Source organism: Ralstonia sp. SA306 (assembly GCF_054792405.1).
The window spans coordinates 573,121-803,806 of the sequence record NZ_CP096452.1 but is presented as its reverse complement, the minus strand read 5'-3'; the positions used below and the strand labels follow the sequence as shown (position 1 = coordinate 803,806).

200 protein-coding genes, 2 tRNA genes, 3 rRNA genes and 4 pseudogenes (2 of these 209 running past the window's edge) are annotated in these 230,686 nt (G+C 62.8%); 84 read left to right on the top strand and 125 right to left on the bottom strand.

Features of this window, described 5'->3' with window-relative positions; genetic code table 11:
• The 6 genes in view from M1D44_RS20245 to M1D44_RS20220 are tightly spaced (at most 48 nt apart) and all read right to left on the bottom strand, a layout consistent with a single transcriptional unit that may run on beyond the window.
• Positions 1-561: the 5' end (the start) of a c-type cytochrome gene (locus M1D44_RS20245; RefSeq protein ID WP_316852265.1), read on the bottom strand. 606 nt of this gene lie to the left of the window's left edge; only the first 561 of its 1,167 coding nucleotides appear in the window; the start codon lies at positions 559-561; the stop codon falls past the left edge of the window.
• A 14-nt stretch (positions 562-575) separates the two neighbouring features.
• A complete protein-coding gene (locus M1D44_RS20240) occupies positions 576-1,373 on the bottom strand; it encodes an ABC transporter ATP-binding protein (RefSeq protein ID WP_316852264.1) in 798 nt (265 codons plus the stop codon).
• The gene (locus M1D44_RS20235) at positions 1,367-2,404 is read right to left on the bottom strand and encodes an ABC transporter permease (RefSeq protein WP_024979007.1); all 1,038 of its coding nucleotides are present in this window, start codon (positions 2,402-2,404) and stop codon (positions 1,367-1,369) included. Before M1D44_RS20235 ends, M1D44_RS20240 begins: the two co-directional genes overlap by 7 nt.
• A gap of 34 nt (positions 2,405-2,438) precedes the next feature.
• Positions 2,439-3,446 carry an ABC transporter substrate-binding protein gene (locus M1D44_RS20230; RefSeq protein ID WP_316852263.1) on the bottom strand — a complete coding sequence of 336 codons (1,008 nt, stop codon included), beginning with the start codon at positions 3,444-3,446 and terminating at the stop codon, positions 2,439-2,441.
• A gap of 48 nt (positions 3,447-3,494) precedes the next feature.
• Positions 3,495-4,334: a class II aldolase/adducin family protein gene (locus M1D44_RS20225; protein ID WP_024979009.1), complete on the bottom strand. Its 840-nt coding sequence runs from the start codon at positions 4,332-4,334 to the stop codon at positions 3,495-3,497.
• Positions 4,335-4,343: 9 nt separating this feature from the next.
• Entirely contained in the window at positions 4,344-5,435 is a 1,092-nt protein-coding gene (locus M1D44_RS20220; protein WP_316684662.1) for an LLM class flavin-dependent oxidoreductase, read from the bottom strand.
• Between the two features lie 197 nt (positions 5,436-5,632).
• Between M1D44_RS20220 and M1D44_RS20215 the strand changes: the two genes are divergently transcribed.
• The 4 genes from M1D44_RS20215 to M1D44_RS20200 all read left to right on the top strand — a co-directional run bounded on the left by M1D44_RS20215 (position 5,633) and on the right by M1D44_RS20200 (position 10,247).
• Complete coding sequence (locus tag M1D44_RS20215; RefSeq protein WP_024979011.1) at positions 5,633-6,841, top strand: acyl-CoA dehydrogenase family protein; 1,209 nt, start codon at positions 5,633-5,635, stop codon at positions 6,839-6,841.
• 60 nt (positions 6,842-6,901) lie between these two features.
• The gene (locus M1D44_RS20210; RefSeq protein WP_316852262.1) at positions 6,902-7,561 is read left to right on the top strand and encodes a cysteine dioxygenase family protein; all 660 of its coding nucleotides are present in this window, start codon (positions 6,902-6,904) and stop codon (positions 7,559-7,561) included.
• Positions 7,558-9,198, top strand: coding sequence for a rhodanese-related sulfurtransferase (locus M1D44_RS20205; protein WP_316852261.1), 1,641 nt, complete (start codon positions 7,558-7,560; stop codon positions 9,196-9,198). Before M1D44_RS20210 ends, M1D44_RS20205 begins: the two co-directional genes overlap by 4 nt.
• 161 nt (positions 9,199-9,359) lie before the next feature.
• Complete coding sequence (locus tag M1D44_RS20200; RefSeq protein ID WP_024979014.1) at positions 9,360-10,247, top strand: EamA family transporter; 888 nt, start codon at positions 9,360-9,362, stop codon at positions 10,245-10,247.
• 15 nt (positions 10,248-10,262) lie between these two features.
• On the opposite strand, the gene M1D44_RS20195 is transcribed toward M1D44_RS20200, so the two are convergent.
• The 4 genes from M1D44_RS20195 to M1D44_RS20180 all read right to left on the bottom strand — a co-directional run bounded on the left by M1D44_RS20195 (position 10,263) and on the right by M1D44_RS20180 (position 15,531).
• The gene (locus tag M1D44_RS20195; protein WP_316684665.1) at positions 10,263-12,275 is read right to left on the bottom strand and encodes a putative bifunctional diguanylate cyclase/phosphodiesterase; all 2,013 of its coding nucleotides are present in this window, start codon (positions 12,273-12,275) and stop codon (positions 10,263-10,265) included.
• Complete coding sequence (locus M1D44_RS20190; protein ID WP_024979016.1) at positions 12,272-12,844, bottom strand: YfiR family protein; 573 nt, start codon at positions 12,842-12,844, stop codon at positions 12,272-12,274. Before M1D44_RS20190 ends, M1D44_RS20195 begins: the two co-directional genes overlap by 4 nt.
• Positions 12,841-14,811 carry a TonB-dependent receptor plug domain-containing protein gene (locus M1D44_RS20185; RefSeq protein ID WP_316852688.1) on the bottom strand — a complete coding sequence of 657 codons (1,971 nt, stop codon included), beginning with the start codon at positions 14,809-14,811 and terminating at the stop codon, positions 12,841-12,843. Before M1D44_RS20185 ends, M1D44_RS20190 begins: the two co-directional genes overlap by 4 nt.
• Positions 14,812-15,111: 300 nt before the next feature.
• The gene (locus M1D44_RS20180) at positions 15,112-15,531 is read right to left on the bottom strand and encodes a F0F1 ATP synthase subunit epsilon (RefSeq protein WP_045204000.1); all 420 of its coding nucleotides are present in this window, start codon (positions 15,529-15,531) and stop codon (positions 15,112-15,114) included.
• Positions 15,532-15,731: 200 nt separating this feature from the next.
• Between M1D44_RS20180 and M1D44_RS20175 the strand changes: the two genes are divergently transcribed.
• Positions 15,732-16,667, top strand: a complete 936-nt coding sequence (locus M1D44_RS20175; protein ID WP_024979019.1) for a LysR substrate-binding domain-containing protein — start codon at positions 15,732-15,734, stop codon at positions 16,665-16,667.
• 45 nt (positions 16,668-16,712) lie between these two features.
• Positions 16,713-17,396 carry an HAD family hydrolase gene (locus tag M1D44_RS20170; RefSeq protein ID WP_024979020.1) on the top strand — a complete coding sequence of 228 codons (684 nt, stop codon included), beginning with the start codon at positions 16,713-16,715 and terminating at the stop codon, positions 17,394-17,396.
• 61 nt (positions 17,397-17,457) lie between these two features.
• Here M1D44_RS20170 and M1D44_RS20165 read toward each other — a convergent pair whose 3' ends face one another.
• The 6 genes from M1D44_RS20165 to M1D44_RS20140 all read right to left on the bottom strand — a co-directional run bounded on the left by M1D44_RS20165 (position 17,458) and on the right by M1D44_RS20140 (position 24,570).
• On the bottom strand, positions 17,458-18,678 hold the full coding sequence (locus tag M1D44_RS20165) for a TIGR03364 family FAD-dependent oxidoreductase (protein WP_316852260.1): 1,221 nt from the start codon (positions 18,676-18,678) through the stop codon (positions 17,458-17,460).
• Between the two features lie 3 nt (positions 18,679-18,681).
• Positions 18,682-19,707 carry a putative 2-aminoethylphosphonate ABC transporter substrate-binding protein gene (locus tag M1D44_RS20160; RefSeq protein ID WP_024979022.1) on the bottom strand — a complete coding sequence of 342 codons (1,026 nt, stop codon included), beginning with the start codon at positions 19,705-19,707 and terminating at the stop codon, positions 18,682-18,684.
• A 55-nt stretch (positions 19,708-19,762) separates the two neighbouring features.
• Positions 19,763-20,641 carry a phosphonoacetaldehyde hydrolase gene (gene phnX / locus M1D44_RS20155; RefSeq protein ID WP_316684669.1) on the bottom strand — a complete coding sequence of 293 codons (879 nt, stop codon included), beginning with the start codon at positions 20,639-20,641 and terminating at the stop codon, positions 19,763-19,765.
• Positions 20,642-20,704: 63 nt separating this feature from the next.
• Complete coding sequence (locus M1D44_RS20150; RefSeq protein WP_316852259.1) at positions 20,705-22,477, bottom strand: putative 2-aminoethylphosphonate ABC transporter permease subunit; 1,773 nt, start codon at positions 22,475-22,477, stop codon at positions 20,705-20,707.
• Between the two features lie 7 nt (positions 22,478-22,484).
• Positions 22,485-23,534 carry a putative 2-aminoethylphosphonate ABC transporter ATP-binding protein gene (locus M1D44_RS20145; RefSeq protein WP_439004465.1) on the bottom strand — a complete coding sequence of 350 codons (1,050 nt, stop codon included), beginning with the start codon at positions 23,532-23,534 and terminating at the stop codon, positions 22,485-22,487.
• A 169-nt stretch (positions 23,535-23,703) separates the two neighbouring features.
• Positions 23,704-24,570 (bottom strand): LysR family transcriptional regulator, encoded by an 867-nt coding sequence (locus M1D44_RS20140; protein ID WP_024979025.1) that lies wholly within the window; start codon positions 24,568-24,570, stop codon positions 23,704-23,706.
• 324 nt (positions 24,571-24,894) lie between these two features.
• On the opposite strand from M1D44_RS20140, the gene M1D44_RS20135 reads away from it, so the two are divergent.
• Complete coding sequence (locus M1D44_RS20135; protein WP_024979026.1) at positions 24,895-26,598, top strand: M30 family zinc metallopeptidase; 1,704 nt, start codon at positions 24,895-24,897, stop codon at positions 26,596-26,598.
• 153 nt (positions 26,599-26,751) lie between these two features.
• On the opposite strand, the gene acnB is transcribed toward M1D44_RS20135, so the two are convergent.
• A complete protein-coding gene (gene acnB / locus M1D44_RS20130) occupies positions 26,752-29,337 on the bottom strand; it encodes a bifunctional aconitate hydratase 2/2-methylisocitrate dehydratase (RefSeq protein WP_024979027.1) in 2,586 nt (861 codons plus the stop codon).
• Between the two features lie 275 nt (positions 29,338-29,612).
• Here acnB and M1D44_RS20125 point away from each other — a divergent pair, with 275 nt between their 5' ends.
• Complete coding sequence (locus M1D44_RS20125; protein WP_152543749.1) at positions 29,613-30,083, top strand: hypothetical protein; 471 nt, start codon at positions 29,613-29,615, stop codon at positions 30,081-30,083.
• Between the two features lie 140 nt (positions 30,084-30,223).
• On the opposite strand, the gene M1D44_RS20120 is transcribed toward M1D44_RS20125, so the two are convergent.
• A complete protein-coding gene (locus M1D44_RS20120) occupies positions 30,224-31,171 on the bottom strand; it encodes a LysR family transcriptional regulator (protein ID WP_316852687.1) in 948 nt (315 codons plus the stop codon).
• A gap of 201 nt (positions 31,172-31,372) precedes the next feature.
• Here M1D44_RS20120 and M1D44_RS20115 point away from each other — a divergent pair.
• Both M1D44_RS20115 and M1D44_RS20110 read left to right on the top strand, forming a co-directional pair.
• A pseudogene (locus M1D44_RS20115) lies at positions 31,373-31,618 on the top strand (SDR family oxidoreductase); the annotation flags it as partial.
• Positions 31,619-32,848: 1,230 nt separating this feature from the next.
• On the top strand, positions 32,849-33,250 hold the full coding sequence (locus M1D44_RS20110) for a type II toxin-antitoxin system HicB family antitoxin (RefSeq protein WP_316852257.1): 402 nt from the start codon (positions 32,849-32,851) through the stop codon (positions 33,248-33,250).
• A 107-nt stretch (positions 33,251-33,357) separates the two neighbouring features.
• Here the strand turns inward: M1D44_RS20110 and M1D44_RS20105 are convergent.
• Positions 33,358-34,080: pseudogene (locus M1D44_RS20105) on the bottom strand (DNA adenine methylase); the annotation flags it as partial.
• A gap of 326 nt (positions 34,081-34,406) precedes the next feature.
• The gene (locus M1D44_RS20100; protein WP_439004460.1) at positions 34,407-35,438 is read right to left on the bottom strand and encodes a GlxA family transcriptional regulator; all 1,032 of its coding nucleotides are present in this window, start codon (positions 35,436-35,438) and stop codon (positions 34,407-34,409) included.
• Positions 35,439-35,703: 265 nt separating this feature from the next.
• On the opposite strand from M1D44_RS20100, the gene M1D44_RS20095 reads away from it, so the two are divergent.
• Entirely contained in the window at positions 35,704-36,849 is a 1,146-nt protein-coding gene (locus M1D44_RS20095; RefSeq protein WP_428984628.1) for a branched-chain amino acid ABC transporter substrate-binding protein, read from the top strand.
• Between the two features lie 154 nt (positions 36,850-37,003).
• A complete protein-coding gene (locus M1D44_RS20090; RefSeq protein ID WP_316852255.1) occupies positions 37,004-38,032 on the top strand; it encodes an asparaginase in 1,029 nt (342 codons plus the stop codon).
• A 340-nt stretch (positions 38,033-38,372) separates the two neighbouring features.
• Here the strand turns inward: M1D44_RS20090 and M1D44_RS20085 are convergent, their stop codons facing one another.
• The 4 genes from M1D44_RS20085 to M1D44_RS20070 all read right to left on the bottom strand — a co-directional run bounded on the left by M1D44_RS20085 (position 38,373) and on the right by M1D44_RS20070 (position 41,039).
• A complete protein-coding gene (locus M1D44_RS20085; protein ID WP_316852254.1) occupies positions 38,373-38,672 on the bottom strand; it encodes a hypothetical protein in 300 nt (99 codons plus the stop codon).
• 32 nt (positions 38,673-38,704) lie between these two features.
• Positions 38,705-39,091 carry a hypothetical protein gene (locus tag M1D44_RS20080; RefSeq protein ID WP_316852253.1) on the bottom strand — a complete coding sequence of 129 codons (387 nt, stop codon included), beginning with the start codon at positions 39,089-39,091 and terminating at the stop codon, positions 38,705-38,707.
• 205 nt (positions 39,092-39,296) lie between these two features.
• Positions 39,297-40,055, bottom strand: a complete 759-nt coding sequence (locus tag M1D44_RS20075) for a hypothetical protein (RefSeq protein ID WP_316852252.1) — start codon at positions 40,053-40,055, stop codon at positions 39,297-39,299.
• Between the two features lie 492 nt (positions 40,056-40,547).
• Positions 40,548-41,039: a GNAT family N-acetyltransferase gene (locus M1D44_RS20070; RefSeq protein WP_316852251.1), complete on the bottom strand. Its 492-nt coding sequence runs from the start codon at positions 41,037-41,039 to the stop codon at positions 40,548-40,550.
• A gap of 474 nt (positions 41,040-41,513) precedes the next feature.
• On the opposite strand from M1D44_RS20070, the gene M1D44_RS20065 reads away from it, so the two are divergent.
• Positions 41,514-42,155 carry a BRO-N domain-containing protein gene (locus tag M1D44_RS20065; protein ID WP_316852250.1) on the top strand — a complete coding sequence of 214 codons (642 nt, stop codon included), beginning with the start codon at positions 41,514-41,516 and terminating at the stop codon, positions 42,153-42,155.
• A 141-nt stretch (positions 42,156-42,296) separates the two neighbouring features.
• On the opposite strand, the gene M1D44_RS20060 is transcribed toward M1D44_RS20065, so the two are convergent.
• From M1D44_RS20060 to M1D44_RS20030, 7 genes are all read right to left on the bottom strand, one after another.
• Complete coding sequence (locus M1D44_RS20060) at positions 42,297-43,037, bottom strand: hypothetical protein (protein ID WP_316852249.1); 741 nt, start codon at positions 43,035-43,037, stop codon at positions 42,297-42,299.
• A 168-nt stretch (positions 43,038-43,205) separates the two neighbouring features.
• Positions 43,206-43,742 (bottom strand): hypothetical protein, encoded by a 537-nt coding sequence (locus M1D44_RS20055; RefSeq protein ID WP_316852248.1) that lies wholly within the window; start codon positions 43,740-43,742, stop codon positions 43,206-43,208.
• Positions 43,739-44,359, bottom strand: coding sequence for a hypothetical protein (locus M1D44_RS20050; protein ID WP_439004461.1), 621 nt, complete (start codon positions 44,357-44,359; stop codon positions 43,739-43,741). Before M1D44_RS20050 ends, M1D44_RS20055 begins: the two co-directional genes overlap by 4 nt.
• A gap of 190 nt (positions 44,360-44,549) precedes the next feature.
• Positions 44,550-45,503, bottom strand: a complete 954-nt coding sequence (locus M1D44_RS20045; protein ID WP_439004462.1) for an FRG domain-containing protein — start codon at positions 45,501-45,503, stop codon at positions 44,550-44,552.
• A 77-nt stretch (positions 45,504-45,580) separates the two neighbouring features.
• Positions 45,581-46,495 (bottom strand): PhzF family phenazine biosynthesis protein, encoded by a 915-nt coding sequence (locus M1D44_RS20040; protein WP_316852245.1) that lies wholly within the window; start codon positions 46,493-46,495, stop codon positions 45,581-45,583.
• Positions 46,496-46,505: 10 nt separating this feature from the next.
• Positions 46,506-47,003 (bottom strand): lysis system i-spanin subunit Rz, encoded by a 498-nt coding sequence (locus M1D44_RS20035; RefSeq protein ID WP_316852244.1) that lies wholly within the window; start codon positions 47,001-47,003, stop codon positions 46,506-46,508.
• Between the two features lie 276 nt (positions 47,004-47,279).
• The gene (locus M1D44_RS20030; protein ID WP_024979043.1) at positions 47,280-47,753 is read right to left on the bottom strand and encodes a hypothetical protein; all 474 of its coding nucleotides are present in this window, start codon (positions 47,751-47,753) and stop codon (positions 47,280-47,282) included.
• Between the two features lie 482 nt (positions 47,754-48,235).
• Between M1D44_RS20030 and fdxA the strand changes: the two genes are divergently transcribed.
• A complete protein-coding gene (gene fdxA / locus M1D44_RS20025; protein ID WP_024979044.1) occupies positions 48,236-48,574 on the top strand; it encodes a ferredoxin FdxA in 339 nt (112 codons plus the stop codon).
• Positions 48,575-48,604: 30 nt separating this feature from the next.
• Entirely contained in the window at positions 48,605-49,432 is an 828-nt protein-coding gene (locus M1D44_RS20020) for a crotonase/enoyl-CoA hydratase family protein (protein ID WP_316852243.1), read from the top strand.
• A gap of 15 nt (positions 49,433-49,447) precedes the next feature.
• Here M1D44_RS20020 and M1D44_RS20015 read toward each other — a convergent pair whose 3' ends face one another.
• Complete coding sequence (locus tag M1D44_RS20015) at positions 49,448-49,981, bottom strand: Mpo1 family 2-hydroxy fatty acid dioxygenase (protein WP_112187949.1); 534 nt, start codon at positions 49,979-49,981, stop codon at positions 49,448-49,450.
• 149 nt (positions 49,982-50,130) lie between these two features.
• Here M1D44_RS20015 and M1D44_RS20010 point away from each other — a divergent pair, with 149 nt between their 5' ends.
• Positions 50,131-50,862 (top strand): Crp/Fnr family transcriptional regulator, encoded by a 732-nt coding sequence (locus M1D44_RS20010; RefSeq protein ID WP_316852242.1) that lies wholly within the window; start codon positions 50,131-50,133, stop codon positions 50,860-50,862.
• Positions 50,863-50,990: 128 nt separating this feature from the next.
• Positions 50,991-53,093 carry an elongation factor G gene (gene fusA, locus M1D44_RS20005; protein WP_024979048.1) on the top strand — a complete coding sequence of 701 codons (2,103 nt, stop codon included), beginning with the start codon at positions 50,991-50,993 and terminating at the stop codon, positions 53,091-53,093.
• Positions 53,094-53,146: 53 nt separating this feature from the next.
• Here the strand turns inward: fusA and M1D44_RS20000 are convergent, their stop codons facing one another.
• Complete coding sequence (locus tag M1D44_RS20000; RefSeq protein WP_112187711.1) at positions 53,147-54,052, bottom strand: LysR family transcriptional regulator; 906 nt, start codon at positions 54,050-54,052, stop codon at positions 53,147-53,149.
• 129 nt (positions 54,053-54,181) lie between these two features.
• Here M1D44_RS20000 and M1D44_RS19995 point away from each other — a divergent pair, with 129 nt between their 5' ends.
• Positions 54,182-55,015 carry an aldo/keto reductase gene (locus tag M1D44_RS19995; RefSeq protein ID WP_024979050.1) on the top strand — a complete coding sequence of 278 codons (834 nt, stop codon included), beginning with the start codon at positions 54,182-54,184 and terminating at the stop codon, positions 55,013-55,015.
• On the opposite strand, the gene M1D44_RS19990 is transcribed toward M1D44_RS19995, so the two are convergent.
• The 12 genes from M1D44_RS19990 to M1D44_RS19935 form a co-directional block, all read right to left on the bottom strand.
• On the bottom strand, positions 55,012-56,169 hold the full coding sequence (locus M1D44_RS19990; protein WP_316852241.1) for an anion transporter: 1,158 nt from the start codon (positions 56,167-56,169) through the stop codon (positions 55,012-55,014). The two genes, M1D44_RS19995 and M1D44_RS19990, sit on opposite strands and share 4 nt — an antisense overlap.
• Before the next feature lie 141 nt (positions 56,170-56,310).
• A complete protein-coding gene (locus M1D44_RS19985) occupies positions 56,311-56,844 on the bottom strand; it encodes a helix-turn-helix domain-containing protein (protein ID WP_316684695.1) in 534 nt (177 codons plus the stop codon).
• Positions 56,845-57,369: 525 nt separating this feature from the next.
• The gene (locus tag M1D44_RS19980) at positions 57,370-60,609 is read right to left on the bottom strand and encodes an error-prone DNA polymerase (RefSeq protein ID WP_316852240.1); all 3,240 of its coding nucleotides are present in this window, start codon (positions 60,607-60,609) and stop codon (positions 57,370-57,372) included.
• A gap of 7 nt (positions 60,610-60,616) precedes the next feature.
• Positions 60,617-62,197, bottom strand: coding sequence for a Y-family DNA polymerase (locus M1D44_RS19975; protein ID WP_439004463.1), 1,581 nt, complete (start codon positions 62,195-62,197; stop codon positions 60,617-60,619).
• Positions 62,130-63,086 carry a translesion DNA synthesis-associated protein ImuA gene (gene imuA, locus M1D44_RS19970; protein ID WP_316852238.1) on the bottom strand — a complete coding sequence of 319 codons (957 nt, stop codon included), beginning with the start codon at positions 63,084-63,086 and terminating at the stop codon, positions 62,130-62,132. The genes M1D44_RS19975 and imuA overlap by 68 nt, the downstream gene beginning before the upstream one ends.
• Before the next feature lie 323 nt (positions 63,087-63,409).
• A 5S ribosomal RNA gene (rrf, locus tag M1D44_RS19965) occupies positions 63,410-63,522 on the bottom strand.
• Positions 63,523-63,639: 117 nt separating this feature from the next.
• Positions 63,640-66,518: ribosomal RNA gene (locus M1D44_RS19960) — 23S ribosomal RNA — on the bottom strand.
• Positions 66,519-66,788: 270 nt separating this feature from the next.
• Positions 66,789-66,864: transfer RNA gene (locus tag M1D44_RS19955), tRNA-Ala, on the bottom strand.
• Positions 66,865-66,900: 36 nt separating this feature from the next.
• Positions 66,901-66,977: transfer RNA gene (locus M1D44_RS19950), tRNA-Ile, on the bottom strand.
• Between the two features lie 60 nt (positions 66,978-67,037).
• A 16S ribosomal RNA gene (locus M1D44_RS19945) occupies positions 67,038-68,575 on the bottom strand.
• Together the 16S, 23S and 5S rRNA genes with 2 tRNA genes alongside form the textbook arrangement of a ribosomal RNA operon.
• A gap of 633 nt (positions 68,576-69,208) precedes the next feature.
• Positions 69,209-69,910 (bottom strand): hypothetical protein, encoded by a 702-nt coding sequence (locus M1D44_RS19940; protein ID WP_316854335.1) that lies wholly within the window; start codon positions 69,908-69,910, stop codon positions 69,209-69,211.
• Positions 69,911-70,044: 134 nt separating this feature from the next.
• Positions 70,045-70,617: a DUF4337 domain-containing protein gene (locus M1D44_RS19935; RefSeq protein ID WP_024979208.1), complete on the bottom strand. Its 573-nt coding sequence runs from the start codon at positions 70,615-70,617 to the stop codon at positions 70,045-70,047.
• 297 nt (positions 70,618-70,914) lie between these two features.
• On the opposite strand from M1D44_RS19935, the pseudogene M1D44_RS19930 reads away from it, so the two are divergent.
• Positions 70,915-72,121, top strand: a pseudogene (locus M1D44_RS19930) (sterol desaturase family protein).
• 17 nt (positions 72,122-72,138) lie between these two features.
• On the top strand, positions 72,139-72,657 hold the full coding sequence (locus tag M1D44_RS19925; RefSeq protein WP_024979210.1) for a cupin domain-containing protein: 519 nt from the start codon (positions 72,139-72,141) through the stop codon (positions 72,655-72,657).
• Here the strand turns inward: M1D44_RS19925 and M1D44_RS19920 are convergent, their stop codons facing one another.
• Complete coding sequence (locus M1D44_RS19920; protein WP_260804153.1) at positions 72,658-72,789, bottom strand: hypothetical protein; 132 nt, start codon at positions 72,787-72,789, stop codon at positions 72,658-72,660.
• 303 nt (positions 72,790-73,092) lie between these two features.
• On the opposite strand from M1D44_RS19920, the gene M1D44_RS19915 reads away from it, so the two are divergent.
• Positions 73,093-73,971, top strand: coding sequence for a 2-hydroxy-3-oxopropionate reductase (locus M1D44_RS19915; protein WP_316854331.1), 879 nt, complete (start codon positions 73,093-73,095; stop codon positions 73,969-73,971).
• 66 nt (positions 73,972-74,037) lie between these two features.
• On the opposite strand, the gene M1D44_RS19910 is transcribed toward M1D44_RS19915, so the two are convergent.
• From M1D44_RS19910 to M1D44_RS19840, 15 genes are all read right to left on the bottom strand, one after another.
• Positions 74,038-75,441, bottom strand: coding sequence for an MFS transporter (locus M1D44_RS19910; RefSeq protein ID WP_024979212.1), 1,404 nt, complete (start codon positions 75,439-75,441; stop codon positions 74,038-74,040).
• A 71-nt stretch (positions 75,442-75,512) separates the two neighbouring features.
• Positions 75,513-76,613 carry a porin gene (locus M1D44_RS19905; RefSeq protein ID WP_024979213.1) on the bottom strand — a complete coding sequence of 367 codons (1,101 nt, stop codon included), beginning with the start codon at positions 76,611-76,613 and terminating at the stop codon, positions 75,513-75,515.
• A 177-nt stretch (positions 76,614-76,790) separates the two neighbouring features.
• A complete protein-coding gene (locus tag M1D44_RS19900) occupies positions 76,791-77,741 on the bottom strand; it encodes a PDR/VanB family oxidoreductase (RefSeq protein ID WP_316854330.1) in 951 nt (316 codons plus the stop codon).
• A gap of 21 nt (positions 77,742-77,762) precedes the next feature.
• Entirely contained in the window at positions 77,763-78,725 is a 963-nt protein-coding gene (locus M1D44_RS19895; protein ID WP_316854329.1) for a VOC family protein, read from the bottom strand.
• Between the two features lie 35 nt (positions 78,726-78,760).
• Entirely contained in the window at positions 78,761-80,263 is a 1,503-nt protein-coding gene (locus M1D44_RS19890; RefSeq protein WP_024979216.1) for an aldehyde dehydrogenase, read from the bottom strand.
• A 16-nt stretch (positions 80,264-80,279) separates the two neighbouring features.
• On the bottom strand, positions 80,280-81,083 hold the full coding sequence (locus M1D44_RS19885; RefSeq protein WP_024979217.1) for an aspartate dehydrogenase: 804 nt from the start codon (positions 81,081-81,083) through the stop codon (positions 80,280-80,282).
• Between the two features lie 32 nt (positions 81,084-81,115).
• The gene (locus M1D44_RS19880) at positions 81,116-82,843 is read right to left on the bottom strand and encodes a thiamine pyrophosphate-binding protein (RefSeq protein ID WP_316854328.1); all 1,728 of its coding nucleotides are present in this window, start codon (positions 82,841-82,843) and stop codon (positions 81,116-81,118) included.
• Positions 82,836-83,639, bottom strand: coding sequence for an SDR family oxidoreductase (locus tag M1D44_RS19875; RefSeq protein ID WP_316854327.1), 804 nt, complete (start codon positions 83,637-83,639; stop codon positions 82,836-82,838). The genes M1D44_RS19880 and M1D44_RS19875 overlap by 8 nt, the downstream gene beginning before the upstream one ends.
• Before the next feature lie 2 nt (positions 83,640-83,641).
• The gene (locus tag M1D44_RS19870) at positions 83,642-84,469 is read right to left on the bottom strand and encodes an IclR family transcriptional regulator (protein WP_024979220.1); all 828 of its coding nucleotides are present in this window, start codon (positions 84,467-84,469) and stop codon (positions 83,642-83,644) included.
• Positions 84,470-84,481: 12 nt separating this feature from the next.
• Positions 84,482-85,384 carry an alpha/beta fold hydrolase gene (locus tag M1D44_RS19865; RefSeq protein ID WP_316854326.1) on the bottom strand — a complete coding sequence of 301 codons (903 nt, stop codon included), beginning with the start codon at positions 85,382-85,384 and terminating at the stop codon, positions 84,482-84,484.
• Positions 85,385-85,388: 4 nt separating this feature from the next.
• Complete coding sequence (locus M1D44_RS19860) at positions 85,389-85,925, bottom strand: cupin domain-containing protein (RefSeq protein ID WP_024979222.1); 537 nt, start codon at positions 85,923-85,925, stop codon at positions 85,389-85,391.
• A 32-nt stretch (positions 85,926-85,957) separates the two neighbouring features.
• On the bottom strand, positions 85,958-86,731 hold the full coding sequence (locus tag M1D44_RS19855; protein ID WP_316854325.1) for an SDR family oxidoreductase: 774 nt from the start codon (positions 86,729-86,731) through the stop codon (positions 85,958-85,960).
• Positions 86,724-87,791, bottom strand: a complete 1,068-nt coding sequence (locus tag M1D44_RS19850; RefSeq protein ID WP_024979224.1) for an aromatic ring-hydroxylating oxygenase subunit alpha — start codon at positions 87,789-87,791, stop codon at positions 86,724-86,726. Before M1D44_RS19850 ends, M1D44_RS19855 begins: the two co-directional genes overlap by 8 nt.
• 79 nt (positions 87,792-87,870) lie before the next feature.
• Positions 87,871-88,176: a recombinase-like helix-turn-helix domain-containing protein gene (locus M1D44_RS19845; RefSeq protein ID WP_112187672.1), complete on the bottom strand. Its 306-nt coding sequence runs from the start codon at positions 88,174-88,176 to the stop codon at positions 87,871-87,873.
• A gap of 182 nt (positions 88,177-88,358) precedes the next feature.
• Positions 88,359-88,925, bottom strand: a complete 567-nt coding sequence (locus M1D44_RS19840; RefSeq protein WP_316854324.1) for a TetR/AcrR family transcriptional regulator — start codon at positions 88,923-88,925, stop codon at positions 88,359-88,361.
• An 89-nt stretch (positions 88,926-89,014) separates the two neighbouring features.
• On the opposite strand from M1D44_RS19840, the gene M1D44_RS19835 reads away from it, so the two are divergent.
• Positions 89,015-89,416, top strand: a complete 402-nt coding sequence (locus M1D44_RS19835) for an AraC family transcriptional regulator (protein ID WP_316854323.1) — start codon at positions 89,015-89,017, stop codon at positions 89,414-89,416.
• A 48-nt stretch (positions 89,417-89,464) separates the two neighbouring features.
• Here the strand turns inward: M1D44_RS19835 and M1D44_RS19830 are convergent, their stop codons facing one another.
• From M1D44_RS19830 to M1D44_RS19820, 3 genes are all read right to left on the bottom strand, one after another.
• Positions 89,465-89,941, bottom strand: a complete 477-nt coding sequence (locus tag M1D44_RS19830) for a nuclear transport factor 2 family protein (RefSeq protein ID WP_316854322.1) — start codon at positions 89,939-89,941, stop codon at positions 89,465-89,467.
• 143 nt (positions 89,942-90,084) lie between these two features.
• Entirely contained in the window at positions 90,085-90,552 is a 468-nt protein-coding gene (locus M1D44_RS19825; RefSeq protein ID WP_316684714.1) for a GNAT family N-acetyltransferase, read from the bottom strand.
• A 418-nt stretch (positions 90,553-90,970) separates the two neighbouring features.
• Positions 90,971-91,222: a DUF2798 domain-containing protein gene (locus tag M1D44_RS19820; protein ID WP_024979230.1), complete on the bottom strand. Its 252-nt coding sequence runs from the start codon at positions 91,220-91,222 to the stop codon at positions 90,971-90,973.
• A 106-nt stretch (positions 91,223-91,328) separates the two neighbouring features.
• Between M1D44_RS19820 and M1D44_RS19815 the strand changes: the two genes are divergently transcribed.
• The 3 genes from M1D44_RS19815 (at position 91,329) to M1D44_RS19805 (ending at position 93,681) form a co-directional block, all read left to right on the top strand.
• On the top strand, positions 91,329-92,249 hold the full coding sequence (locus M1D44_RS19815) for a LysR family transcriptional regulator (RefSeq protein ID WP_112187664.1): 921 nt from the start codon (positions 91,329-91,331) through the stop codon (positions 92,247-92,249).
• An 85-nt stretch (positions 92,250-92,334) separates the two neighbouring features.
• Entirely contained in the window at positions 92,335-93,285 is a 951-nt protein-coding gene (locus tag M1D44_RS19810) for an alpha/beta fold hydrolase (RefSeq protein WP_112187662.1), read from the top strand.
• A gap of 171 nt (positions 93,286-93,456) precedes the next feature.
• Positions 93,457-93,681: a hypothetical protein gene (locus M1D44_RS19805; protein WP_009239764.1), complete on the top strand. Its 225-nt coding sequence runs from the start codon at positions 93,457-93,459 to the stop codon at positions 93,679-93,681.
• A 41-nt stretch (positions 93,682-93,722) separates the two neighbouring features.
• Here M1D44_RS19805 and M1D44_RS19800 read toward each other — a convergent pair whose 3' ends face one another.
• Both M1D44_RS19800 and M1D44_RS19795 read right to left on the bottom strand, forming a co-directional pair.
• Positions 93,723-94,277 carry a surface-adhesin E family protein gene (locus M1D44_RS19800; RefSeq protein WP_024979232.1) on the bottom strand — a complete coding sequence of 185 codons (555 nt, stop codon included), beginning with the start codon at positions 94,275-94,277 and terminating at the stop codon, positions 93,723-93,725.
• A 65-nt stretch (positions 94,278-94,342) separates the two neighbouring features.
• Complete coding sequence (locus tag M1D44_RS19795) at positions 94,343-95,215, bottom strand: D-amino-acid transaminase (protein ID WP_024979233.1); 873 nt, start codon at positions 95,213-95,215, stop codon at positions 94,343-94,345.
• 165 nt (positions 95,216-95,380) lie between these two features.
• On the opposite strand from M1D44_RS19795, the gene M1D44_RS19790 reads away from it, so the two are divergent.
• Together M1D44_RS19790 and M1D44_RS19785 are read left to right on the top strand one after the other, a co-directional pair.
• Positions 95,381-95,890, top strand: a complete 510-nt coding sequence (locus M1D44_RS19790) for a GNAT family N-acetyltransferase (RefSeq protein WP_316684715.1) — start codon at positions 95,381-95,383, stop codon at positions 95,888-95,890.
• A gap of 104 nt (positions 95,891-95,994) precedes the next feature.
• Positions 95,995-96,297: a hypothetical protein gene (locus M1D44_RS19785; protein ID WP_024979235.1), complete on the top strand. Its 303-nt coding sequence runs from the start codon at positions 95,995-95,997 to the stop codon at positions 96,295-96,297.
• Between the two features lie 18 nt (positions 96,298-96,315).
• Here M1D44_RS19785 and M1D44_RS19780 read toward each other — a convergent pair whose 3' ends face one another.
• The 4 genes from M1D44_RS19780 to M1D44_RS19765 form a co-directional block, all read right to left on the bottom strand.
• Positions 96,316-97,059, bottom strand: coding sequence for an ABC transporter ATP-binding protein (locus M1D44_RS19780; protein WP_024979236.1), 744 nt, complete (start codon positions 97,057-97,059; stop codon positions 96,316-96,318).
• Between the two features lie 11 nt (positions 97,060-97,070).
• Positions 97,071-98,897 (bottom strand): branched-chain amino acid ABC transporter ATP-binding protein/permease, encoded by a 1,827-nt coding sequence (locus tag M1D44_RS19775; RefSeq protein ID WP_316854321.1) that lies wholly within the window; start codon positions 98,895-98,897, stop codon positions 97,071-97,073.
• 4 nt (positions 98,898-98,901) lie between these two features.
• A complete protein-coding gene (locus M1D44_RS19770) occupies positions 98,902-99,954 on the bottom strand; it encodes a branched-chain amino acid ABC transporter permease (RefSeq protein ID WP_316854320.1) in 1,053 nt (350 codons plus the stop codon).
• A 114-nt stretch (positions 99,955-100,068) separates the two neighbouring features.
• Positions 100,069-100,953, bottom strand: coding sequence for an IclR family transcriptional regulator (locus tag M1D44_RS19765; protein ID WP_316854334.1), 885 nt, complete (start codon positions 100,951-100,953; stop codon positions 100,069-100,071).
• Positions 100,954-101,230: 277 nt separating this feature from the next.
• On the opposite strand from M1D44_RS19765, the gene M1D44_RS19760 reads away from it, so the two are divergent.
• The 5 genes from M1D44_RS19760 (at position 101,231) to prfH (ending at position 106,098) form a co-directional block, all read left to right on the top strand.
• Entirely contained in the window at positions 101,231-102,190 is a 960-nt protein-coding gene (locus M1D44_RS19760) for an MBL fold metallo-hydrolase (RefSeq protein WP_027680133.1), read from the top strand.
• Positions 102,191-102,192: 2 nt separating this feature from the next.
• Entirely contained in the window at positions 102,193-103,872 is a 1,680-nt protein-coding gene (locus M1D44_RS19755) for an FAD-dependent oxidoreductase (protein WP_316854319.1), read from the top strand.
• Between the two features lie 17 nt (positions 103,873-103,889).
• Positions 103,890-104,093 (top strand): DUF2783 domain-containing protein, encoded by a 204-nt coding sequence (locus M1D44_RS19750; protein WP_024979242.1) that lies wholly within the window; start codon positions 103,890-103,892, stop codon positions 104,091-104,093.
• Positions 104,094-104,353: 260 nt separating this feature from the next.
• On the top strand, positions 104,354-105,481 hold the full coding sequence (locus M1D44_RS19745) for an RNA ligase RtcB family protein (protein ID WP_316854318.1): 1,128 nt from the start codon (positions 104,354-104,356) through the stop codon (positions 105,479-105,481).
• A complete protein-coding gene (gene prfH, locus M1D44_RS19740) occupies positions 105,481-106,098 on the top strand; it encodes a peptide chain release factor H (RefSeq protein ID WP_316854333.1) in 618 nt (205 codons plus the stop codon). The genes M1D44_RS19745 and prfH overlap by 1 nt, the downstream gene beginning before the upstream one ends.
• On the opposite strand, the gene M1D44_RS19735 is transcribed toward prfH, so the two are convergent.
• The 4 genes from M1D44_RS19735 to kduI form a co-directional block, all read right to left on the bottom strand.
• Positions 106,095-107,147 (bottom strand): aldo/keto reductase, encoded by a 1,053-nt coding sequence (locus tag M1D44_RS19735; RefSeq protein ID WP_112187653.1) that lies wholly within the window; start codon positions 107,145-107,147, stop codon positions 106,095-106,097. The two genes, prfH and M1D44_RS19735, sit on opposite strands and share 4 nt — an antisense overlap.
• 102 nt (positions 107,148-107,249) lie before the next feature.
• On the bottom strand, positions 107,250-108,089 hold the full coding sequence (gene kdgR, locus M1D44_RS19730) for a DNA-binding transcriptional regulator KdgR (protein WP_024979246.1): 840 nt from the start codon (positions 108,087-108,089) through the stop codon (positions 107,250-107,252).
• 84 nt (positions 108,090-108,173) lie between these two features.
• Positions 108,174-108,959 carry a 2-dehydro-3-deoxy-D-gluconate 5-dehydrogenase KduD gene (gene kduD / locus M1D44_RS19725; protein WP_316684720.1) on the bottom strand — a complete coding sequence of 262 codons (786 nt, stop codon included), beginning with the start codon at positions 108,957-108,959 and terminating at the stop codon, positions 108,174-108,176.
• A 4-nt stretch (positions 108,960-108,963) separates the two neighbouring features.
• A complete protein-coding gene (gene kduI, locus M1D44_RS19720; protein ID WP_024979248.1) occupies positions 108,964-109,800 on the bottom strand; it encodes a 5-dehydro-4-deoxy-D-glucuronate isomerase in 837 nt (278 codons plus the stop codon).
• A gap of 278 nt (positions 109,801-110,078) precedes the next feature.
• Here kduI and kdgT point away from each other — a divergent pair, with 278 nt between their 5' ends.
• Genes kdgT through M1D44_RS19700 form a run of 4 tightly spaced genes read left to right on the top strand, consistent with a single transcriptional unit; the run spans position 110,079 to position 113,242 of the window.
• Complete coding sequence (gene kdgT, locus M1D44_RS19715; protein WP_024979249.1) at positions 110,079-111,095, top strand: 2-keto-3-deoxygluconate transporter; 1,017 nt, start codon at positions 110,079-110,081, stop codon at positions 111,093-111,095.
• Between the two features lie 46 nt (positions 111,096-111,141).
• Positions 111,142-111,600 carry a nuclear transport factor 2 family protein gene (locus tag M1D44_RS19710; protein WP_316684721.1) on the top strand — a complete coding sequence of 153 codons (459 nt, stop codon included), beginning with the start codon at positions 111,142-111,144 and terminating at the stop codon, positions 111,598-111,600.
• Positions 111,597-112,355: an SDR family oxidoreductase gene (locus M1D44_RS19705; RefSeq protein ID WP_316684722.1), complete on the top strand. Its 759-nt coding sequence runs from the start codon at positions 111,597-111,599 to the stop codon at positions 112,353-112,355. The genes M1D44_RS19710 and M1D44_RS19705 overlap by 4 nt, the downstream gene beginning before the upstream one ends.
• Before the next feature lie 38 nt (positions 112,356-112,393).
• Positions 112,394-113,242 (top strand): ureidoglycolate lyase, encoded by an 849-nt coding sequence (locus M1D44_RS19700; protein WP_112187644.1) that lies wholly within the window; start codon positions 112,394-112,396, stop codon positions 113,240-113,242.
• Positions 113,243-113,245: 3 nt separating this feature from the next.
• Here the strand turns inward: M1D44_RS19700 and M1D44_RS19695 are convergent, their stop codons facing one another.
• On the bottom strand, positions 113,246-114,163 hold the full coding sequence (locus M1D44_RS19695) for a LysR family transcriptional regulator (protein WP_316854317.1): 918 nt from the start codon (positions 114,161-114,163) through the stop codon (positions 113,246-113,248).
• A gap of 133 nt (positions 114,164-114,296) precedes the next feature.
• On the opposite strand from M1D44_RS19695, the gene M1D44_RS19690 reads away from it, so the two are divergent.
• The 3 genes from M1D44_RS19690 to fahA all read left to right on the top strand — a co-directional run bounded on the left by M1D44_RS19690 (position 114,297) and on the right by fahA (position 118,663).
• Positions 114,297-115,670, top strand: a complete 1,374-nt coding sequence (locus tag M1D44_RS19690; protein ID WP_461241629.1) for an MFS transporter — start codon at positions 114,297-114,299, stop codon at positions 115,668-115,670.
• Positions 115,671-115,733: 63 nt separating this feature from the next.
• Positions 115,734-117,092, top strand: coding sequence for a homogentisate 1,2-dioxygenase (hmgA, locus tag M1D44_RS19685; protein ID WP_316854316.1), 1,359 nt, complete (start codon positions 115,734-115,736; stop codon positions 117,090-117,092).
• A gap of 299 nt (positions 117,093-117,391) precedes the next feature.
• Complete coding sequence (gene fahA, locus M1D44_RS19680) at positions 117,392-118,663, top strand: fumarylacetoacetase (protein WP_316854315.1); 1,272 nt, start codon at positions 117,392-117,394, stop codon at positions 118,661-118,663.
• A 40-nt stretch (positions 118,664-118,703) separates the two neighbouring features.
• Here fahA and M1D44_RS19675 read toward each other — a convergent pair whose 3' ends face one another.
• Positions 118,704-119,342 carry an FMN-binding negative transcriptional regulator gene (locus M1D44_RS19675; RefSeq protein WP_112187638.1) on the bottom strand — a complete coding sequence of 213 codons (639 nt, stop codon included), beginning with the start codon at positions 119,340-119,342 and terminating at the stop codon, positions 118,704-118,706.
• 104 nt (positions 119,343-119,446) lie between these two features.
• The gene (locus tag M1D44_RS19670) at positions 119,447-120,604 is read right to left on the bottom strand and encodes an acyl-CoA dehydrogenase family protein (protein ID WP_024979258.1); all 1,158 of its coding nucleotides are present in this window, start codon (positions 120,602-120,604) and stop codon (positions 119,447-119,449) included.
• A 113-nt stretch (positions 120,605-120,717) separates the two neighbouring features.
• On the opposite strand from M1D44_RS19670, the gene M1D44_RS19665 reads away from it, so the two are divergent.
• Positions 120,718-121,638, top strand: a complete 921-nt coding sequence (locus tag M1D44_RS19665) for a LysR family transcriptional regulator (protein WP_316854314.1) — start codon at positions 120,718-120,720, stop codon at positions 121,636-121,638.
• On the opposite strand, the gene M1D44_RS19660 is transcribed toward M1D44_RS19665, so the two are convergent.
• The gene (locus tag M1D44_RS19660; RefSeq protein ID WP_112187633.1) at positions 121,639-122,556 is read right to left on the bottom strand and encodes a LysR family transcriptional regulator; all 918 of its coding nucleotides are present in this window, start codon (positions 122,554-122,556) and stop codon (positions 121,639-121,641) included. It abuts the gene before it with no gap.
• A 124-nt stretch (positions 122,557-122,680) separates the two neighbouring features.
• On the opposite strand from M1D44_RS19660, the gene metE reads away from it, so the two are divergent.
• Both metE and M1D44_RS19650 read left to right on the top strand, forming a co-directional pair.
• Entirely contained in the window at positions 122,681-125,002 is a 2,322-nt protein-coding gene (metE, locus tag M1D44_RS19655; RefSeq protein ID WP_316854313.1) for a 5-methyltetrahydropteroyltriglutamate--homocysteine S-methyltransferase, read from the top strand.
• A gap of 617 nt (positions 125,003-125,619) precedes the next feature.
• Positions 125,620-127,497 carry an ankyrin repeat domain-containing protein gene (locus M1D44_RS19650; RefSeq protein ID WP_316854312.1) on the top strand — a complete coding sequence of 626 codons (1,878 nt, stop codon included), beginning with the start codon at positions 125,620-125,622 and terminating at the stop codon, positions 127,495-127,497.
• 54 nt (positions 127,498-127,551) lie between these two features.
• On the opposite strand, the gene M1D44_RS19645 is transcribed toward M1D44_RS19650, so the two are convergent.
• The 5 genes from M1D44_RS19645 to yddG form a co-directional block, all read right to left on the bottom strand.
• Positions 127,552-130,647 (bottom strand): efflux RND transporter permease subunit, encoded by a 3,096-nt coding sequence (locus M1D44_RS19645; RefSeq protein ID WP_024979263.1) that lies wholly within the window; start codon positions 130,645-130,647, stop codon positions 127,552-127,554.
• Positions 130,644-131,801 carry an efflux RND transporter periplasmic adaptor subunit gene (locus M1D44_RS19640; RefSeq protein ID WP_112187626.1) on the bottom strand — a complete coding sequence of 386 codons (1,158 nt, stop codon included), beginning with the start codon at positions 131,799-131,801 and terminating at the stop codon, positions 130,644-130,646. The genes M1D44_RS19645 and M1D44_RS19640 overlap by 4 nt, the downstream gene beginning before the upstream one ends.
• On the bottom strand, positions 131,798-133,357 hold the full coding sequence (locus M1D44_RS19635) for an efflux transporter outer membrane subunit (RefSeq protein ID WP_316684732.1): 1,560 nt from the start codon (positions 133,355-133,357) through the stop codon (positions 131,798-131,800). Before M1D44_RS19635 ends, M1D44_RS19640 begins: the two co-directional genes overlap by 4 nt.
• Before the next feature lie 145 nt (positions 133,358-133,502).
• Positions 133,503-133,658 carry a DUF3309 family protein gene (locus M1D44_RS19630; protein WP_004634893.1) on the bottom strand — a complete coding sequence of 52 codons (156 nt, stop codon included), beginning with the start codon at positions 133,656-133,658 and terminating at the stop codon, positions 133,503-133,505.
• A gap of 172 nt (positions 133,659-133,830) precedes the next feature.
• The gene (yddG, locus tag M1D44_RS19625; protein WP_316854311.1) at positions 133,831-134,751 is read right to left on the bottom strand and encodes an aromatic amino acid DMT transporter YddG; all 921 of its coding nucleotides are present in this window, start codon (positions 134,749-134,751) and stop codon (positions 133,831-133,833) included.
• A 154-nt stretch (positions 134,752-134,905) separates the two neighbouring features.
• Between yddG and M1D44_RS19620 the strand changes: the two genes are divergently transcribed.
• Together M1D44_RS19620 and M1D44_RS19615 are read left to right on the top strand one after the other, a co-directional pair.
• On the top strand, positions 134,906-135,784 hold the full coding sequence (locus tag M1D44_RS19620; RefSeq protein ID WP_316854310.1) for a Rossmann-like and DUF2520 domain-containing protein: 879 nt from the start codon (positions 134,906-134,908) through the stop codon (positions 135,782-135,784).
• Between the two features lie 94 nt (positions 135,785-135,878).
• Positions 135,879-137,105 (top strand): CynX/NimT family MFS transporter, encoded by a 1,227-nt coding sequence (locus M1D44_RS19615; protein ID WP_316854309.1) that lies wholly within the window; start codon positions 135,879-135,881, stop codon positions 137,103-137,105.
• A gap of 22 nt (positions 137,106-137,127) precedes the next feature.
• Here M1D44_RS19615 and M1D44_RS19610 read toward each other — a convergent pair whose 3' ends face one another.
• The 7 genes from M1D44_RS19610 to M1D44_RS19580 form a co-directional block, all read right to left on the bottom strand.
• Positions 137,128-137,673, bottom strand: a complete 546-nt coding sequence (locus M1D44_RS19610; protein WP_316854308.1) for an NADPH-dependent FMN reductase — start codon at positions 137,671-137,673, stop codon at positions 137,128-137,130.
• Between the two features lie 73 nt (positions 137,674-137,746).
• Positions 137,747-138,304 carry a DNA-3-methyladenine glycosylase I gene (locus M1D44_RS19605; RefSeq protein ID WP_024979270.1) on the bottom strand — a complete coding sequence of 186 codons (558 nt, stop codon included), beginning with the start codon at positions 138,302-138,304 and terminating at the stop codon, positions 137,747-137,749.
• Between the two features lie 10 nt (positions 138,305-138,314).
• Complete coding sequence (locus M1D44_RS19600; RefSeq protein ID WP_024979271.1) at positions 138,315-139,286, bottom strand: magnesium and cobalt transport protein CorA; 972 nt, start codon at positions 139,284-139,286, stop codon at positions 138,315-138,317.
• A 29-nt stretch (positions 139,287-139,315) separates the two neighbouring features.
• Positions 139,316-139,813, bottom strand: coding sequence for a MarR family winged helix-turn-helix transcriptional regulator (locus M1D44_RS19595; RefSeq protein WP_024979272.1), 498 nt, complete (start codon positions 139,811-139,813; stop codon positions 139,316-139,318).
• Between the two features lie 58 nt (positions 139,814-139,871).
• Positions 139,872-141,464, bottom strand: a complete 1,593-nt coding sequence (locus M1D44_RS19590) for an MFS transporter (protein ID WP_439004850.1) — start codon at positions 141,462-141,464, stop codon at positions 139,872-139,874.
• A 168-nt stretch (positions 141,465-141,632) separates the two neighbouring features.
• Complete coding sequence (locus tag M1D44_RS19585; RefSeq protein WP_316854307.1) at positions 141,633-142,994, bottom strand: MFS transporter; 1,362 nt, start codon at positions 142,992-142,994, stop codon at positions 141,633-141,635.
• Between the two features lie 641 nt (positions 142,995-143,635).
• The gene (locus M1D44_RS19580; RefSeq protein WP_316854306.1) at positions 143,636-144,319 is read right to left on the bottom strand and encodes a YitT family protein; all 684 of its coding nucleotides are present in this window, start codon (positions 144,317-144,319) and stop codon (positions 143,636-143,638) included.
• Positions 144,320-144,727: 408 nt separating this feature from the next.
• On the opposite strand from M1D44_RS19580, the gene M1D44_RS19575 reads away from it, so the two are divergent.
• Positions 144,728-156,052: an LWXIA domain-containing protein gene (locus M1D44_RS19575; RefSeq protein ID WP_316854305.1), complete on the top strand. Its 11,325-nt coding sequence runs from the start codon at positions 144,728-144,730 to the stop codon at positions 156,050-156,052.
• 89 nt (positions 156,053-156,141) lie between these two features.
• Here M1D44_RS19575 and M1D44_RS19570 read toward each other — a convergent pair whose 3' ends face one another.
• Positions 156,142-157,026, bottom strand: a complete 885-nt coding sequence (locus M1D44_RS19570) for a LysR family transcriptional regulator (RefSeq protein WP_253542690.1) — start codon at positions 157,024-157,026, stop codon at positions 156,142-156,144.
• Positions 157,027-157,125: 99 nt separating this feature from the next.
• Between M1D44_RS19570 and M1D44_RS19565 the strand changes: the two genes are divergently transcribed.
• The 10 genes and pseudogenes from M1D44_RS19565 to M1D44_RS19520 all read left to right on the top strand — a co-directional run bounded on the left by M1D44_RS19565 (position 157,126) and on the right by M1D44_RS19520 (position 167,266).
• A complete protein-coding gene (locus M1D44_RS19565) occupies positions 157,126-158,718 on the top strand; it encodes an NADH-quinone oxidoreductase subunit L (RefSeq protein ID WP_316854304.1) in 1,593 nt (530 codons plus the stop codon).
• Between the two features lie 132 nt (positions 158,719-158,850).
• The gene (locus M1D44_RS19560; protein WP_316854332.1) at positions 158,851-161,301 is read left to right on the top strand and encodes a YbcC family protein; all 2,451 of its coding nucleotides are present in this window, start codon (positions 158,851-158,853) and stop codon (positions 161,299-161,301) included.
• A gap of 366 nt (positions 161,302-161,667) precedes the next feature.
• Positions 161,668-161,766, top strand: a pseudogene (locus M1D44_RS19555) (MerR family transcriptional regulator); the annotation flags it as partial.
• A gap of 252 nt (positions 161,767-162,018) precedes the next feature.
• Complete coding sequence (locus tag M1D44_RS19550; RefSeq protein ID WP_316854336.1) at positions 162,019-162,564, top strand: hypothetical protein; 546 nt, start codon at positions 162,019-162,021, stop codon at positions 162,562-162,564.
• A gap of 93 nt (positions 162,565-162,657) precedes the next feature.
• The gene (locus M1D44_RS19545; RefSeq protein WP_439004851.1) at positions 162,658-163,434 is read left to right on the top strand and encodes an SDR family NAD(P)-dependent oxidoreductase; all 777 of its coding nucleotides are present in this window, start codon (positions 162,658-162,660) and stop codon (positions 163,432-163,434) included.
• Positions 163,431-163,886: a DUF3429 domain-containing protein gene (locus M1D44_RS19540; RefSeq protein WP_316684740.1), complete on the top strand. Its 456-nt coding sequence runs from the start codon at positions 163,431-163,433 to the stop codon at positions 163,884-163,886. The genes M1D44_RS19545 and M1D44_RS19540 overlap by 4 nt, the downstream gene beginning before the upstream one ends.
• An 86-nt stretch (positions 163,887-163,972) precedes the next feature.
• Positions 163,973-164,383 (top strand): succinate dehydrogenase, cytochrome b556 subunit, encoded by a 411-nt coding sequence (gene sdhC / locus M1D44_RS19535; RefSeq protein WP_461241628.1) that lies wholly within the window; start codon positions 163,973-163,975, stop codon positions 164,381-164,383.
• An 11-nt stretch (positions 164,384-164,394) separates the two neighbouring features.
• A complete protein-coding gene (gene sdhD, locus M1D44_RS19530) occupies positions 164,395-164,760 on the top strand; it encodes a succinate dehydrogenase, hydrophobic membrane anchor protein (RefSeq protein ID WP_004637532.1) in 366 nt (121 codons plus the stop codon).
• Between the two features lie 3 nt (positions 164,761-164,763).
• Positions 164,764-166,542, top strand: a complete 1,779-nt coding sequence (gene sdhA / locus M1D44_RS19525) for a succinate dehydrogenase flavoprotein subunit (protein WP_024979655.1) — start codon at positions 164,764-164,766, stop codon at positions 166,540-166,542.
• Between the two features lie 22 nt (positions 166,543-166,564).
• Entirely contained in the window at positions 166,565-167,266 is a 702-nt protein-coding gene (locus M1D44_RS19520; RefSeq protein WP_009241007.1) for a succinate dehydrogenase iron-sulfur subunit, read from the top strand.
• Between the two features lie 294 nt (positions 167,267-167,560).
• Here the strand turns inward: M1D44_RS19520 and M1D44_RS19515 are convergent, their stop codons facing one another.
• The 4 genes from M1D44_RS19515 to M1D44_RS19500 all read right to left on the bottom strand — a co-directional run bounded on the left by M1D44_RS19515 (position 167,561) and on the right by M1D44_RS19500 (position 171,629).
• Positions 167,561-168,865 (bottom strand): DASH family cryptochrome, encoded by a 1,305-nt coding sequence (locus M1D44_RS19515; protein ID WP_316853682.1) that lies wholly within the window; start codon positions 168,863-168,865, stop codon positions 167,561-167,563.
• The gene (locus tag M1D44_RS19510; protein WP_239498054.1) at positions 168,862-169,026 is read right to left on the bottom strand and encodes a DUF2256 domain-containing protein; all 165 of its coding nucleotides are present in this window, start codon (positions 169,024-169,026) and stop codon (positions 168,862-168,864) included. Before M1D44_RS19510 ends, M1D44_RS19515 begins: the two co-directional genes overlap by 4 nt.
• A gap of 8 nt (positions 169,027-169,034) precedes the next feature.
• Positions 169,035-170,585 (bottom strand): cryptochrome/deoxyribodipyrimidine photo-lyase family protein, encoded by a 1,551-nt coding sequence (locus M1D44_RS19505; protein WP_316853681.1) that lies wholly within the window; start codon positions 170,583-170,585, stop codon positions 169,035-169,037.
• 183 nt (positions 170,586-170,768) lie between these two features.
• Positions 170,769-171,629: an alpha/beta hydrolase gene (locus M1D44_RS19500; RefSeq protein WP_316684901.1), complete on the bottom strand. Its 861-nt coding sequence runs from the start codon at positions 171,627-171,629 to the stop codon at positions 170,769-170,771.
• Between the two features lie 63 nt (positions 171,630-171,692).
• Between M1D44_RS19500 and M1D44_RS19495 the strand changes: the two genes are divergently transcribed.
• Entirely contained in the window at positions 171,693-172,016 is a 324-nt protein-coding gene (locus tag M1D44_RS19495) for a carbonic anhydrase (RefSeq protein ID WP_316684902.1), read from the top strand.
• A 75-nt stretch (positions 172,017-172,091) separates the two neighbouring features.
• On the opposite strand, the gene M1D44_RS19490 is transcribed toward M1D44_RS19495, so the two are convergent.
• The 3 genes from M1D44_RS19490 to M1D44_RS19480 all read right to left on the bottom strand — a co-directional run bounded on the left by M1D44_RS19490 (position 172,092) and on the right by M1D44_RS19480 (position 175,353).
• A complete protein-coding gene (locus tag M1D44_RS19490) occupies positions 172,092-173,024 on the bottom strand; it encodes a TIGR01777 family oxidoreductase (protein WP_316853680.1) in 933 nt (310 codons plus the stop codon).
• 50 nt (positions 173,025-173,074) lie between these two features.
• Positions 173,075-174,616 carry a cryptochrome/photolyase family protein gene (locus M1D44_RS19485; RefSeq protein WP_316853679.1) on the bottom strand — a complete coding sequence of 514 codons (1,542 nt, stop codon included), beginning with the start codon at positions 174,614-174,616 and terminating at the stop codon, positions 173,075-173,077.
• A 77-nt stretch (positions 174,617-174,693) separates the two neighbouring features.
• Entirely contained in the window at positions 174,694-175,353 is a 660-nt protein-coding gene (locus M1D44_RS19480) for a lipocalin family protein (RefSeq protein WP_316853678.1), read from the bottom strand.
• 347 nt (positions 175,354-175,700) lie between these two features.
• Here M1D44_RS19480 and M1D44_RS19475 point away from each other — a divergent pair, with 347 nt between their 5' ends.
• A complete protein-coding gene (locus M1D44_RS19475; RefSeq protein WP_428984667.1) occupies positions 175,701-176,180 on the top strand; it encodes a chalcone isomerase family protein in 480 nt (159 codons plus the stop codon).
• Positions 176,181-176,191: 11 nt separating this feature from the next.
• On the opposite strand, the gene M1D44_RS19470 is transcribed toward M1D44_RS19475, so the two are convergent.
• The gene (locus M1D44_RS19470; RefSeq protein WP_316853676.1) at positions 176,192-176,824 is read right to left on the bottom strand and encodes a lipocalin family protein; all 633 of its coding nucleotides are present in this window, start codon (positions 176,822-176,824) and stop codon (positions 176,192-176,194) included.
• On the opposite strand from M1D44_RS19470, the gene M1D44_RS19465 reads away from it, so the two are divergent.
• Positions 176,813-177,343, top strand: a complete 531-nt coding sequence (locus tag M1D44_RS19465; protein WP_316853675.1) for a DUF2878 domain-containing protein — start codon at positions 176,813-176,815, stop codon at positions 177,341-177,343. The genes M1D44_RS19470 and M1D44_RS19465 overlap by 12 nt on opposite strands.
• A 15-nt stretch (positions 177,344-177,358) precedes the next feature.
• Here the strand turns inward: M1D44_RS19465 and M1D44_RS19460 are convergent, their stop codons facing one another.
• From M1D44_RS19460 to M1D44_RS19425, 8 genes are all read right to left on the bottom strand, one after another.
• Entirely contained in the window at positions 177,359-178,459 is a 1,101-nt protein-coding gene (locus tag M1D44_RS19460) for an SAM-dependent methyltransferase (RefSeq protein ID WP_316853674.1), read from the bottom strand.
• Between the two features lie 35 nt (positions 178,460-178,494).
• Complete coding sequence (locus M1D44_RS19455) at positions 178,495-179,271, bottom strand: DUF1295 domain-containing protein (RefSeq protein WP_024979294.1); 777 nt, start codon at positions 179,269-179,271, stop codon at positions 178,495-178,497.
• A gap of 2 nt (positions 179,272-179,273) precedes the next feature.
• The gene (locus M1D44_RS19450) at positions 179,274-180,473 is read right to left on the bottom strand and encodes an SAM-dependent methyltransferase (RefSeq protein ID WP_024979295.1); all 1,200 of its coding nucleotides are present in this window, start codon (positions 180,471-180,473) and stop codon (positions 179,274-179,276) included.
• Positions 180,470-181,237: a DUF1365 domain-containing protein gene (locus tag M1D44_RS19445; RefSeq protein ID WP_024979296.1), complete on the bottom strand. Its 768-nt coding sequence runs from the start codon at positions 181,235-181,237 to the stop codon at positions 180,470-180,472. The genes M1D44_RS19450 and M1D44_RS19445 overlap by 4 nt, the downstream gene beginning before the upstream one ends.
• Entirely contained in the window at positions 181,234-182,529 is a 1,296-nt protein-coding gene (locus tag M1D44_RS19440) for an NAD(P)/FAD-dependent oxidoreductase (RefSeq protein WP_316853673.1), read from the bottom strand. Before M1D44_RS19440 ends, M1D44_RS19445 begins: the two co-directional genes overlap by 4 nt.
• Positions 182,530-182,557: 28 nt before the next feature.
• Positions 182,558-183,286: a GTP cyclohydrolase I gene (gene folE, locus M1D44_RS19435; protein WP_024979298.1), complete on the bottom strand. Its 729-nt coding sequence runs from the start codon at positions 183,284-183,286 to the stop codon at positions 182,558-182,560.
• A gap of 100 nt (positions 183,287-183,386) precedes the next feature.
• Positions 183,387-184,361, bottom strand: a complete 975-nt coding sequence (locus tag M1D44_RS19430) for a MerR family transcriptional regulator (protein WP_235193276.1) — start codon at positions 184,359-184,361, stop codon at positions 183,387-183,389.
• Positions 184,362-184,561: 200 nt separating this feature from the next.
• On the bottom strand, positions 184,562-186,859 hold the full coding sequence (locus M1D44_RS19425; RefSeq protein WP_316853672.1) for a LamG-like jellyroll fold domain-containing protein: 2,298 nt from the start codon (positions 186,857-186,859) through the stop codon (positions 184,562-184,564).
• A 674-nt stretch (positions 186,860-187,533) separates the two neighbouring features.
• Here M1D44_RS19425 and M1D44_RS19420 point away from each other — a divergent pair.
• The 10 genes from M1D44_RS19420 to M1D44_RS19375 all read left to right on the top strand — a co-directional run bounded on the left by M1D44_RS19420 (position 187,534) and on the right by M1D44_RS19375 (position 198,960).
• Positions 187,534-189,549 carry a glycoside hydrolase family 28 protein gene (locus M1D44_RS19420; protein ID WP_316853671.1) on the top strand — a complete coding sequence of 672 codons (2,016 nt, stop codon included), beginning with the start codon at positions 187,534-187,536 and terminating at the stop codon, positions 189,547-189,549.
• A gap of 79 nt (positions 189,550-189,628) precedes the next feature.
• Positions 189,629-190,621: a TRAP transporter substrate-binding protein gene (locus tag M1D44_RS19415; protein ID WP_112187529.1), complete on the top strand. Its 993-nt coding sequence runs from the start codon at positions 189,629-189,631 to the stop codon at positions 190,619-190,621.
• A gap of 133 nt (positions 190,622-190,754) precedes the next feature.
• Positions 190,755-191,243, top strand: a complete 489-nt coding sequence (locus tag M1D44_RS19410; protein ID WP_037032478.1) for a TRAP transporter small permease — start codon at positions 190,755-190,757, stop codon at positions 191,241-191,243.
• A gap of 6 nt (positions 191,244-191,249) precedes the next feature.
• The gene (locus tag M1D44_RS19405; RefSeq protein WP_024979304.1) at positions 191,250-192,602 is read left to right on the top strand and encodes a TRAP transporter large permease; all 1,353 of its coding nucleotides are present in this window, start codon (positions 191,250-191,252) and stop codon (positions 192,600-192,602) included.
• 59 nt (positions 192,603-192,661) lie between these two features.
• Positions 192,662-193,870, top strand: a complete 1,209-nt coding sequence (locus M1D44_RS19400; protein ID WP_024979305.1) for a porin — start codon at positions 192,662-192,664, stop codon at positions 193,868-193,870.
• A gap of 226 nt (positions 193,871-194,096) precedes the next feature.
• Positions 194,097-194,750 carry a GntR family transcriptional regulator gene (locus tag M1D44_RS19395; protein WP_024979306.1) on the top strand — a complete coding sequence of 218 codons (654 nt, stop codon included), beginning with the start codon at positions 194,097-194,099 and terminating at the stop codon, positions 194,748-194,750.
• 278 nt (positions 194,751-195,028) lie between these two features.
• A complete protein-coding gene (locus M1D44_RS19390; protein WP_316853670.1) occupies positions 195,029-195,859 on the top strand; it encodes a hypothetical protein in 831 nt (276 codons plus the stop codon).
• Positions 195,860-196,016: 157 nt separating this feature from the next.
• Positions 196,017-196,448 carry a YciI family protein gene (locus M1D44_RS19385; protein WP_024979308.1) on the top strand — a complete coding sequence of 144 codons (432 nt, stop codon included), beginning with the start codon at positions 196,017-196,019 and terminating at the stop codon, positions 196,446-196,448.
• A gap of 11 nt (positions 196,449-196,459) precedes the next feature.
• Entirely contained in the window at positions 196,460-197,743 is a 1,284-nt protein-coding gene (locus M1D44_RS19380) for an RNA polymerase sigma factor (protein WP_024979309.1), read from the top strand.
• An 89-nt stretch (positions 197,744-197,832) separates the two neighbouring features.
• The gene (locus M1D44_RS19375; RefSeq protein WP_316853669.1) at positions 197,833-198,960 is read left to right on the top strand and encodes an acyltransferase family protein; all 1,128 of its coding nucleotides are present in this window, start codon (positions 197,833-197,835) and stop codon (positions 198,958-198,960) included.
• Positions 198,961-199,029: 69 nt separating this feature from the next.
• Here the strand turns inward: M1D44_RS19375 and M1D44_RS19370 are convergent, their stop codons facing one another.
• Entirely contained in the window at positions 199,030-199,848 is an 819-nt protein-coding gene (locus M1D44_RS19370; RefSeq protein WP_316853668.1) for a class I SAM-dependent methyltransferase, read from the bottom strand.
• A gap of 129 nt (positions 199,849-199,977) precedes the next feature.
• On the bottom strand, positions 199,978-200,928 hold the full coding sequence (locus M1D44_RS19365; RefSeq protein ID WP_316853667.1) for a LysR family transcriptional regulator: 951 nt from the start codon (positions 200,926-200,928) through the stop codon (positions 199,978-199,980).
• Between the two features lie 110 nt (positions 200,929-201,038).
• On the opposite strand from M1D44_RS19365, the gene pcaD reads away from it, so the two are divergent.
• Together pcaD and M1D44_RS19355 are read left to right on the top strand one after the other, a co-directional pair.
• Positions 201,039-201,854, top strand: coding sequence for a 3-oxoadipate enol-lactonase (pcaD, locus tag M1D44_RS19360; protein ID WP_316853666.1), 816 nt, complete (start codon positions 201,039-201,041; stop codon positions 201,852-201,854).
• Positions 201,855-201,940: 86 nt separating this feature from the next.
• Complete coding sequence (locus M1D44_RS19355; protein WP_112187514.1) at positions 201,941-202,561, top strand: TetR/AcrR family transcriptional regulator; 621 nt, start codon at positions 201,941-201,943, stop codon at positions 202,559-202,561.
• A gap of 3 nt (positions 202,562-202,564) precedes the next feature.
• Here M1D44_RS19355 and paaE read toward each other — a convergent pair whose 3' ends face one another.
• From paaE to M1D44_RS19310, 9 genes are all read right to left on the bottom strand, one after another.
• Positions 202,565-203,665 (bottom strand): 1,2-phenylacetyl-CoA epoxidase subunit PaaE, encoded by a 1,101-nt coding sequence (paaE, locus tag M1D44_RS19350; protein ID WP_112187512.1) that lies wholly within the window; start codon positions 203,663-203,665, stop codon positions 202,565-202,567.
• Positions 203,666-203,696: 31 nt separating this feature from the next.
• Complete coding sequence (gene paaD / locus M1D44_RS19345) at positions 203,697-204,209, bottom strand: 1,2-phenylacetyl-CoA epoxidase subunit PaaD (protein ID WP_200869071.1); 513 nt, start codon at positions 204,207-204,209, stop codon at positions 203,697-203,699.
• The gene (gene paaC / locus M1D44_RS19340) at positions 204,203-205,003 is read right to left on the bottom strand and encodes a 1,2-phenylacetyl-CoA epoxidase subunit PaaC (RefSeq protein ID WP_316684921.1); all 801 of its coding nucleotides are present in this window, start codon (positions 205,001-205,003) and stop codon (positions 204,203-204,205) included. Before paaC ends, paaD begins: the two co-directional genes overlap by 7 nt.
• A 9-nt stretch (positions 205,004-205,012) precedes the next feature.
• On the bottom strand, positions 205,013-205,300 hold the full coding sequence (paaB, locus tag M1D44_RS19335) for a 1,2-phenylacetyl-CoA epoxidase subunit PaaB (RefSeq protein ID WP_004635034.1): 288 nt from the start codon (positions 205,298-205,300) through the stop codon (positions 205,013-205,015).
• 17 nt (positions 205,301-205,317) lie between these two features.
• The gene (gene paaA, locus M1D44_RS19330; protein ID WP_024979318.1) at positions 205,318-206,337 is read right to left on the bottom strand and encodes a 1,2-phenylacetyl-CoA epoxidase subunit PaaA; all 1,020 of its coding nucleotides are present in this window, start codon (positions 206,335-206,337) and stop codon (positions 205,318-205,320) included.
• Between the two features lie 165 nt (positions 206,338-206,502).
• The gene (locus tag M1D44_RS19325) at positions 206,503-207,951 is read right to left on the bottom strand and encodes a DHA2 family efflux MFS transporter permease subunit (RefSeq protein WP_024979319.1); all 1,449 of its coding nucleotides are present in this window, start codon (positions 207,949-207,951) and stop codon (positions 206,503-206,505) included.
• Between the two features lie 40 nt (positions 207,952-207,991).
• The gene (locus M1D44_RS19320; protein WP_316853665.1) at positions 207,992-208,519 is read right to left on the bottom strand and encodes an SRPBCC family protein; all 528 of its coding nucleotides are present in this window, start codon (positions 208,517-208,519) and stop codon (positions 207,992-207,994) included.
• Between the two features lie 234 nt (positions 208,520-208,753).
• Positions 208,754-209,185, bottom strand: a complete 432-nt coding sequence (locus M1D44_RS19315; protein ID WP_112187504.1) for a VOC family protein — start codon at positions 209,183-209,185, stop codon at positions 208,754-208,756.
• Positions 209,186-209,258: 73 nt separating this feature from the next.
• Positions 209,259-209,690, bottom strand: a complete 432-nt coding sequence (locus M1D44_RS19310) for a YybH family protein (RefSeq protein WP_316853664.1) — start codon at positions 209,688-209,690, stop codon at positions 209,259-209,261.
• Positions 209,691-209,828: 138 nt separating this feature from the next.
• Between M1D44_RS19310 and M1D44_RS19305 the strand changes: the two genes are divergently transcribed.
• Together M1D44_RS19305 and M1D44_RS19300 are read left to right on the top strand one after the other, a co-directional pair.
• Complete coding sequence (locus tag M1D44_RS19305; protein WP_316853663.1) at positions 209,829-210,473, top strand: TetR/AcrR family transcriptional regulator; 645 nt, start codon at positions 209,829-209,831, stop codon at positions 210,471-210,473.
• 84 nt (positions 210,474-210,557) lie between these two features.
• The gene (locus M1D44_RS19300; protein ID WP_316853662.1) at positions 210,558-211,070 is read left to right on the top strand and encodes a hypothetical protein; all 513 of its coding nucleotides are present in this window, start codon (positions 210,558-210,560) and stop codon (positions 211,068-211,070) included.
• A gap of 45 nt (positions 211,071-211,115) precedes the next feature.
• Here M1D44_RS19300 and M1D44_RS19295 read toward each other — a convergent pair whose 3' ends face one another.
• Positions 211,116-212,060, bottom strand: coding sequence for a chemotaxis protein (locus M1D44_RS19295; protein ID WP_024979325.1), 945 nt, complete (start codon positions 212,058-212,060; stop codon positions 211,116-211,118).
• 115 nt (positions 212,061-212,175) lie between these two features.
• A complete protein-coding gene (locus M1D44_RS19290; protein WP_316853661.1) occupies positions 212,176-213,081 on the bottom strand; it encodes a LysR family transcriptional regulator in 906 nt (301 codons plus the stop codon).
• 112 nt (positions 213,082-213,193) lie between these two features.
• On the opposite strand from M1D44_RS19290, the gene M1D44_RS19285 reads away from it, so the two are divergent.
• A complete protein-coding gene (locus tag M1D44_RS19285; protein ID WP_316853660.1) occupies positions 213,194-214,255 on the top strand; it encodes an SDR family oxidoreductase in 1,062 nt (353 codons plus the stop codon).
• Positions 214,256-214,588: 333 nt separating this feature from the next.
• Here M1D44_RS19285 and M1D44_RS19280 read toward each other — a convergent pair whose 3' ends face one another.
• The 3 genes from M1D44_RS19280 to M1D44_RS19270 all read right to left on the bottom strand — a co-directional run bounded on the left by M1D44_RS19280 (position 214,589) and on the right by M1D44_RS19270 (position 216,859).
• Positions 214,589-214,960, bottom strand: coding sequence for a hypothetical protein (locus M1D44_RS19280; protein ID WP_316853659.1), 372 nt, complete (start codon positions 214,958-214,960; stop codon positions 214,589-214,591).
• A 93-nt stretch (positions 214,961-215,053) separates the two neighbouring features.
• The gene (locus M1D44_RS19275) at positions 215,054-215,977 is read right to left on the bottom strand and encodes a hypothetical protein (protein ID WP_316853658.1); all 924 of its coding nucleotides are present in this window, start codon (positions 215,975-215,977) and stop codon (positions 215,054-215,056) included.
• A gap of 267 nt (positions 215,978-216,244) precedes the next feature.
• Positions 216,245-216,859 carry a hypothetical protein gene (locus tag M1D44_RS19270; RefSeq protein ID WP_235193279.1) on the bottom strand — a complete coding sequence of 205 codons (615 nt, stop codon included), beginning with the start codon at positions 216,857-216,859 and terminating at the stop codon, positions 216,245-216,247.
• Positions 216,860-217,187: 328 nt separating this feature from the next.
• Between M1D44_RS19270 and M1D44_RS19265 the strand changes: the two genes are divergently transcribed.
• Complete coding sequence (locus M1D44_RS19265) at positions 217,188-218,543, top strand: hypothetical protein (protein WP_316853657.1); 1,356 nt, start codon at positions 217,188-217,190, stop codon at positions 218,541-218,543.
• 389 nt (positions 218,544-218,932) lie between these two features.
• On the opposite strand, the gene M1D44_RS19260 is transcribed toward M1D44_RS19265, so the two are convergent.
• A complete protein-coding gene (locus tag M1D44_RS19260) occupies positions 218,933-219,658 on the bottom strand; it encodes a glycine zipper 2TM domain-containing protein (RefSeq protein ID WP_316853656.1) in 726 nt (241 codons plus the stop codon).
• Positions 219,659-220,256: 598 nt separating this feature from the next.
• Here M1D44_RS19260 and M1D44_RS19255 point away from each other — a divergent pair.
• Both M1D44_RS19255 and M1D44_RS19250 read left to right on the top strand, forming a co-directional pair.
• Positions 220,257-220,796 carry a hypothetical protein gene (locus M1D44_RS19255; protein ID WP_024979333.1) on the top strand — a complete coding sequence of 180 codons (540 nt, stop codon included), beginning with the start codon at positions 220,257-220,259 and terminating at the stop codon, positions 220,794-220,796.
• Between the two features lie 2 nt (positions 220,797-220,798).
• Entirely contained in the window at positions 220,799-221,242 is a 444-nt protein-coding gene (locus M1D44_RS19250; RefSeq protein WP_316853655.1) for a hypothetical protein, read from the top strand.
• Between the two features lie 407 nt (positions 221,243-221,649).
• Here M1D44_RS19250 and M1D44_RS19245 read toward each other — a convergent pair whose 3' ends face one another.
• Positions 221,650-222,192 (bottom strand): CbrC family protein, encoded by a 543-nt coding sequence (locus tag M1D44_RS19245; protein ID WP_428984663.1) that lies wholly within the window; start codon positions 222,190-222,192, stop codon positions 221,650-221,652.
• A 297-nt stretch (positions 222,193-222,489) separates the two neighbouring features.
• Here M1D44_RS19245 and M1D44_RS19240 point away from each other — a divergent pair, with 297 nt between their 5' ends.
• From M1D44_RS19240 to M1D44_RS19205, 8 genes are all read left to right on the top strand, one after another.
• Positions 222,490-223,095: a hemerythrin domain-containing protein gene (locus M1D44_RS19240; protein ID WP_239498050.1), complete on the top strand. Its 606-nt coding sequence runs from the start codon at positions 222,490-222,492 to the stop codon at positions 223,093-223,095.
• A 48-nt stretch (positions 223,096-223,143) separates the two neighbouring features.
• Positions 223,144-223,413, top strand: coding sequence for a DUF2249 domain-containing protein (locus M1D44_RS19235; RefSeq protein ID WP_112187488.1), 270 nt, complete (start codon positions 223,144-223,146; stop codon positions 223,411-223,413).
• A 163-nt stretch (positions 223,414-223,576) separates the two neighbouring features.
• Entirely contained in the window at positions 223,577-224,401 is an 825-nt protein-coding gene (locus tag M1D44_RS19230) for a helix-turn-helix domain-containing protein (RefSeq protein WP_316853654.1), read from the top strand.
• Between the two features lie 199 nt (positions 224,402-224,600).
• A complete protein-coding gene (locus M1D44_RS19225) occupies positions 224,601-225,308 on the top strand; it encodes a succinate dehydrogenase/fumarate reductase iron-sulfur subunit (protein WP_316853653.1) in 708 nt (235 codons plus the stop codon).
• Positions 225,309-225,338: 30 nt separating this feature from the next.
• The gene (locus M1D44_RS19220; protein ID WP_024977745.1) at positions 225,339-225,674 is read left to right on the top strand and encodes a cupin domain-containing protein; all 336 of its coding nucleotides are present in this window, start codon (positions 225,339-225,341) and stop codon (positions 225,672-225,674) included.
• A gap of 2,150 nt (positions 225,675-227,824) precedes the next feature.
• The gene (locus M1D44_RS19215) at positions 227,825-228,844 is read left to right on the top strand and encodes a GGDEF domain-containing protein (RefSeq protein ID WP_316853652.1); all 1,020 of its coding nucleotides are present in this window, start codon (positions 227,825-227,827) and stop codon (positions 228,842-228,844) included.
• A 298-nt stretch (positions 228,845-229,142) separates the two neighbouring features.
• A complete protein-coding gene (locus M1D44_RS19210; protein ID WP_316853651.1) occupies positions 229,143-230,567 on the top strand; it encodes an alkaline phosphatase family protein in 1,425 nt (474 codons plus the stop codon).
• A gap of 3 nt (positions 230,568-230,570) precedes the next feature.
• Positions 230,571-230,686: the start of an alkaline phosphatase family protein gene (locus M1D44_RS19205; protein ID WP_428984662.1), read on the top strand. It continues 1,093 nt past the right edge of the window; only the first 116 of its 1,209 coding nucleotides appear in the window; its start codon is at positions 230,571-230,573; its stop codon lies beyond the right edge, outside the window.

The following is a 230,686-nucleotide window of genomic DNA, read 5'->3' as shown; positions in this document are numbered from 1 at the left end:
CATGCCGTGGGCGATGTGCCAGAACAGCTCGCCATCGGCATGACGGCCAAGCAATGGGCCGACCACCGTGGGCGGCCAGCGCGTGAGCGTGGCGGCCAAGGGGCCCTCGCCTCGGCCGTCTGCGCCGTGGCAGCTTGCGCAGGCGGCGTGGTAGATGCGCGTGCCCTGCGTGATGGACGCCACCGAAAACGCCGTTGGGCTGACATGGAAACTCGTCGGCACGGCGGGCGCCAACACAACCGCCGACGGCCACGGCGCCACCACCAGAAGGCCTACCGCGGCGCCAGATAACACCGCCCTCCAGCGTCGCACCAGCACGGCCATCACGACGGCCAGCAAAGCCAGCGTTACGGCGATGAGCGTCAGGCCAAGTTGCCGCGCTTGTCCAAGATCGATCAGCAGAGTCTCGCCGGCGATGCGCACATCCCACGGCCATGCCGGCTGCCCGTGCACCTCGCCAGCTAGCCCAAGCGTGTGCAACAGCACCAGCACGCCATGCTGCGCCCATTGCAGAAAACGGAGCAATGCGTTGAGCCAGACCGTCGGTTCCGGTCCGCTCATGATGGTGCCGCCATCTACCAGGTCTCGCCGAGGCCGAGATGACTGAGTGCCTCGTGTCGCAGCGCGCTCAAGCGCGGGTCCCCTCGATGGCGCGGGTAAGGCAAATCCACCGTCAGCTCTGCCGTAATGCGTGCGGGGCGCGGGCTGAAGATCACCACACGCTGCGCCAGGAACAGCGCTTCCTCCACATCGTGCGTCACGAGCACCGTCGAGAAGCGCGCGCGTTGCCACAGCGTCACCAGCTCGCTCTGCATGGCCAGCCGCGTGAGTGAATCCAGCTTGCCCAGCGGCTCGTCCAGCACCAGCAACTGCGGGTCGTTGACCAGCGCACGCGCCAGCGCCACGCGTTGCGCCATACCGCCCGAAAGTTCATGCGGAAACGCCCGATGAAAGCCGCCCAGGCCCACGCGTTCCAGTGCGTCGTCCACGCGATCACGCTCTGCGTTGAATACGCCGCGCGCTTGCAGGCCCAGCGCAACGTTATCCCACACGCGCCGCCATGGGTAGAGCGTCGGATCCTGAAAGACGACCACACGCGACGGGTCCGGCTCGCCGATGGGCGCATCGTCCTGCAGGATACGGCCATGCGTGGGAGGTTCCAGCCCCGCAATCAAGCGCAGCAGCGTGGACTTGCCGCAACCGCTTGGCCCAAGCAGCGCGACGAATTCACCACGCTGTATGGTCAGGCTCACACCGTCGAGCACTTGAAGCGGATTGGCCCGGCTGCCGAACCAGTGGCTGACTCCCTGCACGTCGATGCGTGCGCCGACACTGGCCGCTGGCAGCGCCTCACGTTCCAGCACGGCTACCATTTCAGCGTCCCCTTCTGCCAGACCAGCGCGCGGTCACGCACCTTGAAGAGCAGCGTGATGATGCTGGAGAACAGCAGCGCCATGACGATCAGCGCGGCATACATGTTGACGTACGATGCCCAGCCTTGCGCCCAGGTCAGGTACCAGCCGAGGCCCGACTTCACACCCATCATCTCGGCCGTCACAAGCACGGTGAACGATGCACCCAGTCCCATAAACAGCCCCACGAACACCTGCGGCAGCGCCGCCGGAATCGCAACACGCAGCACCAGGAACGCGTTGGATGCGCCCAGCGTGCGCGCAACGTCGTAATAGCTCTTGCTGACGCCGGCCACGCCGGACCACGTGAGCACCGCCACCGGAAAGCCTGCAGCCAGGGCAATCAGGAAAGCCGCTGCCGAATAGCTCGACGGGAAGAAGTAGAAGGTGATCGGCAGCAGCGCCGTCGCCGGCAGCGGGCCCAGGATGCGCAGCACTGGATGCACCCAGTAGCCCACCGCGCGCGACCAGCCGATCGATACGCCCACCAGAAAGCCTGTCAACGCGCCCAGAAAATAGCCGATGCCGAGCAGCTTGAGCGTATTGAGCACGCTGTCGCCCAGACGCGGCCAGTCTTCCGAATAGACCTCGATCAATGCCTGCGGCGGCGCAAAGAATGGCGTGGGCAATGCGCCGGACTTGGCGGTCAGCGCCTCCCACAACGCCAGCACCACAGGCACGGCGATCAGCCACGGCCCCGCCGGTTGCAGTGCCTCCTGCACGGCGCGCAACGGGGTCACATGACCGGCCGTTAACGCCACCACGAACAGCGCAATGCCCGCAAGCAAAGCGGCAACGCCGAGCTCTACCGTGAATGCCCAATCGCTAAAGCCGACCACGCGATTGGGCCAGCGCCACGTCAGCAGTCCGAAGGCGATCCATGCCAATGCAGCAACCGCGCCGGTGCGCCATACGCGTCCATTGGCGACGGCATCGGCAAATGGGTTGGACAGCGCGGCCGGCGCCTCCAGTGTTTGCGGGATTGTGCTCATGTCGATGTATTCCTCATGTCCTTACCCGCCTACATCAGGCCAGCACATTCACGTACACGTGCTGCGCGAGACGCTGCGGATCGGTGGTCTTCTTGATGACGCCGATGCGGCGAAAGTCCTCTGCGTAGAAGGCGATCTCGTCGCGCAAGTCAAGGCCGGTCGGGTGATGCGTGTAGGTGAGCGTGGCGTAGAGCTTGCGCAAGTCGTCGAGCGCCACCTTGGGCGAATACTTGGCAAACACCTTGGCGGCCTCATTCGGGTTTTCGTTGACGAAATCCGTGGCCTGCACAATCGAACGCGCCAATGCGGACGCCGTCGGGCGGTCATTGCGGACCAGTTCGCCGCGTGCGCCGATCACGCAGCAGACCTTGCGTGCGTATTCACCGGAGAGGTTCGTGGCCAGTTCCACATACGCGCCGTTCGTGCGCTTCTCCAGCAGGTAGAGGTTCGGGTCGCCATCGGCAATCGCCTGGATCTCGCCCTTGTCCACCGCCACGCCCAGCAGGTCGGCCGGGTACTGGCGCCAGGTGATGTCTTTGTCCGGGTCAATGCCGTTCTTGGCCAGCAAGATGGTGAAGAAGTGCTTGCCCGGCGCGGCGAGATCGCTCACCCCCACGGCCTTTCCCTTGAGCGCGGCCAGGTTGGTGACACCTGCCGCCTTGGATCCCACAAGCCGCACGCAACCGCCATGCGAGCTGCCGATGATCTTCACGTCAAAGCCGGCTTCCAGCGGCTTGAGCCAGCGGTGGATCATGCCGACTGCCGCGTCTGCCTTGCCGGTAGCGATCGATTCAAGCAGTTGGTCGGTCGAACCGCTGTAGTTGATCAGGTCGACGTGCAGCCCGTTCTTTTCGAAGAAGCCGCGTTCCTGCGCCACCACGATGGGCGTCAGGCAGAACGAATTCTGGTTCCATGCAAACGTCAGCTTGCGCGGTTGCGAGTAGGCCCTACGGCCAAGGATCAATGCCGGTGCTGCCAGCGCCGTGGCTGCCGCCGCGTGCAATACCTTGCGGCGCGAGATGCCCGCTGTCTCTTCGCTCATTGAATGCTCCCCGTGATGATGTATTCGATCTGTTTGTCAGGCGACGGCTTAATCGAGCACGTCGGGCTCGGCAGCGACCAGGCCTGCGTAAAGGCCCTCGAACGCGTGCAGCGCGCCTTCCTGGCCGCCCACCTGGCTGTGCGTGTGGCGCGCCGTGGCGGCATCGATGGGCTGCGGCGTGCCCGCAGCTTCTGCTAGCAATTGCGTGTGTGCCGCGTTGTCCAGCGCGATGTACCACCACGCTGCGGCTTCCACGGTCGGGCCGGCCGCGAGAATGCCGTGGTTCTTCAGGATCACGCCCTTGTGCGTGCCGCCGTCGGGCTTGGTGAGCGCATGCGCAATGCGCTCGCCCTCGCTGGAATCGACCACCATGCCGGTGAAGTCGTCGAACAGCGCATGGTCTTCATAGAACGAGCATGCGTCCTGCGTGAGCGGATCCAGCGGCCGGCCCAGCGTCGACCACGCCTTGCCGTACGTCGAATGGGTATGCGCTGCAGCCACGATGTGCGGATGCGCTTCGTGAATCGCCGCATGAATCGCAAACGCCGCCTTATTCAGCGGCCGGTTGCCGATGACCGTCTCGCCACGCGCATTCGCGAGCAGCAGGTCCGACACCTTGATGCGCGAGAAATGCACGCCCAGAGGGTTGACCCAGAAATGGTCCGTCAACTCCGGATCGCGTGCGGTGATATGGCCCGCCAGCCCAAGGTCAAAGCCATGCCGCGCAAACAGGCGGAACGCCCCCGCAAGACGCTCTTGCCGATGGCGCCGCTCGGCCTCGAGCGTCGGCCGCACGGCGGGCGGATCAAACCAGAATTTCTGCTCTGGCGTGCTGTTCAGCTTGAGCGTGGACGATGCCGCGCGCTCGATGGAAAGGACTGCGCTCATGCCTGTTCCTCACGCGGCCTTGCGCTGCGCATCACGCTGCGCCACCAGCTCGCGCACGCGCGGGATGAGCGTGCGACCGTAATCCACCACGTCTTCCAGCGGATCAAAGCCGCGGATCAGGAAGGTGGTGACGCCCAGGTCGTAGTAGTCGAGCAGCGCATCGGCCACCTGCTCCGGCGTGCCAACCAGCGCGGTGGAATTGGAGCGCCCACCGGTTTCCTTGGCGATGGCCGTCCACAAGCGTTTGTCGACGCGCTCGCCCTGCTCCGCGGCCGCTAGCAGGCGCCGTGCGCCCTCGCTCTGTTGCGGGCCGCCTCGGCTGTAGCCCTGCTGCACGCGCAGCGCACGCGTCCGCTCGAGAATGCTCTCTGCCCGCGCCCAGGCCGCGTCCTCCGTGTCCGCCAGGATCGGACGGAACGACACCGAGAAGCGGATGCTGCGCCCATGCCTGGCGGCTTCCGCCCGCACGCGCGTCGTCAGATCACGCACTTGGTCGAGCGATTCGCCCCACAGCGCATACACGTCCGCATGTTTGCCGGCCACCTCAACGGCCACGTCGGATGCGCCCCCGAAGTAGATCGGCACATGCGGTTTCTGCGCGGGCTTCACTTCAGAGAAACCTTGCTCGAAGCGATAGAAGGCTCCCTCGTGGTCAAACGGTTTCGTTTCTGTCCAGATGCGCCGCAGGATGCCGAGGTATTCGTCGGTGCGCGCGTAGCGCTGGTCGTGGCCCAGATAGTCGCCGTCGCGACGTTGCTCGCTGTCGGAGCCGCCCGAGATGAAGTGCACGCCCAGACGGCCACCGGTGAACTGGTCCAGCGTGGCGATCTGCCGCGCGGCCAGCGTCGGATTCGTAAACCCCGGCCGGTGCGCGAGCATGAAGTGAATGCGCTCCGTCAGTGCCGCTGCGTACGAGATCGTGAGTGTGGCCGAAGGCCCCGTTGAATGATGCGGGACCAGAATGCGGTCAAAGCCGGCCTGCTCGTGCGCCTGTGCAAAGGCACGCACGTAATCACGGTCAATCACAGGCCCGTTGGGATCGGCGGGGTGGATTTCCGACTGTTTCTGGCTCTGGATCATGCCGATGAAATCGACGCTCATGGTGGCTCCGTTCCGCATATCGTTAGAAGGCTGGCAAGGCGCGATGCCCCGCCGTGAACGCGAATGAAGTTACGTCACCACCGGCGCTGCACTAACGAATAATTTCAACGCTGCATATTCGGCATAGATCGTTCGCGGCGCTCGGCAACCTCGATACGCTGTGCGCCAACATCACCTGCTTCGCACATTGCACCGTCATGTCGTCTGCGCCCTTGCATCGTCTACCCACGCCGCCCGACCGGCTTGCCGAAGTGCTGGCCGCCGTCTGCCCGCAGTTGGCCTCTTCCGCCGCAGAGCACGATCTGCATGGCGGCTTCCCGCACGACAACTTTGCGTTGCTGCACGCATCCGGCTTGATCGCCCAAGTCATTCCAAAAACGCATGGCGGCGGCGGCGCGGCCCTGAAGACCGCGCGCCAGATCATTGCGTCCATCGCGCATGCCGATGCAGCCACTGCGCTTGTGCTGACAATGACGTACCTGCAGCACCGCGCCATCGCACGTGCCGATACACGCTGGCCTGCGCATGTTCGGCAACAGGTGTTTGCGACGGCGTTGAATGAAGGTGCGCTCATCAACGCGCTGCGTGTGGAGCCCGATCTGGGCTCCCCGGCTCGGGGCGGGTTGCCGGCCACGGTGGCAACGCGTGTCGGCAACGCCTGGCGCATCCGGGGTCGCAAGCTCTACAGCACCGGCAGCCCCGCCCTGCGCTGGCTGGCCGTGTGGGGCCGAACCGATGAAGCCGAGCCCCGCGTGGGCGTCTTCCTTGTGCCACGTCCGTTGCCCGAAACACCGGGTATCCGCATCGAAGAAACCTGGAACCATCTCGGCTTGCGTGCCTCTGGCAGCCACGACGTCGTTCTGGAAGACGTGGAAATTCCGCTCGACTACGCCGTCGACATCCGCCCCGCTGCTGCATGGGCAGCGCACGATGCTGCACAAGCCGACACCGGTGCGCAACTCGACCAGCAAGCGTGGATGACCGTGCTGCTCGGCAGCCTGTACGACGCGGTGGCGCAGGCTGCCCGCGACTGGCTCATCCAGTTCCTGAACACACGTGCGCCGGCCAACCTGGGCGGGCCGCTGGCCACGCTGCCGCGCATGCAGGAAGCGATGGGCGAGATTGCAGCTGCGCTGCACACCAACCGCGTGCTCCTGGATCATGCAGCCGAGGCAGCTGATGCGGGCTCGCCGCTTTCCGTCACCGACAGCGGGCTCCTCAAGTACACGGTCACCACCAACGCCATCCGCGCGGTGGAGCTCGCGTTGAAGTTGTCCGGCAATCACGGCTTGTCGCGCCACAACCCGCTGGAGCGCCACTATCGCGATGTACTGTGCAGCCGCATCCACACGCCGCAAAACGATTCCATCCTGCTGGCAGCCGGCCGCACTGCACTCGGGGTTTAGCTAGACGCCTCCGCCCAAGTCCAGCAAGATGCACCAAAACCCCACATCAGGAACCTGTCGATGAGCACGCCCGCCCGCGCTGCCGTTTCCGCTGCTTTTTCCTCTGCGGCAGCCGCACAAACCCAGTCCACCGTGCCGCTGCGCGATTTCGTGACAGCACTGTCGCGCCTGCTGGATCAGCAGCCGACCGAAGCCGAGATCCTCTCGCGCGCCGGTGCCCTGCTCGGCGTGCTCGTCGCCCGCGATGACTGGCTGCCTGCTGAATACGCACAGCCCCACCCCGAGCACTTTCAGCAGTACCTGCTGCATGCCGATTCCGGCGAGCGCTTTTCCATCGTCAGCTTTGTCTGGGGCCCTGGCCAACGCACGCCCATTCACGACCACACGACCTGGGGCCTGATCGGCATGTTGCGCGGCGCCGAATACTCGCAGCCGTTCAAGCTCGACGCACAAGGCAAGCCCCAACCCGACGGTCCGGCCATCCGTCTGGAGCCCGGCGCTGTGGAGCACGTCTCGCCGCGCATTGGCGACATCCACCGCGTGCACAACGCCTTTGACGATCGCACGTCGATCAGCATCCACGTGTACGGCGGCAACATCGGCGGCATCCACCGCTCCGTCTATACGGAAGACGGCGAGCGCAAGCCCTTCGTCTCTGGTTACTCGAATACCCACCTGCCCAATCTCTGGGATCGCTCCAAGGACACGCCCGCATCATGAGCAGCCCTATCGACGCCATCGAATCGCCAGTCGCTGCGCCGCTGGCCCAAACCCACGTCCCCACGCTCACATATGCCGACGTGCGTGCAGCGCTGCTGGCCAGCAAGGAGATCGCGCTGGTCGACGTACGCGAGGAAGACCCGTACGCGCAGGCGCATCCGCTGTGGGCAGCCAACCTGCCGCTCTCCCGGCTGGAGCTGGAAGCGTGGTCACGCATTCCGCGCCGCGATACGTTGATCGTGCTGTATGGCGTGCACGATGGCGTGGACCTTGCCCCGCAAGCGGCCGCCAAGCTGGCCGAACTCGGCTATACGCGCGTGTACCTGCTCGAAGGCGGCCTGGATGGCTGGCGCGCTGCCGGTGGCGAAGTCTTCCAGGACGTGAACGTGCCCAGCAAGGCCTTTGGCGAATACGTGGAGGCGCACCGCCATACGCCGTCGTTCAGCGCGCAGGAGGTGAAGGCGCTGCTCGATGCCAAGCGCGACGTGGTCATCGTCGACGCACGCCGTTATGAAGAGTTTCAAACCATGAGCATCCCCACGGCGACGAGCGTGCCGGGAGCCGAGCTGGTGCTACGCATCCGCGAGCTGGCGCCGGACCCGAGCACGCAGGTCATCGTCAATTGCGCCGGGCGCACGCGCAGCATCATCGGTACGCAATCGCTGGTGAATGCGGGCATTCCCAACCCGGTGGCGGCACTGCGCAACGGCACCATCGGTTGGCTGCTGGCCGATCAGATGTTGGACCATGGCGCCAGCCGCCGTCATCCGCAAGACGTTGCTGCCGACACGCGCGCACAGGCACAAGCCGATGCGCGCGCTGTGGCCGAACGCGCCAACGTCCCGCGCGTAGCACTCGCAGACGTTGCCAAGCTGGAGGCGCCCGACCGCACGCTCTACAAGCTCGACGTGCGCACGCTAGAGGAATACGCCGCCGGCCACCTGCCCGGCTTTGCCAGCGCGCCAGGCGGGCAGCTTGTGCAGGAAACCGATCACACTGCCGCCGTCCGCGGTGCCCGCATCGTCCTGGCCGATGATGATGGCGTGCGCGCCGACATGTCCGCCTCGTGGCTCGCACAAATGGGTTGGGAGGTCTATGTCGTCGATCCTGTCGACACCAGCGAGCGCAGCGCCACGGGCGCGTGGCAGACACCTGCCCCGCAACCACCCGCCGTGCGCACAGTCGACGCCCGCGCTCTGGCCGGCTGGCTGGAAGCCGGCGACACAGCCGTCATTGATGTCACGCGTAGCGCCAATTATGTCGCACGGCATATTCCGGGCGCTTGGTTTGCCGTGCGCTCCGACTTGCCCGCCGCGCTCGCGCGCATCCCGGCTGCACGCCGCTATGTGCTGACCTGTGGCTCCAGCCTGCTCGCCCGCTTTGCCGCCGCCGACCTTGCCGCGCTGACGCAAGCCGAAGTGTGGGTGCTCGACGGCGGCACCGCAGCATGGGTGGCTGCCGGCCTGCCCGTTGAAACCGGGGAGACTCGCCTCGCCTCGAATCGCATCGACCGCTACCGCCGTCCGTATGAAGGCACGAGCGCCCCGCGCAAAGCCATGCAGGCCTATCTCGATTGGGAGTTCGGGCTGGTGGAGCAGTTGCGACGGGACGGAACGCACGGTTTTCGGGTGATCTGATCGCTGCCCGCCGTTCGGAACGTGGGGTCTGGCGTTTGGAACACGCCCCACGCCTTGGCTCACTTGCTTGCTAACGGCGCTCACAACGAGCGATAGCAAAACTCGTTTTGCGCGTCAGCTTCCCTTGAGTAGCATCGGGACTTCCTCGCAGAGGTTCCCTCATGTCCCCCTTCATCGCCCTGTGCCTGCTCATCACCTACGTGGTGTGGGGCACAACGTATCTCGCCATCCGCTTTGCGCTGACCGATCTGCCGCCCTTCCTGATGATGGGCTCGCGCTTTCTGGCTGCGGCATTGCTGCTCGCTCCGCTGGTCATCCTGCGCCAGCGCGGGAAGCCGGAAGATCGGCCGACCGCACGCCAGGTGCGCAACTGCGCGCTCATCGGAGCGTTCATGCTGGTGGGCGGCATGGGCATGACGGCGGTGGCGGAGCAGACCATCTCATCGGGCGCCACCACGGTGATGATCGCGTCGATGCCGCTGTTCTCAACCCTGTGGACGCTGCTGGCCGGCGGCCGCCTGCGTGCGTATGAGATTGGCGCCATTGCGCTGGGCAGCATCGGGATTGCGGTGCTGTTTCGCGGGGCGGAGTTCCAGGCCAGCACGGCAGGCGTGCTGGCACTGACCATCGCCATTGCTTCGTGGTCATTCGGCTCGCAACTCTCCAAGCGCATCGACATGCCCAAGGGCACGACGGCCTTCGTACTGGAGATGGCTTTTGGCGGCGTAGCGCTCGTGCTGCTCAGCCTGATCACCGGCGAAGCGTGGCCGAAGCACATCGGCATGCATTCCGCGCTTGCATGGGGCTACCTCGTGGTGTTCGGCTCGGCCATTGCCTTCACGGCTTACATGGCGCTGGTGGAGCGCGTGTCCACCGTGATGGCGACAAGCTATGTGTACGTGAACCCGCCCATCGCCCTGTTGATGGGCGCGTGGCTGGCCGATGAAGTGGTCGCGCCACAGACGTTGGGTGCGACGGGCATCATCCTGGCGGCGGTGGTGGTGCTGACGGCCGGGGCTACGCGGGCGGCGCGGCGGGCGGCAGCCTGAGGGCCTGCATGACCTTCAACCCGCCAACGACGACGGCAACGACGCGCTCGGCACCGCGTCCTCTTCGGCACACGCAGCGGCGCCGCTGTCCGCAGCGTTGTCCAGCCGGTTGAGCCACGCCATCAACGCGTCGGCATGCTGCGGGCGCGAGAACAGATAGCCCTGCCCCAGGTCGCATCCGGCGTTGCGCAGCAACGCGAGCTGCTCGGGGTCTTCCACGCCTTCGGCCACCACTTGCATGCGCAGGCTATGCGCCATGGCGATCACCGCGCCGGCAATGGCCTCGCCGTCGCCGGGCATGCGTTGCACGAAGCTGCGGTCGATCTTGAGCTTCTGGATCGGGAAACGCTGCAGATACGCCAGCGACGAATACCCGGTGCCGAAATCGTCAATCGACAGGCTGATGCCGGCCGCGTGCAAGGATTCGAGCAGCGCGATGTTGTCTTCGATGTCTTCCATCAGCACGCTCTCGGTAATTTCGAGTTCGAGCTGATGCGGCGGCATGCCGGTTTCGCGCAGCACGTCCATGACGTTTTCCACGAGCGCCGGGTCGCGCGTTTGCCGCGCCGACAGGTTGACGGCCACCCGCAGCGTGACGCCCTCCTCACGCATCCAGCGCACGGCTTGTTCGCACGCGGTGCGCAGCACCCACAGGCCGAGCGGCACGATCAGCCCGGTTTCTTCCGCCACGGCGATGAACTCGCCGGGGCCGATCAGGCCGATCTCCGGATGGCGCCAGCGCACCAGCGCCTCCACGCCGTAGACGTTTGCTTTGCAGATCACCGAATCGTGTGCGCCTTCTGTGCACAGGCGCACCTGCGGCTGGTAGGCCAGCAACAGCTCTTCGCGGTCGAGCGCGCGGCGCAGATCGGCTTCCACACGCAGGCGGCGGCGCGCCTGCTGGTCCATCTCCGACGTGAAGCTGGCGGCCGCGTTCTTGCCGTGGTTCTTGGCGTGGTACATCGCCGTGTCGGCGTTGCGCGTGAGCACCTGCACGTCGCGTGCGTCATGCGGATACAGGCTCACGCCCACGCTCGCCGTTACGTAGATCTGATGCAGGTCGAGCGCAAACGGCGCCGCCAGCGCGGCAAGAATGCGCTTGGCCAATCCGTCGGCCAGCGTTGCCGCTTCCGTGTCGGCGATCTGCGCCCGGCCGGACAGCTCAGCGATCACCGCAAACTCATCCCCGCCGATGCGGCACAGCACGGCACGCAAGTTGGCTTGGTCGATCACGTCGTTCAGCCGCCGCGCAACTTGGCGCAGCAGTCGGTCGCCGTTGTTGTGGCCCAGCGTGTCGTTGACGACCTTGAAGTTGTCCAGATCCAGCAGGAGCAGCCCCACTGCACCCGCCTGGCCCGCGCGCTTGAGCGACACCTGCAGGCGTTCGTTGAAGGCGTGCCGGTTCGGCAGCTCCGTGACCGAATCGATGTGGGCGAGGTAGTCCAGATGCGCTTCTGCCTGCAGCACCGCGCGGCGCATGCGGGCGATCACCAGATACGCGAGGCCCATCGCGCCGATGCCCACCGACACCGTGAGCACGGCGTAGCCAAGTAGTTGCATGTACAGCTCGGTCAGGCTGGAGCGCACCACCACATAGCCGATCACGCGGCGTTCCGATTCCACGGGCTCCACCACCTCCAGCGTGGTCAGCGTGGACACATCCGACTCGCGGAGCATGGCGGCATCGGGGGCGCGCACCGGTGCGGCATCGCCGTGCTGATACAGCGCCAGCGGCTTGCGCAGCGCGCTGAAAATGCCGGCCGCACGCAGCGACGGTGACGCTCCCAGCGCGCCCAGGGTTTCTTCCGCCGCGCGACGGTCATTGAAGAGCAGCGCGGCCACGCTGTTCGCGCCCACGATGCGCGCCTGCACATGCACGTCCCGCACCAGCGCCGCATGCAGCGCGATGAACTGGAACACGATGAGCAGGAAGCCCGCGATTGTCAGCGCCGCACCGGCACCGGCCATGTTGGCCCGCACCATGGAGTGCCCCAGGCGGGGTTGAGGGGTCGTAATGGACAGGCTCATTGCACGGTCCTAGCCAGGCGCAGCAGTTGTGAGCTGAGCTGAAGATGGGCTTGCCGCGCAGCCACTGCATCAATGTCGAAGACCACGCGATCGTCATGCAGGGCCAACGCGATCATCGGCTCCGGGTTGCCGGCTGCGCGCTGGCTCTTTGGGCTGTCGGACACTGTCAGCACGGGCGCGGCCGGATCGACGCGCACACCATTCGGGGTACGTGCATCAAACACGAGGACATGGCAGCCGGCAACGGTGCTGTCGTTGAGCTTTCGGATTTCCAGGCGATGTCCGCGCACGGGTTTTCCTATCAGTTTTTCCAAGGCCGCCTGCAACGGATGCTGTGCGGTCACGCACACTACCATCGGGGCGTCGGCCTGCATGACATCGGCCGGCCAGTTGGTGAACAGCGCAAAGTTGTAGATGAACGCCGCCTTGACCTGCACCTCGCTGGCCTGCATCTGTGCGTTCGTGGCACCCATGCATGCCACGCACGCCAGCACGGCGCCCAGCACCGCGCATAACCTGCGCGGGCCGGATCTTCGAGCGCGTCGGACGGTGCCGTGCGGGGTGTTCATCGGAAGGTGTAGGTGAATTTCACGCGAAAGGCACGGCCATCCTGCTCGATGGACGGCTGCGGTAGCTCCGGACCAGCCGGATCCGCATGGCGCCGATCGAACAGGTTGTAGATGCTGGCCGACATCTCCAGGTTGGGCGCCAACCGTGCCGCCAGCAACGTCAGGTTGGCGATCCAGTAACCGCCCACCTGGCCTGCTGTCGTCAGCCGGTTGCTGATGTACTGCGCTTCCACCCCAGCACGCCAGTCGCTGCGCCACACAGGCGCGGTGGCGTTGACCTTGAGCATGTGACGCGGCGAGTTGCTCAGTGTCTGGCCGGTATCGACATCTTCGGAACGCTGGAAGCTGTAGCTCGTGCGCAAGCGCGTGCCGCCCGGCCAGTTCTGCTCGTAGCCGAGTTCTGCGCCGCGCGTGCGCACACGCGCTACGTTGCTGAAAAAGAGCAGCCCGGTGTTCGGGTCTTCGCTCTGGCTGATCAGGTTGGAAACGTTGTTCTGAAACACCGACAAGGTCGCCTTGCCGCCCGCGGCAACTTGTTGCTCGACCACCGTTTCATACGTACGTATGCGCTCGGCCGACAGCCCATTGGTGACCTGCTGGCCGCCGGGCGCGCTGGTCTGATAGTTCAGCTCGTAATCGTTCGGCGCGCGATAGGCCATACCGTAGATCGCCTTGACGGTGGTCGTTGGGGCGGCATGCCAGATCAGGCCCACACGCGGGCTGAAGATGCCCGATGCGAAGCTCGTGTGGTCGTAGCGCAGGCCCGTATCCAGCACCCAGTCCCGATGGAGCAGGAATTGGTCCTGCACGTATACGCCCACACGGTTGTTGCTCCGATGGTCGTCGAGGTAACTGGCATACGGCACCGTATCGAAATTGCGCATTGCATCACGGTAGTCGCGTTGCAGTTCCGTACCGATGACCAGCGTGTGGCGTTCGATGCGGCGCGTCACGAGCTTGAGTTCGGTGCCGTACCACGCGGTGTCGAATACATCGCGGTTGATACCGGCCGGAGGCGGGTTGTATGCGTAATCGCCCTGCGAGACATAGCGCCCCCAGAACAGCCGTGCCGACACGTCGGTCGTGTCGTCCAGCGCGTGCTGCCAGGTGCCGTTGAACATCTGCCGCGTGTCGACAGTGCGGGAGCGCGGGTCGTTGAAGCTCTGGTCGTACGGCGCCGTCGGCACGCCCTTCGTGCGATCGACGTAGCCGAAGGTCAGCCCGAACTCGCCAAAACTGCCCTTGGCAAACAGGCGCTTGGCGCGGTCGTAATCCATGCCGCGGGCCACGCCGTCGCTCACGCCGGGCTGGTTGAACTCGGGAAAGTAGAGGTCGCGGCCGGGGGCATCGTTCACGCTGGCCGACAGCAGCCATTCGGCGCCGTTCTCCGCCCGCTTGCCCCACGTCACACGGGCATCGCGCGCATTGGCGCTGCCCGTCGATCCGCTGGCCTGCACGCCGTCAATGTCACGGCCGCGCTTGGTGATGATGTTGATCACACCGAACAGCGCGTTCGATCCGTACACCGCCGAGCCAGCTCCGGGCACGTACTCCACCCGCTCGATGAGGTCGACGTTGAGGATCGCTTCGGTGCCGACGGCCGCCTGGTCGAAGATGGGGTCGTTGGTGCGATGGCCATCAATCAGCAACAGGAAGCGGGTGTCGTAGTCGCCCGCGCGCAAGAAACCGCGTGCGCCCAGCGTGGTGTAGTTGCGGTCGTAGTTGGTGTAGAGCCCCGGCAGACTGCCCAGAATGTCGCCCAGCGTGCGCCAGCCATAGGCTTTGATGTCAGCTGCGGTGATGACCGATACGGTGGCGGGCGCCTCGTTGGCAGCTTGGGCGTACTTGGATGCACCCGTCACGACCTGCACCTGCATGAGTTGCTCGATGGGCAATGCAGTCAGGTCAGTCACGTCTGCCTGTGCCAGCGCTGCGGTGGAAAGCAACGTACCCGCCACCGCAAACATTTGCGCGCATCGCTTAGGGCCGAGCGGCGTGCGTGGCAAGCGCACAGACACTGCGATCGAGAGCGCGAAACTCGGATGTTTCCGGTAGCCCTGCGCGAGCGCACGGGCAATCACAACAAGGGGCGGCATCAGCGGAACCGGCAGAACCGATCACGTCTCTGAGGGACGTTCAGCGGGAATTCGATAGTTCTGCTTTAAAACGGAGAACCGGCGCGGTTCTTTACCCCTCCACTGCTGGGACGACACGTCAGCGCCGTTGTGGTGTGGCGGCAGCACGTGCCATTTTGTGACGGCCAAGGCTCAGCGGCGGCGCTTGCGCAAACGTTCGATGGCGACCAGTTGCGCGACAGCTTCGGCCAGCTCCGCCTGTGCACGTGCGTAGTCGAATTTGCTCTTGCTGTTCTGCATGTGTTCCTCCGCCGCCTTGCGGGCCTGCTCGGCCTTGGCCTCATCCAGGTCGTGCGCGCGCACAGCGGTGTCTGCCAGCACGATTACCTGCTCGGGCTGCACGTCAACAAAGCCGCCCGCCACAAAGAGGATCACCTCTTCGCCGTTCTCCTGCGTGACCCGGACGGTGCCTGGACGCAGCCGCGTAAGCAGACGTTCATGGCCGGGCAGGATGCCCAGTTCACCCTCGGTGCCGGGGATGACCACAAACTTGGCGTTGCCTTCGTACAGCCGTTCTTCTGCCGTGACGACATCGACCTTCAGCACCGGCATGGTGTCTCCTCTATTACGCGCATAGGTTCACAAGGTAGCACGATGTGCGCCCGGCGCCCTCCTCGGAACTCGCTCCGATTCGGGCCAGCGCCGACGCGTGCAGCCACGGCTGACCGTAAGGTTTCACAGTATGTAACGTCACAAACGCTGCCTAGACTGTCCGCCAGACCTTCAAAAAGACATATCAGGGAAACACAAGCATGCTGGGCGATCTATTGATGTCGTTCTTCGAGGTGGCGCGCCAAGGCAGCGTCACCTCTGCTGCCAAGCACCTGCGCCTGTCGCAGCCCACTGTGACCGGACGCATCCGCCAGTTGGAAGAGATGTACGGCGTCGAGCTGTTCCACCGCCGCGGCAGCCGGCTGGACCTATCGGACCTGGGCGTGAGCCTCATGCCCATCGTCGAGCGCCTTGCGCAGCAGGAGGGCGACGTCGATTTTCTCCTGCGCAATGCGGGCGATCTGCGCACTGGCAACCTGCGCGTGGGCGCCACGGGCCCTTACTACATCCTGCCCAGCGTGGCGGCGTTTCGCGCGCGGCATCCGACCATCGAGATCACCATCGAATTCGGCAATTCGCAGCAGATGCTCGAAGCGCTGTCAGAGGTGCGCATCGACCTGGCTGTGTCGTCTCATGCCGTGGATGACGAGCGCCTGCATCGCATCACGCTGGCAGAAGACACCATGGTGCTGGTCGTGCCGCTGGACCATGCGCTTGCGCGGCGTCCGAGCATCACGTTGGATGACGTTGCCGGCTGCCAGCTGTTGATGCGCGAACCGGGCTCCGTCACCCGCCGCGTCACCGAAGACGCGTTCGCTGCGGCCGGCATCGAGCCTGCCAGCACGAGCATCATCGGCAGCCGTGAAGCCATTTACGAGGCGATCAGCCTGGGGCTGGGCTGCAGCATCGTTCCCGCGCGTGAAGCACCGCGCCGGCCCGACGTGCGCGTGCTGCCGTTTGCAGACAACGCGCCGGTCATCCACGAATATCTGTACTTCCTGAAGGAGCGCAAGGACGCACGCCTGGTACGCGCCTTCCTTGACTGCCTGAACCCGGTGCTTGCACAGGCGCCAAAGAAAAACGCCGATGCGTTCATCGCCAAAGTTATGGCGATGGACACAGCCGCGACGCGCTAGGGCCGTAACCTCGCGGTTTTTCAACCGCCCCTGTCCGCCCGCTGTATGCAATCGCTTGCCCTGTTCGACCTGGACCACACCCTGCTGCCCGTTGACAGCGAATACGAATGGGGCCGCTTCCTGGTCGCCCAGGGCGCCGTCGATCGAAGCGTCTTCGAGCAAGCCAACGAACGCTGGATGCGGGAATACCGCGACGGCACGCTCGACTTTGCGCGGCACGTGCGCTTCTCGCTCGGCCTGCTGGCCCAGCACCCGCGCACACGGCTCGACGCCTGGCGTGCCACGTTCCTGCGCGAAGTCATCACACCCGCCATGCTGCCGCGCGCGCGGCAACTGGTCGACACACACCTGCGCGCTGGCGACCTTTGCTGCATCGTTACCGCCACGCACCGCTACCTGACCGAGCCGATTGCCGCCGCCTTCAACGTGCCGCATCTGCTGGCGGTCGAGGGCGAGACCATCAACGGTCAGAGCGATGGCGCATTCACGGGCAACCCGCTCGGCACGGCCACGTTTGGCGCAGGCAAGATCGTACGCGTGACGGAATGGCTCGCGCAGCGCGGCCAGCGCATGACGGACTTCTCGCGCACCGTGTTCTACAGCGATTCACGCAACGACCTGCCGCTGCTCGAAGCCGTTTCGCACCCGGTGGCAGTGAGCCCCGACACCACCTTGCGGGCCGTGGCCGAGTCGCGCGGCTGGCCCATCATCGAACTCTTCGCTGCCTGAAAACAAGAGCGCCCGCGCGGCATGAACCGTGCAGGCGTCTTTGTCGGTGAACGACACTCCGTCAGGCAGTCATCGCTGCGGGCGTGCTCGCCGGCGGCGTCCACTGCGGCAGTTCGGTGCCGTCGACCAGCGCATCCATATGCCGATGCGCCAGCGCCGGACCCACGCTCATACCAATGCCGCTGTGCATCAGCGCGACGGTGGTGCGGTCATCGATGCGGGTGATCGAGAACGCGCCGCTGCCGGGTACACGGCACTTGGCGCCGTACACGCCCTGCCAACGCTCCACCACGCGCAACTTGCTGCCGAAGGTGTCACGCGCGAGGTCGAGCATGATGTTATCGACCGACTCGGCGTTGAACGGGCGAGCGTCCTGACCGTAGTCGTGCGAATCGCCAACGATCCAGTCGCCATAGGGTGTCGGGCTGACTAACAGGTGAATGCCATGACGCGCCAGCTCGGGGCGCTGATGCTCGATCTGCATGGCCAGCGCCTGCGCCGTCGGCAAGTCCGCAAATGCACCGTAGTGCGTGCATGACAGCCCGGTCAGCACGGCGTGCTCCAGGCGGAAGCCATCTTCGGGTGTGACACGCAGCATCTGCAGGCGGCAAACCTGCGGTTGCAGCGCGCGAAGCTGGTCCGCACACAGCGTCTGGTAATCGTGACCGCTGCAGACGATCACACGCTGGGCGTTGCACACACCGGCGGTTGTTTCCAGCCGGCCGCCTTCAACATGGCGCACGAGCGTGCCGAAATGGAAACGCACACCTTGCGTGGCAAGCCATGACGCCAGCGCCGGAATGGCTTCGCGCGAATAGAGCTGCAGATCATCAAAGCCCTGGAGCGCTGCGCGGTGGCGCATGAAGCGTCCATCGTAGAGGTTCGCCAGGTCTGCGCTGCGCAACAGCTTTACGTTGTAGCCGAAAGCCGGTGCGCGCGTCGCCATGAACTCGTCCAGCACGGCTTCTTCCGCGGCATTGCGGGCAAATAGCAGAGCACCGTTGGCGCGCGCAAAGATGCCGGCCCTATCGGCCCAGTCGAGATACAGCGCGCGGCTTTCGCGCGCGAGGTCCAGCATGATGCCGGGCGGCTGGCCGGTCACCAGCATCTGACCGAAATTGCGAATGGACGCGCCGACGGCAATATCACTGCGCTCGAATACCGTCACGCGCAGGCCGCGTTTGACTGCAGCGGCTGCGTGCGCCAAGCCCAAAATGCCAGCCCCGACGATGGCGACGTCGGTGCTGGCATCCAGGCCCCCTTGAGTTACGGGAGCTTGCATCGCTTACTTCTTCTCCGACTTGCCGTCGTAGCGCTTCGTCCACTCAGCGAGGATGCGATCGCGATTGGCGCTGGCCCACGTAAAGTCGTTCTTGATCAGACGCTTTTCGTAGTCGGCCGGCAGCAGCGGATCCGGCTTGGAGAAGCCGGGCGTGGCGACCACGGCAAAGTTCTTCTCGTACAGCGCCATTGCAGCCGGGCTTGCCGAGAAATCAGCCAGCTTCTTGGCGGCGTCCAGGTTCTTCGTGCCCTTCATGATGCCGGTGGCTTCCACGTCCCAGCCCAGGCCTTCGGACGGCAGCACGATGTCGATGGGTGCGCCTTCCTTCTTCGATTTCACGGCACGGTATTCAAACGCGATGCCGATCGGGAATTCACCCGAGGCAGCCATCTTGCAAGGCTTGGAGCCCGAGTGCGTGTATTGGCCGATGTTCTGGTGCAGTGCGTCCATGTAGGCCCAGCCCTTCTGCTCACCCAGCATCTGCAGCCATGCGCTGACGTCCAGGTAACCCGTGCCCGACGAGGCCGGGTTCGGCATGACGATCTTGCCAGCGTAGACCGGCTTGGTCAGGTCGGCCCACGAAGTCGGCTTCGGCAGGTTCTGCTTCTGTGCTTCGACGGTGTTGAAGCAAATGGCCGCGCCCCATGCATCCATGCCGACCCATGCCGGCGGGTTGGCCTTGTCGCGGTACGTGGCGCCGATCTTCGACAGATCCGCCGGTGCGTACGGCGTCAGCATGCCTTCCTTGTCCAGGATGGCCAGGCTCGATGCGGCCAGGCCCCACACCACGTCGGCGCGCGGGTTGTTCTTCTCGGCCAGCAGCTTGGCGGTGACAACGCCAGTGGAGTCGCGCACCCACTTGATCTCGATGTCCGGATTGGCCTTCTCGAAGGCCTCCTGGTACGCCTTCACTTGGTCAGCTTCCAGCGCCGTGTATACGGTCAGCGTGGTCTTGGCAAAAGCCGACGTGGCGAAAGCCATCGCGGCCGAAGTGACTGCGGCGGCCAGCAGGGAAAGACGTGCGGTCATGGTTTCCTCGGTATGGTGTGATGCAGCGGAAAAGACAACAAACAGGACAACAAACTCAGATGCACTGCGGGCGTTCACCGCGCGCCAGACGGCGGTTGATGTCGGCCACGACTTCAGGCAGATCGGCAATCGTGTCGATCTCGTAATGCGGGCGGCAGGCGGAAAAGCCGGCCGAGATGGCGACGCGATGGCGCGCACGCTCGTCCGCAGACAGTGCGCTGTATTGCTCGTACGGCAGGCCCAAGGCGTTACCCGACATGAGCAGCGCAACGGTCCACATGCCGGCGCGGCGGCCCTCTTCGATTCCGGGCACGGTGTCGTCGACCTTCACGCAGGCCGCCACATCCCCAATCGCAAGGTCCACCACGCAGCGCAGTGCCTGCGCAGGCCACGGGCGGGCACGCGGCACTTCATCGCAAGCGACCACGCAGTCGGGTGTGTAGCCAGCACTGGCAGCCAGGTCGACCACACGATCCATCACCACGCGCGGGTAGCCCGAGCACGTGCCGATCTTCAACCCCGCTTCGCGCAGTGCGGCGATGGTGTCGAGCGCGCCCGGGATCATTGCGGAATGCTCACCCACCTTTTCGATCTGCAGCGGCATGAAGCGGTTGTAGATGGCAGTGACATCGTCATCGGTGGGCATGCGACCGTGTGCGAGCGAGAAACGCGCGGCAATCGCACCGTCGTTGCACAGCGTGCGGATGTGGTCCCACTTGCCCAGGCCCATCGGGCCGCGTGCTTCGTCCAGCGTGATGGCCACGCCAAATTCTGCAAACGCTTCCACGAAGATCTGCGTGGGGGCAAACGAGCCGAAATCGACCACGGTGCCGGCCCAGTCGAGCACAGCGGCCTCCAGGCGCAACGGCGTGCCGCCCGGGTTGAGGCGGTCTGCGCCGGCCTGGCGTGCCGAGATTGGGGAGGAGTCACCCATGTTCATGCTTCCTTTCTGTTTTTTGCTGCTTGTTGCTGCTTGTTGTTATTAGGGACGACGAATTCAATGCGCCGCCGTGCGCCACGCCTGCGTACGCCGCACGATGCCGCGCGTGGCCAGTTCCAGCAGCAGAGATACGACGATCGACGTGACGAGAATGAGCGTGGACATGGCCGCAGCGGGGCCGATGTCGCCGGCGTCGTCCATGTTCAGCACGGCCACGGAAGCGAGCACGGTGTCGGGGCTGTAGAGGAAGATCACTGCCGACACGGTCGTCATGGCCGACACGAACAGATAACGCGCGCACGACAGCACGGCCGGCACACACATTGGCAGCGTCACGCGCCAGTACGTGCGCAGCGCAGACACCTTGAGCGAGGCCGACACCGCCTCGAACACCGGATCGAGCTGCCCCAGCGACGCCACCGACGTGAGGTGTGCTGCCGTGGCGCAATGCATGATCGTGCAGAGCACCATCAGCGCCATGCCGCCATACAGGCCGTTGAGCGGATTGGCCGGATGGTTGAAGAAGAACACGTAGCCCAGACCGAGCACGAGGCCGGGCACCGCCATCGGCAGCAGCACGGCAAAGCGGATGGCCGAATGCAAACCGGATTGCAACCATCCTGCAGCGCGTGTTTTCTCAACCAGCCATGCGCCGGTGAAGATCAGTGCGGTACCGAACACGGTGGTGAGTGCAGCCAACTTCAGACTGTTGCGATACGCCAGCCAGCCACCGCCATCCATGTTGTCGAAGTCGTAATTGCGCAGCGACAGTTCGAGGTTGTACGGCCAGAGCTTCACCAGCGATGCGCCAACGGCGGTGGCAAGCATCAGCAGAATCCCGCCGACCACCAGCACGCTCAGCAGCAGGAAAAGCCCATCACGCAGGCGATCCGGCTGCGGGTGATATGGCTGTGCGCGGCTGGCCAGCGCGGCGTGCTGGCGGCGCTGCACGAGGCGCTCTACCGCAAAGGTCAGCAGCGCGGGCAGCAGCAGCATCAAACCGATGACGGCACCGCGCGCAAACTGCTGTTGGCCTACCACGGCCTTGTAGGCCTCCACGGCCAACACCTGGTAGCTGCCGCCCACCACGGTCGGCACGCCAAAGTCGGTCGCGACCAGCGTGAAGACCAACGCGAAGGCGCCGAACAACCCGTAGCGCGCACCGGGCAGCGTGACCGTGCGGAACGTGCGCCACGGGCTCGCGCCCATGGCACGGGCGGCGTCATACAGCCGGCCGTCTGCCAGCGTGAGCGTCGCCAGCAACAGCATCAACGCATACGGGAACGTGTAGAACACCTCGCCCAGCACGATGCCCCAGAAGCCGTAGATGTTGTTGCCGCTCATCCATGCCTTGAACAAGCCCTGGTTGCCAAACAGGTAGACCAGCGCAATGCCCGGCAGCAGCGACGGCGCAAACAGCGGCAGCATCGCCAGCGTGCGCATCGTGCCGCGCAACGGCATGCGGGTGCGTTGCACCGCATAAGCCAGGGCAAATGCCAGCGGCACCACAATGGCGGCCACCGCACCGGATACCGCGAGGGTACGGCCAACCATGGCAAGAAAATTCGGCGCCCGCACCACATGGGCAACCAGCGCCAGGCCGTGCTCGTCTGTGCTGCGCACACTGGCAACCAGCCCCGTGGCCTGCAACAACATCATCGCCGTGGGCAGCAGCAAGCCGATGGCGAGCAACAGCAGCCAGCCGAGCTTCATGCCCGTCAGCACAGGCGCATCGGTACGCCAGAACGGCGTGCCCGCGGCGCGAGCCGGTTTGGATGCGGCGGATTGGGTGGCCGCAACCACGTTGGCCTCAGGGGGCAGCATCGACATGGCGGCCTCAGGCATACACACGCAGGCCGTCGCGCTCCAGCGCGATCCACAGCTTGCTGTCGCCCAGGCCATTGCGGCCGGTTTGCAGCGCGCTCGATGCCACTTCGGCCACCAGCGGTGCATCGGCCAGGCCATCGATCGACAGCGTCACGCGCGTTCGGCTGCCCAGGTAGATCTGGTCGACCACGCGGGCGAGATGGCGATTGGGTGCGTCGTCGTCGGGATGCAGCGTGACGGCTTCGGGGCGGCAGAACAGACGGCCCTGAAACGCCCCGCTATCGGTGAAAGCCGGATCGAGCAGCAGCGGTTGGCCGGCCAGCGTGGGCGTGCCATCTTCCGCGCGTTCCAGCGGCAGCCAGTTGGCTTGGCCGACAAACCCGGCGACAAACCCGGTGGCCGGGCGCGAATAGATTTCCGCCGGCGAGCCGGTCTGCTCGATGCGGCCGTTGGACATGACGGCGATGCGATCAGCCATCGCCATGGCTTCGTCTTGGTCGTGCGTGACCATCAACGTAGTGACGTTCAGCTTGCGCTGCAGGCGGCGCAGCTCGATGCGCAGGTGCTCGCGCACCTGGGCGTCCAGCGCCGACATTGGCTCATCCAGCAGCAACAGCGACGGCGCGGGTGCCAGTGCGCGGGCCAGTGCCACACGCTGCTGTTGGCCGCCCGACAGTTGCGACGGGTACTTCGCCTCGCTGCCGGTCAGGTCAACCAGCGCGAGCATCTCCGAGACCCGCTCCTGCATGCGCGCACGGTTGCCGCTACTGGCGTCCAGCCCGTAGCCAACGTTCTGCGCGACCGTCAGGTTGGGAAACAGCGCATACGACTGGAAGACGATGCCGTAGTCACGCTCACGCGGGGGCAGATTGGAAATATCGCGGCCACCGGCGACGATCTGGCCGCCGTCGTGCGCCTCCAGCCCGGCAATGATGCGCAGCAGGGTCGTCTTGCCGCAGCCCGACGGGCCCAGCAGGCAGACGAATTCGCCTTGCGCCACATCCAGCGACACCCCGTCAAGCGCCGTGAACGCGCCAAATCGGCGTGAGATTTGCCGCACCGACAGGAACGGTGTGGCGGAACCCGAGGTCGGGTTGGTAACAGGCTGAGAGATGGGCACAGGGCGCAGACAGTGGCAAAAACGATCGCCACTGTAGCCAGCCGACATGTACCCCTTGTGGCAGTTACCCCAAAAACGCCAATGCGCGCATTTCCGGATTTTGGTTCGTCTATGACGAGACCGGCCGGACTTCGCTCAGGAAGGCGGCAATCAACCGCGCCTCACGCCGATCCTGCAGGCAATACAGGTATTCGCTCAGCTCCGGCGCGCCACCCTCAAAGGGCAGCACACGCAGATCGGCGTGGCTCGGCACTTCCTGGCGGGCGATGACACTGACACCCAGGTTGCGCGTGATGGCCTCCCGGATGGACTCCCGGCTGCCGATTTCCACCGTGGAAGCCGGCGTCACGCCAGCCTGCGCCATCATCGTTTCGGTCATGGCGCGCGTGGTCGATCCCACCTCGCGCACCAGCAGCCGGCATTGCGACAGAGCACTCACAGGCACGCTCGTCTGGCCGGCGAGCGCGTGGCTGCGATGCACCACGAGCACAAGCGGATCGCGCGCCAGTTCAATGCGCAGAAAACGCGCGTCGTCCACGCGCTGCGACGACGATGCCACGTCCACCCGGTACTCCTGCAGCGCTTCGAGCATCTGCACCGAATTGCCGGCTTCGATGCTGACGTCGATGCCGGGATGGCTTTTGCAGAAACGATCGACGATGTCGAGTACGTAATACGGCGCCGTCGCGCCGATGCGCAGGTGGCCCGATCCCATGTCACCAGAGTTGCGCAGGAAGAAGTCGATCTCGGTTTCCTGGCGCACGAGCTGGTCCACCAGGGGCATCAGCCGCACGCCCGCGTCCGACAAGGAGAGCCGGCGCCCGCCCCGGTAGAACAGCTCCACGCCGTAGGCCTCTTCCAGGGCGCGGATCTGCGAAGTCACGGTCGGCTGCGACAGGCCGAGCTGCTTGGCTGCCAGCGTGATGCTGCCCAGGCGGGCAACCATGAAGAACGATTTGAGCTGCGCAACGAGCATCGGCGGGTGACGTATTGAGCGCGTTTGCGGCGCGGTGAATGAGCGGGCGGCCCATTCTAGCGGACGGCTCCGTCGCCAAAGTGGCGCCAGGCGCCCTCCTCCGTTTTCTGCATCTACATCCCGGAGCTACGACTTTTTCAACCTTTTCGACAACGCAAACTTTGCGTACCCCCACATCGGGGGGAATTGGCGCCTGTGAGGCCGTCATTTCCACAAATCGAATCCGCCACTTCGCCTTGAGAATCCGTTCGCATGTTGCGCTTGAGGCAGTCACGAGCCGCCCTCGCGCAGGCTTCTGGTATGTGCGGATTTGGAGAGAAGTGGATGGAACGCAGCAGCAACAACGTGCGCGGCACGAAGCAATGGACCATCGCGATGATGGTGGCAGCAGCAGGCACCCTGGCCGCATGTGGTGGAGGCGGTGGCGGCGGGGGTTCGGGGGCCACCCCGGCAGCCACGCAAGGCTCGTCCGCCAATATCACCGTGGCGGCGGCGTGCAGCGGGTCGAACTGCGGCGCACTGGGCAATACCTACGCCGGCTCCGGCGTGGGCGTATGGCAAGCGACCAATACGGGCGGAGCGTCCGGCTCGGTGCCGGTGTCGATCGCGGGGCTGACTGGCCAGAGCGTGACGCTCATCTACACCAACCAGAGTGCGGCGGCTCAGCCGATGCCGTCCATCTCGCTCACGGGCCTGGGGCTGCTGAATGCCACGGGCACGCCGGTCCCGAAGACTGCCGCCGACGTGGCGGGCAATGACGCCAACGCAGCGTTCGATCGCCAGCTCTCCGATTTCAACATCCATGCGCTGGATGGATACGCCACTGGCGGCGCCCCGCTCAAGACGCAAGGCGCTTCCAACGACACGGTGCTGCGTCCGCAGTCGGTCGCCAGCGTCGGCACACAGCGTACGTGGAACCATCAACAGCCGGATGGCACCGCCACCGTGCGTACGGCCACGCTGCGCCAGCAAGCCACGGCCACGGACGGCCGCATCGTCAACCTGTGGGTGGAAAACACCGAATACGACACCAGCAAGATCACCGACGGCATCATCAACACGCTCATCAGCAAATTTGCTTCGGGCACGCAGTCTGTCTACGCACTGGCCACTTCGCTGGTCGGCCAGCCGTGGGGCAGCTACTCCAGCTCCGCCAGCCTGATCGATCCGAACCAGGCGCTCGATGTCGTGGTGCTGAACATCCAGCCGGATAGCCAGCCCTATGGCCGCGTTGGCTATTTCTGGGCGCGCAACAACTTCACCACCAGCTCGCAGCCGCTGTCGAACCAGTCGCTGTCGCTCTATGTGGATTCGGAAACGATCTACCTGGGTGGCACGGACGGGCTGAACACCGTTATCTCGACGCTCGGCCATGAGTTCACGCACATGGCCAACTTCTACCAGCGCGGCGTGCTGCACGGCTCGCAATACATGTACGGCACGTGGCTGGAAGAAATGACAGCAATGACGATGGAAGACGTGCTCTCCAGCCAGATCGACCCAAGCTTCAACAACGTGCGCGACAGCCGCTTCCCGGCCTGGCTGCAAAGCGCGTACGACTGCTCGCTGACGGCGTTCGATCCGTCGCTGTCGTCGTCATGCCCGGGGTATCCGATTTCGGGCAGCCTGGGCGGCTTCCTGCTGCGCCAGTACGGCATTGCGTACTACACGAACCTGCTGCAGAACTTCTCGTCGACGGATTCGGCTGCGGTACTCAACAGCGCCATCCAAGCCGGCGGCGGCGCAGGGCTGGGCGATGCAACGGGCCGCTGGGGCACGGCGGTTGCGCTGCTGCCGGTGCCGGGCAGCCCGTCGGGATTTGCGTATCCGGCTCGCTCGGACAGCGGCTTTTCGATCCCGGCGCTGAACGGCCCGAACTACAGCAGCCAGCGCACCATGCCGACGTCGGTACCGGCCACGCTGCAAAGCTTCGGCCAGTTCCCGGTCGCACGCGGCACGAAGGCTGGCACGTACAGCGAGACGATCACGGTGCCGGCATATTCAACGGTGTCGATCATCATCCATTGACAATGCGCGGCTGAGGGAGCGTGCTCCCTTTTGGTTTCGGCCAGCGCCGGAACCTTGAGAAGGACCAAAAGAAAAGGCGCCGAGGGTTGAATGCCCTCGGCGCCTTTTCACTTGACTACGGCAGGAACGACCCGCCGTAGCCTCACCGCGTGCTTACATCTGCACGGTGTCGGCCACTTCCTTGAAGTCTTCGATCTGATCGAAATTCATGTACTGGTAGATCTTGTCGCCGTTGGCGGTGAGCACGCCCATGTCGGCCATGTACTCGTCCTTGGTCGGGATCTTGCCCAGACGCGAGCAGATCGCCGCCAGTTCCGCCGAGCCGAGGTACACGTTCGTGTTCTTGCCCAGGCGGTTCGGGAAGTTGCGGGTGGACGTCGACATGACCGTCGCGCCTTCGCGCACCTGTGCCTGGTTGCCCATGCACAGCGAGCAGCCCGGCATTTCGGTGCGGGCACCGGCCGTGCCGAACACGCCGTAGTGGCCCTCTTCCGTCAGTTGCTTCTGGTCCATCTTGGTCGGCGGCGCAACCCAGAGCTTGACCGGAATGTCGCGCTTGCCTTCCAGCAGCTTCGACGCCGCACGGAAGTGGCCGATGTTGGTCATGCACGAGCCGATGAACACTTCGTCGATCTTGGCGCCGGCCACGTCGGACAGCGTCTTCACGTCGTCCGGATCGTTCGGGCAGGCAACGATCGGCTCATGGATGTCGGCCAGGTCGATCTCGATGACGGCAGCGTATTCAGCGTCGGCGTCCGGCTGCAGCAGTTGCGGATCGGCCAACCATTGCTCCATCGCCTTGATGCGGCGTTGCAGGCTGCGCGGGTCTTGGTAGCCCTGCGCGATCATCCACTTGAGCAGCGTGATGTTGCTGTTCAGGTACTCGATGATCGGGTCCTTGTTCAGGTGCACTGTGCAACCGGCGGCCGAACGCTCAGCAGACGCATCCGACAGTTCGAACGCTTGCTCGACCTTCAGGTCAGGCAGGCCTTCGATTTCGAGGATGCGGCCCGAGAAGATGTTCTTCTTGCCTTGCTTGGCGACCGTCAGCATGCCTTGCTTGATCGCGTACAGCGGAATCGCGTTGACGAGGTCACGCAGCGTGACGCCCGGCTGCATCTTGCCCTTGAAGCGAACCAGCACCGATTCCGGCATGTCCAGCGGCATCGTGCCGGTGGCGGCCGCGAATGCGACCAGGCCCGAGCCTGCCGGGAAGCTGATGCCGATCGGGAAGCGCGTGTGCGAGTCGCCGCCGGTGCCGACGGTGTCGGGCAGCAGCATGCGGTTCAGCCACGAGTGGATCACGCCATCGCCCGGGCGCAGCGCAATGCCGCCACGCGTGCTGATGAAGTTCGGCAGCGTCTGGTGCGTCTTCACGTCCACCGGCTTCGGATACGCGGCGGTGTGGCAGAACGACTGCATGACGAGGTCGGCCGAGAAGCCGAGGCACGCCAGATCCTTCAGTTCGTCGCGGGTCATCGGGCCCGTGGTGTCCTGTGAGCCGACCGAGGTCATCTTCGGTTCGCAGTACGTGCCCGGGCGAATGCCCTGGCCTTCCGGCAGACCGCACGCGCGGCCGACCATCTTCTGCGCGAGCGAGAAACCCTTGCCGCTGTCGGCCGGCTGGTGCGGCAGGCGGAACAGCGTCGACGGTGCGAGGCCCAGCGCTTCACGCGCCTTGGCGGTCAGGCCGCGGCCGATGATCAGCGGAATGCGGCCACCGGCGCGCACTTCGTCGAACAGCACGTCCGACTTGACCTGGAATTCGGCGATCACCTTGCCGTCCTTCAGCGCCTTGCCTTCGTACGGGCGCAGTTCAACCACGTCGCCCATTTCCATCTGCGACACGTCGAGTTCGATCGGCAGCGCGCCGGCATCTTCCATCGTGTTGTAGAAGATCGGAGCGATCTTGCCGCCCAGGCATACGCCGCCGAAACGCTTGTTCGGAACGTAGGGGATATCTTCGCCCGTGAACCACAGCACCGAGTTAGTGGCCGACTTGCGCGAGGAACCGGTGCCGACCACGTCGCCCACGTAGGCGACCAGGTGGCCCTTTTCCTTAAGCGACTCGATGAACTTGACCGGGCCGCGCTTGCCGTCTTCTTCCGGCGTGATGCCGGGGCGCGCGTTCTTCAGCATCGCCAGCGCGTGCATCGGGATGTCCGGGCGGGTGGTGGCGTCCGGTGCCGGCGACAGGTCGTCGGTGTTGGTTTCGCCCGTCACCTTGAACACGGTGATGGTCAGGCTTTCCGGCACTTCCGGACGGCTCGTGAACCATTCGGCGTCGGCCCAGCTCTGCAGCACAGCCTTTGCGTGCACGTTGCCCTTGTCCGCGAGTTCCTTCACATCATGGAACTGGTCGAACATCAGCAGCGTTTTCTTCAGCGCCTCTGCGGCGGTGGCGCCGACTTCGGCGTCAGACAGGAGCTCGATCAGCGGCTGGATGTTGTAGCCGCCCAGCATCGTGCCGAGCAGTTCGGTGGCGCGGGCACGCGAAATCAGCGCGCAAGCGGTCTCACCCTTGGCGACAGCAGCCAGGAAGCCTGCTTTCACGCGGGCGGCTTCGTCCACGCCAGCGGGTACGCGATGGGTGATCAGGTCGAGCAGCGTTTGCTCTTCACCCGCGGGCGGGTTCGTCAGCAGTTCGACCAGTTCGGCGGTCTGCTGAGCCGTCAACGGCAGGGGAGGAATACCGAGCGCGGCGCGGGCGGCCACGTGAGCGCGAAAGTTTTCAAGCATGGGAGACCTGCTGAGATGACGTTACAGGGGAATCTTTTCAGGCACCCCGAGGCTGGTCCGGGCGCCGCTTGGGCGCGATTCTAATCGCAATACCCCACACGGTCAAATGTCTTATATCTTATATAAGAGTCGACCGCGCGACCTGCCGCCTTCAGCCGTTCAATGCTGCCCTTCCCCCTCTCCTCCAGGCACACAGCCCCCCTGCGTGCCTCTTCAAGTTCCAAGCGAACGTGCCGAAAAAGATTCCGATGTAGAGCGGCGAGCACATCCCCGGTTTGCCGACATTCAAACAAAAAGAATCAGCTATGCGAGTCGATCCCCCTCTCACGACCAACGCGCTGCCGCCTGCGGCGAGCCGTCCATCCCGCGTTTCAGTTGGAAATGAAGCGGCATCCCCATCCGCGTCGAAAGGCAACGACATCGGCTCGAACACCGACGAAACGCGATCATCGACTGGCCTGAATCCATCATCGGGCGACGCAGGGGCGTCAAGCGACAGCCCCGTGGTCAAGCAGTTGAAAGCGCAGATCAACGCGCTGCGGCAGCGGCTTTCAGCGTTGCAGCGGCAGATGGAAGCCGAATCGAAACAGGCCACCATCGACAAGGAGGCAGCTGCCAAACTTCAGGCGCTGTCGACGGAAGCAAGCTCGGTATCCGCGGCACTTGAAACTGCAATAGGCCAACTTGCCCAGGCGCAGCAAGCGGAAGGCAAGAGCTCGGGAGGCCTGTTCTCCACGACAGCCTGAGAAGACGGCAATACCGCAATTGCTCCAGTCGGCCCGCGCGTCATCCAACCAAGGCGATACCAGTGCCGCCCCGCCGGCAAACCAGCCCGCTACGACGCGCAGGTTCCGCCAACTATTCAGCAATAACAGCCTACCTGCCGTCAGCGCGCATGTTGCGGAGGATTCTGCGGATATGCCGCCCGGCAAAGCTCTAGCACTTCAGTGCGAAACCATTGATGCGCCGGATCGTGATCGAGGCGCGGATGCCAGATCTCTGAAACGGTGAAAGCCGGTACGGCCAGCGGCAGCTCGAAATACTGCAGCCCGTTGGTAGCCGCGTAATCCGTTACAAAGGCATTACCCAAGCAGGAATACGGAACGGCGGCCAGTAAGTCCGAATGGCGGGCCAGTTGCATAGCGCTCATATAGGACGGCACCACGATTGCCACCTTCCGCCGAAGGTTTGGCGGCTCCAGTGCCACGTCGATCGCATTTTCCGTTTGCCCTGTACGCGAAACCATGACGTGGCCACATGCGGCCCATTGCTTCAGGCGGATGCGAGCATCGCCCAGGAGAGGATGGCCCATGCGGCACACCCCGACATAGCGATCGCGGAAAAGCGGCCGTGTACGGACCTCAGGGGCAGCCGTGCGGACAATACCGATCTCCAGATCAATTGCGCCGTCCCGCAACGGCTGCGCGTTCCAGTCCGGCTTGGGCGTGAAGCGAACTTGCACGCCGGGCGCCGCGCGTTGGATGCGATCCATCAAGGCCGCGCCAAGCAGATCGACGAAGCCTTCACCCGCGCGCACGGTGAAGCATTGCTCAAGGGTGGCCACGTCGAACCGATGTTCAGCACGGCTGAGCGCCGCCTCCGCTTCACGGGCCAGTGCGGGAATACGCAGGCTCAGTTGCTCGGCGTAAGGCGTCAGCACCAGCGCGCGGCCAGCTTGCAACAGCAAGCGATCGCCCGTCGCGATGCGCAGGCGCGAAAGTGTGCGGCTCATAGCGGAGACGCTGAGATTCAGACGCCGGGCCGCACCGGTGACGCTACGTTCACTGAGCAATGCATCCAGCGCGGGCAGGAGGTTGAGATCGACGCGTGACATGCGGCCAGAATAATCGAAAACGCATCCAGCCATGGCGTCTGGTGCAATCGTGGATTGTCGGCCAGGCGTCTGGTGCAAAACGCGGGCTCTTCTGACAATACGCAGCATCCCCTGCGCACAACGGAGAATGCCTTGCCCAACGCTCCCATCCACACGCCCACCGTTTTGCTGATCGGCGCCTCACGGGGCCTTGGTTATGCCATGGCGGCCGAGTTTCTCAAGAAGGGATGGAATGTCGTGGGCACGGTCCGCGCCGGCAACGACCGGACGCTCTTGCACGATCTCGCCAATGCGCATCCGGACAGGGTCGCCATCGAAACGCTGGACATCACGCAGCCCGAGCAGATCCAGGCCCTGCGCGAACGACTGTCCGGCCGGACGTTCGATGTTCTGTTCGTCAATGCGGGGACCACCAATCCGGATCCAACGCAGACCATCGGCGAGGTCTGCCGCGTGGTGTTGTCTGGCCACGTGACGGTGGTCAGCATGCCGTTCGCGTTGTAGGCGTACTGGGTGATGGCGCCATCGGGCGCGGTAATGCTGGAGACGCGGCCTTGGGGGTCGTAGGCAAAGGTCAGGCTGCGGCCACTGGGGGCGGTGACTCGAGTCAACCGATTCTGTGAGTTGTACGTAAGCGTCGTAGCGCGGCCGTTTCGATCACGCACCGATTGCAGCTTGCCGCCTACGTCATAGGTCTCGACGGTGTTCGTGTCAAAAGCAATGTACTGCCAGCCACTAGGCTTACCGGTAGTGTCGGTGATCTGTTTAAGCGTGTCGCGCGTCCCGTCTGCCGACCACACCGTGCCATTATTCTTGAAGGCAAATCCGACTCCACTCTCTCGCTGCGACGTGACTTGTAGCGGTAGGTACGTCGGAAAGTTGGTATCCAAGCTGCGTTGCCAATTCAAAATCCATTGCCCCGCCCCCCCTGCCGATCCGTACACGCCTTGTGAGCGGTAGGCGTACGTGATAGGAAGCTCGGCGCTGCTAATTCCGGCCAGCTCGCTCAGAATCTTCGCGCCTGTACCAGGTATAACGGGATGGCTTACGGCACACGCTTGAACAAGCGTGGGAAGGGGTGAAAGCTGGCACGAACCGTCATCCTGAGCGCGATATCCCGGAATACAAAATGCTGGTTGTCCAACCGTCGCTCCCGTAGTGCCGACCCCATTTCTCAGTGCCGGGCAAAAGTACGTTAGGGGCGAAGTCCCGGTCTGATAAACAGCCCCAGGAGCAAGAGAATTGACGCCCCAATACGCGTTGCTGGCGGCGACAGCAGCATTACACGCCGCTTGCGGACTGTCTCCGGACCCACGATATCCTGCCGGCAGGCCTGGCAAGGTAGCCGCCCAAAGGCGACCACTAATACCTACATCGGAACTGTTCGCCCAAGCTTGCGAACCCAACGTAAGCGCTGCAGCAATCAGCAAAAACAGCGTGGTAGGTACTCTTTCCGTAAGCGCGCTTGCGACGTGTACAACCTTCTGCCCCGAGGACCGCAACCGCCCCTCCCCCATCCACTTCATTCCGCATCCCCAGCATTGTTATTTTTGGAGACATGACTCTCAGCACTCTTCCGGCGACGCGCAAGTTAGAACATTTTCAATGTGAATTGAGCCAAACTTTTATCAGTCTGATTGGCAAGACCTGTCGCGTAACAACCTAGGAAGAAAGGCCATGCAATTCCCCATCGCGATTCACAAGGACGAGGGGAGCGTCTATGGCGTCACGGTGCCGGATATTCCCGGCGTGCACTCGTGGGGCGATACCGTCGATGAAGCCATCCGCAACACGCGGGAGGCCATCGCGGGTCATCTGCAGACACTGGCAGAGCTCGGCGAAGACGTAGACGTAACCTGCTCGATAATTGAAGACCTGACCAAGCAAGACGAGTACGCCGGTGCCATCTGGGCGATCGTTGAAATCGACGACGAGGAGCTTGACCGCACCCCCGAGCGCATCAACGTGTCACTCCCCCGCTTCGTGCTCAGAAAGCTGGATCGGTTTGCCGAGAAACGGCATGAAACACGCAGCGGGCTTCTGGCTCGCGCGGCCATGGAACTCATGGCGCATGGATAGGACGGGCGGCCGGTTGGTCGCCCCCTTTTTTTGCCCTCACGCGATGGAGCGGACGCGCTCTTAAGCGCTACCGTAGGAGTCAGGTCTAAATTGCCACCGGTCGGGAATCAAAACAACCCCACCGGCTCCGCCGCCCGATCCCAGCTGTAAATAATCACCTCCCGCCGCGCCACTCCCTGCCCTCCGCCCACGGTGTAATTAATCTCCACCGCCTCCATCTCGAACCCCGCAAAACACCTGCGGATATCCGGATGGTCGTTCAGGCTCACGATGGCCTTGCCCTTCAAGCCGCGCATGAGCGCCGCCATCCGTTCGTACTCGCTGAACGGAAAATCGACGCCATACCCTTCAGTCTCCCAATACGGCGGGTCGAGATAGAACAGCGTGTGCGGCCGGTCGTAGCGCTCAATGCAGTCGGCCCAGTTCAGGTTCTCGATGTACGTGCCGGCCAGGCGCAGGTGTGCGGCGCTCAATGACTCCTCGATGCGCAGCAGGTTTGGCGCCGGCGCCGTCGTGGCGGTGCCGAACGTCTGCCCTTCCAGCTTGGCGCCGAAGCACGTGTGCTGCAGGTAGTAGAAGCGCGCGGCGCGTTGGATGTCTGTGAGCGTGTGCGGCGGCGTGTCTTGCAGGATTCGGAACATGTCGCGGCTGGTCAACAGCCACTTGAAGTGCCGCACGAATTCTTCAAGGTGAGGCTGCACAACGCGGTACAGGTTCACCAGATCGCCATTGATGTCGTTGATGACCTCGACATTGGCAGCGGGCCGCAGGAAGTACAGCTCCGCGCCGCCGGCAAAAACTTCGACGTAGCACTTGTGAGCGGGAAAGCGGGAATACTGTCACTTTGTAGAAAGCCTCGATCCCGATGAGACGTCTTCCGATTGGCGCACGCTAAGTGCCAGCGCCTGCGAAGAACGTCTCGCAAGGGAGAGAAACAAGGAACTCAAGATTCTGCTCGACGCAGACTACTGACATTCCACTAGCTCAGCTTCACATCGACCGGTTGAATCCGCAACCGCAAGGGGCCGTTGACCTGCGGTACGCTTGACGACCGTTTCCACTTAAAGCGGGATAAACCGGCCCTGTGACCGCTCATGCTCGAGACGACGCGCTGCTGCTGAAATCGGAACTTGCAGAATCACCTGTTGCGCATCCATCAGCCGGAATCCAGCGCTGTGGCATGAGCTGGCATCGACGTGCGCGTTTGCCCTGGTGTCATGCCGTACATCGCTTTGAAATCGCGAATGAAATGGGCGGCATCGGAAAAGCCGCACTCGTAGGCGATGACGGTCACGCGGCGATCGCTATTCAACAAGAGCCATCGTGCGTAGCGCAACCGCATCAGCCGGTAGAACTCCTTGGGCGACAGGCCTGTCTCGGCCAAGAAGCTGCGTTGCAACTGACGCACGCCCGTGCCTGTCATGCGCGCGACCACAGTGATGCTGAGCGGGGCTTCGATGTTTTCTTCCATCAGCACAATGGCGTGCCGTACGGAACGATCATCGACGGTCAAATAGCCCAGCGCCTTGCGCCGCTCGACAAATGAGCGGCCGCCCCGCCTGCTGACCGTCATCTGGTGGATCACTTTGGAGGCACGGTCCGCTCCGCAGTGCCGGCCAATCAGGTGCGCTGCCAATTCGAGCACCGATACGCCACCCGCACACGTGATGCGGTCGCCATCAACCTCGTAGTCGCGATGGGTGACGGCCCGCAGGCCGGGGAACATCGTCTTGTAGTCTTCATGGTGGAAGGCATGCACGCAGGCCACGCGATCTTGCATCAAGCCCGCACGCGCCAGCACAAAGCTGCCCGTGCATAAACCGATCAGCGGCACCTTAGCCGCGCTCGCGCTGCGCAGATAGGTCCAGTAGCGTCGATCCACACTATCCAACTCAGGCAGCAGGCCACCGATCACCACCAGATAGTCGAATTGTTCTGGTGAACCATGCAGCCCCTGCACCGGCACAGCGATGCCGCAACTCGCCTCAACCGCTTCACCGGCACCAAGCAAGGTCCAGGTGCACCGGAGCGGGCGACTTTGGTCGCCAATGTCCGCGGCATGACGCAACGCGTCGCAAAAGCCTGCCAGCGATAGAAGAGGAAAGGTCGGCCATAGAAGAAAGCCGACACGCAACTCAATACCGGCGGACACATCTGCACTGCGGTGGGCATCCAGTTGCGCAACCAATTCACGGCCAAGCCGTGCATTTTCCAGCTTGCTGGCCTTGTCTGCATTTGCCATGGCAGCCCCGGAGTCGTCGAGCTGGCGTCAAGTATAAGGCGGTGGAACGCCAGTTTGGCGATGTCGTATTTGTTCTATTTTTTTTCGGTTCGGTGCAATGCCATCGTATCGCATGTCACTAAATTTAAGCCTGTCGAACACGTGCAGCCGGAGCCAAGGCTGCGCGCCGCAGACGTAGACAACGACGGCAATCACGGAAGAGGATACGCTCATGACAACAACGATTTCCCGAGCGCTGGGCATCAGCGTCGGAAGCAGTCTGATGATGCTGGGTGCGTCCGGCGCCCTGGCGGACGACGTAGTGAAAATCGGCCATGCCGCGCCGCTGACAGGCGTGAATGCACACTTGGGCAAGGACACTGAAAACGGCGCAAGGCTGGCCGTCGAGGAGATCAATGCCAAAGGACTCATCATCAAGGGGCGCAAGGTTCGGCTCGAGCTGGATGGCCAGGATGACGCCTCCGATCCGCGTCAAGGCACGCAGGTTGCGCAAAAGCTGGTGGACGATCAGGTGGCCGCTGTCGTGGGCCATATGAACTCGGGCACCAGCATTCCTGCAGCCAAGATCTACAGCGATGCTGGCATCGCGCAAATCTCGCCCTCGGCCACGAATCCGGCCTATACCCAGCAGGGCTTCAAGACAACCTATCGTGTCGTGGCGACCGACGCCCAGCAAGGCCCTGCGCTCGCCCGCTATGCAAAAACCACACTGAATGCCAAGACGGTCGCCATCGTCGACGATGCAACAGCCTACGGCCAAGGCCTAGCCAACGAATTTGAAAAATACGCCAAAGCCAATGGCTTGACGGTCCTGTCGCATGACGCAACCAGTGACAAGGCCGTGGACTTTCGCGCCATCCTCACCAAGATCAAAGGAAGGCATCCAGACATCATCATGTACGGCGGCATGGACGCCACGGGTGGCCCATTTGCCAAGCAGGCGCGAGAGCTCGCCATTAGTGCACGCGTCTTGGGCGGAGACGGGCTTTGCGCAGATTCGCTCGCGCAACTGGCCGGCACAGCGGCGGACAACGTGGTCTGCTCCATCGCCGGTATGCCACTTGAACGGATGCCCGACGGCCCGGCTTTCGCGAAGCGCTACGAGGCGCGTTTCGGCCAGCGCGTGCAGCTCAACGCGCCGTTCGCCTACGACGCGGTCTACATCATTGTGGAAGCGATGAAGCGTGCCCAATCGGCTAAGCCTGCCGACGTTCTGGGAGCGTTGCCTGCAACGAACTACACCGGTGTGCTGGGCCAGATCCAGTTTGACGACAAGGGCGATGTGAAGCAGCGCGCGATCTCGCTCTACAACTACAAGAACGGCAAGCAGACGCTGCTTGACGTCGTGAAGATGTAAGCGTGGATCCGCTGGTCGCCACAAGCTGCAGCGGAGCCAGTCATGTCCGGGGCGACCCCTCCGGAGCAAGGGTTGCGTGTGGCTTGCTACCACACGCTTTTTTAATCTTTCAGGCTCGCGTCTTGCCGGCACGGTCTCATTTAGGAGTCGTTTCATGACCGCATCCACGGCACGCTTGCACGAGGCAGGGCGTGCATTGCCTCGCCTCGTGCTGATCGGCACCGGGGGCACGATCGCCGGGAAAGGCGAATCGGCCGTCAACACATCCACCTATGACTGCTCGGTCCTGCGCGTCGACGATATCCTGGCCAACTTGCCAAGTGCAGCTTGTGTTGCGGACATCCGCGCAGAGCAACTGTTCCAGATCGGGTCGGAGAACTTTGCCAACGAGCACCTGATCACGCTGGGTCGGCGTGTGGCGGCGCTGCTTTCACATGACAACGTGGATGGGGTCGTGATCACACATGGCACCGACACGATCGACGAGACGGCCTACTTCCTGCACCTGACAGTCAAAAGCACCAAACCGGTGGTGCTGGTGGGAGCGATGCGGCCGCCTTCAGCGCTGAGCGCCGACGGGCCGCTCAACCTGTACAACGCGATCGTTGTGGCTGCGAGCCCCGATGCTCACGGTAAGGGCACGTTGGTCGTGACCAATGACGAAATCCACACCGCACGAGACGTCGTTAAGTCCAACACCTTCAAGCAGGAGGCGTTTCGTTCGCCTTATGGTCCGCTTGGCTACATCGTGGAGGGGGTGCCGCGCTTCTATCGGCTCACCGCACGCAGCCACACGGTCAATTCCGAATGGTCCATCGATCGCATCCACAACCTTCCCGATGTGGGAATCGTATACGCGCACAGCGGCATGACGGACACCACCGTGCACGCGCTGCTTGACTCGGGGGTGAGCGCGATCATCTACGCGGCAACGGGCAACGGCAACGTAGCAGATCAGGTGGTAGGCGCTCTGGTGGAAGCCCGTCGACGGGGGGTGCACATCATCCGGGCCTCGCGCACAGGTGGAGGCGTCGTCCTGCGCAACGGCTCGCAGCCCGACGACCGCTATGACTGGGTGGTGGCAGATGACCAAGTACCGCACAAGGCACGCATCCTCGCGATGCTGGCACTGACGTGCTCAGATGACTCGGCCAGGTTGCAGCGCGCTTTCATGTCGTACTAGTACGATGTTCCAAGTAGATCTGTCCGGATGCAAGTCCCTGGTGAGGAGGGAGGTGCGGACAAAAACTTGGACTACCAGGAGGTAGTTCATGTATTCGCACGAGGACAGGATTCGAGCGGTCGAGCTCTACATCAAGCTCGGCAAGCGCGTCAGGGCAACCATTCCTCAGTTGGGATGAGTCACATTCCAGCCAGGGGTAGATTCCAGGAGCGGGGGCCGGGCATTGTCAACGACCGCCCTGACGATATCGACCGGCCGCTCTTGGCCGGTAGGGGACGACCATTGCCTATCACGCTTCATTGGCAGATGACCGCTGGGAGGGCTGCAGTTGATGGAAGTCTCAATAAATGAAGCTGCTCTTGTAGCGTCCGTCGCTTTGCAGTTCGAAGCGGCAACTAGTGAAAAGCCCCTTTTCGTCGGTGCTAACAAGCCGAGCTAGTTCAGAGAAGTAAAGCGCTAGTCGAGGCACACCGGTCAAAAAACCCACCTTGCCGTCGTCCGTACGAACATAGGAAACGACAGCGTCGACCCGCACGCCATCCAGCTCAACCTCGGCCGAAATTGACGCCCACGGCTCGCGGCAAGCCGACGCAAGAGCTTGCCCAATTGCCTTCTCGCATTCAACTGCATCCTTAAACATCTTTCGTAGCCCTAGATACAAGCCCACTGCACTCATTCCCGCAAGGCTTTCTCCCACGCAGGGGCATCCTCGGCGAGATCGTGATAGCAATCAAGATTCGCCAATTGCCGGCCACTTGCGATGTCCACTAGCCTGCAGGCCATGTTGAAGTGTATCGATCCAGTCTCATAGGCGAGCTGTTTTCCGTCTTCCCAAAACATCCATCTCCACACAATTGGATCTCCTTGGATTCGACGAATAACATGTCCTCGCTGGGCGATAACCAAGGTGGCGGGGTAGCTTGGGCCGTGCGCCGCCGGATAGCTCTCTGTCCAACCTTCAAGGCCCTGTGGCCCCGCCCGATGCGCTGATTCGATGGGCTCGTCTGCCCGCGATGCCTGAGCCAATGCTGCGCCTCCCAACAAGAGCATGCCGATCATGACCAGCCTTCTGCCTGTGCTTTGCATGCTTGAAGAGAGCGGTTTGGTGTGGTTCAGTCTAGCTGATGTTCAGTCGCTGGATGCGTCGACAGGGAGACCGGAACGGCCGCTCCTGGCCGGAAGCGGACAGTATGTAACTAGCCGCTGCAGTCAATTTCGACTCTGGGCGGGCGCACGATGGCCCGATTGCAGGCCTATACACCCTTTACAACGAGTGGGATGCGTCGCGCCCCCTATAGTGCGGCACGTACGTGAATGGTTGAAGTCCGTAAATGGCCGCATCGGCTCGCACCCCAGACTCAAGCTCCTTTAGGTAGCGTCGAACCTTGCTCAATGGATGGTCGGGAAACTGCGCATCGAATTTCTGATCGTCGGCCTGGTTGCGCATAAATTCAGCATGGTAGTTCGGGTCATAGGGGTCCTGATTCCACCCAAGTAACTCCCCTGTTGCTGTGTCGAACTTCGGCGGACCCATCAAAACCATGACGGCTGCTTCGCGCATGCCCGTTACGCCTCGCTCCATACTTTCCACCTTGATCACGTAAGAGCGGTCAGCAAAGGGCAGCGTGTAGGCGCCGACAAAGGCGAAGCCACGTGTCTGGTGCATCCGTACCTTGAGCAGGGTGCGCACCGCGTTCAATGCTGTCAGCTGTGCCAGCTCTGTCTCGATCAGGGCGAGACCGTTTGCTTCGGCCGTGCCGCGGTAAAACACTCGCAGCGCGTCAACGTCATCGATGGGCGCTTCAATGTCCGGCACCGCCGCGAAGTAGTTGACCGTGAGTACATCACCTACCTCGTTGCGAAAGATTGCAATGCGCTCGTCTTCCTGCTGCAACGCCCATTGCGCCGAAAGCTCAAACTGCTGGCTCAGTTTGGGAGCGACAGCGACTTGCTGAACCGGAGCTTCCGACGGTTCTTGTTGTTTGCGTCCCAGCAGCGCGTCAATCAGTGATCGGATCTTCATACCGTTGCCATCAATCAGTCTGCAATTTCAAGGCTTGACCATATTTGGATAAGAGGTTTCTGGCCCGCATTTACCCGCCTTGCTCTGGCATAAAAAAGCGGACCTCGAACAGGTCCTTGGTTTCCTTCACCAAGATTTTCCGTCCGCAGTTTCCGCATGTAAGGAGGAGGTCAGACCGGCGAATAAGGTCTGAGATAAAGTCATCGGCGCTTTGGCCGTCATGACGCTCATCGAGAAACTCTTCTGTTGCTAGCAGGGATATGCCTGTTCCGCAGAATAGGTTTTTGTGAACGAGCTGGTCGCATTTGCACCGAATCCATGATCCCATCCTCTTACTTCTCCTCGCGTGTAGTCCAATGGCCGCTCTTGGCCGATTGCCGCCCGACGACAAGAGCGCCTGTCGACCCTAAACAGTCCTTCAGATTGACCAAGAACGGCCGCTCAGACATCCCCAAATGCAGTGAAGGTTCCGCGCGAACACTGGAGCGTGGATCAATATGCGCGGCGATAGACCTCCACTTCACATCCATAGTGACAAGCCAGACCCTCGCGGCGGAATTGCAGTTTGCCTAAAACACGAATAGAAGCATTGTTGCCCGGCCAGACCACGGCAACACATTCCGGCAGTTCAAGTACAGACTGTGAGTATTTGACCATCGCTAGCCCGGCTTCAGTGGCATAGCCCTTCCCCCAAGCCGTGCGAACGAAGCGGTAGGCAAGCTGAATTCGCCCAGTGTCTTCGAGCGGTGTCAGACTGGTCCACCCAATCGCAACCCCGTCTCGCTCCACGCACCAGTGCCCCAAACCATCGGCGTTGGTGGCGCAAACTGCCGTCAAAAGCTCATCGCGGCGCCTCGGGGTCGGCTCTATAAGACCGGTTGTGTAACGCATCACCTCCGGATCTGACTCCATGGTCAGGAACACGTCGATGTCTTGGATCGCAAGCCTACGAAGTGTCAGCCGATCGGTAGCCAGAGTCGTCATATTTGCCGGGTGCGTGGATGGCGAAGGAAAATTCGATTCCGGATTGTCGCCAATTCATTCGCGACTGTCGAAGGCCTACTTCTGGAAGCGGTCAGCACTGAATTCAGCGACAGCATCCCCGTTGCGGAATTTCGGCGATGCACGGGCGTCATGAGCGCGCACAGCCGCATTTGCGAACCACTGTCACGGAGCATGCACCCTCCCCACACCGGCCGTTTACTCGGCCGGTTGCCGGAAACACCGGCACACGGGCTTGGCGGCCCGGGATACAAAGGCGCAAGCAAGCCGCGCTGTCGTTTTACACGCGGCTTTGTTGTTTGCGTGTGTCTCGTAGTTGCTCCTATGGCGGCTCCGGGCGGGGCCAGCTTCGGCTGGGCCGGTTTCCTTTGTTTCCGGTACGCCAACTCCGTTCGGTAGCCGCCCCCTGATTGGCGTCGGGGGACGGCCTCAAAGCAAAAAACAGAGGATCCAACTATGACTGACACATCGGTTGGCGCGTCCGCGCTCGCTCCTACCCCCAACACCTTCAATTTCGAATCGCACGCTGTCCGCGTGGTCTTGCGCGACGGCGAGCCGTGGTTTGTTGCCGCCGACCTTTGCGCGGCGCTGCACTTGGACGCAACGGCAATTCGGAAATTGGATGAGGACGAAAAGGGTCTGCATTCAATGCAGACCCTTGGCGGGACGCAATCCATGGCGGTCATCAGCGAATCCGGCATGTACACCCTAGTCCTGCGCTGCCGCGACGCCGTCAACCCCGGCACTGTGCCGTACCGCTTCCGCAAGTGGGTCACGTCCATCGTCCTGCCGGCCATCCGAAAGACCGGCCAGTTCACCGCACAACCGCGCATCGACGCCGCGCCCCGCGCAGCCCTCACACCGGAAGAGCTCGCCAGCCTCTACCCCGCCGACGTCGAGCGCGCGCTGCAACTGCTCAACAAACACATCTACCAGGCAGACCGCTACACCGGCATGCTCATCGTCCTGCAGCACGACGACGCCAAAGAGCCCGTCGTCATCTCCGCCGGCAGCTACCGGCACAAGCGCGCCCGCGCACTGACTGACTTTGCGCGGGCGTCGGTGCAGATTTCGGATTTGATTGAGGCGGGGGTGTAGGGGTGGGATGGGGCTCGCATCGCTGGGCGGGTTGGCGGCGGTGCGGGCAGGCGTGACTGGTTGCTTCTGGCCGACAATGGCGATGATGGCACTGCTTGCAACTGTCCAATTGCGACCCGTTGCAGACAGTCACAGCAGGATCTACTGCACTAGAACGTGATCTGAGAACCTGATTACTTCCCTGTAAATTTCCTGCCAGTACGGCATAAGGGAGGCCCGAAAAACATATACCACACTTAACCCATTTTTATAGAAAAATTGACTAGCGCATACCGCTGGACTTTGATTTCCCGAGATCTTCGCGCCACCAACATCGCACTGAATCCACATCCTCATCCCGTCAATCGATTTAAAATCATCATTTAGCGGTATGTAGTCGAAACTGTGCAGCGCCCCACCAACCATCGGCATATACTCTTTCAGTCCCCACTCCGTCTTTTCAACGACTCTTGGAGATTGGCGCAGGAGGTTCGATAGCGTAGCTTCGGCCCACCCGAGATTCGGCTTACCGGAGCGGAAGCGAATCTCTACCATGTCATAGATTAAGTGGTCGGGCGTGGGTACGATCGGAATCAACTTCCTCTGAGGGTCTAGCTCAAGGGCTACGCTAGCCTGATAGGCGAGACCCTTTCTGATTTTTCTGGGATTCGGATTGTGTGTGTCTGGCGTATAGACTGAAACCGGTATTTCTGGAGAAAATCGCAATTTTGGGCGACTCTCATCCCTATCGTTAATCAGCGTGATCTCGTTGGTTCTCTTTCCATCATTAACGACTCCGTGCAACTCGTAGAAAGCCGGGGTGTTCTCCGCGGGAACCCGCTCTTCGCAGCCAAGCACACATAACGCGAGTCCAATTGCCAAGACAAGCTTAAAGCTTTTCATGCACAACTCCATTCAGAATCCATTCTCGACACGGTGCCGTGGAATGAAGAGGATGCGACGCTCTTAGCAAGTCTATATTTGCGCGCAAAAACCGCTCAACTTACGTGGATCATCGATGGTTGATAAGCCGCCTTTGACTGCCCGCTCTTGGCCGGAAGCGGCCGGCGGCTAGACGAAGGCTTGTGGCAGTGGCAAAGCTGTCAGCAGAGTGCGGGCGTGTCGCACCATTCGGACACGTCTGATTGCCCAAATAAGGTAGGCCGCCAAGACAACGACTGCCAACAGGTTAGCCGGCTGCCTCCAAGCAATGCTCGCGAGGAACAGGAGTATTGGGGGCAAGGCGAAACATAGGAATGTCTCCTCCGCTGCGCTATCACACACAATCGCTCCATTCGCATGGTCACGCCAGCCGACGAGCGTCTGCCAGTTGCCCTCCTCCTCAAGGAAAGCCGTGATTGTCATGCCCGCCAACAATTGCGGTGTGCCAGGCGCGGGCACGGAATACTCGATGCGCTCGCCGGCAGTGAAGTTGAAGAGGGTGACCCGACGACGGTTCTTCGATGATTGAGTTACGCCGGAGACGCTATCGAAGCGAACTGTTTCGAGCGGCATTTTTAGTAAAGGGAAGCGAGGGAAGCAATGAGCGGCTGCATTTGGCCGAAAGCGGACGACCAGCGCCCGTCGGCCAATGGCAGCCCTCTTCATTGGTTCTTTTCCAAAAGTCGGTCTGGATTCCGTCCGCAATTCTGAATTCCGAAAGTCTGTTCTTTCATCAATGAAAAGTTGATGATGAAAGGAACATCTTGAAACGTCGTATTGCTGGTCTGTTCGGCAGTGATGTGAAAATTTGATGACTCGATGATTTTTCTTTCACCACTGATCCCAAACGTCAAATTAGCTCGCAAGCGTTTAACGGGGATTTTCTCCAATGGGACCTGTTCCCAGCTCCCAACGAAACGAAACAATAGATAGGGAGGATTAGGGCAATTTCGGCGCTCGACACCGCCAAAATTTGGCCTGACCAAAAGCATGGGTACCTTTCCATCCATGAACATAGCCAGCGCATCCAAATCCCGGTCGCTTTGCCAGCGGACAACCTGCCCCGTGTCTGGATGCTTGAACTCGAACCAGTAGTCGCTCACCGTTGGGGTACCGCCCCACTCGTGCGGCCCCTTGAATTCCTGATAGCGAGTCAAGGTAACAATTCGACCATCGGGCAGGCGTACATCTTCTATCCATCTCAATGGAGAGTTTGCGTTATCGCATGCCGACAACACGAGGACTAGCACTAACGTGCTTGCGATGCCGAGAATTCTGTTCAACGTATCTCCCTGCCATGTGGAATTCCGGGACGTCCGCTTCTGGCCGATAGCGATCGATGATGGCACTGCTTGCGACTGTCCACTTGCGACCCTTTACAGACATACCGCACTAGCGGTGCGGAGACATTCCCCATGCCGGGTGGGTAATGCGCGAAGGCGTGACCATTTCGCAACTTCGAACGGGGAGCAGCTACACCAGCCTCTCCAAGAACGATACCGCCAATTGCCGTTCGAGAACGGCTTTTGCCGCTCCGTCATACCCTGGAAACACCGTCGCCGCCGAGAAGCCGAACTTGTGGCATCTCATTAGCAGTTCGCCCGCCAATTCAATTGGGAGCGTGAGCTTTATCAAGCGATCGGTCGAGTTCAGCGTTGATTCAAGGTCTGCATCAATCGCAAATTCTTCGCCGCGATACCCGTTATTGTTTACAAGAATAAATGAACCGCCTTGAGCCGAGAGATTCGCGGAGGTGCTTCCGGGGACGCGAACGTGACGGAAGCCGACTTCCCTTCGATAGGAGTTGAACGTAAATCCGAACACGGCAAGTGTCTGCCCTGTTTGGGGAGTCGGTTTGTTCACTGCTCCCGCTGCCGCGAAGTAGCACGCAACCATCGCATTACTGGACCAATCAAGCAAACGCGTAGGAATCCCATGATGTTGCGCCATTGCCATCATGGGCAATACTTGCATCTGCGGCCAGCCATGATTAGCTATCCCATTCACGGTCATGATGTTCTGAATTTCAAAGAACTTTCGGAATTCCATTGAATCGCCAGGTATTGCTAGCCCCCGCTGGTCACTGTGATACAGAAATGATTCTAACAACCACCATTCGAAATGGGTCTGACCTATGTGGTCCTTGCCTAAAGCCGCATGCATGCCAGTTCGGTATCGATCAATGATCGCCTGCCGATACACCTGCGGCACCAACTTCCAATCTCCATCGCTTTGCCCGCGATAGATAAATTTAGTTAAAGGATTACCGAAGATCTTTCCGATGGGAGACAGCGCATCCCAGAATTCATCGAGCGACGCAAATTTCTGCTCAGTTATGAGTTCTTCCACCGCCGCCCCTTTTCTTTTGTCGCCTATGGCTTGGTTAGAGTTTCCGGCTTCCGTCCACACCAGATACGCAGATTTCAAGCGTCGCTTGTCAATGATTCAGGCAGCGATGTCGAATGACGGAAGTTAACAGAAAGCGGACGGCGACTACCGCATATTCAGTGCAACACCGGCAGCCAGAAAGACCCCTCCATGACGGCGACACATTTTCCGCCGACTCGCACTGTCGATGTGCCCCCTCTTATTTCGCAAGAAGCGAGGAGCGTGCTCGGGCGCCCCATGTCGACGCCTTGTCGCACGAGTAACGTCAACTCCGACACCGAGCGAGCTGCTGCCAGAAGCGCCACGGTTGCCCCTGTTGCACTACCGGTAGCGGGGTCTTCTGTCATGCGCGGGGTAAACATGCGCGACTGTAAATCACAGCCTGCCTGGATGCCGTCGTCTCCAACATCTTGCGTGTACGCATAGACAGACACGGCGCCATCAAGCGGCAAGGTTGCCTTGTACGCTACCGGGTTCGGCACGCAGCTGCGCAAGGCGTCTCTCGACCGAACCTCAACAATGACGAAGGGCAGCCCCACCGACGCGACTATCGGCGGGTGGACGTCAACTCGAATGTCGTCGGCATCAAGCGAAAGGCACGCAGCAACACTCTCGACAGGAACCTTGGAACGCAAAGACAACTGCTCTGGCGCAACAAGTTCGCCGCCGACAACAGCAGCGCCTTCCATGAGCTGTCGGACAGGAACAACTCCGCCCGCCTCATCAAAGACCAGAGTGTTCGGCAACGCCTTGCCGGCTTCTGCGGCTTTCGTGGCAAGCACAAAGGCAGTCCCAATATTCGGGTGGCCCGCAAACGGAATTTCCCGCAACGGCGTGAATATCCGTACCCAGGCAGTGTGTGACGGGTCTCGGGGCGGGAAGACGAAGGTAGTCTCGCTGTAACCGAATTCAGCGGCGACGGACTGCATTTGCTCCGTCGACAAGCCCTCGCAATCCAGCACTACCGCGACGGGATTGCCTTGGAGAGGGACATCGGTGAACACATCGGCTGTCACGTAGCGGCGCTTCATGGTTGCTCTTCTAAGTGGGATTATTGGCCAGCGCGCGTTCGCGCCCTTGCAAGTATCTCAATTTCTCCGCATCCCGCTCAGCCCCGGCGAAGAGATCGACAAGATCCGCCGCATCCTCTCCAGATAGCTCACATCGGCCGGCGGCTCCATCGCCCAGGCCGGTGCCGGGCTGATCTTCACTTGCGCCGGCACTGGCGCCGGGCTGGCAACGGGCGCGCACTGACATCCGTACATCACCAGCAGCAAGAGCGCGCTGCAGGCGCGTGTTTTCAGCGGTGGCACGTTGCATCTCCGAGAAATGGGTACGGTCGAGCGCGTCGAGCTGGTCGGTAAGCTGCCGGTGTTTGTCGATTGCAGCCTGCAGCGCGGTCACGACGGTATCGACGGCGGCCTGGCGCTCGATGGCGTGGTCGCGCTGGATCTGCGCGATGGTCTTGTCGTAGCGGTTGGCTTGCCAGCCCCACGCGGCTGCTGCAGCTACCGCCGCCACTGCCACCAGGCGGATCATTGCGAAGTTCATTGGCTTTGCCTTGTCGGATGATGTGAGTGACCCACAGCCCCGCCACCGCCAGCGCGCAATGCAGTTGGACGGTGGCGATGTCGTGATTGGCGCCGAGCGCGGTGGAGGCGCTGCCCAGCGCGCACAGGGCGACTGCGCACAGCAGCAGCGCACCGCGCAGCCCGTGCGGAATAGCCTGCGTGAGGGCAGCCCACGCCGCGCCCGCGCAGATGCCCACGAGCGCCACGATGTCGATGGCGGTGAGCACGTCGTTTTGGCTGATCGTCATTCTTTGCGGCCTCCCATCCAGCGTTGCGCTGCCTGCTGCAGCCAGTCATGAACCAGGCGCCGCAGCGCCGGGAGCTCGCCGTATGCGTAGCCGACGATGGTCAGCCCGAACACGCCGGCGATGAACTTGATGGCGTCAGACTCAAGCCCTGCGGGCACGTGCCACAAGGCAATCACGCCGTTGCCGAGGTAATGCGCGCAGGCAATGCCCAGCAGTAGCGCCGCCACGCGCTGCACGGGCGTGCCCGGAATGAACCGCAAAGACACCAGCGCACCAGCCGGGGCGTAGTTGAAGGATTCCGTTACGCGCGCAAAGCCGCCGGACTCATGCCCGATCTGCGCGATAAAGGCGGCTTGCTGCGCGGGCGTGAAGATGCCGAAGCGCTTGCACGTGGCCTCGATGTGCGGCCACCAGCGATCCGCAAGCGCGGGCGGCAAGGCGGCGGCCTTGCTGAAGGTATCTTTGTTCATGGCTTGGAAATGAAAAAGCCCGCCGGGTGGCGGGCTGTTTGGGATGCGGCCGCAGTTGCGAGCGTGTGGGTCTTGTTACTTGGGCGGTGCGGGAATAGCCAGGTTGGTGACCTCGGCCGCCTTCTTCGGCTTGCCCTGCCCCGCCTTGGCCTTGCCGGTGTTGCCACCGTTCAGGCTCACGTTCACGAGCCAGCTTTTGTTGGCGTAGATGTGCGTGACCGTCTCGGCCAGGTAGTCGTCGTCGGCTTGGGCTTTGAAGCCTTGCAGGCGCAGCGTTTTCTCGGCGACGATGCACCCTCATTTCACGAAATCCAATCACTGTGAAAGCGGACGTATCTCGAGCAAGGGCTCGTCGGCACAAAAACTCCGACGAAATGGCAGTCCCCCCGTGCAACCTCCAGAGGTGTGCCCCTGTCGGGGTTCAGCTTGATGCAGCATAATTTCAAACGTTTTTCAGTTGGGCTCCAAACCCTCGCACCACAATGCCTTACGTCGTTACCGAATCCTGCATCCAGTGCAAATACACAGACTGCGTCGCCGTCTGCCCTATGGACTGCTTCCACGCCGGCCCGAATTTCCTGGTGATCGATCCGGATGAATGCATCGATTGCTCGATCTGCGTGCCGGAGTGCCCGGTGGGCGCGATCTATCCGGCGGCTGAAGTCCCAGCGGATCAGCAGGACTTCATCGCCTTGAACGCAAAACTCTCGCGCCGCGCCGACTGGCCCCGCCTGACCAAAGTGCAGCCGCCGCTGCCCGATCATGCGCACTGGGCGCAGGTGAAGGACAAGCGCGATGTTTTGGTCATCGCTCCCGACTGATTCGACGCTTACCTCGCACAGGACATCTCCATGACTGAACGCATCCTGCTCACCATTGACGCCGGCGTGGCCGAAGTCCGGCTCAACCGCCCCGAGAAGATGAACGCCATCGACCCGGCCATGTTCGAAGCGCTCGTCACCGTTGGTGAACGCCTGATGAACGAGGCGGATCTACGCGCCGTGGTGCTGTCCGGAGAGGGGCGCGCCTTCTGCGCGGGGCTGGACATGGGCAGCATGGCGAGCCTCGGCAGCAACGATGCGGATTCGGATGTCAGCGCTGGCCGTCTTGCCAAGCGCACGCATGGGGCGGCCAATCTGCCGCAGTACGCCTGCACGGTATGGCGCGATCTGCCGGTGCCGGTGCTGGCTGCGGTGCATGGTGTCGCTTACGGCGGCGGCCTGCAGATCGCGCTGGGCGCAGACGTGCGCTACGTAGCCGCCGACACGCGCCTATCGGTCATGGAAATCAAATGGGGCTTGGTGCCCGACATGGGCGGCATGGCGCTCACGCGCGGTCTGGTTCGCCCGGATCGACTGCGCGAACTGATCTACAGCGGCCGCGTCGTCAATGGCGAAGAAGCCTGCGCCCTGGGGCTGGCGACGCACGTCGTGGACGATCCGCGCGCTGCGGCGCTGGCGGCAGCGCACGACATTGCGCAGAAGAGCCCCGACGCCATCCGCGCCGGCAAGCGCTTGATGGGTGTTGTGGAAGACGGCGACACAGCCGCCATTCTGCTGGCCGAGTCGATCGAGCAAGATCGGCTGATCGGCGCGGCCAATCAGCGCGAGGCGGTGCTGGCCGGTATGCAAAATCGCGCGCCGGTCTTTCAGCCGGCCGCGAAATATGAAGGGAAATAGCCCGACGCGAGCAACTCAGGCGGCGGCGTGCTTGCCGCCCATCGAGGCGCGCATGGCGTGCGAACGGCTGACCACCTCATCGCGCAACTTCGCGCGCAAACCCAGGGCAAATGCCGTCTCGGCCACGAGGAACAGCGGGCCGATCACCAGGCCCGCCAGGTCGTCAACAAACGCCGGCTTGCGTCCTTCGTAGTAGTGACCGACAAACTGGATGATCCAGCCGATCACGAACAGGCCGATGCCCACTGACAACCAAGCCGCCGTCGAATGCGCGGCCACATGGTTGCCCGCCCACACGCACGCAGCGATCAACGCGAACATCACCACGCCGAAGATCGCGTCCAAGCGCAGGTAGAACAACGTCGTGAGGGCCAGCAAGACCAGCGCGGGTGTCACGGGCACGCCTGACAGGTCAGCCAGCACGGGCCGCGACAGCAACACCGCTACGGCCAGCACAATCGCCGGGATGCCGACAAAGTGCGTGGCGATATTGCGACCGTCCAGGTGATAGGCGGCGTAGTTGGAAAGGTGGTCAGACAGGGTCCGCATGAGGGCCTCCGAATTTTTGTGCGTTTGCAGCATGGACGCTCCAGCCGCACGCTCGTTATGATCGTTTCATCCTAGTCAGTGGATAGCACGCCGCTCTGTCGCGTAGCCGACAAATTCCACGTTTCCGAAGCGTTCCTCAGTCGCCCCTCATGGACCACCCCGTCGCCACATCCGGCGCGCTGGATGCCCCCTCGTACCGCGAACGCCTGCACGCCAGCAGTTGGTTCGGCACGCTGGACACGGCCTTGCAGGACGCATTGATCGACATTGCGGCGGTGCGTCGCCTGGGCGCCGGCGAGATCCTCTTTCAGCGTGGCGACGCGCCCGACGGCCTGTACTGCGTGGTGGAAGGCACCATCCGCATCGGCGCGACGAGTGCGGACGGTCGCGAAGCCCTGCTGGCCGTGCTGGAACCCGTCAACTGGTTTGGCGAGATCGGAGTGTTCGACCGCCAGCCCCGCACGCATGACGCCCGCGCCGACGGCAATACGGCGTTGCTCCACATGCCACAAGCGGCGCTGATTGCGTTGCTGGATAGCTCACCCGCGCTGCTGCATGCGTTTGCCTTGCTACTGACCCACAAGCTGCGCCTGACCTTCATCGTGCTCGAAGAGACCGCCCTGCTGCCGGCCCCCGTGCGTGTGGCGCGGCGCCTGCTACTGATGGCCGACGGCTACGGCGACCTGCGCCTGGGCACGCGGCGTGTGCTGCACGTGCCACAAGAGCAGCTTGCGCAATTGTTGGCACTGTCCCGCCAGACCGTGAACCAGGTTTTGAAGGATTTCCAGGCGCGCGGCATCCTCAGGCTGGCTTACGGAGAAATCGAACTGCTGGACTTTGCGGGCCTGCACCAACTCGCATATGAGGTGGCAAGGGGATGAAATTTCATCCAATACCCCTACATGCGATGGGATAGGACCGATCCTATAATGTGTTCCCACTCGCACATTCGCCCTTCGCATGGTGCGGAGTCGGCGATGCGAGTGTCCTTCAACGGAAGAGAAACATCATGCCCCGCCAGACCCCCATCGAGCGCTATCGCAACATCGGCATCTCGGCGCACATCGACGCCGGTAAAACCACCACGACCGAGCGCATCCTGTTCTACACAGGGGTCAATCACAAGATAGGCGAGGTGCATGACGGCGCGGCCACGATGGACTGGATGGAGCAGGAGCAGGAGCGCGGCATCACCATCACGTCGGCGGCGACGCACTGCATGTGGCGCGGCATGGCGGGGGACCGCCAGGAATATCGCATCAACATCATCGACACCCCGGGCCACGTCGATTTCACCATCGAGGTGGAGCGCTCCATGCGCGTGCTCGACGGCGCGTGCATGGTCTACGACTCCGTGGGCGGCGTGCAGCCGCAGTCCGAAACCGTCTGGCGCCAGGCCAACAAGTACAAGGTGCCGCGCATTGCGTTCGTCAACAAGATGGACCGCATCGGTGCGGATTTCTTCCGCGTCGAGCGCCAGATGCGCGACCGCCTGAAAGGCAATCCGGTGCCGATCCAGATTCCCGTTGGCGCGGAAGATCATTTCCGCGGCGTGGTCGACCTCGTCAAGATGAAGGCCATCGTCTGGGATGACGCGAGTCAGGGGGTCAAGTTCGAGTACGTCGACATTCCCGAAGAGCTGAAGGCTACCGCGCAGGAGTGGCACGACAAGATGGTCGAAGCCGCAGCCGAGGCCGATGAAGCCCTGCTGGACAAATACCTTGGCGGCGAAACGTTGTCCGAGGAAGAGATCAAGCGCGCCCTGCGCCAGCGCACCATCGCCGGCGAGATCGTACCGATGCTGTGTGGCTCTGCGTTCAAGAACAAGGGCGTGCAGGCGATGCTCGATGCGGTGGTCGACTACCTGCCCTCGCCGGTGGACATTCCGTCCATCCAGGGCCACGGCGAGAAGGACGAACCGCTTGAGCGCCATGCCAGCGACAGCGAGCCCTTCGCCGCCCTCGCCTTCAAGATCATGACCGACCCGTTCGTCGGCCAGCTCGCGTTCTTCCGCGTGTATTCGGGCAAGATCAATTCGGGCGACACGGTCTACAACTCGGTCAAGGGCAAGCGCGAGCGCCTGGGGCGGATCCTGCAGATGCATGCCAACCAGCGCGAAGAGATCAAGGAAGTGCTAGCCGGTGACATCGCCGCCGCGGTGGGCCTGAAAGATGTGACGACGGGCGAAACGCTGTGCGATCCGGAGCACGTCATTGTGCTGGAGCGCATGGAATTTCCTGAGCCCGTGATCAGCCAGGCTGTCGAGCCCAAGACCAAGGCCGACCAGGAAAAGATGGGTATCGCCCTGAACCGCCTGGCACAGGAAGACCCGTCGTTCCGTGTGAAGACGGATGAGGAATCCGGCCAGACCATCATTTCGGGCATGGGCGAATTGCACCTGGAAATTCTGGTTGATCGCATGAAGCGCGAGTTTGGCGTGGAAGCAACGGTCGGCAAGCCGCAGGTGGCTTACCGCGAAACCATCAAGAAGGCCGCTGAAGACGTCGAAGGCAAGTTCGTCAAGCAATCTGGCGGACGGGGCCAATACGGCCATGCGGTCATCACGCTGGAGCCGAACGACGGCAAGGGCTACGAGTTCGTCGACGAGATCAAGGGCGGCGTGATTCCGCGTGAATTCATCCCGGCGGTGGACAAGGGCATCCGGGACACGCTCAACACGGGCGTGCTGGCGGGCTACCCGGTGGTCGACGTCAAGGTACGCCTGACCTTCGGCTCATACCACGACGTGGACTCGAACGAAAATGCGTTCCGCATGGCCGGCTCGATGGCCTTCAAGGACGCCATGCGCAAAGCCGGCCCCATCCTGCTTGAACCGATGATGGCCGTGGAAGTGGAAACGCCGGAAGACTACATGGGCAACGTGATCGGCGATCTGTCGTCGCGGCGCGGCATGGTGCAAGGCACGGAAGACATTCCGGGTGGCGGCGGCAAGGTCGTGCATGCCGAGGTGCCGCTGGCTGAAATGTTCGGCTACTCCACCAACCTGCGTTCGCTCAGCCAGGGCCGTGCAACGTACACGATGGAGTTCAAGCACTACGCTGAAGCACCGCGCAACGTGTCGGAAGCCGTAATGTCGGCCAAGAAAGTCTGACTTTTTGCTTCATCCGCTTGCGGCCGCCCAGTGCGGCCGCAGTGCTTTACGGCCTAGCCTGCCGGCAGGTTCTCGACGCAGAAATCGATGAATGCATGCACCTTGGCCGGCAGGTAGCGACGCGATGGATACAACGCGTACAGCGCAAAGCGCTCATCCGGCCAATCCGGGAACAGGTCGACCAGTTGACCGCTACGCCGCAGCTCTTCTGTACCGAGCGCCATCACCTGGGCAATGCCCGCGCCCGCCACGCATGCCGCGTGCATCGTGCGCACGTCCGACACCGTCAGCCGCCCGGCGGGCCGGATCTCGATGCGCTCGGTCTGGCGCCAGAACTCCCACTCGTACGGGCGCCCCGTCACCGGGTTGTAGAACAGGATGCGTTCGTGTGAGGGCACATCACGAGGATGCGCCGGCTTCCCGCGGCGCGCGATGTAATCCGGCGATGCCACGGTCACGATGCGCGTCTCGACCAGCTTGCGCGCCACGAACGAGCCCACGGGCGGCGGCCCAAAGCGGATGGCCAAATCAAAGCCATCGGCCACCAGATCACCCACGTCGTCCCGCATGATCAGTTCGAGCGATAAGTCCGGATGGCGTTCGAGAAAACCCGCCACCGGTGTCGCCAGTGCCATCCGCGAAAAAAACGGATCGACATTCACCCGCAAACGCCCCTGCACCGCGCCAACTGCACCCGAGGCCATCGCTGCGGCATCGGCGATGCCCGTCAGATGCGGGCTGACCTGTTCGTAGAGACGGCGGCCTTCATCAGTCAGCGTGAGTGAACGCGTGGTCCGCTCAATCAGCCGCACACCGATGCGCGCTTCCAACCGGCTGACCGCGCGGCTGACTCCGGACGGCGACAACCCGAGCGCATCGGCCGCGCGCACGAAGCTGCCGCTTTCCGCCACCGCCGCCAGCAGCGTGATGCCGGAGAACAATTGCCCATCGAACGTCATGCAATCCTTTCCATCCCGCAGCCATTTCGGGAGTTTTTTCACGAATGATTTGTATGGTACGCACTTTATTCAAAGATCGGCAATCGGCACCATGCCGTCCATCGTTCATGGCAACCGAAGGAGCCACACATGCAACTAACGTTGAAGACGCAGGGTGTTTCCATTCCCCGGCTGGGCCTCGGCACATTCCGCGTGGCGAGCAACGTATGCCAACCTGTCGTCGAGAGCGCGCTGGCGCTGGGGTATCGGCACATCGACACCGCCGCGATGTATGGCAACGAAGATGCCGTCGGCGCGGCCATCGCTGCCTCGGGCCTGCCGCGCGAAGAAGTGTTCGTCACCACCAAGGTCTGGCATGACCAGCTCGCACCGCGCGCCATTCCACTGGCATTGGAGCAGAGCCTTGCCAAGCTGAAACTCGATTACGTCGACTTGTACCTCGTGCATTGGCCATCACCCCACATGGATATGGCGGCAACGATGGAAGCGATGATGGCGCTGCGTGACAGCGGCCGCGTGCGGGCCATTGGTGTGTGTAATTTCAACCTGCCGATGCTCAAGACCGCCATCGACACGATCGGCGCGCCCCTCGCTTGCGTGCAGGTGGAATACCACCCGTTCTTGGATCAGTCGGCGCTGCTGGCCTACCTGGGCAGCAATGGCATTCCGCTCACCGCCCATGCACCGCTCGCACAAGGGCGCGCGGCAGAAGACGCCACGTTGCAGGCGATCGGCCGCAAGCACGGCGCATCAGCCTCTCAGGTGGCCATTGCATGGTTGCTGGAGCAACCTAACGTGATCGCCATCCCTAAGGCCCAGCGGCGTGAAAACCAGCAGGCGAACCTTGATGCACTGCGCCTGCGCCTGGACGACGCAGACCGTGCCGCCATTGACGCCTTGCCAAAGACGCTGCGTTACGTACAGCCAGCCTTCGCGCCCGATTGGGATGCCGTGCCTGCCTAACGCAGCCACATCAGCCACGCGTACACGATGCCCGCCGCAGCCAAGAGAAACGGCATCGAGTACGCGTGAAACGCCCACCAGGCACGCCGGTCGCCCAGCATGCGCAACGCAATCAGGTTGGCCAGCGACCCGATGAGCGTGCCAAATCCGCCCACGCTGACCGCAAAGGCAATCATCGGCCAGTCATGCGAATACTCGGCTAGCAGGATTGCCGCCGGCACGTTGCTGATGATCTGCGACACGCCAATGCCAGCCCAGTACAGATGCATTGGATCGCTCAACGCCAGTGCGTCCAGCGCCTGCCGGACGATGCCAAGCTGCGCCACCAGCCGGAGGTCAATGAACATCAGCATGAACACGAGCAGGAGGCCCCAGTCCACCCGGGCCAGCACATAGCGCGCACCGATCAGGTACAGCACGATCAACCCGGCCGCCGCCACCAGCGGATGGCCCAGATCGGTCAGCACCAGAAACGGCACGTACAGCACGAGCGCCGGCACCAACAGGCGCTTGTGCAATTCCACGTCGCCGGTTTCAGCATGCAGATGGATTTCGTGCGAGGCAAACGCCAGCCACGTCACCAGCAGGAGCAAGGCCATCAGCAACACGACCATCGGCGTCATCTGCCAGACAAATGAACCAAACGACAGCCCGGATTGATGCCACAGAAAGAGATTCTGCGGATTGCCGATCGGCGTGAGCGCGGAACCCGCGTTGACCGCCAGTGCCTCGAATATCACCAGACGCGCCACCGGCAGCCTGGCGACCTGCCGCAAACCGACGGTGAGCGGCACGATCACGAACAGCGCCACATCGTTGGTCAATACGGTTGACAGCACCGCCGAAGCCCCGACCAGGCTGAGTGCCAGCGCACGCTCGCTGCTGACCACTTCGACCAGGCGCCGGCCGAGCAACTGAAGCATGCCGCTGGCCTCAACCGCCTTGGTCAGGATGAGCAGACCGGCCAATGCGGCAATGGTGTGCCAGTCAATCAGGCCCGGATATTCAACGATGCGCTTGGGGGCTGCGAGCGTCAGCGCACCACAAATGACCAGCAGCGCCCAAAAGAAAACGTCTTGTTTGAGGTTGTGCCAGAACGGCGGGTGTTGCGGTACGGCTTGCGCCATGTGCGTGCGTGGCGGATCGCCGTGCATAGGAAAGGAGAAGGAAACGTTAGCGCAAACGCGCACAAACCAACTGGGCGCGGTTTGCCCGGCCGATTGTAGTGCGACTGCTTCCTGCGCTCAATCGCAAGCCGGGCGCTTGCGTGCCCGGCCTGTGCGAGATGGATCCGCTTACGACTCGCGCGAACCCGAACCACCCGGACGATCTGAGCCGCCCGACGAACCGCCTGCACCGGGGCGGTCCGAAGACGCCATGCGCGAGCGATCCTCCGCGCTGCCGCCCGCATGCGGTGCACCTTGCTGGCCAGCTTGGCTGTGCGAGGCACCCGGATGATAGGCGGACTGCGGATGGCGCTCCGGCCCGCGATACTGGCCCGCCAGGCCATGACCGCCGCCCGTGCCGCCCATCGTGCCCTGCTCCGAACGCTCGTGGCCAGCTTCCGTCCCGCCGCCCGCTTGCGTTGGCTGAGCCGGATGATTGGCAATCACGCGCTCGATCTCGGCAACGGCTTCTCGCGGCGCCAGAACGACCTCCAGCCCCAGCGCGCCGGCCACGGCCATCAGCGTCGACAGGCGGGGATCGGCACGACCGGATTCCGCGCGCAAATACGCTTCGCGAGAGATACCGGCCATCTTGGCGACATCTTCCTGTTTGAGCTTGCGCGACTTGCGCAGACTGTGTAATTGCTTGAAAGGCTGTTCCATCTGTTCGCTCCTGCACCTGAGATGGGAAACACCGCCGGGTCTGGACCCGAACGATGGGCTGAAAATATGCGGGTCGGGTGGCTGCACCTTCATCCGCGGTCATGCACAACACGGCAACAGCGGCGATTCATCTATGCACGCCGTTGCACACGTTTTTGGGGGCGGCCTCCGTGATGTGTTTTCTACAGAGTAGACGTAATTTCGACTGCACCCAATATCGACGCGTGATGAAAGCGCATCTCATCGACCGTGTTTATGGTGACAAGGCGCCTTGAGGGTCAGTTCCCTCACAGATGCCGCTTTCTTCGCTTGGTAGGCAGTTTTTGTGACGCCTCAAGCGCAAATCCTTGCACCCGCACTGCATTTCGTCGATCCGCGCTTGCCCTATCCACCAATTGGAGGGTGCTCTGCGGGAAAGAACCGCCTGAGCCTCCTGTGGCACCGTCGGGCGACTGCGCGTGCTTCTCGTCACGCAATTGCCGTGCCGGAGGTGACGCGGCGGTCAGTTGGGCGACTGGACAAGAATTAATGGAAATCGCGGCTGGAAGTGGCAAGGCGCCCCAGAAGTGGGGTCAGATCCACCAGATGCTGGGCGACAAGATGTCGGGTCTCACGCTCACATTGCCATTTGCCGTAGACGCCCAGCAACTGGGCGTTCAGCACTTCGCGTCGCTGACGCTCGATCAAGTGCGGCCAGAGGATGACGTTAATGGCACCCGTCTCATCTTCAATGGAAACGAAGATGGTGCCGTTGGCCGTGCCCGGCCGCTGTCGCACCGTGACAATGCCGCAAGCGCGCGCCAGTTGGCCGTTGCGATAGCCGGCCAGCGTGGCGGCGGTGGCAAAACGCATGCGTTCGAGCCGTGCGCGCAGCAGCCCTACCGGATGGCTCTGCAGCGACAACCCCAGGCTGCCGTAATCCGCCATCACCTCTTCACCAATGGGCGGCGCTGGCAGCTCGAGCGGCGCCTCCACCGGCCGGGCCTGGCGCAGCAGCGCGTGATCGTGACCGGGCTCCTGCAGTGCGAGCGTTTGCCATAGCGCCTGACGGCGGTGGCCAGCCAGCGGCTTGAGCGCATTGGCTGCGGCCAGCACGTTCAGGTCGTGGCGGTCGAGGGCGGCGCGATGGGCCAGATCCTCCACGCTGGTAAATGGCGCTTGGGCGCGAGCCGCTTCGATGCGCTCGGCAGCCGGCTTGCGCATGCCACGAATGCGATTCAATCCGAGGCGGATGTCGGGCTGCACCACGCCACCGTCACCGGCATCGTCATCGGTGCGGGGATGCAGCGTGCTGTCCCATACGCTGGTCGTTACGTCCGCTGGCAGCACGCGCACATGGCTGCGCCGCGCCTCCTGCACCAGTTGCGACGGTGAATAGAACCCCATCGGCTGGCTGTTGAGCAACGCCGCAAAAAACGCCGCCGGCTCGTGGCATTTCAGGAAGCTGCTGACGTAGGCCAGCTTGGCAAAACCTGCCGCGTGGCTTTCGGGGAAGCCGTATTCGGCAAAGCCTTCCATCTGTTTGCACAGCGCTTCGACAAAAGCGGGGTCGTAGCGCCTCTTCTCGACCATCGCATGCACCAGACGCTCCTGATGTTGTGTGAGATTGCCCTTGCGCTTCCAGGCAGCCATGTCGCGGCGTAAGCGGTCAGCATCATCCGGACTGAAATCGCCGGCCTTCATGGCGATCTCCATCACCTGCTCCTGGAAGATCGGCACACCCAGCGTGCGTTCAAGCACCGCTTTTACCTCGGGCCCGGGGTATGTCACGCAATCGGTGTTGCCATTGCGCTTGGCCTCGCGCCGCTGCAGATACGGGTGCACCATGCCGCCCTGGATCGGCCCGGGCCGTACGATGGCCACCTGGATCACCAAGTCGTAGTACTCGCGTGGACGCAGACGCGGCAGCATCGACTGCTGCGCACGGGATTCGATCTGGAACACGCCGATGGTTTCTGCGCGGCAAATCATGTCATAGGTTTCCGTGTCGTCATCGCGCATATCCTGCATGGCAAGCTTGCCGGTTGCGCCGTAATGCTCGCGCCGTCCGGGCAGCGCATCCACCATATCGAGCGTGCGACGGATAGCCGTCAGCATGCCCAGCGCCAGTACGTCCACCTTCAGCAGGCGCAACGATTCGAGATCATCTTTATCCCACTGGATGACGCGACGGTTTTCCATCGCTGCATTCTCGATTGGCACCAGGCGCGAAAGCTTGCCCTGCGCAATCACGAACCCGCCCACGTGTTGCGACAGATGGCGCGGAAAACCACGCAATTGATCCACCAGTTGCGCCCAGCGCAGCACCAACGGCGATTCCGGATCCAGACCCTGCTGGCCTGCCCGCTGCGCAAATTCCTTGCGGCTATCCCACCACGCCTGGCCCTTGGCCACCTGCTCGATGATTCCGAGATCAATGCCCAACGCGCGGCCTACGTCACGCAGTGCGCTACGCGTGCGATACGTGATGAGTGCGGCTGCCAGCGCGGTACGTGTCACGCCGTACTTGTTGTAGATGTACTGGATGACCTCTTCGCGACGCTGATGCTCGAAATCGACATCGATGTCCGGCGGCTCATTGCGTGCACGCGAAAGAAAGCGCGCGAACAGCGTGTTGCCGCTGTCCGGGTTCACCTCGGTAATCTGCAGGCAATAGCACACCGCCGAATTAGCCGCCGACCCACGTCCCTGGCAGAGAATTCCCTGGCTGCGCGCAAACTTCACCACGTCATAGACGGTCAGGAAGAACGGCTCGTAACCCAGTTCGGCAATTAGTCCGAGTTCCTCCTGAATTTGCGCTCGCACCTTCTTCGGCACCCCGTTTGGATAACGCTTTGCGGCACCGGCGAACGTTTCCGCGCGCAGGTATTCGGCCGGCGTCATACCTGCAGGCACGACTTCGCTCGGATATTCGTACTCGATCTCGTCGAGGGAAAAATTGCACAACGCCGCCAACTCCACCGTCCGGCGCAGGATCTTGGCACCGCGCTTGCCTTGATAGAGAAACGCGAGCTGCATGCGCGTGCGCATCGCTTGTTCAGCGCTGGGTGCAAGTTCCAGGCCGCATTCAGCAAGCGGCTTGGACAAACGGATGGCGGTCAGCACGTCGTGCAGCGGCTTGCGTTGGCGCGTGTGCATCTGCACGCCGCCGGTCGCGACCATGGGCACATCGATCTGCTCCGACACCGCCGCGACCATGCCGCGATGGCGGTCATCCGCGTGCCGTAGCGGCAACTCCAGCGCAATCGATAGCCGATCACCAAACACGCGTTGGCACCACCACGCCTGAGCCAGCAGTTGCTGCGGGTCGGGATCGTAATCAGGCAGCAGAATCGCCAGGCAATCGGGCACGCCGCGCAGGTGAGCGAGCTCACCTTGGGGCGCGGCCAAATCGTCAGCCAGCAAGCGGTATTCGCCCTTGGGTGCTGCCAGCCGCGCGTGCGTAATGATCTCGCTCAGGTTGCCGTAACCCTCGATGTTCTGCGCCAGCAGCACCAGCCGCAGCCAGGGTTCGCCATCGGCATTGCGCACCGTAAAGCGGCTGCCGATGATGAGCTTCAGTTCGTGTTCCCTGGAAGCCACAAGCGCTCTCGCGGTGCCCGCCACAGAGCATTCGTCGGTCAGCGCCAGCGCTTGATAACCATACAGCTTGGCGCGCTCCACCAGTTCGTGCGGATGCGACGCGCCGGTCAGGAACGTGAAGTTGCTGATGCAATGCAGCTCGGCATAGTCGGGCAGAACAGGGAGTGGCGTGGTCGAAGTCATGACGTGCTTAACCGAACAAGCCGTGCAGATACCAGCGGGCGTCCTCATCTCCCGCGTTGGCCTTGCTTGCAGAAACGCGCTCGCGATACACCCAGTAACGCTCGCCTTTTTCTCCCTCGACGATGAAGTAATCGCGCTTGATGAGGTCGTCGTCCCACCAGCCGGATTCAATGCGCTCGGGCATCGACACCAGCCGCAACAGCCCGCGGTAATACGGATAGTGCTGACGAGTCAGCAGCGGAATCGGCTTCTCCAGCAGCCACAGCGGGCGCTCCGGCTGCTGAGCGTGCCACTGCGCCAATGCTTGTCGCGCGGCAGCACGGCTCTGCGCGGTGGTTGCAGCATTCACCTCGACCCAGTGGTTGGCGCGCTCAGGACGATGATCGGCACACGGCTGCGGATGACGCACGTTCTCAGCACCCAGCCGGGCGATCAGCGTGTCGATCAGATATGCAGCATCTTCAGCGCGACCACCGGGTTCGGGAAACAACGATTCCGTAGGCGGCGCGAGCGGCGTAGCGTCGGTCACCGTCAGGCGCAGTTCGACCACCGGGGCGATCAGCGTGAGCCGATGCACGCGCTCATGCAGCACCCGCGACAAGTGCGCCAGCGTGCGAACCGGCTGTGCCAGCGCGATCTCCACCGGCGTGGACGAAGCGGCATCCTCACTGCTCCGGCCGCGCCGGCGTTCGTGCTCCAGCGTGAGTCGATACGTCTTGGCGCCCAACTGAAGCGCCGACAGCCAGCCGACCAACTGCAACAACAATTGCTCCGAGGCCGCCAGCACACCTTCCGCGTTATCGATACGGCCTGGCAATTCCAGCGGCACATCGAAGCGCAACGGGGCGGTAAACCACGTGAAACTCTCGTGCCCGTTGCCATAAGCGGCGTCGAGCGTATCCACCAGCAACGGCCCGCAGCGCCGCCGCAGGCCGCTACGCGGCAACTCGCGCAAATCGGCCAGTGTGCGGCAGCCGAGGCCTTCAAGCCAATCGGGCCGCGTGAGTCGCGCCACCGCATCGACCGGCAATTGATCAAGCAACGCCGACAACCGCTTCTGCCGCACCGCCCTCCGCACACGCCCTTGACGTACTGCCGTGCGACGGCCACGTACCGGCATCGGTTGCGCACTGGCAAGCCATGCCGCACCGCGTGCCGTCGGTCCGGTGCCAAGCTGCGGCATGGCGCCCAACCGAACCGCGCAATACTTCACCGCCCGACACAGCGCACGATGTCCGCCGAACAAGCGCAAGCTGGCCTTGACCTCCAACAACACCGTCGCCTCATCCACCACATCCAACGTGACATGCGGCGTGAATGCCAGCAGCGCCAGCGCCAGCGATTGCAGCAACCGTGCCTCGGCCGACACGTCACGATCAAGCTGTACAGCATGCGGTACCAACGCCTGCGCGCCCGCCTGGCGCAGGCCTGCATGTACGCCTTCGCGCATCGCCAAGCGATTGGCCGACACCACGCGCCCCTGCTCCAGCACGACGACCGGCAAAGGCAGCGCGGCCGGGTCAGACCATCGGGGTCGAAGCGCGTCGAGTGGGAGACGGGGCAGATGCACCGCGATCCAGAACGGCATGATCGGAAGTGTGATGATCGGAAACGTCCGACAAAGCGTTGAACGCAACAGAAGACGAAGGAGACGAAAGCGCGGCCAGCAATTTCGCCGTGGCCGGATCCATGATGAACGGCTCTACCAACGGCACAGGCAACGGACGCACGGAAGCGCGACCGGCCCGAAGCGGATCCGCCAACGGCAGCAGCAACGGAGATTCACGCAACGGCCCACGCCGCTTGTGGAAGAGGATGGACAGCGCATCGGCGCCAGCCGGCTCCAGCCCCAGCCGCAGCACCGCCGGCGACGACTCACGCTGCGCCTGAGCCGGCCGGAACACCCAGATGGCGCTCTCTCCCGCCTGGGCCAACACTTGCAGCCTGCGCAACTCTCCTGGGCGTGCCCGGTTAAGCCAGATCAGCACACCATCGAAAGCCTTGCAGCGTAGAACCTGCTCGGCTGCCCACAGAAGATCAGCCGGCTTGTCAGCGCGCACCCAGACGATTTGTTCAGGAGAGAAATCCCAGCCCACCAGCCTCACTGCATTCGGCAGATGCGGCGGAGCAATCAGCGCGATGCGCCCTGCGCCCGTGCACAGCGTAGACAATGCCGGACGCAGCAACCGGCATTCACCAATACCGGATTGCGGGCACAGCAGCTCGATCAATCCGCCGAGGGGCCAGCCACCACCGGGCAATTCGGCATTCAGCGAGTCATACCCAGTGGTCAAAACGCGCCCGTCGCTTCGCGCCAGACGGCCTGCGCTCCACAATGCCGGATGTAGCGTTTCAGGTGATGGCACCGTCGAGGCTTTCGGCACAGGCGAACGCAACCCTGACACCGCGCGTCCAGCAGGAACAGGGCACTCCGCCACATCTTCGGCGATAAAAAGAGACGGGGACAACGCAAACATGGGAAACGCCAAAGCAAGCCGACGAATACTGTATAAATATACAGTATCACAGCTTTCCTTCAACGCGGTTTAGTTTTGCGTGTGCGTTGCAAGAGGGCGATAGCAGCCTCGAAGCACTGGAGTCGAGAAACTCACGAAGCTAATCAGTCTTGCAGGGGATGCCGCGGACGTCTCCGTTGGGAGGCGTTTTGTTTTTGGGGAGAGGCGGAGGGGAGTGTTGCTGGGATCTGTCTGGCGGATCAATGCAGCAAGCCGGGTGCGAGCCGATCGCGCAAAGGCAAACACCCCAGCTCTAAGGTAGAGCTGGGGTGTTGTATGGGAGAGCCTGGCGATGACCTACTTTCACACGGGAATCCGCACTATCATCGGCGCGGAGTCGTTTCACGGTCCTGTTCGGGATGGGAAGGGGTGGTACCGACTCGCTATGGTCACCAGGCTATGACTTGTCGTCACGTTGACGAGGTCAACGGGACCAATATGGGAATGTAGATTTTGGGTTGTGAGTTGTGTGTATCAGGCACAAGGCGGACCCAGCCGGAAACATACCGGTTATAGGATCAAGCCGCACGGGCAATTAGTACTGGTTAGCTGAACGCATTACTGCGCTTCCACACCCAGCCTATCAACGTCCTGGTCTCGAACGACCCTTCAGGGAGATCAAGTCTCCAGGGAATCCTCATCTTCAGGCAAGTTTCCCGCTTAGATGCTTTCAGCGGTTATCTCTTCCGTACATAGCTACCCTGCGATGCCTCTGGCGAGACAACAGGTACACCAGCGGTACGTCCACTCCGGTCCTCTCGTACTAGGAGCAGCCCCCGTCAAGATTCCAACGCCCACGGCAGATAGGGACCAAACTGTCTCACGACGTTTTAAACCCAGCTCACGTACCTCTTTAAATGGCGAACAGCCATACCCTTGGGACCGGCTACAGCCCCAGGATGAGATGAGCCGACATCGAGGTGCCAAACACCGCCGTCGATATGAACTCTTGGGCGGTATCAGCCTGTTATCCCCAGAGTACCTTTTATCCGTTGAGCGATGGCCCTTCCATACAGAACCACCGGATCACTATGTCCTGCTTTCGCACCTGCTCGACTTGTCGGTCTCGCAGTTAAGCACGCTTTTGCCATTGCACTTTAGGTACGATGTCCGACCGTACCAAGCGTACCTTCGAACTCCTCCGTTACACTTTGGGAGGAGACCGCCCCAGTCAAACTGCCTACCATGCACTGTCCCCGACCCGGATTCACGGGCCAAGGTTAGAACCTCAAACAAACCAGGGTGGTATTTCAAGGTCGGCTCCACCGAAACTAGCGTCCCGGTTTCAAAGCCTCCCACCTATCCTACACAGATCGGTTCAAAGTCCAATGCAAAGCTACAGTAAAGGTTCATGGGGTCTTTCCGTCTAGCCGCGGGGAGATTGCATCATCACAAACACTTCAACTTCGCTGAGTCTCGGGAGGAGACAGTGTGGCCATCGTTACGCCATTCGTGCAGGTCGGAACTTACCCGACAAGGAATTTCGCTACCTTAGGACCGTTATAGTTACGGCCGCCGTTTACCGGGACTTCAATCAAGAGCTTGCACCCCATCATTTAATCTTCCGGCACCGGGCAGGCGTCACACCCTATACGTCCACTTTCGTGTTTGCAGAGTGCTGTGTTTTTATTAAACAGTCGCAGCCACCATTTTATTGCAACCCCTTCGTCCTTCTGGCGCGAGCCAGTCAAACTACAAGGGCGTACCTTATCCCGAAGTTACGGTACCAATTTGCCGAGTTCCTTCTCCCGAGTTCTCTCAAGCGCCTTAGAATACTCATCTCGCCCACCTGTGTCGGTTTGCGGTACGGTCTCGTATGACTGAAGCTTAGAGGCTTTTCTTGGAACCACTTCCAATTGCTTCGCGACCTAAAGTCGCTCGCCCCACACCCTTGAATCACGCACCCGGATTTGCCTAAGTGCCATCTCCAATGTAGGGACCGGGACATCCAACACCCGGACAACCTTCCGCGATCCGTCCCCCCATCGCATCATACGACGGTGCAGGAATATTAACCTGCTTCCCATCAGCTACGCATCTCTGCCTCGCCTTAGGGGCCGACTCACCCTACGCCGATGAACGTTGCGTAGGAAACCTTGGGCTTACGGCGAGGGGGCCTTTCACCCCCTTTATCGCTACTCATGTCAGCATTCGCACTTCTGATACCTCCAGCATCCTTTACAAGACACCTTCACAGGCTTACAGAACGCTCTCCTACCATGCACTTACGTGCATCCGCAGCTTCGGTATATTGCTTAGCCCCGTTACATCTTCCGCGCAGGACGACTCGATCAGTGAGCTATTACGCTTTCTTTAAAGGGTGGCTGCTTCTAAGCCAACCTCCTGACTGTTTTAGCCTTCCCACTTCGTTTCCCACTTAGCAATATTTAGGGACCTTAGCTGGCGGTCTGGGTTGTTTCCCTCTTGACACCGGACGTTAGCACCCGATGTCTGTCTCCCGTGATTGCACTCTTCGGTATTCGGAGTTTGCTATGGCGGGGTAATCAGCAATAGACCCCCCAACCATGACAGTGCTCTACCCCCGAAGGTGAGACACGAGGCACTACCTAAATAGTTTTCGGAGAGAACCAGCTATTTCCAAGTTTGTTTAGCCTTTCACCCCTATCCACAGCTCATCCCCTAACTTTTCAACGTTAGTGGGTTCGGTCCTCCAGTACGTGTTACCGCACCTTCAACCTGGCCATGGATAGATCACTTGGTTTCGGGTCTACACCCAGCGACTGAACGCCCTATTCGGACTCGCTTTCGCTACGCCTTCCCTAATCGGTTAAGCTTGCCACTGAATGTAAGTCGCTGACCCATTATACAAAAGGTACGCCGTCACCCGTTTCCAGGCTCCGACTGTTTGTATGCATGCGGTTTCAGGATCTATTTCACTCCCCTCCCGGGGTTCTTTTCGCCTTTCCCTCACGGTACTGGTTCACTATCGGTCGATTACGAGTATTTAGCCTTGGAGGATGGTCCCCCCATCTTCAGACAGGATTTCACGTGTCCCGCCCTACTTGTCGTACACCTAGTTCCACAATACTGTTTTCGCATACGGGGCTATCACCCACTATGGCCGGACTTTCCATTCCGCTTTGCTAACAATACTGCTAAAGAGTACAAGGCTGATCCCATTTCGCTCGCCACTACTTTGGGAATCTCGGTTGATTTCTGTTCCTGCAGCTACTTAGATGTTTCAGTTCACTGCGTTCGCTTCCCTTGCCTATGTATTCAGCAAGGGATGACCCATTCGGGCCGGGTTTCCCCATTCGGATATCTGCGGATCAAAGCTTGTTTGCCAGCTCCCCGCAGCTTTTCGCAGGCTACTACGTCCTTCATCGCCTGTAATCGCCAAGGCATCCACCACATGCACTTATTCGCTTGACCCTATAACGAGTATGTCTCGATATAGGCTGAGTTCTCGCGTTGTGCCGTATTCCAAGACAATCTTTCGATTGCTCTGGTAATACTGGTTGATACAATCACAACCCAGTGTCGCGTTTTGAATGTGCGTCTCATCAACGCACCGCGACACCTTTACTACATTCCATATTGTTAAAGAACAGCCGAGTTATCACTCGTCTTGGCTAAGCCAAACGCAAACACCGCATTCATCGACTTCTCTGTCGATGCTTGCGTTTGGCAACCAAAAGGTATTGGTGGAGGATGACGGGATCGAACCGACGACCCCCTGCTTGCAAAGCAGGTGCTCTCCCAGCTGAGCTAATCCCCCAGTCACGGCAGAGAACAACTTCCACCGTCCGTAACTTGGTGGGTCTGGTAGGACTTGAACCTACGACCCCCGCCTTATCAAGACGGTGCTCTAACCACCTGAGCTACAGACCCTTGGCTGTAACATCAAACAAACCGATAAGTGTGGACGCCTAACGTCGGATGCACGCTCTTAAAGGAGGTGATCCAGCCGCACCTTCCGATACGGCTACCTTGTTACGACTTCACCCCAGTCATGAACCCTACCGTGGTAATCGCCCTCCTTGCGGTTAGGCTAACTACTTCTGGTAAAGCCCACTCCCATGGTGTGACGGGCGGTGTGTACAAGACCCGGGAACGTATTCACCGCGGCATGCTGATCCGCGATTACTAGCGATTCCAGCTTCACGTAGTCGAGTTGCAGACTACGATCCGGACTACGATGCATTTTCTGGGATTAGCTCCACCTCGCGGCTTGGCAACCCTCTGTATGCACCATTGTATGACGTGTGAAGCCCTACCCATAAGGGCCATGAGGACTTGACGTCATCCCCACCTTCCTCCGGTTTGTCACCGGCAGTCTCTCTAGAGTGCCCTTTCGTAGCAACTAGAGACAAGGGTTGCGCTCGTTGCGGGACTTAACCCAACATCTCACGACACGAGCTGACGACAGCCATGCAGCACCTGTGTCCACTTTCTCTTTCGAGCACCTAATGCATCTCTGCTTCGTTAGTGGCATGTCAAGGGTAGGTAAGGTTTTTCGCGTTGCATCGAATTAATCCACATCATCCACCGCTTGTGCGGGTCCCCGTCAATTCCTTTGAGTTTTAATCTTGCGACCGTACTCCCCAGGCGGTCAACTTCACGCGTTAGCTACGTTACTAAGGAAATGAATCCCCAACAACTAGTTGACATCGTTTAGGGCGTGGACTACCAGGGTATCTAATCCTGTTTGCTCCCCACGCTTTCGTGCATGAGCGTCAGTGTTATCCCAGGGGGCTGCCTTCGCCATCGGTATTCCTCCACATCTCTACGCATTTCACTGCTACACGTGGAATTCTACCCCCCTCTGACACACTCTAGCCGTGCAGTCACCAATGCAATTCCCAAGTTAAGCTCGGGGATTTCACATCGGTCTTGCACAACCGCCTGCGCACGCTTTACGCCCAGTAATTCCGATTAACGCTTGGACCCTACGTATTACCGCGGCTGCTGGCACGTAGTTAGCCGGTCCTTATTCTTCCGGTACCGTCATCGACCCCAGGTATTAACCAGAGCCATTTCTTTCCGGACAAAAGTGCTTTACAACCCGAAGGCCTTCTTCACACACGCGGCATTGCTGGATCAGGCTTTCGCCCATTGTCCAAAATTCCCCACTGCTGCCTCCCGTAGGAGTCTGGGCCGTGTCTCAGTCCCAGTGTGGCTGATCGTCCTCTCAGACCAGCTACTGATCGTCGCCTTGGTGGGCCTTTACCCCACCAACTAGCTAATCAGACATCGGCCGCTCCTATAGCATGAGGCCTTGCGGTCCCCCACTTTCACCCTCAGGTCGTATGCGGTATTAGCTAATCTTTCGACTAGTTATCCCCCACTACAGGGCACGTTCCGATGTATTACTCACCCGTTCGCCACTCGCCATCAATCTAGCAAGCTAGATCATGCTGCCGTTCGACTTGCATGTGTAAGGCATGCCGCCAGCGTTCAATCTGAGCCAGGATCAAACTCTTCAGTTCAATCTGCTGTTTTTCGCTCTTTACGAGCGGTCGCTCACTCTCAGAATCTGACTTGAACTTTCGTTCAAACCTTACTTCTGTGCGAGCACTTCATTACTTGTTAGCTAGCGGATCGAAATCCGCCGCATCCAGTATTAAGCGCCCACACTTATCGGCTGTTTGCTTGTTAAAGAACTTCGCGATCAACTTTGTTCACCGCGTCGCTGCGTTGTCTGCAGCAGAGAAACGAGATTATGCAGAGCTTTTTCGTCGCTGTCAACAACTCGTCGAAGAATTTTTATCATCAACTCGCCACCAACCACTCCTGAATTTCCAGCCAATCGCCAACCACACAATCGACCGCAAACCCGCCCCACTCCTGCTTCTCCACCACCTAACTCCACCGCCTCAACCTGCGTTTCGGCGCTGTGTTTTGCAGCGAGGGGCGAATACTAATGTGCGGATGCATGGCTGGCAAGCTTTTTTGTGAGTTGCTCGCAAAAAAGCTTGTTCAGCACCCGTCTACTCGCGATGAGACCCACGTTACGGCGGGGTTGGAGCGGTGCTGCACGCCTCGCCCGGCCTGCGAGCGGCACGGATGGGCAGGTCATTAGTCCCGGAGCGCCCTTCTCACTTATAGAGATGTGGTTGGCATCAATGCTTGACCGGCGCCTCGCACAGCCCCTGGTTGTAGAGAATCGCCTTGCTGGTCGATGCGTAGTTGTCAGCGTCGCACGGCGGCAGGAAAAGTGATGCGTCCTTTTGTGCTTTGACGGCAGTTGTCTCAGACAGCACAGTCAGACACTGAGCATTGTCACCGCGATGGTATTCAGTTACGGCAAGATCACTGCGGACCTTGTCGCGCTCGATCCAGTCCATGAAGGGATCGCAATCGGAGAGCAGCGAACGCAGCGTGGTGCGGGCTGCATCGTAATCCTTGGCGGCATATTGCTTGTGGGCCTGGCCGATGCGGACTTGGCGCTGGCGGTCTGTGCAGGCGGCCGGGGCACGGCGGTAGTCACCGTCAAACATGGCGCGCATGCCGCAGAAATCTCGGCACGCCTCGGCGGTGGCGGAGGAATCCAGCTTGAGCGCATCCTTATTACCCGACACGGCGATGCGGCACTTGCCCTCGTCTTTCTCGATGCCGACGCGGCCTTGGAACGTACCTTCAATCGCGCACGCGTGGCAGTTGCCGCCGATGGTGGCGATATTGAAGCTACCGCTCTTGACCGTCATCGTGCCGCTCGCGCTCCCGCCCAGGATGTAGACGTATTCGCCCGGCTCGACGGCTGGGCCGGCCACCATGGTGCACGCGCTAGCCAACAAGCCTGCAATCGTCAACGCGTGCCGCATCCACATTCCAATTGCCATGGTGTTTGCTCCAGATCCATGGAGGCGGATGCCTCCTGCAAGCGCACCGTTCTTGCGGGCGGCTGGGTATATCGGCACCCCAACCGCCCTAAAGACCGACGCCCGCCGTAACGCTGTCAGATATGAAATAGCGCCAGCACTGCGACGACACCACCGACAGCGCCCACACCGTACGAAAGCACCTGCATCCAGCGCCGGCGCGAGAGTAACGTGATGGCTGCCAGCGCGATCGACACCTGAATGGCGACCACCGCTTGCGCCCACCGGTGATGATGGTGCACGGCAAGCTCACTGGCGTCGTCGGCCTCTTTGGCAAGGCGCTCCTGGTCTTCAGCCTGACGGCGAATGTCTTCTTTCTCGGCGGCGTAGCGCTGGGCTTCGCGCTTGGCGGCGGCCTGATCGGTGCCGGGCAGTTGGGCGGTCAACTCGGCAATGGCTTGCTTCTGGCCTTTGGCTTGGTAGTACGCCCAGCGGTTGGCAGCCTCGGTCTTGTGGATGGCGGCTTCGTTCTTGGCAAGTAGCGCGGCGTTTTGCGTGGCGCCGCCTTGGTAACCGAAGACAGCGCCGGCCGTCGAAAGAATCGCCGTCATGACGGCGATACGCCCGGCAAAGCTGTCGGCGTGGCCGCTTTCCGCTGCGTGCTCGAGCGCGTGATCATGCGCGCCGTGCACGTGAAATCCTTCTGACATGGTTGCTCCCCTTCTAGTCTGTATCGTCGGTCGCCCCTCAGGCGCGGACCTCACAATGCATGGCCTCGTACGGAAAGGCAACGCCATGCGGCGCGCATCCAACGTTGCAGATCAGCTTTTTGACGCTGCCGCGCAAGGAGGGAGCGCGGCAATCGCAAATCATTTATACGCTGAGCAATTGCGTCGTTGAATACATGAAACCGGTCCGTATAATCGCGCAGCAATGCGAATCAGCGCCAAATATTCGTTTGGTAATCGCATTGTTAATAAAACAAAACAATACTGCGAGTCAGATCCATGGATGCGTCCCAAAAGCCTTTGGCGCCACTGCCTGAAGAGGAACACCAACCCGCCATCGTCCGCGTGGCCGACGCGACGATCCGCGATGCCAATGCACTGCTGCATGCCAACGGCGGCCTGAAGTTCGGCCGGGGCATGATCGGCACCATCCTGGCGTTGGTGCTGAGCTTTCTGTGCTTGCTGGGCGTACTGGCGTTTCACTTTCCCCAGTATCTGACGACGCCCGAATTGCGGCGCGCGTATTCAGTGGATGTGATTCGGCAGATTCTGTTTGTCTCTCTGCTGATCTCGGGCGGGTTATCGCTGGCGAATATCGTGCTGGATAACCGCCGCCGCCTGAACGGTCTGGGGTTCCTGTTTGTGGTGATTGCCGTTGCGCTAGGCGGCTCACGCGTGCCGGTAGGCGATTTTCCGGATCACACGCCGTACATCGGCATGGATTGGTTCATTCTCGATCTGCTCGGCTCGACGGCGATTTTCGTGCTGCTTGAGAAGCTATTCCCGCTCTACAAGAAGCAGCCGGTGTTCCGGGCCGAATGGCAGACCGATATGGTGCACTTTGCAGTGAACCACTTCATCGTGGGGCTGGTGCTGCTGGTGGTGAACTTCGTGATCCACCGCGTGTTCGGATGGATGGTCCATGCGGACTTCCAGCAAATGGTGCAGCACATCTGGTTCATTCCGCAGTTGTTGCTGTGCATGCTGGTTGCCGACCTGATGGAGTACGTCACGCACCGCGCGTATCACGAGGTGCCGTTCCTCTGGCGCTTCCATGCCGTGCATCACAGCGTGAAGACCATGGACTGGCTGGCGGGCTCACGTCAGCACATTCTTGAACTGATCGTCACGCGGGTGGCAGTGCTGGGACCGCTGTTTCGTGCTGGGATTCGACAAAGCCGTGGTCGATGTCTACATCATCATCGTGGGCTTCCAGGCGGTGTTCAATCACGCCAATGTGCATTTGCCGTGGGGGCCGTTGAAGTACATCTTCGTGACGCCGGATTTCCATCACTGGCACCACTCGTCGGAAGACGAAGCGATCGACAAGAACTACGCCGCGCACTTCGCCTTCATCGATTACCTGTTCGGTACCGCCGTCAAATCGAAGAAGGCTTTCCCAGAGAAGTACGGCGTAGTAGGCGACTACATGCCCGACGGCTTCGTCAACCAGCAACGCTTTCCGTTCCGGCGTCAGCAGAACTGAGTCGAAGGTTCTTCATCATGCCGATCACCGCCGCTGCTCAGCACCTCATCGCCCGCCTCGGTCTCGAACCGCACCCGGAAGGCGGCTTCTATCGCGAAACCTATCGCAGTGAGGAACGCGTCCAGCGAGGCGTCCCGCCCGTCGAACGTGCGGCTGCTACCGCCATCTATTACCTCTTGGCGGATGATGCATATTCCGCCTGGCATCGGATCCAGTCGGACGAGTTGTGGCACTTCCATGCGGGGGACTCACTCAATGTGCATGTGTTGGAGGACGACGGTACGGTGAGCACGCATCGTCTGGGCGATGCGGCCGACGACGCGATGGCGGTGTACCAGGCGGTGGTTCCGGCAGGCCGCTGGTTTGCGGCCGAGCGCGTGCCGGGTGAACATGGCTATGCGCTGGTCGGCTGCACCGTTGCGCCGGGGTTCGAGTTCAGCGAGTTCGAACTGGCCGACGAAGGCGCGCTGCTGGCAAAGTACTCGGCACATGGCGATCTCATTCGAAGGTTGCTGCCCAAGCCTGCAGTACGTTAGTCAGCACCACACCACGCTTTCATAGCCGACTGTGCGGCGGTAGACACTTATACCCCGCCACGTGCTGTACTCCATGTACGCGCATGTCAGGACGACGATCCAGTTAGCTGCTGCGGTGGCTGTGGTGGACATATCCCCTCCCTCTCTGCCTGCCCCGATAGTTGTCTTATCGGCACGTTTTCAGTCTAGGAGAGGGGTCTCCAAAACCATTGCACGAGCAATGACGCTTCTCGGCCCTTATTTCCGGATCTCGCCTCCGTATGGGCATCGCGCGTCGCAAACGCCCGTTTGGGCGCGGCTCTAATGCATCTTGGAACGCACAGCATGACGGCGCCGGCTAGTCTTCATCGGTTCGTCGATCTACGCTTGTGAGACGCGCTGCGGCGTGACGCACGCTCCCCATCCACATCACACAGACGCCTTCGGAAGAACATCATGGCTACCATCGGATTCATCGGTCTTGGCATCATGGGCGCTCACATGGCGCGCAACCTACTCAAGGGCGACCACACCCTGATCGTCAGCGGCAAGCATTCTGTGCCGGAAGATCTGCGGTCGCGCACCACGGTTGTCGCCAGCTCAACGGCGGTGGCGCAAGCCGCGGACATCGTCATCGCCATGGTGCCGGACACGCCGGACGTAGCCGATGTGCTGTTTGGCGAAGAGGGTGTTGCGCAGGGCTTGGCTGCAGGCAAGCTCTTCATCGACATGAGTTCGATCTCGCCGATTGAAACGCAGGCCTTTGCCAAGCGCGTCGAAGCGCTGGGCGCCGATTACCTCGATGCGCCCGTTTCAGGCGGTGAAGTCGGTGCACGCGATGCGACGCTCACGATCATGGTTGGCGGAAAAGAAGCCGCGTTCGAGCGTGCCAGACCGCTGTTCGCCTTGATGGGCAAGAACATCACGCACGTGGGCGACTCCGGTGCTGGGCAAACATGCAAGGTGGCCAACCAGATCATCGTGGCATTGACCATCGAGGCGGTAGGCGAAGCACTGCTGTTCGCGTCCAAGGCCGGTGCCGATCCGGCACGTGTGCGCGAGGCGTTGATGGGGGGCTTTGCCTCCTCGCGCATTCTCGAAGTGCATGGCGAACGCATGATCAAGCGGACGTTTGACCCGGGCTTTCGCATCGAGCTGCACCAGAAGGATCTGAACCTGGCGTTGGAAGGCGCTCGCAAGCTCGGCATCGCCCTGCCGAACACCGCCGCTGCACAGCAGCTTTTCAACGTGTGCGCCGCTAACGGCGGCAAGGCATGGGACCACTCTGCCATGGTTCGCGCACTGGAACTGATGGCGGATCACAACATTGCCTGAACCAAAACGGGGTGCGTGCACAGGCGAGCACACCCGCCCCGTTTTACGGCCGTCGACGGCGTCGGCTTACAGCTCAAGTTGCTCCAGCACTTTCCCCTTGGTTTCGATGCCGAGGAAGTAGATGGTGATCGCGGCCAGTATGGGGACCAAGGCCAGCAGCAAGAACGCATTGCTGACGTTGCCCGAGCCGATCGTCGAACCGATCAGCATCGGTGAAAAGATGGCCGCAATCTTCAGCCACGCGCCGCCCATGCCGCAACCGATCGCACGGATGTTGGTCGGGTACAGCTCCGGCGTATAGACATATGCGGTGATGAAGCCGCACGCCATTAACCCCAGCGCCAACGAGCACAACCCCGCCACCACATAGAGCGACTGCTCGTGCAGCAGCCCAGCCAGTGCCAGCGAGACGCCGCACAGTACGAACGACACCACCATCACGGGCTTGCGGCCCACCTTGTCCACAATCATGGCGCAGACCAACGAGCCGACCACGCCCAGCACCGAAGCCAGCGCCGCCAGGTTGAGCGCCAGTTGCAGCGGCGCGTGATAGATCGTTTTGTAGACCGTCGGCAGCCATGTCGACAGACCGTACTGGATGAAACCGCACGTCGCCCACAGCATGGCCACGACCACGGTGCGCTTGATGTACACGGGACCGAACAGATCGCGCATGCCGCGCTTCGGGTGGCGGTGCGACATCTGCTCAAAGGCCGAGGTATCGCCCAGCGGAGGCAACGGTTCCTTCGATCTGGCTTCAAAGCGAGCCTGCGCGGCGTCGGCCTCGGCCAGGCGGCCGTTGGTCGCCAGCCAGCGCGGGGATTCCGGCACGGCCTTGGGCAGCGTGAAGAACAGCACCAGCGGAATGCCGCCGAGGAAGTACATCACCTCCCAGCCGAAATGCGGCACCAGCCATGCACCCAGCGCGTTGGACACCAGCAGGCCGATCGGGAACACCACCTCATAGAGCAGCACAAAGCGCCCGCGACCATGTGCGCGCGTGACTTCGTTGATGTATGTGGCCGCTACGGGCAGTTCGCCCCCCAGTCCCACGCCCTGCGCGATGCGCAGCGCCGCAAACACGGCAAAGCTGGGCGCTACGCCGCACAGGAGACTCATCGAACCGATGATGCCTGCGCTATAGCCGATCATGCGCACGCGACCGAACCGCTCGGCAAGCATGGGGAACACCAGCGCACCGATCAACTGGCCGATGCCGGGCGCACCGATCACAAAAGCAATCTGCGCCGGCGTCAGGTGCCATTGCGCAATCAGCAGCGGCAGCGTAGCCGCGATGACGATCACGTCAAAACCATCGAAGAACGTCGCGAGCCCGATCAGCAGACGCGCGCGCACGTGCATGCCGTTGCTCTTGAGCCGCTCGATGCGGGCAACGATCTTGCCCAGGCTCATCCCGCCCAACGGCCCATCGTGGTCAATTCCGTTATCAATCAAAACACCTGGCTTCATGTGAAGCTCCTTCCGGAGGAAGTTGATGCGCCACCAGGTCGCTGCCCAGCGGCGCGCGTTGGGTCAGGACGTCAGAACGAGTGATGCACGCCGGTGCTGACAACCAGCTGGTTGCGCTGCGCCGCCACACCCACGCCGTTGATGGCAGCGGACTTCGCGTCGCCGGCGGCACGCTGGTAGGTACCCTGAACGTACACCTGCGTGCGCTTGGAGAATGCATACACGTTGCCCAGGCTGAACTGGTTCCAACGGGCCCCCTCGTACTTGCTGAAGGTATAGCCCACGTTGAGCGTGTTGGCGGCGCTGTAATGCCATGCGGTGCCCAGGTCGACGTTCTGAGCGCGGGCATTGGCGCCGCCCAGCGTGATCCGCGTTTGCGTGTAGACGGCGTTGATCTGCACCGGCAGGCTGCTGAACTGATACAGCGCGCCAGTACCGAACGACTTGACCGAACTCATCGGCGTCATCACGCCCGGCACCAGCGTCGTGCCAAGCGTGTTCGTAATTCCCAGGCGACCAGCGATATCCAACGCGCGGTCATTCGATGCTGTATAGGCCGCGGCTGCACGGAAACCGCCGTTCGTGTAGTACGCGCCCAGGCTGTAGCTGCGGCTCTTCGAAGGCGAACCCGGCACCTCGCCAAAACCGTACATGCCGCCCAACTGCAGCCCGCCGAAGATGGGCGAGACGTAGCGCACAGCGTTGTCGATCTGGAACTGGTTGGCCAGGTTGTCAAAGTTGCCTGGGTGAAACAGGTAGAAGTTGGTGAGCTGGAAGCCGTTACTCAGGCGGCCGAGGTAATCGAACATGAAGTCCGCCTGGTGGCCGAGCTGGATGTTGCCCAGCCGATCGTTGGTGAGGCCCACCCACGCCGCCCGGTTGAACAGCTTACCGGCCACCACGCTGTTGCCGGTGTCACCCAGAAAACCCGACTCCAGCTGGAAGATGGCCTGCGTGCCACCGCCAAGATCTTCCGAGCCGCGCAGGCCGAAGCGGTCCGGCTGCATGGTGCCCGGGTCCATGCGCAGGGCCGATCCGCTGGCGGCGCCGCTCTTGAGGCTATTGATGTAGGCCACGCCTTCATCAATGCTGCCGTACAGCGTCACGTTACTCTGGGCCGCCGCCGTGCCAGCCAGGCTCATCGCCGCAATGGCGAACAAGGTTGTCTTCATTTGCTGTTTCCTCCACTGGACAAGGTGTCCGCCCCGCCAGTTGTTATCGCCGTCTTGGTGGACGAGCTGGTTGTGGGTCTTGCTTTGTTTCGCATGCGAAACGTCGTTTAAAAGAAAAACAGGGCGCAAAAAAAAGAGGGCGCGGCTGGTCAGGCCAACGCCTAAACCATCCTGCGCTTACAGATCAATCACCAGGCGCTTGCCCTTGCAGCCGGATACGCAAACCATCATCGTTTGGTTCGACGCACGCTCGCTCTTGGAGAGCACGCTGTCACGGTGGTCGGGCTCGCCCTCCAGCACGCGCGTTTCGCACGAGCCGCACACGCCTTCCTTGCAGCTGTGTTCCACCTCGACGCCAATCTCCAGTAGCGCATCGAGCAGCGACTTGCCTGCCGGTACGCACAGTTCGGCACCGTTGCGCGCCAGCTTGACCTGGTACTCCCCTTCTTGCACCGACTCCACACCGGGATCTGCCGCGAAGCGCTCGATATGGACGTTGGTGTAGCCGAGTGCCTCGCAAGCAGCCTCGAAAGCCCGCAGCATCGGCCCGGGGCCGCAGCAATAGAAATGCGTATCGGCCGGATGTCCGGCAAGCAGCGCTTTCAGGTCGGGCGGGCCACCTGCTTCAGCATCCAGGTGGAAGCGCACCGCATCGCCATGCGCGGCCAGCTCATCGGCAAAGGCGGCTTCGGCATGCGAGCGTGCGCAGTACAGCATCGAGAACGTCTTGCCTTGCTCGGCCAGACGACGTGCCATGCAGACGATGGGCGTTACGCCAATGCCACCCGCGACCAGCACCGTGCGCGGCGCGGTTTCGTCCAGCTCGAAGTGATTGCGCGGGCCGCCGATCTTGAGCGTCGAGCCCACGCGCAACTGCTCGTGCACATAGCGCGAGCCGCCGCGGCTGTTGCGATCGAGCAGCACGCCGACCACGTAGCGGTCACGCACCTCTGGCGCGCCGCACAGCGAATAGCTGCGGACCAACCCATTGCCGAGATGCAGTTCGATATGCGCGCCTGGGGCGTACTCGGGCAAGGTCTTGCCGTCGACATCGCGCAGCTCCACGCTCACGATGCCTTGGGCTTCGTAGCGCATGGCGTGCACGCGCAGGTTGAGGGGGGAATTCATAGCACGTCTCTCTGCAACGTTTCAGCGCTTTTCCGTCAGGAACTTGCCTTCCGGGCCGACGACGTTTTTCTGCCGGCGTGTGTTGCCGTCAATGCCACCGTCGATGGCCCACTCAGCAAACACAGTCGGGCCGGGCTCGAAATCGCGCGGCTGCCAGTCGGCGTCCAGTTGGTCTTCGTCAGCGTAATACTCGATCAGGCCGCCGGCGGGGTTCTTGAAGTACCAGAAGTACGCCGACGAAATCGGATGACGGCCAGGGCCCAGTTGCGTGTCCCATCCACAGCGCGACACATGCATGCCACCGCCGAACACTTCATGGATGTCGCGCACGGTGAAGGCGACGTGGTTCAGCCCACTCTTGGCCTGCGGCGTTTGCAGCAGGAACAGGTCATGGTGACCACCTTCCGGCTCGCAGCGCAAGAACGCACCCCGCCCCGGATAGTGGTCGGACGGCACAAAGCCGAGCTTGTCGATGTAGAAGCGCTCGGTGGCAGTCACGTCTTTCACGAAGAACACCACGTGACCCACTTCAATGGGCGTAGCACGTTCATAGATCGGGCTGGGTTGATTGCGGCGTGGCTTGTCCGTCCAGGTGTTCATCTCGGCGCATTGCACGTCGATATCGCGCTTGGTGGTCAGTTGCACACGCACTGCCAAGCCGTTCGGGTCGGTGCAACCAACACGGCCGTCGGCGTAGACGTAGCCGGGCTGGTCGGCCAACTTGTCGACCAGACGGTCGAGTACAGCTTGCGAATCGGCGCCCCAGATCACTTCGCGCAGCGTCGGGCCGGCTTCCATGGCGGGCGGCAGCGTGGCATCGTCGCTGCGCTTGACCCGCACGCGGCAGCCGTTAAGCGTTTCGAACAGCAGGCCGCCGGCATCTTCCGATTGCAGGGCAAGGCCCCAGTCCTGGAAGAACTGCTTGCAGGCGGCGAGGTCGTCGGCACCGTAGACGATTTCGTCGATGCCTCGAATCGTGTTCATCTTCATCTCCTGTGGTCCGGGCGTTTGCTTCGGCTTCAGTTGGCGTTGGCCCAGGCCAGCGGTTGTTCGTTCAGGCCCCAGTAGAGGCTCTTCTGCTCCATGTACTGCAGGATGCCGAGGCGACCCTTCTCGCGGCCCAGGCCGCTGTCACGCCAGCCGCCAAACGGCGTCGAAATCGAGAACTGCTTGTACGTGTTGATCCACACGTTGCCGGCTTGCACCGCGCGGCCAATGCGCCACGCGCGCTTGTAATCGCGTGTCCAGATGCCGGCAGCCAGCGCGTACACGCTGTCGTTGGCTTGTTCGATCAGTTCGTCTTCATCGTCGAACGGCATGGCAACGAGCACGGGGCCGAAGATCTCTTCCTGGCAAATGCGTGCGCTGTTGGTAAGACCTTCGATGATGGTCGGCGTGTAGAAGTAGCCCGACTCGCAGCCCGCGATTTCCGGGCGCAAGCCTCCCGTGCGCAGATGGCCGCCCTCTTGCACGCCCATCGCCACGTACGACTCGATCGTCTCGCGGTGGCGATCGGTGATCAGCGGGCCCATCTGCGTGGACTCATCGGCCGGATTGCCAACACGCAGGCGTGCTGCGGCTGCGGCCAGGCGATCCATGAACGGCTCGTACAAGGAACGCGCCACAAACAGGCGCGAACCAGCGATGCACGACTCGCCCGACGAGCTGAAGATGCCGTACAGCACGCCATTGACCGCATGGTCGAGATCAGCATCCTCAAACACCATCGTCGGCGACTTTCCGCCAAGTTCGAGCGACACCGGCATCATCTTGTCGGCTGCAATGTGCGCGATGTGGCGGCCGGTGTTCGTGCCGCCCGTGAACGACACGCGACGCACCAGCGGATGCTTCGTGATCGCATCGCCAATGACGGAGCCCTTGCCGGGCAGCACGCTGATCATGCCCTTGGGCACGCCCGCCTCTTCGCAAATGGCGGCGAGTTCCAGCGCCATCAGCGGCGTGACTTCGGCCGGTTTGACGACGACGGCATTGCCTGCGGCCAGCGCGGGCGCCATCTTCTGCGCTTCGCTGGCAATCGGCGAATTCCATGGCGTGATGGCGGCCACCACGCCCATGGGCTCATGCACGCTCATCGTCAGGCAATCGCCACGCGCGGGCGTGAGCGATTCCTCCAGCGTCTCGCATGCGGCTCCGAAGAACTGGAACGTGGCCGCAGCGCTTGCCACCAGGGCTCGCGTCTCGTTGATCGGCTTGCCGTTGTCCAGGCGCTGGCGTTGGGCTAGCGCTTCGCTGCGCGAGCGGATCAGTTCGGCCACGCGGTACAGAACGGCCGCGCGCTCGTGCGGCTTGCGCTTCGCCCAGCCGCTGGAAAGGAAGGCGCGGTAGGCACCGGCCACGGCTTCTTCCACATCGGCGACGCTTGCGGCGTTGAGTTCGGCCACCACTTCGCCCGTGGCGGGGTAACGCGTGACATAGCGCTCACCAGTGCCAAGGCGCCATTCGCCTGCGATGCAGATGGGCAGCAAGGACGTTGCGGTTGTGTTAAGGGTAGAGACAGTCATGGCGCAATGGGCTCGCTCAAATCGAAACGGCGTGCGCCCGGTTGCCCAGCGCACGCACCACGCTGAACACCGTCAGCGCGGAAGTCTTGGGATTGGCCGCCAGCGGCTTGCCGCGCATCGTCAGCTCGAAGCCGCCAAAGGCACCGCGCGCCTCGACGTGATGGATGTTCTCGTCCACCGTCGGATCGGCAAGCAGCTTGACGTGCGTGTGCTCCAGCCCGAGGCCCGCCAACGACAATGTGGCGGCCACGTTGGCGTTTTTCGGGAACAGGCGTGCGGCTTCGCGGGCGTTGCCTTCGAAGATCACGGTCGGCTCGCTCAGCGCGTCGAGGTCAAACTGCTGCTCGGCCGGCGTGTCTTTCCAGGCGCGCGGCGGCTTGCGGCCGGTGTAGATCACGGCATCCAGCCCCCCGACACGCGCAGCGGCCAGTGCATCGATGGCGCCAATGGCGCCCGACAGCAACTGCACTTGCGCGTTGCCACGCCGGGCCGCTGCCTCGAGCCGTTCGGCTACACCAGGTTCGGACAACGCACCCACCGATACCACCAGGCAATCAATGCCCTGCTCCAACGCCGGCAACACATGTTCCTCAAGCGCGTCATGACCGGCGCATTCGACCAGCAGATCAGGATGCGCGTCGGCCGACAGATGCGTCGTGACATGCGCATTCGGCGCGAACGGTGCGATAGCCTCGCGCGCCTTGTCCATCGCGTGCTCGGGCACGATCACGGCGTCAAAGCAGACATCCGGATCGCTCTTGAGCAATTCCAGAACGCCCTGCCCGATCGCTCCGCACCCGACCATCGATACATGCAGCATGTCCGGCTCCTTGAATTGGCTCGATCGCAAGTTCACGCCACCACCGTCGTACGCTCGGCGGCGCGTTCGCCCTGGCCATCCTTGGCCTGTTGATTGACGGGCGGGCCCGCAAAGATGGTCTTGAAGCTGCCGATGGAGAGCATGTCGATCTCCATCAGGAACGGCCCTTCACCGCTGGTGGCCTCATTCAACGCGCTGCCCACGTCGGCTAGATCCGATACGCGGCGATGGCGCAACTGCAGCGACTGCGCGAGTGCCGCGTAGTCCGGCGTATGCAGATCCACGTAGTGGCGGCGGCCGCCGTATTGCGCGTCCTGGATGTTCTTGATGACGCCGTAGCCCTTGTCGTTCATCAGCACGATGACGAGGTTGGCGCGCTCCTGCACGGCGGTCGCCAGCTCACCGAGGTTCAGGATGAAGCCGCCGTCACCGGCCAGACAGAACGTGGTCTTGCCCGATCCGGTTGCGGCCGAGCCGATGGCCGCTCCAATGCCCATCGCCAAACCCTGGCCGATACCGCCACCCAGTGCATGCACGCCGGCACGCGGATCGAAAATACGCAGCTGACGATTGCCCCACGTGCTGTTCGACACCGTCACGTCGCGCACCCAGTTGAACTCGCGCCCCACCGCGGCTTGCAATGCCTCCACCAGCTTTGCGTACGGGCCGAGGCCATCAATCAGCCCGCGCACCGCCGTCTCGTGAGCGGCGCGCAGGTCGCCAGCGAACGCCGCGTCGATCTGCATCTTCTTTTCCAGTCGATCCGCCAGGCCATCCAGCGCGAGGGCCGAATCGCCGCATACGAAATAGTCGCTGGCGTAACAACGGCCTTCTGCCGACGCATCTGCATCAATGCGGTACAGCGGGCGCGGTAGCTTCAGTTCGTACTTGAGCGTTTCGTTGCCGCGCAGGCGCGAGCCGACCACGACCATCGCATCGCACGTCTGATAGAACGCTTCGACCGGCTTGTGCAGGTTGAAGGCGCCCAGCGAACGCGGATCATCTTCCGGAACAATGCCGCGGCCCTGCGTGCTGGTGACCACGCCAAAACCCAGATCCATCAGGCGCTTGACCTGCTTCGCAGCGTGGCGGGCGCCACCGCCCAGCCACAGCATCGGGCGGCGCGCGCGCGACAGGCGTTCAGCGAGTTCGTCCAGCGCGTGGGCCGACGGCACATGCTGCGGCACCTGCAGCGGGCGCAGGTCGTCCGGCATCGGGATCAGCGCGGCTTGAATATCGATGGGAATCTCCACGCTCACCGGGCCGGCCGGGGCCGTGAGCGCGGTCTGCACAGCCAGCTTCATCGTGCTGATAGCGGTGTCGGCACTGCGCACGCGGAAGGCAGCCTTGGAAACGGCCTTGAGCATTGTGAGCTGGTCCGGTGCTTCGTGGATGTACGCGAGGCTCTGGTCCAGGTACGGCGTTTCGATCTGGCCCGTGATGTGCAACAACGGCGTGCCTGCGGTCAATGCTTCAACCATGGCACCTGCCGCATTGCCGGCAGCAGTACCTGTGCTTGTCAGGCAAACGCCCAGGGTGCCCGTGGTACGGGCATAGGCATCGGCCATGTTGGTGCCGCCGGCTTCGCCGCGCGCCATGATGAAGCGGATCTTGCCGCGCTCGCCCATCGCATCCAGGATGGGCATGTTGTGGATCGAGATGACGCCAAAGGCCGCCTTGACCTCGCAGGCCTCCAAGAAGGCTGCAATCGCGTGGCCCACCGTGACCAGTTGTTGTTCCTGTTGTTGTCTATTAAGCATGACGGGAGTGTCCTCCGGAGATATCGATGTGGCTGCCCGTGGTGTACGAAGACAACGGCGAGGCAAGGAACAGAATGGCGCGGGCTGCTTCTTCCGGCAGGCCCAGGCGTCCAAGGGGAATATGTTTTTGCGCGGCTAGGCGGCGCGTCCACGCGGCCCAGTCGAGATGGCGATCCTCTTCGGGGCGAGCCTCGAAGCGGCGGCGCCATTGGCCGGACTCGACCAGCCCGATCAGGATGCCGTTGACGCGCACGCCCTTCGGTGCAAATTCAGTCGCCATCGAGCGCACCAGGTTGAGCACACCCGCTCGCGCGGCCGAGGTGGCCACCATGTGCGGCTCGGGCTGCTGCGCCAGCAGCGAATTCACGCAGACGATCGCGCCGTGCTCCGAGCGCTCCAGTTGCGGCATGAAAGCGCGCGTCGGGTGAATCACGGAGAAGAACTTGAGATGCAGCTCCTGCGTCCACGCGGCATCGTCGGTATCGGCAAACGTCGAGAGACGGCCCTGGCCGGCGTTGTTGACCAGCATGTCTACCGGGCCGAGCGCCTGCTCTACGGCATCGGCAAAGGCAGCGGTCTGCGCGGCGTCGAGCACGTCGCAGGTTGCGGCGAACAGCGTGGCGTTCGGGAAGCGGCTGCGCAGAGCTTGCTCGGCGTGTGTGAGGCGTTCGGCATTGCGGCCGCACAGCGCCACGGCGGCACCAGCTTCCAGCAGCAGTTCAACGGTGGCCAGGCCGATACCGGAGGAGCCCCCGGTCACGACAGCGGTCTTGCCAGTCAAGTCGATCATCGGCATGGTCATTCCCGGAACAGGTTGACGACCTTGCCGCTGGCGGGACGGTAGTCCAGCAAGTAAGACAGCTCGCCGGCAGCGGCGCGCACCTTGTCGATCATCAGATCGAGTTGTGCCGCCTCAATGCGCGGCGACGGAATGGTCGTGCCAAGCGCTGCCACCACCTTGCCTGCGCGGTCCAGCACCGGCGCAGCAATCGTCGAGATGTTGGCTTCGAAGAAACCTTCCTGCAGCACGTAGCCGTGTTCGCGGTCACGCTGGACCATCTCGAACAGCTCTTCCACCGTGCGCGGCGTGTTCGCGGAGAACACCTCCAACTGCGGCTCCGGATAAAGCTGGCGCAATTCCGCCAGCGACAGGTCTGCCAGCAGAACACGACCCAGCACCGTGGCATGTGCCGGCAGGCGCGTGCCAACATTCACCGAGCTGGTGAACGGCGTGGGAGCGACCGACTTCGCCACGTAGACGATCGAGCGGCCATCGCGCACGACGAGGTTGCACGGATAGTGAATGTCGTCGCGCAGGCGATCCAGCAGCGGACGGCCCAGCTCGGTCAATTCCAGCGAGGCGAGGTACTCAAAGCCCAGGCGCAACACCGCCATGCCGAGACGGAAATCGCGGCCGCCGTCCACGCGCTCGATGAAGCCCATCACTTCGAGCGTCGTCAGCAGGCGGAATACCGTCGAACGCGGCACCTTCAGCCGGCGGGCCAGCTCCGGCGCCGAGAGAACGCGGTCTTTGTGGCTGAATTCGCACAGGAGGCGCAGGCCGCGTTCGAGGCCCGGCACGATGTACTTTTCCTGCACGTCTTCTGGAATGAGGTCGTTGCTCATACGTCTTGGCGCTTAGGCGTTTTGAGATTGGGAGAGAACGGCTTGTTCGATCCAGCCTGCGACAGCGTCAGGCGCATCGATATAGGAGGCATGCCCCGCAGACGGTACGAGCGCAAATGGCAGACCGAACGTCCTGGCCAGCGCTTCGCAGCCTTGCGGCGGCGTGATTTCGTCCACATCACCGCACGCGATCTGTGCCGGCGTCGATGCGGGGCGTTTGCGCAGATAGGCGCTGATGTCGTCGCCGCTGAGCATCGCCACGGCCTGGCGGTAGCCGCCATCGTTGAGGCGTTTCATGTTCCAGCGCACCCAGGCACGCTCTTCGTCGGAGGCATTCGGACGCAGCAGGTGCGCATGGCGCGACTCCGCCATGCCGTCGATGCCGAGCTGGTCCAGCGTTGCAAGACGCTGCGCTTGCACGGCGCGCGACTTGTCTTCCTGCCCCGGCTGGCCGTAGCCCTGTGCTGGGTTCAACAGCAGCAGGCACTTCGGCTGCATCGCCGTTGGCGCGCAGGCCACATACGCCGATGCCATCAACGCGCCCAACGAATGACCGACGATCGTATCCGGTGCCACATGCAGCGCAGCCAGCCATGCCTGCAACCGCACCGCGTAGTCGGCGGCGCGCGGCGTAGCCTGTTCAAGCGGCGTGGAATGGCCGTAGCCCGGCGCGTCCCATGCCAGCACGCGCATGCTTTGCGAAAGCACCTGCGCACAAGGCAGCCATGACGCGGCGCTGGAACTGATGCCGTGCAACAGCACCACCACTGGCCCGCGCTCGCCCCATTGCCGATAGCCGATGCGATCGCCGCGCACATTGATCGCAACGCTACGTTCGGCAAACCCGTCGCCGAGCGCAGCAAGCGCATCGGCAACACGGAACGGATGGGTAGACATGACAGCCTGCACGCTCATGGCATCAACGCTTGATCTTGGCGAGCGGGTGCTCGGGCGGGTACGTCGGCGTGATCGGCTTCTTGGCGCCCAGCATCACGCACATCAGCGCATCTTCATCACCGATGTTGATTTCTTCGCGGTACACGCCGGGCGGCACCGAGACGAGGTCGCGATCGGTCAGGATGGTCTCGTAGCGCTCGCCGTCCTTCTCCAGCACCAGCTTGAGCTTGCCGCGAATGACGAAGAACACCTCTTCCACATCGGTGTGCAGGTGCGACGGGCCTTCGTGCCCGGCCGGAATCACCATGGTCGAAAACGTGAAGTGCTCCGCCGGCACGGTGTTGGTGTCGGCCGCCACGCCGGTGCCGCCCGTGCCGAGGTAGCGCATTTGCGCACGGCGGTATTTCGGGTCGTAGTCGGCCTGGAACTTGAGGGCGTCCCAGTCGTAGCGACGGGTCGCGAAGCGCGCCACGCGGCTGTTCATCCAGTCTTCAAACGACGCGCCTTCCGGGCGGTCCCACGTGCGTTGCACTTGCTGTTGTTCGGAGAGATCGCTCATCGAATACCTCTTCTGAATGGAGTGTGGATGCATTACTGCATGACAAAACCGCCGTTGACGGCCAGCGTCTGGCCCGTCACGAATCGGGAAAGATCGGACAGCGCGAACAGCACGGCGCCGCAGACGTCGTCGGGCACCTGATCGCGCGAAATGGCGCGCTGGTCGCGGTACAGCGCATGGCGGTGTGCCGGCACGTATTCGGTGGCTTCCACCAGCGTCAGGCCCGGCGCGATGGCGTTGACAGTGATGCCGTCTGCGCCGCATTCACGCGCCAGAGACTTGGTCATGCCGATGACGGCGCTCTTGCTGGCCACGTACGCCAACAGGTTGGGCGCGCCCCACAGCGGTGTGTCCGACGACAAGTTGACGATCGCGCCGCGGCCCGATGCCTTGAGTGCCGGCAGGCAGGCCGTCGTCATCAGCCAGGTGCCGCGCACGTTGACGTTCATCACGCGGTCCCAGGTCTCGACGTCGATCGACGATGCGTCGCGCCCGCCCGAATTGGTGATGGCCGCGTTGTTGACGAGGCCGTCGAGCCCACCCAGAGCCTGCACAGCTGCCGCAGCGCACGCCTGAATGGAAGCCGGATCGCCAAGATCAAGCGCAAAGCCATGTGCGTCGAAGCCAGCCGCACGCAGTGCCGCGGCCTCTTCCTGCACTCGCTCGCCAAGAATGTCCGCCAGCGCAACCGCGCCGCCAGCTTCGGCAATCGACTTGGCAAACGCCAAACCCAACCCGCGCGCAGCGCCCGTCACGAGGACTTTGCGGCCAGCCAGCAGCCCGGCATTTGGATTGCGCTCAAGCATGTTGAGCTTCCGTGGGAACGGGCTTGAGCATGGCAACCGGCGCATCGGCCAATTCAGCGGCAGCGCGGCGTGCCAGCACACGGCGGATACGCGTGATGCCGATGTCGTGCTGATACAGCGTCTCGTGATCGCGCGCCTCGGGGGCCATCGACTCGAGCACCACGCGGTCCTGCTCCAGCACATCCCAGTGCAGGCCTTCCAGGCGGTTGCGATACAGGAAGCGCCACACGTCGCGCTGCCAGCCCTGCACATGGCGCGTGCGCCAGAAGTAGACGATGCAGTGTTCTTCGTCCACCGGCGTCACGATGCCGATGATGGTGAACGGACCGCCAGGGCCGACCTTCGGCTGATACGGAATCGACAGGCGCAGCCACATCGTGCCGGTCTCGCCAAACTCGGTCCAATCGAAGTTCACGCCACGTTGGCCGGTCTTCTGGAACATGATGCCGTGATCGGTTTCCACCACTTCCATCACGGCCTTCTTCTCGCCGCTGGCCATCGAGTGCGACACGGCGTGCAGGTACGCACCGTGCATCGGGTCCATGACGTTGTCGATGGCATAGCGGTAGTTGACGTTCCAATGCGCGAAGCAGAGGAAGTGGCTGTGCTCGTCGCTGGTCAGTTCTTCCGGCAAGCGCAGCGTGCCAACAGCGTCGTCGAACTCGGACGGGGCCTTGTCACCAAACCACAGGAAGATGGCGCCGGCACGCTCCTGCACCGGGTAGCTGCGCACGCAGGTCTTGCCTTCCATGGGGCAAGCGTCAACGGCTGGCACGCTCGTCACCGTACCCTGGCCGTTCACTTCGACGCCGTGGTACCAGCAAGCCACGTGGTCACCCAGGTTCCAGCCCATCGACAGGCGCGCGCCGCGGTGCGGGCAGCGGTCTTCCAGCGCATGCACCTGGCCGGCGGTATCGCGCCACAGCACGATGTTTTGGCTCAGGCGCGTGATGCCGACCGGAGCGTTCTTCACATTCCACGACGCCGCCACCGGATACCAGTAGTTGCGCAGACCGGTGTTGATGCGCGCTTCCTTCTGCGCTTCCTTGTTGCCTTCCATTGCTTGCCTCTTCTGATGGGTTGAGCCGGGCGCCTCTGCGGGCGGCGCGGCGTCGAATCGTGTTGGAACCGGTCTGGGTTCAGGCGCCCAGGCGGCGCATCTCTGCCAGGAACGTGTCTTCCGTCCAGGTCTCGCCGCCGGCGGCATTGCGCGGGCCGCGCTCGTTCAGCACAGCCACGATGTCGGCCGGCGTTTGAGCACCACCCATAAATGCCGCCTCCAGCGAATCGGCCAATTGGTTCTCATAGGCTGTCGGCTCGGCGGCGCGCGTTTGCCACACCAGATTGGCGACGTGGCCCGGGCGCTCGACGCGGCCCTTTCCTGCGACGTTGTTCGGAGAAATCGGCTCCCACGGAGCGAGGTCGGGGTTGTATTGCGGTTGCATTTCTGTCGACTCCATCACGTTTCGCTTGTTTTACCTATGAAACGTCTGTTAATATCTGGAACACAGGTGCAACTATAGACCGCGTCTTCGAAATCGCAGATGCGGGATTACCCTATGGTTTCCAAAAAGGAAGGCTGCGTCACACGTCGGCCAGGCAGCCGACAAAAGCTTGGGGCGCCGACTTAGCGCAGCCGCGCCAGCAGACGCCTGCCCGCATCGACAACCGAGCGCTGCCCGGTCATCTGGTAGCGCACGATCATCCCCTCCACGCACAGCAGCGCTTCTTCGGCAATGGCCTTCGGGCGTGGATAGCCAAGACGCTTCGCCAGCTCCGCCAGATACGTCGCCAGCTCGGCCTTATGCAGGACAGCCTTTTCTACCAACTGCGCGTCCCCGGTTTCCGTACCAGATTCGGCAACGAGGTTGATGAACGCGCAACCTCGGTAGGTTTTGGTGTCGAACCAGGTGGCCAACACGTCCGCCAGCACGTCGAGGTCAGCGCGCTTGGCAAGGCGCGCTTCCGTTGCCTCACGAAACCAAGCCATCCACCGTTCGTGCCGTGCATCCAGGAAGGCTGCGATCAAATCGCTCTTTGACGGGAAATGCCGGTACAGCGACATCTTTGCCACGCCAGACTCGGCGATGATTCGGTCGATACCGGTGGCACGAAAACCTTCCTGCAGGAACAGCCGCTCGGCGGTTTCCATGATGCGCTCGCGGGCGGAGAGGGTTTCGGCAGTCTTGGCCATGTCGATGAACGTGAAGGCAATGGTTCAGTATGGCCTTGACAGACAGACCTGTCTACTCAATCATGTAGACAGACTTGTCTCATAAAGCCGTGACTTCCGTTTGCACCACTGCTCCCGATAATTGCCGCCCAGCTCGAGCCACGCTCTCGCCGCTGCCGCTGTGGCGCCTGCGACTGGCAACGACTTATATCGAAGAGAATCTCGGCGGCCCGGTTCGGCTGGAAGACGTTGCTCGCGCGACCGGCCTGACGCGCATGCACTTTGCTGCCCAGTTCCGCGCCGCTACGGGCGTGCGCCCGCACGCGTATCTTTTGCATCGGCGCATCGAGCGCGCCAAGACCTTGCTGATGAGACTGGATGCTACGGTGGTCGAGATTGCGCTGGAGGTCGGCTTTCAGAGCCAGGCGCATTTCTCGACGGTATTCAAGCGGCTCGCGGGCGATAGCCCGTCGACCTGGCGACGACGCGCGCTTGACCAACTGCATGGCTGAATGCACAGCGCCCGGCCAAGACCGGGCGCCTCTTTTTGGCCGACCGCGTCACAAACCCAGCGCAGACAGCGCCGGGTGATCATCCGGGCGACGCCCAAGCGGCCAGAAGAACTTGCGCTCATCCGCCTTGATCGGCAGGTCATTGATGCAGGCATAACGGCGTTGCATCACGCCGTGTGCGTCGAATTCCCAATTCTCGTTGCCGTACGAGCGGAACCAGTTGCCGGAATCATCGTGCCACTCATACGCAAAGCGCACGGCGATGCGGTTGCCGCCAAACGCCCACAGTTCCTTGATCAGCCGGTAGTCGAGTTCCTTACGCCACTTGCGCGTGAGGAACTCGACGATCTGTTCGCGCCCATTGACGAACTCGGCGCGGTTGCGCCACTCGCTATCCGGCGTGTAGGCGAGCGCGACGCGCTCTGGGTTGCGGCTGTTCCAGCCGTCTTCGGCCAGACGCACCTTTTCGGTGGCAGATTCGAGGGTGAACGGCGGAACCGGCGGGCGGGTCTCATTGGCAGACATCGGCAACTCCTTTGCAATGGCAACAGTGGAGGCCACCACGCTAACAACGCAGCAGCACGCACACAGTCTGCCCAACCGACTGCCGCGCCGATACCAGGAATGCACGGGGAGTTTCGCGAACGCACGATTCCCGCACCGCAGGCCTACAGAAATTTGCGATAAACGACGAAGCCGGATTTCTCAGCCACGGTGTCGTAAAGCTTCATCGCCGTGGTGTTCGTTTCGTGGGTCTGCCAATAGACGCGCGGCAGGCCCGCCTCTGCGGCGCGGCGATAAACCGCCTCGATAAGCGCGCGACCGACGCCCTGCCCGCGTGCGGCTTCGGCGGTGAAAAGGTCTTGCAGATAGCAGTTCATCTGCACTTGTGTGGTACTGCGGTGGAGTAGGAAATGCACGATGCCGAGCAATGCGCCCGCCCGCTCGGCAACCATGGCATAGACCGGCTCGGCCTCATCGAAAAAACGCTGCCATGTGGTCTGCGTGACGATGTCGGGCAAGGCTGTTTCGCCCGCGCGGCCGTAAAAGGCGTTGTAGCCATCCCAGAGGGGTTTCCAGGCAGTGAAGTCGTCTTGGTGGATGGGACGAATCAGGAGGTCGGAAGGTGCGGACATGGTTGGCTGAATGGGTGGCACGCTCGCGCATTCTGCCAGCCGGGCGCCATGCGTGCAGCCGGCTTTCCTACCGTTCGCTTAACTCGTGGCGCCGTGCACCATCGGCTGCCATGTGCGGCGCACGCCATCAACAGCGCGTGTGCAGCGCCCCGACCCTAGGGATTGTCCGGAGACAAGTCATTGCCGGAAGAAAGTTTGCTGAAAGCCTCGACCCACTAAAGTGCGCTCCATGGCCCGGTAACGACCCGGTATCGGGCAGTGCGATCTCCACGCACATCAGCGTCACCACGATAAGGGTCGGGTGTTGTACCAGCCATATCGCCGGGCTCTACGGGATGTCAGTCCGGCGTCCGTTTCAATCGGTCTTTCCTGCTGTCAACCTTGCAGCCCACCGTCCTCCCGGTGGGCTGTTTTCTTTTCAGGGTTGCGCGGGATTGGGCAACACCAGACGCTGCGTCAGCCGCTGCACCGTCGGTGCCGCAATCAGCACGATGGTGAAGGCCGCCGGCCAGGCCAGCACGAACGCATGCGCCCAGCGGGCGAGAAAGTCAGGGCTGATACCGGCGTTGATCCAGCCGATCCAGCCGGTCATCAACAACGACATCAGGCCGGACATCAGCCAGGCAAAAATGACACGAAGACGGGTGGGAGTGGAAACGGGCATCGACATGGCGGTTCTCCTTGCAAGCCATCAAATGTGATTGACGGTATGCTAGACAACCGCGTTTCAAGAAACTATAGACGTTTATTGAAATTTAAATTCCGAAAATGGAATCATGCTCGACGACCTAGCCCTCTTTGTTTCCATCGTGGACCACGGCAGCCTGCAGGCCGCGGCCCGTCACGCCAACCTGCCGCCCGCCACGCTGACGCGGCGCCTGCAGAAGCTGGAGACAGCACTGGGTTGCCAGCTTCTGCTGCGCAGCGCCCGCAGCCTGAAACCAACGCCGGAAGGCCAGCTGTACTACGAGCAATGCCGCCCGCTGCTGACCGCGCTTGCGCAAACCACGGCCACGCTCGACGACGACCTCAATCAGGTGAAGGGCACCCTGCGCGTGCTCGCACCGCTGAACCTGTCGCGCGGGCTGCTCGCACCCGCGTATGCCAGCTTCATGGCGACGTGGCCGGAGATCCGGCTGGAGCTATCGCTGAGCAACCGCAATGAAGACGTGTGGCGGCATGGCGCCGATCTGGCCATCCGCGTCGGCCAGCAGGACGACCCGAAGCTGCGGCAGCGCCGGCTGGGTGTCATCGGGATGGTGCTGGTGGCGTCGCCTGCCTATGTGGCCGAGCATGGTGCCCCGACACATCCAGATGAACTTCAGGCACATCGATTGTTGGTGTCGTCGCCGCTCTCGACATGGCGCTTCACCTCGCCGGATGGCGCGGAAACCATCGAACTGCAGCCTCGCGGACGCTGCGACCTGAACGACATTGAACTGGGCGTGACGCTGGCCGAAACGGGCCTCGGTCTGCTGTACTGTCCGCGCACGCTCTGCCATCAGGCGCTGGAGGCAGGCAGGCTGGTGCGCCTGCTGCCCGAATGGGGTACACCGCAGCGGCCCATCTACGCGGTGTGGCCGCAGCAGCAGTTGCCACGTAAGGTGCGTACGTTGCTGGAGCATCTGGCGGCCTTCGCCGCGGCTGCGCCCTTGCTGCAGGCCGACGCCGCGCCGAGTGCCTCCCACGCTGCTTGAAACGGGTAAAAACACGCGTTGTCGCACCGCCCGATCACCCCGTAGGCTGCAAGGATTCCATCACGCCATTTTCACTGGAGGCCCGATGCACAGCAGCCACGTGGTGCGCTCCGGCAACATTCGTCTGCATGCCCGCATGACACAGCCCGCCGACGGTTCTGCGCGGCAGCGCCCCGCCGTGGTTCTCGTGCATGGCTATCCGGACGACAGTTCCGTCTGGCACGGCGTGCGCGATACCCTGGCGCGCGATCGCCGCGTGCTTACCTTCGACGTGCGCGGTGCCGGGCTGTCAGACGCCCCGGCAGATACCAGCGGTTACCGCATCCCCCAATTTGTCGACGACCTTGCCGCCGTGGCCGATGCGCTGCTGCCCGGGGAGCGCTTCCATCTGGTCGGGCACGACTGGGGCTCCATCCATAGCTGGGAATCGGTAACGACCGACCGGCTGCGCGGGCGCATCGCGTCGTACACGTCGATCTCGGGCCCATGCCTGGACCACGTCGGCCACTGGATGCGCACACAGCTCGATGCCGGCACATGGACGGCCAAGCGCGCGGTGTGGCAGCAGCGGCTGCAATCGTGGTACGTGGGATATTTCCACCTGCCGCTGGTGCCGGAATGGTCGTGGCGGCTATGGGTGGCGCGCGCCTGGCCGTGGTGGCTGCACAAGACGGAAGGCATTCGCATCGAGGCCCAGCGGCCGACGCTTGTGCGCGATGCCTGCAACGGCGTGCGTATGTATCGCGCAAATTTTCGCGACCGTCTCGCTCGCCCCCGGGCACGTGCACCGCATGCGCCCGTGCAACTGATCGTGCCAACGCGCGACCGCTACGTCAGCCCCGCCGTTACGCGCGCGGTTGAAGCCTGGGTGTCGCACTACTGGCGCCACGAGGTCGACGCCGGCCACTGGCTGCCTTTGCGTCGCCCCGACTGGGTTGCGGACCGCATCCGCCGCTTTGCCGACTATGTCGAATCCGGCCACGAGCCCGCCGAATTGCGGCAGGCCCGCGTGGCCGGCACGCTGGCAACGACCTGACGCAACTAGAGCATTGCGCCCAACGCAAACGTTGACGCGCGTGTAACACACTGTAATCATCGTCCGCCACAACGCTGACGGCGCGCCATGACCTGGTGCCCGGACGGCTCGAGCCGCCGCTTCGCGCAAACCGCGTCGCCGGCCATCGATACAAGAAACAGGGACAAGACAATGAAAAGCAAGGTCGTGGTGTACGGCCCGCTCTACGGGAAGTGGTACGCAATCCTGGTCAACGACGGTGTAGCGGCCGAATCCAACCAGTTTGGCTCGTACGAAGCCGCCATGGGTTTCGCTTCACGCCGATATCCGGAGCTTGAGCAGGAGCGGCAGCCTTACGCGCGAGGCCGCGAAGAAAGCGAGAACGGAAGCGACAGCCGGGAAGCAGCGCCGATCTGAACACGCCGGGCGGCGTCTAAGCCGCCCTTGCAGAGACTGCGTTAACGGCCTGCCCCGCAAAAGCGGCCGGCAATCCATTCGAACACACTGCCTTCGCGCAGCGAGCGGCTTTGCGCCTCGTCGCCGTAGTGGATCTGGTAAAGCGGCTTGCCGCTGGCATTGCGCGCGCGATAGAGCGTTTGCGCAATCACTGTGTAGCTATGTCGCGCGCAATCGAGCACCACCTGCTTGACCGAAGATCGGATCGGCTGGCCATCTGCCGTTTTGATCGTAAAGTCGGGCAGCACGTTGCGCAGCAGCCTGAAGTGCACGGTATGCGAGTCGGCTTCCGCCTCAGCGCTTGGCTCTGGCTTGACCGATTGCCGATCGATATACGAAACGATGCCGTTGATGCTCTCGAACCGGCGCCAGCGGGAATCGGTGCTCGCCGATTCGACCGCGGGTGCCGCACCGCCCGTAACGGCTTGCGCGGATGCTGTCGGCACAGCCGCCGACGCAGACACGGTTTGTGCGGATACAGGCATCGCTGCCCACTGCGCGGCCACTAGAACGGTCGCCGCGATGGCGCTTTGCCAGCGCCAGCCTCCTGTTTTCATAGGATATCTCGCCTTGCTACAAAAACTTAGCGGGCGATTCTACCGCGATGGCGCAACCGCTTACATCACATCTGGCCAACGGGCTCGGCAACGTCCACGCCGGCAAAGCGCAGATACAAGGTGCGCAGAGCCTGCGTGAGCGGGCCCGGCTGGCCGTTGCCGATCTGCACGCCGTCGATGGACACCACCGGCATCACGAACGTCGACGCGCTCGTGTAGAACGCTTCGGCCGCTTGCTGGGCTTCGGCCACGGTAAAGGTGCGCTCCTCCAGCGTCAGGCCATGTTCGCGCGCCAGCGCCAGGATCGACACGCGCGTGATGCCCGGCAGCACGGCGTTCGACAGCGGACGCGTAATCAAGCGTTTATCGGCGGTGATGATGAACGCGGTAGACGACGCGCCTTCGGTCACGCGGTCGCCATCGGTCATCCAGGCTTCGTGCGCGCCGGCGCGGGCAGCGATCTGCTTGGCCATCACCTGCGGCAACAGGCCCACGCTCTTGATGTCGCAACGCTTCCAGCGCAGGTCGGGCACCGTCACCACGGTTGCGCCCTTCTTTGCGAGCGGGCTGTTGACAATGGACTTGACCTGCGTGAACGCCACAGACGTCGGTGTAATGTCTGCCGGGATGCCGAAATCGCGCTCGGCCACACCGCGCGTAACCTGCATGTAGACCACGCCCTCGTCCAGCCCATTGCGCGCGACCAACGCTTCGCAAACGCGCGTCCATTCGGCGGCCGTGTACGGGTTGTCGATGCCGATCTCGGACAGCGAGCGGGTCAGGCGGGCGAGGTGCGCGTCGTTGTCGACGAGCTTGCCGCGCGCCACGGCGGTCACTTCGTAGATGCCATCGGCAAAGGTGAAGCCACGATCCATGACAGAGACGGTGGCTTCGGCGGCCGGCACGTATTGGCCGTTCAGGAAGATGATTCGGGACATGCTGGGAGAAGGAATTCAGGTGCGGGCGGGACTGCCCTGCCAACGAATCTACAGGATACGTGCGCCATGCCGCGAATACCGATATGTGCCCACGTTATGCGAAAACAGCATGATGCGCGGGACACGTCCGGTAAACTCTGCCGTTTTTCTGCCCATCGCGCGCCCATGTCCGAACTCGCCATCCGCCCGATCGTTGCAGACGACCTGCCCGGCATCCTGGCCGTACAGCAGGCGTGCTACGGCGACGGGTTCCTGGAACCGGGCGATGCGCTCGCCAGCCGCTGGGCGCGCAGTCCGGCCATGTGCTTGGTCGCACTGCGTGGGTCTGAAGTGGTGGGGTACCTGCTCTCGCATGCGTGGCACGCATGGACGCCGCCCAAATTGCACGTGCCGCTGCCCGACACGGATGCAACCGATGTTCTCTGGTTTGTGCACGACATGGCTATCGCGCCGGAGGGCCGCGGCCAGCGTTTGGGCGAGCGGCTTTACGCCATGGCATCTGCCAGCGCCCAGTCACAAGGCCTGGGCCGATCCCGGCTGGTGGCGGTGCAAGGCGCGGATGGCTTCTGGCGCCGCCTTGGTTATCAGTCCGTCGACATGGATAGCGCCGCGCTGGGAGCCCTGCTCGCCATCTACGGCGAGGATGCTGAATTGATGGAACGCGCATTGCCGTGAGCGGCCATCGCGTCACTCCGTTACAATTTGCAACATCCGTATATCTTCTGTAAGACTGCGCGCGCCCCGTTCAACTACAGTGCAGTGTCTAGAGGAATTCCCACATGCATAAGAACTTCGCGCTGTACGTGCTGGCAGCCGCTGCGGCGCTGTCGTCGCAGGCGGCCCTGGCCCACGTCAATGTCGATATTGGAATCGGCGTGCCTGTCGCACCCGTTTATGTCGAGCCCGCGCCGCCGGCCTACTATGCGCCGCCACCGGTCTATGTCGCGCCGCAGCCGGTCATCGTTGCACCCGGCTACTACGACGATGGCCGCGGCCGCGAATGGCAGGAACGCCAATGGCGCGAACAGCGCTGGCGTGAGCGTGAATGGCGCAGGCACCATCGTCACGACGACGACGATTGATCCTGCGCACGGCCGCGCTCAAGCGGCCTTCTTCGCCAATCCCAGGTAGGTTTCGATCACGCGCGGGTTGACAGCCAACTCGTGCGCCGGGCCTTCGAGGGTCATGTCGCCCGTTTCCAGCACATAACCGTAGTCAGCCACCTGCAGCGCGGCGCGTGCGTTCTGCTCGATCAGCAACGTCGCCACGCCGGTTTTGCGCAGGTCGCTGATGATGTGGAAGATCTCTTTGACGATGAGCGGCGCGAGGCCCAGGCTCGGCTCATCCAGCATCAGCAACTGGGGCTTGGCCATCAACGCGCGGCCCACGGCAAGCATCTGGCGCTCGCCGCCGGAAAGCGTGCCGGCTTCCTGCGCACGACGCTCTTTCAGGCGCGGGAACAGGTCGTACACCACCTCCATCTGATCGAGGTAGTTGCGCTCACCCGCCCGCTTGCGGCGGTACGCGCCGAGCACGAGGTTGTCTTCCACGCTCATGGTGGCAAACAGCTCGCGCTTTTCCGGCACCAGGCACATGCCGCGTGCCACGCGCTTTTCCACCGGCAGACCAGTCAGGTTGTGACCGAGGTACGAGACCACGCCGCTGGCCGACCCGGTGGTCGGCAGCGCGCCCATGATGGCGCCCAGCATCGTCGATTTGCCCGCGCCGTTCGGGCCGATGACGGTCACGATCTGGCCCGCTCCCACCTTCAGGTTGGCGCCATGCAGCGCCTCCACCTTGCCGTAGCGGACGTGCAGGTCCTTCACTTCCAGGATGATCGACATGCGCGTTCTCCTTATTCCACGCCGCCCAGGTAGGCTTCCAGCACGGCCGGGTTCTGCTGCACTTCCTGCGGCAGCCCTTCGGCGATCTTGGTGCCGAATTCCATGACGACCAGCCGATCGGTGAGGTTCATGACGAAGTCCATGTCGTGCTCGACCAGCAGCACGCTCATGCCTTCGGCTTTCAACTTGATGAGCAGCGCTGCAAGCGCCTGCTTTTCCTTGTAGCGCAGCCCCGCGGCGGGCTCGTCCAACAGCAGCAGCGCCGGATCGCAGCACAGCGCACGGGCGATTTCCAGAATGCGTTGCTGGCCCAGTGCCAGACTGCCGGCTTCCTGATACATGCAATCGGCCAGACCCACGCGTTCCAGTTGGCGGCGCGCTTCAAACAACAGCTTCTGCTCTTCGGCTTGGTTCATGCGCACTACGCTCGCAAGCACGCCGCCCTGCGCCGCGAAGTCGCCGCGCAGGTGGGCGCCCAGCGCTACGTTTTCCAAGACGGTCATGCCCGACAGCAATTGCACATGCTGGAAGGTACGGCCGATGCCGCGTTTGACGATCTCGCGCGAAGGCATGCCGCTGATGTGCTCGCCACGGTAGAGCACCTCACCGCGCGTGACCGGCAGCACGCCTGTCACGAGGTTGAAGGTGGTCGACTTGCCCGCGCCGTTGGGGCCGATCAGGCCGATGATCTCGCCGGCTTTCACTTGAAAGCTGACGTCATTCACGGCAACAAGGCCGCCAAACTCTTTGCGCGCGGCGCGTACGTCGAGAATCAGCTCACCGGCTTGGGGCTTCTCGCGCTGCTTCAGCGCCGGCGCATCGTCGGGCGCACGCGCTGTCGGCGCAGAAGGAAACAGCTTGCGGATGAACGGCCATACGCCATCGCGCGCGTACTGCAGCAACAGCACCAGCAGCACGCCGAACACGATAATCTCGAAGTTGCCGTTGGAGCCCAGCAGCTTCGGCAGAATGCTCTGCAGGCTGTCTTTCAGGATGGTCAGCAAACCCGCGCCAAGCACCGCGCCCCACACGTGGCCCACGCCACCGACCACCGCCATGAACAGGTATTCGATGCCGTAGTTCAGGCCGAACGGCGTCGGGTTCACCGCGCGCTGCAGATGCGCATAGAGGAAGCCCGAAATACAGGCCAGCACCGCCGCAAACACGAAGATCACCACCTTCATCCACGCCGTGTTCACGCCCATTGCCTCGGCCATCGTGCCGCCTCCCTTGAGCGCGCGGATGGCGCGGCCCGGGCGCGAGTTCAGCAGGTTCTGCACGGCCAGCACCGCCACGACAACGACGACCCAGATCAGGTAGAACATCTCTCGCCCGGTCTGCAACGATTTACCGAGCACGTTCAGCACGGGAATGCCGTTCAGCCCGTCGTACTTGCCCAGGAATTCGAGGTTGCCGAACAGGAAAAACAACGACAGCCCCCACGCAATCGTCGCCAGCGGCAGGTAGTGGCCCGACATGCGCATCGTGATCAGGCCGATCACATATGCACTGACCACTGTGATCACCAGCCCGGCCAGCAAGCCGATCCACGGCGACACACCGTACTGCGTCGTCAGATAGGCGGTGCTATATGCACCGAGCCCAACGAACGCCGCCTGCCCGAACGAGGTCAGACCGCCCACCCCCGTCAGCAGCACCAGCCCCAGCGCGACGAGGCTATAGAGCCCGATGTAGTTCAGCAGCGTGATCCAGAACTCGGGCGTGGGCACGATGGGAATCAACGCGAGCACAACCACAAACAAGGCGGTCAGCACGCGATTGCGCGAAAGCCGGCTGCGCTGCGCCGTGCCCTCGGAAGATTTGGTCAGCGTGTTCATCGGCTTATTCCTCTTCCTCGACATGCTTGGTGGTGAGCGATCGCCACAGCAGCACGGGAAGGATGAGCGTGAACACGATCACCTCCTTGAACGCCGACGCCCAGAACGATGAATACGACTCCAGCAACCCAACCAGCAGCGCGCCCAGCGCAGCCACCGGATAGCTCACGAGACCGCCCACGATCGCGCCCACAAACCCCTTCAGGCCGATCAGGAAACCGGACTCGTAGTAGACCGTCGTGAGCGGCGCAATCAGGATGCCGCACAAGGCGCCAAGCGCCGCCGCCAGCGTGAACGCCAGACGCCCCGCCTGCGTGGTCCCGATGCCGACCAGCCGCGCACCCAGCCGGTTCACCGCCGTCGCACGCAGTGACTTGCCCGACACCGTACGGCCAAAGTAGAAGTACAGCGCCACGATCATCAGCACCGATACAGCCACCACCCAGAGGCTCTGGCCCGACACGGTGAGCGCACCCAGATCGAAGCGCGCATCGGAGAACGCATCCGTGCGCGAGCCTTCCGCGCCAAACATCACCAGGCCGAGGCCCACCATCGCAAAATGCACACCCACTGAAACGATCAGCAGCACCAGGGTGCTGGCTTCGGCCAATGGCTCGTAGGCCAGGCGGTAGATCATGGGGCCCATGGGAATGACGATCAGCAATGTCAACGCGACCTGCGCAAGCATGGGCAGCGTCATCGGGGCGAGCATGCTGGCGGCGATGTACACCGCAGTCGGAAAGACCAGGTATTTGACTGCATAGATCGCGCCTGTGCGCAGCGCATGCAGGCGCAGTTCGGGTTGCAGCAGCGTGCGGCCCATCTCGACGAGGAACGTCAGCACGCCCAGCGTCACCAGCATGCTGGCCGAGAGCGGCGCCTTGTTGGCCTGGATGGCCGCCAGCGTAAGCGCGCCGTACGCCACGAATTCGCCCTGCGGGATGAAGATCACGCGCGTGACGGAAAACACCAGCACGAGCGCCAGTGCCAGCAGCGCGTAGATCGCGCCCGATGTCACGCCGTCTTGCGCCAGGATGGCGGCAATCGACAAGTCCATGAAGCTCCTCGTTCTTGTAGTCGTGGAGTTCGCGCCGGATGTGAACCGGGCGAGGGGGTGCCACGAGTTACGAGATAGTAAATTTCTTACGACAGGATGAAATTGGCGACAACCCTAACGCGTCGCCCTGCTCCGCCGGTTGCTGGCCTTGGCGGGGCTGACCGCGGGCGCCCGCAGCATGGCAGACAGGCGTATCACGAACGCGCGCAGCGTGTGCTCCAGCTCGCCACCGCGCTGCGCGTGGAACAACGGTTGCAGATTCAGCGCGATCAGCACCAGCACAAGCTGCCCGCGCGCACCAAACACCGGCAGCGACAGGGCATTCACGCCCGGCAGCAGGCTACCCGTGACCCACGATGCGCCTTCGGTGCGGACGTCTTCACACAGACGGTAGTAATCGGTCAGCGAACGCGGCAGGCCCGGCAGGTCGTCGCTGGCGCGCTCGTGCAGTTCGCGCTCAACGAGCGGCAGCGTCTGCTCCATCGGTTGATAGGCGCCAAACAGGCGGCCGGTGGCGGAATTGAGCATCGGCAAGACGTCGCCAATACGCAGGTTCACGCCAGGCGCACCACCGGCCTTCTCCCAATGCACAACGGTCGGGCCACGATCGCTCCAGACGGCAATGCCAATGGTGTGGCCGGTCTGGTCTCGCAAACCGGCAAGCAACGGCCGCGTGCGGACAATGGCATCGGAGCGGTTGAGGCTGGCCAAACCCAGGCGCAGCGCAAACGGGCCGAGTTCGTAACGCCCGGTCAGCGGGTCTTGAGAGACCGCGCCCACGCGCTGCAGGCTCACCAGATAGCGATGCGCCTTGGACGGATGCATACCCGCCGCACGCGCCAGATCGCCCAGCGCCATCGCCCGCATGGCACGCGTCAGCGCCACCAGCAATTGAGAGCCGACTTCGATGGATTGGATGCCCGAACGGTCACGGTTTGCGCGCGCGTCTTCAGCATCGCCATCGGGTGGCAGGTCGTCTTCGACTTCCGGAGTCTCTATGTCTTGGGGGCGCATTGGCTGGGCTGAGCCGACAAAGTGCTGCGAGCGTAGCACGCAGCTTCGCCTCGACGGCCAGTTTTTGATTTTTATGCATTGTAGAAACAATGCTTCTAATCATAATTCACGTATACCCTAGGCGCATCCCCAGACCCTGCGGTCTATGATTGCCAGCGTTCGGTATGGCTTGGTATCAGCACGCCCCAACCCAAGCTTTCCGGCCCGAGCACGTTCAAGAACAATTCCCCCAACCGTAATCCACTACACCAGGAGTGACAGAATGGCCAAAGCCTTCGCCTCGCAAGCCGACCTCGAGGCCAAACAAGTCACCTTCACCCAACTCTCCCCCAACGCCTACGCCTACACAGCCGAGGGCGACCCGAACTCGGGCGTCATCATCGGCGACGACTCGGTGCTGATCGTCGACACCACCGCCACGCCGGCGATGGCGCAAGACCTGATCGCACGCATCCGTGCCATCACCGACAAGCCGATCAAGCACGTGGTGCTGTCGCACTATCACGCCGTGCGCGTGCTCGGCGCATCAGCCTACTTTGCAGAAGGCGCGCAGAACATCATTGCCAGCCGCGGCACTTACGAGATGATCGTCGAGCGCGGCGAGGCCGATATGAAATCGGAAATCGAACGCTTTCCGCGCCTGTTCGCGGGCGTGGAAACCGTGCCGGGCCTGACGTGGCCGACGCTGGTGTTCGAGCGCGAGCTGACACTGTTCCTTGGGCAATTGGAAGTGAAGATCCTGCACCTCGGTCCCGGCCACACGAAGGGCGACACGGTGGTGTGGATCCCGTCGCAGAAGGTGCTGTTCTCAGGCGATCTGGTCGAATACGACGCCGCCTGCTACTGCGGCGACGCCCAACTCGAAGAATGGCCCGCCACACTGGATGCGCTACGCGCACTCGGCGCCGACAAGCTTGTGCCCGGCCGCGGCCCGGCGCTGCTCAATCCGGCCGAAGTCGACAAGGGTCTGGCCTATACGCGCGATTTCGTGTCTACCCTGCTCCAGCGCGGCAAGGAAGCCGTCGCGCAAAAGATGGACCTGAAAGCCGCCATGGCGCACACCCGCGCGGCCATGGACCCGAAATTCGGCAGCGTCTTCATCTACGAGCACTGCCTGCCGTTTGATGTGACGCGTGCCTTCGATGAGGCCAGCGGCATCAAGCACCCGCGCATCTGGACAGCCGAGCGCGACAAGGAAATGTGGGCCGCCCTGCAAGGCTGAACATGAACCCCGACTTCCAGAACCGCGTCTTCCCGTATACGCCGTGCGCCGAACAGCAACCCGGCGCGGCAACTGAAGCTCGCCCCGTCGTTATCGTCGGCGCAGGGCCGGTGGGGTTGGCCACGGCCATCGATCTCGCACAGCAGGGCGTGGCCGTGGTGGTAGTCGACGACGATTGCACGCTGTCTACCGGCTCGCGCGCGATCTGCTTCTCCAAGCGTTCATTGGAGATTTTTGATCGACTCGGCTGCGGCGATTGCATGGTCGACAAAGGCGTGAGCTGGAACGTCGGCAAGGTCTACCTGAAAAACGAACTGCTCTACAGCTTTGACCTGCTGCCCGAAACCGGACACGGCCGGCCGGCGTTCATCAACCTGCAGCAGTACTACGTGGAAGGCTTTCTTGTTGAGCGCGCGCAAGCCTTGCCGAACATCGAGCTGCGCTGGAAGAACAAGGTGACGGGCCTCACGCAGGATGCCGATGGCGTGACGCTCACCATCGAGACGCCCGACGGCACGTACGCGCAGCGCGCGCAATACGTGGTCGCCGCCGATGGCTCGCGCAGCCCGATACGTCACATGATGGGCCTCGAAGCCCGCGGCCAGACATTCAAAGACCGCTTCCTGATCGCCGACGTGCGCATGGATGCGCCCTTCCCCAGCGAGCGCTGGTTCTGGTTTGACCCGCCGTTCCACCCGAATCAATCGGTGCTGCTGCACCATCAGCCCGACAACGTCTGGCGCATCGACTTCCAGCTCGGCTGGGACGCCGACCCCGTAGCCGAGAAGCAACCCGAGCGCGTCATCCCGCGCGTGCGTGCGCTGCTGGGGCAAGGCGTCGATTTCGAGCTGGAATGGGTCAGCGTCTATACGTTCTCGTGCGAACGCATGGACCGCTTCCGCCACGGCCGCGTGCTCTTCATCGGTGATGCCGCGCATCGTGTATCGCCATTCGGCGCGCGCGGTGCCAACAGCGGCTTGCAGGATGCCGAGAACCTCGCGTGGAAATTGCGCATGGTGCTTGCCGGCGATGCGCCCGACGCGCTGCTCGACACCTACGCGAGCGAGCGCGAGTTTGCCGCCGACGACAACATCCGCCACTCCACCCGCTCGACGGACTTCATCACGCCCAAGAGCGCGGTCAGCCGGCTTTTCCGCGATGCCACCCTGCGCTTGGCCAAGCACTATCCGTTTGCGCGGACGCTGGTCAACAGCGGGCGGCTCTCAATGCCGACGGTGCTTGAAGGCTCTGCATTGCAGACAGAAGATGAAGCGCCCTTCGCCTGCGCGCTCGTGCCCGGCGCGGTCGCACTCGACGCACCGGTGCGCAATGCCGATGGCGGTGCCGATTGGCTCCTCAGTCATCTGCACGGCGGCTTCATGGCGCTACGTTTCTGCGGTGCGGGAGAACACGTCGATGCGCTGCCGCTGCCGACGCTGGCAATCTTCCCAGTGGGTGGCATGGGCACGGTGTCGGCCAACGTGACGGCGCTGGAAGACATTGACGGCCTGGTCGTGCAACGCTATGACGCACGCCCCGGCACGACTTACCTGATCCGGCCCGACCAGCACGTCTGCGCACGCTGGCGTGCGCTTGAGCCTGCCAAGCTGGCCGCTGCGTTGCTCCGCGCCACCGGACAAACGGCGCCCGCAGCAAAGCCCCACACCGCTGTCTCCGCCTGAGCTGAATACCGACCGCCATGCCGCTGAACACGCAACCCAACTTGCCGCGCCCCGATGATTTTTACGAAGCGCTGATCGACGCGCATCGCAACCTGAACGACGAGCACAGCGCGATGCTCAACGCGCAACTCATCCTGCTGCTCGCAAACCATATCGGCGACATGGCGGTATTGCGTGAAGCGCTGACAGCGGCGCGACTTGCATTGCCGGCAGCAACCTGAGCGCCATCGCGTTTCAACAATCCAACACTTACGCTTGATCGTACTTGCGACTGCGCAAAGTGCGGTGCTAGTATCCGCCCCGCTTACCGATCAACCATTTTGCATAGGAGGAAAAAACATCATGCGTCACCTTGCTTTCCCCTTTGCAGGCCCTTGCCTGGGTTGATCGAATCTCTCGCGCTGTCGTTCGCAGCGTCTTCGCATTGCCCGGCCTTCGGCCTGCCACATCAGTTTTTTTTCAGACCTGATATGGATAGTTCATGGGCAATTGCATCTTGCATTTGTTCGACGGCGTCTCCCTGATCGCCTCGGACGACACCTGGATCGAAGGCGACGCGATCCGACAACTTCAAACCACCAAAGCACTCGACGGCATGCGCCACGTGGCCGGCATGCCCGACTTGCATCCGGGTCGCGGCTACCCCGTCGGCGCGGCGTTTTTTTCGGTCGGCCGGTTGTATCCGGCATTGATCGGCAATGACATCGGCTGCGGCATGGCGCTGTGGGCCACCGATCTGGACGCCAACAAGATCGGCCTGGACAAGCTCGAAAAGCGTCTCGGCAACATCGACACGCCCCTCGACGAGAGCTGGAGCGAGCTTGTCGCATCGTTGGCGCCGAATGGCACCGGCTTCGATACCGCGCTTGGCACCATCGGCGGTGGCAACCACTTCGCCGAGCTGCAGCGCATCGACGAGATTTACGACGCAGATGAACTGCCGCTGGACCCGCGCCAGCTTCTGCTGCTTGTGCACAGTGGCTCACGGGGGCTCGGCCAAGCCATCCTCGAAGAACAGGTGCGCATGTATGGCCACGCCGGGCTTGCACAGGACGGTGCGGCATGCGCCGCCTATCTGGCGCGCCACGACACCGCGCTGCACTTTGCCAGGGCCAACCGCGAACTCATCGCGCGCCGCATGCTCGACCGCCTGCACGCGCAGGGCAAGGTGTTGCTCGACGTGCATCACAACTTTGTCGCTCCGGCCACCGTGTTTGGCGAAGGCGGCTGGCTGCATCGCAAGGGCGCAACACCATCGGATGCCGGCGTGGTCGTCATCCCGGGTTCGCGGGGGGATTACAGCTACCTCGTCGCGCCACGCCCGAGCGAGCACGGTTTGTTCTCGCTCGCTCACGGTGCCGGTCGCAAGTGGATGCGCAGCGAGTGCAAAGACCGGCTCATCCGCCGCTTCACGCCCGCGCAGCTCAACCGCACCAAGCTCGGCGGCCACGTCATCTGCGAAGACAAGCAGTTGATCTACGAAGAGGCGCCCGAAGCCTACAAGCCGATCGACAGCGTCATCGCGCCACTGGTGGACGCCGGCTTGGTGAAGGTGCTCGCGCGCCTGCGCCCGGTGTTGACGTACAAGACGCGTGGGGAATGCTGCTGATGGTGTTACTGCAACTCTCTTCTGCGCAAGGTCCGGCCGAATGCGAGCTGGCTGTGGGGAAAGCGCTTGAGCGGCTGCAACGCGAGGCTGTAGACGCAGGCATTCAACTGGAACTGCTGGAACAGGAAGACGGTGAGCGCACCGGCACGCTGCGCTCCGCCTTGGTCAGCCTGGAAGGCGACGCTGAAGACACCCTGGCGCAAGCATGGGAAGGCACGATCCAGTGGACATGCCCGAGCCCGTATCGGCCGCGGCACGCGCGCAAGAACTGGTTCTTCGGGGTGGCGCGCTGTGCGGCGCCGTCGGCAACGCTACCCAGCGAGATCCGATTCGAGACCACGCGTTCGTCAGGCCCCGGTGGGCAGCATGTCAACAAGACGGAATCGGCCGTGCGGGCCACACATCTCGCCACGGGCATCAGCGTGAAGGTGCAAACCGAGCGCAGCCAGCACGCCAACAAGCGGCTGGCCGTGCTGCTGCTCGCACACAAGCTGGCGGACCACGACGCTGCAGCCGATGCGGCGCAGCGTGCGCAACGGCGCGCGCTCCATCACCAGGTGGAGCGCGGCAACCCGCACCGCGTGTTCAAAGGCGAACGATTTGAGCCGGCAGACTAGCGTCCGGCCTGCCGCGTTCCGGCAAGCTGGCCACGCCGGTACTCACCTTGCCGCTCCAGCATCCAGCCCGGGTATTCGGCCGGGAGTTTGCTCAGCTCATCGAGCTGCGCCAGTTCTTCCGCCGTCAGTTCAACCTTGGTGGCCGCGATGTTGTCGTCGAGCTGCTCGATCTTCTTGGCACCGACGATCACGGTGGTCACTGCGCGCTGATGCAGCAGCCACGCAAGCGCAATCTGCGCGACCGAAACGCTGCGCGCATTGGCCATGACGCGCATGGCATCGACGCACGTGTAGGCACGTGTACGGTCCACCGGCGGGAAGTCGAACTTGTTGCGGCGGCTGTCTTGCTCGCCGTGCTGCTCGCGCGTGTATTTGCCGCTGAGCAGGCCACCGGCCAGCGGGCTCCAGACCATCAGGCCCAGGCCTTCGCTTTTGAGCATCGGCACCAGCTCGCGCTCCAGATCGCGGCCCGCGACGGTGTAGTACGCCTGCAGGCTTTCGAAGCGTGCGCAGCCGAGCCGCTCGGCAATTCCCAACGCCTTGACGATCTGCCAGGCCGCCCAATTCGATACACCCACATAGCGCACGTGACCATGCTGGACGAGCGTGTCGAGCGCACGCACGGTTTCTTCGATGGGCGTGGCAGGGTCGAAACCATGGATCTGATAGAGATCGATATGGTCGAGCTGCATGCGCTTCAGGCTCGCCTTGATGCCGTCCATGATGTGGAACCGCGAGGCGCCGCGTGCGTTCACGCTATCGCCGGTCTGGCCGAACACCTTGGTGGCGACGACCACGCTGTCGCGCGACACCTTCAGGTTCTTGAGCGCCTGCCCCGTCATCTGCTCAGCGACGCCGTTGGCGTACACATCGGCCGTGTCGATGAAATTGATGCCGGCGTCGAGCGCGCGCCCGATCAGGCGCTCGGCATCGGCTTGCTGCAAATCGCCAATGTGCTGCCAGATGCCGTCGTTGCCGCCGAAGGTCATTGTGCCCAGGCACAACTCCGAAACGAACAGGCCGGTCCGGCCCAGTTGGTTGTAACGCATGTGATCGACTCCAATACGGTGGGAATGGAATGCTGAGCGCACTGGCTCAGATGCGGGAAACAACGCAGAGGATAGGACGGACCGGCTGATCCTGCAGAAGGTTCAGTCGGACGCAGGGTGATAGCCCAGGCGCGAGGAGATCGCCGCACCCGCCTGCTGCAGCAGCGCGACGTAGTGCGCCTTGGTATCGGCGCCGCAACGCATGGTCGGGAACGAGATCGACAGCCCCGCGATCACGCGGCCAAAGCGATCGAACACCGGCACAGCAATGCACAGCAGCCCGTCTTCCTGCTCTTCGTTGTCTTCGCCAAAACCTTGCTGGCGCACGCGCGGCAGGATGCTCAGCACGGCCTCGGCAGAGGCGAGCGTCTTCTGCGTGGATTTCTTGAACTCCACCTTCGACAGCACCTCGCGCGCCTCTTCCGGCGGCATGTATGCCAGCAGCACCTTGCCAATAGCCGTGCTGTGCAGCGGATTGCGGCGGCCGATGCGCGACTGCATGCGCAAGCCGTAATCGGCGTCGATCTTGTGGATGTAGATGATGGCGTCTTCGTCAAAGGCGCCCAGGTGGACAGCCTCGCGCGTGAGCTGTCCGATGCGGCGCATCTCGGTGTCAGCCTCGCGGACGAGGTCGACGTTTTCGAGCGCCTTGGCGCCAAGCTCGAACAGGCGAATCGTCAGCCGGTAGCGATCGGTGTCGCCCTCCTGCGCGACATAGCCCAGGCTTTTGAGCGTCTGCAGAAAGCGGTGAACCGTCGTCTTTGACATGCCCAGCCGCTGCGACAGTTCGCTGGGGCCGACGGCGCCAAGCTCGCCCATCGCGCCCAGGATGGTGAACACCTTGTCGACCGCCGAGACCGATTCGGCCTTATCGGCACCGGTATCAACGGCTTCATTGGCGGACAGGTCTTCCGGCTTGCGTTGCCGGGGCGTGGCTTTCATCTCTCGTGGTTCCGTGATTTCAAAATCTGGAGAGAGCATAACCGGTCTCATACCGCGTTCCATCAATCCACCTGCCGACGTTGCCTACCGCGCCAGCCAGCCGCCGTCCACCGCGAGCGTGTGGCCGTGCACGTAATCCGATGCCGCCGAAGCGAGAAACACCACCGCGCCCGCCAGGTCATCCGGCACGCCCCAGCGTCCGGCAGGAATTCGCGCGAGAATCTCTTCACTGCGTTGCCGGTCTTCGCGTAGTTGCGCTGTGTTGTCGGTTTCCATGTAACCGGGCGCGATGGCGTTGACGTTGATGCCGCGGCCAGCCCATTCATTGGCCAGCAGCCGGGTGAGCCCCAGCACGCCGCTCTTCGATGCCGTATACGACGGTACGCGAATGCCGCCCTGAAACGACAGCATCGACGCCACGTTGATGATCTTGCCGCGGCCACCTTGCCCCACGAACTGCCTTGCCACCGCCTGCGAGAGAAAGAACACGCCCTTGAGGTTGACGTCGATTACTGCATCCCAATCGGCTTCGGAAAATTCCAGCGCGTCGCAGCGGCGGATGATGCCCGCGTTGTTGACCAGGATGTCCACACGGCCGAAGGTGTCCATCGCAGCGTCGACAATGCGGTCGATCGGCTCCAGCGAAGACAGATCGGCTCGCACGTCAACAAACCGGCGGCCGACCGCTTCCACGCGCGAGGCCGTCTCTGCGGGGTCCGAACGGTTGGCGCCCACGATGTCGCAGCCCGCCGCAGCGAGCGCCATCGCCATGCCCGCACCCAACCCCGTGTTGCTGCCGGTGACGATGGCCACCTTGCCGCTCAGGTCGAACAGGCTTGCGCCCTGGAGATAGGGATTCTCGAGCCGCATGGTGTCAGCGCAGGTCGGCAATGGCGATGTGGTCCATGTCGTGGAACACCTGGTTCTCGCCGACCATGCCCCAGATGAAGGTGTACGCCTGCGTGCCCACGCCCGAGTGGATCGACCAGCTTGGCGAGATCACAGCCTGCTCGTTGTGGACGAGGATGTGGCGCGTCTCCTGCGGCTCGCCGACCATGTGGAACACGGCGGCGTTGTCCGGCAGGTTGAAGTAAAAATAGACCTCCATGCGGCGCTCGTGCGTGTGGCACGGCATGGTGTTCCACAGGCTGCCGGGCTCGAGCTTGGTCATACCCATCGAGAGCTGGCACGTGGGCAGCACGTCCGGCACGATGAACTTGTAGATCGTGCGCCGGTTGCTGGTGGCCGGATCGCCGAGCGTTTCGGGCGACGCCTGCGCCAGTGTGATCGTGCGCGTCGGATAGGCCGTATGGGCCGGCGCGCAATTGATGTAGAACTTGGCGGGCCTGGCTGCATCGTCACTGCCGAAGACGACGTTCTGGCCGCCCTGGCCGACGTAGATCGCCTCTTCATTGCCGACGGCGTGCCGTGCGCCGTCCACCTCCACCCAGCCCGGGCCGCCAATGTTGATCGCGCCCAGCTCGCGGCGCTCCAGCAGATGGCTCACACCCATCGACTTGGCGAGCGATGCCGGCACCTCCACCGGCCGCGTTGCCGGCCATGCACCGCCCACGATGATCCGGTCGATATGGCTGTACGTGAGCTGAAGCGCATCGCGCTCGAACACCTGTTCCACCAGGAACTGGCGGCGCAGCCCGGCCGTGTCGAGAGTTTTTGCGTGTTCGCTGTGGATTCCTTGCCGCACTTCCATGCCATTTCTCCGTTGGGATGCGCCGGCATCCGCGTGGGTGCCGGTTGTTCTGGGTTGGATTGAAGCACAAAAACCAAAAATACGGAACGTCGATCCATTTTTTTGATACGAGCCCCTGATCGAGGGGAATAGCGCTGCACCGCACACATTTGCGATCTAGGGTAAACGATAAATCAGCGAATTCAAAAATATGGAACATCGTTCCACATCATCCGCTATAGTCACTCCACGATGTTGGACCCCAACCAACCGAGCCCATAGAGGCTCACGGAGGAGACGTGAAGATAAAGAAGGCGATTGACCGCATTCCAGGCGGGCTGATGCTCGTGCCGCTGCTGCTGGGCGCATGCGCGCATACGTTCGCACCCGATGCCGGGAAATACTTCGGCTCGTTCACCAACGGCCTGATCACCGGTACGGTGCCGATCCTGGCGGTGTGGTTCTTCTGCATGGGCGCGACCATCGACCTGCACGCCACCGGTGTGGTGCTGCGCAAGTCGGGAACCCTGCTCGTGACGAAGATTGCCGTGGCGTGGCTGGCAACGCTGGTGGCGGCGCAGTTCATTCCGGACGAGGGCATCAAGACCGGCATCCTTGCAGGGCTCTCGGTGCTGGCGATCACCACATCGATGGACATGACCAACGGCGGGCTCTATGCCGCCGTCATGCAGCAGTACGGCACCAAGGAAGAAGCCGGTGCGTTCGTGCTGATGTCGATCGAATCGGGACCGCTGGTCAGCATGTTCATCCTGGGCGCAACGGGCATTGCCGTGTTTGAGCCACGGCTGTTCGTGGGCGCGGTGCTGCCGTTCCTGATCGGCTTTACGCTGGGCAATCTCGACGGCGAACTGCGCGAGCTGTTCGGCCGCTGCGTGCATCCGCTCATTCCGTTCTTCGGCTTTGCATTGGGCAACGGCATCGACCTGCACGTGATTGCCAAGAGCGGGCTCCCGGGCCTCTTGCTCGGCCTCACGGTGATCATCATCACCGGCGTGCCGCTCATCCTCACCGACAAATTCATCGCCGGCGGCAATGGCGCTGCTGGCTTGGCGGCATCGTCCACAGCTGGCGCGGCAGTCGCCAACCCGGCCATCATCGGCGAGATGATTCCGAAGTTCAAACCCATGGTGCCGGCCGCAACCGCGCTGGTAGCCACGGCCTGCCTGGTCACGGCGATTCTCGTGCCGATCTTGACCGCGATGTGGGTGCGTCGCGTGGGCCGTGCGGCGCCATTACCCGAGCCGGAAACCGCGAGCCTGCCGCCGCAGGCTGCGCACCGCGAAGCCCATTTCTGACCACGCCTGCGATGCACCGTACACCAGACCAGAGAGGAGATTGCCCATGCTGTTGCACACGTTTGTCCGCCGCATTGCGAGTGTTGCCATGACCGCCGCACTCGCGGCCGGCAGCGCCCTCGCCCATGCCGCCACTGACGCCGATACGGTGGCGCAAGCCGTGGAGCGCATGCGCGTTGCCATGGTTGCCAGCGACGGTGCCACGCTCACCAAGCTGATCGAAAACGACCTGACCTACGGCCACTCGTCGGGCAAGCTGGAAGACCACGCAGCCTTTCTCAAGGCGCTGGACGGCACAAATGCATTCAAGTCGATTGCGCTGACCAACCAGACCGTGCAGATCAACGGCGACAACGCGTGGGTGCGCCACGTGTTCGACTCCGTCAACAACCTGCCCGACGGCAAGACCAGCACCGCGCATATCGGCGTGCTGCAGGTTTGGAAGAAACATCCGGATGGCTGGCGCCTGTTTGCGCGCCAGGCCTATCTGCTTCCGAAGCAATGAGCGGCGCCGCTTTTCCCGGGCGCCTGGCGGGCAAGACCGCGCTCGTGACGGCCGCTGCGCAGGGCATCGGCCGCGCCTGCGCCGAGCGCTTTGCGTGCGAAGGTGCCCGCGTAATCGCCACCGATCTCCGCATCGATGCGTTGAACGATGTGCCATTCGACGTCCGCCGCCTCGACGTGCGCGATACCCAGCAGGTGAATGCCCTTGCCGCCGAGCTTGGCGGCATCGACATCCTCTTCAACTGCGCGGGCTTCGTACACGCCGGCTCGGTGCTGGAGTGCGATGAGGATGCGTGGGATTTCTCGTTCGACCTCAACGTCAAGTCGATGTACCGCACCATCCGCGCATTCCTGCCGGGCATGCTGGAACGCGGTGGCGGCAGTGTCATCAACATGTCGTCGGCCGCATCGAGCATCAAAGGCGTGCCGAACCGCTTTGTGTACGGTACGTCAAAGGCCGCGGTGATCGGGCTGACCAAGGCCGTGGCGGCAGACTTTGTGGCGCGCGGCGTCCGCTGCAACGCCATCTGCCCGGGCACGGTGGTGTCGCCATCGCTCGCGCAGCGCATCGACGAACAAGCCCGCACGCAAGGCAAATCACGCGCAGAAGTCGAAGCTGCGTTTGTCGCACGCCAGCCGATGGGGCGCCTCGGACAGCCGGAAGAGATTGCCGCGCTGGCCGCCTATCTGGCTTCCGACGAAGCCGCCTTCACGACAGGGCAAGTCCACCTGATCGACGGCGGCTGGTCAAATTGATACCTTGATGCCTTTCCCCCAACCGATTTGAGCCTTTCATGAAACTGCTGCGCTTCGGCCCCCACGGCCAAGAGAAACCGGGCCTGCTCGATGCAACCGGCACCCTCCGCGACCTGTCGGGCATCGTCGACGACATTGCGGGCAACGTGCTGTCGGACGCATTCCTTGCCAAGCTGCGCGACGTGGATCCCACCACGCTGCCGGTAGTCAGCGGGCAACCCCGCATTGGGCCGTGCGTCGGGCGTGTCGGCAAGTTTGTCTGCATCGGACTGAACTACGCCGACCATGCCGCGGAATCCGGCCTGCCGGTTCCGGCCGAGCCGGTCGTCTTCAACAAGTGGACCAGCGCCATCTGCGGCCCGAACGACGACATCGAAATCCCACGCGGCTCCGTCAAGACCGACTGGGAGGTTGAACTGGGCGTGGTCATCGGCAAAGCTGCCAAGTACGTCGACGAAGCCAACGCGCTGGACTACGTGGCGGGCTACTGCATCGTCAACGACGTTTCCGAGCGTGAATGGCAGATCGAGCGCGGCGGCCAGTGGGACAAGGGCAAGGGCTTCGACACGTTCGGCCCGCTTGGCCCGTGGCTCGTCACGCGCGACGAGGTGCCCGACCCGCAGGCGCTGGACCTGTGGCTGGAAGTGGACGGCCATCGTTATCAGAACGGCAACACGCGCACGATGGTGTTTGGCGTGGCGCAACTGGTGGCGTATCTGAGCCGCTGCATGAGCCTGCAGCCGGGCGATGTCATCTCGACGGGCACGCCGCCGGGCGTGGGGCTGGGCATCAAACCCAACCCGGTCTATCTCAAGCCGGGGCAGACCATCCGATTGGGCATTGCCGGCCTGGGCGAACAATTGCAGCGCACGGTCTCGGCAGGCTGAAGCCTAGCCCTCCAACTCTGCAAAGCGCTGCGCGACCACGTTGCGCAGCCACTGGTTGCCGGCGTCCTGATGGAAGCGCCGGTGCCAGAACACATTGGTCTGGAGTGCCGGCAGCGTGAGCGGCGGCGCAACGAACTCCAGCCCGAACGGCGGCGCCGCGCGTTCGGCCAGCTTGCGCGGCACCGTCACCACCAGGTCGGTCGTGCTGACGATGTACGGCACCGCCACGAAATGCGGCACTGAAAAACGCGCCGATTGCGTGATCCCTGCCTTGTCCAGCAGCGGCCCGATGGCGTTGTAGGGGCTGGCCGAACTCGCCACCACCAGATGCGACGCGGCGCGAAAGCGCTCCAGCGTGAGCTTGCCTTCGGACAGCGCATGGCCGCGCCGGAACATCGTCACGTAATCCTGCTGAAACAGGCGGCGCTGAAAGATGCTCTCGCCGGAAAGATCATCGAACGCGCCGATGGCCAGGTCGATGGCGCCTGCCTCCATCCCCGCCTTCATATCGAAGCCGCCGGCCCGCATGGTGTCGATGCGCACGCCGGGCGCCTGCTCGGCGCACAACTGCGCCAGCACCGGCATGAAATACACCTCGCCGACGTCGCTCATGGCAAGGGTGAAGGTGCGCGTGGAGGTGGCCGCTTCAAAGTGCGTGCGCTGGCCGAAGGCGCGTTGCAGCGTGTCGAGCGCTGTGGCAACCGGTTCGGCCAGTTGCTCGGCAAGTGCGGTCGGCATCATGCCGCGCGGCGTGCGCACAAAGAGTTCGTCGTCAAAGGTCTGGCGCAGGCGCGACAGCGCGTTGCTCACCGCCGGCTGCGACAGACCCAGCCGCTCGGCGACCACAGAAATGCGCTTTTCGCGCAGGATTTCCTGAAACAGCACCAGCAGGTTCAGGTCGACATCCCGCAGATTCAGCATGGCGGCCCCTCAACATTCACGATATCAATAGCACTCATTCTCGCATTGATATTCCAAATTTTCATCCGATCCGGACAATACGCGCATACCAAAAATCCAGAACAGAGCGGCAACGCCGCCACCGGAGACCACCATGCGCCCTGCCCCCGCCGCACATGAAGCGCCGTCCACGCCCATCGACCTTGCCCGCCTGATCGACCAGGGCAAGGTTGGCGGCTTCCAGATCCTGTTGCTCGCCATATGCGGGCTGTGCCTGATCATCGATGGCTTTGACGTGCAGGCCATGGGCTATGTGGCGCCGGCCATCATCAAGGATTGGGGCATGCTGGTCGGCATGCTGGTCGGCTCGCTGGTATTTGGCGTGCTGGGCGACCGCTTCGGGCGTCGGCCGGTGCTGATCGTCGCCACGTTCTTCTTTGCGGCCTGCATGCTGGCCACCACGCAGGTGGAAACGGTGCGGGCCCTACTCGTCTTGCGCTTCATCACGGGCCTGGGCCTGGGTTGCATCATGCCCAACGCGATGGCGCTGGCCGGTGAGTTCAGCCCCGCGCGCTCTCGCGTGACGTGGATGATGCTGGTGTCGTGTGGCTTTACCGTGGGCGCCGCGCTTGGCGGCTTTGTCAGCGCGGCGCTGCTCTCGCGCTTTGGGTGGCATGCGGTGTTCCTGGTGGGCGGGCTGGTGCCCCTCGCCATTGGCGTGATGATGGTGCTGTGGCTGCCGGAATCCCTGCAATACCTGGTGCTCAAGGGCCATGGGCAAATGCGGCAGACGCGCCATCAGCGCCTGGCTCGCTGGTTGAGCAAGCTTGATCCGCAACTGCAGGTGAACGCGCAGACGCAATTCGTGGTGCCCGAGGCACCTGCGCACGGCATGCCGGTCTCGGCGCTGTTCACCGAAGGCCGCGCCAAAGTCACGCTCGTGCTGTGGGTCATCAACTTCATGAACCTGATCGACCTGTATTTCCTGTCGAACTGGCTGCCGACGCTGATTCGCGATGCGGGGTATCCGACGGATACCGCCGTGCTGGTAGCGACCGCGCTGCAGGTGGGCGGCGTCATTGGCACGCTCACGCTGGGCCGGCTGATCGATCGCCTGGGCTTTGTGCGCGTGCTGGCCGTGTGCTTCCTGATCGCCTCCGTCACCGTTGGGCTGATCGGCCATGTGGCGGCTGCGCTGCCCATGCTGGTGGCGGTGGTGTTCGTGGCCGGCTTCTGCATCGTCGGCGGGCAGCCTGCGGTGAATGCGCTAGCCGCCACGTATTACCCCACCACGCTGCGCGCGACCGGCATCGGCTGGAGCCTTGGCGTGGGCCGCATCGGCTCCGTCATCGGCCCGGTGATCGGCGGGCAACTGATTGCCATGCAATGGAGCGGCCCGGCGTTGTTCTCGGCCGCGGCGGTGCCGGCGCTGGTGTCGTTTGGCATGGTGCTGGCGCTCACGCTGGCCGCCAGTGGCCCGGACGCCGCACGCTTTGCCTCAGGTCGCACAACCGGCAAGCCCGCTTGATGGCTTTCTAACGACTACGCTTTCCCTGAAGACGCTCCTGACCTTTTCTCCAAGGACTTCACCATGAACATGCTCGCCCCGACGGCCCCGAGCGCGTCCCCCTTCGCATTCACCCCCGCGTCGCTGGACCGGCCCGCTTACCAAAGCGGCTTCGGCAACGAGTTCGCCACCGAAGCACTGCCCGGCGCGCTGCCGCACGGCCAGAACTCGCCGCAGAAGGCGCCGTATGGCCTGTATGCGGAACAGATCTCCGGCACGGCGTTCACCGCGCCGCGTGCGCACAACCGCCGCTCGTGGCTGTATCGCATTCGTCCGGGTGCCGTGCATCTGCCGTTCGAAGCCATGGCGCAAGGCCGCTTCCACAGCAACTTCAACGAGGTACCGCCCTCCCCCAACCAGTTGCGCTGGGACCCGCTGCCCGCGCCGGCGGCCGGCACCGATTTCATCGACGGCATCGTCACCTTCGCCGGCAACGGCGGGCCAGACGCGCAAACCGGCTGCAGCATCCACCTGTACGCCACCAACGCGTCGATGACCGACCGCTTCTTCTACAACGCCGACGGCGAGCTGCTGATCGTCCCGCAGCAAGGCCGCCTGCGCCTGCTGACGGAGATGGGCGTGGTCGATGTCGAACCGCTGGAGATTGCCGTCGTCCCGCGCGGCGTGCGCTTCCGCGTCGAGCTACCGGACGGTGACGCGCGCGGCTACATCTGCGAGAACTTCGGCGCGATGTTCCGCCTGCCAGACCTGGGCGTGATCGGCTCGAACGGCCTGGCCAACCCGCGCGACTTCCTCACGCCGCACGCCTGGTATGAAGACCGCGAGGGCAACTTTGAACTCGTCGCAAAATTCCAGGGCAGCCTGTGGACGGCGAAGATCGGTCACTCGCCGCTGGACGTCGTGGCTTGGCACGGCAACCTCGCGCCGTACAAGTACGACCTGCGCCTGTTCAACACCATCGGCTCGATCAGCTACGACCATCCGGACCCGTCGATCTTCCTGGTGCTGCAAAGCCCCTCCGACACGCCGGGCGTGGACACGATCGATTTCGTGATCTTCCCGCCGCGCTGGCTGGCGGCCGAAAACACGTTCCGCCCGCCCTGGTTCCACCGCAACGTTGCAAGCGAATTCATGGGCCTCATCCAGGGCGTGTACGACGCCAAGGCCGAAGGCTTTGTGCCGGGCGGCGCCAGCCTGCACAACTGCATGAGCGGCCACGGCCCCGATGCCGACACCTTCGAGAAAGCCAGCAACGGCGACACCACCCAGCCGCACAAGGTAGACGCAACGATGGCCTTCATGTTCGAAACACCGGCGGTGATCCGCCCGACGCGCTTCGCGGCGGAATCGGCACAGTTGCAGGCCAAATATTTCGAATGCTGGCAGGGCCTGAAGAAGCATTTCGACCCGAGCAAGCGTTAAGCAAATCAACCTTCACGCCAAGGCAAGCGCCGCGAATGTTTGGCCGTTGATGCCCTAGATCGCGCCTTGAATTTCTGTTGCAGGGAGGGAAGGGAGGCCTGTCTGAGCGCAGCGAGTTTGCCTCCCTTCCCTCCCTGCAACATAAATTCAAGGGGAAGTCGCCATCTCGGGCGCGCCTTTCTTTGCTTACTTTCTTTGGCAAGACAAAGAAAGTAAGTCAGCCCCGGCAGGGGATGAAACAAGGATGCACTGACAGCGTCAAGAATCACCCGCCCATACAACAAACCACCGCCCCCATCATGACCACCCGACAACTAAGCTGGCTCGAATCCGCCAACACCCCCGACACCCACTTCCCGCTGGAAAACCTGCCCTTCGGCATCTTCTCCACCAAGGAAAACCCGTCGCCACACGCAGGTGTGGCACTGGGCGATCAAGTCATCGATCTTGGCGTGCTGGATGACGCCGGGCTGCTGCCCGCATCCACACGCGGCACGTTCCGCACCGGCAAGCTCAACAGCTTCATCGCACTCGGCAAGCCCGTATGGGCGGAAACCCGCAAGAAGCTGCAAACGCTGTTCAGCGTGGCCGACACGCACGTGCGCGACAACGCCACGCTGCACGCCCGCGCGCTGGTGCCGCAAGCACATGCCGTGATGCACCTGCCCATCGACATCCCGGGCTATACGGATTTCTATTCGTCTCGCGAACACGCCACCAACGTCGGCCGCATGTTCCGTGATCCGGAGAATGCACTGCTGCCCAACTGGCTGGAAATCCCGATCGGCTACAACGGCCGCGCAAGCTCGGTTGTGGTGAGCGGCACGCCATTGCATCGCCCGATGGGCCAGATCAAGCTGCCCGATCAGCCGCGCCCGATCTTCACGGCCTGCCGCAAGCTGGACTACGAACTCGAGATGGCATTTGTGGTCGGCAAGCCGAGCGGGCTCGGGGAGCCGGTTTCCGTTGACGCGGCACCGGACCACATGTTCGGCGTCGTGCTCCTCAACGACTGGAGCGCGCGCGACATTCAGCAATGGGAATACGTGCCGCTCGGCCCGTTCAACTCGAAGGGCTTCGGCACATCGATCTCGCCGTGGATCGTGACGATGGACGCGCTCGAGCCGTTCCGCGTGGCCAACCCGGCCCAATCGCCGGAGCCGCTGGAATACCTGCGCCAGAGCCGCCCCAATGCTTACGACATCGCCCTCGAAACCGCACTGCGCCCCCACGGCGGCGAGCGCACCACCATCGCCCGCACAAACTTCCGCGCGATGTACTGGACGATGGCGCAACAGCTCGCACACCACACCGTGTCCGGCTGCAACGTGCGCGTGGGTGACCTGATGGGCTCCGGCACCATCAGCGGCACGACACCGGATTCGTACGGCAGCCTGCTGGAGCTGACCCTCAACGGCAAGCAGCCGCTTGACCTCGGCAACGGCACCACGCGTGCGTTCCTGGAAGACGGCGATGAAGTCATCATGACCGGCTGGTGCCAGGGCGATGGCTATCGCGTGGGCTTTGGGGAGGTGCGCGGCGAGATCCTGCCGGCGCGCAGCGCGAAGTAATGCGGTGCGGAGCGACGGATCAGCAGTCGGTCGCTCCGCCTTATTCCGTCTTGGCAGCAGCGCAAGCCAGCATTGCGTCGCTGATCACACGCTCGCCGCGGGCCTTGAGCGCTTCGCCGGCGCCCACGATATCTCGCGTTTCCTTGTTCTGGCCCAGCTTGAGTTTGCCTTCGATGCGCGTGATCTCGATCTCGATGCCAACGATCATCTTGAGCAACGCGTCGGTGTAGTCGGCCGGGGCGTCGGACATCTTCCACGGCGTGGGTTGCGATGCCTCGTGTGTGCGCGTCAGGCGTGCCACCACGCCGCGCACAAAACGCTCGTCGTCACGCACGGTGATACGACCATGCGCATGCGCGACGCGGTAGTTCCATGTCGGCACCTGCCGGTGGGCTTCGTGCTTGCTCGGATACCACGTCGGCGAGATATACGCATCGCCCGCGCGGAAGATCACGAGCACCTCGTCGCCATTCGCCACGTCTTTCCAGACCGGATTGGCGCGCGCCACGTGGGCATGCAGCACACCAAGCTTGCCCTCTTCCGGCAGCAGCAAAAACGGAATGTGGTTCGCGTCCAGCCCATGCTCGCCATGCGTGACGAGCGTTCCGAACGGGTTCTGCGCGATCAGGCCGTGCAGCGCCTCGGGGCGCGATTCTTCAAAGTGGGCGGGAACGTACATGGCAACTCCGGCAGCGACCCTGCAATCGAACAGGAAAGCGTCCATTCTGAACCAGAACGTGGCTCCAAAACAGAGCCAGATCCTGGCAGATTGTTAGAGCCAGCCTAGTCGCGCAGCAGGTTCTTGGCGATGATGAGCTGCTGGATCTGCGTAGTGCCCTCGTACAGACGCAGCAGGCGCACATCGCGATAGAAACGTTCGGCCTTGTATTCAGCGATGTAGCCCGCGCCCCCGTGAATCTGCACCGCGCGATCCGCCACGCGGCCCACCATCTCGGTACAGAACATCTTGGTGCACGAGGCCAGCATGCTGACTTCGTGATCCTGTTTGCCGACCGGCTTGGCGTCGTAGCGGCGCGCACAGTCGCGCACCATCGACATGCCGGCGTACAGCTCTGCCTGGCTGTCGGCCAGCATGGCCTGGATCAACTGAAAGTCTGCGATGGGCTGTCCGAACTGCTTGCGCTCCTTGGCATAGGCCACCGCGTCGGTCATCAGCCGGTGCGCCATGCCGCATGCCAGCGCCGAGATATGCAGGCGGCCGCGGTCGAGCACCTTCATCGCCGTCTTGAAGCCCTGCCCCGCCACGCCCCCAATGATGTTGGCCGCAGGCACACGCACGTTATCGAGCAGCACATCGCACGTCTTGGTGCCGCGCTGCCCCATCTTCTTGTCTGGCTTGCCGAGCGTGATGCCGGGCGTATCGGCCGGCACGATAAAGGCCGAGATGCCGCTCGCGCCTTCGCCACCCGTGCGTGCCATCAACGTGAATGCCCCGGCGCGCGGCGCGTTGGTGATGAAACGCTTGGTTCCGTTGATGACGTAGTGATCGCCGTCCAGCGTGGCGCGCGTCTGCAGCGATGCAGCATCCGACCCCGCGTTCGGTTCCGTGAGTGCAAACGAGATGATCAGCTCGCCGCTGGCGATGCGCGGCAGGTAATTGGCCTTTTGCGCATCGGTGCCGTCCATCAGGATGCCCTGCGAGCCGATGCCGACGTTGGTGCCGAACACCGAGCGAAAGGCCAGCGCCGTGTGTCCGAGGTCGTACGCCACTTCGCATTCCTGCGCCATCGCCAGGCCAATGCCGCCGTGCTCTTCCGGAATCGACAGGCCAAAGAGCCCCATCTCCTTCATGTCGGCGACGATGTCGGCGGGCACGTCGTCCTCTTCCTCGAGAATGTTCTCCGCCGGCACGAGCCGTTCCTGGATGAAGCGCTGCACTGATTGCTGCAGCAAACCGAAGGATTCGTCGTCGAGCGCCATGTCACCTGCTCCTGTGGGATGTTCCCGGGGATGTTACCCGGCCGGCGTTTTTTGACAATCTTTGCCCGCATCAACAGAATGTCGAATCCCATTCACCAATCTGGTTGGCCGTCATGGATCTCAATGCGCTCAAGCTGTTCGTGGAAATCGTCGATGCGGGCAACCTGTCGGCGGCGGCGCGCCGGCTGCAGACCACGCGCTCCAACGTGAGCCACCGGCTAAAAGCATTCGAGCGCGCGCTGGGCGTGCAACTGCTGCGCCGAACCACGCGCCGCGTGGAACCCACCGAGGTGGGCGCCGGCATCTACGAACACGGTCGCAGCATCCTGCGAGAAATGGCCGCCGCCGATGCGCTTGTCTCTTCGCTCGGCAAATCGCTGCAAGGCAGCGTGCGGCTGTCGGTACCGACGGGGCTGGGGCACCTGCTGGTGTCACCGCTGCTGGTGGCGTTCAAGCGCGCGTATCCGGATATCCGCCTTGATGTGCGGTTCGACAACCGCGTGTCCGACCTGATTGGCGAAGATGTGGATGTGGCGCTGCGCATCGTGTCGAACCCGCCGGAATCGCTCGTCGCCACGCTGCTCGATGAAGTCGACTGGGTGTTGTGCGCGGCGCCGGACTACCTGGCCGTGCGTGGCATGCCGAAAACGCTCGACGCGCTGCACGAACACACCATCGTCAGCGCGCCAGCGGTTGGGCAGCCGCTGCGGCTATCGGCGCAACTGGGCGATGAGCGAACGCTCGTGACACTCGACCCCGGCGTCTCCTCCGACAACTACCTGTTCCTGCAGGCCGCCGTGCGTTCGGGCAATGGGCTCGGAATCCTGCCTTATTACGCCGCTGCGGATGATTTGCGCGGAGGCCACGTCAAACGCGTGCTGCCCGGGTATCGGTTCAGCGTGTTCGGCAGCCGCCTTTACATGCTGGCGATGCCAAGCCGATACCGGACGCTGGCGACGCGGCATTTGTTGGACTTCCTCAAGGAGGGGCTGCAAGGCAAGCTGCCGCGCCTGCCCCAGAAGGAACGCGCTTGATTACGCTTCCAGCGGCATCAGGCCCGGCAACTGCGCAAAGCAGATCGACTTGGCCGTCTCGATAAAGTCCTGCGCAAACGGTGCCTGCGCGTAGTCCCGCGTCATGGCCGCGTACAGATCGCTCCACAGGCCTTCCTTACCGACACGCTTGGCCACCACGTATTCGTAATCGACGTAGTTCTTGATGCCCCAGCTCGGCAGCGCGGCAAGCCCGCGGCGGCTGGCAACGAGTTGCAGCACGGCAATGGTCAGTTCCGCAGTGCGGCGGTTGAATGCGATCCCGGCCGGTGTCAGCACCTGTCGGATCAGATCGATGCGCTCTTCGGGCACGGGGTACGTGATGAGCGTCTGGTCCGTAAAGTCTTTCGCGTCCAGCCACTTCTTGTTGCGCAGCGCGTGATCGACCGGCAGCACGGCGAGGATCTCGAAGCGAAACAGCGGCGCGAACACCACGCCGCGTCGCATCTTGGCATCGGAGCCGATGATGACGTCGGCACGGCCGTCCTTGAGTAGCGCGAGCGGATCGGTGTGGAAGCCCGACACAAGATCCATCTCGACTTCGGGCCAGCGCTGGCGGAAAGCGTCCATCACAGGCATCAGCCAGTCAAAGCAGGTGTGGCATTCGAGCGCGATGCGCAGCGTGCCGGCCGCGCGGCCCTTGATGCGCTCAAGATCGCGCTCAGCGGTCTGGATGTCGGCGACCACCTTTTGTGCGAGTTCAAGCATGCGCTCGCCCGCTTCGGTCAATTCAACCGTCTGGCCCTTGCGGCGCACGACGGCCAGCCCGTAATGCGACTCCAGCGCGCGCAACTGATGTGACAGCGCCGATTGCGTCAAGTGCAGCCGCTCGGCGGCGCGCGAGACGGAGCCACCGTCGGCCAAGGCGATCAGCGTGCGTAGGTGGCGGATTTCAAGCATGTTGGTGCGGCTTCCAATGTATGAATACGATTCAACTTTATCGAAAATAATATCATTTGATTCATGACATAGGGTCGCCGATCATCGCAGGACTGAAAAACGAATCGCCTCTCCTGCGACCACTATGACGACCATCCATACCCTCGGCTACCCGCGCATCGGTGCACAACGCGAGCTGAAGTTCGCCCTTGAATCGTTCTGGAAAGGCGCTTCGTCCGAAGACGACCTGCGCGCCACCGGCCGCGCTTTGCGCGAGCGCCACTGGACGGCACAGCGCGATGCGGGCCTCGACTTTGTGACCGTGGGCGATTTCGCCTGGTACGACCAGGTACTGCAGACGGCCGCGCTGCTCGGCGCCATTCCCACACGCTATGGCTTTGACGCCGCACAACTGACGCTGGCGCAATCGTTCGTGCTCGCGCGCGGCAATGCCGACCATGCAGCCATGGAGATGACGAAGTGGTTCGACACCAACTACCACTATCTCGTGCCCGAACTCACGCCGGACCTGCACTTTGGCCCCGGCACCGAATGGCTCTTCGATGAAGTGCGCGAAGCACAGGCCGCTGGGCACCGCGTGAAGGTCGTGTTGGTGGGGCCGGTCACGTTCCTGCATCTGGCCAAGGCGCGCAACGGCTTGAACGACAAGCTCGCCCTGCTGCCGCAGGTTCTGCAGGCCTACACGGCCGTGCTCCAGCGCCTGGCCGCCCTGAATGTGGAGTGGGTGCAGATTGACGAACCTGCGCTGGTGCTGGATCTGCCGCAAGCGTGGGTCGATGCATTCAGCCCCGCTTACCAGGCGCTGGCCGCCGCCAAGGGCCCGAAGCTGCTGCTTTCGACGTACTTTGAAGCCGCTTCCCACCACGCGGCACTGATCAAGGCTTTGCCCGTCGACGGCGTGCACCTGGATCTGGTGCGTGCACCGGAACAGCTTGGCGCCTTCGCGCCGTGGCCTGCAGACAAGGTCCTCTCCGTTGGCGTGGTGGACGGCCGCAACATCTGGCGCTCGGATCTCGCACGCGTGCTGGAACGCGTGGCTCCGCTGGCCGAAGCCTTTGGCGATCGCCTGTGGGTGGCGCCGAGCTGCTCGCTGCTGCACGTGCCGGTGGACCTGTCTGCCGAAACCAAGCTCGACGACGAACTCAAGGGCTGGCTGGCCTTCGCGCGCCAGAAGCTGGATGAACTGGCGATCCTCAAGCTTGCACTCGTCGAAGGCCCGGCTGTCGTGCAGAAGACGCTCGATGAGAACCGCGCCGCCATCGCCTCGCGTACCGAATCGCGCCGCGTGCACAACGCAAGCGTCAAGAAGCGCGTGGCCGCGATCCGCGCAGAAGATGCGGACCGCGCTGCGCCCTATGCTGCCCGCGCTGAAGCACAGCAAGCCCGCCTGAACCTGCCGCTGCTGCCGACCACCACCATCGGATCGTTCCCGCAGACGGCCGAGATTCGCCAGGCACGCGCACAGCACAAGCGCGGCGAACTGCCCGCACTGGATTACCTGCAACGCATGCGCGCCGAAATTACCGACGTCGTGCGCCGCCAGGAAGCCCTGGGCCTCGACATGCTCGTGCACGGAGAAGCCGAGCGCAACGACATGGTCGAATACTTTGGCGAGCTGCTGTGGGGCTACACCTTCACCGCCAACGGCTGGGTGCAGAGCTACGGCTCGCGCTGCGTGAAGCCGCCCGTGATCTATGGCGACGTGTACCGCCCCGAAGCCATGACGGTCGAGTGGTCCAAGTACGCGCAGAGCCTGACCGCCAGGCCGATGAAGGGCATGCTGACCGGCCCCGTAACGATGCTGCAATGGTCCTTCGTGCGCGACGACCAGCCGCGTGAGCAAACCGCACTGCAGATCGCCCTGGCCCTGCGTGACGAAGTGTGCGATCTGGAAGCCGCTGGCATTGCCGCCATCCAGATCGACGAGCCGGCCTTCCGTGAAGGCCTGCCGCTGCGCGCGTCTGACGTGCCGGGCTACCTCGAATGGGCGGCGCGCGCGTTCCGTGTGTCGGCCTCCGGCGTGCGCAACGACACGCAGATCCACACGCACATGTGCTATTCGGAGTTCAACGACATCCTTCCGGCTATTGCGTCGATGGATGCCGACGTGATCACCATCGAGACCTCGCGCTCGAACATGGAGCTGCTCGACGCGTTTGGCGAGTTTGCGTACCCCAACGAGATCGGCCCGGGCGTGTACGACATCCATTCGCCGCGCGTGCCGCGTGTGGAAGAGATGGAAGCGCTGCTCGACAAGGCCGCGCAGGTTGTGCCGGTGCAACGCCTGTGGGTGAATCCCGACTGCGGCCTCAAGACCCGCGGCTGGCCGGAAGTGGAAGCGGCATTGCAAGGCATGGTGGAAGCCGCGCGCCGCCTGCGTGCCAAGCATGCGAACGCGGCGCATGCTGGCAGCCAGCGTGCTCAGGCTGAAACCGCATCGGCCTGATTGTTGCGGGTTCCCAAAAGACGCCGGCTGGAGCCATCCAGCTGGCGTTTTTTTTCGTCATCCCTTGCAACAACGTGCGCCAGGTTCCACAAGGCTGTCGCAGCGGTGCCAATGTCAACCAACAAGGCACCATCCCTTCGCACACGCACTCACCGTTTCGCACTGCGGTACGCGGCTGACACGTGCAGAAAACACCATTGAATCCAGTGATTCGTGTTTTCTAATATCGATGGGACGATCCCATGAAAAGCCCGGTCTCCCTTGTTCGCTCTTGGCTCGGTTCGTCTGCGCCCACAAACCGCGTGGCCGATGCCCGGCAGATGCCGGAGCAGACGAGCAGCAGCTCGGGGCGCAGCGCTCGCAAAGCTTCGCCTCAACTTAGCCGGCTGCCCGCACGCAGGCACACAGGAACACCGCCTGCCATCAGCGCCGCTTCTACAAGCAGCACAAAGGCTGTTGGGCACACGTCCGCCGACCCGGAACTGCACGACGCAATCAAGGCGATTCGCTCGGGCGCGCAGTGGTCGCCAAGCACGAGCCGCCGAGAAGCGGCTTCCGCAACGTCGCCAGAGAACAAGGGCGCTGCACCGTCGATTCCGCCTGGTGACGGCTGGGGGATGACCTTCCTGCACCAGGCCGAGCATCGTGCAGAGGTGCTCGACATGGTGTGGCAGCACGACTTTTCATCTGAGCGGCTTGACGAAATTCTCGCGAAGCATCCCGACCTCGTGAATGCCGTTGACCACCACGGCGACCCGCTGCTCGTGAGCGCCCTGGGTTGCGACAACTTCAGGCTGGCCAAGGCGCTGGTCGCGCACGGCGCGAATGTCAACGCGCAGGACAGCGTTGGCAATACGCCACTGCATACCGTGGCAGGACGCGACATCGCGCTTTTGGAGCAATTGCTCGAAGCCGGTGCCGATGTGCACGCAACCAACAATCAAGGCGCGACGCCGCTGTTTAACGCGCGCTCTGCGCAAGCCGTCGATCTGCTCGTCCGTGCGGGCGCGCCAATCGATGCCCGCGATGCGCGCGGCAATACGGCTGTCATGCGACTCGCCCAGGCAGCGAACAAAGACACGGTGCTTGCCATGCTGGCGCATAACCCTGATCTGCGCACCCCGAACGCAGCAGGCCGCACATTCGCGCGCGTGTTGACGATGCGATTTGGTGGGTCGCCAGACACCATCCCCAAAACGGGCGTGGCGGCAAAGGCGTTTCTGGAACTTGCCAAACGCGAGACCTTGATCGGCAACCTTCGTGACCGAAAGCCACTGCCCACCGGCGCGGCAGCGGCCAATACGCGGCGCTCAGAGCAGATCGCAACTCCGTTGGCCGAGTTGCGGGTGGAGCCTGACCTACGGCTGTCGCCAGCGAGAGCGCGCTCGGCCACGCCGGCAATCAACGATCTGAAATCGGGGCACAAGATCAACCTCGTCCACGACGCGCTGCGCACGTTCGACGAATTGCCTGACCGGGACGCCAGTGCGCTTTCCGAGGCATTGGGATTCGGCGCCCTGTCGTCGGAAGACGTGAACGTGCGCGCCCAGCAGCGGGACGCCATACGCGAGACGTTCTCGAAATTTGCCAAGGAAATCGGCGGCAACTTCCGGAATTACGGTCTTTCAGCGCTGGAACATCCCGCCCTGGCCGAAGCCCTGACAGAGGGCGAGCACGCAGAACTGATCAACGCCATGAGAATCGCCCACATCAGTGTTGCGCTGGAGCCTGCGTCCGCCAACGACACCGAAGGGCCGCAGCGCCTGCGCATGTTCTTCGGCGGCACACAAAACTTCCGGGATGTGCGCCAAGACATCAGCAGCGCCTTCGGCCGGATTGGCGATGTTGATCGTGCGACCAAGCGGGCGGGTGAGTTGTTCGCGAAGATTCTGTCCCGGCCCAACCATGTCGAACTGGATTTCATTTCTGGCGCTTCCATGGGCGGCGCCATGGCGCAGAGCTTTCGTGCGACGGTTGAGAGCCGTGTCCTGCTGCCCAAGCAGCCGTCCATGATCTTGCTGGATCCGCAACTCCTGAACAATAACCAGGGCCGCCGCGCCACCAAGGGCGGCCCGCTCGATGTCGATTACGGCAAACCCCGTGGCGTGGCGCTCACGCTGGACTATGCCCGGGCGCCACATCGCGGGCTGATGGGCGTCATGAAGGGCCCGGGCGGCTACCGGTATCCGGGGCTCGTACAGCTCAAGCTCGGCTTGACCGACACCGACGGGCACAACGGCAAACGTCCGCAAACCAGCGGCCCGCCCGGACTCGGCTATCACGCAGACGCAACGCAGTTTGCGGCTGCACTTTCGCGCTTTTCGGTTGATCACGAGAATGCAGTCATGGACAACCCGGCATTCGATGCCGTGCGCGCGCCGCGTTGGACGCGACAACAAGGTCCGGTGCTGACCTCCGCGACGCTGCCCGCCGTGGCACGGCGGGGCCGCCGCCCCATGGAATCGATTGCCGAAGACGGAGACGCTGCCGTGTAGCGCTCCGATGGCCGTCGCTTCGCCGGTCTCCGTGAGGCATGGGCGACGCTGCCGTTAACGCTGCTCCTGCTGTGGTACAGGCTCAGCTCTGTGCCCGTGATGGCGCACGCCACGGAACTTGCGCAGCGTCCACTCCTTGAAGTCATCCACCTTCTCGAACACCACCGGCACCACCAGCAGGCTCAGCAGCGTGGAAGTGAGCAGGCCGCCGATCACCGCCACGGCCATCGGCGCGCGAAAACCCGCATCGCCTTCCAGACCCAGCGCCATCGGCACCATGCCGGCCGTCATGGCCACCGTGGTCATGACGATGGGGCGCGCGCGCTTGTGGCAGGCATCGATGATGGCCTCGGTGCGCGACATACCGAGATCGCGCCGCGCAACGATGGCGTATTCGACCAGCAGGATCGAGTTCTTGGTCACGATGCCCATCAGCATCAGCAAGCCGATCAACGCCGGCAGTGACAAGCTGAAGCCGAACAGCGCCAAGAGCCCAAACGCGCCGCCCACCGACAGCGGCAGCGCCGCCAGAATCGTCACCGGCTGCGTGAAGTCGTGGAAGAGCAGCACCAGCACCGCATACACGCACAGCACACCCGCGAACATGGCGAGGAAGAAGCTGCTGAACAGCTCCTGCATGCCCTCCACATCGCCGGAGGCAATGCGGCGAACGCCTTGCGGCAAGTTCTTGATGGAAGGCAGCGCCTCCACCGCCATGTTGGTATCGCCCAGCGCCCGCCCCTCCAGCCCCACGCTGATGGTGACGTTGCGGCTGCGGTCATAGCGGTCGATCTGCGCCGGACCACTGCCGATGGAAATATCGGCGATGTTTTCCAGAGGCACCGCGCCATTGCGGCCCGGCACGCGCAACTGGCGGATCGTGTCGATCTGGTTGCGTGCCTTCGGATCGAGTTCAACACGGATGTACACCTGCCGCTCGGGCAGGTTCAGCTTCGGCAGGTTGACGTCGTAGTCGCCGGCGGTTGCCACGCGCACGGCTTGGCCGATGGCGGCGGCTGTCACCCCTTGTTGCGCAGCGCGCGCAAAGTCGGGGCGGATGACGACTTCGGGCCGCAGCAAACTCGCCGACGAGGTCACCGCACCAAGCCCCGGCACGGTCCGCAGATCGCGCATCACATCGCGTGCGGCCTGCTGAAGCGTGGCGGGGTCGTCGCCGGTCAGCACCACCTGGAGTTGCTCGCCGGAGCCCACGGCGCCGAACGAGATCCGCACGCCCGGCACGCCTTCCAGCATTTCGCGCAACTGGCGCTGGACGTCCTGCTGCTTGATGTGTCGATCATGCCGGCCGGTGAGCGAGATCGTGAGCGTGCCGTTGCGCACCTCGCCGCCGCTGGAGCCCGGCACGCCGGCCATCACGCCCGAGCCGATGGCCGTATAGACGTGACGGACTTCCTTGTGCTGCATCACGATCTTGCGCACACGCTCGGTGTTCTCGCGTGTCTGGGCGATCGTGCTGCCGGGCGGGCTTTCCACCGTCATCTGAAGCTGCGCCCAGTCTTCGGGCGGCAGGAACGTCGCCGGAATCAGCCCGATGATGGCGACCGACACGACGAAGAACGCCGCCGCCATACCGCCCGTTTTCCACGGGTGCACGAGGCACCAGCGTGCCGCTTGCAGGTAGCGCGTCATGACCCAACCGTCGCGGTTGGGTTCGTCCTGCGGCTTGAGCATGTAGGCGGCCATCATGGGCGTGAGCAGCCGCGCCACCAGCAACGAGGCCAGCACCGCCAGCGAAGCCGTCCACCCGAACTGCTTGAAGAACTTGCCCGAGATGCCGCCCATGAAGGCCGTGGGCAGAAACACCGCCACCAGCGTGAGCGACGTCGCCACCACGGCCAGACCAATTTCCTGCGCCGCTTCCATGGCGGCCTCAAACGGCTTCTTGCCGTTGCGCAGGTGGCGCACGATGTTCTCCACCTCCACGATGGCATCGTCGACGAGAATCCCGACCACCAGCGTGAGCGCCAGCAGCGTGATCCCGTTGAGCGTGAAGTCGAGCAACTGCATGGCCGCGAAGGTCGGGATGATCGACAGCGGCAGCGCCACCGCCGACACGAACGTGGCCCGCCAATCGCGCAGGAACAGCCACACGACGATCACCGCCAGGATGGCGCCCTCGTACAGCGCGTGCATCGACGCGGTGTACGCATCCGACACCGGCTTGACCATGTTGTAGACCTCGGTCACATGCACATTGGGCCGTTCGGCCTGCAATGCGGCCAGCGCGTCGCGCACACCTTTGGCCACCGAGATTTCGCTCGCGCCGCGCGAGCGGAACACCTGGAAGCTGACGACGGGCTTGCCGTCGAACAGCGCCATCTGGCGTGGCTCGGCCGCCGTGTCGCGCACGTCAGCAACATCTGACAAGCGAATGCGCCGGCCGTCCGACAACGGGATGTCCATCTGCGCCAGTTCACGCGCGCTCTTCACGGTGCCAAGCGTGCGGACTGCCTGCTCCTGCCCACCGATGTTGCCGCGCCCACCCGGCGCTTCCTGCTGCATGCCGCGCACTTGCGCGCTGATGTCTGCCGCTGAAACGTTCAATGCCTGCAAGCGCACCGGGTCGAGCTGCACGCGCACTTCGCGGTCCACGCCGCCCTGGCGCGTCACTTTGGCCACGCCGTGCACCGACAGCAACCGCTTGTTGACCGTGTTGTCGACAAACCAGGAGAGGTCCTCCGCGTCCATGTCGGTTGCTTCCACGGCGTACGTCAGCACCGGGAGGCTTGCGAATGTCACGCGGGAGATGACCGGCTCCTGCACGTCGGACGGCAGCTGCGCGCGGATACGGCTGACCGCATCGCGCACGTCGTTTACGGCTTCCTGCACATCCTTCTCAAGCTGGAACTCGACCATCGTGGTCGAGCTGCCGTCGTTGATGGTGGACGTGATGTGCTTGATCGCGCCGATGCTGGCAATGCTGTCTTCGATCTTGCGCGTGACTTCGGTTTCCATCTGCGTGGGCGTGGCGCCCGGCAGGCTGGCCGTCACGGATACGGCAGGAAAGTCGATGTCGGGAAAGTTCTGGATCGACAGCATCTTGAACGAGACCAGCCCCGCCACCGTGATCAGGATGAACAGCAGGATCGACGGGATCGGCTTGCGGATCGCCCAGGCAGAAAAGTTCATGGCTTGGCTCCGGCTGCGGTCGCCGCTGTGGTTGGTGCCGCGGGCGCGGAGGCTGCACCGGCAGCGGCCACACGCACCACATCGCCATCGCTCAGGAATGCCGCGCCTGCAGCGACCACGCCGTCATTCGCGCCGATGCCTTGCACGATTTCGACTTGCCCGTCCTGGCGGCGGCCAACGGTCACCTTGGTCTGCCGCACGCGGCCTTGCTGGCCGATCACCATCACGTAGTCGTAGCCATCGCGTGAGAACACGGCGGTCTCCGGCAATGTCGCGGCCGGCGCATCGCCCAGCAGCACATCGCCCGAGAGATACATGCCCGCCTTTACGCCTGAGGCTGCAGCTTCCGGCGGCAGGTCGACATAGACGAGACCATTGCGCGTGTTGGCGTCGACGGTGGGGGCGACTTGGCGCACGCGGCCGTTCACCACGCCGCCATCCATGCGGCGCAGGCGCGCGGCCTGGCCGGGCTGGATGCGGGGCAGGACGTCGCCGTGCATTTCAGCGCGCCATTCCAGGCGGTTCTTGCGGATGAGCTTGAAGAGTTCGGTGCCGGAAGACACCACGGCGCCCACGGTGGCCGAGCGTGCGCTGATCACGCCGTCGTCCGGCGCGACCACACGCGTGTAGCGCAAGCGCAATTGCTGGCTCTCGAACTGCGCACGGGCTGCGGCCAGCTTGGCAGCCGCGGTCTTGGCCTGCGTGTCGTACTGGACCAGATCCTGTTGGCTGATCGCACCGCTCTTGTCGAGTTCATGCGCACGGTGGGCCTCGCCGGCAGCTTGCGCGGCCGAGGCTTCGGCTTCGGCCAGGCTGGCGCGTTGGGCTGCCACGTCGGCGCGCACGGTTTCATCCGACAAGCGCGCAAGCAGTTGGCCTTGCTTGACCACATCGCCCACGTTGACGAGCACCTCCGCCAGCTTCAACCCGTTCACCTCGGCGCCGATGCTGGCTTCCTGCCACGGCTGCACGGCACCGCTGGCCGTGGCGGCGCGGGGCCACACGTGCTGCGCCAGATGCGCAACGTTGACGGCCAGCGCCGGTTTGGCAGGCGGCTGTTCCTTGTTCTTGCTCTCCGCAGATTTGCCGCACGCAGCAAGCGCGCCGGCCAGCATCACGGCCAGCGCGGCCATCCAAACTCGTTGTCCTGTCATGAAGCGCTTCCGGTATGCGCGCGGCCCTGTGCGGTCGGCGCAGTGGTCTTGTTATCGGGATAAGCGTTGGATGCGTCGTCGCGCCAGCCGCCGCCCACGGCCTTGTACAACGCAACCCAGGCCTGGGCGCGTTCAAGCTTGACGGCCGCCAGCGATTGCGAAGCCTGCAACGCCGTACGCCGCACGTCTTCCAGCTGCAGCAGGCTGCCCGCGCCCAGGCGGTAGCGGGCGTTGGACGCTTCCAGCACCTTTGCGTATTGGGCATCGGCCATCGTGGCTGCATCGACACGGCGGTCGGAAGCGTCCAGGCGCACCAGTGCATCTTCCACTTCCTGCACCGCTTGACGCACCTTGCTGCGATAGCTGGCCAGCGCTTGGTCGTAACGGGCGCGCGCCGTTTCCACGCGCGCCGCGCCCGTGCCGCCGTCAAAGATCGGCAATGACACCGACGGCCCGAACGACCAGGACTTGCTTGTCAACGATTGCCCGCCAAGGCGGTACGAATTGATGCCGATGGTGCCCGCCAGCGTGATCGACGGCAAACGGCTCGCGACCGCCACACCGATATCGGCGCTTGCTCCCGCAACCGCGCGCTCTGCCGACGACACATCCGGCCGTTGCGACAGCACCTGCGCCGGCACATCGGGCACGCCCGCATCGGGCGGTGCCGGAATCTGCGCGCTGGCCTTGGACAGCAACCCGTTCAGCGCATCGTGATCCATGCCGGTGAGCGTGACGAGCTTGTCGATGCCCTGCGCACATTGCGCACGCTGGCCTTCCAGCGCATTGACGGCATCGCCCACCGTGGCTTGCGCTTGTGCAAAATCAGCCGGCGCGACAAAGCCCGCGCGGAATTTACGTTCAGTGAGTTGCAGCGTTTCCTGCCGGGACGACAGCGTTGCCGCGCCGATGTTGACCAGCGCCTCGCACTCGCGTTGCTGCAAATAAGCATTGGCCACTTCGGCGGCGAGCGATACGCGCGCGTCGTGCCAGTCGGCTTCACTGGCAGTCAGACGCGCATCGGCACCTTCCAGGCTGCGGCGTTTACCGCCGAAGAGATCGATCTCCCACGACGCATCGGCCTGCGCCGCCAAGGTGGTGATCGTGCCCAAACCCAGGGTCGGATTCAACGCCCCCGCAGACACCCCACCCGCACCGCCGGCAAACTGGCTGCCGCCAAACCCGCCCTGCCGCGTGGCTGAGCCTGAGCCTTTCAGTTGCGGCAACAGCCCCGCCTGGCTGGTGGAAACGCTCGCACGCGCTTCGCGCACGCGGCCGACCGCTTGCGCGATCGTCGGGCTGGTCGCGTCTGCCTGCTCCACCAATTGAGTCAGCACGGGGTCGTGAAACTGCTCCCACCAGTGCGCCAGCGCCATGCGGCTGCCGTGGTGCGGCAGCGTGGCGTGCCAAGCTTGCGGGGCTTCGGTGCCGCTCAGGGGCGGCGTGTGATAATCGGGCCCGACCGCGCAACCGGCCAGCACCAGGGCCAGCATCAGCGAAGCGAATCGGGCACGACCGCCGGGCGCACGGCTAACGGCGTGTCGACCTGTCTTCATGGGAAGTGTCCTTCGGGAACGCAGCTGGGATTATGCCCAGTCAAGCGTCTGCAAGACACTCGCCCCGCTACGGTGCTCAGCCAACCCCTCGGCAACCGGTCAGGCGATGCTCAGAACCACGCGCCCATCGACGTCAATCGTGGCGTCAGATATAGCCCAGCAGCACAAGAATGACCACGATCACCACAATCAGCCCAAGCCCGCCCGTCGGCCCGTAGCCCCAACCCCGGCTGTACGGCCACGACGGCAGCGCGCCGATCAGCAGCAAGATGAGAACGATGATGAGAATGGTGCTCAACATGATGCCTCCTGTTTCTGTGTTGGTATGCCGCCGTTCCGTCGTGGCGCAGCGGCTTACCCGGCATCTAGCACGCCCCGTTCCCGTGCTGGCTATATCTGCGGTTTTTTTAAAATCCTGGCAGTTAATTGCGAATATTAAACACTGCGGATGCCCGCGTGCGGCCGTTCTTATGTCAGGCGGAAGACTTGGGCGAAGACAACGTCTTTGCACGACCGCCACGCGTCGCAAGCCAGCACAGGATCGACCCGGCAACCACCATCAATGCGCCCTTCCAGAACGCGAACGAAAGCGGAGCGTGCAACAGCGCAGCGGCCAAGGCAGCAGAAAACACGGGGATGAAATACGACGCGGTCGCCAACACCGTGACGTTGCCATGCAGGATGCCGACGTTCCAGGCCGCGTAACCGAAGCCCATTGCTGACGCGGCCAACGCAAGGTAGACCAGCGCCGACACGCTGAAATGCATCGCCCCGCCGCCCGTGGCGAAAAACTTGATCCACAGGGCCAGCGCCGTCAGGATGAAGAACAGCGTTGCACCGTTCTTGCCCTCGGCAATCCGGCTGGTGACGGTGCAATACGCCGCCCAGATCACCGCGCCCGTGAACGCCAGTCCGTAACTGAGCGGGTTGTCCTTGACGTTCTCGGCCATGCCGGCGATGTCCAGCCCCTGCTCACCGCCCAGCACAAAGCAAATCCCGAGGATGGAAACAAGGACACCCGGCATGATCAGGGCATTCGCCCGCTGCTTGTTGAAGGCAATGGCAGACAGCATCGTGAACGTCGGCCATAGGTAATTGACCATGCCGACCTCGATCGCCTGCCGCCCGCTATTGGCATAACCGATCGACAGCGAGAGGCACAGCTCGTACGACACGAACAACAGGCTGCCCCACACCAGATAGCGCCGCGGAAACGTCTTCAAATTATTGAAGCCGACGGTGAATACCAACAGCACCGACGCGACGGTATAGATCATGGCAGCGCCACCTACGGCCCCCAGATGCTGGCTCACGCCCCGGATCAACCCGACGATCGAACTCCACAACAGCACCGCGATGAGCCCGATGAGGGTTGCCCTACTTTTGCTTTGCATAACGCCTGCCTGCACTGACATGTCCACCTAAAAACCGTTTGTTCGCGCGCGGCCCAACGCTGCAGGCGAAGGCGTGCAGTTTACCGGCCGTACCGCCCGATCACCTGAAGTGGCTTCGCTATAAGATGCAGGCCATGAAAAATCGAGGTTTGCCATGACGTCTTTTGCAATCGAAGCGCCGGTCTCGGTGGGCTGGATCGGCGCGGGGCGGCTGGCGCGGGCATTGGCCACTCGGGCGCATGGTGCGGGCGTACGCACCGTGGCGGTTGCCAACCGCTCGACCGGGCCCGCCGCGTGGCTCGCGCAAGCCACAGGCGCCAAGGCGGTCAACCCGCAAGGCGTGGCGGATAGCGCCGACTGGGTGTTCGTGACCGTGCCGGATGACGCCATCCCAGGCGTGGTCGACAACATCCGCTGGCGACCCGGCCAACTCGTCATCCACTGCAGCGGTGCCGGCGAGCGCGACTTGCTGGACGTCGCCCGCCAAGCCGGCGCGGATACCGCCAGCTTTCACCCGCTGTTTCTGTTTGCCGGTTTGCCGGACGATGCCGAACGTCTGGGCGGCGCCTCCATCGCCATTGACGCCGATGCGCCGCACGACGCGGCGCTCGCCAGCTTTGCACTGCGGCTCGGCTGCACGCCGTTGAAGGTGCGTGCCGGGCAACGTGCCCTGTATCACGCCGGTGCCAACTACGCGGCCAGCTTCCTGCTGTGCGCACTCCATGAAGCCGCCACGTTGTGGGAGGCCGCGGGCATCGACCGTGATGCCGCTGTGGCCGCCATGTGGCCGCTGGTGGACGGCACGCTGGCTGCGGCACGCGCACGCGGCCTGGCGGGCGCATTGGCGGGCCCGGTCTCGCGCGGAGACGGCGGCGTCATCGACAAACACCTGCAAGCGCTGGAAGCACGGGGCGCCGATCACGCTGCGCTGTACACCGCACTCACAAGGCGTGCACTAGCCCTGGCAGCCGAACGCGGCGCGCCTTCCGCAGACGTGCTGGCAGACCTCGCTGCGCGCCTTAATCCAACGTAATTACGGAGTCGGGATCATTGGCTTTGGATGGCGCGCATGCACCAATCCGGCGCGCGGCCTACAATCGGCAGCTTGCTTGCACGCCCGTTCTGCCATGTCCCAACGTCCACACACATCGCCATCTCCTGCTGCGCATGACGCTGCAGACCGCCCGTCGTCCGGCGCGCTGATCCTGCTGGTTGTCGGGCTGGTGCTGGTGGGCGTGAACCTGCGGCCGGCGCTGTCAAGCCTGTCGCCCGTGCTCAAACAGGTGGCGGCTGGCACGGGGCTGTCGGGCGCCACGGCGGGGTTGCTGACGACCCTGCCGGTGCTGTGTCTGGGCTTGTTTGCGCCAGCGGCCGCGGTGTTGGCTCGGCGCTTTGGCGCAGAACGCGCAGTGGGCGGCTTGCTGATTGCGCTGGCGGCGGGCATAGCCTTGCGCAGCGCGGGCGGCGTTGCACCGCTGTTCATCGGCACGCTGGCAGCGGGCGCCTGCATTGGCGTGACGGGCATTCTGTTGCCGGGCATCGTCAAGCGGGATTTCGGCCGGCAGGCTGACCTGATGACCGGCGTCTACACCATGGCGCTGTGCTTTGGTGCCGCGGTGGCAGCCGGTGCCAGCGCGCCCCTTTCGGCATGGCTGGGCGGCTGGCAGCCCGCGCTGGCATTCTGGGCGCTGCCCGCGCTGCTGGCCTTTGTCGGCTGGTGGCCGCATATGCGGCATGCGCACGGCAAGGGCGCAGCCACTCGGCTTCAGCGCGTGTCACTGTGGAACAAGCCTATCGCCTGGCAGGTGACGCTCTACATGGGGCTGCAATCGTCGCTGGCGTATTGCGTGTTCGGCTGGCTGCCCGTGATCCTGCAAGACCGCGGGCTATCTGCCGTGCAGTCGGGCATGGTGGTCGCGGTGTCGATTCTTGTGCAGCTCATTACCGCGCTGGGCGGACCATTCGTGGCGCGGCTCGGGCGAGATCAGCGCCCCGCCGTGTACCTGATGATGCTGATGTGCTGGGCTGGCCTGATCGGCTGCCTATATGCGCCGCTGTCAACGCTGTGGTGGTGGGCGGTGTTGCTGGGGCTTGGCCAGGGCGGCAACTTCAGCGTGGCGCTGTCGCTGATCGTGCTGCGCTCGGCCGATACGCGCGTGGCGGCAAGCCTGTCGGCCATGACGCAGGGCATTGGCTACACCATGGCCGCTGCGGGGCCGTATCTCATGGGGGTGCTGCACGATCTGACCGGCAGCTGGGCCGTGATGGGCTGGCTGTTCAGCGCAATTGCGCTGGCCTCGCTCGTGGCGGGCTCGCTCGCCGGGCGCAACCGCACGCTGCACGCCGGCGAGTAATTCATCTACTGCAAGGCTTCATTCAAGCCTTGTGCTTCAACGTCCAGTTGGCCAGCGCCTGCATCTGCTCGGCGATCAGGCCGGCGATGCGCTCGTCTGTGAGATCGCCATCGGCGGTGAAGCCGCCAGCAAACGCGTTGGCAAACACTTCCGGCTTGTTCAACGGATGCAGGTCCAGATACACGCACACCTGACGCAGGTGGTACTGCGCGCGCGACGTGCCCATGCCGCCGCCCGCGCCCAGGATCGCGACCGGCTTGCCTGCCAGCAACGCGTTGTTGGGCTCGCGCGAGGCCCAGTCGAGAATGTTCTTCAGCGCCGGCGCCAGCGAGTAGTTGTATTCAGGGCAGGCCAGCACCAGCGCATCGGCGCGCCCGATCTGTTCGAGCACGCGCACCACCGAAGCGGGCTTGTCCGTAATGTCGGCGTTGTAGAACGGAATATCCGTCAGGTCGGCCACGTCCATTTCAACGCCGGCGGGCACGCGCGTGGACGCTGCGCGCAGCAGACCCTGGTTGGTGGACTTGCGGCGCAGGCTACCGGCAATGCCGAGAAAATTCAGCGACATGAAGAACGACTCCGTCAATGTTGGGACTGGCGAGAATAACGGACATTCGCCGCATCAAAAAGGGCCCTGAGCGTTATGCCTTCCCGGCGCGAAAGCACCCGGCTTCATGATCATCGACCATGCCGGTGGCCTGCATGAAGGCATAACAGATGGTCGGGCCGACGAACTTGAAACCGCGCTTGACCAGCGCCTTGCTCATCGCCTTGGACGCATCAGTCGCTGCGGGTGCATCGCGGTAGCTGTCCCAGCGGTTGACGATGGTCTTGCCATCGACAAACGCCCACAGGAATGCGTCGAGCGAACCCATTTCTTCCTGAAGCTCCAGCACCTTGCGCGCGTTGATGACGGCGCCTTCCACCTTGGCGCGATTGCGCACGATGCCGGGATCAGCGAGCAGCTTTTCGATGCGTGCCGGCGTGAAGCGCGCCACGCGTGCGGCATCAAACCCCTCGAACACTTCCTGGTAGCGCGCCCGCTTGCGCAGAATGGTCTGCCACGACAAACCGGCCTGCGCGCCCTCCAGGATCAGCATCTCGTAGAGGTGACGATCATCGTGCGAGGGCACGCCCCACTCGGTGTCGTGGTACGCGATCATCAGCGGGTCTTCGCCCGCCCAGCAGCAGCGCGCCATCTCGTGTCTCCTAGATCCAGCCCGATTTGCGCAACTTGCGATACAGCCACACGCAAGCGGTGGCCGTGCACGCCAGCACGATGGGGTACCCAGCCGGATGCTCCAGCTCCGGCATGCCCTTGAAGTTCATGCCGTAGTTGCTGAACACCACGGTTGGAATTGCCAGAATAGCGCCCCACCCGGCCAGGCGCTTCACGATGTCGTTCTGCGTGACCGACACCAGCGCCACGTTCACGGAGATGGCCGTGGTCAGCATTTCCCGAATCACGTCGAGTGCGCCCACCGCGCGGTGCGCATGGTCGGCAATATCGCGAAAATACGCGCGCAGCTCTTTGGGCACCACGTCGTCATGCAGGCGCACGAGTTGGCCGGCAATGTCTTCAACGGGCAACGCGGCATTGCGCAGCCGCAGAAGCTGGCGCTTGAGCGTATAGAGCCGCTCGATGGCAGCGCGATCGAACGTGTCGCCAAAGATCTGGCTTTCGATGTGCTCGAACTCTTCTTGCAGGCGTTCAAGCACCGGCTGATAGTTGTCGACCACAAAGTCCATCACCGCGTACAACGCAAACGGTGCGCCTTTGGCCAGCAGTTGCGGCGTGCGCTCGCAGCGCTCGCGCACCGGCGAATACGACGCCGACGGCCCATGCCGCACCGAGACGAGAAAGTCCCTGCCGACAAACAGGTGTGTCTCACCAAAGACGACGTTGCCGCCCTCCATTTGCGCGGTGTTCAGCACGATGAACAGCACGTCGCCGTACAGCTCCAGCTTGGGCCGCTGGTGCGCGTTGCGCGCGTCTTCAATGGCGAGATCGTGCAGGCCGAATTCCTCCTGCACGCGGTCGAGCATGGCGTTGTCCGGCTCATGCAAACCTAGCCACACAAACGAGCCCGGCGTGTGCAGCACGTCGCTGATGGCCTCGACGGAAAGGTCACGTTCGCGCTTGCCGTTTCGGTACAGCGCGCTGTTGATCACCATGGACATGGTTGTCTCCGGAACGCATTCGGCACGCATTAGCGGTCTGCGGGCCGATCTGCGGTCTTGATATCGGATGCGGTGGAGGCCGCGGTGGCCAGCGCCGGCACTTCGGCCAGGCGCGTTTCGATTTGCGCCAGCGCTTCGGACAGCGCGTGGACGAGGTCGTCCGGCAGCCCGTCGAGCGTGGCATTGATGAAGGCGATGCGGCGCGGCATGCATTCGAGCACGATGGCCAGGCCTGCGTCTGACAGCGACACGTTGGTCAGGCGGTTGTCGCGCGCATCGGTGGTGCGTTCAATCCAGCCGAGCTGCTCCAGCACTTTAAGCTGGCGGGTAAGCGCGCCAGGGTCCATCTGCAGTCGCTCGGCGAGCTGCTTCTGGGCCATGCCGCCGCCGGTGTTGTCATGCAGCGCCAGCAGGATGCGCCAGCGCGGCATTGGCTGGCCGACATGCGCCTCGAAGGCGGCCATGAACGCACGATAGGTGCGGCCGAACTGGTGCATGACGGCGAAGCGTTCGCGTTCAGAGGTCATCGATCAGGGCTGAGATTGCTGGGGAACCGCGCATCCTAACCGCTCCGGCGTGTCTCGCCTATTCCGTATGTTGCACAGGCTCGACATGGTGCAGCACCACGGGCGGCACGCGGCGCACATACCAGAGGCCGATCAGCGCCACCACCGTCGCCACGATCAGGCCGATATGGATGGCACTGACCAGCACGTGTCGCGCGGCTTCGAGCAGCGCCGTACCGTCGTGGCCGGCAGCATGCAACTGCGAGAGCAACGCGGCTTGCGAGTCATGATCGATGAGAATTTCGGGATCGGCAAGCTGGCGCAGCCACTGCATCGCGCTGTCAGCGCTTAGCGCATTGGCAACGCCCGAGGCATAGCGCTCGCTTACCAGCGTGCCGACCAGCGCCGTGCCCACCATGCCGCCCACCATGCGCAGCGATTGCAGCAGCGCCGTAGCAATGCCCAGATGCGCACGGCCGGCCGTCTGCTGTGCAAACACGGTCAGATTGGGCAGCACGAAACCGAGGCCCAGCCCAGCCAGCAGCATCAGCAACGTCAGCACCGTATGCGGCATGCCCTTGGACGACACCGACATGCCGGCCACCGCCACTGTCAGCAGCGCAAAGCCGGCATACAGCATGGCGTTGGGATTGGGAATGCGCGTGACGATGCGCCCGTTGATGATGCTGCCCAGCGTGATGCACACCACCAGCGGCGTAATCACCAGACCGGCTTCCTGCGGCGACATGCCAAACCCGCCCTGGAACAGCAACGGTGCATAGAACAGCACCGCAAACATCGAGAAGCCCGACAGCAACGCCAGCATGAACAGCGCGGCCAGCGCCGGATTGCGCAGCATGTCGAACGGCAATAGCGGCTGCTCTGCACGCTGCTCCCACCACCACAGCGCCACAAATGCCGCGGCCGACAGCACCAGCCAACCAAACAGCGGCAGCGACAGGCCATGCCGCGGCAGCCATTCCACGAACAACTGCAGCGCACCCAGCGCCACCGTGATCAGCACCGCGCCCTGCCAGTCCAGGCGGATACGCCCGGTGTGCACGTTCTGACGCAGATGCGGCAAAAAGCGCCACGCAAACCACAGCCCCAACACACCGAACGGAATGTTCACGTAGAACACCGATCGCCAGCCGAACGCCTGCGTCATCCACCCGCCAAGCGTCGGGCCGATGGCGTTGGCAATACCAAACGACGCGCTCAGCATTACCTGCCAGCGCAAACGTGCACGCGCATCCGGGAAGAGATCGGGAATGCACGCGTAGGCCGTGCCAACCAGCATGCCGCCGCCAATGCCCTGCAGCGCCCGCGACCACACCAAAAACGTCATGCTGCCCGCCATGCCGCACATGACCGACGCCAGCGTGAACACCACGATGGAGGCAATCACAAACGGCTTGCGCCCGTAGAAATCTCCCAGGCGGCCAAAGATTGGCACCGTCACCACGGACGTCAACAGATACGACGTTGCCACCCACGCATACAGCTCAAAGCCTTTCAGCTCAGCCACCACCGTGGGCAGCGCTGTGCCGACCACGGTCTGGTCGAAGGCGACCAGAACCACGACAAAGCAAATGCCGATCATCGCCAAGAGCGATTCCTTGAACGGCAAGACCTGGGTATGGGAGTGCGGGAGCGCGGTGTGGACGGCCATGACGGAGGAGTGACGATACAAATGATGCATCAACGATTGATGCGTCAATTAATAGTCTAACGGAATCGGGGCCGCCTTGCTTGCGCCGTCAGTGCAGTCGAGACCTATCACAGCCAGGAAAACGCGGTAACGCTCTCCTTGAGGAAGGGAACTTCCAAAAGCGGGAGCTTAGTGTCCGACTATCTCGGTTGAGCGAAGCCCTGCTGGCGCCAACTTCTGCGGAAGCGCGCGCTGTTTGATGAAGAGGGCGACACACGCGATCAAGCCCGCAATGGCAATGATTGAGAAGATGCCGCTGAACCCGACTTGTTGGCGAGTGAGCTCTGCCACAAGATAGGAACCCGCTATGCCACCAAACCGCCCAATTCCAAGCATCCAAGCAACGCCTGTAGCCCGACCTTGCGTCGGGTAGAAAGCGGCGGCCAGAGCGGGCATAGACGACTGCGCTGTATTCATCAGAACGCCGGCAGCAAAAACAACAACAACGAGCAGTCCGACGTTGCCAACGGCTTGACCAATGCCATACACGGTGAGGGCAGTGAGCGCGTAGCAAGTCGCAATCACCCGATTGGCGTTGAATTTGTCCATCAGAGCGCCGCACAGAACAGCACCAATGCCGCCCAGCGGGAAGAGCGCAGAAATCAACGTTGCAGCCTTTGGCGTGAGCCCGGCCTCCTTCAAGAGAATGGGCATCCAATTGATAGAGGCATAAAAGATCACCAGCCCCATAAAGTACGCCAACCAAAGCATGACGGATCCGACAACGTAGGATCGGGACAGAACCAATGCAATACCGCCTTGGCCCGATGGGGCCTGGGTCTGCTCGGTCATGAAGAACGATGACGCGTCGTGTGCGGCCACATTGATCTTCGCCAACGTACGGCGAATCTTCTCTACGGATTGGCTCTTCGCAATCATGTAGCGAACAGACTCCGGCAAATGCAAGACCAGCAGAAAGAGCAATGCAAGCGGCGCAAGACCGCCCAGCATGAGAACACTACGCCAGCCGAAATGTGGAATCATCCAGGCGGCCAAGAACCCTCCGAACGCGGCGCCCAGAGGGAAGCCGCAAAACATCAGGTTCACAATGACCGCGCGGCGTTTGTCAGGACAGAATTCGCTCATCAGGGTCACTGCGTTCGGCATTGCGGCACCAAGCCCGATACCGGTTACGAAGCGCAACGCTATCAGGCTTGTGATGTTGCTCGCATATGCAGATACGAGGCACGCGACGCCGAAGACCAGCACAGAGACGATCAACATAAGACGGCGCCCGATCCGGTCTGAAAGTGGGCCGGCGACGAGAGCACCCACTGCCAAGCCAAAGAGCGCAGCACTTAGAACCGGGGCAAGCGCTGGGCGCGAAATGCCCCACTCCGACACAAGCGATGGCGCAATGAAGCCGATGGCTGCTGTGTCAAAGCCATCCAACAGGACGATAAAAAAACACATCCCAAAGATAAGCCACTGGAACGGGCCGAACCGACTGCCATTGATGATGCTCTGTGCGTCGACGATAGATTTACTCATGGGGCTTCCTAGAGATAAGCCGCAACAATCCGTGCCGGCTTTTAACAGGCTCCAAGGCGCGCTATGGCTTGAACGGACGGTCAATGCTTCATAGGAATGGATCAGGGCATACCGCCTCTACCAGCACCATCCCTTCGCTTCACTGACAAGCGAGAAGTTCGTATTACGAACAATTGTTCTCAAAATGAACTTCATGCTAGGGTAGACACGCGTCCATCGAAACTCGGGATAACCCGCACAGGCAAGGTTCCCATTGGAATGAGTACTGCCTGGACGTGGAAATGTCCGGTGCCGTTGATTCGTCCGTTGAGGCGTTTTTCATCGCCCCACGTGCGAATTCGACGGATGTCACCCAGCGTCGGACAGCACAAGGGAAACTGTGGTCGACACGAGGGTCCAGGACGTGTTGGCACACGCTGACGACGTTACGCCTGCGTGAGACATGTCAGCGGCGTGGCGTTCGTGACCGAATGGGATACGAAGGGAATGCGAAGGGAGATGGCCGCAAGCCAACTGGCGGTCACCTCGCTGGAGTTCACGGGCTCGGTGAACACTGCGCAGTCCTGCTGCATCGCGTTCCACATGCCGGGCGTGCCGGGGACGTAGGCCGTCTATGCCCGACGCAACGCGCCGATGCCTTGCTAAGCCATTGAGGAACCCGGCGAGCCGTTGCTGCCGACATGCCCGGCGGCAGTGCTGGCAGTCTGCGTGACCAGGTAGCGACCGGGCCGATGATTCAACGCAATGCTGAGGTTGAGCGCCACCGCCCCCACCAACGAGGCCGCCAGCGCCATCGGGCTGACCACGACGAGGGACGCCAGCACGATGCACACATCCACCGCCATCTGCAGCTTGCCAGCGCGAATGCCGTACTTGTCCTGCAGATACAGCGCGACGATGTTGACGCCGCCCAGGCTGGCCTGGTGCCGAAACAGGACGATGAAGCCCACGCCCATCAACGTGCCGCCAATGACACCCGCATACAGCGGATTGAGCGACCCCATCTGTACGAAATGCGCGTGCACCTCGCTCAGCCACGACACCAGCGCCACCGCACAGAACGTCTTGAGCGTGAAGCGCCAACCCATGTGCCGCACCGCCAGGTAATAGAACGGCAGATTGATGGTGAAGAACACCACACCAAAGGGCAGCGATGTGGCGTAGTGGATCAGAAAGGCCACGCCGGCCGTCCCGCCTGACAGCAGACCGCCCTGCTTGAACAGCGTGATGCCGAGCGACACGAACAGCGTACCGGTAACGATGGCGAGCACGTCCTCAAGCAGGCTATGCCGGGTGACACCGGGAACATTGTCGGGGGCATTCATGGGGGCTCCTTACGGATACCGTGGACACGCGCCGACTATGCCGCCGGTACGTCCGTCGGTTCTTTGATCCAAGCCAACCGCGCGTGAATCAGAACCTCCCGAGATGCACGCGTTGTGTATGCGCCGCAGCCGCCCAGCGTTGTTCGTCCGGCGCAGGTGCTGATGGCGATGTGGCGCGAAGCTCGCAAAACCACGGACCCCGGGGCCGCATGGGAATCCCTCAGCCAGAACCCGGAGAAAGCGCAACGCTACAAGCGTGTGCGCGACCAGGAAACCGCCACTGGATCCCGTAGTCCGCAGCATGGAGCGGCCGGTCTCGCACGCTTTTCTACGAGTTTTCCGAATAGGCGTGCTTGGCAAGCGCGGCAATCATGGGCGAGTGCTCGTAGTCTGCCCAGGAGAATCGTTATGCTCAGAGCCATCGACGGCGGTGGTGGCGTCCCGACGCCCCCCAAGCCCATCCAACCGCCGCCGCCCCCCAGTGCACGCGATGTGTCCGATGCCGAGACGGCCCTGAAGAATGCGCTCCAGGGCAAGGCACCCGACGATACGGCGGCGCTGAAGGCTGCCATTGAGAAAATCCAGCAGACGCAGCCCGCGGTCAGCCGAGATGCGCTTGCGCGGGCCGCCATCCTGCTGCAGGCCGCACACAACAAGTCGGCACCGGCCACGACGCAACCCAAGGTCGATGCGCTTGAGCAGGCCGCCAGCCAGGTCGGCCTCACGCACGTGTTCGACAACACGACGCTGGACAGCGCCACGCATTCGCTGTCCGACAAACCGCTGGCAACCGACCAGGCCCCGCCCACGCAAGCCGTGACGCTGCAAGACGCACGGGCCGCCATTCAGGCAGGGCTCGACGGCGGCATGACCGAGGCCGAAGCCGTCAACGCAGCACGTGCCCAGCTTGGCGGCAGCGAGCAAAACGAGACGGTCCTGAGCGAAGCCGCCCTGACCATCGCAGCCGAAAAAGCCGTGGCAGACGGCAAGGTCCCGGCCGATGCCGACCCCATCCAGAATGCTGCCAAGCAGGACGTCTGGCTCGGCATTTTCTCCAAACCCACCATCGACAACGTGGTGAAGGCGCTGCACGTCGAGCTCAAGCCGGCCGCCAATCTGGACGACACCGTCAAGGCCACGCAGACCGCCTTCGAGACCTGGCAGAAGGACAAGGCCGCCAATGCCGACGCGGCCACGCTGGCGCGCGACAAGCAGGCCTACCACACCGCCCTTTCCGATGAACTGAACACCGCTGCCGGCCAGCCCGACAGCCAGTGGCGTGCTGATCCACTCCAGACCGATCGGCGCCTGCTTGCCGAGCGCCTGGTCGCGCAACGCAATAGCGCCGCAAGTGGCACACAAGGCAAGCCTGACGCGGCCAGCGTGTTGAACGACCTGCACGCCGCAGAGATCGTTGACGCGGCGCAGGCCGCACGCGCGTCGGGCGGTGCTGACGGCAACCTCAAGGCAGCGCAGGCGCTCACCCAGCAATTGCGCGGCGTGGCCAACACCGACCCGCTCTATGCGAGCGTGATGGACGATGCACGCACGCAGGACATCCAGTCTGGCGCGCTGCAGGACATCACCCACGCCAGCGGCAAGAACCCGCACGACACGCTGGTGGCCGAAGGCAATGCGCTATCGCGCTACAAGGACACGGTGCTGTACAAGGACCTCGTCAACTCGGTGCTGAACGCCGGCATCACGCACGACAACATCACCAAGGTGGGCACGCCTGGCGAACTGCGCGACATCGCAGCGCTGCTCGAAGACGTGCAGCGCGCCTCGCCCGAACTGGCGCAGTCGCTCTACACGCAAAACCTGCAGGGCAAGGTCGACAGCAAGATCAAAGCGGGCGACCCCGAGGTCTACGCCCCCTCCATGCAAACGCTGGACAAGCGCGACGACTACTACGGCCCCATCAGCCGCATCGTCAACGCGCTGGGCGGCCCGAAGAGCGACGGCGCAGCCCATGTCATGGGCAGCCTGCGGTCCTTCCTCTACAACGCGCAGGCCGACCAGGACCGCTACAAGGAAAACGGCTATACGCCGCCCAGCACACCGTTCGACACGCTGGGCCTGGCCAAGGCCAACAATGCATCGATGGCGCCGTACCAGACCATCATCGATGAAGACCCGAACGGCGCGCTGTCTAAAACGCTGCAGAAGCACACCGGCCTGAAGCCATCGCCGCCCACGGTGCCGGTCGGGCCGGACGATGCGGCCCACCTATCCAAGGCCCAGGCGGCGCTGGACAAGGCGCTGGGCGGCGGCACGGCCGATGCGGCCGGCCTGCAGAAGGCGCTCGATGCCGCGCGCAACGACAAGGCAAACGCCGACATCAGCAACCAGACATGGGCCCAGGCAGCGGTGCTGGCACGTGCCCAGGCGGTGACCGTGGCGCGGCAACAGGACAACACCGGCGACAAGACAGGGGACAAGGCCGGGCAGCCCCAGCCCCCCAGCGACCCCATCGACCAGGCCACCAAGGACGTCGACGGCGACCAGCTTTTTACCGAACAGGACCTGCAGGACGGCGTGAACGCCCTGCGCAAAGGTAACGTGGCAGCAACGCCCGATGCCAAAACGCCCGACACGCAGCGCGACGGCGCCCAGCCCGACACCACCGCCCATCTGGGCCAACTGGTGGCCAGCGGCATGACGCTGCCCGAGGCCATTGCCGCCACGCGAGCGTGGCTCGGCGGCAACGAACAAAACGAGGCGATGCTGACGCAATCAGCACTGACAGTGGCTGCGCAACAGCATCTGGAGGACTACTACCAAGACCCGACCCAGGACCCCGTCGATGCCGGGGCCCAGGACCTCGCCAAGCTGAACGTGCTGGACCCGGACGTGCTGCGCGTCACGGCCGGCATCATGAAGCAGGACATCCAGCCCGACCAGAAGGCTCTGGACAGCGCGGTCACGCAGGCCCGCACCGACTACGCGGCGTGGCAAGACGCCAAGGCCAAATCTGACAAGGCGCCCGACAACGCGGACCTCAAAGCCGCTGCCGCGCACGCCCTGCAGTCGTATCACAACGACCTCGACCAGGCGTTGAATGTAGCCGCCGGCCGCAAACCCGAAGATGGCGATTGGCAGCTCAACCCCGACAACGTCGATACCCTGTGGAAGGCGCAGAACGCCGTCACCATGGCCGGCATCGCGCCCGAGATGGAGACGGCGCGCGGCACCGGCAAGGACTCGCCCGAGTTCAAACAGTTGCTGACGAGCTTCCAGCAATGGCAGACGGGGCTTGGCGCGCAACAGGTGCTGCACATCGCAGCGCACGCTCTGCAAACCAACGGTGGCCCGGGCAAGGGCGACGCGGCGGCGGCCAAACGGCTCACGGGCCTGCTCGCCGGCATGCAGTCCGGTGACCCGCTGTTCGACCAGGTCATGGGCGATGCGAGCATCTCCGGCTTGCAGCAGCGCGCGCTGCAATCCATCCTCGACCAGGCGCCCATGATGTGCACCGCCGCCAACGACGGCAAGGATTCGCCACAGGGCCGGCTCACCGCCATGGGCACGTCGCTCGATGTCTACAAGGGCACGATCTTCTACGCGCAACTGCTGGACGACACGATCCAGGCACCGCAGACCCAGTCGCTGTTTCAGCAGAGCGGCGCCCAGGTATTCGGCAAGGACAAGGGTGATCAGGCCAACGCCGCGGCCGATCAGATGAACGGCGTCGCGCCGGACTTGGCCGCTGCGCTGTACCACAGCCAGTTCCAAGGCAAGCTGGACGTGACTGACCTGAAAGCCATGTCGCGCATCTACGCAGCCGCGGGCGGCGCACGCAACCAGGACATGACCGACCTGCGCAAGCAGATCGAGGGCCTGATGCTCAAGCCGCTCGACAACGGCGGGCTGGGCACCGAATCGGTGGATTCGCGGCTGAACACGACGTACTTTGTCGGCGGCGATGGCATGGCCGTGGTCACCGGACAGGATTTCGGGCTGAAAGATGTGAAGGACGACAACGTCCCGATGCAGCTCACGCAGGACATCCTCGGCGACAACATCGGCGACGACGTCAGCAAAGAGATCCGGCGCGAGACCGGCTTCAAAGACTCCCCCAAGCCGCCGGCGCCGGTCAGCACGGTCCCCAATGCGCCCAACGCGAGCCCACGGCTGCAGAACGACCTGCACTGGGCGCCCGACACCGCAGGCGTGAGCTCGGGCACCACCGCCGGCGTCACGGCCAGTGGCAACACCATCGGGCTGCCCTGGCAGGACGGCATGCACACCGTCACCAGCCAAGCCCAGGTGTACAACGCCGTGGGTCAGGCATACGGGCTGGACCCGACATACTCGGCACGCTCTCTGGACGAGCAGCAAGCCATGGCCGACGGCCAGTTTGCTGAATACAACGGCAACGAAGTCGTCTACGACCACAAGGGCCACAAGACCACACTGGCCCAGGTGGCCAGTCAGCTCATGCACGGCGAAGGCGTGAACACGCCCAGCGGCGCCACGCCCGTGGCACTTACCTCGCTGTCGATGCAGTGGTGGGACAACCGCGAGGGCAAGGGCGACGCCAAGCGCCTGGCCATCATGGAGGGCATCGGCACCGACGGGCGCTATATCGACGTGGGCCCGGCCGATACCACCGTGCGCAACGGCTATGGCGACTGGCAATCGCACAGCGGGCTGGATCGCGGCCTGCTGATCGCCCAGCCGCACTGGGTGGTCGATGCCAACGGCAACCTGATGACCGACGACGGTTACTGGAAGACCTACAAGCCCGACGACCACTGGTACAACTGGGAGCACCTGAAGACCGATCTGGAGATCGGCCTGACGGTGGCGGCCGGCATCGTCACCACCGTCGTGCAACCCGAGACCGCTGCGCTGTGGGCCGTGGTGCTATCGAACCTGGCCGATGCGTACTTTGCAGTGACCGCCGTGGCCGGCGCGGCACAGTCGATCAAAGCGCTTTCCACCGCCAAGGGGCGCGACGATCCGTGGAACTGGGTGGGCCTGGGTGCCAACGTGCTGGGCGGGGCAGCGGGCGTGGGCGGGCTCGTCAACCGCACGGCCGTGGCCGCAGCGCGCGTGGGCGCCTACAACGCCGACTTCATGGAGGCGATCAACGCGGTGCGTATCACGCGCGGTGCCAGCGCGGAAGATGCGGCGCGCATCAGCCTGCTCAATGACAATCGCTGGGCGTTGCGCCCGTTCCAGAACAACCTCACCAACGCCGTGCTCAGCCACGCGCTGTATGGGTCGCCCGCGGCAACCGCCAACGCGGCGCAACGGCTGAATGCCGTGTTCGGGGTCACGCGCAACCCGGGCGTCGTCGCCGACCTCACGCGGGGCACGCTGCGCTTGCAGCGGCTGAATGAGGCCATCCCGCTGCTCAACCGGGCGGACGTGCTCGCCAGGCTGCCCGCACGCCTGCGCCGGCTGGCGGGGCTGCAGTTCCTGGGCGGCGGCGCCCTCGCCTATCGACTGATGGGCACCGGCGCGCTCAACACCAACCTCGCGGCCATGCTGCACCAGGGGCAGTCCCTGGCGACATCCAACGGCCAGGCCACGGGCGAAGACTGGGTGCAGTTCTTCACCTCGGCCGGGCTCATGGGGGCCGGCATGGGTGTGGCGCGCCAGCATGGCGCATCGCAACGGCAGGCCTACGAGGCGGCGGCAGCCAACCTGGCTGCTTCTGGCATGCGCATGCCGGGCGTGGCGCCCGACCCGGGCAGCACGCCGGTACAGCGCGTGGTGCCCGAACTGGGGCCGCGTGGTGCCGAATCGGCACTCGAGTCGCAGCAGGCGCTGCTTGCCAGGGTGCAGGCAGACGGTGCAGATGGCGCGTTGCGTAACGACGCGGTGTACCGCATGTACGCCCGCACGGGCGGCGTCACGGGCCCGGAAGACACCATGCCGGGCGAGTTCTATTTCCCTCGCCTGATCGCACTGGCAGAACAGCGCCCCGAAGGGGCCTACACCGTGTCGCAAGCCGACGGCGCCTTCGTTGACAGCACAATGCCGACGGAAGGCCGTGCGCGCACCACGTTCTATCACTTCCTGCGCGAGGACGGCCGGGTCGACCCGGACGCCGTCACCGAGCGCGTCTATGTCAACGCAAAGACGTCGCATGTGCTCGACGTGCTGGACTTCCTGGTGCGCGGCGTGGTGGACCAGCCCGGCCGCTTCCCCGGCATCTACGCGGCCAAGGCGGCCGGCCCCGACGCCGCCGGCCCGCGCGCCGACAACATCGTCGTGTATGCCACCGACCGTGCGGCTGTGGACCGCGTGGTGGAGGCGTTGCGGCATTACCAGCAGCAGCATCCGGAGTACTTCCACGACACCGTGCCGTCGATGACCGAGGCGCAGCTGCGCGGCGTGTCCACCGCGGCGGAACCGACCCCCGCGATGGTCGACCGGCTGCTCAGCGCCATCGACAGGTTTGCCGCCGGCAACACGCAATTTGGCGCCACCGACATCGGCCGCACGCCCAGCCCGGAACAGAGCTTTGGCAGCATCCGCGCCTACGCGATCTCCTTGGCCCAGCACGACACCGTGCTGGCGCAGCAGGCCGCCGCGCAATACGGCGTACCGTTCGATTACGGCGCCGCACTGCAGAAAGCCACCAGCCGGCGCTTTGCCGAGATCGGCATCGACCCCGCCAACCCGGCGCGCAACCTCGGCGGCCCCGTGGCACGCCCGGCCGGCTCGCCCGACTACAGCGGCGCCGGCACGCAATACCGCCCACACGACGGCACATACGAGACCACGCCGGCCGACCGCGTGACGATGTCGTTTGGCGGCGCACCGCTGCCGCCCAGCGCCCGCGCACTGATTGGTGCCTCCGACACGCTCACGCGCCAGTTGCGCCTGCTGCAAGACGCCGGCTGGACGGTGCGCCTCGGACACCCCAACCAGGGCTCTGCCGTGGATGCCGAGCGCAAGACCATCACGCTCGACGCCAATGCGCACGACGCCGGGGCGCTGGTCTACACGCTGGGCCATGAGGCCGACCACGCTGTGAAGGCCGAACTCGATCTGCAGGGCCTGCAACGCCACAGCGAGGGCAGCTTCGTGCAGTCCTTGCTCGCCGGCGAGGCCAGCGCGCAAGGCAACGCGTTCAACGTCCGCGATGAGGTGCTGGCCGCAACCGGTGTGGACATCGGCGCCCGCGCGCAGATGCCGCAGCCCCTGGAGCAGGCCTACGCGCAGTGGGATGCGAACAACCCAGAGGCCTACCTGCGCCTGGCGCAGACCATGGGCAGCATGCGCACGTCCGTCGCGCCAGACCAGACCTACGTGCAGTACTACGCCTCGCGCTGGAACGGCGGGGCGCCCGGCACACCGCACATGCCGGCGCCGGCGACGGCGTCCGGCGCCCAAAAAGCGGCGCAGGCCGCCGAATGGCTCGATGTGAAAGACTTGCGGACGTTGCGGCACGTGCCCGGCGCCGAGGTACCCAGGCTGAGCGATCTGGCCGGCAAGGCGGGCAGCAACACCGTCCTGATCGCGCTCAAGGGCACCAGCCAGCCGGACGGCACGCCCGTCATCGTGGCCACCACGCAACTGCGCGACGACGGCACCTTCGCGCCGCCCCAAGCCGTGCGTGGCAGCAACGTCCCCAAGATCGTCAAGCGCGCCGTGCGTGGTGATAACTCAGCGATGCACACCGCACGCAAGGGCGTCGACTTCTACATCAGCCCCGTGCCGTACGAGCGGTTGCAGGCGCTTGGCGGGCCATCGCGCATCAATAGCGATGACGGCTCGCATGTGCTGTCGCCTTCGGCCGACAAGATCGACGCCGAGGTTGTCACGCACATCGAGCAGCTCGGCGGAGCCAAGCGCTACAAGAGCGTGCAAGAGGCGACCAGCGCCGCGAAGGACAGCGACATCATCTACGTCATCGACAAGAAAGGCGGTGCCCCGAAGGGCCACGCCAAGCGCGGCACCGACGGCACATGGACATACCACGTGGATGCGCCCATGGACGGGGCTACCGTGCCCGAACGCAGCCTCGAAGCTGCCTTTGCCAAGCAGCAGACGCACGGCGCACGCACACTGCGCAGCGCGCCGCGCGGCGTGCGCTTCGTGGTGAGCTCGGTGCAGCCCGAGACGGTCAAGGAACTGGGCGGCTTCCTGGAACCACGCACGCTCTGGAAGCGGGCCGAATACGGCATGCCGGCCTTCAAGCCGGGCGAAGTTGCACAGGCCACCACCACACTGAACCGGCAGGCCAACGGCGGCTTCCTGCGCGGGCGCGCTGCGCAGCTTCTGCAATGGCGGCAGCGCACGCTGGAGGAGCCCGTCACCACCGGCACGCCGCTGGAAGCCACGGCTTACGCCTACGCCGACACGCGCATGCTGCCCGAGTCCGACGCCCATGCGCTCGACTACAGCGGGGCGAACATCGTCCATCTGCGCAACCTGGCGAAACAAGGCAAGCTCGAAGCCGGCACGCATTACATCTACGTCTACGAGACGGCCGACCACGCTGGCAAGCTGGGGGGCCATACGCCCATCGGCCGCCTGGAGCCCGATGGCAATACCCTCATGTGGTATGACGCGCGGAACAAGGCAGCCACGCAGCACAACGGCACCCCGGCCAATGAATTGGCAATCGGACACGACAGCTTCGGCTCGGATACCCACTTCCTGCTCACGCGTCTGCCGCCCGATCAATTCGAGGCATGGCATCGCAGCGGCGCCGGCCTGGAGATCGGCGTGTTCCAGCCGGTGCTCTCCAGCACCACCACGACGGCGCTGCCGCCCGACGCGCCCAAGCTAGGCAACCTCACCCGCCCGCTGGACGAGGTCGAACTGCTGGCCGGCAAGGAGACCGATCCCTATGCCAGCAATGTTGAATTCAAACCCGTCAAAGACCACGCGCCCCAGGTGGTGATGGCCGATGCGCAGCTCTGGCGCAAGCTCAAGCTCAAGCTGCGCGTGGCACGCGATGTGGCCGCCAACACCGTGTCGCGCCGCGTGCCATTCGCGGGCAAACGCATCGCACAGCGGTTCTCGGCGGCGGCCACGGGAGACCGGCACATGGTCAACACGTTCCTGCGTTCGGAGTTCCCGCTCCAGGCGCGGTTGGCGCCGATGGGCCGGGCATATCGCCTACGCGACGACCCCGCCAAGGCTCTTGCGTTCATCAAGAAAACGGGCGGCGCCATGCCGGTGATCTCGCTCGTGGTCGACCCGTATTCGCTGCGTGCCGCCGTCGGCAAGCGACAGGACCCAAGCTTTGTGCAGGCCGCCAAGCAGATCGACGTGAACAACGCCACCATCGACCATGCGAATGCACAGATCAAATCCGGCAGCGGCGCCGATCAGAGGAAGCTGTTCCTGGATGACCTGCACCAGTCGCGTCTCGACAAATGGCTCGACCTGTCGGCGCAGACCGGTGTGGTCATCCGCCTCGAATTCGCGCCGTCGCGGCCGCTGATCGGCACCAACGACCACTTCACCGCGCGCACCAATGACGCGTACGACAACCACGTGCGGCTGTTCTCGATGCTTGAGAAATGGGGCAGCACCCATGCCGATGCGCCGCCACCCCACGTGATGGTCAGCTTCCACGGCTGGGATACGGTGCTCGAGCCGGTGCCGGGCGGGGGCAACGCCAAGCTCGTCGAACAGGTGCTGGAGCGCCCCACGCTGCCCTGGGTGCACATGGGCGTGTCGTACGCCACCAATGGCGCCGACGCCATCGCCAACGAGCGGCTGAACACCGCCGTGGCCGACATGGTGCTGCGCTTTGAGCAAGACGGCGCGCCCACCCAAGGCCGGCTGCATGGCGACGACGCCCTCACGCGTGTGTTCGAGCGCCCCTCCAAGAGCCAGTACGATGCCCAGAACCAGGTGCTGCTGGCCGAGATCGCGCGGTTGGGCAAGCAGAAGTACAGCCTGTCGGACAGCCAAGTCAACGCGATCATCGACCGCGTCTTCAACGGCAACACGACCGCGCTCGTCAATCGCGCCCGCGCTACCGAGATCGACTTTGCTAAACCGCTGTGGGAAGCCAAGTGGCACCTGAGTCCGACAGAAAAACGCGCCCGCCAGTTTGCCGACCAATGGACGACCGAGATGGGCGTGGCTGCGCGCCCCGCGGGCGCGAAGGCGCTGCCCGCGTCGGCAAGCAACCAGGCCGCTCCCCTGCCCACCTGGCGGGAAATGGTGGAAAACGAGAAAGCCCTGTCGGTGGACGCGTCCGGTGAGCCGCAGAGTGCCGGGCGCGTGGAAACCACGCAGACCGCGCGCAAGATGCTGGTCAAACCCGAACAGGCATCGGCGGAACTCAATGCGCTTGGCGTGGAGGGTGCCAAGCCCAAGCTTGGCACGCGTGCGCGCGAAGTGGTGACCGTGGGTGCCTCCGTGGCAGGGGGCGCAGGTGCGGTGCTGATCGGCATACCCGGCACTGGCGCCAATACCGTTTCGCTGGCCAGCAATCCCTCCATGCTGCTGCTGCGTGTCGGACGCTCGGCGCAGGTGCTGCATCAGGCGACGATGGCAACCATCGAGCGCGCAGACCCACGCGTCTTCAGCCAGGCCACGCAGACGATGGTCGACCGGCTGGTCAAGGCACTGCCAGACCACACGTCGGAGAAGACCGTACCGGCCAACCTGGCAGAGATCGAGGGCCGCCTGCGCACGTTCGTTGCCGAAGCCAACTGGAGCGTGCACAACATCTACCAGCGCCTGGGCAATCGGGAAATCACGCGCACGCAGGCCAGTGATGCCACGCAGGCCGTGTCGGCCGATCTGGTCAAACAGATTCAGGCCGTCTTCAGCGGCACCGGGCTGCAGCAGGTGCATCTGGGCCACCCGCGCACCAAGCTCGGCTATTGGGGCCGACAGATCGCCATCGGCGGTTACAGCGCGGGGCTGGCCTCGTATGCGCACGCGATGGCGACCAAGGCGTGGACACTGGCGCACGATTCGGCCATCTGGTACGTGCTGCCCACAGGCGGCACAGTGGCGTCGATCGCGTACACCACCGGCGTGCTGCTCGGGCGCGGGCGCAACATCGACATTGAGCAGCGCAGCCGCACGGTGCGCGGGTTCGATATCTCGGCAGACACGCTGGCCGCCACCGGCGGCATGCTGCTGGGCGCCGCGCAGCTGGCGGGTGGCGACTACATCAAGGGCGTACCGATGCTGCTGTCGTCGGGCGCGCTCGGCCTCTCACGCTTCAGTTCGCACTTTCCGAATGCGTCGGAGTTTGTCAGCAAGCACAAGATCGCCATCGCGCTGCTGCCGCTGTCGGCGTATGCATTCAACCTGATCAAGCCGCTGTTCATGCAGGACGACAAGAACAAGCGCCCGCCCGGCACATCGGCTGTCACGCCGTCGCCCAGTGCATCACCGAGTGCATCGGCATCGCCTTCGGTGTCACCATCGCCATCGGTCTCGCCGTCCGCGTCGCTCTCGCCGTCCACCTCGCCGTCCACCTCGCCCTCGTCGTCGGCCAGCCCGACTGCGCCGTCAACCAGCCAGCCTCCCAGCACACCGGCCACCCCGCAACCCGCGCCCACGCATTCCGAGTACGTGGTGCAGTCGGGCGATACACTCAACGGCATTGCCGACCGGTATCGCACTCCGCTGTTGCACGAGGCGCACGTCTCCGATACGCAACGCCAGGCCATGTCGGACGAGCAGCAGGTCGAGGCAGCCCTGGCGCAGTTGCTGCAGATCAACCCGCAGTTCGCACATCGCAATGTCGGGCTGATCCACCCGGACGAGCCTATCGTGATCGTGCCGTGAGCCGCGTGGCCGAGTCGGGTTCCAACCGGCCGCGGGGGCGACGCGGCCGCCCTATTCCTCTGGGTGCATCTCGCACGTCCGGCGTCTGCCTAGACCGGCTGAGACAGCAATCGCTCGAGCGCTTCAAGCCTATGTCTGCGTATTGTGGTGATGGCGTAGAAGCGTTCCTGCAATTGCGTCGACTGCCCTACAGTCACCAGGATTCCCGCTCGCAACTCATCTTGAACGACAACTTCGGGCAACACAGCCAACCAGCCGCTGTCACGTGCAATCAGACGCAGCATGGCCATGTCGTCTATCTCCGCCCGCAATCGGGGGACCACACCCATTGACGCGCACAGAGCGTCGAACTGAGTTCTAAGCGCGTGGCGCGGCCCAGGTAACGCAATCTCAAGCCCATCAAGATCTTCTGGGATGTGCAGGGTTCGGCCTTTCCAGACTGCTGCTGGCCCTACCAGGGAAATGGATTGACTACCAAGATACTGACAGTGAAGAGGGCGATCCGGATTGGTGGGCACGCTTTCATTGGCGAGCACAACGTCAAGTTGATGTTCGACCAGCCGGCCGAGCAAGTCTTCGAGAACCCCGGATTCCAGGGTGAGTAGCACTTCGGGGTCAGCCAAGAGCGGCTTGATCCAGTTCTCCTGATAGTTTCTCGACAGGGTCGCCACACTTCCAACGCGAAGTCGCGTCATTCCCTCGCTTCGGCCAACCAATCTTCCGAGCATCTCCTGGCCGAGTCCGAAAATGTCTTCAGCGTAGGACAGCACGACCTGGCCGGTCTCGGTCAGCACCAGGCTGCGTCCTTCCCGGCTGAATAGGGCATCGCCAAGTCTTTCTTCCAACTGGCGGATCTGAGCGGAAAGCGCCGACTGGGAGGTGTGCAGCTCGCGGGCGGCGCGCGTGAGGTGTCCCAACTTGGCCACGCGCCAAAAGTAGAACAAGTGATGGAAGTTAAGCTGCTCCAGCCTGATCATTCTGTTTTATATATCAAATCGTTCTGATCATTGAATTTTACAGAATGATTTCCAGAGAAGAAGATGCGGGCACACGAATTTTCGCCAGCGCTTCCCATGGACATCGTTCACGTTCTTACGGCTGTTTCGACACTCCTGCCGGCAGGTTTGATGGGGGTGGCCGCCCTCCTTCCTCGGTCCGCCCGCGCAAGTACGCCGACACTTTGGCACGGCTTTATCGCACTGTCGGCCATCTCCTTGTGTGCTGCCATATTCTCTTTGGCCTGGGCGACGTGGAGTTCCGGCGAACCTCTTGGCAGCTCCGCCCTCTCGCCTTGGCTGCGCCTGTCCCTGATTGGCGGTTGGATGGCCGTGCTTGTCCAACTGCTGGGCACCTGCATCGGCGCGTTCTCTGCGCGGTACCTGCAAGGCGAGCAAGGGCAACGCAGCTATCTCGGCGCGCTTGCCGGGGTGTTGGCGTCTGTGCACCTGCTCCTGCTCGCAGACCATTGGGTGGTATTGATCGGAGCATGGGCGACGATCGGCGTCGCGTTGCAGCGTTTGCTGTGCTTTTACCCGGACCGACCGTTCGCAATGCTTGCCGCGCACAAAAAGCGTTTGGCAGACCGGTTGGCAGATGTCTTCCTGGTGACGGCAGCCGCGTTTGCCTGGCACGAGGTAGGCAGCGGTTCTCTGTCGCAGTTATGGCTTCACATTGCGCACGAAGGGGTATCCGCGAGCCTTCAGGTCAGCGCGGTCTGCATCGCCGTCAGTGTGATCTTGAGAACAGCTTTGCTGCCCGTGCACGGATGGCTCATCCAGGTCATGGAGGCTCCGACGCCCGTATCGGCATTGCTGCATGCGGGTGTAGTGAACCTGGGCGGCTATGTGCTGATCCGATTTGCCCCGCTGCTCAGCCCGAGCGCGCCGGCTCGCTGGCTGCTGATCACGGTAGGGCTGACCACGGCAGTCATGGGCGGGTTGATCATGCTCACCCGGATCAGCATTAAGGTCCGGCTGGCCTGGTCCACGGTGGCGCAGATGGGGTTCATGGTGATGGAGTGTGGATTGGGCCTGTACACACTGGCAGCGCTTCACCTCCTCGGCCATTCGCTTTACAAGGCGCACGCATTTCTCTCCGCGTCCTCGGTGGTCGATCGGCTTCGCGTGGAACAGCTCCTTGGCCATGAAAAGCGCTCGCGCTTGAGTTTGTACGCAGCCCCCGCCATCGCAATCGGCATCGTCGTCCTTCTTCATGCGCTGGTGGATCAGATTCCCTGGCCTTGGTGGTGGAGCGGCATTCTCGCGCTTGCGTGGGCGCCACTGCTTTGGCTGCCATCCGTCAAGGAAGGCTCGACCGCTGCAATGCTGCTGGCCAGACTTGTCGCAAGCCTGATCAGTATTGCGGGTCTCATGGGCGCAGCAATCGTCCTCCACCTCTTGCCAACTGGCATAGCGGACCACGCCGACACAGGTGGCGGCATTGCAGCGTTGCTCGGCATGGCTGCCATGCATTGCGTCTTGGTGGCGTTGCAGACATCTCCCCACGCTTTGGCTTCTCTGCGCCGTGCCTGTTATGCGGGCCTTTACTTGGATGAGTTTTATACCCGTTTGGCGTTGCGCTCCTGGCCGACCAAATGGACGCCAAGTCGCTCGGATGTCTTCCCCCTCGCAGTCGCCCGAGCCGCCAAGGCGAATGCAAACCAGTAAATGCTGCTCAGAGAGGTTCACATGAACAACGGTATTGCCTCCTTAAACAGTCCCGGCCCGATGTCGGAACATAACGCAGCCTGCGTCAACCTTGAGGCCGAAAAGTACACGGACGCTGCGCGGCTGGAGCAGATGGAAGCCGCCTGCAAACAAGCATGCGCAGCGATCGCACCGGCATGGCCTTTAGATCGGGCAATTGCAGTCAATCCTCATTGGGGCCGGGTGAGCATGCCTGTTCGCCAAGTGGCAGCCCGGATGGCAGTGCTTGGAGGCATCCAGGTGTTTCCAAGCCGTCCAAGCCTGCGCCAAGCGTGGCAATCTGGCCGCATCACCAAAGACGACGTCGAATATGCGCTTGCTGCCTTGCCCGCCGCCAAAGTGTCCGGTCTGACGGCTTCCCAATGCCTGAATGCCATCAACACCGATTGGTCAGCGCCACGTTTGCCGTTGCTGATCGACATACTTGACACCGATCCATTGCGCCATACGAGGCTTTCTTGGCGCGAGGCAATCACGCACCAGGTTAGCCAAAGTTGCGCCGCTTATTTCGACGAGAATCAGTCGGACTGGGCTATCCAGAAAAACGATGGGCTGTATGCCTTCTGGCGCGACACGTTACGGCACGATCGCGGCATTGGCTTGCTAATGGGCATTCCGAACCTTGAGCTGCATCTGGCGGAGCTGCCGCCCACGTTCCGGGACGCCGAACACTGGGCGCTGGAGCAATTGGATCTGCCCAGCGATGTCTGGCCAGATTATCTGGAAGCCGTATTGCTCACGGTGAATGGCTGGGCATCTTGGTGCGCCTACCTTGGGTGGCAAGCTCGTCAGAGCGGGAAGGAAGATCCAAACCTGCGTGAGTTGCTTGCCATTCGGCTTGCCTGGGGCGCCGTTCTGCAGAAGTGTCATGACGACTACAGCACGAAGACCGCCATTTCAACCCTTCGCAACGCCTGGCGCCGCGCATCTTCGACGCTTGCAGAGGCCGAGGACGCTTTGCTGATCGACGAGGTTTGGCAGTACGCCCTGGAAGCCGGTTACCAGCGCCAGCTAGCGCATCGCGTAGGAGCGTCCTGCGTGGCGCCTGAGCCCTCCGAGATTGAAGTACAAGCAGCGTTTTGCATTGACGTCCGCAGCGAACCCTTGCGGCGTTCCTTGGAGGCGGTCTGGCCGGCGGTCCAGACGCTGGGCTTCGCGGGATTCTTCGGCATACCCATTGCCTATACGCCGCTCGGAACAGGGGCACGGCGCCCGCAACTACCCGGCTTACTGTCGCCTTCGATGGAGGTGGCAGACAGCGTCTACCTCAGTACAGGCCAAGACGGACCCTCTGCTGACGGTACGGTCACACGCGCACGGCGCACCCGTCTCGGGGTTGCCGCACAGTTGAATCAATCCAGTCGCTGGCCCAGCGGTGCGTTCTCGTTTGTCGAGATTGCAGGCGTTGGCTACGCCGGCGCGCTGTGGCGGTGGGTCCGTCCGTCGACGCAGCGGCGCGCGCGTGCAGACTTGGCAGGATTGCCCTCCCGGTACAAGAAGGTATGCAGACCTGCACTGCTATCGCAGTCTCCACGTGAAAAAGCTGACCTGGCGGGGCGCGTGCTCCGCGCCATGGGGCTCGCTCACAATCTGGCCCCGCTAGTGGTGCTCGTCGGTCATGGCAGCCAGTCGAACAACAATGCGCATTCGGCATCTTTGGATTGCGGCGCATGCTGTGGCCAAAGCGGTGAGGTCAATGCCCGCACCTTGGCCCTGCTCCTCAATGACCCGAAGGTGCGCGCCGAGCTCGTCAACTTGGGCGTCGACATTCCAGCACGGGTGCAATTTGTGGCGGCGCTGCATAACACGACAACCGACGAGATCGAAGCCTTCGACCTTGATCTGTTGTCCGAATCCGCGCTTGAGCGCTGGGCACGCTTTGAAGACGCAATGAAACACGCTTGCGATCAGGTCAGACGCGAGCGTGCGCCCAAGCTGGGTGTCGATGCACGTTTGCCGCATGATCAACTCTTGACCAAGCTCCTGCGGCGCGCCAACGACGGTGCACAGACGCGACCGGAATGGGGGCTGGCCGGCAATGCGGCCTTCGTGATCGCTCCGCGTTATCGGACCCAAGGTGCGGTGCTCGACGGACGCGTGTTCTTACATGATTACGACCACCGCAACGATCCCGACGGTAGCCTGCTCGATCAATTGCTGACGGCGCCCATGCTCGTGACCCACTGGATCAACTGGCAATATCACGCGTCAACATGTGATCCGCAACATCTGGGGAGCGGCAACAAACTCCTGCATAACGTCGTCGGCAGCTCAATCGGGGTATTTGAAGGCAATGGAGGGGATTTGCGAATCGGCCTATCCCGGCAGTCGCTTCATGACGGAGAGCGTTGGGTCCATGAGCCGCTTCGGCTGACTGTTCTGGTGGACGCGCCACAGGAAGCCATTGACCGGGTGATTGAACACCACATCGTCGTCCGGCAACTTGTCAGAAACGGTTGGCTTCACCTCTGGCGGTTCGGGCACAACGAGCTTCAACGCTACACCGATGGCAAGTGGCAGCCGATCGGGCTGAGTGCGGCGTGAGACAACCACGTCAGACCGCCAAAGGGACTTCCTTCTGGTTGCTCGGACCAAGCTCGTCTCTACACAGTGCAGCCAAATCGCGTGAGCGTCTGAATCAGTATCCGGATTCATGAAAGAGGAAGCGCGAGCGCAATCACCAGGTTGAATGTTCGAAGAGCTCCTCTCAGCGCGCGACGACGGGAGCATGGATATTGATGCATTTCCGACTCATCAACAGGCATTGTGGTTGGCTGTAGAGAAATGCGCTGTTCGCCGTTGTAACGGGGCATTACCCTACAAGGGTGATGAGGAGGACTCGTGAAAAGGCTCCACAAGTCATTAGCCCCCAGGCATTACCGAAGCGGCGAAGCAGCAAAACTGGCTCGGATGCCAGCATCCACGCTGCGCATTTGGGAGCGCAGATACGCTGTAGTCTCGCCGCCGAAGAGCGCTTCGGGCCAACGCCTCTACACAGAGGAAGACATAGAACGCCTGCGCCTGATCAGAGGCCTTGTTGATCGTGGGCACCCAATCAGTGCCGTGGCGAGCTTGAATGCGGAATCTCTGAAGGCGCTAGTGGAATCGTCTGGCGTCGTTCAGGCGGCCCACGTTGAGCCCATTTCGCTTCTGATCGTAGGCTCAGTGTCACTTGACGTCGCTAATTGCGCTTGCGCCCACATGCGTGTCTGCGGGCACCCCAGATCGCTTGAAGAGGCAATTCGAAGTGCACGCACAGGTATGAGGGCGGATGCACTGCTAGCCTCTGTTCCTTCGCTTCAGGAAGAAACGATTTCACGCATTGCGGCACTGGCCGAAGCGGTGCACGCGAAAGCCGTCAGCGTGATCTGCTCAGAGGCGTCAGTGCGCGCGACCGAGCGCGCAGGCCTTGGCGGCATACGCGTAATCCGACAATCCGACGCTGAAGCCAAGCCTGAACCGCTCGTCGCAGAGCTTGTCGATTGGGCTACGGCGCTCCGCCGGGCAGACATATTGAATGCCGACACTCGCAGGCGCTCGGCCCGCCGCTTCGACGACAAGGCGCTCGCCGCTCTAGCCGGTCACGCCTCGGCGATTCAGTGCGAGTGCCCGCGGCATTTGGCTGAACTCGTGATCCAACTCAGCGCGTTCCAACGCTATAGCGATGAGTGCATATACCGCTCGGCACGTGACGCCCTGCTGCACCGCCGGCTCGGGAACGTCGCAAACCGGGCGGTACAACTGCTTGAGACCGCGCTTGCAGAAATCGTCCGTCAAGAAGACTTGCTCAACACGGCTGAGCGCTAAACCGCTCCGACACGCCACGCCACGCCACGGTGACCATGAGCAGCTTCAAGCGATATTTCCAAAGACCCCTGCCCCTGCGCCTTTGCTGTTCAGTTGGGCACACGTCAGGAAGTCATCATGGGATTTGTTTGGATTACTGGAGCTAGCGGCGCTGTAGGCGCTGCCCTCGCTCGACGATTGAATAGCGCAGGCATTCCGCTGGTGCTGACTGCACGAGACCGGAGCAAGCTGGAAGCGCTTGCTGGCGCGCTCAAGTCGGCCCCGACACTGATATGTCCAGCCGATGTTACGGATCGGAATAGCGCTCAGCTTGCAGTCGAGGCCGGTGTCGCTCAGTTTGGTGCGCCGGAAGGCCTCGTGCACTGCGTCGGGTCGATCATCATCAAGCCGCTGCACCTGACTGCGGAGGACGAACTCAAGCAGGCATTCGACGCCAATTTTTTCTCGGCGTGGAATGTGTTGCGTCTGTTTGTACAGCAGGCCGTTCGCCACAGAGTGCACGCAAGCGCGGTCTTGATCGGCTCGGTTGCCGCCACTGCCGGCTTCCCGAATCACGAAGCAATTGCCAGCGCGAAAGCCGCCGTCGGAGCGCTTGCGCAGTCGGCGGCTGCAACGTATGCAGACCGCAATATCCGCGTCAATTGCATTCATCCGGGGCTGACCACATCAGCAATGTCTTCTCGCCTGACAAGTGCTCCAGCAGTTGTGGAGCGACTCGCCAAGACGAACCCGATGGGCCGGCTCGGACAAGGAGAGGACACCGCGGCGCTCGCGGAATTCCTGCTCAGTCCTGCAGCCTCTTGGATCACCGGCCAGCAGATCGGCGTGGATGGCGGCCAAGGGCGACTACTCGTGCCACCTAAGTCATGAGTGCGCAGCCGAAATACTTGCGCAGCCTGGCTGTCCTGCTCGGCATCGGCGGCCTCGTCCCGTTTATCGGGTTGGCGTGGCTTTGCCTGCGGGACACCTCGGGGAGCAGCGAATACCAGCATTCGCTGGTGGTGTACGCGGCGTCCATTACATCGTTTGTAGGTGCGGTGCACTGGGGGCTCGTGCTTGGCGAGGCAAACACCACGCGCAGGCATGCCTTGCAGCTTGCCTGGAGCGTCGTTCCATCGCTCGCAGCTTGGGGCGTAACCACCAGTGGCGAGCCGCGCACTGCGCTCGTCAGGATGGCGCTGGTGCTGGCAGCCTGCTGGCTGACGGATGCTGTTTTTTCGCGTTGGGGGGCAATACCGGCCTGGTACTTCCGGTTGCGCAGTCTATTGACCTTCGTAGCGGTGGCGTCGCTCATGCTTACCGGTCTTGCGAGCTCGGGGTGAGCACCGAAGACCGGTACCCCACAAAGACGAGCTTTGCGCCAAGTTCATCAACTTCATCTGTGTCTGGAGCCTGTTCGGAGGGCCACGTGGCAATCGATTCAGAAAATGGAACCGTCATCTACAGGAACATCGGTTTGGGCGACATTGCCCGTTACCGCTTGCCCTGGGCCGGTAAGGTGTCCATCTTGCACCGTGCCAGCGGTGCGCTGATGTTCCTTCTTCTTCCGTTCGTGCTGTACTTGTTCGAGCAAAGTCTCACGTCGGAAATCAGTTTCGCCAAGTTCACGGCGCTTCTGTCCAACGGCTTTGCCAAGGTTGTCGTCCTTGCCCTCATCTGGGCATACCTGCACCACTTCTGCGCAGGTGTCCGTTACCTGATCCTCGATCTGCATATCGGCATCGACAAGGCTTCGGCCTCCAAGTCGGCTGTGAGCGTGCTGATCGTCAGCCTGCTGCTGACCGTCGTGTTCGGCGCCAAGCTGTTCGGCCTGTTCTGAGGAGTCGAATGATGGCAAATAACAATATCGGTCCCAAGCGCCTCGTTGTCGGCGCGCACTACGGCCTGAAGGACTTCCTCGCGCAGCGCGTCACCGCCGTGATCATGGCGGTCTACACCGTCGTGCTGCTGGCTGCGTTCCTGCTCTCCAAAGACACGTCTTACCAAAGCTGGGCGGGGCTGTTCTCCAACCAGTGGATGAAGATGCTGACGTTCCTGGCGTTCGTGTCGCTCACGTATCACGCCTGGATCGGTGTCCGTGACATCTGGATGGACTACGTGAAGCCCGTGGCAGTGCGTTTGACGCTGCAAGTGTTGACGATTCTGTGGCTCGTTGGTTGTGCGGGCTACGCAGCTCAGATTCTCTGGAGGGTTTAAGACATGGTCGCAGTCAAGACTGGGCTGCCGCGCCGCAAATTCGACGTCGTGATCGTCGGTGCGGGCGGTTCGGGCATGCGCGCATCGCTGCAGCTGGCAGAAGCCGGCCTCTCCGTGGCCGTGCTGTCCAAGGTTTTCCCCACCCGCTCGCACACCGTTGCGGCGCAGGGTGGTATCGGTGCTTCGCTGGGCAACATGAGCGAAGACAACTGGCACTATCACTTCTACGACACCGTCAAGGGCTCCGACTGGCTCGGCGACCAGGACGCGATCGAGTTCATGTGCCGCCAGGCACCGAACGTGGTCTATGAGCTGGAACACTTCGGCATGCCGTTCGACCGCAACGCCGACGGCACCATCTACCAGCGTCCGTTCGGCGGTCACACGTCGAACTACGGCGAGAAGCCCGTGCAGCGTGCCTGCGCCGCGGCTGACCGTACCGGCCACGCGCTGCTGCACACGCTGTATCAGCGTAACGTCAAGGCCAAGACCCACTTCTTCGTCGAATGGATGGCGCTGGACCTGATCCGCGACCAGGACGGCGACGTGCTGGGCGTGACCGCGCTGGAAATGGAAACCGGCGAGGTCTACATCCTCGAAGCGAAGACGACGCTGTTCGCCACGGGCGGTGCAGGCCGCATCTACGCAGCGTCCACCAACGCCTTCATCAACACCGGTGACGGCCTGGGCATGGCAGCGCGCGCGGGTGTTCCGCTGGAAGACATGGAGTTCTGGCAGTTCCACCCGACCGGCGTGGCCGGCGCGGGCGTGCTGATCACGGAAGGTGTGCGTGGCGAGGGCGGCATCCTGCGTAACAAGGATGGCGAGCGCTTCATGGAGCGCTATGCCCCGACGCTGAAGGATCTGGCACCGCGTGACTTCGTGTCGCGCTCGATGGATCAGGAAATCAAGGAAGGCCGCGGCTGCGGCCCGAACGGCGACTACGTGCTGCTCGACCTGACCCACGTCGGCGCCGAGACCATCATGAAGCGCCTGCCGTCGATCCGCGAGATCGGCCTGAAGTTCGCCAACGTCGACGCCATCAAGGAACCGATTCCTGTGGTGCCGACCATCCACTACCAGATGGGTGGCATTCCGACGAACTATCACGGCCAGGTCGTGGTGCCGAAGAACGGCAACCCGAACGAGGTCATCAACGGCTTCTACGCGATCGGCGAATGCTCGTGCGTGTCGGTGCACGGCGCCAACCGCCTGGGCACGAACTCGCTGCTCGACCTGGTGGTGTTCGGCCGGTCGGCGGGCAACCACATCGTTGCGCAGAACCTGAAGAACCGCGAGCACAAGCCGTTGCCGGCCGATGCAGCGGACCGCGCACTGTCGCGCCTGGCCAAGCTCGATTCGTCCAGCTCGGGCGAGTACGCGCAGGACGTCGCCAACGACATCCGCCGCAACATGCAGTCGCACGCGGGCGTGTTCCGTACGCAGAAGCTGATGGATGAAGGCGTCGAGCGCATCCTGGAAGTGGCCGAGCGCGCTGGCAGCATCCACCTGAAGGACAAGTCCAAGGTGTTCAACACCGCGCGCGTCGAAGCGCTGGAAGTGGCCAACCTGGTGGAAGTGGCAAAGGCGACGATGGTGTCGGCCGCCGCCCGCAAGGAATCGCGCGGCGCACACGCACACAGCGACTTCCCGAACCGCGACGACGAAAACTGGATGAAGCACTCGCTGTGGTACAGCGAAGGCAACCGCCTCGACTACAAGCCCGTGCAGTTGAAGCCGCTGTCGGTGGAATCGGTGCCGCCCAAGGCGCGTACGTTCTAACGGATAAGAAGGGCCCACAAAAATGAAGCGTATTTTTGAAGTCTATCGCTACGATCCGGACAAGGACGCAGCGCCCCGCATGCAGACCTACGAGGTTGAGCTCGACGGTCACGAGCGCATGCTGCTCGACGCGCTGGTCAAGCTGAAGAAGCTCGACGAGTCGATCGCGTTCCGTCGCTCGTGCCGTGAAGGCGTGTGCGGCTCCGACGCCATGAACATCAACGGCAAGAATGGTCTGGCCTGCCTGACCAACATGCGTGAGCTGCCCGAGAAGATCGTGCTGCGCCCGCTGCCGGGGCTGCCCGTGGTCCGCGATCTGATCGTCGACATGACGCAGTTCTTCAACCAGTACCACTCGATCAAGCCGTATCTGATCAACGACGAGCCGCCGCCCGAGAAGGAGCGCCTGCAATCGCCGGAAGAGCGCGAAGAGCTCGACGGTCTGTACGAGTGCATCCTGTGCGCGAGCTGCTCGACGTCGTGCCCGTCGTTCTGGTGGAACCCGGACAAGTTCGTCGGCCCGGCCGGTCTGCTGCAGGCGTATCGCTTCATCGCCGACAGCCGCGACCAGGCCACCAGCGAACGTCTGGACAATCTGGAAGATCCGTACCGCCTGTTCCGTTGCCACACCATCATGAATTGCGTTGATGTGTGCCCGAAGGGTCTGAACCCGACCAAGGCCATCGGCAAGATCAAGGAATTGATGGTGCGTCGCGCGGTGTAAGCCGCGCAGTGGTTCAGATTCTCCTGAGCCACTCACAAACACCAGTGCTCGCGCACAAGGACGGCCACGGCAACCGTAAAGAGGGTGGTCAGCGCTGCTGCCAGAATCTCTGGCTCTCGAAGGCTGCACTCTTTCCGGTCGTCACGTCTCAGTCATGTCGTGCTGACTTGGGGGCCGCTGCGAATAATCGACTGCGAATACTCGGTCATTAAGAGCCACGGCGCTCAAATTGCCTTCAGCCTTTTTCCGGCGCGCCGTTCAGCCGCCTTCCCCGGGGCAGCTAGCGGAGAACTATCACGCCGCCCATAGGCGGAGATAAGACCCATCGGGATCGTATTCAGCGGCCTGCTTGCGGGCATTGAACCGCCTGCCGCCACGTGGGTCTGTGCCGCGCCCCGCGATATACAACCAATTGCCCTGATTGCTGTAGACGTCGTAGTCTACGAGTTGCGATTCGAACCACGCGGCACCCGCGCGCCAGTCGCCTTTCAGATCATGCACGAGGTAGCTGGCGACCACCTGCCTGAGCCTGTTGCTAAGGTACCCGGTGGCCTCCAGTTCGCGCATCGCGGCATCGACAAGCGGTTCTCCGGTCGATGCACGACGCCAGCGCTCGAAGCCCTGGGCATCGGGGCGCTCGGCGTGCTGCGGTTGATCGGCGAGACCACGTGCGCGGTACAGTCGTGCCCCATGCTGAAGATGCAGGAAGCGGAAGTAGTCTCGCCACAGCAACTCGAACCACAACCAATAGCCGCCGTCACTCTTGCCGTGCAACTGTTCGAACCGCTGCAGCTCCGCCACCACGCGTCGGGGCGACAACGCACCACTGGCCAGCCACGCAGACCATTTGCTGGAGAAGTCCAGCCCAGCCAAGGCGTTGCGCGTGCGCTTGTACGTATGAGGCAGCTTGCGCTGCAGGTAATTGGCCAGATGCTGAAGGCCTGCCGTCTCACCTCCATCAAACTCCGGCCTGCCATACGGAAACGACGAGCGCGAATCCGCCGACGCGATTTCAGCTGCATCGGGAGCGGGCGCACGCGCCAGGCCCGGCGGAATGACGAGGCCAAATGGCCGTGGCGGAAGATAAGCCGGCGGCGGCAGCGGCTGCGAAGGTTGGATCTGCGCTTGTTCGATCGCTTGCCTGAACGTTGTGAACACACGCGGCAGCGATTGAACGGGCCAAGGCAGGCCAAGCGGATCCATCAGACTGCTCTGCCAGACGGTCTGCACGTGCAGCCCCGCACTTCGCAGTTCGGCCACGTCTGCTTGCTCGTATGGTGCGGCGATGTCTTCGCAAAACACAGCGGCGGCGCCCATAGCGTGCGCCAATGCGGGCAGGACCTTTCCAGGCGGGCCGCAGCACTCGACCAGCGGGTTGCCGAGATCGGCCAACTGGCGCCTCAAGTCTCGGACAGCTGCAGCAAGCACGGCCCGGCGGTGCACACCCACGCGTGCAAAACCCCAGGGCGTCAGGTCGTCGTAATCTGCATGGCAGTACACCGGTACGAGGTGCCTGGCCCCGCTCTCGCACGCTGCACGCAGTGCCGGCTGATCATGCAGCCGTAGATCGTTGCGGAACCAGAACAGGACGGTACTCAACGCGCTTCTCCAACGCGTGCCTTGCCTTGCGCGGCTTCCCTGCGGCAACGCTCGGAGCAATACTTGACCGCATCCCAGTCCCTTGCCCACTTCTTGCGCCAGGTGAATGGCAAGCCGCAGTGCACGCAGTGCTTGCTCGGCAGATTCAGCTTCTTGTGCATCGACGGATTTACAAGTCGAGACTGAGCTGCGAATACGTAGCCCCATTCCCACGGGGGGCGTCAACACGATCGCGGCGCAAGCGGGAGGCATGCCTCTTCACGATCGCGTCATTGGCGGCGCGAACCTCCGGCCGGGCGCGCAACGCATGAATGCGCATCTTGGCGTGCCGCGTTGCCGCCTCAAGATCGACCAGCGGAACAGGGATGTCTTCGCCAACCCGCACACCACAGCGGGTCTGAACATCGGGCGGCATGCGCCACGGCTGCAAGAGCCACGCATCGGGCACGCGGCGCAGGGCTGGCAGCCAGCGCCGGACAAACCGGCCGTGGGGGTCCTGGTCTTGCGCCTGCTTGATCGGGTTGTAGACCCGCGTGGTGTTGATGCCGGTGGTGCCGGCTTGCATCTGCATCTGGCTCCAGTGGATTCCCGGCTCGTAGTCGATGAACTGCCGGGCCAGCCAAAGGCCCACCGGCCGCCAGTGCAGCCATAACGGGTAGGAAGCAACCGAGACGAGCATGGCCCGCATGCGAAAGTTGATCCAACCGGTTTCCCCCAGCATGGCCACACAGGCATCCACCATCGGCCAGCCGGTACGCCCCGCTACAAGGGCGGCAAAGTGGCCCGCGTTCCATCCTGCTTCGCGCAGGCCGTCGTAGCCGCGGTGCACATTGCGGAACTCGATGGCGGGTTCAGATTCCAGTTTCTGGATGAAGTGGCAATGCCAATGCAGGCGACTGACAAACGCGGACAGCCCTTTACGCTGCCACACCGCATCGTCGTCTGTGTTGCCCTTGAGTTGGAGCAGGCGTTGCTCTGTGCCCTGCACCACTTCACGCAGGCTCAGGCATCCGTATGCCAAGTAAGGGGAAAGACGCGAGCATGCGCTTGGCGCCGTCAAAGGTGAGGAGATGCCGCCTCGATAGTGGCGGCTTCGCTCAGCCAGGAATTCGCGCAGCACCTCAGCGCCGCGTGCTCGTCCGCCGCGCTGACGGCGCGGTGCCGAAGATGCATCCAGGCCAAGTGCCTCGCACCCAGGCCAATCCATCGTCTTCCATGGCAAAGCGACATCACTCAGGCTGCCCGCTTCGGGCGCAGCCACGCGCGGCGCGTACATGTGTTCGGCCCAGCGGTCGTGCCAGACGTCCCGGGTGGGCAAGCGCCGCACCACCCCATGCTGCGGCCACTCGCGCCAAGTGACGCCCTGATCGACACACCAACGGGCGACGGCCTTGTCGCGCGCGAATGTGTGGCCGTTGCCCGTCTCTTCGTGAGACACCAAGTGCTTGAAGGGCGCTGCCGCATGCAGCCGCGCAAGCACTTCCGTGACTTCACCCACGGCGATCTGCAACCGTACACCGCATGCACGCAGCTGCTGCGCGAGATCCTGCAAGCATTCCTGAATAAAGAGATAGTGCTGCGATGCGGCGTCGGGCTGAGCCCAGAGGCTTGGCTCGATGACGTACAGACACAGAACCTTTCCCTGGCGGGCGGCATGGACAAGCGGAGCATGGTCGTGCACCCGCAGGTCACGCTTGAACCAGACGACGGTGTAGCTCATTGGACTTCGGTGGCTTACAGCACAACTTGATCACGTCGCCCGAGTATAAGAACCACGGGCCCGCTATGGATGACTGACCGGGCCAGCAGAGCCCGAATTTCCAACACATTCCCGATTCAGCCAGCCTGGCACGCCGTAGAAAATCCGTTTCACGGCCCTGTATTGCACAGCTGCATGGCGCGCTCAGGCGCTGGCCACGAAGCGCGCCACATCGGAAAGCACAGGCCCCAGAAACTGCAGCGGCGAAGCCAGCGCGGCCACGATCGTTTTGTGGTCCAGCCGTGGATAGACCTTGAGTTCCACCGGGTGCCGATACTCCATCAGGCGTTCGGCGAGTGACAGCGTATTTCGCCGGACATCCACGTATGCATCGTGCTCCCCCGTTAGCAGCAACGCTGGAGGCAGCCACCCCTGGCTTACGTGGAACACCGGCTGGCTATCCGGTGTTTCGTTCGGGTGGTTGAACACGGGCAACACATCGGCCGCTTGAATCGGCAGGAAGTTGTAGGGGCCGGCCATACCGATCCAGCCCGACAGCGTTTCGATGCGCAGACCCTGCGCTTCGAGCCAGCGGCTATCGGTTGCCACCATCGCAGCGTTGTAGGCGCCCGCGCTATGCCCCGCAACGAACAAGCGCGAGCCGGCATGGCCCTGCCGATCCAGCCAACGCCGTGCGAAAGCCGTGGCGGCTGCGCAGTCCAGCAGGAAGTCTGGGTAGCGCACCTCCGGATACAGCCTGTAGTCGGCAACCATCGCAATCGCCCCGGTTGCGGCCAATGCTTCACCCACGAATGCGTAATCCTTGCGGTCCCCCTCGCGCCACGACCCGCCGTAGAAGAACACAACCGCACGGGGCGGCCCTTCCATCGGCCGGACGGGTCGATAAATGTCCAATCTCTGGCGCGGGTGTGGACCGTAGGCCAGCCCCAGCGTCGGCACGCTTGCGTCGGACTTGGTCACTGCGTTGAGCACATCCAGGGCAGAACACCCTGCGAGGCTCGCCAACGCGGCTGCCATCCATGCTCGGCGGGTCACACCAGGCATCGACAACCTCCTTGCAGCCAAAAAAATGCCGGGCAAACGCACGGGTAGCGGTCAACGCCGCCCATGCTCGATGAGATAGGAATCAAGTGCAGGCACATACAGGTTGATGTCAAGACAGAGCGCTCGAAGATATACGCACACCCGTGCGCGTTGGATGCAGTGCCCAGGATGGTTCGCAAAAACGTGGTCGCACAGCTGGCCAACCCGCGCACGCGCCTATCTGTGGCGCTAGCGCTCGAGCAGGGCCGCATGAATCTGCACGGCTGGGTCTATGACATAGAAACGGGCAGCATCGATGCGCTGGATGGCGCAACACGCCGCTTTGTGGCATTGGCTGAATCCCCCACCACGGTGGCGGTCACGTCGCGCAACCTGCGGCAGGTCTGACGAAGATGACCGAGAGCCTTCGGGCACCGGTCACTACCCGGCTATGCGCAGCGGGCGCGATGCCCGCCGCTGGAGTCATGCTGCGGGGCGCCGGGTAGCGGGATGTCTCTCGCGCCCCAACAGGCAACCCAATGCCGCTTCCAGATGCGGAAAGCGAAACAGATAGCCGGCCTCCATGGCCCGCCTGGGCTGCAGGTGTTGGCTGCCCAGCAGCAACACTGACATTTCGCCCAGCGCCATCCGCAATGTCCAAGCGGGAACAGGCAAGAACATCGGCCGGCGCAGCGTAGCCGCCAGCGTGCCGGCAAAGTCCGCGTTGCTGACAAGATGCGGCGCACATGCATTGAAGGCGCCCTTGCAATCGGTGCGGTGCAAGAGAAAATCGATCAGGCCCACCACGTCGTCAAGATGGATCCACGGCATCCACTGCTGGCCGCTGCCGAGTCGCCCACCCAGTCCCATGCTGAACGGCAGACGCAGCCTGGGCAACATGCCGCCATCACTCGCCAGCACGGGCGCCGTGCGCAGCAAGACGACGCGCATGCCCAGCCCTTCCGCACGGCGGGCTTCCTCCTCCCATGCGACGCACAGCTGACTGCCGAAGTCGTGCTCGCCAGGGGGGCTGTCTTCATCCAGCGGCTCCTGCCCTCGATCTCCGTACCAGCCGGCGGCAGATCCGGAAACAAGCACGCGAGGGCGCTTCTCGCAGCGGCCCAGCCAATCCACGAGTTCCCGCGTCAGGTCGACCCGGCTGCGCCATAGCACCTTCCGCCGCTGAGCCGTCCATGGGCGATCGGCAATCGGCGCGCCCGCCAGATTGATCACCGCATCAAATGGCGCGGCACCATCCAGCTCACGCAGCGTTGCGACACCGCGTGCACCCGCACACAGCCGAGCCACCCGTTCAGGCGAGCGGCTCCAGACAACCAGATCGTGGCCCTGCGCACGCCACTGGCGGCAAAGCGCGCGCCCGATCAATCCGGTGCCGCCAGTCAACAAGATGCGCATGATGGGTTGATCTCCTGATTGCAGTTGAGCCGTGCGGGCCGCCGCATCCGTCATAGCGCTTCAAGCCGCGCGCGCACCTGGGCTGCACGCATGCGTAGTGCATCGCGCTCCTCGGTGTCCATCTTGGCGAGCTGCCGATACACCAGGGCCAGGCGCGGGTTGCGGCCGAACACATCACTATGGCGTGCGAAGAAATCCCAGTACAACGCGTTGTAAGGGCATGCGCGCTCTCCGACACGCTGCTTGCTGTCGTAGTGGCAGCCCTTGCAGTAATCGCTCATGCGCGAAAGGTAAGCGGCACTGCTGACATACGGCTTGGTGGCAATGCGTCCGCCGTCTGCCCACTGGCTCATGCCCACCGTGTTCGGCAGCTCCACCCATTCGAATGCGTCGATATACACACCGAGATACCAGCGGTGCACCTCGTCGGGTGAGAGTCCTGCCAGCAAGGCGAAGTTGCCGATCACCATGAGGCGTTGAATGTGATGGGCGTGAGCGGTTTGCAGCGACTGGCCAATCGCCAATTGCAGGCAGCGCATCTGGGTCTTTCCATTCCAGAACCACGATGGCAGCGGCGCATCATGGTTCAGCACGTTGCACGACGCGTATCCGGGCATCTGCGCCCAATAGATGCCGCGTACATATTCCCTCCAGCCTAGAATCTGACGGATGAACCCCTCCACTGCTGGCAACGGCGCCCTGCCATGCCGATACGCTGCCTCTGCCCGGTCGACCACCTCGCGCGGATTCAGCATCTTCACGTTGAGGGAAAAAGACAGCAGCGAGTGGAATAGCCGCTGGTGGCTGCTGCTCATGGCGTCTTCAAAATCGCCAAAGTGCGGCAGCGTCTGTTCGATAAATGCGTCAAGGCAAGCCAGCGCTTCCGTGCGGTTCACAGGCCACCGAAACTCACTGGCCAGCGGGTCGCCGAACGATTTCACGCCGCTGCGTTCCACGGTACGCCACAACGCTTGGTGGTCATGCACGGGGCGCGCGTCGGCAGGTTCGGGGGGCGTGCCGCGCCACGGCTTGCGGTTGTCATGATCGAAATTCCATTGCCCGCTCTCCGGCCCACCCGTGTCGTCGAGCAGCACGTTAAAGCGGCGGCGCATCTCGCGATAGAACCGCTCCATCAGCCACTGCTTGCGGCCTGCAAACATGGTGGCCAGGTCATGCCTGCCCGTGAGGAAGTGTTCGGTGTCGACTTCGCACGTGGATAGCGACTGCGCTTCGGCCCATTCGCGCAACTGTGCATCCACGCGCCACTCGTCCGGGGATTGCCACTCCACCCGCTCGGCGCCGTAGTGTCCGGCCAGCGCGGCGAGATTCTCGGTCAGGGACTGGCGGTTGCTTTTATCGTCGATCGCCACATAGCGCACGCGGTGGCCGCCGGCTCTCAGCCCCTGTGCAAAGTCGCGCATGGCTGCAAAGATGGCGAGGATCTTTTGTGCATGGTGCAGCACGTAGTCGGTTTCTTGCCGCACCTCCATCAGCACGTAAACCACGTCGTGGTCCACATGCGCAAACCAGGAATGCTGCGGGTTGAGCTGATCGCCCAGCACCAGCCGGAGCGTCTTCGCACGCTGGTTCATGTCATTGCTCTCGGGAACATGGCGCCACGGTCTTGCGCCTCGTACTCGCCCTTGGTGTGGTGCATGCGCCCTCGCTGCTACTGAGACGGGTCCTGCCGCTCATGGGGCACGGAAATCAGCGCGGACGTATCAATGCCGAGCGCACGCGCACGCGCAAAGATCGCCTCACGCTGTGCGGGATCGAGATGCTTGTCTCGTGTCAGCACCCAGCAGTAGCTGCGGTCAGGCCCGACAACCAGGGCCCAGCGATAAGCTGGATCAAGCGCTGCCACGTGATAGCCGCCGTAGAACGGGCCAAAGAATGACACCTTCAGCGAACCGGTATCGTGCTCGCCCACGAACAGCGCTTTGCCCACGGCCTCGCGCCATTCGCCCTTGGCAAGATCAAAGCCACGGTTGACCACGCGAACGCTGCCATCGGGTTGGGGCTGATACGTGGCCGACACATCGGTCAGGCCCCGCTCGAACGAATGATCGAGCCTGGCCTGCTCGTACCAGCGCCCCTGATAGCGTTGAAGATCGAACGGCGAGACCGCCGTGATGCCTTCAGGCGGACTTGTTGGCGCACAGCCCGCCAGGAATGCCCCTGCAAGCAACGGTGCCAACCAGTGCAGGCGCGCGCGCACCGCGCGCAATGAAGCGGCCCGCAGAACAACGCCGCTCCGCTTGAACACGCCCCCACCATGCAGCCTTACGCGCTTCGCGAATTGAAATGCAGTTGTCAACACATCTGCCATCCAAGTCCCCTTAGAGTGAATGCCGCTCCTTGCGACATGAAACGCTGTACAACGCAGCGCGTCAACGGAATGCAGCAGAACAAGCGGCTCATTTCCGCCAATGAACATGGTTTGAGTTGGCATATCCGCTTACGCCGCCTCAACTTCAGTGTTGCTCAGCGGTGTCAATCGTGAGCAGGTTTTGCATCAAGAAAACTTTGTGCCAGCGTTTCCGCGTCACGCGCTCCGTCAGTAGACTTTGGAAGCGGACACTTCACCGCTTGACCTACATGTACGCACGCCCTAGCGATATGCCTGCCCAACGCATTCACGCCGTCCGAGCCCTGATCCTCACGCTTTGTACGCTTATGAGCGTTGGAGCGTGGGCGGACTGCCGCGACACGGTGCCCTCCCCGCAACTCTCCGGCAAGGGTGCCCTGTGCCTTTTCGGGTTCTGCCTCTACGATGCGCAGCTATGGAGCGCAGAACTCCCACCCAGCTATGACGCGCCCTTTGCCTTGGAGGTGACGTATCGGCGTGCGATCGAACGGAGCCGGCTCATCGAGACCGCCATCGACGAAATTCGCAGGCTCCAGGCGCCCGTTCCGTCCGACAACACCCTCGCGCAATGGCAGCGTGCAATGACCCCCGCTTTCCCTGACGTCAGGCCGGGCGACACCTTGTGCGGTGTGTATCTGCCCGGACGCGGTGCACGCTTCTACGCCAATGGACAACTGACGACCGAGGTGGACGATCCCGCCTTTGCGCGTGCCTTCTTCGATATCTGGCTGGCACCCGGCACGCGCGCCCCGTCCCTGCGTCGTCACCTCCTGGGCAAGTCACGTTGATGCGCGCACGGCTAGTTGGCATCTCCCGGCGACTGGAAGCCCGGTTGCCCGATCTGGCTCGGCACTTGCGGCACCCCCCGGAAACGCGAAATGTCATAACCCATCGCGTCGAAACGGCTCAATGCTGCGCGATAGTCGGCATCGCTCATGTTGGGGTCGCGCGAGAACACCCAGCCGAGGCTTTTGTCTGGATAGCCGAGCAGCGTCACCCGGTATTCCGGGTCGACATACAGCGTCAGCTGCGAGACGTAGATGGGCCAGAACAACCGCACGCGCCACTCGCCGCCACCGCTCCCGTCCACCACCGAATCAACGAACTGCATGCGTTTGAACGGTGCATCGAAACTGCCTGGCCGGTAGACATAGGCATCGTCAATACGGCCATCGGGCCGCAGGGACCATTCGGCATAGCTGCCGACATTGCCGCGCTCACCAAAGTACGGAATGTTGGCGATGACATACCAGCGCCCCATGTAGCGCGGCAGATCAACCGGTACCGTCTTCAGCGGCACGGCAGCCCTCGGGTTGGGATTCGGGGGTGGGCTGGAGCAGGCAGCGCTGGCGATGGCCAGCGTGAACACCGCCAAACGACGTGCCCAACCTGACACGGTGAGCCAACGGTGGCCTCTTTGATGCGTTCTCATCGTGCTCTCCTCTATACGGTAGCCGGACAAGCCGGCTGGTTTGTCTGTGTGTTGAGTGCCGCGCGCGATGCCGCGTGGGTCGGCATCGTTTTTGTCGCCGTATTGCTCGCGCTTCATCTGCGGCAGGCCCGCCAGCCGTACCAGGAATGGCGGCTGGTGGTGTGGGTGGTGGTGCTCGCGGCGCCGTGGGAGACGCTCCTGATGCGCTCCGGGCTCATCGCCTATCCGCACGGGGCCGTGTGGGCCGGGTTCGTACCGCCCTGGCTGCTGGCGCTGTGGGTACTGTTCGCGATCCAAGTGAATGTCCTCTTTCGTTGGCTGCGCGGCAGGTGGTGGCTGGCGATGGTGCTGGGGGCCATTGCCGGCCCCCTGTCGTTTCGTGCAGGAGCGGCGCTTGGGGCGGCCCACATTTCGCAGTTGGCCCCCACGCTGGGCGCGTTGGCCGTCGGCTGGGCGCTATGGATGCCGCTGCTGGTATGGATGGGTGAGCGCAGCGACGGAACGGGCATCCCGCGCTGACTGCTGCCGCCCTTCCTAGCGCTTGACGAACCGGTAATGCGCCACGCCCCACTCGTTGCCGCCGGCATAGCCGAACAAGCTCGACACCGCCAGATAGAACATGCGCCACCGCTGAAACCACACGGCGGCCTGGCGCTCGCCATACGTCTGCACGAACACCGGCATCAACCGGTCACGGGCCGCATCAAGATTGGTCAGCCAATGGTCCGCCGTGCGCGCGTAGTGCACGCCGCTGACCCACCAGTGACGCGCCACACGCAGGTCTTCCTGGAAATGCAGCAGCAGCGCTTCCGATGGCATGGTGCCGCCGGTGAAGAAGTACTTCGACATCCAGTCGGTGCCGTCCTGCACCTGAAAGTGATACGCCAGCGTGCGATGCGCAAAGATGTGCACGAACAGCACCGCATCCGGGCGCATCCACCGCGCGATCTTGCCCAGCAACAGGCCGTAGTTCTTCATGTGCTCGAACATTTCGATCGACACCACACGGTCAAAGCGGCCGCCCTCGGGCATCTCTGCAAATTCGAAATCGACGATGTTTCCCGTGTGCACGCTGAGGTTCGTCAGCCCGCGCTCGGCCGCCCGGGCCTCGATCCAGCTACGCTGACCGCGCGAATTCGACAACGCCACAATGCGTGCGTTGGGATAGCGCTTGGCCATCCATAGCGACAGCGATCCCCACCCGCAGCCCAGGTCGAGAATGCACTGGCCGTCGGCCAGTCCGGCGCGTTCGGCATAGCAGGCAAACATGGCCTCTTCTGCCTCGGCCAGCGTTTCATTACCGCTCGGATACAGGGCGCAGGAGTACTTCAACTGCGGGCCCAGATGGGCCTCGAAGAATGCGGGCGGCAATTCATAGTGCTGCGTATTGGCCGCGTCGGTCTCGATTGCAATGGGGCTGGCGCGCAACTCATCCAGCAGCGCGTTGAAGCGTCGCGAACGCAGTTCGCCGTCGTGAAGGCCTTCGTCTTGCAAACGCTGGCGCATGAGGGCGCGCATGCCAGCACGCACCAGCGAATCCGGCAGCCATCCTCGCTCACAGCACTGGATGAGCCAGCCTTCGCGTGCATCGGCCGCGGCCTGCGGCGGTAGGGTCGGCGTGGACAGCGCAGTCATGTCGGGGCTCCTTGGGTCTGTATGTCGTCTGTACATCAGTGGCGCGGCGGCCAGGGGATCAACACGCTCGTTGTGCGGGCGTATTCGGCATAGTCGTCACGCGTGGCACGCATATGGGCTTCGAGCATGGGAACGCCCGAGACCTTCACGAGCAGCCACGCCATGGCCACAGGTGGCAACAGCGTGAGCCATGCCCACGGCGTGCCGATCGCCAACGGTACGTAGGCCAGCCAGTGCACGCATTCAAAGAAATAGTTCGGGTGCCGCGAATAGCGCCACAGGCCCACTCGGCAGGTCTTGCCCCGGTTGACCGGGTCCGCCGCAAAACTGCGCAGTTGCCTGTCGGCCAGGGCTTCGCCCGTCACCGCAATCAGCCACAGGGCCACAGCGGCCGCCATGGCAAGGGCACTCGGTGAATCCGGCCGGTAGCTCGGCACGGCAAACGCGATCGACAGAAACATCGATACCGCCGCCTGCAACTGGAAGAAGCCAAACATGTTTCGCGGTGCGGCGCTGCCCCACTCCTCGCGCAACTTGCGGTAGCGCGCGTCCTCCGGCTTGCCGGCATTGCGCCGCCACAGGTGCCAGCCAAGGCGCGCTCCCCACACTGCGCCTCCTACGCCGACCAGCACACGTGCGGGCAACGACCCCGCACCCAGCCACGCGTAAAGCAATGCCACCATGCCCAGCGAGAACGCCCAGACCGGATCGACCATGCCGGCGTTCCCACTGCGAAGCTGCCACGCCCATACGGCGCTGAACACCGCCACCAGAAACACCAGCGCAACGAGCGCGACGCCAATCGCCGACATGCTCAGCCCCGCTCGAGCAGAAACTGCGACACGCCGATCCTGCCCTCGTCAAAGCCGGCCTCGCAGTAAGCGAAGTAGAGCCGCCAGATGCGGATGAAGGGCTCGTCGAATCCGAGTGCACGCGCAGATTCCAACCGGGCTTCGAAACGCTGGCTCCAGCGGCGCAGTGTCTCTGCGTAGTCGCGGCCGAAGTCGAGGCGGTCGACCACACGCAAGCCGTACTGTTCCGCCAGCTTGATAAAGCGCTCCCGGCTGGGCAACATGCCGCCCGGGAAGATGAACTGCTGGATGAAATCGGTGCCGGCGCGGTAGCGCTCGAAGTGGGCCTCGTCGATGGTGATGCTCTGCACCAGGGCCCGCCCGCCATGGCGCAGGCAGCGCACCAGCGTCTGAAAGTAGGTCGACCAATAAGACTCGCCCACCGCCTCAAACATCTCGATGGAGGCGATGGCGTCGTAAGCACCATCCAGGTCCCGGTAGTCGCGCAGTTCAACGTGGGCCCGTGGCTCGTCGGCCAGGCGCTCAGCCGTGTAGCGGCGCTGTTCTTCCGAGAGCGTGATGCCGTGCACATGCGCACCGCGCGCGCAGGCCATCTCCATCAGGCCGCCCCATCCGCAGCCGATCTCCAGCACTTCCATGCCGGGCCCCACCCTGAGCAGATCGCACACGCGCCGGTACTTGGCGGCCTGCGCGTCTGCCAACCCCTGGCGCAGGTTGCCGTTGAACCATGCAGACGAATACGCCATGCCCTCGTCCAGCCACAGCCGATAGAAATCGTTACCGAGGTCGTAATGCAAGTGGATATTGCGGCGGCTGCCGCGGCGGCTGTTCCGGCGCAGCAGGTGGCGCAAGCGAAGGACGGAACGCGCCAGCGCATTACCGAAGATCGCCTGATCGAGCGTGGCGGCGTTGACGATGGCCAGGCGCAGCAGGTTTGGCAGGTTGCCCGTGTCGATCCATCCGTCGCGATAGGCCTCGGCAAAACCCACATCGCCGCTGCGCAGGATGCGCCCGCAGGCGCGCCAGTCGGTGATGCGCAGATCCGCTGCCAGCGACGACGCGGCATCGCCGATCTGCACATCGCCATCGGGCGTGACAAGATGAAGGAAGCCGTGCCGCAGCCGACCGGCCAGCGCCAAGAACAGCCGGCCGGCCGCAGGAACATGAGGCGGCACCCAGGCCAGGGAGCGCGAGGCTGTCATCGGGAATTCTCCGGAGAAGTTCTGTCGTGGGCATCACGGCCAAGGAACGGCACGCCCTTGAGCCACAAGCGCAGAGCCTGCCAGTGGATGCGGCCGATGACCTGCAGCGCAAGCAACGGCTGCTTCAGCAATGCACGGCGCAGATGAGCCGCATCGAACGGCTGCAGCCGTCCGCCGATGGCGGTGTGCAGCAAGAGGCCGTCTTGGTCGTGATAATCGATGCGCACCAGCGCTGTTGCCGCCGTCTCGGTAAAGCGGAACCGGTAACCACCCTCGACCCTGCAAAAGGGCGAGACATGCAACTGCTTAAGGCACGTCAGCACGGTTTGTGCGCCGATGGCTCCGCCGTCCTGTGCGCACAGCAGGTAACTGTGGTGCTGCCCAAAGGTGTTGTTGACCTCGGCCAGCACCGCGCGCAGCGTGCCGGCCGCGTCGTGGCAATACCAAAACGAGACGGGGTTGAACATCCAGCCGGCAATGCGCGGAAAGGTCTGCAACCAGACCTCGCCATCGGCGGGCAAACCCGCGCTGCTCAGCACGCCGCGTATCCAGGCGAGCAAATCCGTGCCGTCTCGCGGGCCATAGTCACGCACGCGCAAAGACAGCGGCCGCAGGCAGTCCACCCCAAACCATGCGCCCGTCAGGCGCCCCAGCGCCGAGAGCTTCACGCGCACGGCAAACACCGGGTAGACAAAGCGGTTGGCCACCGGCCGCAGGCGGCGGTGCATAACCTGGCCGACAAGAAGTTGCGCGTCGCCATTCATGACGCCACCTTTGCCCATGCGGGGGCGCAGCCGAAGTCCGCCACCACGCGCAGGGCAGACTTCAGCCCGTCTTCGTGGAACCCGTATCCCGTCCAGGCGCCCGCGAACCAGGTGTGGCCGCGACCTTGCAGCGCCGGCAAACGAGCCTGCGCGTCGATGGCAGGCTGATCGAACACCGGGTGCTCGTATGTGAAGCGCTGATACTCCAGCTCGGGCGCCGGCGGGTCGGACGGATTCAAGGTCACGACCACCGGCGACGACACCGGCAGCGGCTGCAGCTGGTTCAGCAGATAACTGACGCACGGCGCCCCCCCGGTTGTGCCAGCCTGCGAGGCATCGAGATAATTCCACGCCGACCACACGCGCCGCCGACGCGGCAGCAGACGCGTATCGCGGTGCAGGAAGGCCGTGTTTGGCTGATAGCGGAATGCGCCCAACACGGCGCGCTCGTCGCCCGTGGCATCGTCGAGCAATTGCAGCGTCTGCGGTGCATGTGTGGCGAGCACCACGGCGTCATAGCGCTCGCTGCCGGAGTCGGTCCGCACGTCGACATGGTCCGCCGCACGGCGGATGCCGCGTACCGGCGTGCCGACTCGCACGTCTGCCAGCCCGCGCGCAATCGCGTGGACGTAGCTGCGTGCCCCGCCTTTGACGGTGCGCCAACGCGGCCGGTTGAAGACCTGCAGCAAGCCGTGGTTCAGACAAAACCGCAGGAAGGTTTCCGCGGGGAACGCCAGGATGTCGCGGCTGGGCGTGGACCAGATTGCCGCCGCCATCGGCAACAGATAGTGCGCACAGAACGGCTCGCCATAGCGGCCGGCGGCGAGCAGCGCGCCCAGGCTATGGCGCTCATTGCGCGCCACCGCCAGGTTGGCGTGCGCTTGCCGGTTGAAGCGCAGGATGTCGCTCAGCATCGACAGGAACCGCGCCGACACCAGGTTGCGCGGCTGCGCAAAGACCGTGCTCAGGCTGGTGCCGGCCCACTCCAGCGCACCGCCGTCTACCGATACGCTGAACGACATGTCGCTCTCACAATGGGCGACGCCAAGCTCGTCAAACAGCGCGATCAGGTTCGGATACGTGCGCGCGTTGAATACGAGAAAGCCGGTGTCGACGCCGAAGACCTGACCGCCCTCCTCGATGTCGACCGTATTCGTATGTCCGCCAAGCCGTGGTGCGGCCTCGAACAGCGTCACGGCGTGCCGCTTCGCAAGAAAATGCGCTGCCGCCAGCCCGGAAATGCCGGAGCCAATCACGGCAATGCGCTTCGCAGGAAACTGAAGAATCTTCAAGGCGATGTCTCTTCGGGTGGCTGGGCGCTCATCCGCCGTGGCGGCCGGGCAGCAGCGCAAGAAACTCGCGCCGCAGGCTGGGATCGGTCAGGAACACGCCGCGCATCACGCTGCTCACCATGCGCGACCCGTCGTCCTTCGTGCCGCGCCAGTGCATGCAGTAGTGTTCCGCCTCCAGCACGACCGCCAGGCCGTCGGGCGCCATGCGGTCTTCCAGCAAGTCGGCAATCTGCTTGATGGCTTCTTCCTGGATCTGGGGGCGGCTCATGACCCAATCGATCAGCCGGGCATATTTGGACAGCCCGATCAGTTGGGAGTCTTTGCGTGGCATGACGCCGACCCACGCACGCCCCATCACAGGGCAAAGGTGGTGCGAGCAGGCGCTGCGCACGCGCAACGGGCCCACCACCATGAGTTCGTTGAGCCGCTCCGCATTCGGAAATGCCGTCACCTCGGGCGCTTCGACATAGCGCCCGGCAAACACCTCGCGGACAAACATCTTGGCCACGCGGCGAGCCGTCTCCCGACTGTTATGGTCTTGCTCGACATCGATGACCAGCGCGCGCAGCACAGCCTGCAGGCGCTCCTCGACCTCGGCCTGGAGCAGATCGAGCTCGCCGTCGCGCAGGTAGGCGGCGATGTTGTCATTGGCGTGAAAGCGGTGGCCGGCACTCATCAGCCGCTCCCGAATCCGGACAGAAAGCGGCACGCTGCCAGCCGCCCCGGCAAATCCGGGCGGATCTAAAGTCAGTTTCATTGAAGTTGCCTCCGAAAATCGGCGGTGCGCTCACCGCCCATGCCGCCTCAGGCGAGTTGACGAGCGAGGACGATAGGACGCATACGCTACCTATACGCAGCTAACTCGCAGGTGGATTCAGCGTCTCGGCCCGAATGGCGAATTCCATCGCGTCTTCGAGCATCAACCGCGCGCGGTTGGCGACATCCCCAAGATGGCGGTGCAGTTGTTCGTCGAGCGCCGACCGCACCGCGCAGCCGTCGCTGAAACGCTCGAACGCGTCGAGCTGGCGGATCAGCCCGACAAGATGCCGGGGGCACTCGCAGGCAATCGTCTGGGATGCGTTGGCGAAGATTTCCAGCTGGCGGTCCGAAAACCGGCGCGCATTGCGCCGCAACGGTTCGAGCTTTCCGTAGACCGCGTCGACGCGCACGAGCTGCGCCAGCTCTTGCAGGACCTGATCGAGTTCGCCGTGTGCGTTGGGCTCCCGATACAGCCGCACGCCGGCCGCGCGCAGCATGTCGGTGGCGCGAACCGTGCCAAAGCTGTAGATCACGCCCACGGCACTGGCACCCGAACGCCGCGCTGCCGCCAATACAGCTTCCGCCGTCTCCGGATGCAGGGACGCGGCCTCCACGATCAATGCGTCTGCGTGCGGCAACTGCTCAAGCGGGGTCTCACCGTCGAGTGCGGGCAGCGCAATGACAGGCTCGATCCCCAGCGACGCGAGCGTGCTCTTTCTGCGCCGGACACGCTCCGCCAGCAACGCACCACAGACCGCAAGCGAAATTGCCGCGGTGGATGGCACCGGCGCCGACGTTTCAGCGGCCTGGGAGGTTTCCAGCAACTGCTGGAGTTCGGCACTGTCGGCATGCGCAATGGCACCGATCGCGTGCCCCTGATTGACGAGCGAGCGCAGCAGGATCAGGCGCTTGACGTCTTCGCTCGAATACAACCGCTGGCCCGATACCGATTTGGCGGGCGAAATCACGCCATAGCGCTGTTCCCACACGCGGAGCGTGGATACAGGCATCTTGGCCATGCGGGCGGCCGTTCCGCTTCGGTACATCGGGGCCGCGTTGTCTTCGTGTGGCACGTGCGTCTCCATGCAAGAGCTGCTTTGCTGACATGAAACGCTGTGCCGCCAACATCGTCAATGAAATGAAGCGCAAAACGCGCTTCTTGCGCGTGCATGAGTCGGAATTGAGTCGAAATTCCAGGGCGGGCCAACACGTTGCAAAGGCCGCCACATCGGCATGCTCCCGCCGTACCGCTCCGGCGGGAGTCGTTTTCTCGTTACGAAGCGCGAGCCGTCAGCCACTGGTTCGGTTGCAGCGGCGCGCCGACAATCCGCATCTCCCCAAGGCTGCCGAAGAACCCATTGCCCATGCTGCCGCCGTATTGCGCGCAGCCGATCGCCATCTGCTGGGTGCTCGCCACATAGCGGATGCCGTCCATCCCGCTGTTGTTGCGCAGGATGGGGGCGCCTTCCACATACATCGTCGTGCTGCCCTTCCCATCATTGACGATGGCCACGTGCAGCCACTGCCCCGCAGAGACACCGCCCGACCAGCACGCCAGGTTCTCGGTGTTGTCGGTCGGGATGACCTCCCACTGGAACTCCATCAGGTTGGAAAACGCGAACATCGCCATCGTGTCGCCCTGGTCGACATCGCCCGGCCACGACACGCCAGTGGCTGCGCTGCGTGCGCCAAGCCGATAGAGAATGCCCATCCACGCGTTGTTCTGCGCCGTCCAGGCCGAGTCGATCTTCACGAAGGCCTCGATGGTGTAGCCATTGGCAAACGTTTGCACATTCAGCGCCGAAGTGGGGTCTGTCGTGAAATACGAAGACCTCGTCTGGTTGGCGTTCTTGAACTGCAGGCTGCCCGGCGCGGAAGACAGCGGGTGATGGTCTTTCGACCAGACCAGGTCGCCGGGTTGCCCGCCCATCCATGTGTTCAGCGAGATGGGATTCGTGCCCACCGTGGTATCGCCCGGCACGGACACATCCCTGATCTGGAAGCCCGGCTGATACGGAGACAGCGCCTCGCCTTCGGCAGCGGCTGTGTTGTAGAAGCGCCAGTGCGCCAGCGTGTTTGGCACCACCGGGTAGTCGTTCGGCCCGGACGCCGGCTTGCCCGCGTCCTGCGGCGGGTTGTGATAGTTCGCGAGAATCAGCCCCTTAGCGACGTCGGTCAGGCTGCCCGACACCGAGCCGGCTGCGGCCTTGAAGGTGGGATTGAAACCGGCAAAGCGCTTGGCAAAATCGATGTCGATCGAGAAGTGCTGGTTATCTGCCGTCAGCCATGCTGAATCGAACTGATTCAGGCTCGCTTCCGGCTTGACCGGCACCCACGGCGAGAACGAACTGGCGATGATCTTGTTGTTCGTCAGGTCGAATTCGTACAAGCGCATCAGGCCATTGCCGCCCATATACGCCATCTGATAATCGACGACCATGAAGATGACGTCGTTGCCGGCGGCGTTTTTCTTCGTCATCTTGCACGAGCCGTGATAGTGACCGGAAACGGCCATGAAAATCTGATCGTTATTCTTGATCAGCTTGTCCCACAGGTAGTTCGAATACGCCGTATCGGCTGCCGTAACAGCGTCCGGGCCAATGCCCGCAAGCTGGTGGCAAATCAGGATGACCGGAATGCCGGGGTTCTTTGCGATGACCCAGTTGGCCCATGCAATCGCATCGTCCGAAGCGCGCCAAGACATCGACAGCACCAGGAACTGATTCCCTTCCGCCTGGAAGACGTGGTACTCGTGAAAGCCCGAGCCATGGCGGCCGCCGAAGGTTGCCTGCCGTTGTGCACGCGCGGTTGGGAACACCTTCAGATAGGGTTCCACCAGCCCTTGCCGGTGGCTGCCGCCGTCCTGGTATCCGTCGGTGTTATCGAAGCCGGAGACGCCAACGCCCCAGTCAGGCCCCCATTGCATCGACGAGCCGATAGCGCCGACATCGTGGTTGCCCGCGCAAATCGAATAGTTGCAGTTGGCCTTTTCCAGCACCTGCATTGCCTGGCTGGCCAATTCCCACTCTTTGGTCACCGTGCCGTTGCTGAGTTGGCTGTTGCTGAGCAGATCGGTACTCGTGCTCCACGGCGCCGAACCTTCAGAAGTGTAATACCAGGACTGGTCGACAATATCGCCAAGGTGTGTGGTAAATGCCAGTTTCAGCGCCTTTGCATTTTGGGCAATCCATTGCGTTTGCGCCTTGAATGGATTATCGAATTGCGGATTGATGGCTGGATAATTCTTTTGATACAACCCACCCATTTTTGCGGATGCATAGCGCGGATAAAATTGCGTATCCGGCAAGGCCGCCAGCGTAAATGACGACCCCAGCTTCGGCGTCGTCGTTCCGGTGCCCGGATCGCCCGCCCCTGGCGAGGTGCCCGTTGAGCTGGAACCCGTTGAGGCGTCCGGCGAATCCCCGCCACCGCACCCGCTCAGCACGCCCGACAGGCCGACCGCCGTCGAAGCCAGCATCATGCGCAGCAATCGCCGGCGCTTCAGTTCAGGAACCGCAGCCAGATCATCCAGCGTCAGCTGCTGTTGATCGGCCCCACTTTTCATTGACATGGTTCTCTCCGTTACGTTTTAGGCTACCCAGAAGACAAAGCGATTGCCGTCGCAATTCGCAGGGTTGGTCCAACGTTCGAAGGGAAATGAAAGTGACGCCCGAAAAATCGCAATTCTCATCGACACAGATCAACCGTACTGAGCCTCCGAGACAAAACATTCTCAAAAAGACTCAGATAGCGAATGCGTTCGATGCTCTTTTTATTGGCTGCGATTCATGAAATGAATCGGTCACATCGATTGGCACTCGCATGGTAGGAATGATGTGTGACAGGGGCGTTTCTTTAAGTCATGCAGATTCGATCGCGTTTGGATCAAATCGCAATTCAGTGCATAGGAATACCGCGCCTATTTGAATGCGGTGCGCGACGGCCCGATGCCGCACTGCCATGGGCTGCGCCGGCTCGCAGCAGCATCCACAGCGGGCGATAAACGGGCGATCCTTGGTTGCCTCAGCCGTGTTTGCAGGCGATGTCAGCGAGCCCGACGCGACGCTCCGCCGAGCGGGTACATGGCTGCTGCAGCCCCGTGTACCCCGCGGGTGGGGATCGGGAAAACCCGCCCTTGACCACTAATATATCAATCCATAAATTCTGATATATCAAAAGACGTGCCCGGATTCCGCAGCCTCCTGCCGGGTCGACACGTCAAACAAAACTAGACGAGGAGACCCAATGACAGCGCCCTTCCGTAACCGGCGGCGGCAGGCATCTGATGCACGCGCCCCGCACAATCCGTCGCGACGTGCCTTTTTGAGTTACGGCGGTGCCGTCGTAGGCGGGGCGCTGGTGAGCGCCTGTGGCGGCAGCTCCGACGACGCCGCAGCACCAGTTGCCACCACGCCCACGGCGCCCGTGCAGGCAGACCCGATCTGGGGCACGAACGGCCTGGCTACCACCATCATCTCGTCGCTGAAAGGCGTGGCACAGAGTGCATTCCCGGCAGTCGATTTCCAGGTCGAGGCGTACGGCGCACAGCCATGCAGCGTTGTCGCACAAACCAGCCCCTACACCGACCCGACCAAGTCGCCCGTCAGTTCAGGCGCGGGCGCAACACAAGCGCCCGGCGCGTTCGATTCGCGCCCGGCGTTCCTGGCAGCCATTGCGGCATGCAACGCAGCCGGCGGCGGGCGCGTGGTGGTGCCGTCGGGCACGTGGTATTGCGCCGGGCCGATCGTGCTGCAGAGCAACGTCAACTTTCACCTCAGCGCTAACTGCACGATCTACTTCAGCGCCAATCCGGCGGACTATGCCAAGGATGGCCCGATCGACTGCGGCACCAACGGCAAGCTCTACTACAGCCGCTGGCAGGCCGACGATTGCCTGAATTACGGCTCGCCCATCTACGCACGCAACGCCAGCAACATCGCGCTCACGGGCGAAGGCGCGACCTCGGTGCTCAACGGCCAGGCCATGACGCCATTTGCCGGCACGGGCAACACCAGCACGTGCTGGTGGACCTTCAAGGGCACCAACGGCGCCTATGGCTGCGCCAGCTCAAGCACGCCATCGCAGGCTTACAGCAACCCGAACAACGTCGACTTGCAGACCGCGGTGCCGGGCATTCCGAGCGCGCTTTACACGCTGCTCACCAATCCGGCGACGCCCTGGCAGCAAGACCAGAACTACCTGCCCGCGCTGTCCGAAGCCGGCGTTCCGGTCGAGAAGCGCATCTTCGGGCTCGGCCACTACCTGCGTCCGTGCATGGTGGAGTTCATCGGCTGCACCAACGTGCTGATGGAGAACTACCGTACGGTCAACACGCCGTTCTGGCAGCACCATCCGGTGCACTGCACGAACGTGGTCATCCGTGGCGTAACAGTCGACAGCATTGGCCCCAACAACGACGGCTTCGACCCCGACGCCTGCAGCAATGTGCTGTGCGAAAACGTCACGTTCAACACGGGCGACGACTGCATCGCCATCAAGTCGGGCAAGAACCTCGACACCGGCTACGGCCCGGCGCAAGACCACGTCATCCAGAACTGCACGATGAACAGCGGCCACGGCGGCATCACGCTGGGCAGCGAAATGGGCGGCGGCGTACAGAACATCTATGCGCGCAACCTGGCGATGCTCAATCAGTTCTGGGCAACGAACTCGCTGAACATCGCCATCCGCATCAAGACGAACATGAACCGCGGCGGGTTCGTAAAGAACTTCTATGTCACCAACGTCAGCCTGCCCAATGGCGTGAACCTCACGGGTGCCGGCTACGGCAGCAAGATGCTGGCGGGCAGCCCGATCAACAGCACGGTGCCGCTGGGCGTGGTGACGGCGGCCGCAGCCAACCCGTCAGCTTCGCAAGGCGGCCTGATCACGTTCGACTGCGACTACCAGCCTGCAGCCGATGCCATCCGCACGCGGCCAGCCCTGGTGCAGAACGTGAACATCTCCAACGTAACCGCCGGCAACGTCACCACTGTCAGCCTGACGGGCTCATGCTTCCAGGCCATCGTTGCGCAGGGCCCCGTGGCGTTCGACTACAACGGCGCGCTGCCTGTGCCCACCGTTCCGCCCATCACTGGCGTGACGATCTCGAACTGCAACTTCGGCACGCCCACGGCGGCGGGCCCCGCAAGCGCCACCACGCCTGGGCCGATCTACGCCTACAACGTGCACGACATCACGCTGCAGAACGTCGTGATCGGAGGACAGACCTTCAACACCACCGTGACCGACGCCCGCTGAGCAACCCGCCTCCTTCGCGCTCGGCTGGTTCCGCTGGCCGGCGCCTTTTTATTCCGACCCTGCTGCCCATACATCCATCATGAAACGCCCTACCGCAATCGCTCGTACCTCCCTGCTGTTCGCCGCGCTGCTGGCCGCCTTCGCAAGCGGCGCTGCGCACGCGCGCACCTTCCGTGTAGCCGACGTGCACGGCGACACCTACCCCACCAACATGGCCGTCAAGTTCATGGGCGAGGAGATCAAAAAGGCCACCGACGGCAAGGACTCCGTCAAGGTGTTCGGCAACAGCGCACTCGGCTCGGAGAAAGACACCATCGACCAGGTGCGCATTGGCGCGATCGACATGGTGCGTGCCAACGGCGCGGCATTCAACGAGATCGTTCCCGAATCGGTCATTCCTTCGCTGCCCTTCCTGTTCCGCGACATCGACCACTTCCGCAAGGTGATGTACGGCCCGGTCGGCCAGAAGATCCTCGATTCGTTTGCCGCCAAGGGCTTCGTTGCGCTGACGTTCTACGAGAGCGGCGCACGCTCGATCTACGCCAAGAAGGCCATCCACACCCCGGCCGACATGAAGGGCGTGAAGATCCGCGTGCAGCCGTCGGACCTGATGGTCGACGAGATCAAGGCCATGGGCGGCACGCCCACGCCGATGCCGTTCAGCGAGGTCTACACCGGCCTGAAGACGGGCCTGGTGGATGCGGCGGAAAACAACATCCCGTCGTATGAAGAAACCAAGCACTTTGAAGTCGCGCAGATCTACTCCGAAACGCAGCATGCGATGACGCCGGAAGTGCTCGTCTTCTCCAAGAAGATCTGGGACACGCTCACGCCGCAGGAGCAAGCCGCAATCCGCAAGGCAGCTGCCGACTCCGTGCCGTACTACGTCAAGCTCTGGACCGCGCGCGAGCAGGCCGCCACGGCAACCGTGACCAAGGGCAACGCCACCATCGTGCCGGCTTCGCAGGTTGACCGCGCCGCCTTCGTCAAGGCCATGCAGCCGATCTGGACAAAGTACGAGACCACGCCGCAGATGAAGGACATCGTCAACGCGATCGTGGCCACCAAGTAAGCCTGCATCACCGCTCAAGCGCGGGGCCTGCGACTTTCCCGCAGGCCCCGCGCCGGGCAGGCTCCCGATGTACGTCGTTGGTACACCGGCCCCGCCTGCCCACCTCCGATACCGCGTTCCCTCCAGGTTCAGCATGCAATCGATGTCTTTACTCAAGCGCATCAACGATGCGTTTGCGCTCGTGCTCACGCTTGTGGCGGCGTCATGCCTGGCCACGCTGACCGTGCTTGTCTTCTACGGCGTGATCATGCGCTACGTCTTCAACAACGCGCCGGATTTTGTTGAACCCATCGCCCTGCTCATGGTGGTGGTCATTGCCATGTTCGGCGCTGCGCTGAAGGTGCGCGAAGGCGGCCATATCGGCCTGGATTCCTTTGTGGAACGCCTGCCCGCAGGCGGCAAGCGCGCTGCACACGTGCTGCAGAAGCTGTGCCTGATCGCCTTTGCCGTGGTGATCTTCATCGGCTGCTTCGATATGGCCGAAACCACGTTCGGTGACCGTATTCCCATTCTCGGGCTGCCTGAAGCCGTTCGCTATTGGATTCCTATCGTGGCGAGTGTCGCCATCGCCCTGTTCGCTCTCGAACGCCTGGTCGGGCTGTTCGCGCAAGACGCAAGTTAAGTCACCATGGATCTCGCCATTCTCTCCGTCAGTTTTCTGGCGTTTCTCTTGCTGGGCGTACCGGTTTCATTCGCGCTCGGCCTGTCATGCGTGCTGACGTATCTGCACGAAGGCCTGCCGGCGGCCACCGCCATGCAATCGATGATCTCGGGCATGAACGCGTTCTCGTTCCTGGCCGTGCCGTTCTTCATCCTGTCGGGCGAGCTGATGCTGCACGGCGGCATTGCAGACCGCATCCTGCGCTTCGCGCAATCACTGGTGGGGCACTTCCGCGGTGGCCTGGGCATGGCCAACGTGGTGGCCTGCACGCTGTTCGGCGGCGTCTCGGGCTCGCCCACCGCCGACACGTCCGCCATGGGCGGCGTGGTGATTCCGTTGATGAAACGCGAAGGCTACAGCGCGGCCTACGCCGTGAACGTGACCACGCATGCCTCGCTGGCCGGCGCGCTCATGCCGACCTCCACCAACATGATCATCTACGCCTTTGCGGCGCAAGGCATCGTGGGCTCGCTCAACGGCCAGCAGGTGAGCGGCGTGTCGATTGGCGACCTGCTGTTCTCGGGGCTGCTGCCGGTGCTGTGGGTCATGGGCTTCGTGCTAATCGCCGCCTACTGGCAAGCCAAGCGCTACGGTTTCCCGCGCCGCGCCGATGGCTCGACCGAGCTGCCGCCCTTCCCCGGCTGGTTTGCCGTGGCACGTGCCTTTGTGGGCGCAGTACCGGGCCTGATGGTGATCGCGCTGATCCTGGTGTGCGTGGCCATGGGCATTGCCACCGCCACCGAAGCCGCGGCCATCGCAGTCGCCTATTCGCTGTGCCTGACGGTGCTCGTCTATCGCTCCATGACGTGGACCAAGTTCCGCCGTGCGCTGGCCCACGCCGCCAAGACCACGGGCGTGGTGCTGCTGCTGATTGCCGTGTCGAACATGCTGCGCTTCCAGATGGCCTACCTGGAGATTCCGGACGCCATCGAGCAGATGCTCACGCAGACCAGCGCCGCACCGTGGCTGATGCTGCTCTACATCAACGTCCTGCAGGTGTTCCTGGGCACGTTCGTCGACATGGCCGCGCACATCCTGATCACCACGCCGCTGTTCCTGCCCATGGCCATGCATTGCGGCGTCGGCCCGGTGCAGTTCGGGATCATGCTGCTGCTCAACTGCTCGCTGGGTCTGGTGCATCCGCCCATCGGTTCAGTGCAGTTTGTCGGTTGCGCCATCGGCGAAGTCTCCATTGGCGAGACCACCAAGATCGCCTGGCCTTACTACCTCGCCATCTTCACCGCCATCAACGTGGTGACGTACATGCCGTTCTTCTCGACCTGGCTGCCGAGCGTGATCAACGGGCACCCGGTGTACTGAGGCAACCCAACGAATAACCAACATGCAGCCACGGCTGCGACATCAAGGAAGGAGTCATCATGAAGAGCCAAGTAGCAATCGCGGCAGCGATCGCGCTCACAGGAGGCATCGCCGGATCAGCGTACGCGCAGAGCAGCGTCACGCTGTACGGCAACATCGACGTGTCGGTCGGGTATCAGAGCAACCAGACCTCGGTCGGGTCCACGTCGAACGGCCATTCGGTCGTCAAGCAGAACAGCGGCATCTGGTCGGGTAGCCGCTTCGGCTTCAAGGGCAACGAAGACCTGGGCGGCGGCAACAGCGCGCAGTTCGTGCTTGAAGAAGGCTTTAACGGCGACACGGGCTCGCAATCGGTCTCGGGGCTGATGTTCAACCGCCAGGCCTTCGTGGGTCTGGCCAACCGCGAGCTGGGCACCGTCACGCTGGGCCGCCAGTACACGGCGTACTTCTCGATCCTGGCCCCGTACAGCCCGATCAACTGGCTGACCGGCTTCTACGGAGCGCACCCGGGCGATATCGACTCGCTCGACACCAACTACCGCGTCAACAACTCCGTGGTCTATACCTCGCCCACGCTGGGCGGCGTGACCTTCAGCGGCTCCTACGGCATGGGCGAAACGCCTGGCAGCGTGGGCAACGGTTCCACCTGGAGCTTTGCCGCGCGCTATGCCAATGGCCCGGTCGGCGTGGGCGCCGGCTTCATGCGCGTGAACAACTCGACGGTGGGCGGCGGTGCCTGGGGCGCGAACTCAGCGCTGTCCAACAACGGCAGCCAGCCGGCCGTGTCCGCCATCAACGCCGGCTACCAACTGGCGGCGGCGCAACAGCGCTTTGCCGTGCTCGGTTCGTACACGTTCTCGCCGGCATGGGACGTGTCGGTGTCGTACTCCAACGTGCAGTACATCCCGGGTGTGAACTCCAAGTTCGCCAGCGAGGCGATCTTCAATACCGGCGGTGCCGTCCTGCACTACAAGGCCACCCCGACGCTTGACCTGGCCGCCGGCTATTCGTACACGCGCGCCACCAAGGCCAACGGCATTGCGGACGCGGCGACATATCACCAGTTCAACCTGTCGCAGTACTACAGCTTCTCCAAGCGCACGGGCCTGTACCTGCTGGAGGCGTATCAGAAAGCAAAGGGTAAGACGATCTCGCCCACGGGGGGCATCATCGATGCCACGGCGTCCATCGGCGATGGCCAGAACGGCGCGCCTTCGGCAACCGGGTCGCAACTTACCGTGGCTGTCGGCATGATTCACCGGTTCTGACCGGTTTGAGCGCCGGTCACGGCGTCCGCCCGGACGCTGTGACCGGGTTCACCTCAGTTCAAGTGCGCGGAGTTTGCCGCTATCATGGTGCCCGCGCTGCCCTTGGTCTCTGACCGCATCGACACCTCAGGCCGCGCCGTTGCGATCCCTTCCACTTCCCCCCGAACTCGTTGCGAGCTGTATGACTTCGCGCCCTTTCCCCTCGCCCCCTGAGGACGAGGCCACCATGACCGCCGCCCGACGCGTGTATCTGAAGCTGCGTGAGCGGATTGTCGAGATGGAACTGCTACCCGGAACGCGCATCGTCGAGAAGGATCTCGCAGAAGAATTCGGCACCAGCCGTACCCCCGTTCATGAGGCCGTCCAGCGGTTGGCCGAGGAAGGGCTGATCGACGTCCAGGCCCGCGTCGGGACGTTCGTGTCGCGCATTCCGCTCAATACGCTGGAAGAAGCCATGCTCGTGCGCGGCGCGCTGGAAGTCGCCATCATCGAGAAGGCTGCCGAGCGCATGACGCCCGAAGGCATCCACAAGCTGAACGTCGTGCTCGAACGGCAGGCGCAATGCGTTCGAGAGAGCAACCGGCGCGGCTTCTTCCGCACCGACGAAGCCTTTCACGCCACGCTGGCCGAGCTGTCGGGCTACCCCGGCGTCTGGCAGATCATCCTGGAAGTCAAAACGCAGATCGACCGCTACCGGCTGCTGACCCTACCGCTGGAGGGCCGCATGACCGAGGTCCTGGCCGAGCACCGCGCGGTGATCGACGCCCTCGCTTCCAACAATCCGAAACGCGCCGTGCGCGCCATGCGGGAGCACCTGGATCACGTGCTGCCCGTGTTGGAAATTACCCGCCGGCTGCGCCCGGAGTACTTCACCATCTAGCGGGTCCGGGCAAGTGGCCGCTTCAGGCTGGGGCGGCCGCTTGATGCACCGTGTCGGAGCACGGCCTTCGCCAGCCCGCACCGCCGTGACTGGCTCCGGCACAAACATCCCCTCCCCCGGGAATGCACATTCCCGAATCGCCCTGTCGCATGCACCAGTCGTTCGGCCCTGGCGCATTGTTAATCCTTGGTTCACATGCGCAGTGGATCATGTCAGATCAACCCGCTTCCCATGCACCGCCCTCCATGCCGAATTGCACTTCAGTGAACCCTTTGCCGATGACCTTGCCTGCTGCCGCATTGGTACTCAGCCTGGCACTCGCGCTGCCAGCGCTGGCACAAACGAACGCCCTGCGCGTGGCCTCCGATGTAAAGGACATCCGCATCAAGCCGTTGAACGTGCTGCCCAAGGCCACCGGCAGCAAGAGCGACCGAGCTGACTGCCCACAGGTCGTCATGAAGCCGGCATCGGCAGCAGCCAAGCAGGTGGCGGCACAAGGCTGGGCGGTCATGGCCGATGTGCCGCTTGGCTCGGCCTCTTCCGGCACGTATCGCGCCATCAGTTTTGCGGGCCGTCTGGAAGCCGGTACCAGCGCAACCTGCAGCATCACGCAAGGCAACGTGGCCGTGTTCGACAACGACAAGCTCGTCGCGCTGGCCTACGGCAAATCCGCCGAAGACACCGCCATCGGCACCCTCACCGCGCTCGAAGGCGGCGCCGTGCGCGTGTGGGACGGCGACATGGTTGCGTCGCCGGTCGGTGACTTGCGTGTCGACGCTGACGGCACGGTGCGCCTGAGCAAAATTGCCGACGAAGATGCCGTCTGCCATGGCCGCGCCAAGGTACCGGCCATCTACGGCATGCCGATCGACAAGGCCCGCAAGGCACTCGCCTCCAGGGGCTGGAAGCCTGTACGAGGCGGCCCCAACGGCGAGCCGCGCCAGAGCGCCCTGGTCAAGCAGGGTCTGGTAGAAACCGAAAACTGTGCAGGCACGGGCCTCGCCTACTGCGACTTCAGCTACACCGGCCCCGCCGGCAAGCTGACCGTGACCACCGCAGGGGAGGACGACCCGCCGCACGTTGCCGACTACGAGGTCAAATGCCGTTGATCGGCAGCAGCGCGCTCTTCAGGCACCCTCCCGTTACATGTTGTTACACTTTCGTTTGCCAGGTCTGTCGATTCCGCCCACCCTTCATTCGACGTGCAAGTAGAGGCGCGAACATCATGCGTCGCCTCCAAACCCATCGAACTCAAGGAGAAACACCATGCGATTCATGATCCTGCGTCTGGCCGACAAAGACACCGAAGCCGCCGTCATGCCGAGCGAAGAACTGCTCACCGCCATGGGCAAGTACATGGAAGACTTGGCCAAGGCAGGCGTGCTGCTGGGCGGCGAAGGGCTGCACCCCAGCTCGCGCGGCGCACGCGTGGAATTCAAGAATGGCAAGCCGACGGTGATCGATGGCCCGTTTGCGGAAGCCAAGGAGCTGATCGCCGGCTACACAATGTTGCAAGTCAAGTCGGAAGAAGAAGCACTGGAGTGGGTCAAGCGCTGGCCCGCACTGGATGCCGGCGGCAATGTGCGCCTGGAAATCCGCCGCGTGTTTGAAGCGGAAGATTTTGGTGCGGAGTTCACACCCGAAGCCCGCGAGCGCGAAGAACGCCTGCGCGCAGAACTGGCGGCCAAGCAGCAATAAACGGCGCCGTCATGGCCGGTTCAACGCCGGATGCGCTCGCCATTCACCGCACCATCGATGCGGTGTGGCGCATCGAATCGGCCAGGATCATTGCCGGGCTTGCACGCCTGCTGCGCGACGTGGGGCTGGCCGAAGAGCTGGCGCAGGATGCGCTGGTCGCGGCGCTGGAGCAATGGCCAGCATCCGGTATCCCCGACAATCCGGCCGCGTGGCTCACGGCCACCGCCAAACACCGCGCCATTGACCGGCTGCGCCATCACACGCTGGCGGAACACAAGCATGCGCTGCTTGCCATCGAGCTGGAGATCGAACAGGAGCTTGCCCAGGCCGATGCCGAAACAGCGCGCGACGAGGCCATCGGCGACGACCTGCTCCGCCTGGTCTTCATTTCCTGCCATCCGGTGCTGCCACACGAAGGCCGCGTGGCGCTCACACTACGACTGCTCGGCGGGCTGACCACGGACGAGATCGCCCGGGCCTTTCTGGTGCCGGAGCCCACGGTGGCGCAGCGCATCGTGCGGGCAAAGAAGACGCTTGCCGCCGCACACGTGCCGTTCGAGCTGCCCGAGCCCGATGCGTTGCCCGAGCGGCTTTCAGCCGTGCTGCAGGTGATCTATCTCGTCTTCAACGAAGGCTATGCCGCCACCGCGGGTGACGACTGGACGCGTCCCACGCTATGTGAAGAGGCGCAGCGCCTGGGCCGCATCCTGGCCGGGCTTATGCCGGGCGAGCCGGAAGTGCATGGTCTGCTTGCGCTGATGGAGCTTCAGGCCTCGCGCCTGCGTGCACGCGTGGGCCCGGGCGGCCGGCCCATCCTGCTGATGGAACAGGACCGCAGCCGTTGGGACTACCTGCTCATCCGGCGTGGCTTTGCAGCGTTGGCACAAGCGCAAGCCTGCGGGCGGGGGCTCGGCCCGTATGGACTGCAGGCGGCAATTGCGGCATGTCATGCAAGCGCACGCACCGCCGAACAAACCGACTGGACGCGCATTGCTGCGCTGTACGACGCGCTGGCGCAGCTCACGCCGTCGCCCATCGTCGAACTGAACCGCGCCGTGGCGGTGGGCATGGCGTATGGCCCGCAGGCGGGGCTCGAGATTGTCGATACGCTGCTGGCCGAACCGGCACTGCGCAGCTACCACCTGTTGCCCAGCGTGCGCGCCGATTTTCTAGCGCGCCTCAACCGCCCGGAGGAGGCTCGCGTGGAGTACGAACGCGCAGCAGTGCTTGCACACAATCGGCAAGAACGCGCGCTCTTGCTGGAACGCGCAGCCAAGTGCGGCGCACCGGAGTAACGTCGCGGCACGCCGCTTGCTACGCAGATTGGCTTGTCGATAACGCGACGGCGGCGGAACCTTGATCGCGCCGTGGTCGTCCATCCTGCGTGAACCGTTCTTCGTCTTCCCTTCTCAGCATTCAGGCACTGCGGGGCTTTGCCGCGCTGTATGTGGTGGTGTACCACTCCGGGCTCGCCTTGGCCCATGCCGATATCCCTGCCCTTGCGTGGCTGACCACGCATGTAATCAAGCGCGGGCATGTGGGTGTGGATGTGTTCTTCGTCATCAGCGGCTTCATCATTGCGTGGGCCGCCATTCTTGGCCCGAAGGGACCCGAGCCGGCCAGCGAATTTCTCGTCAAGCGTGCGTTCCGGCTTGCGCCGCCTTACTGGCTGATGTCGGTGCTGCATTCCACGTGGCTCAACCCGGTGTCGGCGGGCGTGCTGCTGACCTCGCTCGCGTTTGTGCCGCAGGCGAATGTGGATGCGCCGTACTTCGGGTATCCGGCGCTGTATGTGGGCTGGTCGCTCAACTACGAGGTGTTTTTTTATGCGCTGTGTGCGGTCGGGCTGGCGCTGTTCGGCCGGCGCGCGCTTGGGCTGGTGGCACTGGCGCTATTCACGACCACGATCATCGTGCCGTTCTGGCACAGCGGCGTCGTGCAGCGCAACCCGGAAGCGCTGTACGACTGGGCCACCCCGCTGCAGGCCATGGCAGCCAATCCGCTTGTGCTGGAGTTCCTGCTGGGCGCGGGGCTGGCGTGGCTGTATGCGGCAAATCGGCATCGTCTCACGCCGGCCTACGCGCGGGTGTTGATGGCGATAGGCGTGGCGACGTTCGTGATATCGGTCGTTGGCCCTGTTCCCAAGTTCGATCTGCTCGCCCGGGGGCTGCCCGCAGGCGCATTGTTGATCGGCATGGTGGCGATGGAGCACTGCGGCGAGCTTCGCGTGCCGCGCGTCGCTGTCTGGCTGGGTGAGCTGTCGTACGCGCTCTACCTCGTGCACCCGAGCGTGATTGAAGCCACGCACCGCCTGGTGGGCAGGCTGGCGCCCGAATGGATCGGCACCCAGTTGATGCTGTTTGCCGTCAATCTTGCATTCACGCTGGTGTTGGCCATGCTGCTGCATCGCTATGTGGAGCTACCGTCCATTGCCATGGGCCGCCGCGCCATCGGCTGGATGCGCAACCGTCGGCACGCCTCGCGTACGCGCCTGGGTCAACAGGAATCTTGAGCAGCGACGCCTCTGCGCCGCCTGCGGTGCGTGACGCGATGCCGCTGCCGATGCCGCTGCCTGCTCTCCTCAAGCTGTCACGCTGAACATCAACGCCTGGATCTTGCCGTCGACCGGGCCCGCGCCGAACTGGGCCGTCAATGCATCGGTACATACCTCGGTGGCATCGGTCAGTGCATCGGGGCCGAATGCCTCCAGTTCGCCTCGCACCGGCGTACCCTGGCAGTAGGCGATGGCCACCACGCGTGCCGTATCTGCCCGGCTGCGCGCTGGGACAACGTCGTACATGACCTCTGCGGTAAAACCGCCCGCGCGGGCATCGGCTTGAATAGGCACCGGGTCGTAATGACCATGCGGCGTACGCGCCAGAAACATCGGCGGATTTTCGGGAAAGCGTTTCGCCAGCGCCTTCGTCACCACATTTGCAAAGTCGTTGTCTTCAATCCGGCCCCACACGCTCAAGAGCAGCCTGCCGCCTGGTGTCAGCACACGCCGCGCTTCAGCAAAGGCCCTGGGCCGGTCGGGGAAGAACATCGCGCCAAACTGGCAGATCACCACATCGAAAGAGCCATCGGCAAACGGCAGTTGCTGGGCGTCGGCCTGCTGCCATGTCACGGGCCGGTCTGTGCCCACGGCGGCCGCGCGATCGAGCATCGGCGAGTTCAGGTCGGTCGCGACAATCTCGGTGGTCGCAGGCAACGCACGCGCCAGTGCGCGCGTCACGGCTCCGGTACCTGCCGCAACTTCCAGTACGCGCTGCGGCTGACATGCCGCCGCCCGTGCAGCCATGTCCACCGCATAGGGCTCGAAGATCAACGGGACCAGCAGCGTGTCATACAGCTCGGGAATGGAGCCAGAGAAGACCTGATCGGTGCCATGCGCAGCCATCGTTCACCACCTTTGCCCGAGGAAGGGTCGAGCATGAATCGTTATAGCCCGGAACCGCGCAGCGGGCACTCCGCCAAGTCGACTAGAGGACATGCCCGCCGAGGCATGAAGGGCCGTCAAGGCGCGGGATTACCCACGTTTTCTGGTGGCCGTCCCTGCCTGACGCGGCACGCGCCCCAACGCCGGCTTGAGCACCGGTGCGTGGTCGCCGAGAAATTCCCACAGCCGATTGGCGACCGGCCCGTGCGGCTGATCCCGCCGTCGCGCAACCGCCAGCTCCTGCACCATGCCAGGAAAATGCCGCCCCGCAATCGATAGCAATGTCCCTTCGCGCAATTCCGCATCGATCAGGAAACGCGGCAGATGCCCCCACGCCATGCCGTGGAGGATCAACTCTTTCTTCATCAACTGATCGGGCACGGCGCACTGCGGTGCCCCTTCGATGACGTAGTGGGATTGCTCCGGCGGGTTCCGCGCGGAATCGTTGATGACGCACTGCATGAAGCGCTGCATCTGCTGTGGCGTAATGGATGACGTGACGGGGAACGGCAGAAAGCCCGGGGCCACCACCGGCACCATGGCGATCTTGCCCAGGTCGATCCATTCCATGCGCACATCGCCCTTTGGTACGCGGTGGACGATCAGGTCGGTGTCGTCTTCCAGCAAGCGTTCCCACGGCCCGGTGACGGCTTCAAACTGCAATTGCAGGCGCGTCTGCGGGCACTGGCCGAAGAACTGGCTGAGCAGTGCCAAAACGGGCTGCAGCGGGCACAGGTCACCCAGCACCACGCGCAATTCGGCTTCCTCGCCCATCGCCAGCTGCTTTGCGTGGGTTCGCAGTTCATCGCTCTCACGCAGCACGGACTGCACCTTGCGATGAAACGATCGCCCCGCCTCCGTCAAGCGCACGCGATAGCCGCTGCGATCCAGCAGGCTCAAGCCCAGTTGCCCCTCCAGCTTGGCGACCGCCGCAAACACGGAAGGGTGCGAGCGGTGCAGCCGATCGGCGGCCGCCTGAAAGCTGCCGCCGGCGACCACCGCGTCGAAGCACTGCAGCTCGTGAAGCGTGAAGTTCTGCATTGTCGGCAAAATCTACAAAGTTCGTCGTAACTTCATAGTATCCACGAATCACCTCGGCTTCTAGGATGACGACATCCAATCGTTTCAACCGTCTTTCTCAGGAGCCCATCATGACCACCCGCAACGACCTTTCCTTCATCACCACCGGTGACGGCACGCGCATCGCCTATCGCTTCGACGGCGCGGCGGACAAGCCCGTCCTGCTGCTGTCCAACTCCATCGGCACCGATCTCCATATGTGGGACGTGACCGTGCCGCGCCTAGCCGATCACTTTCATGTGCTGCGCTACGACGCGCGCGGCCATGGCGCTTCGGATGCCCCCACTGGTGCCTACTCGATGGATCGGCTTGGGCGTGACGTCGTGGAGCTGCTCGATGCGCTGGGCATCCAGCGCGTGCACATGCTGGGGCTGTCGCTGGGCGGCATCGTGGCGCAGTGGCTGGCGATTCATGTGCCGGAGCGCATCGATCGGCTGATCCTATCCAACACCGCCGCGCACATCGGACCGACGCAGTATTTCGACCAGGCCATTGCAGAGCTTCGGCAGGCGCCCGACATGCAGGCAACGGCCGAAACGTTTCTGCGCAACTGGTTTCCGGCACGCATGCTGGAGGCACGCGACCCGGCCGTTGAACCATTCCGCCGCACGCTGCTGGCGACGCCGCGCGAGGGCATCATCGGCGGGTGGACAGCGGTGCGCGATGCCGACCTGCGCCGCACGATCACGCTGATCACGCATCCGACGCTCGTCATTGCCGGCCAGCACGACACCGTGACGTCCGCCTGCCACGGCGAGGAAATTGCCGCCGCCATTCCGGGGGCGCAACTGCACATGCTGGACACCGTGCATCTTGCCAACGTGGAGCAGCCGGATGCATTCATGAACGCTGTGCTGGATTTCCTGGCCGTGCGCGAAACGGCTTGATGCGTGGACGATGCATCGACACGGCATCGACACGCGGCAACCCAGCCGGTTAACATGGCGGCCATCCAACCGATGTGCCGCCAGCCATGTCCCGCGTCAAGAACGAAGACGAATTCGAACTGCGCCGCGAAAGCGTGCTCGACACCGCCGCCGAGGCCTTTGCGGCCGACAGCTATCCGAGCGTGTCGATGAACCAGCTTGCCGCTGCGTGCGGCGGCTCCAAATCGCGCCTGTATCACTACTACGAAGGCAAGGAAGCCATCCTGTTCGACCTGCTGGACCGCTACACGCGCCGGCTGGCCGATCTGGTTGAACGCGCCGAGAGCGACGCGCGGCACGCCAAGCTTTCGGCGCGCGCCACGCTGCATCTGCTGGTCCGTACGTTCCTGGCCGAATACGCTACGTCGCGCACCCGGCATGTTGCTTTGCTCAATGACGTGAAATACCTGGCGCCGGAGCAGCGCGACATCGTGCTCGCGCGCGAGCGGGACGTAGTGGCGGCCGTGGGCCGGCAACTTGGCGCGGCCTACCCGGACAAAGTGGATGAAGCCAACCGCACGCCCATCACGATGATGCTGTTCGGCATGATGAACTGGACGTTCACCTGGCTCAAACCTGACGGGCCACTCTCGTACGAGGGCTATGCGGAAATGGTGATCGACATGCTGGAAAACGGGCTGAGCGGCCCAGGCGGCAGAAAAGGCTGACGTTCAACGCTCGTCATAGCTGACCACCACGCGCTGCGTGAGCGGGCGCGCCTGGCAGGTCAGCACAAACCCCTGCTGGATTTCCCAGTCTTCCAGTGTGAAGTTCTTGTCCATCTCCACACGGCCTTCCAGCACCTTGGCACGGCACGTACAGCACACACCGCCCTTGCACGCATAGGGCAGATCGAGCCCCGCGTTCAACGCACTGTCGAGCACCTTGGCATCCCCCGCCATGGGCACTTCGTGCGATTTGCCGTCGAGCACCACAGTCAGCGCGACATCGCCAGCCATGGCGGCGTGTTTGCGCGGCCTGGCCGCCGCCGACGCATCGCCCACCGGCACACCAAAGCGCTCTGCATGCACGCGCTCGCGCGGTACACCGCGCTCAAGCAGCGCCGCTTCCACCGCGTCGATCATCGTCGACGGGCCACAGATGAAGGCGGCATCAATATCCTCGGGCGGGATCAGCGTATCCAGAAAAGCGCGCGCCTTCGCACCGTCCAGCCGCCCGTTGAACAGCGCGATCTCTTGCGCCTGCCGCGACAACACGTGATACAGCGCGAAGCGATCGAGGTAGCGGTCTTTCAAATCTTCGAGCGCTTCGCCAAAAATGATGCTGTCGACGCTGCGGTTGCCGTAGACAAGCGTGAAGCGGCTCTGCGGCTCGGCCGCCAGCGTCGTCTTGATCAGCGACAGGATGGGCGTGATGCCGCTGCCAGCCGCAAAGGCCACATAGTGACGCGCGCTTTCGGCTGCCAGCGGTACGTAGAAGCGGCCGTCAGGCGGCAACACATCGAGCGTCTGGCCCACGCGGATACGGTCGTGCAGGTGATTGGAGAAGACCCCCGCATCGACACGCTTGACCGCCACACGCAACTCGCCGTGCGCGTCGTAGTCCTGCACGGCGCAGCAGATGGAATACGAGCGCCGCAGTTCTTCCTGTCCGGGCAGTTGGCCAGACGGCACGCGCAGCGTCAGAAACTGGCCTTGCGTAAAGCGGTATGCGTTACGCAGATCGTTCGGCACGTCAAAGCGCACCGAAATCGTATCGGCCGTCTCGCCGCGCACTTCGGCAACACGCAAGGGGTGGAATTGCGGAGTCATGGCGATCGGGCTCGGTGGGGCTTAGTAGGGCTTAGTAAGGCTTGAAATAGTCGAACGGCTCGCGACAGGCGCGGCAGCGGTAGAGCGCCTTGCAAGCTGTCGAACCGAAGGCGGAGATGAGCACCGTATCGTGCGATCCGCATTGCGGGCAGGCGATATGCTCGGCCTGCATTGGGCGCGTGAGACGAATCGGGCGGGTGCCATCTACTTCGGCCACATGTGCCGGCGGTGCAATACCAAAGGCGCGCAGCTTGCGGCGCCCTTCGGCAGTGATCCAATCCGTTGTCCATGCCGGCGACAGCACCGAACGCACGCGATACGCACCCACGTCTGCCGCCTGCAACGCGCGGCTCACATCATCGGCAATCTGCTCCATGGCCGGGCAACCGGAATACGTGGGCGTGATCGTTGCCACCAGTGTGCCGGCTTCGTCGAGCTGCACATCGCGCAGGATGCCAAGCTCGGCGAGCGTGACCACGGGAATCTCCGGATCGGTCACGGCGTCCAGCGCGATACGGGCGCGGTCCAACCGCTCGCTTACCACGATGCCCCCGGATACTGGCGCGCCAGTCCCTGCATCTCGGCCAGCAGATAACCCATATGCTCGGAATGCACGCCGTGCTTGCCGGTGCTGACATACGGACCAGCCTCTGGCCAACGCAGCGTGGCCTCGCCCAATGCGTCGCGCACCGTGGCTTCCCATGCGCCGCGCAGGTCTGCCGGATGCACGCAGATGCCGGCCTCGGCCACGGCAGTTTCAACGTCATCCGCAGCGAAGTATTCGTTGGTGTACGGCATCAGCCAATCGAGCGCGGCTTGGGCCCGCGCATGCGATTCGTCGGTGCCATCACCGAAGCGCACGAGCCAGTCGCGCGTATGGGCGAGGTGGTAACGCATCTCCTTCACCGATTTGGCGGCAATGGCGGCCAGTTCGGTATCGGTCGAACGCGTCAGCGCCTCCCACAGCGGCACCATCAATGCGGCGTACAGGAAGTGGCGGACGATGGTGACGGCGTAGTCGCGCGCGGTTGCGGAGGTCGCCACCATTGGCCCCGCATGCGGCAGCTCGAGCAGCGTGTAATTGCGGAAAGCAGGCTCCGCACGCCAGTAGGCGTAGTCATCCTCGGTGCGCGGCGTACCGGTGAGCGTGCCTTCAATCTGCCCCGCGTGCGTGTAGAGCAACCGCGCCTGCCCGATCAGGTCAAGACTCAGGTTGGACAGCGCGATGTCTTCTTCCAGCACCGGACCATGGCCAGTCCATTCCGCGTTGCGCTGGCCGAGGATGAGCGCGTTGTCGGCCAGACGAAGGATGTATTGCAGATGCGCGTCGGAAGTCATCACCGCGGCTCACATGTGATTGACTTCATCGGGCAGCCGATAGAACGTCGGGTGCCGATAGATCTTGTCGGCCATCGGGTCGAAGAGCATCGGCTTGTCGTCAGGTTCGCTGGCGGTGATGGCGGCCGATGGCACAACCCAGATCGAGACGCCTTCCTGCCGGCGCGTATACACATCGCGCGCCATCTGCAGCGCCTGCTTGGCGTCCACCGCGTGCAGGCTGCCGCAGTGCTTGTGCTCCAGACCCTGCTTGCTGCGGATGAACACTTCCCACAGCGGCCATTCGTGTTGATGCATGGTGGGCTCCTTCCGGTTCAGGCAGCTTGTTGGTTGGCGGTGGCGCGTTCGGCCCGCTTGCGCGCGTAGGCAAGCGCGGCCTCGCGCACCCATTCGCCTTCTTCGTGTGCACGCTTGCGGGTGGCAAGGCGCTCGCGGTTGCACGGGCCGTGGCCGTCCAGCACACGCTTGAACTCAGACCAATCGAGCGGTGAGAAATCGTAGTGGCCGCGCGCTTCGTTCCACGTGAGGCCCGGGTCTGGCAGCGTCACGCCCAGCACGCGCGCCTGCTCGACGGTGGCATCGACAAAGCGTTGCCGCAGATCGTCGTTCGAGATGCGCTTGATGCCCCAGGCCATGGTCTGCGCGCTGTTGGGCGATGCAGTATCGGGCGGCCCGAACATCATCAGCACCGGAAACCACCAGCGGTTGACGGATTCCTGCACCATGTCGCGCTGCGCCTGCGTGCCGCCCATCATCGTCAGCAAAGATTCATAGCCCTGGCGCTGGTGAAATGACTCTTCCTTGCAGATGCGGATCATGGCGCGCGCATACGGGCCGTATGAGCAACGGCACAGCGGCACCTGATTCATGATCGCCGCGCCATCGACCAGCCAGCCGATCACGCCCACGTCTGCCCAGGAGAGCGTCGGGTAATTGAAGATCGACGAATACTTCGCGCGACCTTCGTGCAGCGCATCGATCATCTCGTCGCGCGAGCTACCAAGCGTTTCTGCGGCGGAATAGAGATAGAGGCCATGGCCCGCTTCATCCTGCACCTTGGCCAGGAGGATGGCCTTGCGCTTGAGCGACGGCGCGCGGCTGATCCAGTTGCCCTCGGGCAGCATACCCACCACCTCGGAATGCGCGTGCTGCGAAATCTGCCGCAGCAAAGTCTTGCGGTAAGGCGCAGGCATCCAGTCTTGCGGCTCGATCTTGTGGTCGGCGCCGATACGTGCGTCAAAGCGCGCCTGCAAATCGGCTTCGCCTTGGGAGGCAGCGGCCAGCTCCTGCTCCGTAGGCAGACCGCCGGGCTGGTCGAGGCTTTGGGTGTACATGCGATCCTCCGGCCGCTTTCTGGACATGTGCACGGCACGTCATGTGCGCCGTGTTTTGGATGGATCGATTATAAACCGTCCGACCGGTCGGTCAATAACGGGTTTCACCGCATGCCTCGTTTGAGACATGCGGTGAAACCGGCGTCCTCTTTGCCCTTCTCGGACTTAGATTGGCGCTGCAGACGACGCTTCCCCCTGCGCCGCCCCATGCGTGCGGGTGCGCACAAACACCCCTGCCAACACAGAAGCAAGCAGGGCTGCAACAGCGCCCAACAGGAACGCGAGGTGGTAGCCGCCATTGAGCGCGGTCGTGGCATCGGCGCCTGCCGCGGTCAAACCTTCGGTGCGTGCAGCGGCCAAGCTTGCCAGGATGGCCAAGCCTAACGCACCGCCCATCATGAACGACGTGTTGACCACGCCCGACGCCAGGCCCGACTCATCCGGCGCCACATCACTCATGGCCGCCAGCAGCACCGGATTGAATGCCACACCGGCGCCCAGGCCCAGCAACAGCATGCCGGGCAGCACGTCGAGCACAAAGCTGCCGCCGGCAGGCGCGCGCGCAAACAGCACCAGCCCCACAGCTGCCACCAGCAAACCCAACGACAGCGGCGCGCGAATGCCAAAGCGCATCACCAGCTTGGCCGACAAGCCCAGCGAGAACACCGCCATGATGATGTTGGCCGGCAGGAAGGCCAGCCCCACCTGCATGGCGCTGTAATCAAGCACGCGCTGCATGTACAGCGCCGAAATGAAGAACCACGCGAACATCGCCGCCGCCCACAACACGCCCACCAAGTTGGCCGTGGCCACGTTGCGCAGCGCGAACATGTGCAGCGGCATCAACGGATGCGACACGCGCGATTCAATGATCAGGAACGCGATCATCAGCGCAATGGCAATGCCCAGCTGCGTCAGCGTTTGCGTGGATGTCCAACCGGCTTCGTTGCCATGCACGACCGCATACACCGCCAGCATCAGCGACGCGGTCACGGCAATCGCGCCCGCCACGTCCAGCTTCGTGCGATCGGCCAACGGCTTGCCCGCAGGCAACAACGCCACGCACGCGGCATACACCGCCACGCCAATCGGTAGATTAACCAGGAAGATCCAGTGCCAGCTCAGCGTGCTCGTCAGCAAGCCACCGAGCAACACGCCGATGCTGCCGCCCCCCGCACACACAAAACCGTAGATCCCCATCGCCTTGGCGCGATCCGCCGGCGAGGTGAACAGGTTCATGATCAGCGACAGCGACACCGCCGACACCACTGCACCGCCCAGCCCCTGCACGGCGCGCGCCGTGATCAGCAGCCCTTGCGAATTCGCCAGCCCGCATGCAGCCGAAGCCAGCGTGAACAACGTCAGCCCCAGCAGGAACAGCTTGCGATGTCCGAACAGGTCTCCCAGCCTGCCACCCAGCAGCAGGCAGCCGCCAAAGGTCAGCATGTAGGCGTTGACGACCCACACGAGCGAGGTTTCGGTAAAGCCCAGGTCTGCCTGGATGGACGGCAGCGCAACGTTCACGATGGTCGTATCCAGCACGATCATCAGCACGCCCAGACAGAGCACGATGAGGGCAAGCCAGCGCTTGCGTTCGTCGATGCCATGCGTCATGGAATCACTCCTATGATTGGCCGCTGCGCCTGAATGTCGATCAGGATTGCGCAGCCGATTTAAGGTTGGCGAGACCGGCTTCAAAGTCCTTGCCGATCATCGCGTCCATACTGAAGAACAGGCCCATCACCTTGGAGATGAACGGGCTCGGGCCATACATGGCCCAGGTGACGTGCGTCACATCGCCGGCAGGCTTGAGCGTGAATTCCGCAGTGTTGTGCGCCGCGAAGGGCTTCAGGAAATCCAGCTGAATCTGGATGCGGCTGGGCGACGTTGAATCGACGATCTCCATGCGCCCGGCCCCCACTTCCCGCGAGCCATCCCACGCATAGTTCGCGCCTTTGCCACTCGCGGGGCTGCCATAGGTGCGCTTCATTGCGGGGTCACGCTTTTCCCACGGAGACCAAGTCGTCCAGTGGTGAAAATCGTTGATCAGGGCGAACACTTCTTCGGGCGGTGCCTTGATGTCGATCTCGCGCTGCACTTTGAAGGTATCCGGGCGTGTGGCGGCAAAACCCAGCGCAGCAGCAATCGCGACGACGATGACGATCGCAATGATCTTCAGCATGAAGAGCGCTCCAACAGATGGGGACAGCAGGTGAAGGGACGCCTTTGCGCAAGCCGTGCAAAGGGTCGCGGTCAGAACAGCCGGTCGTCGCCAAGGGGGTGGTTTCGTTGATATTAGTAAGGCGCCGATGATCGCGCAGCCTGGCACCGGACCGTGGCCCTGCGCCAAGGCAGGCGCCCTACGATTTTTCGTAGAACGGCCACCGAGCGGCGGCCGTTTTCACACGCACCACAATTACATCGGCTTGGGCGCGATCACCATCCACGTGATGCCGAAGCGGTCGGTCACCATGCCGAACGCATTGGCAAAAAACGTTTCGGACATCGGCATCGTGACGTGACCGCCATCGCCGAGTGCCTTGAATGTCCGTTCGGCAGTGGCGTTGTCGGGCACGCTCACGGACAACCCGAAACCTTTGAAATCCGTCTTGCCGCCGGCCATGCCGTCGGACGCCAGAATCTGGGTTTCGCCCACGCGGAAGGCGGCGTGCATCACCTTGTCGAGCGGGGGCGCCATGCCGCCGCATTGCTCGGCAGTGGGCTGTGCGTCCTTGGGCGCATCCTTGTAGTGCATCACCACATCGACCTTGGCACCAAGCGTCTTCTTGTAGAACTCCAGCGCTTCTTCACAACGACCTTCGAAGAACAGATACGGTTGAACTTGCATCACAACTCCTTGGGGTGGACTTGGGGGACTGCAAAGCCGCGCATTGCGCCACGCGGTCGGGGGAAAACCTCGCTCAGCCGCACGCCGGTTCAGGCACCGGCATCGGCACTGAGGCATGCTCGTGTACGACTTGCCAACGGCCATCGCGCTTGCGGAAACACACGGTAGCGCGCGTCTGCGCATCGTGCTTTGCACCGTCCCGATAGCGCGCACGCAAGCGATTCACGCTGAAGCAATAGGCCAGATCGCCACTCACCTCAAGGTGCAGCTCGGTGAATTGGAAATCGGCCTGACCCTCAAGCGCATCGAACCAGCTTTGCCAGTTGCGGCGGTATGCGTCGACGCCTTTGACGAACAACGGCGGCGTCACATCGAAGACCACCACATCGTGTGCGTAATGACGTATGACGGCGTCGACATCCTTGGCGCGGACGGCGGCAGCCCACTCGTTAATCAACGTACGTAGTTGGGCCTCGTCGTCCGCTGCGGTAGTGGCAATCGTCATGTTGGCCTCCAAACATCTGTTGCACGAAAGGCTTGGAAATTTGCGTCACAGCGCCTAGGGTTTAATTGTGAACACTGTCCACAAAAGATAGCAGACATAATGGACGGTGTCCACATAGAACTTGCGGAGTTGCATTGCATGACCCAGGAACCGCCCCGACCACCCGTGCGCACCACGTATCGCCATGGCGACTTGCGACGTGCGCTGCTTGACGCCGGCATTGAACTGGCGCGCGCCGGCGGGCCCGACGCCATCGTGCTGCGCGAAGCCACGCGCCGCGCGGGCGTGGTGCCAAATGCCGCCTACCGGCACTTCGCGGGGCGGCAGGACTTGCTACAAGCCGTGCGGGCGGAGGCATTGGCGGCGTTGGCGCGCGCCATGGAAGCGGAGTTGGATGCCATCGACCCGACGTGGCCAGAAGATGTGCGCGCACGTGCGTCGCTACGCGCCATCGGCGTGGGTTATCTACGGTTTGCGCAGACGGAGACCGGCCTCTTCCGCACAGCCTTTGCGGTGCCCGATGAAGTAGAAAACGACGCGGACCCTGCCAAGGCCGGCAATAGTGGCCTGAACCCGTTCCAGTTGCTAAGCCTGGCGCTCGACCGGATGACCGCTGCCGGCGTACTGCCGTCCGAACGCCGTCCGGGCGCCGAATACCTCGCATGGTCTGCGGTGCATGGGCTGGCCCTGCTCATCATTGATGGGCCGTTGCGCGGGCGCCCGCCTGAGCAGACCGGCGCCATTGCATTGCGTGTGGTGGAAATGGTGGAAAACGGCCTGTAGAGACTGCTGGACAGAGGGCCGATGGAATATTGTCTGCACCCGAAGTGTTTACCATCAGCACAAGCCACACACCGGAGAACCACCATGCAGATGCGACCAGGCAGATGGATCAGCGCGGCCGCGCTCGTGCTGAGCGCATGCGCGGCGCTTTCGCCGATCCAGACGGCCCAAAAGATGATCGGCCAGCCCGAAAGTGCCGTACGCGAGACGTTTGGCACGCCCACCGAGACGTATCAGTTGGCAGGCGGCACGCACCGCTGGATCTATTCCAAGCAGCCGATGGGGCACGAAGTCTATGCCGCAGACTTTGACGCGGGCGGCAAGCTCACCAACTTCCGGCAGATGCTGACTGAAAAGGAAATCTACGAAGCGCGGCCCGGCGTCTGGACCAAGCATGATGTGGCGGAGCGCTTTGGCATGCCGCGCGAACCGACGCAGTACTACCCGCTGATGAAGCGGGAGGCGTGGTCATACCGGATGTACGTCGTCGGGCATCAACAGGCGCACTTCAACGCCCTCTTCGACGACAACGGTGTGCTCGATCGCACCATGATCGTCGTCGACCCGCTTGGCGGCGATCACCAAAGCCGCAAGTGATAAAAAGCCCGGGCGGCGCATTGCACGTCGCCCGGGCTCCAGGGTTTAGCCCAGCGCAGAAGCGATGGCCTGCGCGAGTTCGTTCGCTTCAAACTTTGCAACGTAGCCGTTGGCGCCAACGCGGCGCACGTGGTCTTCGTTGGCGGAGCCCGACAGCGACGAGTGAATCACCACCGGAATCGACTGGAATGCCGGCTCGGTTTTGATCTTGCGCGTGAGCGTGAACCCGTCCATCTCGGGCATTTCCAGATCGGTCAGCACCAGCGCGATCTTGTCGCGCACAGTCTTGCCTTCGCGTGCGGCATCGCGTGCGATGTTCTGCAGCGTGTCCCACGCTTCCTGGCCGCTCTTGGTCATCACGTACGGTGTGCCCATCGCTTCCAGACCGTTGGCGATCAGCGAGCGTGCAAGGCCCGAATCATCCGCCACCAGCAGCTTGGCACCCGGGGGCAGCTTGATCGGACGCTCGCCATTGTCGGGCGCCAGATCGGTACGGCGGGTCGGGAACACATCCACCAGAATCTGCTCGACGTCGATCACCTGGGCCAGGCGTGAGTTGTCGGCGTTGCCATCCAGGCGCGCCAGGCTGGTGATATTGCTGCTGCCCACGCTCGCCTCGGCCGGAAAGATCTGGCTCCATTCCAGGCGCACGATCTCGTCCACTTCTTCCACCGCAAAGCCTTGGGTGGAGCGCGCGTATTCGGTAATCAGCAGGATGTTGGCATTGCCGTTCTTGGTGCCGATCACGCTGGCGAGGTCAATCACGGGAATGATCTGGCCGCGCACATTGACCGCGCCCAGGATATGGGCGCCGGCATCCGCCACATGCGTCACAGGCGGCATGACCATGATCTCGCGCACCTTGAACACGTTAATGCCGAACATCTCGCGCTGATTGGAGCGCGCAGATTCGCCCAGGCGGAACAGCAACAGTTCAAAACGGTTGTTGTTTGTCAGATTGGTCCGTTCATCAACTTCGTGCTGCGACATTGTCTTCCCCCGTTCAAGCACACGTTATGTGGCGGTAAACGGCACGGCGTTTGGCAACTTGAAGGGGTTTTGCGAATGTGAAGGCCGAGCCCTGCCAGCGTGGGGAAACACAAGCCTAGGCAACCTTCACATGGGCGACCAGGAAATCCAGAAACGCCCGCACGCGCGCCGGCAGATGCGCCCCGTGACCGACATAGACGGCGTGGATGTCCTCGGTCTCGCCCGGGTTGTAATCCTCCAGGACGGGGACTAGACGGCCCGCATCCAAGTCAGCGCGCACCTGAAACTCGGCCAGACGCGCCAAACCCAGACCGGCGACCGCCACGGCGCGCAGCGCCTCGCCATCGCTGATCTGCGTGTTGCCGTGTGGGGTGAATTCGGTGCGGCGCCCGCGCTTGATAAAGGGCCAGGCACTGATGGCGCGAACGTAGTTGAACGCCAGGCAGTTGTGGTTTGCCAAATCAGCCGGCGTGCGCGGCATGCCGGCGCGCGCCAGATAGGCAGGCGACGCCACCACCATCAAGCGCGTCTGCCCCAGCTTGCGCGCCACCAGCCGAGAACTCTTTAGCGGACCACTGCGCAGGGCAACATCGGTGCGATCTTCCAGCAGATCGACCACGCGATCCGTGAGCGCAATGTCGAGCGACACCTCCGGATGGCACGTCAGAAACGCCGGCACGATCGGCAGCAGTAAATGCGTGCCGACAGGCACATTGGAATTGATGCGCAAGCGCCCTGCTGGCTGCGCCCCGGCGGAAGCCTCGCGCTCGGCCTCGTCCAGATCGGCCAGTACCGTCACGCTGCGCTCATAGAACGCCATGCCCTCGGGCGTGAGCTGAAAGCGCCGCGTGGAGCGGTTCACCAGCCTCGCGCCCAGCCGGGCTTCCAACCGTGCCACCAGTTTGCTCACCGCCGACGGCGTCATGCGGCAAGCACGCGCCGCGGCGGAGAAGCCGCCCTCTTCAACGACCCGCACGAAGACTTCCATCTCGCCAAAGCGATTGACATCAAGCCGCGACATTGTGATTTCAATTCATAGATGTTGTGCTTGCCGGCAGTCTATCGCACAGATCCGACCGTTCTCATACTGGTGGCCATTGCCATTGCTGCTTCGGGCTCAACTCAACACCAACATGACTGCACAGAATAAAGTCGCGCTCGTCGTGGGCGCACAGGGCGTGATCGGCCGCAACCTGATCGAGCACCTCGCCACATTGGACGACTGGCGCATCGTCGGCCTGTCGCGCCGCGGCGGGGAATCGACGGAGCGCATCCGGCATGTGGCCGTCGACCTGCTCGACGCAGCCGACACGCGCATCAAGCTCGGCGCACTTGGCGACGTCACGCACCTCTTCTACGCCGCCTATCAGGACCGCCCGACCTGGGCTGAACTGGTGCCGCCCAACCTCGCCATGCTGACCAACGTGGTCGACGCCATGGAAGCCGCATCGCCCCAGCTCGCGCACATCAGCCTGATGCAGGGCTACAAGGTCTACGGCGGTCACCTCGGGCCGTTCAAAACCCCGGCGCGCGAAACCGATGCGCATTTCATGCCACCCGAATTCATGTTTGACCAGCAGACCTTTCTGGAAGCGCGCCAGGTGGGCAAGGCGTGGACATGGTCGGCCATCCGCCCGTCAGTGGTGGGCGGCTTTGCGCTGGGCAATCCGATGAACCTTTCCGTGGCCATCGCCGTGTACGCTTCGATATCGAAAGAACTGGGCCTGCCGCTGCGCTTTCCCGGCAAACCCGGTGTATACGACCACCTGCTGGAAATGACCGATGCTAGCCTGCTCGCCCATGCCACCGTGTGGGCCGCCACCGACCCACGCTGCGCCAACCAGGCCTTCAACATCAACAACGGAGACCTATTCCGCTGGAGCGAAATGTGGCCGAAGATCGCCGGCTACTTTGCGATGGAAGTCGCCCCGCCGCTGCCCTTGTCGCTCGACACCGTAATGGCCGACAAGGCGCCACTCTGGCAAAGCATGATCGCCAAGCATGGTTTGGCGAACACGCCCTACCGCGATGTGTCTTCGTGGCGCTTTGCCGATTTCGTCTTCTCATGGGACTACGACATGTTCGGTGACGGCTCCAAGGCGCGCCGCTTTGGTTTTCACGAATACGTGGAGACGGAAGCGATGTTCATGCGCATCTTCGACGACTTGCGCCAGCGCAGAATCATTCCGGGGTAGAGCGTCCGGATGCCTCCGCCCGAGTAGCGCACTGGCCGATCCGGCTAGGGGGATGTCCCGACTCGGGTTTCCTCAGGAAGGGTCGATATAGTGAAGGCGGGACGGTAGCTCATGGGTCGAGCGGCGACGGTTTACCGACGCAGGCAGGCAGGTTCAAATCCTGTACGTCCCACCAAATTGATGTTCGTTGTGGATCAACGAAATTGTGCCGTTAAGCATAAAGTGGCCATTTGGACAGGTTATGGTTGTTTAGTCGTTTAACGGCCGCTCCTGGCCGATAACGGTCGGTGATGACGTTACCTGCGCCAGCGACCACGCTGCGGCGCCACGACGTCAGCGCATGGAAGCAAACGCATAAACGAACACGCCCACGACGAACATGATCGCGGACCAGAAAAACCACGTCGGGACACGTGGCCTCCTAACCGGCGGAGTGTTCACGCTCTCCAGCACCTTGGCCTTGGTTGCGGAGTTCCGAGAGAAGAAGACCGCCCAAGTCACAACGACGCTCGCAAGCAGAAAAAGCGCACCGACAGCCAGATTGCTGACGACATAGGTGTAAAACGAGCCTTCGTTCGCACCCCCGCGCATGGCGACGTATGCCTCGGCGTTCTTTGGCCGGAGGAGGACTGTGCCTTCAGTCCATGTGCTCCAACCATTAAGAAGCAGACCGATGGCCACAAGGTAGAAGCCGGCTAGTTTCACGTACGTGCGAAGAGTCGGCTGCGCCGTGTTCCCGGTCTGCATAGCGTGAATAGAGGGTTCGATTGGAGTCGAAATATTGCCAGAATCGCAGAGCTACTGCGCCTCTTCGAGCACGCTTCGAAGCTGCTCCAATCTCCGCGCCGTCAGGTAGCTGATAAGAGAATCGCGATCTACGCGTGGGCTTCTATGGGTCTCGATGAACTCAACCCACGCACCCCTATATTGGATCCAGGCACGCTGCGCTTCAGCAACGTCGACCTTTGTGATCGTCGTATCTCCGATTCTGTCTGAGGAGTCGGCGCGAATCGCTTTGGACAACATGACTTCGTGCAATACTTGGTCCATCTGCAGATCGAGCTCTCTGACTCTTGTCGGGTCGGCCCTCTCTAGCGTGCCACCCGCAACCTTCCCAAGAAGGCTCACAAAAGCGTCGTACTCATCGGCACTAGCTTGAATGGCAAGGGCGGCACGGGCAGTGCCCGTCATGTCGGTCTCACGGTCGCCACGCCGCTGAGCAAACGCAGACAACGCAGTCTGCAACTGCTCGAACGCGCCACGCTCGCGCTTATTCAATTTTTGCGAAAATTTCGCAAGAACTTTGGTTCGATTTTGAGCACGCCGTCGATCTTCAATACGCGCGCAATAGCCGGCCATGAACCCGCTTGTTGCATCGTCGCAAATATCGAACTCTGCGCCGTCGCTTTTACCATCCATCATCGACAGGTGAAGAACCCGCGACTGTTCCTCGGCAGCCGCCCCACCGAGAAGACAGGCATATCGCACCGCAATCGCTGGGCTCCTTTTTACACCGTAGCCATTTGCGTAAAGCATCATCAACACGCCTACCTCGTCTTGAGCGAAGGCGCAAGCTCTGACGCGCGCCCAGTCGGCATCAGTACGATGAGGAAGGTGCTTTGTGTCGTAGTAGAGGTCGTCCGGCACGCAGATAGCGGCTGACTGCCGCTCTGCGTCGGAAGGCAGATCCTGCGCAGGCGGGACCGCATCCTTCGATGCCATGCAGGCTCGATACCATGCGGACTGCGTGTCGACCAGGTCTGCCGGCATGGATTCTGTGTTGGGGTAGCTGGGCGCGGCAGTTGCCGCTTGCCAGACATACAACAGCATTGCAAGCAGGAGCGAGGATCTCATCGATTGGGCGCGATTGCGGCTCGGATTGCACAGGCAAGCTCCAGCTCTGTGCTTTCCGCCCTCTTTAATGGTTGGATGCAAACGCCAGCCCCCTCGACCGCACGTTCGCGCGCCTGAAGATAGCCGGCATTGTGCTTACTGCAGCAGACGTTGAATGTCGCCTTGCCGTATGGGAAATTTCTTGAAGTCGCCGTAGTCTTCAAAGAACCATACACATTTGCCAGCCGTTTCATCGGTACCACGCGCAAGGCATACCTCGGCTTCGCGAGAATACCAACCCTGCTTTCCATCCTCGATCGTGATGCGCGTGACCGACGGATTACCGAAGCAACTTGACCCAAATACCACGCGCTCAAGCAACGGCTCACCGTTTCTCTGGAGACTCAGGAAGATCTCTGGTGCAGCCCCACACATTCCCCGTTCACTCCAGCCAGTTTGAGTAGCGATGATCGTGTACTTCGAGTCGGGCAATGAGCATTCGTAGGAGAGTTTGCTTGGCGAAAAAAATCCATGGCGAGCCAACACGTCGGGACGAACCGTGCCGTGTTCAGTCAACGCGGAGATCGCCGGGTTGTGTATCCCTCGATACTCGACGTCTAAGAATTGCGCATCCGGGATGCATGAAATGCGCACGAAATCAACGGTATAGTCGGCCCACACTGGACTAGCGAGCACCGAGAGCAGCAGCGCGACGAGTGGAAACCACTTGTGCATTTGAGGCTGCCGACGATCAGTGTGCTTGAGGGTCATGAAGAAAACTTGTTGCCTTGGGTTCGCAGCAGATCCATCTCCATCGCCCTCTTCGAGGGAACACCGGTCAGCATCGGACCATTGTCGGAAACGTATCACTGACTCGCGACCATTTCTAGCAGCGCGAGGAAGGGTGTCAGGTACGGGCGACCGTATTGAATCGAATCGGATGTCGACTCATGGCCGAGAGCGTTCGCTTATCGCACTACCTATGACGGGCCGTTCCCTCCTTGCGAGGGGCACAAACAACGCCCAGCCCTCGGATAGCATCGCAACATCGTATCAATAGTGCGAGGGGCTGCGTGACGCTCCGATCTCGATAACAAGAATGGACAGCAAGCCCGAGCAGAAAGAGCCTTTCGATTATTCGAAGCTCATCCTTTTGGGCACAGCCGCAGGAGTCCTAGCGCTCGCTTATATTGACCTCTACGCCGGGGTGATCCCATTTCTCGGCCCCGCGCTTGTGGTCCTTGCCCCCAACATCTTCCTTGTGGGCGTAGCCCTGATGCTTGCTGGTCTCATGTGGTTGGTCACTGACCGGTGGCTGATCATTGCGCCTTTGGCATTGGCCCTGACCCTGGTCATCGGATTGAACACGCGCATTCCAGAGGCGTGGGCCGACGCGAACCGCGCATGGTCGTCGATGCATGTGGCGCGGACGTACACCGGTACGGTCGGGCAACCTTTGATCATTGACTCGAAGCAGCCCTTAATCGAGGGCCGCCAATGGGGCTACGGCACCGTGAGGATCAACTGCGTCATCGAGCAGTGCTTCCAGTCGGAGGGTTTCCGAACGATCATTCCTGGTATCGAAAATGAGTACTGGCAGGAATCGGTCCAAGAGGTTGCGCTAAACGCAGGATTTACAGCGGCAGCTCAAAACGAAAGAGCGCCTAGGCTGGTGGTCCAATCCGAACAAAAGGATGGCTTGCTGCTGGTTCACATGAAGCTGTCGGACTCGGATGGCAGTGAGCTGGCGACCGGGACCGCCACCTACCGCAACGGCTTCAAAGCGGAGCCGCGAGACGGCAATTGGACACCTAAGCCGCCACCTAGAAACCTAGCCTTGCAGTTTCTTCTTCACGGAAACTTGGTAAGCCAGAAGGTGGGTGACTGGGTCGGACACACGGCTGCCTACCCTTTGCGCACTTTCTTGCAGCAGGCCACCGAACTGAGCGAACCCCAAAATGGCACCCCCGTTGTTGCCGAGCAGGACATTCTGCGTTCGGAGCACTTCGATCCACCAAAGGCCTTCCGAAAAGGGGCAGATCCAAGTGAATCGACGCCCCAATTTTGGGATGAGCGTAGGGAGAAGCGTTGCCGTGAGCTGCTCAAGCCCGAGTTCTTTGGCGCACGCGGTAGCGCATGGTCTGTGTTCACGACAGACCCAACGCGGCGGCACAAGATTCGGCCAGCACCACTGCTGATCTGCGACGACGCTGCCATCTGGAATTTCGACTACGGCGCAATGCCCGGCCACGTAGTTTTGTCCAAGTACGACTCAGAAGGAAACCTCAAATACAGAATAGCGATCGCGCGGCCCGCAAGCGACGCCATGGTTCGCCTGCCCTCTTTCCATGCCGAAGAGCGAACTCTGGACTTCGAATGGTGGAGTGGCAGCCATTCCGGATCAAACTACAACGTCACGTCGGTCACTCGCGTGAGAGTCAGGGAGCCGGCGTGAGAGCAAGAGAAGATGGCCGACAAATCAATATCTCTCGATGAAATCGAAGCAGAATGTTCCGTGACCTTGCTCACCGCATCGCGTCCGTCGCTACGGAAGATGTTGGGCTGACCACTCGGTGTCGGGTCGTCCGCCTCGCCCTTACCCAGCGCTTGTAGCTGCTCCTGAATGTCCTTGGGCAGCGCCGCCAAGAATCGGAACGCACCAAACAAGCTGCTCTTAGTCTCCCATCACACCAGGGCGGACCGTCTTGTCGTCAAGTTATGGGCACAAAAAAGGCCGCTCCGATTTGCCGGAGCGGCCTCTTTGCTTGTTTCTGGCTCTGCCCTTAACTGAACCGCATTCGGCTGGAGGGCCGATTTTGTGCTGCCTGTGGCAGCGTGCAACGATCAGCCTGCGGCCAGGCTGCCGTTTTCCACGTGCACGCGGTCACCCACTTGGAAGCCCGGTGCGGCCTTATAAGTGAAGCTGCGTGTCGCGCCGTTGTCCATGCGTACGCTGACGTTGTAGGACGTGTCGCGGTGGTAGTAGTTTTCAGCTTCATGGCCTGCGTAGCCGCCACCCACCGCGCCGGCGACGGTCGCCAGCGTGCGGCCATTGCCCTTGCCGACTTGATTGCCCAGAAGGCCACCCACCACTGCGCCGCCGATCATGCCCAGACCGGTTTCGTTGCCTTGCTGCGTGGCGATCGGAGTGACGGCGGTCACCTGACCGGCATATGGACTCGCCGCCGGGCGCGGTTGCGCATAGTCGGCGTTAGACGACGGGTTATGTTCCGCATACGACGGGGCCGGACGATGCACCGCATGGTGTACCGCGCCCGGCTGTGCCAGATAGGCCGGGGCCGCTTGGTTCGGCATTGCCGTCTGGCCGGGAGCCGCAAGTGCCGGCGGTGCGGAGGCCGGTTGCGCGGCGACGTTCGCCTCGGTGCTGCCATGCATAGCCTTCGAGGTGGGCAGCACGCCCGTCATGGCGGCCACCCCCGTGACGCTCGCGATGATCACAGCGACGGCAGCGGCGGCCATCAGCGGATGCATGCGGCGCGACTGTGGCATATGGCCCATCGACGTGCCGGCGTAGTGTTGACCTTGGACGTTCGGTTGCTCGTTGTTCATCTTCGTTCTCCCGTGACCAGTGCATGTGGTCTGTTGATGGAGAAAGTTTGGTCGATCGGCCGAGTGGATACCGTTTTAATTTGTAAGGATCTGTAGGGCTCTGTTCCACTTACAAATCAATGGGTTGAGCACCTTAGGTGCGAGGCGTGGCAACCTGACGATGTTACAAACGGTGGGGGAGGCTCGCGGTTTGCGTCCGCGCTGCGCACAAAAGACGGTTCATCGCTGGTTTCCCGGGAAGCCCCCAAGACCTCAGGAACGGGCCGAATTTGGCCGAAAGATGTCCCGACTGATAGTTAGAGCTCTGGCGCCGGGCGCCAACCGACTTAGCTCGGAAATGGCGCGTTGACACAGAACGCAAGAAAAATCTCGACAACCTGGTTCGCCATGAACCACTCGTCGGACCGTATCGGAAGGTTGCCGGCTCCGAAGACCAGAATGGTTCCATCTGGGCCGGCGGCGCTAGACTTGGGTCGCATCTCCGGGCCCGCCTGACAGCCGCCCTCACCATCGTCCGTTCCTGGCCGAACACAGCCGTTGGAACATGTCGCATATCCTGCTGCCTTTCTGCGATATCTGCCCTGCCTGAACATACGAAATGCTCGCGCGACACAAAGCAATTCTGGGCCTGTCCCTGCTGTTCCTTTTGTTGTTGTCTATCTACCCGGCGTTCTTGTTTGCGCGCGATTGCTACGCTCCATCCCTGTTTCCAAGGTTCTATATCGCCTTGGCCGGAGGGGTGATTGTCGCAACGCTGTTCGCCGTACTCGATTTCCCAAAGTCGGACACCTCGTCAAAACGCAGGATCGACCCAGTGGGGCAATTTATTTGCTTTGCGCTGTTCGGCGCCTTCACGACGTGGACCTGGGCGACTACAATTCCCCGCTTCACTGCAGATCGCGTTGTCACCGCCCAAGCCGCATTTGAGAAAGTCCGAGGCGCAAAAAGCTGCCATACCGCCGTCCAGTTTGTCGACCCGGGCGGCGCCGGCACGATCAAGACGTGCGCTTCCCTGTGGAACCTACCTTCTCTGCCGGAGCACGGCACGATCAGCGTTACCGAAAAGGTGAGCACGCTCGGGGTCTACCTGGTCAAAATCGACCTCGTCACTCCGCAAGTTCCAACAGAACGCCAATAAGCATGCCTCTGGAAACCGTCCGCTTCGATCGCGTCTTCGGCATTACCAAGACCTCGCAGAACCGCATGCCAGTGACGCTGTTCGGCTTCCAAAGCGGCGGCCACATTGAGTATTCCGCCGCCGCGCCCGGCGAGCCTCGCATCGAGGCCGGCATGACAGTGACCGCCTATTTGAGGGAGCCCGGAAACTGGCAGACGCTGGTAGCGTGGCGCGACCACGGCAGCGGCGACATCAACTGCGAGTCAGAAGTGGGATGGCTGCTGTGCCTGATCGGCCTTGCCGCGCTCTGCTTTTTCGTGCCGCGATTGTGGCACCAGCCAGTCACGCTGATGCTCACCGCATCGGTGCCCATTGCCCTATTCGGATCGGGCGTCCATAACATCCGATTCCTACGATCTGTGCGGCGCCATTTGGTGGCCAATGCCGACACTAGGCCGCTTCGCTAAAACGTCGACTACTTCAAGGCCCAATACCAGTTGCCCCCATAGTCTCGCTCCACGGTCTCAAGTGACTGGAAAGTGAACATGAGACGTCGGACGATGTCATCGGGACACCCGCGTGCCTGAAACACTGCCTGGAACTCGCTTAAGAGTGTTTCGGTCATTCTCAGCAGGTCACGCTCCGCGTCTGTCTTTGTTTTTACCAAGAACCATGGCGCGCTCGGCTCAAGGCGAAGCGCCTCCACAACGCAGGCAGGAACGTAACGCCGAGCGACGGATTGCATTTCGGCCTCGGCATACATTGCTGTTAGACGAAAACTGGCGGATGGCATAGATGAGTGTCACCTCATGGCCGGTACAGAATGGCTGCTCTTTGCCGGAAGCTGACATCGGGGGCATATGATTTACTTCTGTCAGCACAAGTCCCAAGCGAGCAGCACTTGCCTGCAGTGCCTACAAACGAATTTGTACAGAGCGGAGTCACCACCTGGTTGGTAACCCTCCGTAACCCGTCCCCACGCCGCCTCGTCCTGTTTGTACTCAAGCAGCCAAGCTTGTTTGGTGCTCTCGGATGCTGACTCGACGTCCTGAATACTGGCATCGCCATGGAACTCACAAGCGTCGCCGCAGTGAGAAAGCCACCACTCCTGTTGCCAAGAGATATAGCCCGGGGTCCGAAGATTCACCTCTTCTATAACCTCGGCTGGCACACCCGCACGCGCCAGAGGGTACGAGTCAGCGAAAGATGCGTCCAGCTTGCTGGCTGCAGAACCATCGGCGATGCACCACGGGCACAACGCGTCGTGCAAATCGTTGACTGAATAGACCGGTCCTACATAGATGTAGCCTCGCGCTTGCTTGCAGCACGCGCATATCGTTTCGCTGGCAGCGCCGGCGCCGGTTACAAGGGGCGCCGGATGGTAGCGAAAATATGGGAGCGGTTCTGTTACGGTCATGGCCCTGTACTTTAATGTTCGGTAACGGCCAACACGCCTGCAAGGACGATCAGCCGGCCTCTCTAGCCTTGCTCTATGGTACGCCGAGCCGCTCTTCAAGCAGATTGTGTACCTCGGTCATAAATCGAGCATAGTCGACCGGACTGGCGATCCGCGCTCACCTAGGTAGCGCGTGACGACCTCGCGGGTGGACAAGCGCTCTGCGGTGTGCGGAGTAAAGCGGGGACGAATCGGTGAGGTTGTAAGGTCGAAATAAATGATGTATTGTCAATGCATGTTATATCACTGCGGGCAAAGTTGAAAACCGCGCACCCACGGCCGACGGCAAGACAGGCCGAACAGGAAGCTGAAGGATACGAAGTGAAGCTAGATGGTCTACTAACCAAACCGGCACCCTCTTTCGACGAGCCGCTCGAAATGCTCAAGGCCTGTCACGAGCGTATTGCCGCGCAATGCGCCACGCTCGCGAAGCTGTCGGCACATCTGCCATCGCACGGTGCGGACGAACAGGCGCAGCAGGCGGCCCGAAACATCATGCGTTACTTCGACGTGGCCGGGCCTCATCATCATGCCGACGAAGAAGAAGATCTCTTTCCGTTGCTGATCGCAGAGGGCCAGCGTCGGGGTTCGCCGGTGGTCGAGGTGATCGCGTCGCTGCTCACTGAGCATCGATCTCTGGAAGCGAACTGGGCGCAGTTGCGAGCAGTCCTTGCCGATATTGCTCAGGGCCAGGTCAGGCCGATCGAGCGCGCCTGGGCAGAGAGCTTCGCTGACGCATACCGTCGTCACATCGCCGTCGAAGAAGGTCAGGTTCTGGTGTTCGCCCAAGCGTGCCTGGATCGAAAGCAGCTCGCCAGGCTGAGCACAACGATGGTTGCCCGACGCGCCGTGGCATCGCACTGAAACCCAATGAAGCCCATCACGAGGGCACCCTTTCCAGGAGAAACTTCCATGCCAACTTTGAAAGCCATCGGCACCATCTTCGCCCAGCATCATGTCTTCGATGCACGGGGCATTGCCAAGCGTTTCCGGCACGCGGCCATCTTCGGCGCGCTCGACGCCCTAGAGCCAGGCGAAGTGATGCGCTTTGTCAACGATCATGATCCGCTCCCGCTCCTTGCGCAGATTGAGCGGCACTACGGGCCACGCGTGGATGCCGGATATGTCACCCGCGATCCGGGCAACATCGTGATCGACTTTACGGTGAGAGCGGCCGGCTGAATGTCTGCCGCATCCGCAATCAATGCCGGCGAATGTGTCTTGTGGCAGGCCGCGATCGTCGATCTGGCCAGCACAACGGATGCTTGATGCGCAGATGATTCGACCATTTGCGAACGATGCGTACACGTGCCGGTGACCTTAGTACTGGTGGACAGAGGACAACATGCTGACCACAATCGAACCCGACAGCGTCCACGCGCCTGACGCCTGTTGCAAGACGCTTCTGCCGCAGGCGCGCCAAGAGATTGAGGCGACGAACGTCACCTGCAACAGTTGTGCATTGGCGCGCCTGTGCACCGCTGAGCCGGTCGACACATCGGCCGCAGAGCGGCTCAACGAGTCTATGCGCTGCATCCGTATGATCAAGCGCGGACAAGCGCTGTACCGCAGAGGCGGAAGCCTCCAAAGCATCTATGCCATCCGTGCCGGCTCCTTCAAAACCGTAATCCATCGGACGGGAGGCGCACAGGTCGTCGGCATCGCTTTGTCGGGTGATCCGCTTGGCATTGACGGTATCGCCAGCGGCAAGCATGCCTACGATGCAATCGCACTGGAAGACAGCTCGGTATGCGTGATGCCGTTTGAGCGACTCGAACGCCTGTGCCATGACCTGAAGATCGTTCAGCGGCACGTATTGAGCATGCTCAGCGCCGAGATCGTGCGCGGGTCCAAATGGATGGGGCTGCTCGGCACGATGGGAGCGGAGGATCGCGTCGCTACCTTTCTGTTCGATTTATCGGAACGCTGGAGCGCGCGCGGTTTTTCGTCGACACAGTTCACGCTGAAAATGACGCGCGCGGAAATTGGCAGCTACCTTGGGTTGAAACTCGAAACTGTTAGCAGAATGCTGACGAAACTGCAGCAACGTCGGCTACTTGAAGTGCGCGGCAAAGACATCCGGATTCTCGATATGGACCGATTCCAGGCCGTGGCGATGGATGGCTGCACGCCATTTTCAGGCTCCTGTTCAGTCTCGATATACGGCTAGGCTGAGCGCTAGCGTGACGCCTACCTCGCAAGCCCACGTGTCCAATCACACCTACTCGTCGCTGATATAGAGATAGAACAAGCGAGGCGATGGCCCATCAAACCGAAGGCTCATTTCACCTGAGTGCCTAACCGCCATCGCACCCGCTACGAGAGCGCGGTGCCTCACAGTGGAAAACAAGCGCCGAAGGAGAGACGTCATGAGCGACACACGCGTTTTCGAGGTCTACCGCTACGATCCCGATTCAGATGTCCAGCCCTACATGCAGGCCTTTGACGTCGAGTTGAAGCCAGACGAACGGATGCTGCTGGATGTTCTGATTCGCCTCAAGGCGCAGGATCAGACACTGAGCTTCCGAAGATCATGCCGGGAGGGTGTGTGCGGTTCAGACGCGATGAACATCAACGGCAAGAACGGTCTTGCCTGTACGACCAACCTCAACGAGCTGCCGCGCCATATCGTTCTACGCCCGCTTCCGGGCCTGCCCGTCATACGCGACCTGATCGTGGATATGACGGATTTCTTCAAGCAATACCACTCGATCAAGCCGTACCTGATCAACGACACCGCACCGCCGGAGCGTGAGCGCCTTCAATCACCTCAGGAACGCGACCAATTGGACGGCCTCTATGAGTGCATCCTGTGCGCATGCTGCTCAAGCGCATGTCCGTCGTACTGGTGGAATCCCGACAAGTATGTCGGCCCAGCTGGCCTGCTGCAGGCGTATCGCTTTCTCTTGGATTCGCGCGACGAGGCCACTGCCGCGCGCCTGGACAACCTCAACGATCCCTACCGCCTGTTCCGCTGCCGAACGATCATGAACTGTACGAACGTGTGCCCCAAGGGTCTGAACCCAGCCAAGGCGATCAGCGAGATCCGAAACATGCTCACCCGCAGGGCAATTTGACCGACGCAGCTTTAACGACCAGGAGAGAACATGGCAACACCACACGCCGCGCCCGGAGAGCTGATCGACGTCCGCCCACTGGGCGCTGCACTCCAGCAAGCAAAATCCGTCGCCTTGATCCGCTCGACGCACCTTGAAGTCATGCGACTCGTGCTGCCTACAGGCGGCCGTATTCCTGTCCATCAGGCGCCGGGAGACATTACGGTACAGTGCCTAGAGGGCGTGCTGAAGCTCGGTATGAACTCGGGCACACACACCATGCGCGCAGGAGATCTTCTGCTGCTTCCACCGGAAGAACCGCATTGGCTAGAGGCAATAGAAAGTGCGTCTGTGCTTGTTACCCTCTATCTTCCGCAGCGTCCATAGGCAAGTTGGGGAAGCGGAAGACGGCTTTCGCTGCCCTCTTGCGAACGCCGCACCTTATTGGACAGCCCCCCCCCGCTCAACGTGCCCGGTCAACGGAGCCTGTCGCACTTCCGATAGGAAGAGAAGGGGCGGCAGAGACTGCGTTGCTCAATCATCTCGCTCATATGCGCCTCTCCGACATTGCCGAGTGCGTGCGGGTGCAAGATGTTTGAGACTCCCCCGTCCATCATCGAGCAGGCACCCACGCCGCATAAACGGCGACTTTTCTTTTCAGCCCGCTTCACGTCGGCTTTGCAAGAGCGAACCGCTCAGCCAGGAAGTCGATGAGTACACGCACCCTGTGCGATAAATGGCGCCCAGGCGGATAAATCGCATACAGGCTGCCTGCCGCCAGGCGGTAATCGGAAAGAACCGGTAGGTAGCGCGCAAAGACATAGAGCGCACAGTACGTACAGCAATCGAAGTGCACGTGCGCGGGCACGTTGCACCCTCGAAAGCATCTGAGCAGTGGAAGAAGATTCTTCAACAACTGCCGGCAGACGTGGTGGCCGACATTCTTGCCTTGGAACTCTCCACAGGCAAATACCAGTCAGTACCAATGTGTGAGCACTGCGGCAGATACGGCATGGTTCACTTGCGCGCCTGCGGTCTAATAGAGAACGTCATTGTCTATTAGAGAACGCCAAAGTGGACTACGCTCCACTTGCCCACAATTCCCGAGCTGAATACAGGGTCGGGCGCACTTGGATTAGGGCCCAAGATTCAGTCGTACGCACGTAACCCCATCCGCCCGTCCAACGCGGCCGAGCAGCCGGATGCATCGTCATGATCTGTGCGCAGACGGTCCAGTGGCGAACGAGGAGCTCGGAGGGCTCCATGGCGACCACTTCCCGAGACCCGCATTGCGCGCGCCTCCACGGGAAGAAATCCGTTTGGACAGGTTATGCCTTATTCGGTCCCGTTGGGCCAAGTTATGCTTTAACGCTTAGCGCCAAGCCAGACTAAGCCCTGTGTTCCGGCCACGTTATGCTTTATTCGTCGGCCACGTTATGCCTAACGGCACAGAAATTGTGCCGTTAGGCATAACGTGGCCATCTGGACAGGTTATCCATGATGTTAACGTTTGTGGTTGTGCAATTTCCCAGTACCTAGAGTACCGACGAGGGTTGGTGCCTGCTCAATGTGGGCGCCTGTAAACGACGTCTCGCTGGAGACCGAGACGAGGAATTCGTAATTCTTGTCGACGCAGACTACTGACGTTCTGCCAATCGGACATCTCATTCAGGCGTCTCCTTTTGGCTGGTAGAGGACGTTCGCTCTATCCCGGCGTTGGGACTCAGCTCAGCATAGAAAAACGAAAGACCCCGTGCTCTGCCGGAATGGTGGAGTGCGCAAGCGGCGCGGCCAATGGCATTCCATGTTCGCTATTGGTAAAGAGGACGAATCCGTTCCGGGACGACAGCGACACCATGGCAAATGCTCGGTACCCCGGGTTATTTCCCCAATGCCAGAGGTAGGTGTCGCTGTTCGCAGTCTCGATGCCCCATCCGTATCCGACTTTCACTCATTGCGCGATGGCGATGGTTGGAACTGCAAGAGCAGATATTTCCACAGTCTTGATGTTCTAGCATGGTGCTCCTCGCCTGCGGGTTGAGCGCTACACCATGCGGCGCCGCAAGCATTGCGAGCAGTGTCCCTCGTACTCCTTCAAAGCAGCGTGCGTGACCGCCCAAACGGATCGGAAATTATTTCCACGAGAGCCTGGGATACTGCTCCTGCTGTCGCCGCCGACCGTTTCGAGACAAATGACGGCGTGCCCGACGACAGAACTTGCCGCTTCGAGTTGGCTGGGATTTGAATCGTCGGAAAGCACTTCGAGCACATAGTCAGCACTTTCTCGCATCTCCTTGGCGCGCTCGCGATCAGACGAAATCGCTGACGAACTCGCACTTCAGATGAGTCGCACGCGCGACTGGATCCCGGGTAAACAGCGCGCGTCTGCACGCGTGCGCAACCCCACCAACTAACTACATCGGCAGATGAACTTCAGCGCTTGTGCATCAACTACACTCGACTAAAACCAGAAAGGTTGTGGCTTGCGAGTTGATATGCGATTGGCAGACTTACTTGGCGTTAGCGGAGCCCGGCGTTTGAGCACCGTTGAAAGGCTGCCGGAATATGAGCAAGCGCTGTTGCGGATCTACCTGGGCCCGCTACCCCTCCTGGCCTATGCAGTCGTTGCATTCATCCAACCAACGCCTGAGGCATACCGAACGCTACTGGCATGTCTTTTTTATGTCGTATTCAGCGTCGGTACGTATTGGGCTGTCAACACACTGCCCGTCCCATCGCGTACGCGCTTAGTGACGACCACGGTCATGGACCAGGCTTCAGTGGTGATGATTCTTGCCGCAGGAGGACGGATTGCATTGCCCATGCTCTGGGCTTTCTTCTGGTTTTTGGTAGGCGCAGGGTGCCGCCATGGCAAACGCATGTTGGCACTCTCCTGCACTGTCGCGCTTGCTGGCATTGTCGCGCTCATGCGATGGGCACCGTGGTGGCAGGAGAATTTTTCCGCCGGGCTGGGCATCGCCTTTGGCGTTACCGCAACCTCCATATATTTGTCAGTGTTGGTCAACAGGCTCGAGAAGCGAGCCGCTACTGATCCTTTGACGGGTCTGAGCAATCGCAAAAGCCTTGAGAAGACCATCGCGCGCGTCCTTTGTGGTCAAGATGGCGAGGCGGAACGAACGGCTCTGTTGCTCATTGATTTGGACGGGTTCAAACAGGTCAACGACGCGTATGGGCACGGAGTAGGAGACTTGCTGCTGCAACGCTTTGCCCAAGCCTTGCAAGCTCGCATGCGCCGCGGCGATACGCTCTCCCGCCTGGGAGGCGACGAGTTTGTGATTCTGGCGCGCGACCTTTATCGCAAGACAGACGCGCAAGCCATTGCAGATGATGTCCAATCGGTACTGAATGCGATTCAAACCGTTGATGGGCATCCTGTTTCTGTGTCGGCCAGCATCGGCATCTATCTGTTTTCAACTGACGCACGAGGCGAACCCCTCGACATTCCTGCCATCTTGCGTCGCGCAGATAGTGCGATGTATCGCGCGAAGACCTCCGGGAAGAACCAGACCGCGTTCACCGACGAGCGTTTCCTCTGAAATGATGGGTGACCGGAAAACGCGCTCGCTCCCAAATGCGATCCGCTGCCGCTGCCGCTGCCGCTGCCGCTGCCGCTGCCAGATATTTAACCTCGCTGCCATCCCCAAGGCGTTGCATACACGCACCTAGTCTGGCAGCGGTCTTGGCAACATGTGCGCCACGCGCCGCATCCAGGCTGTTTGAATAAGAGCCACGACTCTACTCCGCGATCCTGTCACATGAGGGACCGAGCGCCACTGCTACTGTCCGCGCGTTCTAAGGATGCCTTCAGGGCGATACATAAGCGGGAGAAGTTGCGTGACTCAGGAGATTTCAACGGTGCGTTTCCAGACGCGCCGCCGATTGCTCGGTGCGGCGGCCGCGACGCTCGCCGGTGCCGGCTTGTCTGCATGTGGCGGGGGCGGCGATGGCAGCCTCGCGGGGGATCCGGGTGGCGCCTCATCTACGGGGAGCGCACCCGTGCCAACACAGTTAGTGCCACCGGTCTTGCCCGGTCCTGCGCAGTCGGGCATCGACCACGTCGTGCTGGTGGTGATGGAAAACCGATCGTTCGACCACTATCTGGGCTGGCTGCCGGGTGCCAACGGAAAGCAGGCTGGGCTCCAGTTCATCGACGCGTTTGGCAATCCGCAGAACTCGTTCCGCCTCGCGACCGATCCCAAGTATGGTTTTCAGGGTTGTGGCTTCGCCGATCCGGATCACAGCTACGAAGGGGCACGCATCCAACTCGACGGCGGGAAGATGGATGGATGGTTGCTGACGCCGGACACAAACAAGACGCCCGGCGACCTCTTCCCCATCGGTTACTACCAAGCCGAAGATCTATCTTTCTTTGGGTCAGCCGCCCGGGATTGGACAGTCTGTGACAGCTACCACTGCGGAATTCTGGCGGAAACCTATCCGAACCGGTTTTACCTGATGTGCGGCGAAACCGATCGACTGCACAACTCCAATGCAACCTGCTCGCTGCCGACAATCTTCGATCGCTTTGCCGAGAAGGGTGTGTCCGCCAACTATTACTTCAGCGACGTGCCTTTTACGGCGCTGTTCGGCGCGAAGTATCTCAACACATCCAAACCGTTCGCGACGTTTTTGACGGACGCTGCAGCCGGCACCCTACCTGCATTCTCATACGTCGATCCGCGCTTTACCGGGGAGAACCCGCAAGGCATATCTGCCGATGATCACCCGAACTCAGATATCCGAAACGGGCAGGTGTTTCTTAATCAGATCTATGACGCCGTGCGTAACGGCCCCGGATGGCAGAAGACACTGCTGATCATCACGTACGACGAATGGGGCGGCTTTTTCGACCACGTGCCGCCATTCAAACGCCCCGTCTCTGCTGCCGAGACGCAGTTAGGTAACGATGGCTACCTCGGCTTCCGTGTGCCGATGGTGCTGATTGGTCCACGCGTCAAGCGCGGGCATGTCAGCCATTGGCCGCTTGACCCGAGTTCGATCCACCAGTTACTGGCTTGGCGCTTCGGACTCAATCCCCTCGGTGCGCGTGGAGGCCTGCCGGACACCAATTCGATCGCCTACGCGCTCGACTTCATCTCACAGCCGAATTTAACGGCACCGGCTTACTCGGTTCCGCAAGGTCCGTTCGGAGGCGTGTGCCCGGGCTCCATCACAGGCAGCGCCCCCGGAATCAGCGGGGTTCCTGGCATCAGTTCCCTTCGCACGATCGCCACCTCGTTGGGCTTTCCTCTTCCTTGAATCATGGCAACCATGCGACTTTCCAAATTGAACTGGCTGACCGGCGGCATCGCCGCAACCTTCTTTGCATGCCTGCTGGCGGGCTGCGGCGGGGCAAGCGATGCAATCACCCCAACTGG

What these genes read in the sequence shown, in the direction of transcription:
- M1D44_RS20240 (WP_316852264.1), bottom strand. Translation starts at nt 1,373, where the DNA reads ATGGTAGCCGTGCTGGAACGTGAGGCGCTGCCAGCGGCCAGTGTCGGC.
- M1D44_RS20235 (WP_024979007.1), bottom strand. Translation starts at nt 2,404, where the DNA reads ATGAGCACAATCCCGCAAACACTGGAGGCGCCGGCCGCGCTGTCCAAC.
- M1D44_RS20230 (WP_316852263.1), bottom strand. Translation starts at nt 3,446, where the DNA reads ATGAGCGAAGAGACAGCGGGCATCTCGCGCCGCAAGGTATTGCACGCG.
- M1D44_RS20225 (WP_024979009.1), bottom strand. Translation starts at nt 4,334, where the DNA reads ATGAGCGCAGTCCTTTCCATCGAGCGCGCGGCATCGTCCACGCTCAAG.
- M1D44_RS20220 (WP_316684662.1), bottom strand. Translation starts at nt 5,435, where the DNA reads ATGAGCGTCGATTTCATCGGCATGATCCAGAGCCAGAAACAGTCGGAA.
- M1D44_RS20215 (WP_024979011.1), top strand. Translation starts at nt 5,633, where the DNA reads ATGTCGTCTGCGCCCTTGCATCGTCTACCCACGCCGCCCGACCGGCTT.
- M1D44_RS20210 (WP_316852262.1), top strand. Translation starts at nt 6,902, where the DNA reads ATGAGCACGCCCGCCCGCGCTGCCGTTTCCGCTGCTTTTTCCTCTGCG.
- M1D44_RS20205 (WP_316852261.1), top strand. Translation starts at nt 7,558, where the DNA reads ATGAGCAGCCCTATCGACGCCATCGAATCGCCAGTCGCTGCGCCGCTG.
- M1D44_RS20200 (WP_024979014.1), top strand. Translation starts at nt 9,360, where the DNA reads ATGTCCCCCTTCATCGCCCTGTGCCTGCTCATCACCTACGTGGTGTGG.
- M1D44_RS20195 (WP_316684665.1), bottom strand. Translation starts at nt 12,275, where the DNA reads ATGAGCCTGTCCATTACGACCCCTCAACCCCGCCTGGGGCACTCCATG.
- M1D44_RS20190 (WP_024979016.1), bottom strand. Translation starts at nt 12,844, where the DNA reads ATGAACACCCCGCACGGCACCGTCCGACGCGCTCGAAGATCCGGCCCG.
- M1D44_RS20185 (WP_316852688.1), bottom strand. Translation starts at nt 14,811, where the DNA reads ATGTTTGCGGTGGCGGGTACGTTGCTTTCCACCGCAGCGCTGGCACAG.
- M1D44_RS20180 (WP_045204000.1), bottom strand. Translation starts at nt 15,531, where the DNA reads ATGCCGGTGCTGAAGGTCGATGTCGTCACGGCAGAAGAACGGCTGTAC.
- M1D44_RS20175 (WP_024979019.1), top strand. Translation starts at nt 15,732, where the DNA reads ATGCTGGGCGATCTATTGATGTCGTTCTTCGAGGTGGCGCGCCAAGGC.
- M1D44_RS20170 (WP_024979020.1), top strand. Translation starts at nt 16,713, where the DNA reads ATGCAATCGCTTGCCCTGTTCGACCTGGACCACACCCTGCTGCCCGTT.
- M1D44_RS20165 (WP_316852260.1), bottom strand. Translation starts at nt 18,678, where the DNA reads ATGCAAGCTCCCGTAACTCAAGGGGGCCTGGATGCCAGCACCGACGTC.
- M1D44_RS20160 (WP_024979022.1), bottom strand. Translation starts at nt 19,707, where the DNA reads ATGACCGCACGTCTTTCCCTGCTGGCCGCCGCAGTCACTTCGGCCGCG.
- phnX (WP_316684669.1), bottom strand. Translation starts at nt 20,641, where the DNA reads ATGGGTGACTCCTCCCCAATCTCGGCACGCCAGGCCGGCGCAGACCGC.
- M1D44_RS20150 (WP_316852259.1), bottom strand. Translation starts at nt 22,477, where the DNA reads ATGTCGATGCTGCCCCCTGAGGCCAACGTGGTTGCGGCCACCCAATCC.
- M1D44_RS20140 (WP_024979025.1), bottom strand. Translation starts at nt 24,570, where the DNA reads ATGCTCGTTGCGCAGCTCAAATCGTTCTTCATGGTTGCCCGCCTGGGC.
- M1D44_RS20135 (WP_024979026.1), top strand. Translation starts at nt 24,895, where the DNA reads ATGGAACGCAGCAGCAACAACGTGCGCGGCACGAAGCAATGGACCATC.
- acnB (WP_024979027.1), bottom strand. Translation starts at nt 29,337, where the DNA reads ATGCTTGAAAACTTTCGCGCTCACGTGGCCGCCCGCGCCGCGCTCGGT.
- M1D44_RS20120 (WP_316852687.1), bottom strand. Translation starts at nt 31,171, where the DNA reads ATGTCACGCGTCGATCTCAACCTCCTGCCCGCGCTGGATGCATTGCTC.
- M1D44_RS20110 (WP_316852257.1), top strand. Translation starts at nt 32,849, where the DNA reads ATGCAATTCCCCATCGCGATTCACAAGGACGAGGGGAGCGTCTATGGC.
- M1D44_RS20095 (WP_428984628.1), top strand. Translation starts at nt 35,704, where the DNA reads ATGACAACAACGATTTCCCGAGCGCTGGGCATCAGCGTCGGAAGCAGT.
- M1D44_RS20090 (WP_316852255.1), top strand. Translation starts at nt 37,004, where the DNA reads ATGACCGCATCCACGGCACGCTTGCACGAGGCAGGGCGTGCATTGCCT.
- M1D44_RS20085 (WP_316852254.1), bottom strand. Translation starts at nt 38,672, where the DNA reads ATGTTTAAGGATGCAGTTGAATGCGAGAAGGCAATTGGGCAAGCTCTT.
- M1D44_RS20080 (WP_316852253.1), bottom strand. Translation starts at nt 39,091, where the DNA reads ATGATCGGCATGCTCTTGTTGGGAGGCGCAGCATTGGCTCAGGCATCG.
- M1D44_RS20075 (WP_316852252.1), bottom strand. Translation starts at nt 40,055, where the DNA reads ATGAAGATCCGATCACTGATTGACGCGCTGCTGGGACGCAAACAACAA.
- M1D44_RS20070 (WP_316852251.1), bottom strand. Translation starts at nt 41,039, where the DNA reads ATGACGACTCTGGCTACCGATCGGCTGACACTTCGTAGGCTTGCGATC.
- M1D44_RS20065 (WP_316852250.1), top strand. Translation starts at nt 41,514, where the DNA reads ATGACTGACACATCGGTTGGCGCGTCCGCGCTCGCTCCTACCCCCAAC.
- M1D44_RS20060 (WP_316852249.1), bottom strand. Translation starts at nt 43,037, where the DNA reads ATGAAAAGCTTTAAGCTTGTCTTGGCAATTGGACTCGCGTTATGTGTG.
- M1D44_RS20055 (WP_316852248.1), bottom strand. Translation starts at nt 43,742, where the DNA reads ATGAAGAGGGCTGCCATTGGCCGACGGGCGCTGGTCGTCCGCTTTCGG.
- M1D44_RS20040 (WP_316852245.1), bottom strand. Translation starts at nt 46,495, where the DNA reads ATGAAGCGCCGCTACGTGACAGCCGATGTGTTCACCGATGTCCCTCTC.
- M1D44_RS20035 (WP_316852244.1), bottom strand. Translation starts at nt 47,003, where the DNA reads ATGATCCGCCTGGTGGCAGTGGCGGCGGTAGCTGCAGCAGCCGCGTGG.
- M1D44_RS20030 (WP_024979043.1), bottom strand. Translation starts at nt 47,753, where the DNA reads ATGAACAAAGATACCTTCAGCAAGGCCGCCGCCTTGCCGCCCGCGCTT.
- fdxA (WP_024979044.1), top strand. Translation starts at nt 48,236, where the DNA reads ATGCCTTACGTCGTTACCGAATCCTGCATCCAGTGCAAATACACAGAC.
- M1D44_RS20020 (WP_316852243.1), top strand. Translation starts at nt 48,605, where the DNA reads ATGACTGAACGCATCCTGCTCACCATTGACGCCGGCGTGGCCGAAGTC.
- M1D44_RS20015 (WP_112187949.1), bottom strand. Translation starts at nt 49,981, where the DNA reads ATGCGGACCCTGTCTGACCACCTTTCCAACTACGCCGCCTATCACCTG.
- M1D44_RS20010 (WP_316852242.1), top strand. Translation starts at nt 50,131, where the DNA reads ATGGACCACCCCGTCGCCACATCCGGCGCGCTGGATGCCCCCTCGTAC.
- fusA (WP_024979048.1), top strand. Translation starts at nt 50,991, where the DNA reads ATGCCCCGCCAGACCCCCATCGAGCGCTATCGCAACATCGGCATCTCG.
- M1D44_RS20000 (WP_112187711.1), bottom strand. Translation starts at nt 54,052, where the DNA reads ATGACGTTCGATGGGCAATTGTTCTCCGGCATCACGCTGCTGGCGGCG.
- M1D44_RS19995 (WP_024979050.1), top strand. Translation starts at nt 54,182, where the DNA reads ATGCAACTAACGTTGAAGACGCAGGGTGTTTCCATTCCCCGGCTGGGC.
- M1D44_RS19990 (WP_316852241.1), bottom strand. Translation starts at nt 56,169, where the DNA reads ATGCACGGCGATCCGCCACGCACGCACATGGCGCAAGCCGTACCGCAA.
- M1D44_RS19985 (WP_316684695.1), bottom strand. Translation starts at nt 56,844, where the DNA reads ATGGAACAGCCTTTCAAGCAATTACACAGTCTGCGCAAGTCGCGCAAG.
- M1D44_RS19980 (WP_316852240.1), bottom strand. Translation starts at nt 60,609, where the DNA reads ATGACTTCGACCACGCCACTCCCTGTTCTGCCCGACTATGCCGAGCTG.
- M1D44_RS19975 (WP_439004463.1), bottom strand. Translation starts at nt 62,197, where the DNA reads ATGCCGTTCTGGATCGCGGTGCATCTGCCCCGTCTCCCACTCGACGCG.
- imuA (WP_316852238.1), bottom strand. Translation starts at nt 63,086, where the DNA reads ATGTTTGCGTTGTCCCCGTCTCTTTTTATCGCCGAAGATGTGGCGGAG.
- M1D44_RS19940 (WP_316854335.1), bottom strand. Translation starts at nt 69,910, where the DNA reads ATGCGGCACGCGTTGACGATTGCAGGCTTGTTGGCTAGCGCGTGCACC.
- M1D44_RS19935 (WP_024979208.1), bottom strand. Translation starts at nt 70,617, where the DNA reads ATGTCAGAAGGATTTCACGTGCACGGCGCGCATGATCACGCGCTCGAG.
- M1D44_RS19925 (WP_024979210.1), top strand. Translation starts at nt 72,139, where the DNA reads ATGCCGATCACCGCCGCTGCTCAGCACCTCATCGCCCGCCTCGGTCTC.
- M1D44_RS19920 (WP_260804153.1), bottom strand. Translation starts at nt 72,789, where the DNA reads ATGTCCACCACAGCCACCGCAGCAGCTAACTGGATCGTCGTCCTGACA.
- M1D44_RS19915 (WP_316854331.1), top strand. Translation starts at nt 73,093, where the DNA reads ATGGCTACCATCGGATTCATCGGTCTTGGCATCATGGGCGCTCACATG.
- M1D44_RS19910 (WP_024979212.1), bottom strand. Translation starts at nt 75,441, where the DNA reads ATGAAGCCAGGTGTTTTGATTGATAACGGAATTGACCACGATGGGCCG.
- M1D44_RS19905 (WP_024979213.1), bottom strand. Translation starts at nt 76,613, where the DNA reads ATGAAGACAACCTTGTTCGCCATTGCGGCGATGAGCCTGGCTGGCACG.
- M1D44_RS19900 (WP_316854330.1), bottom strand. Translation starts at nt 77,741, where the DNA reads ATGAATTCCCCCCTCAACCTGCGCGTGCACGCCATGCGCTACGAAGCC.
- M1D44_RS19895 (WP_316854329.1), bottom strand. Translation starts at nt 78,725, where the DNA reads ATGAACACGATTCGAGGCATCGACGAAATCGTCTACGGTGCCGACGAC.
- M1D44_RS19890 (WP_024979216.1), bottom strand. Translation starts at nt 80,263, where the DNA reads ATGACTGTCTCTACCCTTAACACAACCGCAACGTCCTTGCTGCCCATC.
- M1D44_RS19885 (WP_024979217.1), bottom strand. Translation starts at nt 81,083, where the DNA reads ATGCTGCATGTATCGATGGTCGGGTGCGGAGCGATCGGGCAGGGCGTT.
- M1D44_RS19880 (WP_316854328.1), bottom strand. Translation starts at nt 82,843, where the DNA reads ATGCTTAATAGACAACAACAGGAACAACAACTGGTCACGGTGGGCCAC.
- M1D44_RS19875 (WP_316854327.1), bottom strand. Translation starts at nt 83,639, where the DNA reads ATGCCGATGATCGACTTGACTGGCAAGACCGCTGTCGTGACCGGGGGC.
- M1D44_RS19870 (WP_024979220.1), bottom strand. Translation starts at nt 84,469, where the DNA reads ATGAGCAACGACCTCATTCCAGAAGACGTGCAGGAAAAGTACATCGTG.
- M1D44_RS19865 (WP_316854326.1), bottom strand. Translation starts at nt 85,384, where the DNA reads ATGAGCGTGCAGGCTGTCATGTCTACCCATCCGTTCCGTGTTGCCGAT.
- M1D44_RS19860 (WP_024979222.1), bottom strand. Translation starts at nt 85,925, where the DNA reads ATGAGCGATCTCTCCGAACAACAGCAAGTGCAACGCACGTGGGACCGC.
- M1D44_RS19855 (WP_316854325.1), bottom strand. Translation starts at nt 86,731, where the DNA reads ATGCTTGAGCGCAATCCAAATGCCGGGCTGCTGGCTGGCCGCAAAGTC.
- M1D44_RS19850 (WP_024979224.1), bottom strand. Translation starts at nt 87,791, where the DNA reads ATGGAAGGCAACAAGGAAGCGCAGAAGGAAGCGCGCATCAACACCGGT.
- M1D44_RS19845 (WP_112187672.1), bottom strand. Translation starts at nt 88,176, where the DNA reads ATGCAACCGCAATACAACCCCGACCTCGCTCCGTGGGAGCCGATTTCT.
- M1D44_RS19840 (WP_316854324.1), bottom strand. Translation starts at nt 88,925, where the DNA reads ATGGCCAAGACTGCCGAAACCCTCTCCGCCCGCGAGCGCATCATGGAA.
- M1D44_RS19830 (WP_316854322.1), bottom strand. Translation starts at nt 89,941, where the DNA reads ATGTCTGCCAATGAGACCCGCCCGCCGGTTCCGCCGTTCACCCTCGAA.
- M1D44_RS19825 (WP_316684714.1), bottom strand. Translation starts at nt 90,552, where the DNA reads ATGTCCGCACCTTCCGACCTCCTGATTCGTCCCATCCACCAAGACGAC.
- M1D44_RS19820 (WP_024979230.1), bottom strand. Translation starts at nt 91,222, where the DNA reads ATGTCGATGCCCGTTTCCACTCCCACCCGTCTTCGTGTCATTTTTGCC.
- M1D44_RS19815 (WP_112187664.1), top strand. Translation starts at nt 91,329, where the DNA reads ATGCTCGACGACCTAGCCCTCTTTGTTTCCATCGTGGACCACGGCAGC.
- M1D44_RS19810 (WP_112187662.1), top strand. Translation starts at nt 92,335, where the DNA reads ATGCACAGCAGCCACGTGGTGCGCTCCGGCAACATTCGTCTGCATGCC.
- M1D44_RS19805 (WP_009239764.1), top strand. Translation starts at nt 93,457, where the DNA reads ATGAAAAGCAAGGTCGTGGTGTACGGCCCGCTCTACGGGAAGTGGTAC.
- M1D44_RS19800 (WP_024979232.1), bottom strand. Translation starts at nt 94,277, where the DNA reads ATGAAAACAGGAGGCTGGCGCTGGCAAAGCGCCATCGCGGCGACCGTT.
- M1D44_RS19795 (WP_024979233.1), bottom strand. Translation starts at nt 95,215, where the DNA reads ATGTCCCGAATCATCTTCCTGAACGGCCAATACGTGCCGGCCGCCGAA.
- M1D44_RS19790 (WP_316684715.1), top strand. Translation starts at nt 95,381, where the DNA reads ATGTCCGAACTCGCCATCCGCCCGATCGTTGCAGACGACCTGCCCGGC.
- M1D44_RS19785 (WP_024979235.1), top strand. Translation starts at nt 95,995, where the DNA reads ATGCATAAGAACTTCGCGCTGTACGTGCTGGCAGCCGCTGCGGCGCTG.
- M1D44_RS19780 (WP_024979236.1), bottom strand. Translation starts at nt 97,059, where the DNA reads ATGTCGATCATCCTGGAAGTGAAGGACCTGCACGTCCGCTACGGCAAG.
- M1D44_RS19775 (WP_316854321.1), bottom strand. Translation starts at nt 98,897, where the DNA reads ATGAACACGCTGACCAAATCTTCCGAGGGCACGGCGCAGCGCAGCCGG.
- M1D44_RS19770 (WP_316854320.1), bottom strand. Translation starts at nt 99,954, where the DNA reads ATGGACTTGTCGATTGCCGCCATCCTGGCGCAAGACGGCGTGACATCG.
- M1D44_RS19760 (WP_027680133.1), top strand. Translation starts at nt 101,231, where the DNA reads ATGGCCAAAGCCTTCGCCTCGCAAGCCGACCTCGAGGCCAAACAAGTC.
- M1D44_RS19755 (WP_316854319.1), top strand. Translation starts at nt 102,193, where the DNA reads ATGAACCCCGACTTCCAGAACCGCGTCTTCCCGTATACGCCGTGCGCC.
- M1D44_RS19750 (WP_024979242.1), top strand. Translation starts at nt 103,890, where the DNA reads ATGCCGCTGAACACGCAACCCAACTTGCCGCGCCCCGATGATTTTTAC.
- M1D44_RS19745 (WP_316854318.1), top strand. Translation starts at nt 104,354, where the DNA reads ATGGGCAATTGCATCTTGCATTTGTTCGACGGCGTCTCCCTGATCGCC.
- prfH (WP_316854333.1), top strand. Translation starts at nt 105,481, where the DNA reads ATGGTGTTACTGCAACTCTCTTCTGCGCAAGGTCCGGCCGAATGCGAG.
- M1D44_RS19735 (WP_112187653.1), bottom strand. Translation starts at nt 107,147, where the DNA reads ATGCGTTACAACCAACTGGGCCGGACCGGCCTGTTCGTTTCGGAGTTG.
- kdgR (WP_024979246.1), bottom strand. Translation starts at nt 108,089, where the DNA reads ATGAAAGCCACGCCCCGGCAACGCAAGCCGGAAGACCTGTCCGCCAAT.
- kduD (WP_316684720.1), bottom strand. Translation starts at nt 108,959, where the DNA reads ATGCGGCTCGAGAATCCCTATCTCCAGGGCGCAAGCCTGTTCGACCTG.
- kduI (WP_024979248.1), bottom strand. Translation starts at nt 109,800, where the DNA reads ATGGAAGTGCGGCAAGGAATCCACAGCGAACACGCAAAAACTCTCGAC.
- M1D44_RS19710 (WP_316684721.1), top strand. Translation starts at nt 111,142, where the DNA reads ATGCTGTTGCACACGTTTGTCCGCCGCATTGCGAGTGTTGCCATGACC.
- M1D44_RS19705 (WP_316684722.1), top strand. Translation starts at nt 111,597, where the DNA reads ATGAGCGGCGCCGCTTTTCCCGGGCGCCTGGCGGGCAAGACCGCGCTC.
- M1D44_RS19700 (WP_112187644.1), top strand. Translation starts at nt 112,394, where the DNA reads ATGAAACTGCTGCGCTTCGGCCCCCACGGCCAAGAGAAACCGGGCCTG.
- M1D44_RS19695 (WP_316854317.1), bottom strand. Translation starts at nt 114,163, where the DNA reads ATGCTGAATCTGCGGGATGTCGACCTGAACCTGCTGGTGCTGTTTCAG.
- M1D44_RS19690 (WP_461241629.1), top strand. Translation starts at nt 114,297, where the DNA reads ATGCGCCCTGCCCCCGCCGCACATGAAGCGCCGTCCACGCCCATCGAC.
- hmgA (WP_316854316.1), top strand. Translation starts at nt 115,734, where the DNA reads ATGAACATGCTCGCCCCGACGGCCCCGAGCGCGTCCCCCTTCGCATTC.
- fahA (WP_316854315.1), top strand. Translation starts at nt 117,392, where the DNA reads ATGACCACCCGACAACTAAGCTGGCTCGAATCCGCCAACACCCCCGAC.
- M1D44_RS19675 (WP_112187638.1), bottom strand. Translation starts at nt 119,342, where the DNA reads ATGTACGTTCCCGCCCACTTTGAAGAATCGCGCCCCGAGGCGCTGCAC.
- M1D44_RS19670 (WP_024979258.1), bottom strand. Translation starts at nt 120,604, where the DNA reads ATGGCGCTCGACGACGAATCCTTCGGTTTGCTGCAGCAATCAGTGCAG.
- M1D44_RS19665 (WP_316854314.1), top strand. Translation starts at nt 120,718, where the DNA reads ATGGATCTCAATGCGCTCAAGCTGTTCGTGGAAATCGTCGATGCGGGC.
- M1D44_RS19660 (WP_112187633.1), bottom strand. Translation starts at nt 122,556, where the DNA reads ATGCTTGAAATCCGCCACCTACGCACGCTGATCGCCTTGGCCGACGGT.
- metE (WP_316854313.1), top strand. Translation starts at nt 122,681, where the DNA reads ATGACGACCATCCATACCCTCGGCTACCCGCGCATCGGTGCACAACGC.
- M1D44_RS19650 (WP_316854312.1), top strand. Translation starts at nt 125,620, where the DNA reads ATGACCTTCCTGCACCAGGCCGAGCATCGTGCAGAGGTGCTCGACATG.
- M1D44_RS19645 (WP_024979263.1), bottom strand. Translation starts at nt 130,647, where the DNA reads ATGAACTTTTCTGCCTGGGCGATCCGCAAGCCGATCCCGTCGATCCTG.
- M1D44_RS19640 (WP_112187626.1), bottom strand. Translation starts at nt 131,801, where the DNA reads ATGACAGGACAACGAGTTTGGATGGCCGCGCTGGCCGTGATGCTGGCC.
- M1D44_RS19635 (WP_316684732.1), bottom strand. Translation starts at nt 133,357, where the DNA reads ATGAAGACAGGTCGACACGCCGTTAGCCGTGCGCCCGGCGGTCGTGCC.
- M1D44_RS19630 (WP_004634893.1), bottom strand. Translation starts at nt 133,658, where the DNA reads ATGTTGAGCACCATTCTCATCATCGTTCTCATCTTGCTGCTGATCGGC.
- yddG (WP_316854311.1), bottom strand. Translation starts at nt 134,751, where the DNA reads ATGCAAAGCAAAAGTAGGGCAACCCTCATCGGGCTCATCGCGGTGCTG.
- M1D44_RS19620 (WP_316854310.1), top strand. Translation starts at nt 134,906, where the DNA reads ATGACGTCTTTTGCAATCGAAGCGCCGGTCTCGGTGGGCTGGATCGGC.
- M1D44_RS19615 (WP_316854309.1), top strand. Translation starts at nt 135,879, where the DNA reads ATGTCCCAACGTCCACACACATCGCCATCTCCTGCTGCGCATGACGCT.
- M1D44_RS19610 (WP_316854308.1), bottom strand. Translation starts at nt 137,673, where the DNA reads ATGTCGCTGAATTTTCTCGGCATTGCCGGTAGCCTGCGCCGCAAGTCC.
- M1D44_RS19605 (WP_024979270.1), bottom strand. Translation starts at nt 138,304, where the DNA reads ATGGCGCGCTGCTGCTGGGCGGGCGAAGACCCGCTGATGATCGCGTAC.
- M1D44_RS19600 (WP_024979271.1), bottom strand. Translation starts at nt 139,286, where the DNA reads ATGTCCATGGTGATCAACAGCGCGCTGTACCGAAACGGCAAGCGCGAA.
- M1D44_RS19595 (WP_024979272.1), bottom strand. Translation starts at nt 139,813, where the DNA reads ATGACCTCTGAACGCGAACGCTTCGCCGTCATGCACCAGTTCGGCCGC.
- M1D44_RS19590 (WP_439004850.1), bottom strand. Translation starts at nt 141,464, where the DNA reads ATGGCCGTCCACACCGCGCTCCCGCACTCCCATACCCAGGTCTTGCCG.
- M1D44_RS19585 (WP_316854307.1), bottom strand. Translation starts at nt 142,994, where the DNA reads ATGAGTAAATCTATCGTCGACGCACAGAGCATCATCAATGGCAGTCGG.
- M1D44_RS19580 (WP_316854306.1), bottom strand. Translation starts at nt 144,319, where the DNA reads ATGAATGCCCCCGACAATGTTCCCGGTGTCACCCGGCATAGCCTGCTT.
- M1D44_RS19575 (WP_316854305.1), top strand. Translation starts at nt 144,728, where the DNA reads ATGCTCAGAGCCATCGACGGCGGTGGTGGCGTCCCGACGCCCCCCAAG.
- M1D44_RS19565 (WP_316854304.1), top strand. Translation starts at nt 157,126, where the DNA reads ATGGACATCGTTCACGTTCTTACGGCTGTTTCGACACTCCTGCCGGCA.
- M1D44_RS19560 (WP_316854332.1), top strand. Translation starts at nt 158,851, where the DNA reads ATGGAAGCCGCCTGCAAACAAGCATGCGCAGCGATCGCACCGGCATGG.
- M1D44_RS19550 (WP_316854336.1), top strand. Translation starts at nt 162,019, where the DNA reads ATGAGGGCGGATGCACTGCTAGCCTCTGTTCCTTCGCTTCAGGAAGAA.
- M1D44_RS19540 (WP_316684740.1), top strand. Translation starts at nt 163,431, where the DNA reads ATGAGTGCGCAGCCGAAATACTTGCGCAGCCTGGCTGTCCTGCTCGGC.
- sdhD (WP_004637532.1), top strand. Translation starts at nt 164,395, where the DNA reads ATGGCAAATAACAATATCGGTCCCAAGCGCCTCGTTGTCGGCGCGCAC.
- sdhA (WP_024979655.1), top strand. Translation starts at nt 164,764, where the DNA reads ATGGTCGCAGTCAAGACTGGGCTGCCGCGCCGCAAATTCGACGTCGTG.
- M1D44_RS19520 (WP_009241007.1), top strand. Translation starts at nt 166,565, where the DNA reads ATGAAGCGTATTTTTGAAGTCTATCGCTACGATCCGGACAAGGACGCA.
- M1D44_RS19510 (WP_239498054.1), bottom strand. Translation starts at nt 169,026, where the DNA reads ATGCACAAGAAGCTGAATCTGCCGAGCAAGCACTGCGTGCACTGCGGC.
- M1D44_RS19505 (WP_316853681.1), bottom strand. Translation starts at nt 170,585, where the DNA reads ATGAGCTACACCGTCGTCTGGTTCAAGCGTGACCTGCGGGTGCACGAC.
- M1D44_RS19500 (WP_316684901.1), bottom strand. Translation starts at nt 171,629, where the DNA reads ATGCCTGGTGTGACCCGCCGAGCATGGATGGCAGCCGCGTTGGCGAGC.
- M1D44_RS19495 (WP_316684902.1), top strand. Translation starts at nt 171,693, where the DNA reads ATGCTCGATGAGATAGGAATCAAGTGCAGGCACATACAGGTTGATGTC.
- M1D44_RS19490 (WP_316853680.1), bottom strand. Translation starts at nt 173,024, where the DNA reads ATGCGCATCTTGTTGACTGGCGGCACCGGATTGATCGGGCGCGCGCTT.
- M1D44_RS19485 (WP_316853679.1), bottom strand. Translation starts at nt 174,616, where the DNA reads ATGAACCAGCGTGCGAAGACGCTCCGGCTGGTGCTGGGCGATCAGCTC.
- M1D44_RS19480 (WP_316853678.1), bottom strand. Translation starts at nt 175,353, where the DNA reads ATGGCAGATGTGTTGACAACTGCATTTCAATTCGCGAAGCGCGTAAGG.
- M1D44_RS19475 (WP_428984667.1), top strand. Translation starts at nt 175,701, where the DNA reads ATGAGCGTTGGAGCGTGGGCGGACTGCCGCGACACGGTGCCCTCCCCG.
- M1D44_RS19465 (WP_316853675.1), top strand. Translation starts at nt 176,813, where the DNA reads ATGCGTTCTCATCGTGCTCTCCTCTATACGGTAGCCGGACAAGCCGGC.
- M1D44_RS19470 (WP_316853676.1), bottom strand. Translation starts at nt 176,824, where the DNA reads ATGAGAACGCATCAAAGAGGCCACCGTTGGCTCACCGTGTCAGGTTGG.
- M1D44_RS19460 (WP_316853674.1), bottom strand. Translation starts at nt 178,459, where the DNA reads ATGACTGCGCTGTCCACGCCGACCCTACCGCCGCAGGCCGCGGCCGAT.
- M1D44_RS19455 (WP_024979294.1), bottom strand. Translation starts at nt 179,271, where the DNA reads ATGTCGGCGATTGGCGTCGCGCTCGTTGCGCTGGTGTTTCTGGTGGCG.
- M1D44_RS19450 (WP_024979295.1), bottom strand. Translation starts at nt 180,473, where the DNA reads ATGACAGCCTCGCGCTCCCTGGCCTGGGTGCCGCCTCATGTTCCTGCG.
- M1D44_RS19445 (WP_024979296.1), bottom strand. Translation starts at nt 181,237, where the DNA reads ATGAATGGCGACGCGCAACTTCTTGTCGGCCAGGTTATGCACCGCCGC.
- folE (WP_024979298.1), bottom strand. Translation starts at nt 183,286, where the DNA reads ATGAAACTGACTTTAGATCCGCCCGGATTTGCCGGGGCGGCTGGCAGC.
- M1D44_RS19425 (WP_316853672.1), bottom strand. Translation starts at nt 186,859, where the DNA reads ATGTCAATGAAAAGTGGGGCCGATCAACAGCAGCTGACGCTGGATGAT.
- M1D44_RS19420 (WP_316853671.1), top strand. Translation starts at nt 187,534, where the DNA reads ATGACAGCGCCCTTCCGTAACCGGCGGCGGCAGGCATCTGATGCACGC.
- M1D44_RS19415 (WP_112187529.1), top strand. Translation starts at nt 189,629, where the DNA reads ATGAAACGCCCTACCGCAATCGCTCGTACCTCCCTGCTGTTCGCCGCG.
- M1D44_RS19410 (WP_037032478.1), top strand. Translation starts at nt 190,755, where the DNA reads ATGCAATCGATGTCTTTACTCAAGCGCATCAACGATGCGTTTGCGCTC.
- M1D44_RS19405 (WP_024979304.1), top strand. Translation starts at nt 191,250, where the DNA reads ATGGATCTCGCCATTCTCTCCGTCAGTTTTCTGGCGTTTCTCTTGCTG.
- M1D44_RS19400 (WP_024979305.1), top strand. Translation starts at nt 192,662, where the DNA reads ATGAAGAGCCAAGTAGCAATCGCGGCAGCGATCGCGCTCACAGGAGGC.
- M1D44_RS19395 (WP_024979306.1), top strand. Translation starts at nt 194,097, where the DNA reads ATGACCGCCGCCCGACGCGTGTATCTGAAGCTGCGTGAGCGGATTGTC.
- M1D44_RS19390 (WP_316853670.1), top strand. Translation starts at nt 195,029, where the DNA reads ATGACCTTGCCTGCTGCCGCATTGGTACTCAGCCTGGCACTCGCGCTG.
- M1D44_RS19385 (WP_024979308.1), top strand. Translation starts at nt 196,017, where the DNA reads ATGCGATTCATGATCCTGCGTCTGGCCGACAAAGACACCGAAGCCGCC.
- M1D44_RS19380 (WP_024979309.1), top strand. Translation starts at nt 196,460, where the DNA reads ATGGCCGGTTCAACGCCGGATGCGCTCGCCATTCACCGCACCATCGAT.
- M1D44_RS19370 (WP_316853668.1), bottom strand. Translation starts at nt 199,848, where the DNA reads ATGGCTGCGCATGGCACCGATCAGGTCTTCTCTGGCTCCATTCCCGAG.
- M1D44_RS19365 (WP_316853667.1), bottom strand. Translation starts at nt 200,928, where the DNA reads ATGCAGAACTTCACGCTTCACGAGCTGCAGTGCTTCGACGCGGTGGTC.
- pcaD (WP_316853666.1), top strand. Translation starts at nt 201,039, where the DNA reads ATGACCACCCGCAACGACCTTTCCTTCATCACCACCGGTGACGGCACG.
- M1D44_RS19355 (WP_112187514.1), top strand. Translation starts at nt 201,941, where the DNA reads ATGTCCCGCGTCAAGAACGAAGACGAATTCGAACTGCGCCGCGAAAGC.
- paaE (WP_112187512.1), bottom strand. Translation starts at nt 203,665, where the DNA reads ATGACTCCGCAATTCCACCCCTTGCGTGTTGCCGAAGTGCGCGGCGAG.
- paaC (WP_316684921.1), bottom strand. Translation starts at nt 205,003, where the DNA reads ATGACTTCCGACGCGCATCTGCAATACATCCTTCGTCTGGCCGACAAC.
- paaB (WP_004635034.1), bottom strand. Translation starts at nt 205,300, where the DNA reads ATGCATCAACACGAATGGCCGCTGTGGGAAGTGTTCATCCGCAGCAAG.
- paaA (WP_024979318.1), bottom strand. Translation starts at nt 206,337, where the DNA reads ATGTACACCCAAAGCCTCGACCAGCCCGGCGGTCTGCCTACGGAGCAG.
- M1D44_RS19325 (WP_024979319.1), bottom strand. Translation starts at nt 207,951, where the DNA reads ATGACGCATGGCATCGACGAACGCAAGCGCTGGCTTGCCCTCATCGTG.
- M1D44_RS19320 (WP_316853665.1), bottom strand. Translation starts at nt 208,519, where the DNA reads ATGCTGAAGATCATTGCGATCGTCATCGTCGTCGCGATTGCTGCTGCG.
- M1D44_RS19315 (WP_112187504.1), bottom strand. Translation starts at nt 209,185, where the DNA reads ATGCAAGTTCAACCGTATCTGTTCTTCGAAGGTCGTTGTGAAGAAGCG.
- M1D44_RS19310 (WP_316853664.1), bottom strand. Translation starts at nt 209,690, where the DNA reads ATGACGATTGCCACTACCGCAGCGGACGACGAGGCCCAACTACGTACG.
- M1D44_RS19305 (WP_316853663.1), top strand. Translation starts at nt 209,829, where the DNA reads ATGACCCAGGAACCGCCCCGACCACCCGTGCGCACCACGTATCGCCAT.
- M1D44_RS19300 (WP_316853662.1), top strand. Translation starts at nt 210,558, where the DNA reads ATGCAGATGCGACCAGGCAGATGGATCAGCGCGGCCGCGCTCGTGCTG.
- M1D44_RS19295 (WP_024979325.1), bottom strand. Translation starts at nt 212,060, where the DNA reads ATGTCGCAGCACGAAGTTGATGAACGGACCAATCTGACAAACAACAAC.
- M1D44_RS19290 (WP_316853661.1), bottom strand. Translation starts at nt 213,081, where the DNA reads ATGTCGCGGCTTGATGTCAATCGCTTTGGCGAGATGGAAGTCTTCGTG.
- M1D44_RS19285 (WP_316853660.1), top strand. Translation starts at nt 213,194, where the DNA reads ATGACTGCACAGAATAAAGTCGCGCTCGTCGTGGGCGCACAGGGCGTG.
- M1D44_RS19275 (WP_316853658.1), bottom strand. Translation starts at nt 215,977, where the DNA reads ATGGCATCGAAGGATGCGGTCCCGCCTGCGCAGGATCTGCCTTCCGAC.
- M1D44_RS19270 (WP_235193279.1), bottom strand. Translation starts at nt 216,859, where the DNA reads ATGACCCTCAAGCACACTGATCGTCGGCAGCCTCAAATGCACAAGTGG.
- M1D44_RS19265 (WP_316853657.1), top strand. Translation starts at nt 217,188, where the DNA reads ATGGACAGCAAGCCCGAGCAGAAAGAGCCTTTCGATTATTCGAAGCTC.
- M1D44_RS19260 (WP_316853656.1), bottom strand. Translation starts at nt 219,658, where the DNA reads ATGAACAACGAGCAACCGAACGTCCAAGGTCAACACTACGCCGGCACG.
- M1D44_RS19255 (WP_024979333.1), top strand. Translation starts at nt 220,257, where the DNA reads ATGCTCGCGCGACACAAAGCAATTCTGGGCCTGTCCCTGCTGTTCCTT.
- M1D44_RS19250 (WP_316853655.1), top strand. Translation starts at nt 220,799, where the DNA reads ATGCCTCTGGAAACCGTCCGCTTCGATCGCGTCTTCGGCATTACCAAG.
- M1D44_RS19245 (WP_428984663.1), bottom strand. Translation starts at nt 222,192, where the DNA reads ATGACCGTAACAGAACCGCTCCCATATTTTCGCTACCATCCGGCGCCC.
- M1D44_RS19235 (WP_112187488.1), top strand. Translation starts at nt 223,144, where the DNA reads ATGCCAACTTTGAAAGCCATCGGCACCATCTTCGCCCAGCATCATGTC.
- M1D44_RS19230 (WP_316853654.1), top strand. Translation starts at nt 223,577, where the DNA reads ATGCTGACCACAATCGAACCCGACAGCGTCCACGCGCCTGACGCCTGT.
- M1D44_RS19225 (WP_316853653.1), top strand. Translation starts at nt 224,601, where the DNA reads ATGAGCGACACACGCGTTTTCGAGGTCTACCGCTACGATCCCGATTCA.
- M1D44_RS19220 (WP_024977745.1), top strand. Translation starts at nt 225,339, where the DNA reads ATGGCAACACCACACGCCGCGCCCGGAGAGCTGATCGACGTCCGCCCA.